The organism is Pseudomonas sp. LBUM1640, assembly GCF_059716225.1.
Genome location: NZ_CP166816.1, coordinates 1,723,979 through 1,952,315, shown reverse-complemented (window position 1 = coordinate 1,952,315; position 228,337 = coordinate 1,723,979). Strand labels below are relative to the sequence as shown.

Genomic DNA, 228,337 nt, shown 5'->3' with positions numbered 1-228,337 from the left:
AAGCTGTCGAAGCGCCCGCCAATGTAGCCGGACACCGCGCCGACGAAGGTGCCGATCATGAACGGGAAAATCACCCCAACGATGGCCAGTTGCAGGTCGATGCGCGCGCCCCAGATCACCCGCGAAAGGATGTCCCGGCCGTAGTTGTCCGTGCCGAATGGATGGGCCAGGCTGGGCCCGAGCAAACTGATGTCGGGGTTCTGCGCAATCGGGTCAAAGGGCGCGACCCACGGCGCGCACAGCGCCAGGGCAAACCACACCAGCAGAATCAACAGGCCCCACGCAGCGGTCAGCCGACCGTTGCGAAAACCAAAACGCAGGCGCAAACGCCATGGGGCAATCAGTGGGCGGCTGCTCATTGCATTTTCACCCGTGGGTCGAGGGTTACCGTCACCACGTCGGCGACGAAGTTGACCACCACCGTCGCACAGGCCAGCACCATGGCCACGCCCTGCACCACCATGTAATCGCGGGTGAAGATGCCGCGCACCAGCAATTGGCCGATACCGGGAATCGCGAACAGGCTCTCGATCACCACCGTGCCGCTGATCAGCCAACCGATATTCACCGCCAGCAGGTTGACCGCCGGCACCAGCGAATTGGGCAGCACATGGCGACGGAACACAGCCGCTTCCGACAGCCCGCGCGCACGGGCGGCAGTGACGTGATCAGCCTGCAACTCCATCAACATGCTGGCCCGCAGGTTGCGTACCAGCACCGCCGACAGGGCCAGGGCGATGGTCAAACACGGCAGCAGCATATGGTGAGCTTTGTCCAGCCAGGTGCGCCCGTAGCCGGACACCGGGAACAGGCCCCACTTCACACTCAACAACAGAATCAACATCAAGCCCAGCCAGAACGCCGGCATGCCCAGGCCGATAGTGGTGAACACGCGGATCAGGTTGTCCGCCCAGCCGCCTTTGTTGCGCGCCGCCCACGTCGCCAGCGGGACCGCAATCAACAGCGCCAACAGCACACTGCCGAGCACCAGCACCAGCGTCGGCTCAATGCGGGTGACGATCAGCTTCAAGGCATCGACCTTGTACAGCAGCGATTGGCCGAGATCGCCCTTGAGCAGGTTCTTGAGAAAGTAGAAGTATTGCAGCCACAAAGGCTGATCCAGGCCGTACTGGGCACGGATTTTCAGCAACGCATCCGGTGTACTGCGCGAGCCGAGCAAGGCCCGCGCGGGGTCACCGGGAATCGAGCGCACCAGCACAAAGGTGATCAGGCTGATGCCAAACAGCACCGGCAGCAACTGCAGCGGCCGGGACAGTACAAAGCGGTAACGCGCCAGGTTCATCCGTCAGCCTCGGTGACGCGCGAGGAAGTCCAGCAGCACCGGAAAGTACGCATGGGGCTCCTCATAAAAGGGCATGTGGCTGCTGTTGGGGAACACGTGCAATTGGGCATGCGTGGCGGCAAGCTTCATGCGATGGGCACAGGCGGGCGTGAGCTCATCATGCTGGCCGGTGGTGATCAGTATCGGCATCTTGAAATCGGCCATCTCGGGGATGCGGTTCCAGTCCTTGAGGTTGCCGATGTAGAGGAATTCGTTGGGGCCCTGCATGGTTTCGTAGGGGCCCATGTTCCAGTCACCCAGGGAACGTTTGACCGGCTCGGGCCATTCGTCCAGGCGGCAGACGTGGCGGTAGTTGAGCAAGGTGATGGCGGCCTGGTACTGCGGATGGTCCAAGGTGCCCATGGCTTCATGGCGTTGCATCATCGCCACGGTTTCGCTGCCGAGGGCGCCGCGCAGGCGTTCGAGTTCGCGGGACAGGTGCGGAATGTCGCCGACGGTGTTTTCCAGGATCAGGCTTTTCAGCGCAGTGGGATAGTGGATGGCGTATTCGATGCCCAACCAGCCGCCCCAGGAATGCCCGAGCAAGTGCACGCGCCCCAGGTCGAGGGCTTGGCGCACCGTTTCGACTTCTTCGACATAACGGCTGATTTCCCACAAGGAAACGTCAGTCGGTCTGGCTGATGCGCCGGTGCCAAGCTGGTCGAATGCAACCACTCGCAGGTTATGGTCTTTGAGCCAGCCATGGGCGTCGCGCAAGTAGTCACACGGCAGGCCTGGGCCGCCGTTGAGACACAAGAGCACCTCATCGCCGTCGCCAAAGCTGTAGACCACGAGGTTATGGCCATCGACTTGCACGTTGTACTGCTGGTCGGGGGCAATTTCACGCCACATGCATACATTCCTTGTGTTGTATCGGCCTGGCAGGCAGCGGCCGTTTATCAGGCCAACACTACCGAGGATGCTGCGCGTCCATAACCTAGTATTTCTTATAGGTTTGGCCTGGCAGTCCTTCGCCGGGGCGTGGCATTCTACTTGCCGCAAGTCGAGATTCAAATGAATTCGGGAGCAGAACGGATGCTGGCCAAGCTAACTGCCTTCAATAACCGTCTCATGCCAGGCAGGAGCCTGGATGAACAGATGGACAACACGTTTACGCTCGCCCAACAGTTGGGCTTCGATGCGCTGGTGTACGACTACACGCCGGTGCCCATCGACCAGGACGGTTCACTGATCACGCCCTCGGTGCTGGAACTGCGCAATACGCCGCCTGACTGGCACGCATTATGGTGCAGCGAAGGGTTTTACCAGATCGACCCGGTGCAGCACCTGGCCCTGAGCACGGTGTCGCCGTTCGTGTGGTCCTACGAGGCGAAAGCCGATACCGCGCTGCAAAAGATCATCGACCCGTGCCACGCACCGGTGTCCTCCTACCTGCATGAGCGCCAACTGACGTGCGGTGTCAGCGTACCCATTCACCTGCCTCGCGGCGGCTTCGCGTCACTGACCGGCCTGCGCACCGGCAAAGCCCGTACGGTATTGAAGGATGCGCAGCAAACCCTCGCCGATTTCAGCCTGATTACCCATGCCCTGCAGGAAGCGGCCTACCCGCTGTTCAGCAAGGAACTGCGCACTTACCCGCATATTCACCTGACCAAACGCGAGCGCGAATGCCTGAAATGGGCCGCCGACGGGCTCACGGCCGCTGAAATCGCCACGCAGTTGAGCCGTTCACTGGCGGTGGTGACCCTGCACTTGGCCTCGGCAATGCACAAACTGGGGGCCAAGAACCGCGTACAGGCGGTGGTGCGTGCCACCCATTACCGCTTGCTGGAAGATTGATCCGTCAGCAAAACCTAGCTGTTTTGCTAGTTACTTAAACGTCGCGCGACGATTATCGTAGCCCTGATCCTTTTTTTCAGAGCAGGGTACGAAATGGAATTCATCGAGAAAGTCCGCGAAGGCTATGCGGCCTTCGGCGCCTACCAGACCTGGTATCGCGTGACCGGCGACCTGACCACCGGCCGTACACCGTTGGTGATCATCCACGGCGGCCCCGGCTGCACGCACGACTATGTCGACGCCTTCAAAGACGTGGCGGCCAGCGGCCATGCGGTGATTCACTACGACCAATTGGGCAATGGGCGCTCCACGCACTTGCCGGATAAAGAGGCCTCGTTCTGGACCATCGACCTGTTCCTCGCAGAGCTGGACAACCTGCTGGACCACCTGCAAATCAGCGATAACTACGCGATCCTCGGGCAATCCTGGGGCGGCATGCTCGGCAGTGAACACGCGATCCTGCAACCCAAGGGCCTGCGCGCGTTTATCCCGGCCAACTCACCGACGTGCATGCGCACTTGGGTCAGCGAAGCCAACCGCCTGCGCAAATTGCTGCCTGAAGGCGTGCACGAAACCCTGCTTAAACACGAACAGGCCGGCACTTACCAAGACCCTGAATACCTCGCCGCCTCGCGGATTTTTTATGACCAGCACGTGTGCCGCGTCATCCCGTGGCCGGAAGAAGTGGCGCGCACCTTCGCCGCGGTGGATGCGGACCCGACGGTGTACCACGCCATGAGCGGCCCGACCGAGTTCCACGTGATCGGCAGCTTGAAGGACTGGAATGTGATCGGCCGCCTGTCGGCGATTACTGTACCGACCCTGGTGATCTCCGGCCGGCACGACGAGGCCACGCCGTTGGTGGTCAAACCGTTCCTGGATGAGATCGCGGACGTGCGCTGGGCGCTGTTTGAAGACTCCAGCCACATGCCCCACGTGGAAGAACGCCAGGCGTGTATGGGCACTGTGGTGAAGTTTTTGGATGAAGCGTGCTCAGTGCCGCACAAAGTCCTCAAAGCTGGCTAATTGATCGTTCCCACGCTCCGCGTGGGAATGCCCCTTTGGACGCTCTGCGTCCGCTCTCAAGGTCGTGACGCGGAGCGTCACAGGATGCACTCCCACTCAGAGCGTGGGAGCGATCATGCATGTTTAAACCTCAGAGGTTTCAGGTTTTACGGCCTTCCTTGGTAAGTCAGGCGCCACCGGAATCTCCTTCCCGTCAGCATCAAACAACTTGCCGCCACTGAAGTAATCCCCATCACGCAACGCCGCCACATCGTGGAAGCACAAACTGCGCTCAGTCCCCGCCACGAATACCGACTGCTGGTCCGAGTTACCGGCGGTGAAGTGGTTGAACGCCAGGTTCAGCAGAATCGCCATGATCGCCGACGAACTGATGCCCGAATGGAAAATGGTCGCAAACCAGGTGGGGAAGTGATCGTAAAAGCTCGGCGCCGCGATGGGGATCATGCCGAAACCGATGCTCGTGGCCACGATGATCAGGTTCATGTTGTTGCGGTAATCCACCTTCGACAAGGTGCGAATACCGCTGGCCGCCACGGTGCCAAACAACACAATCCCGGCGCCGCCCAGTACGGAGGTTGGCACAGCGGCAATCACCCGGCCCATAAAGGGCAACAAGCCAAGCAGCACCAGAAACACACCGCCAGTGGCCACCACAAACCGACTTTTCACCCCAGTCACCGCCACCAGGCCGACGTTCTGGGCAAATGCGCTTTGGGTGAATGAGCCGAAAATCGGCGCGAACATGCTCGACAGCATGTCGGCGCGCAAGCCGTTACCCAGGCGTTTGGAGTCGACCTTGGTGTCGATGATCTCGCCCACCGCCAGGATGTCCGCCGAGGTTTCCACCAACGTCACCATGACCACGATGCACATGGAAATGATCGCCGCCACGTGAAAGGTCGGCATGCCGAAATGAAAAGGTGCAGGGAAACCGAACATCGGCCCCTGGGCGACGCCGGAGAAGTCGGCCATGCCGAGAAACACCGCGATCACGGTGCCGATCACCATGGCCAGCAGGATCGACAAGCGTGAGATGGTCGCGCTGCCGATCTTGCTCAGCAACAACACCAGCACCAGCGTCAGTGCCGCCAGGCCGATGTTGGCCATGCTGCCGAAATCCGCCGCGCGGCTGTTGCCGCCCATGGCCCAACGGGCCGCTACCGGCATCAGCGTCAGGCCGATGGTGGTGATCACAATGCCGGTGACCAGCGGCGGGAAAAACTTGGTGATCCGTGAAAACACCGGCGTGATCAACAGCCCGATCAACGACGCGGCCATCACCGCCCCGAGAATCGCCGGTATCCCGCCGGCGCCATCACTGCCGACAATCGCCACCATGGTTGCCACGCCGGCAAACGATACGCCCTGCACCAGCGGCAACTGACAGCCAAAAAATGGCAGGCCAAGCGTCTGCAACAGCGTGGCCAAGCCACCGGCAAACAGCGACGCGGCGATCAACAGGCCGATATCCGCTGGCGACAACCCGGCCGCCTGGCCGACGATCAATGGCACGGCAACGATGCCGCCGTACATGGTGAGCACATGCTGCAGGCCGTAAGCCATGTTGGCCGCGACGCCGAGATTCTCATCTTCTGGCCGCTGCGGTGACGCCTTCGGGATAGTCATGGTGAGGGGTTCTCTGTTTTTGTTGTGCGAGCACTGTATGCAATGTTTGGACTACATGTCCATAGAGTTGTATACAATCAATCGAACAAGATACCCTCCATCGGCGTTACAAAAACAACCCGGCCGTCATGAGCCAGAACGCCAAAGGACTTAAAACAATGAAAAAGGCATTACAGGGCGCAACCGTCGCACTCACCCTCCTCGGCGGCGGGGAGGCTGTCGCGGTGGAATGGATGAACAACAGCGCAGGCTTTCGCTACGGCCAGCACTTCACCAACCCGAATAACCCGGATGATTTCAGCAAGCGCATCTATAGCTTCACCCACGCCAGCGGCTACCGATACGGCAGCAACTACCTGAACCTCGATGTGTTCCTGTCCGACAGCCGCGACCCGCGCAAGGGCACCGACCATGGTGGCAGTGAGGTTTACGCGGTGTACCGGCACCAGCTGTACGCTTCACGGGTGTTTGATGTGCCGCTCGGCACCGGGCTGATCAAGGATTACGCGCTGACCCTGGGCTTTGACGCCAACCGCAACAACAACCTCGCCTCAGCCAAAAAACGCGCGCTGGTGATCGGCCCGACGTTGAAGTTCAACACCGTCGGCGTGCTGGATCTAAGCCTGATGTACTACAAGGAAAGGAATCACACCGGCATCCCCGGCGCGCAAGAGTCGAACCACACTTTCGACGACACCTACATGCTCAACCTGACGTGGATGCGCCCGTTTGAAATCGCCAACCACGCGGCGAAGTTCCAGGGGTTCATCAATTACGTCGGGGAGAAAGGCGAGGACTACCACGGCCGCCACACCGCCCCGGAAAGCCTGATGCGCACGGCGCTGATGGTGGCGGTGCGACCGGGTAAAAGCGTCAAGCCGAACCTGTATCTCGGCGTGGGATATGAGTACTGGCACAACAAGTTCGGTGTGGAGGGTGGCCGGGGTACACGGACTTCCACACCTACACTGAACATGGAAATCACCTTTCAATAACTGAAGAAACCGAATACAAATGTGGGAGCGGGCTTGCTCGCGAATGCGGTGTGTCAGCCAGCACACTCGGTACTGACACACCGTATTCGCGAGCAAGCCCGCTCCCACATTTTTTGATCGTATTGCAGCCTAAGCGTTTGCGAGTTCCGAATTATCCGTCTTCGGCCGCGCCAGCCAGTAACCCAACACCGCCAACGGCGCGGTCGCCAACATCACAATCACGGTGATCAGCAGCGGCTGATCAATCATCGACGACACTAACAGGCTGCTGAGAAAACACAGCCCCAGCTGCAAGGTGTTTTGCAGCGCCGCCGCCTTGCCGGAATTTTCCGCAAACGGCATCAGCGCATTCGCCACCACAATCGGGTAGCTCGCGCCGTTGACCAGCGCCATCAGGCAGAACGGGATCAACAGGGTGGTCAGGGTTGGCACGGTCAACGTGGCGACCAGGTACAACGCCACCATGCTGATGCAATAAGCCACCAGCAACCAAGGCAGCAGGGTTTTGCCCTGGTAATGCTGCAAGGCGCTGCGGCAGCTGTAACCACCAATCAGAAAAGCCAAGGTCGGCAGCACATAGCTCAAGCCGATGTCATTCGGGCTGTAACCCATATCGCCGAGGATGAAGGGCGAAGCGGTCAGCCAGGCGAAGAAACTGGCGGAGCACGCGGCGAAGATCATCACGTTGCCGGTGAACACCCGAGAGGTCAGCAACTGGCCATAACCGAGGCGCGAAGGTTCGCCCTGCTCTGCCCGACGTTTCGGCATCTTGCGCAGGAACAACGTTGGCAGCAGCAACAGCAGCGACACGCCCAGCAACACCGCGAAAATCGCCTGCCAGCCGAAGTGATTCAACACCATCGCACCCAACAACGGCGCCAGCGCCGGTGACAACGACATCAGCGGCATGATGCTGGCGAACACGCGGTGTGCCTTGTCGGCCGGGTAGCGGTCGATCACCAGCGCCTGCCAACTCACCGCGGCGGAACACACGCCAATCGCCTGCATAAACCGCAACGCCAGCAGTTGTGGCGCGGTCTCGACCCAGAACATGCCTGCACACCCCAGCACGAACAGGCTCAGGCCCGCCAGCAGGATCGGCTTGCGCCCCAGGCGGTCGGACAACGGCCCCCACAACAACTGCCCCACCGCAAAACCGGCGAGGAAAATACTCAAGCTGGCGCCCACCGCGCCAGGGCTGATCTGCAATTGCTCGCCCATGGCGCCGAACGCCGGCAAGTACATGTCCATGGCGAGATAACCGAGCATGCTCAGCCCCGCCAGATACCAAGTGAAACCAAAAGAATTTTTCATTGAAGCCTTGCTGAACCTGCCATCAAACTATTTGCTGACTGGCGCCGATTATGAAGCTGACAGAATGTGTGTGAAGCGATAATAATTGGACGCTCCTATCAAATATTTTGAAGGCCAACGCTATGTGGTCCGAATACTCACTGGATGTGGTCGATGCAGTGGCCCGCCACGGCAGCTTCAGCGCGGCCGCCCAGGAACTGCACCGCGTGCCTTCCGCCATCAGCTATACGGTGCGCCAGCTTGAAGAATGGCTGGCGGTGCCGCTGTTCGTACGCCGGCATCGCGATGTAGAGCTGACGCCGGCCGGCCGTTTATTTATAGACGAAGCCCGCAGCGTGATGAAAAAAATGCTCGGCACCCGGCGCCTGTGCCAGCAAGTGGCGAATGGCTGGAGCGGCCAATTGAAGGTGGCCGTGGACTCCATCGTCAAACCCCAGCGATGTCGGCAGTTGGTGCTGGACTTCTACCGGCAGTTTCCCGAGGTGGAATTGCTGCTCGAATACGAAGTGTACAACGGCGTATGGGACGCCCTCGCCGATGAGCGTACTGACATCGTGATCGGCGCCACCAGTGCGGTGCCGGTGGCCAGCCACTTCACGTTTCGGGACATGGGCCTGCTGAACTGGCTGTGTGTGGTCAGCGCCAGGCATCCGTTAGCAGCGATGGAAGGCTTACTCAGTGACGATCAACTGCGCCCGTTCGCGTCGCTGTGCATGACCGACACCTCGCGCAACCTGCCCAAGCGCGACACCTGGACCCTGGATAACCAACGCCGGCTGGTGGTGCCCAACTGGGCCTCGGCGCTTGATTGCCTGCGCGATGGCCTGTGCGTCGGCATGGCACCGGCGCATCAAGTGTTGCCATGGATCGAACGCGGCGAGTTGGTTGCGTTGCAGTTGAGCCGGCCGTTTCCGGCCAGCCCATCGTGCGTGGCGTGGGCGCAGAGCAAATTGTCGCCGGCGATGGCGTGGTTGTTGGAGTATTTGGGGGATACGCAGACGATGAATCAGGAATGGTTGAATGGCCCAGATCTCTAAAAGATGATGGAGATCCCCTGTGGGAGCGGGCTTGCTCGCGAATGCGGTGGGTCAGTCACCAACTGTATTGCCTGACCGTGCGCATTCGCGAGCAAGCCCGCTCCCACATTTCGATCCGGTTTCTAATCCAATAAACGGGTGATGGCCCGCACGATCATCTCGACTTCCTTGGCCTCCAGCGTCAGCGGCGGCAGCAACCGGATGATCGTGCCGCGCGTCACGTTGATCAGCAGGCCGTGCTCCTGCGCTGCGCGGTAGGCCAGGTCGCGATAAGGGCGAGCCAGTTCGATGCCGATCATCAAACCCTGCCCTCGAATCGCCAGCACCTGTGGATGCTCGCTCAATTCCACCCGCAACCGCGCCAGCAGCCGTTCGCCCTGTTGTGCAGCGTTGTGCAGCAGGCCCTGCTCTTCAATAATATCCAGCACCGTGCAGCCGACGCGGCAGGCCAGCGGGTTGCCGCCAAACGTGCTGCCGTGACTGCCGGGGGTGAACAGCTGCGCCACGGCAGCCTTGGCCAGGCAGGCGCCGATGGGCACGCCGTTGCCGAGGCCTTTGGCCAGGGTCATCACGTCCGGGGTGATGCCTTCATGCTGGAACGCAAACCAGGTGCCGGTGCGGCCGATGCCGGTCTGGATTTCATCCAGCATCATCAGCCAGCCGTGGCGCGTGCAATGCTCGCGCAGGGCTTTGAGGTAGCCGGGCGGCGCAAGTAGCACGCCACTTTCGCCTTGGATCGGCTCAAGCAACACCGCCGCGATGCGTGTACCGAACTGTTGAGTGATGGCTTCAAGTGCCACCAAATCACCAAAACCCACCTTGAGAAAATCCCCCGGCAAGCGCTGGAAACCCAGGCGCACCGAAGGCCCGTCGCTGGCCGCCATGGTGCCGAGGGTGCGCCCGTGAAAGGCGTTTTCCATCACCACCACCAAGGGCTCTTCGATGCCTTTTTTCCAGCCATGCAGCCGTGCCAGTTTCAGCGCCGTCTCGTTGGCTTCGGCACCGGAGTTGTTGAAGAACGCTTGGTCCAGACCCGACAACTGCGACAGACGCTGGGCCAGCCGCTGCTGCCAATCAATGCTGTAAAGGTTGGAGGTGTGCAGCAGCAAGCCCGCCTGTTCACTGATTGCCTTCACCAGTTTGGGGTGGGAGTGCCCGACATTGGTCACCGCCACGCCGGCCACCGCGTCGAGGTATTCACGGCCCTGCTGGTCCCACAGGCGCGTGCCCAGACCACGAGTGAAGCTCAGGGCCAAGGGTTGATACGTGGTCATCAGGCAGGCGGCGGTCATGGTGGCAAGCTCCAGTGCATCATTGGGATGGGTGCAGTATCGTTAGCCACCCAAGCTGGATAAACTGCGCATTCCTGCAATGACTTTAAACCAGGGCTTGATAATGGATCTGTTCCAGGCAATGTCGGTGTACGTAAAGGTGGTGGAGACCGGCAGCATGACGGCGGCCGCGCAGGAGTGCGGGATGTCGACCACCATGGTCGGCAATCACTTGCGCGCGCTGGAGCAACGGCTAGGGGTCAGCCTGCTCAAACGCACCACCCGCAAACAAAGCCTCACGGAGTTTGGCGGGCAGTATTACCAGCGCTGCCTGGAGGTGCTGGGGCTGGTGGCCGACTCCGAGCTGCTGGCGGAGCAGATCCACAGCGAAACCCCCAAAGGCAGCCTGCGTATCACCGCGCCACCGGTGTTCGGCACCGAACGCCTGGCCCCGGCCTTGAGCGAATTTTCCCAGCGCTACCCGCTGATCAACCTGCACGTGGAGCTAAGCAACGAGCGAATGGACTTGGTCGACAGCGGCTTCGACGTGGCGATCCGTCTTGGCGAACTGGAAAACTCCAGCCTGATCGCCCGGCCCATGCAGGCCTACACCCTCACCCTTTGCGCGTCGCCTGCGTACCTGGCGCGACGTGGCACGCCGCAAACACCCGATGATCTGCGCCAGCACGACTGCCTGGCGTTCGCTTACCCGGCGACCGACAACTGGCGCGACACCGACAAACTCTGGCGCATGACCGGCGAAGAAGGCGAGGTGGAAATCCCGGTGTCCGGCTCAATGACCATCAACAGCTCGCAAGGCTTGCGTCAGGCGGCCGTAAACGGCATGGGCATCATCATGCTGGCCGATGCCCTGGTGCAACCGGACCTGGAGAGCGGCAAGCTGGTGGCGTTGCTAACCCACTATCAACTGTCCAGCCGCCCCATGCACTTGCTCTACGGCCAGGATCGCTATCGCCTGCCCAAGCTGCGCGCCTTTGTGGATTTCGCCATGGAAAAGTGGGCGAGCTAGAAGCCCACACCCAACTCGCGCAGGCGCGCCGCTGTACGCTCGGCCGACACGTGGTGAATGCCCTGCCAGCCGAGCGCGACGGCCGCTTCGATATTGCCGGCGACATCATCGATAAACACCACTTCACTGGGCTGAATATTCGGCAGATGGGCGCGCACCTGGTTGAGGCTGGCGTGATAGATCGCAGGGTCCGGCTTGATCAGCTTCAACTCGCCCGACACGACAATGTCGCGCAAATACTGCAGGAACGGGTAGTTGGCCCGCGCATAAGGGAAGGTTTCAGCCGACCAGTTGGTGAGCCCGAACAACGGCATATTGGCGTGATGCAGCGCCGTGAGAATTGCCACGCCATCCGGCAAAGAGCCACGCAGCATTTCGTGCCAGCGGTCGTAATAGGCTTGGATCAGGCTTTGATGTTGCGGGTATTGCTCGATCAGGTGGCGGGTGCCTTCGGCCAGGCTGCGACCGGCGTCCTGCTCGGTGTTCCAGGCTTGGGTGCAGACGGTGTCGAGAAAGTGTTGCCGCTCGTGATCGTCGGCAATCAGCTTGCGGTAGAGGTGGTGCGGGTTCCAGTCGAACAGGACACCGCCGAAATCAAAAACTACTGCACGAATCGTCATCAGATCCTCCGTTAGCGTGGCTTGATAGCCGGTGGAGTCTGGCAGATTGTGAGCGAGGGTGGGAGCGCGACGGAATGCAGGAAGGTTCCTGGGCGTGGCACAAAACAAATGTGGGAGCGGGCTTGCTCGCGAAAGCGGTGTATCAGTAAACCTATCTGGCGACTGACACTCCGATTTCGCGAGCAAGCCCGCTCCCACATTTTTGACCGTGTTTAGGCTTGGACTAAGCCATTGATCTTCACGGTCGGGTTCACATCAGCTTCGTAATCCACACCGTCGATTTCAAAGCCGAATAAGCGCAGGAACTCAGCCTTGTAGCCGGCAAAGTCGCTGATCTCGTTAACGTTGTCGTCGGTGACCTGGTTCCACAGCGCCGCCACGGCATCCTGGACTTTCGGCTCCAGCTCGGCCAGGTCGGCACGCAGGCGGCCGTCGGCGTCAAGCTTCGGCTCTTTGCCGTACAGGCTGTCCTTGAACAGGCCGTAGACCTGCTCGATGCAACCTTCGTGGGTGCCCTGCTCTTTCATCACTTTGAACAGCAGCGACAGGTACAGCGGCATGATCGGGATGGCCGAGCTGGCCTGGGTAACCACGGCCTTGAGCACCGACACACGGGCGTCGCCCTTGAGTGCCGCGAGGTTGTCGCGCAGGGTCAGGACTTTTTTGTCCAGGTCTTTCTTGGCTTCGCCGATGGAGCCGTTCCAGTAGATGTCCTGGGTCAGCTTTTCACCGAGGTAGGTGAACGCAGTGGTCTTGGCGCCTTCGGCCAGTACATCGGCGTCACGCAGCGCGTCGATCCACAGCTGCCAGTCTTCGCCGCCCATGACTTTCACGGTGCCGTCGATTTCTTCCTGGGTCGCAGGCTCAAGCGTGGTGTCGACCACAACGCCTTTGTCGGTGTTGATGCCGCGCAGGGTCACGGCCTTGCCGATGGGCTTGAGGGTGGAGGTGTGCACCACGCCTTGCGGGTCGGTACGGCGTGGCGCGGCCAGGCTGTAAACCACCAGGTCGATCTTGCCCAGGTCTTTCTTGATGGTTTCGATGGTCAGGCGCTTGATCTCGTCGGAGAACGCGTCGCCGTTGATGCTTTTGGCGTACAGGCCTTTTTCAACCGCAAACTTCTCGAACGCGGCGCTGTTGTACCAGCCGGCGGAGCTCAGCTTGCCTTCTTCGCCTTCTTTCTCAAAAAACACACCCAGGGTGTCGGCGCCGCAGCCAAACGCTGCACTGATGCGCGCGGCCAGGCCGTAACCCGTGGAGGCGCCGAGGACCAGCACCTTCTTAGGGCCGCCTTCGATGACGCCGTGTTGAGTCACGTAGTCGATCTGTTCCTTGACGTTCGCTTCACAGCCAACAGGGTGAGCGGTCACACAGATAAAGCCACGAACCCGCGGTTTGATGATCATAAAATTTCTGCCTCTTCCAAGGTGCCGAAGGCCAATGGTGGCCATTCAACTTAATCGTACCGGTCTATGACGTCCAAAAAACCGAAGCGTCACGATAGTCGCAAATCTTCTGTTTACAAAATTCAATCGGCGCCGCGCTTTTTGGCACATGCCTGCTACCGTTCACAATCCCACCGGGGTTGCTGCGCACAATTATGAGCCCGACCATAAACGTGAAGGTTTGTTCACTTCCTTCACAATTTCGCAATATTTAAAACGCCTATTCGTCGCTGAACGCCTTATCATGGGAGGGATGTATCAACATGTTTCAATACCCTACCACTCGCAGCCACGGATCCGGACCTGTCGAATGGCGTCCAGCTGGAGCTGAGTTTCATGAGCAAGTCTGCCTTATGCAAAAAAGCAGTGTCGGTCGCCTGGGTCATCGGCGTCCTGCTGATTATTTGCCTGTTTCCCCTCACCACCGTGGTATTCCTCGGGCTGGTGCTGGTGTGCGGTGTCTACGACTTCCTGCGCAACGGCCTGTATGACGCCGACACCATCAAGAAATACTTCATCGGCAGCGGCCGCAACACCTGGATATTAGCCCCGTTCAACACCCTGTTCGACCTGCTGAGCTTGCGTAACCGCCATGTCTACACCCTGCGCGACCTGCCGCCCGCCTGGCGTGAGGACCTGCAGCAGGTGATCGACGATGCCATGGCCAACAAGGATCAAATCATCAGCTACCTGGACGAGCGCATGGCCGAGAAGAAGCGCGGCATGTTGTTCTTCCAGTGGTATGGCCGCCCGATCGAAACCACCCTGGACATCCCGCAACTGCGCAAGAAGCTGCCGTTTGTGAAAACGATCGGCGTCTCGGTGTTCAACGAAAACCGCTCGACGTCCTTCCACTTCGGCCCGCTGCGCATGATGTTCCGGGTGCTTTACAACATGGCGCCGGCACCGCACCACGACGGCGTCTACATCCAGGTGGGCAAGCACAAGCATTACTGGCACGACGACCCGCTGTTTATCTTCGATGACACGCTGATGCACGCGTCTTTCAACAAAAACGACGCAAAACGTTACTGCCTGTTCATTGACATTGTGCGGCCCACTTTGCTGCCTTCAGTGCTCAACGCCGTGATCGCAGGCTTTGCCGGGCTGGTGTTTACCCTGCGTCGGGTTTTCTACAAAAACTGGAAGCTGATTCAGTAAGTTCTGCGGCATGATGGTGCTGGACGGTGTTTGCGCCCTGCCGAAGAGGCAGCCAAACTAGCGTCTCGTGCGACCGAATTCGGCGCTCACCATTTTCAGGCCATCGCTGCCCTAGACGGTTGCGGTGGCTGCGCCTTCAAGGAATCAGAATGCCCCAACGTCAAGTCATCAATGCCTCCGTCAGCCCCAAGGGCAGCCTCGAAACCCTGTCCCAACGTGAAGTCCAGCAACTGAGTGAAGCCGGCACCGGCAGCATCTACACGTTGTTCCGCCAGTGCGCCCTGGCCATCCTCAACACCGGCGCGCATATCGACAACGCCAAAACCATCCTCGACGCCTATAAAGACTTCGAAGTACGCATCCACCAGCAGGACCGCGGCGTGCGCCTGGAACTGCTGAATGCGCCCGCTGACGCGTTCGTCGATGGCGAAATGATCGCCAGCACCCGTGAAATGCTGTTCAGCGCCCTGCGCGACATCGTCTACACCGAGAACGAGCTGGACAGCCAGCGCATCGACCTGAGCAACTCCCAAGGCATCACTGATTACGTGTTCCACCTGCTGCGCAACGCCCGCACGCTGCGCCCGGGGGTCGAGCCGAAAATCGTGGTGTGCTGGGGCGGTCACTCGATCAATACCGAAGAATACAAATACACCAAGAAAGTCGGCCACGAACTGGGCCTGCGCAGCCTCGACGTGTGCACCGGCTGCGGCCCCGGCGTGATGAAAGGCCCGATGAAGGGCGCGACCATTTCCCACGCCAAACAACGCATTACCGGCGGGCGCTACCTGGGCCTGACCGAGCCGGGCATCATCGCGGCCGAAGCGCCGAACCCCATCGTTAATGAGCTGGTGATTCTGCCGGACATCGAAAAACGCCTGGAAGCCTTCGTGCGCGTTGGCCACGGCATCATCATCTTCCCGGGCGGCGCCGGCACGGCCGAAGAGTTCCTGTACCTGCTGGGCATCCTGATGCACCCGGACAACCGTGACGTGCCGTTCCCGGTCCTCCTCACCGGGCCGAAACACGCGGCGCCGTACCTGCAACAGCTGCATGCATTCGTCGGCGCCACCCTCGGCGAAGCGGCCCAAGCGCACTACCAGATCATCATCGACGACCCGGCTGAAGTGGCGCGCCAGATGACTGCCGGGCTCAAGGCGGTGAAGCAGTTCCGTCGTGAACGCAACGACGCGTTCCACTTCAACTGGCTGCTGAAGATCGACGAAGGCTTCCAGCGCCCGTTCGACCCGACGCACGAAAACATGGCCAGCCTGCAACTCAGCCACGCGCTGCCACCCCACGAACTCGCGGCCAACCTGCGCCGCGCGTTCTCCGGGATCGTGGCCGGTAACGTCAAGGACAAGGGCATTCGCCTGATCGAGCAGCATGGGCCGTATGAGATTCACGGCGACCCGGCGATCATGAAGCCGTTGGATGAGCTGTTACAGGCGTTTGTCGCCCAGCACCGTATGAAGCTGCCAGGCGGCGCGGCATATGTGCCGTGTTATCGCGTGGTGCAATGAATTAGCGCTGCACCGCCACACATTTGATTTCCACCAGCAAACCGGGATGCGCCAGTTCTGACACGCCGATGGTCGTCCAGGCGCAATGCCCACGTGGAAACAGGCGGTTTTTCACCTCGCGAAAAACCGCCATGTGCTGGCTCATGTTCACGTGATACGTGGTCATGTCGACCACGTCATCAAAGCTGCAACCGCCCTCCCCCAAAACCTGCCGCAAGTTGCCCCAGGCTGCGATGAATTGCGCCTCGGGATCGTCAATCACGGCCAGTTCCGGCGTGCGGCCGACCTGGCCTGCGCAGTACAAAGTGTTGCCAACTTTAACGGCTGGCACGTAGCCCGCGCGCGCCACAATGGGTTGCATGGCGGCAGGAATGATGAGCTGGCGGTCGGTCATAGCTTGTATCTCTTTGGGGCGCAGGAAAGCGTGTGAGAGCGAAGAGTTCGAACTAGGGTTTTACCTGTTCCCACTTACTCACACCAGAGAGCGACCTATGGACCAACGGATCTTGCCCTTCATCAGTCCTTACCTTAAGGTAAGGAATATCACGATGGAGATCTTCACTATGGCGACCGCCACACTTACCTCGAAAGGGCAAATCACCATCCCTATCCAAGTCCGCACAGCGCTGGGCCTGGAAACGGGCGACCGGGTTGAATTTGTCGAAACGGAAGACGGAAAGTTTTCCATCATTGCCGCGAGCAAAACCGTGCATGACCTCAAGGGGCTGATCCGCAAACCCGCCCAGGCCGTATCGATCGACGCCATGAACCACGCCATCGCAACCCAGGGAGCAAAAGCGCGATGATCGGCCTGGATACCAATGTGCTGGTGCGTTATGTCACCCAGGATGACCCGGTCCAATCACCCAAGGCGTCGGAGCTGATCGAATCGCTTACCACACTGTCGCCGGGCTTTGTCAGCCTGGTTTCGGTGGTGGAACTGGTCTGGGTTTTACAAAGCTGTTACCAGTCGGCCAAGAGCGAGGTGGTGACCGTTCTGGAAACGCTGCTGCGCACGCGTGAATTGACCGTGGAACATGCCGAGATCATCTGGCAGGCACTGCGACGATTCACGGCGGGCAAAGCCGACTTCGCCGACTACCTGATAGAGCGCTGCGCGCATGCGGCCGGCTGTGAATACACCGCCACCTTTGATCTGAACGCGGCCAAGGCAACCGGGATGAAACGGCTGGCCTGAGCCACACCATTGCGACAGCGTTCAGGCTTTGGTAAAAACCGCGTTCAACCTTGATCAAGAGACAGACTCACGTGCGCATGCTGCTACTCGCTATTTTGAGCTTGGCCTCCGCCCTGGCCTCCGCCGACACCATCGCCTGGCCCGACCTGCCGAAAACCTGTTTCGTCAGCGGCCGCTCTGCCACCAGCGTGGATGTCGACAGCGGCTGTGCCGCGTTCTTGATCAACGTGCAAGGCAAAGCGGCGGGTACGCCGATCAAGCTGGCTATCCCCCAGTACGCCCTGCATGTGGACGAAGGCACCGGCAAGGAAACACCGGTGATCATCATCCAGGCCGAAGAGAACGGCGAGATCAAGGCGGTCGGCTACAAGGAATTGGGCACTGATCAACTGGGTGCCGCGCTGTTGCGGGAAGTTCGGCTTCTAGGTACCCAGAAGCCGATCTAGACGTTGTTTCGGCCGGGGCTCAGCGAACCCAGCCACCGCCCTGCCAGTGGTAACCGTCATTGCGTTGCACCCAGTGCGGATGCACATAACGATAGCCTTCGCGCACTTGCTCCCAATGGCCGTGCACCGCGACGTATCGCCCACCTTCCCAACGCCAGTAACCGCGTGACCATACATAGCCGTAACGGGCTGCGGGCTCGACTTCGATCACCTGGACCGGTGGCGGTTGTGGCGCAACCACTTCGACATATTCACGCTGAACCGGCCTGCGGTCATGCACAACGCGCTCTTGCACACACCCGGATGCCGCGACGACCACTGCCGCCATTGCTGCATAACGTAGCAACATACAAATATCCTCGGGCGCTAACGCCCAACACCTGCACCAGTAAAAAATGCCCCCTTAGTTCAGCCGCGCTCCTGCTTAGGCCTGGGTTCTTTGTAACAGGTGATGTCTGTCAGGTTGCTGAACCTGCAAGCCTCAGGAAGTGCACGCGACAGTCGGTTGTTTCAAGCGCACCAGCATCAGCCCGGCGACCACCACGGCAATCCCGGCATAGGTTGCACCGCCAATCACATCGCCAAACATCAGCGCCGCCCACACCAGCGTGACCGGTGGTTCCAGATAAACCAGCGCCGCCACGTGGGTTGCGGTCATTACCCGCAACAACATCCACAGGCTCAAGTAGGCGACGAACGTGGAGAACAGCGTCAGCCAGACAATCGAGATCAACACGTCAGGGTCGCGGGGAATACTCAGCGTGTCGGTGTAAAGCACGGCAGCGGTAAAGCCGATCAAGGTCAGCAGCGACTGGATAAACAGCGGCAACACCAAACCCGCGTCCTGGCGTTGCACGGCGCGGCGCTCATACAAGGTTGCCAGCGTCAGCCCCAACGCGGCGGCCAGTGGCAGCAAGTACATGACCAGCCCGACGCTTTGGCCGCCACTGCTGTACTGCCCGGCGATCACGATGGACACACCAACAAAGCTGATCAACAGCCCGATCCACTGCCAGCCACCGCTGCGTTCGGCAGCGCTGCCGGTCGATAAGGCCGCCGTCATCAAGGGCTGCAACGCCGCGATGATGGCCGCAATCCCCGGCGGCAAACCATTCTGGATCGCCACGTAAAGGCAACTCAGGTACAGGAACTGCGACAGAAAGCCGATCACCGCGTAATGGCGGATCTGAGCCCAAGAAACCTTCAACAACCTCACGTTCAAAAACAGCCCCAGGCACACCGAGACCAACAGGAAGCGCCAGAACAGCAGGTTGAACGCCCCGCCACCCTGCGTGCCCAACTTGGCGCCGATATAGCCGGAGCTCCAGGACAGCACAAACGCCGCCTGCAACAGCAGCCGCTTTAAGGATGATCGCGTCATGAAGCCTCCCGTCAGTGCACGTTGACTGAAAGGCTAAGGCCCACACATGATTGTGTATATTTGAATAACCTGCACCACCAATCCGCAATAGTGGAATCATGGCCAAACAACTGAATATCGACCTGTTACGCACCTTCCACGCCGTAGCGCGCTTTCGTCGCTTCAACGAGGCGGCCGACCATGTGCACCGCAGCGCGTCGACCGTGACCACGCAGATTCAAAAGCTCGAAGATCAGATCGGCCAACGCCTGTTCAGCCGCAGCAACCAAGGCGTGGAGTTGACGCTGTACGGCCAGAAACTTCTGAGCGAAACCACCGAGTTTCTCAAGAGCCACGACCGCCTGCTGATTGCGCTGATGCCGCAGCGCATGCAGGGCAAGATTCGCCTGGGTATTCCCGACACCTACGCACCGGCGTTCATGCAGGAGTTTCTGCCCCGCTTGATCGCTGACAACCCGCTGCTTGAGCTGGAAGTTGAAGCGCGCACCAGCGGTGAACTGTTGAATATGTTTATGGCTAACCAGCTCGACCTGGCCATCACCGTCAGCGCCCAACCCCTGGCCCAGGGCGAACGCCTGGGGCCGGTGCAGCCGCTGTGGGTGGCGGCCGAGGGCTTCAACTGCCCGCCGAACGCGGCGCTGCCGATCACCGTGCCCGTCGCCGGCTGCCCCTACCGTGCGGCGGCGCTGCAGACGCTGAAGGATCACGGGATTTACCACCGGGTATTGCTCGAGAGCCCCAACTCCACGGCGGTCGAGGCCTGTATCCGCAGCGGCGTGGCGGTAGGGTTGATCGAGGAAAGCCGCATGGGCGCGGGGCTGACACAAGTGATTGCAGGGTTCGAGTTACCCCCACTGCCGGTGCATCATCTGTACCTGCTGTGCGATAGCAGCAACGCACTGGCCCTTCATCTGTATGCGCAGGTTAAACAGGGTTTCCACCTTTGAGCCCTCACGCCGGGCCGAAGCGCACCAATACCGCCTCGACAAATCGCCGCAACTTGGCAGTACGCTGCCGGTTGGCCGTGTAGACCAAGTGCATGGGGCGGCTGGGCGCCTCAAACGCCGGCAATACCCGCAACAACTCACCCCGGGCCAAGGCCGTGCGCAGAAAGTCTTCGGGGCCCAGAACAATGCCGAACCCATCCAGTGCCGCCGACATCAACGCCCGGCTTTCATTAATCTGAAGGCGGCTGGCGACCTGCACCGTGTAGGCCGTCGCGCCCTGGTGGAAGACCCATTCACGGTCAGCCGGGCGTGACCAAAAGGCGTAGCCCAGGCATTCATGCTGCGCCAGGTCCGCCGGACACTGCGGCGTACCCCGCGCCGCCAGGTAAGCAGGCGCCGCGCACACCACCAGGCGATAAGGCGACAGCGGCCGAGCGGTCAAACCGGTGGTGGCCAGGGGGCCGATACGGAACGCCGCTTCATAGCCTTCCTCTACCAGGTCGACGAAACGGTCCGTCAGGTGCAGGTCAATTTCCACGTCCGGGTTGTCGCGCAAAAACGCGGTAATCAGCGGTATCAGGCTGTAGGAACCGAAGGTAACCGGGGCGGTGACTTTCAGCTTGCCGCGCGGTGTGTCATTCATGATCTGGGCGAGCGAATCGGCAGCCTCGGCCTCCGTCAGGATATGTTTGCAGCGTTCGTAGTACGCGTGCCCCAATTCCGTCAGGCTTTGCCGACGCGTGGTGCGGTTGAGCAAGCGTGCTCCGAGACGTTGCTCCAGGGCGGCAACATGCTTGGCAACCATCTGCGCGGACATGTTCAAGCGCTCGGCGGCGCGTGCGTAGGAGCCCAACTCGGCGGCTATCACAAAGGCATTCATGCTTGAAAGGCGGTCCATCATTCCCTACTCCCAGTAACAACACCAACGCCGAAACGCTCATTTATCGCCAACCAGTTGCCAATCATCATAGCCGCTCCACGACTTACGAGGAGCAAGACCATGAAGATCGGCGTGATTGGAGCAGGTTTTATCGGGCGTGCCGTGGCACAGCTGGCGTTGGCCGCCGGGCATGAGGTGATGCTGAGTAACTCCCGTGGCCCGCAGACCATGAGCAGCGTGCTCAGCGGCATACTCGGTGTTCAGGTGGGCAGCGTTGAAGACGCCGCCAAGTATGGCGACGTGGTGCTGGTGGCGATCCCCCTGGAGCATTACCGCAGCGTGCCCGCGCAATGGCTGGAAGGCAAAACGGTGATGGACGCCAACAATTACTACCCCAACCGCGATGGGCATATCGCCGTACTGGACCGCTTTGAAACCACCACCAGCCGGCTGCTCGCCGAGCACCTAGCGCACTCACACGTGGTGAAAGTGTTCAATGCGATCTTTGCGCCGGACCTGACACAAGACGCCCGCCCCCACGGCGCGCCCGACCGCCGCGCACTGCCGGTGGCCGCCGATGACGCCGCAGCGAAGGCGCAAGTCATCCAGCTGCTCGACCAGCTCGGTTTCGATGCCGTGGACGCCGGCAAGCTGGATGAAAGCTGGCGTTTTGAGCGGGCAAAACCTGCGTACTGCGTGCCGCTGGACCAGGCGGGCTTAAAAGCGGCGCTGGCGGCGGCCGAGCGCACGGTGGAACTGCCGCCGGTCGAACGCGCCCGCGCCTGAACACCGCGCACAAAAAAGCCCGCTGACCGTTACCGGTTCAGCGGGCTTTTTTACAGCGGTTTAACCTTTGGCTTACAGCGCCAGGTCAGACGCCGGCTTGCTCGGCTCAGCCGCAGGCTTGGCAGCCTCGGTAGCCTTTGGTGCGGTCATCTGCGGAATCGCAGGCGGCGGCGTCAGTTGCAGGATACCGGCGGTGTAGGCCCATTCCTTGGCAACAGCCTCAGGGCTGTCGTTCAGCTTGGTGCCGTAGCTCGGTACGATCTGGTGCAGTTTGGCCTGCCACTCAGGAGTCGCGACCTTGTCCTTGAACACTTTTTGCAGCACGGTCAGCATGATCGGAGCTGCGGTGGACGCGCCTGGCGATGCACCCAACAGGCCTGCGATAGAGTTGTCGGCGGAGCTGACCACTTCGGTGCCGAGTTTCAGGACGCCGCCCTGTTCTTCGTCACGCTTGATGATCTGCACGCGCTGACCGGCTTGCCACAGGCGCCAGTCGGACTGCTTGGCGTTCGGGAAGTACTCTTGCAGTGCCTTGAAGCGGTCGTCATCCGACAGCATCAGTTGGCCGGCAAGGTACTCGACCAGTGGGTATTCACGAATACCGACTTTGGTCATTGGCCAGATGTTGTGGGTGGTGGTGCTGGTCAGCAGGTCCAGGTACGAGCCTTCTTTCAGGAACTTGGTCGAGAAGGTCGCGAATGGGCCAAACAGGATCACACGCTTGCCATCCAGCACGCGGGTGTCCAGGTGCGGAACCGACATCGGTGGCGCGCCAACCGAAGCCTTACCGTAGGCCTTGGCCATGTGCTGCTCGGCGATGGCCGGGTTATCGGTCACCAGGAACGAGCCGCCCACTGGGAAGCCTGCGTATTCCTTGGCTTCAGGAATGCCCGACTTCTGCAGCAGGTGCAGTGCACCGCCGCCGGCGCCGATGAACACGAACTTGGCGTCGGTTTCAGTCTTGGTGCCGTCTTTCAGGTTTTTGTAGCTCACACGCCACGAACCGTCGGCGTTCTTGGTGATGTCCTGCACTTCGCTCGACAGTTTCAGGTCGAACTTCGGCGTAGTTTGCAGGTGCGCGACGAACTGGCGGGTGATCTCGCCAAAGTTCACGTCGGTGCCAATCGGGGTCCAGGTGGCTGCGATTTTCTGGTTCGGGTCACGCCCTTCCATCATCAGCGGAACCCACTTGGCGATCTGCGCCGGGTCTTCGGAGTACTGCATGCCGGCGAACAGCGGGCTCGCTTGCAGGGCTTCGTAGCGTTTTTTCAGGAACTTGATGTTGTCATCGCCCCACACAAAGCTCATGTGCGGTGTGGAGTTGATGAACGAACGCGGGTTCTTCAGCACGCCCTGCTGGACCTGCCAGGACCAGAACTGACGGGAGATCTGGAACGCTTCGTTGATCTCGACCGCTTTCGGGATCTCAACGGTGCCGTCCTTGTTTTCCGGGGTGTAGTTCAGCTCAGCCAGGGCCGAGTGACCGGTACCGGCGTTGTTCCAGCCGTTGGAGCTTTCTTCGGCCACGCCATCAAGACGCTCGACCATCTCCATCGACCAGTCCGGCTGCAGCTCGTTGAGCCAAACACCCAGGGTCGCACTCATGATGCCGCCGCCGATCAGCAGCACATCGACTTTCTTTGCCTCTTCCGCCTGAACGGACGTGATCCCCATCGACAAAGCCAGCCCCAGCAGGGCAGTGTTTACTTTTTTAAACATCAGTAGCACCTATGATAAAACGCCATCCGCCCCACCGCCCCTGAGCATGGGCAACCCTCAATCACGCTGCGCCAGGCAGCACATCGCGGGGTTTGCACATTCACTACAGAGCCGCAGGGTGGGCACACAAGGCCGACGTATCGACCTCACTGTTTTTGTCCCTTCTGCGCTGACTTTTTATCATTATTGGCTTCAGCTACCTGGGCGACAGCCAACCGCCGGGACGTATACGGGTGTACGCACCGGGGAAAGACTAGACCAAGACGGCGCGCAGAATATCACGCTAAACAGCGTTTATGCGTCGTTTGGCCAATTGACAGCTCTAAATCGCGGGTTTTAACCCGAGCGTGTCAAGCCTGGCAGACGCGACGTGGCGTCACAGGCGCGTTGATGAAACTGAACTCTGTTGCAAAAGGCTGTTCTAGACACCCTCGCCGCTGCTTGCGTAGCATCGGCGGCAGTCCTTCGTGCAATCCTTCCAAACAGAGTTACCCATGACTATCCAGCAAACACCCGGGCACGTACTGCCCGCGCGCAGCGCCGCCAAAATGGAAGCTGCCATGGCCGTGGGCGCCTTCGCGATCGGCACCGGCGAATTCGCCATCATGGGCCTGATGCCCGACATCGCCCAGAACTTGAATTTGAGCGAACCGCAAGTCGGCCACGCCATCAGCGCCTACGCCCTCGGCGTAATGGTCGGCGCGCCACTGCTGGCCATCCTCGGCGCCAAGCTGCTGCGCAAACACATGCTCTTGTTGCTGATGGGCCTGTACGCCCTGGGCAACCTCGCCACCGCCTTCACCCCGACCTTCGGCTCGCTGGTGGCCTTCCGCTTTATCAGCGGCCTGCCCCACGGCGCCTACTTCGGCATCGCCGCCGTCGTCGCCTCCAGCATGGTGCCCAACGACAAACGCGCCGGCGCCGTGGCCCGCGTGATGATGGGCCTCACCCTCGCCATGCTGCTCGGCAACCCCATCGCCACCTTCTTAGGCCAACACCTGGGCTGGCGCTCGGCGTTCGCCCTGGTCAGCGCCATCGCCCTGTGCACCATCGCCCTCGTCTGGCAATTCGTACCGGACCGCCGCGACGAACCGCGCAGCGACCCCCGCAAAGAACTGCGCGCCTTCACCAAACCCCAGGTGTGGATGGCCCTGTCGATTGGCGCGATTGGCTTTGCCGGCATGTTCTGCGTGTTCAGCTACCTCGCCCCGACCATGCTCGAAGTGACCAAAGTCTCGCCACAATGGATTCCCTTCGGCCTCGCCGCGTTTGGCGTAGGCGGCATCATCGGCAACATCGCCGGCGGCAAACTGTTCGACCGCATGCAATTTCGCGCCGTGGGCTTGATCTTGGTGTGGTCGATAGCCGTGCTGCTGTTCTTCCCCTTCGCGGCATCGTCGCTGTGGGGCGTGCTGCTGAGCATGGGCCTGGTCGGCACCATGGTGGCGTTGGCCGCACCGCTGCAAATCCGCCTGATGGACATCGCCCACGAAGCCCCGAGCCTGGCGGCGGCGTCCAACCACGCGGCGTTCAACCTGGCGAACGCGCTGGGGCCGTGGTTTGGCGGGATGGCGATTACGGCGGGTTACGGCTGGACCAGCACCGGCTACATCGGCGCCGCCACAGCGCTGGTCGGCCTGGGCATCTACCTCATCGCCCGCCGCATGAAGGGCGGCCACTAACGCCAACTTTTTAAAGCCCACCCAAGATCCAATGTGGGAGCGGGCTTGCTCGCGAAAGCGGTGGGTCAGTCACCAAGTCAATGACTGCCCCACCACTCCATCAATCATCATGCAACAACCCCGACCCATACTCCCCATAACTACTCCCCAACCCACTGCCGCCAAAACTCATCTTGGCCGCCTTGCTCGGACTATGGTCCCCAAACGCCTGGCATCCGCCAGAGAAACAAGGGTCACCACTCCCGCCCGACGACCCCGTCGAACAAGCGCCCAACAGCAACGTGCCAGCAATCATCACGACTTTAACCAGGTTCGAGATCATCTTTTCAGTTCCCTGTGGGCTGGAGGCGCGGGGGCCCTCTCTTGAAGAGGATCGTAGACCTCAAAGGCGCTGGGTATTATGAAATTTTGCGGGGTGACAGCATGGGTTCAGGTCGCCGCCTTGGGTTAAGGCGGCGGGGTTGGGGGTCAGGCGGTGGCCGGGCTGGCGGCAGGCGCGACTTGCTCTTGGGCTCGGTTGACGAGTAGAGCGCTTAGGTCGATGAGTTGCTGGATGCCCAGGATGATGGCGCGGTGGGGTTCGTCGAGGTCGAAGGCCAGGGTGGCGGCCATTTGGTTGGCGGAGTCGAGGTTTTCGGCGGCGTTGGCTAGGAGGGTTTCGGTGTCGATGTTGGGGCTGACGGAGAATAGGTTGCTGGGTGGTTGCTCTGCGGGAGCAGTGTCGTCAGATGGCGGCAGGTAATGATGGATAGCACGCTCAGCCGCAGCATAAAGTTTGGCATCGGCGGGTTCAGCGTTTGAGGCATGAGGCGGATTAGGTGTGACCTTGTGCATGGCGAAGCTCCTTAACTGTTCAGGAACTGCCAATCTCACTTCCACATGAGGGTGGCAGCCGTACGCAGGTGTGGAAGACCAGGGCTAAGGACCCGGCGCACCGAAGTGCCCCGCGCACAGCCGCCGAAACACATGATACAGACGTAAAAAAACGCCGGTAGGTGTTTGTGACGATTGCGTCTTAGCTTGGTTCGGACTTCCACATCCGGCCGCTGGGTTTACAGCGGTTTGGGGAGGTTAGCGAGGGGAGGTCTGAGGGGCAAGCTGAGAAAGATGTGGGAAATGTCCCAAGAGCTATTGTGGCCTGACCTCGATATTCGGCCGCCCCTCTTTTATTTGACGGTATCCACGGCAAAAAACTACACCGCTAACGTAGTTGTTCGAAATCTTCCATTACGATACATTCCAATACGCCCCCACGAAAACTCTCAAAGCAAAGATAGGAAATCACAATGAGTAAGGCAGAAGAGCTAGCAGCCGCTTTGAAAAAAAAACTGGAAAGTGAAGCAGAAGGTAACGCCCTTTTAGACAAAGCTATCGCACAATGGCCTTCGGAGGTTTATCGCGTTTATGATCAAATCGAAACATGGCTTGCACCATTAGTTTCGGCTGGTCTTACAACAGAGCGTAAATCAATCTCCATACACGAAAGCCCCTCATCAGAAAACAGATACACCTACTCAATTGACAAGTTATCTATTACCGTCAACCGACAATCCCTAACAATTGAACCAGTTGCGCGATTCATTATGGGCGGAACAGGGCGGATAGATATAAAATGCAAAAAAATCGACTGCTACTTAATTAAAACAAGCTCTAAGCCTAACACTGACGATTACGAGTGGCTTATTGAAAAAATCCCTCCCAATGGGAGACCTCGGCAGAATACTTCTGAATTTAACGAGGAGAATTTTCTGAGCATTGTGGAGCAAGAGCTAGGTCTATGAGTCGGCTATTACTCATAACCATTTCAAAACTCTAGGATATCGGGGTCAGGCCACTATATCTGACGTACTGGCCGACCTCAGATCCTCGACACATTCCAAACGAAGCAATGCTAAGCGCGAAGTGGTGAGAAGCGCAGTACACGCCTCTCTCACACCCAATATCCATCTCTGATAAACTGCACCCCATTCGCCCTGATCTGTCTGATAAAAAGTCGCACGAGCGTTTCTCTTGTAGCAATTCCTAAGCAATCACCTCAACACCAGTTTTGCTAAGCCGGTGAGGATCGTCGCACAGGCATGCTTGGTGATGGTTGATATATAGTATTTGACAGACGGGATAGGGCCAATACTGATCAAATGCTGACGTCTGCGAAAAATGGAGAAGCGGGTAGATAAATTAGCTATGCTACTAATCTACCTGAAAGGACTGTATCTCTTTAAAGTTAGAGTATTTTTTAACAAGCCTCGCTGACAAAGTCAGAATTTTTTACAAGGATTCATCATGATTTCCGTGCCCCAAAGCCAGATCGATGACGAAATCACTCAAGGGTATAAACCTCATGCAGTAGACATTGGCCTACCGGCATTGCCACTGAATGAGCTAGGGGATCGCGAATTTGAAATATTGGTGTATTCACTAATAGAGGCAAGAATTCAACAACATGACTATTCAAACTTTGACCATGTAGTGTTAATGAAGGGCGTGGGGGAGCGTGGTAGGGATTGTTTACTGTACCGTCAAGGCCAAGTCGTAGGAGTTGTACAATGCAAAAAGCTTCAGAAAAAAATGTCGCGCCCAGAAGTCCTTGAAGAAATAATTAAGTTTCTGATGTTTTCTCTAAGTGAAGAAAGTCTTTTGCCTTCACCTGCGACATTCGAATATCATCTCTACGCCAGTGGTGGCTACTTCGAACCCGCAGTAACACTTCTCTCATCTTTTTGCGTTGAGTGCCAAGTGGAAATTGATTCAGGCAGTACACTTCGAACCATTCAAACTCTTATAGAGCGATACGCAACGTTTCAAGCCTATGACGAACAGAAAGCACTTGAATATGTGAAACGAACGCTAGGTTTGCTGACTGTTAAGTCATATACTGGTATTGACCTAAACATCAGCTTATCAAGCTATCCAACTGTCATGTCTAAATTTTTTAGAACAATGCCAGTACTAGACCCTACTAAGTTCGATGAAATCCTTACCAAAAAACTGGAAGCATCTGGGATAAAATTTCTCACTGATGAAAACTTGAGCGCCTTATATAAACGCCTTGCTTCTGTACCACCGGAATTCCAGATCGCTTTGGGCAATGTGGATCTTTATGGCTACTCAGAAAAATATTTTAAGTTCTTAGGCAAGGACGGATTCTCTGAATTGATAAAAAAAGCTTCTGATTTACGCTTATTTCTTGATATTAAAGCTCAAGACTTTGCAGCGTCGCTAATCATGCCTGAGATGCTAGAGAAACTTACCATACCTTATGTTCACACTGGGCAGGTTCTTCCATTCTCGATGAACGTTGTGGCCCAATATTTAATAAGGCGAATCCTTCCAAATGTCATGTCTAGTGCAAGTCCAAGCTCGATTCTTAAGCTAATGCACCCTCATGTTAGTCTCACAAATCAAGACTTGATTGATTCGATACTCGAGCAGTGCCTTGAGAGTAGCCGGCGTTTTTTCGCCAAAGATTACAGTGAATTCCCTGATCCAGACCCCGACAGAGAACGCCGCATAGATTTATTTAATGGCATGCACGCTGGATGCAGTACCGATACCCAACTGAAGGAAAGATTCCTGCTGGACATCCCTCTATTAATGCCAATCGTCAATGAAATTGAAAAGACAATAATCGCGGCCGTTCCTAAAGTACGCACACTGGTAATTAATGATATGGCTTATTTCGACGACCCCGAAAGGCTCAAGCGGATTTTCGACACAATTAATATTATTCGGTAAATCAGTAATCGAAGCGCATTAAAAATTGCATAAGAAGCCTCATAGCAAAAAACTTGTGATGTCGGGGTCATGATATCGGGGTCAGACCACGATACTCCGGCGTTGAGGTTAGAGAGCAGAACAAACGAATCACGTCAGGATACATCTCACGACGACCTGCTGATTCGCCCCTGCACTCCACGGTGTAAGATGCCCCACAAACGTGCACCCTCGAGGCCACCATGACTGGAATATCCCTAAACTTACCAGAAGACCTTTCCAACTCTCTCGCCGACCGGGCCAAAACCAACGGCCAGACTGTGACCTACCTGGCGATGGACGTTCTGCGCGACTACATTGAGCACGAAAAAACGCTGACCGCCCAAATCGAGTTAGCAGTAAAAGAAGCCGACCAAGGCAAATTCGCCACCGAAGACCAAGTCGCAGCGATGCGTGCTAGGCGCTGGAGCCGGAATGCGGGTTGAGTGGCTTGAAAAGGCACTCAAAAATCTGGAAGACGAAGCAAACTATATCGCTCTCGAAAATCCAAAGGCAGCTGACGCCATCTTCGCCAGCGTCGACAAGCTAGCTCAGTTTCCCTCCATGGGCCGTGAAGGTGGGGTCAAACACAACCGAGAATGGTCGGTACCCAACTGGTCCTATCTGATCCCGTATCGAGTACGCGGTGATCGCCTGCAAATCCTCGGCATATTCCACACACGGCAACGTCCCCGTTCAAAGTGGTGAATGGCGCGGAACACGCCTCTCCCACACCCTAGACCCATCCCTGATAAACTGCGCCCCATTCGCCTCGCTGACTCAGACACCCCAATGCCCCTACAAACCGCTCCCCTCTCCCGCCGCTTCTCCGTCGCCCCCATGATGGATTGGACCGACCGCCACTGCCGGTACTTCCTGCGCCTGCTCTCCAAGCACGCCCTGCTCTACACCGAGATGGTCACCACCGGCGCGATCTTGCACGGCGACCACGACCGCTTCCTGCGTCACAACGAAGCCGAGCACCCTCTCGCACTCCAGCTGGGCGGCAGTGTCCCCGCTGACCTGGCCGCATGCGCACGCATGGCTGAGGCGGCCGGTTACGATGAAGTGAACTTGAACGTCGGCTGCCCGAGTGATCGGGTGCAGAACAATATGATCGGCGCGATCCTGATGGCGCACCCTGCCCTGGTGGCGGATTGCGTGAAGGCGATGCGTGATGCGGTGTCGATTCCGGTGACGGTGAAGCATCGTATCGGGATCAATGGGCGGGACAGTTATGCCCAGCTGTGTGATTTCGTTGGGACGGTGAGGGATGCGGGGTGTACCAGTTTTACGGTGCATGCGCGGATTGCGATTCTGGAGGGGTTGTCGCCGAAGGAGAATCGCGATATTCCGCCGTTGCGCTATGACGTGGCGGCGCAGTTGAAGCAGGATTTCCCGGAATTGGAGATTGTGTTGAACGGTGGGATCAAGACGCTGGAGCAGTGCCAGGCGCATTTGCAGGTGTTTGATGGGGTGATGTTGGGGCGGGAGGCTTATCACAATCCGTATTTGCTGGCGGAGGTGGATCAGCAGTTGTTTGGGAGTACGGCGCCGGTGGTTGGTCGGGCGGAGGCGTTGGCGCTGTTGCGGCCTTATATTGCGGAGCATTTGGCCAGTGGCGGGGTGATGCATCACATTACTCGGCATGTGTTGGGGTTGGGGACTGGGTTTCCGGGGGCTCGGAAATTTCGGCAGATGTTGTCGGTGGATATTCATAAGGCGAGTGATCCGTTGGCGTTGTTGGATCAGGCGGGGGAGTTGTTGGAGGGGCGGTGATTTAGCGGGTTGGGTGTCAGTTGGTTTATTGGGTGGCTGGGGTTGGCGGTTCCCCCAACTGATCGTTCCCATGCTCTGCGTGGGAATGCAGGGCGTGACGCTCCGCGTCACTATTGCGCTGGGCTTGAGCCGTGCGTTGGTAGCGGGACGCGGAGCGTCCCAGGAGGCGTTACCACGCGGAGCGTGGGAACGATCAATATAAGGGGAACCTGTCGGCGGTTTTGGTCTCCTATTTAGCAGTACGGCCGGTGATTCAAACGGCTGTTTTCAGGTTGTTGCCCTCGCAAACGATCGAACGCATTTGCGCCCTTGAGCGCCTGCCGGCGCTCGGGTAATGTCATCAGACCCACAGGACAGAGCACGCCCATGACTTCCAAGCTGGAACAACTCAAGCAATTCACCACCGTCGTAGCCGATACCGGCGATTTTTCTACCCTCGCCAAGCTCAAGCCGCAAGACGCCACCACTAACCCCTCCCTGCTGCTCAAGGCCGCGTCGATCGCAAGCTATGCCAAGCTGCTGGATGAGTGCGTGAAGGACTGCAACGGTGACGTAGGCCTGGCCAGCGACCGTTTTGCGGTGGCGGTAGGTCAAGAGATCCTCAAAGTAGTACCGGGCCGTATTTCCACTGAGGTGGATGCCCGTCTGTCGTTCGACGAAGCCGCGATTCTTAAGCGTGCGCACCGTCTGATCGACCTGTACGACAAAGCCGGCGTTAGCCGTGACCGCGTGCTGATCAAGATCGCCTCCACCTGGGAAGGCATCCGCGCGGCGGAGAAGCTGGAAAAAGAAGGCATCCAAACCAACCTGACGCTGCTGTTCTCGTTTGCCCAGGCCGTGGCCTGTGCCGAAGCCGGGGTGTTCCTGATTTCGCCGTTCGTGGGCCGTATCTACGATTGGTACAAAAAGGCCAACGGCAACGACTACACCGGTTCGGATGATCCGGGCGTGCAGTCGGTGACGCGCATCTACAACTACTACAAGGCCAATGGCTACAAGACCGTGGTGATGGGTGCGAGCTTCCGTAACCTCAACCAGATTGAAGAGCTGGCCGGCTGTGATCGCCTGACCATCAGCCCGGACCTGCTGGAGAAACTGGCGGCGGACGAAGGCAAGCTGGAGCGCAAGTTGGCGCCAGGCCACGCCGGTGAAGCGCGGGTGCATTTGACTGAAGCGCAGTTCCGTTGGGAGTCCAACGAGGATGCGATGGCGACTGAGAAGCTGGCGGAGGGCATTCGTCAGTTTGCTCGGGATCAGGAGAAGCTTGAGGCGTTGTTGACTGCCAAGCTGTAAAAAGCGGGCGGCGACAAAAAGGGCGGCACCCTCGCGGGTGCCGCCCTTTTTTGTACTTAACTTATTCAACGCCGAACGCAGTTCAACTGTGGGAGCGGGCTTGCTCGCGAATGCGGTGGGTCAGTCAGTAAATTCATAACTGACCCACCGCTTTCGCGAGCAAGCCCGCTCCCACATTGGAATTGGGTTTCAACGGGGAGGTTAGTGGCGTTCCAGGGCGTTCACGAGGTCGTGGAAGGCTTCGCGGTTGGACTCGTTCAAGCCCATCAGGATCTTGTGCGCTTCGAGCACCTTGACCCGTACCACTTCTTCGGACTGGTCTTGCGACGGCAGGTCGGTCAGGCATTCCGGGCACGGGATCGGGCGGTCAACGATGTTGAACACCTGATCGAAGCCCATGGACTGCAGCAGCCGGGTGATGTCTTCGTGGGTGGTGACCACGGTCGGCAACAGGCCGACCTTCTGCCGAGACAGAATGGACAACTTGGCCAACAGGCCCAGGGTGGTGCTGTCGATGCTGCGGGTTTCGGTCAGATCGATGACGATCGCCGAGAAATTCAGGGCAGTGAAAATCCGCTCAATCGTTGCATCCAGCGCTGAACACAAGGTCAGGCGCACTTCACCGACAAACTTCAGGACGAAGGTCCCGTCTTGCTCGGCGAATTGGATTCTTCCGGTACTCATCAAAGATTCCTGCTCAACACCAATAGGGCGATATCATCCGGCATCTCCCCTAGCGTGGCCAATCCAAAAACCTGCCGCAGGCCATCCAGGCTGCCGCCCGCCGACTTGACCTTTTGGGGCAAGGCGGCTTCTTTCTCTTTGAGTGTAGGCTCTGGAAGCAGGTCCAGGATGCCGTCGGACATCAGCGTGAGGCTGAAGGTTGGCGGCAGTTCCAGGATGTGGTCTTCGTAGGTGGCTTCATTGAACAAGCCCACCGGCAGACCACGCCCTTCCAGGTAACGCACACTGTCTGGAGTGTATAAAACCGGCATCGGCAGGTGACCGCCGATGCTGTAGGTCAAAAGACCGGTTTCTTCGTCTATAACGCCGCCGACCATCGTCACGTGCTTGCCCAGCTTGCAGCTGATCAGGCCTCGGTTGATGTGGCCCAGCACCTCGGAGGGGGTGAACTCCGGCAAGGTGCCATTGCGCTTGGATTCAAACAACAGCCGTGTGGTCATGAACTTCAACAACACGGTGACAAAAGCAGAGGAAGCACCGTGGCCGGAGACGTCGGCCAGGTAGAACGCAACGCGCCGTTCATCGACACGGAAATAGTCGACAAAATCACCCGACAGGTACAACGACGGGATGATCTGGTGAGCGAACTTGAACTCGTCGATGCTCCAGGGGCTGACCGGCAGCATGTTCATCTGCACCTGGCGACCGGCGTTCTGGTCTTCCTGGAGCAAATTGAGGCTGGCTTCGAGCTCGCGGTTGGCGGTTTCGAGCTTTTCGCGGTAGCGCTGGTTTTCCAGCAGCAGGCGGGCACGGTCCAGTGCGCGGCGCACCGAGTGCTCCAGCACGGCCAGGTCTTCCAGGGGCTTGATCAGGTAATCGGCGGCGCCCAGGCGCAGGGCCTCGACGGCATCGTTCATCACCCCGGCACCGGACACGACAATCACCGGCGTCTGCGGCGCAAGCTCGGTCACCTGGCGAATCAGCTCGAGGCCGCCCATTTGGGGCATGCGCAGGTCGCAGATCACGAGGTCGGGCTTGTCGCGCTCGAATACCTGGAGACCCTGTTGGCCATTGCTGGCCTGCAGGACGCTGAAGCCACTGTCTTCCAAATAGGCCGCGAGGCTCGCGCGCACTACTTCGTCGTCATCGATTATCAGCAGCGTGGCACTGGTTTTTTGCATGTGGGCAAACGGCGCCAGAATTAGGTTGGCGTAGGTGGCTCGACAATGGCCGGGCTCACGTACTGGATTCGCTTTCTAGCCACTCTGTCCTACAAAGCATTGGGATTTTGCCCATGCACAAAGGTAAAGCAGAGGTGCCCTTCTAAGGCGCAGACGGTACTCCCATCCGTCAGGGGTTTCAAGCTCATGCCGATGGTCGCCGGGCGTCTTTACACCGCAAATCACCGGGAGTTATAAGAACACCCACGACCACAACACAAAGTAAGGATGGAACCCGTGAGCGGACACGAGCGTGACTACGACGAAAAACGCGATTTCATCCGCATGCGAGTGGATGCCGATGTGTCGCTGATCCACGCAGGGCAAGAGATTGCCGGGGTTTGCGTGGACCTTTCCAGCACTGGCATGCAGGTCGAGGCCCCTCGCCAGTTTCAGGTCGGGGACACCCTGACGGTGCGCATTGATTCAGAGCACGCCGCCCTCGCAGGCCTGGAGGCAGACACCGAGGTGGTGTGGGCCAAAAACGAAGGTGAGCGCCAGCACCTGGGCCTCAAGATCTTGAAAATGCACTGAAAACCGCGCACAAAAAAAGGCGACCACTGGGGTCGCCTTTTTCATTTCAAAACGTCACAGCTTAAAAGTCGTCGACGACCTTGCCGTCCTTGACCTTGAACTCGCGGTTCTGCAGGTAAGCGTTACGGATAAAGGTGTACTTGTCACCGGTGATCAGCTTCTCACTGTCGAGCAGGCTGGCACGGGTGTCGACGATGTTCAGGCCGAAGGTGCTGTTACGCCAGCCGATGTCGTTCATGTAGCGGTACGGTTGGGTGTAGCTGTCGACGTATTTGGACGGCGCATCACGCAAGGTGCTTGGGCCCAGCAGTGGCAGCATCACGTAAGGACCGCTGCCGACGCCCCAGTAGCCGAGGGTCTGGCCGAAGTCTTCATCGCTGCGCTGCAGCCCCATTTTGGTGCCGACATCAATAAAGCCCAGCACGCCGAAGGTGGTGTTCATCAGCAGACGGGCGGTGTCCACGCCAGCGGCGTGCGGCTTGAGCTGCAGCACGTTGTTGGCCAGGTTGCCGACATCGCCGATGTTGCGGAAGAAGTTGTGCACGCCGTCTTGCACGAATTGCGGGGTTACAAACTGATAACCCTGGGCAATGGGCTTGAGCGCGTAGGTATCAACGGTGTCGTTGAAGGTGAAGATCGGGCGGTTAACGCTTTCCCATGGGTCGTCTTCCGACGCCGCCTGGGCCGCGAACGGGGCCAACAGGACGGTGGCACACACAGATAGCTGAGCGAAGTACTGGCTCCAGCGCATAGCTTTGGCTCCTTGAATGGTCTGTCATGGGCGCTATGCCCTGAATAAGATCGTCAGTATATGACGGAAGTGTTGAATTAGGCAGCTACGGGGAAACGACATACGGAAAATGCACAAAATTCCTACAATTAGCGGGCGTGTCATGCGCTTGTCATCCAGCCCCGATAGCGTCATGGCTATTTCAGGGATGTAGAAATGCCTCACGCCGAGATTGCCGTCGCCAGCGCCCCCACTTTGACTGCCGTACTCTTTGGGCTGAGTGGCTGTCTGGTGGATTTTGGTTCCCAGGCGCGCACCGACTCGCCCTCCCCCGACTCCCACGCCACCCCAGGCGCACTGAAAATCCTGCGCAGCCTCAAGGATCAAGGCATCCCTTGCGCCTGGCTGGATGAGCTGCCCGCCTCGGTGACCACCCCGCTGGCTGCCGCACTGCCTGACTGGCTCAAGGCAGCGTCACCCTCCTCCATCCGCTGGCCTGCGCCGCACGCGTGCTGGCAAGCCTTGATGGAACTGAACATCGAACGCCTGGAAGGCTGCGTACTGGTCAGCGGCGAGCCACGCCTGCTGCAAGCGGGCCTGAATGCCGGGCTGTGGACCATCGGCCTGGCGTCCTGCGGCTCGCTGTGCGGCCTGGCGCCCGAGCAATGGCAGGCGCTGACCGAGCAGCAACGCGAGCACAAGCGCGGCAAAGCCACGGTGGCGCTGTATGGGCTGGGCGTGCACTCGGTGATCGATCACCTTGGCGACCTCGGCAGCTGCCTGGCCGACATCAGCCTGCGCCAGCTCAAAGGCGAGAAGCCCTGATCGAGATCATGCACTGAGGGCGCCGGTGGATTAATCTACAGGTCAGCCCATAGACCTTTCGCGGCGTGCCGCGGTCTATGCCAGTGCCTATCGATAAAAGGAAGAACGCCATGCCTGCCCGCGAAAAACTGCAAGAACAGGTCACCATCCTGCGCGAGCAATTGAACCAGGAGCCACCGCTGCCACCCGAAAAGCGTGAAGCGCTGGAAGAATTGATTGCGAAGTTTGAAGTGCAGCTTGAGTTGGAACCCGCCACCCAATCCCCCAGTATCGCTGACGATGTGAATCGCGCGGTGGAAGGCTTCGAACTGGATCACCCAGGTATTGCGGGGACGCTGCGCAATATTGTGATCACCTTGGGCAATATCGGGATCTAACCCGAACGCCAACCCAAGCCCAACACAGAACCAAAATGTGGGAGCGGGCTTGCTCGCGAAGGCAGTGTGTCAGTTTATAGATATTTAACTGATACACCGCTTTCGCGAGCAAGCCCGCTCCCACATTTGTTTTGTGTGATGGTTACTGACGCGCCAGGCGCACATTCTGGAACGGCATGTCCTCAGTGCTGCGATACGGGTTGATATCCAACCCACCCCGCCGCACGTACCGCGCATACACCGTCAGCTTCTGCGGCTTGAGCAAACGCTGCAGGTCGAGAAAGATCCGCTCCACGCACTGCTCATGGAAGTCCGAATGCTGGCGAAAGCTCACCAGGTATTCGAGCAGGCTGGCGTGATCCAGTGCCGAACCCCGGTACTCCACCGCCACGCTGCCCCAATCGGGCTGGCTGGTCACCGGGCAATTGGATTTGAGCAGGTGGCTGTGCACGCTCTCCTCGACAATGCGCGAGTCATCGCAACGCAGCAGTTCCGGGCGCGGGTGTTCGTAGTTGCTGACGCTGATGTCCAGGTCGTCAATGCACACGCCCGGCAAGGCCTGCACGCCTTCGGCTTCAACCTCGGCAAGGCTGCGGATGCGCACGCTCACCGGCTTGCCGGCAGCGGCGCTGAGGTCGGTGCGCAACGTCGCTTCCAGGCTTGCGGTGTCGGCAAACGCGGTCTGGTTGAGGGAATTGAGGTACAGCTTGAAGGACTTGGACTCGATGATATTCGGCGAGTCGGCCGGGATGCTGAATTCACCGATGGCCACCACTGGCTTGCCCGACGGCAGCAGCCAGGACAGTTCGAAGCAGTTCCAGAAATCCACGCCTTTATACGGCAGGGTCTCGGCGCTCAGGCCCAGCTCGGCCCACTTGGCGGCGCGAGGGATAGGAAACAGCAACGACGGGGTGTAGGTGGATATGTATTCACTGGACTTGCCCAGCGGCGAATGTTCGGCTGCGGGATGCATGGCGGAAACCTGGCTAAATAAACCGCGCCAGTCTACCAGCCTTTGCCCCCGCGCCTAAGAACCGCCTCACTCAACGGTCAGCTTGCCGACCATGCCCGCCTGATAATGCCCAGGGATATTGCAGGCAAACTCCAGGCCCGTGGCCTTGGTGAAGGTCCAGGTCAGCTCGGCGGTCTTGCCCGGTTCGACCAATACGCTGTTGGGATCGTCATGCTTCATGCCGCCCATATCACCGTGCCCCATCGCGCTGTGGTCCATATTGCCCATGCCGGTGGCAGTGAGCATGCCGCCGGCCTGCATCTTGAGCATTTCTTTCTGGTGTTCGGCGTGCATCGCCGCGTCGCCCAGGTTGAATTCGTGGAGCAACTGGCCTTTGTTGACCAGCACAAAGCGCACGGTCTCACCGGCCTTTACGTCCAGGGACTTGGGCGAAAAGGAAATGTCCTGCAGCACCACTTCCACTGTGCGCGTGGCTTTATCGGCCGCTGCCGGCTGGCCAAAAGCGAACGTGTGGGCCGTGTCAGCCACAGCATCGAAACTCAATGCCAGCAGGCAACCGGCCAATATCAGAGGTGTACGCAACGCCATCTCGCTTCTCCAAAAATGTGTGAACAGCTTGGCCAGCACTCTAAGATGGCGCCGCTGCCAGCCAGCTGACTGCTAGATTACAACTTTGTCAGGTTGCGCCTCTGCCCTGGCACCCACGGTATAAAGCCTGTTGCTCACCGCTGCCAAGAGTCGCCCATGAAACTGCTGATCGTCGAAGACCAACCAAAAACCGGCCATTACCTGCGCCAGGGCCTGACCGAGGCTGGCTTTACCACCGAACTGGTGGCCGACGGCACGAGTGGGCAGCACTTGGCACTGACGGGGGATTACGACCTGCTGATCCTCGACGTGATGCTGCCGGGCCGCGACGGCTGGCAAATCCTGCAAGCCGTGCGCAGCGCCGGCCTGGACATCCCGGTACTGTTCCTGACCGCCCGAGATGCCGTGGAAGACCGCGTGCACGGCCTGGAGCTGGGCGCCGACGACTACTTGGTCAAGCCCTTCGCCTTTTCCGAGCTGCTGGCCCGAGTGCGCAGCCTGTTGCGCCGTGGCAGCAGCACGCCGCAGGAGACTGCGCTACAACTGGCCGACCTGCGCCTGGACCTGATCCGCCGGCGCGTCGAGCGCGACGGCCAGCGCATCGACCTCACCGCCAAGGAATTCTCCCTGCTGGAGCTGCTGCTACGCCGTCAGGGCGAGGTGCTGCCCAAGTCGCTGATCGCCTCCCAGGTGTGGGACATGAACTTCGACAGTGACACCAACATCATCGAAGTGGCGATCCGCCGTTTGCGCCTGAAAGTCGATGACAACTTCCCCAACAAGCTGATCCACACCGTGCGCGGCATGGGTTATGTGCTGGAGGAGCGCTTCAATTGATCAAGCGCCTGTCCCTTGCCAGCCGTCTGGCGCTGCTGTTTGCGGCTTGCACCGCGGTGGTTTCGTTGCTCGCCGGTGTGCTGTTTAACCACGCCAGTGAGGCGCACTTTATCGAGCTGGACCAGCAACAACTCGACAGCCAGCTGGTGGCCCTGCGCAGTACCTTGCAGGGTGTCGATTCGCCGCAGTTGTTCGCGCAACGTGAAGCGCAACTGCGCGCCGAACTCAATCGCCAACCCGAGCTGGCGTTGCGCATTACCGCACAGGGCCAGCGCTGGTTTGACGCCGTGCCCGGCATCAGCCTGCCCGAAGCACCCGGTCTGCATAACCTGCAAAACGCCGGCATCGATTACCGCGTGTACAACGCGCCGTTGGTCGCCAACCAACCCGGCTCGCCCCAACTGACGCTGATGCTCGACATCACGCATCACCAACACTTCCTACAACGTATGCAGGATTTAATCTGGCTGACCGTCGGGCTCTCGGCCCTGGCCACCGCGTTATTGGGCGCCTGGGCCGCGCGCAGTGGCTTGCGGCCCCTGCGACGCATGGGTGAAGTGGCCGCCAGCGTGTCGGCGCACTCCCTGACCCAACGCCTGCCCCAACAGCATATGCCGGTGGAACTGGCCGAGCTGGCCCAGGCCCTCAACGCCATGCTCGGGCGCCTGGACGACTCGTTCCAGCGCCTCTCGGCCTTCTCCGCCGACATCGCCCACGAACTGCGCACACCGCTGTCGAACCTGCTGACCCACACCCAAGTGATCCTCACCCAGCCGCGCCCTCTGGAGGATTACCGCGAGGCGCTGCACAGCAACCTCGAAGAGCTGCAATGGATGGCGCAGTTGGTGAATGACATGTTGTACCTGGCCAAGGCCGACCATGGCTTGCTGATGCCCACGCGCGAAGCCTTGGCGCTGGACGATGAAGTGGAGGCGTTGCTGGAGTTCTTTGCGATGCTGGCGGAAGACGCGCAGGTCAGCCTGGTGCGCGAGGGCACAGCGCATACCGCGGGCGATCGCGGCATGTTGCGCCGGGCATTGTCGAATTTGCTCGATAACGCGCTCAGGTTTACCCCGGCCGGTGGCGAAGTGCGGGTGCGCATGGTTCAAACCACGCGGGGCGTGACGCTGACGGTGGAGAATACCGGGGAAGGTATTGCGCCTGCGTTATTACCGAGGTTGTTTGATCGGTTCTACCGGGCCGACCCGGCGCGCCGTGAAGGCAGCAGCGAGCATGCGGGGCTGGGGTTGGCGATTACCCAGTCGATTGTGCGGGCACATGGGGGGAGGATTTATTGTGAGTCTGAGGCGGGTTGGACGCGGTTTGTGATTGAGTTGCCCGCTTGATCGCTGATCGTCCCCACGCTCCGCGTGGGAATGCAGCCCGTGACGCTCCGCGTCACCAAGAGCGGACGCAGAGCGTCCAGTGAGGCGTTCCCACGCAGAGCGTGGGAACGATCAAGTCAGGAATACCTGAGGGCATGCGCCGGCTCAATCTTCGCCGCCCGATACGCCGGGTAAATGGTTGCCAAAAAGCTCAACACAAACCCGGCCGTGCAAATCAGCAGCACATCGCCGCCTTGCAGTTCCGAAGGCAAGTTGCTCACAAAGTACACGTCCGAACTGAAGATATGCTGCCCGCTCACGCGCTCCAGCCAGCCCACCAGTTCACTCACGTTGAGCGCCGCAATCACGCCCAGCACGCCGCCGATCAAGGTGCCGACAACACCGATCACCGTGCCCTGCACCATGAAGATCGCCATGATCTGCCGTGGCGTGGCGCCGATGGTGCGCAGGATCGCGATGTCGGCGCCCTTGTCGTTCACCACCATGATCAAGGTGGCGATGATGTTGAACGCGGCGACGGCGACGATCATCAGCAACAGCAGGCCGATCATGGTCTTTTCCATCTTCATCGCGCTGAACAGGCTGCCCTGGGTGTGGGTCCAGTCATCCGGCTTGTAGGCCGTGCCCAGGCTGGCGGCGATGTCCGCCGAGACCTTGGGCGCCGCGTACAGGTCTTTCACCGCGAGGCGCACGCTTTGCACCTGGTTCGGCTGCCAATGCTGTATCTCGGCGGCGTCGGCCATGTTGATCAGGGCCATGGAGCCATCCAGCTCGGCGCCGACCTTGAAGATACCCACCACATTCAGCCGCTGCATGCGCGGGGTGATGCCACCCGGCGCAGTGCTGATTTCCGGCACGATCAGGGTCAGCTTGTCACCGACATTCAGGCGAAAGCGCCGCGCAGTGATGTCACCGATGACCACGCCAAACTCACCGGGCTTCAGGTCTTCCAGTTTGCCGCGCACGATATGCTGGGCCACGATGGAGACTTTGCCTTCCTGGGCCGGGTCGACGCCGCTGATCTCAATCGGCTGCATCGCGCCCTTGTAGGAGAACATGCCGTCCATTTGTGTGAACGGTACTGCGGCGGTGACTTCAGGGTTCTTCATCGCTGCAGCGGCTACCGGCTGCCAATCATCAATCGGCTTCACGCCGACGATGGTCGCGTGCGGCACCATGCCGAGGATGCGCGAGCTCATCTCACGCTGGAAGCCGTTCATCACCGACAACACCACGATCATCGCCAGCACGCCCAGGGCGAGGCCGATCATCGAGGTCATCGAGATAAACGAAACAAAACGGTTGCGGCGCTTGGCGCGCGTATAACGCGTGCCGATGAAAATCGATAACGGTCTGAACATTCGCGGGCACCGTTTAAAAAAATGAAAAAGCCCAGCGCCAGGCGCCGGGCTTGAAACGGGTCAGATGGCGACCAAGTGACCTTCCTGCAGGTGCAACACGCGGTCCATCTGGCGGGCCATGCTCATGTCATGGGTCACCACCAGGAACGCGGTGCGCATCTGGGTGCTCAGTTCCAGCATCAAGTCCTTGATGCCCTGGGCGGTGTGCGAGTCGAGGTTGCCGGTGGGCTCGTCGAGCATCACCAGGCCTGGGTTGTTCACCAGGGCGCGGGCAATCGCCACACGCTGGCGCTCGCCGCCGGACAGTTCGGCCGGTTTGTGCTCCAGGCGATGGCCAAGGCCGACGCGCTCCAGCAGGGCTTTGGCACGCTGGCGCGCTTCCGGGATCGCGGTCTTGCCGATCAGCAGCGGCATGCACACGTTTTCCAGCGCGGTGAATTCCGGCAGCAAGTGGTGGAACTGGTACACAAAACCCAACGAGCGGTTACGCAGTTGGCCACGCGCCTTCTCACCGAGCGCCGAGAGCTCTTCGCCCGCCAGCCAGACGCTGCCCTGGGACGGCGTATCCAGGCCGCCCAACAGGTTGAGCAAGGTACTTTTGCCGGAACCGGAACTGCCGACGATCGCCACGCGTTCGCCCGGGTGCAGTTCCAGCTGCAGGTTGGACAGCACCACCACCGACTCCGGGCCTTCCTCGTAGGATTTGCCCAGGTTGCGGCAGCTCAAAATTGCTTTTTCACTCATGCCCGATTCACTCATAACGTAAGGCCTGTGCTGGCTGGGTACGTGCCGCGCGCCAGGCTGGATACAGGGTGGCAAGGAAACTCAGGACCAACGCAGCGCCGCCCACCATCAACACGTCCTGGGCCTGAACCTGGGACGGCAAGTAGTCAATGAAGTAGACGTCGGCATTAAGAAACTTGTGGCCGAGGACTTTTTCCAGCGCGGCAATGGCGGCGCTGACGTTCAGCGCGGCCAGGATGCCGACCGCGGTGCCGATCAAGGTGCCGACCACGCCGATCACGGTGCCCTGCACCATGAAGATCGCCATGATCTGCCCCGGCGTGGCGCCAAGGGTGCGCAGGATGGCGATATCGCCCTTCTTGTCGTTCACCACCATCACCAGCGTGGAAATGATGTTGAACGCAGCAACGGCGACGATCAGCAGCAACAACAGGCCGATCATGGCTTTTTCCATGCGGATGGCCTGGTACAGGTTGCCGTGGGTGCGGGTCCAGTCGCGGGCGTAGTATTGGGATTCACCCAAATGCTGGGCGATTTCCCAGGCGCCGCGCGGTGCGTCGAACAGGTCGTTGAACTTGAGGCGCAAGCCCTGGACTTGATCCGGCTTCCAGCGATGCAGGCGTGCGAGGTCGGTGAGGTTGGTCAGGCCGAGGTAGCCGTCGATCTCGCCGGCGCCGACGTGGAAGGTGCCGACCACGGTGAAGCGCTTCATGCGCGGGAACATGCCGGCCGGGGTTACAGTGACTTCCGGCGCGACGAAGGTCAGCTTGTCGCCGATGCCCACGCCGAGCTTGGCCGCGGCCTTGTCGCCGATCACGATGCCGAAGCTGCCGGGCGCCAGATCGTCGAGTTTGCCCTGCAACATGAACTTGTCGATGATCGACACGTTGCGTTCCTGGGCCGGATCTATGCCATTGAGCAGAATTTTCTGCACCTTGCCGTCATTGGTCAAAAGCCCCTGCATCTGGGTAAACGGCGCGACGGCCACCACCTTGGGGTTCTGCTTGACCTTGTCGGCCAGGCTTTGCCAGTCACTGATAGGCGAATCGCCCTCAATGGTCGCGTGGGGCACCATGCCCAGCACGCGGGTGCGCATCTCATGATCGAAGCCGTTCATCACCGACAGCACCACAATCATCACGACCACGCCCAAGGCGAGCCCGATAATCGAGGTCAAGGAAATGAACGACACAAAATGATTGCGACGCTTTGCACGGGTATAACGCGTGCCGATAAATACGAAGAGAGGTCTGAACATGTCGGGGCTTGTTCGGAGGAAAAGAAGACGTCCCGGTGGCGGGGTCAGGTAAGCAGCTTTACACTCAGACCATTACCGCTACTTTGGGTTCGCCATGTCGACATTAGATGAAGAAGAACGCCGCGAATACTACCGTATCGACGACATGATCGCACTTCAAATCAGCACCCTCTCTGCCCCGGAAGCGGCGAGCAAGGAAGTGTTGCTGGATGATTCGCCGCTGTTCAACCTGCTCAGCGAATTGCACCTCAGCGAATTCGAAGCCCAGCACCTGCTGCGCCAGATCAACGAGAAAGATCGCAGCCTGGCCGCCTTCCTCAAAGTCCAGAACAAGCGCGTGGATCTGCTCAGCCAGATCATGGCGCGCGGCCTGCTGGATGAGGTCGGCGCCCCGCAGCCGGTGATCATTTCCGAAGGCGGCATCGACTTCCAGCACCCCACGCCCCTGGCGCCTGACACGCACCTGGCGGTCAAGCTTGTATTGATGCCCCAGGCGCTCGGCTTACTGCTGCGCGCCCGCGTGACCCATTGTGACGCCAACGGCGAGGGGTTTGACGTGGGCACGGAATTCGAATCCATGACCGATGCCCAACGCCAGCTGCTGGCGCGCTATATCCTGCAGAAACAGGCCCAGGAACGACGCCTGGCGCGGGAGCAGAGCGACGCCCAAGACACCTGATTCGACGACTGACGGGGCGCCCCACGCCCTTCACACCGCCAGGACACCTGGCGCAAAGGAGCAACTGTGACCCTGATTTACGGCCACCGCGGTGCCAAAGGCGAAGCACCGGAAAACACCCTGACCAGCTTCCAGGAGTGCCTCAAGCACGGTGTACGCCGCTGCGAACTGGATTTGCACCTGTCCATGGACGGCGAGTTGATGGTGATCCACGACCCGACGCTCAAACGCACCGCCGACCGGCGCGGCAAAGTCGTCGAGTATTCGGCGGCGGACCTTACAAAGATGGATGCGCGCAAAGGCGGCCCAGGCTGGGTGCAACCGTGCCCGATCCCACGTTTGGAAGAACTGTTCGAAAAATGCGACTTCGACCACTGGCAACTGGAAGTCAAAAGCGCCTCGCGCACCCGCGCCGCGACTACCGTGCTGGCAATCCGAGAGATGGCCGTACGTTTTGGCTTGATGGACAAGGTCACGGTGACCTCAAGTTCGCGGGAGGTGCTCAAAGCAGCGGTTGACCTCACCCCGGACCTGTCACGCGGCCTCGTCGCCGAATACGCCTGGCTCGACCCGTTGAAGGTCGCGCAGAACTACGGCTGTGAGTATTTGGCATTGAACTGGACGTTGTGCACCCCCGAACGTCTGGAAAAAGCCCAGCGTCAGGGTTTGCACGTGTCCGTGTGGACAGTCAACGAACCCGCGCTGATGCGCAGGCTCGCCGACTTCGGCGTAGATAGCCTGATTACAGACTTTCCCGGTTTGGCCACTGCCACCCTCGAGAATTACTGAAATCGGTCTCCCCGGCCGGCTCAGGCCACCGGCCGGAGCCGCTCAAAAAAGCCGGTTGAGGCCGTCGTAGGCGGCTACCCGATAGGCTTCGGCCATGGTCGGGTAGTTGAACGTGGTGTTCACAAAATACTTGAGGGTATTTTGCTCACCCGGCTGATTCATGATGGCTTGGCCGATGTGCACAATCTCCGAGGCCTGGTAGCCGAAGCAATGCACGCCGAGCACTTCCAGGGTCTCGCGGTGGAACAGGATCTTCAGCATGCCTTGGGGCTCACCGGCGATCTGCGCACGCGCCATGCTCTTGAAGAACGCCTTGCCCACTTCATAAGGCACCTTGGCCTTGGTCAGTTCGTGCTCGTTCTTGCCGATCGAGCTGATCTCCGGAATCGTGTAGATACCGGTGGGCACGTCGTTCACATAACGCCAGCTGCCGTTGTCGACAATGCTGCCGGCCGCAGAACGGCCCTGGTCATGCGCGGCACTGGCCAGGCTTGGCCAGCCGATCACGTCACCGGCGCCATAGATGTTGGTCACGCAGGTGCGGTAGTTCTCGTCGACTTCGATCTGGCCACGGCTGTTGACCTTGACCCCGATGTTTTCCATGCCCAGCTTGTCGGTGTTGCCGGTACGGCCGTTGCACCACAGCAAGGCGTCGGCCTTGATCTTCTTGCCGGACTTGAGGTGCAGGATCACCCCGTTGTCCAGGCCTTCGACCCGCTCGTACTCTTCGTTGTGGCGCACGGTGATGTTGTTGTTGCTGAAGTGGTAGCTCAACGCCTGGGAAATTTCCGAGTCGAGGAAGCTCAGCAACTGGTCACGGTTATCCACCAGCTCTACCAGTACACCCAGGCCGCTGAAGATCGAGGCGTATTCACAGCCGATCACGCCGGCGCCGTAGATGATCAGTTTGCGCGGGGTGTGGCCCAGGCTCAGGATGGTGTCGCTATCGTAGATACGCGGGTGGTGGAAATCGATATCCGCCGGGCGATACGGGCGCGAGCCGGTGGCGATGATGATGTGCTTGGCCACCAGCTTCTCGACCACGCCGTTGGCGCAGACCACTTCGACGGTTTGCTCGTCGGCGAAGCTGCCGGTGCCGAAGAACAGGTCGACGCGGTTACGGGCGTAGTAGCCGGTACGCGAAGCGACTTGCTTGGAGATGACTTTTTCGGCGCTTTTCAATACGTCCGGGAACGAGAACCAGCGCGGCTCACCAATGGCCCGGAACATCGGGTTGGTGTTGAACTGCATGATCTGGCGCACCGAGTGACGCAAGGCCTTGGACGGGATGGTCCCCAGGTGGGTGCAGTTACCGCCGACTTGGCGACGGCTATCGACCATCGCCACCTTGCGCCCTGCTTTGGCGGCGTTCATCGCCGCACCTTCTCCAGCCGGGCCGGAACCCAGTACCACCACGTCGTAGTTGTAGACAGCCATGCGTACTCCTCAGAACAGGCCAGGCGTACGGTTGGACGCCTGGCTAAATCATGCCGCGGCCAGCGGGCATGAAGGACAATTTGGCTCAAGTGTGTGAGCCGGGGCACAGTCTATATAAGGCTCAACGCCGCGAACATTAACCCTTGGTCGCGTCGTAGGCCAGTCTTGCCTTTACTACAGGAACAGGAAACTGGCATTACACTGCTGACACGCACCTTTGCAGGACGAGCCATTATGCGGCATGTCGTTTTCTGTTTAATGATGATTTTTTCGGTAGCCGTGCTGGCCAGTGAGGCTGATCGGCTCAAGCAGGCCGATTTCCCCAGGCAATCTAATGAGCTGGTCCTGAAAAACCAGGCCGTGTTGGTGTATCTCTGGGCCGATGTGTATGCGGCCGCGTTGTACGCCCCGACTGACGCTAGCGCGAAACAGGCGTGGGACCAGCAAAAGGACCTGCGCCTGGCGCTGTATTACTTTCGCGACATCAACCGTAACGATGTGATCAAGGCTGCCACCACGGCCCTGGAGCGCCAGCAAAGCAACACCGCCCTCGCCCGCCTTAAGCCCGAGTTGGACCAACTGCATGCCAGCTTTCGAAACATCCGCAGCGGCGATCGTTATGCCCTGGACTTTCGCCCTGGGCGCGGCTTGAACCTGGAGATCAACGACCAGGTGGTGTTCAGCAGCCGTGATGACGAATTGGCGAAAGCCTATCTCGGCATCTGGCTGGCGCCGAAAGGCTTGTCGGACAGCCTGCGTACGACACTACTGAACTGACCAACACGAAATCCTGTGGGAGCTGGCTTGCCTGCGATAGCGGACTGTCAGCCGACTCATCTATTGCAGACCCACCGCCATCGCAGGCAAGCCAGCTCCCACAGTGATTTCCACTCGCCATGACACCTGCGCATTTAGTCAGCTAGCTATCGATTTTGATTGCCGGTAGCGGCTAATACACATATGGTTACAAAGATGCAGCAAGGATGAATGATGACCAAGGATCATTAATAAGATAGCCAAAATGAGTGAATGACATGTCCACCACCACGGGCAAAGGCAAGGCGATCTTTCGCGTTGTCAGCGGTAACTTCCTTGAGATGTTCGACTTCATGGTCTATGGCTTCTATGCCACGGCCATCGCCAAAACCTTCTTCCCCACCGACAGCGCCTTTGCCTCGCTGATGCTGTCCCTGGCGACCTTCGGCGCCGGTTTCCTGATGCGGCCGCTGGGCGCGATCTTCCTCGGCGCCTACATCGACCGCCACGGCCGCAAGAAAGGCCTGGTCATCACCCTGGCCATGATGGCCGCTGGCACGGTCTTGATCGCCTGCGTCCCCGGTTACGCCACCCTCGGCGTCGCGGCGCCGCTACTGGTGCTGTTTGGCCGCCTGTTGCAAGGTTTCTCTGCCGGTGTCGAGCTGGGCGGTGTGTCGGTGTACCTGGCGGAAATCGCCACACCGGGGCGCAAGGGCTTCTTCGTCAGTTGGCAGTCCGCCAGCCAACAGGCTGCGGTGGTCTTCGCCGGTTTGCTGGGCGTGGGCCTGAACCACTGGCTCAGCCCGGAAGAAATGGGTGACTGGGGCTGGCGCGTGCCGTTCCTGATCGGCTGCCTGATCGTGCCGGTGATCTTCGTGATTCGCCGCTCGCTGGAAGAAACCCCTGAGTTCCAGGCGCGTAAACATCGCCCTACCCTGCAGGAAATCGTGCGCTCGATCGGTCAGAACTTCGGCATTGTTATCGCCGGTATGGCACTGGTGGTGATGACCACGGTGTCCTTCTACCTGATCACTGCGTACACCCCAACCTTCGGCAAGGCCGAGCTGCACCTGTCCGACTTCGATGCATTGCTGGTGACGGTGTGCGTGGGCATTTCCAACTTCATCTGGCTGCCGGTGATGGGCGCGGTGTCTGACAAGATCGGGCGCAAACCCCTGCTGCTCGGTGCGACGATTCTGGCGATCCTTACGGCGTATCCGGCGTTGTCGTGGCTGGTGGCCAACCCGAGTTTCAGCCATTTGCTGATTGTGCTGTTGTGGTTGTCGTTCCTGTATGGCTCGTATAACGGGGCGATGGTGGTGGCACTCACCGAGATCATGCCGGTTGAGGTTCGCACTACCGGCTTTTCCCTGGCCTATAGCCTGGCGACGGCGACGTTTGGTGGGTTTACGCCGGCGGCCTGTACCTATCTGATCCATGTATTGGATAACAAGGCGGCGCCGGGGATTTGGCTCAGTGGTGCGGCAATTCTGGGCTTGATTGCCACCTTGGTGCTGTTCAAGGGTAACCGGCATGAACTGCGCACTGCGCAGGCAGCGGTGGTTGGCGGCGCCTGATGGGACGCCTTCGCAGGCAAGCCAGCTCCCACATTTGACTGTATTCACACATCAAAATGTGGGAGCTGGCTTGCCTGCGATGAGGCCAGTCCAAACACCTCAAACCTGCAGACATAGAGTAGGAGGCGGATTCACATCCGCCGTCCTCTCACACCACCGTACGTACGGTTCCGTATACGGCGGTTCAGGTTATGCGGTTAAGCCGGTTTATCGTGTCCAGTATTGAGACCAGCCCGAGTCTGTCCCACAGTTTCTTCGGCAACGCCTGATTCATGTGTGACGCTCCCGAGTTCCACCATGGGCCTCGACCGTTAAAGGCAGATTTACAGGCGCGATCTTCAGTGAGCCCCAAGCGTATTAGGTTACGCGCCCTCGTGGAGGGCCGTTTCCATTGGCGCCACAAGACACACCGAAGTTTATGCCGCACCCAGCCGTCCAACTTTTCGAGGGCCTTTTTGCCCTGACTCAGCTTGAAGTAGCCCGCCCAACCGCGCAAAACAGGGTTTATTCGCTCGATAGTCCTGACCATCTTGCAACCCCGCGCTCCGCGCAGAAGAACTCTGAGTCGATCACGCAAGCGGCCCAGGCTCATCGTTGCCACTCTTAGCCTCGGCTGTTGATGCCAGCTCATCCCATAACCCAAATAATCACAGACCCACGGCCGTGCCACGCGGCTCTTTTCCCGATTCAACGTCAGCTTCAGACGCTGATTCAAGAAACGCTCAACTCCTGCCAGCACTCGCTCGCCAGCACGACGACTACGTACATAAATGTTCGCATCGTCGGCATAACGAACGAAGCGATGGCCCCGCCGCTCCAACTCCCGGTCGAGTTCGTTGAGCAGGATGTTCGACAGCAACGGCGAGAGCGGGCCGCCTTGCGGCGTCCCTTCCTGCCGTCGGCTGGCGATCCCGCCCGACATAACTCCCGCTTCAAGGTAACGGCGGATCAGTCTGAGTACGCGTTTGTCTTCGACATGACGCTCAACTTTGGCCATCAACACGTCGTGATTCACTCGATCAAAGAACTTCTCAAGATCAAGTTCCACGCACCAGCGGTAACCCGCCGCCACATGGCCGCGAGCGGTTTCGATGGCTTGATGGGCGCTTCTGCCCGGACGAAAACCGTAGCTGTAGTCCGAGAACAGAGGGTCGAAGATCGGCGAGAGCTGTTGCAGCAGCGCCTGCTGGATCAGGCGATCCACGACATTGGGGATACCCAGTTGGCGTGTTCCACCCTTGGGTTTGGGGATTTCGACAGCGCGTACACCTTGCGGGTGATACTCGCCGACCAGCAGCCTTGCCTTGAGGGTCGGCCAATACTGTTTCACATAGCCCGCCAACTGGTCGACCGTCATGCCATCGGCACCCGGTGCGCCCTTGTTGCTGACTACGCGTTGATACGCACGCTTGAGGTTGGCGGGTGCAAGCACCCGCGCCATCAGCGTGTCCGGCTCCGCGTTCGTCCACGTCACAGACGCCGCCGATGTCTGCGCACTGTCAGCCGCAAGCCTCGGATTCCGTCCGGGACTTGGGGTTACAGCCCTCTTGTGGAGAGATTTCTGCTTTTTCGACATTCGACGAGACTCTGACGCCTACTGGCGGCATAACCTGTTCGGCCCTTGGTGGCGTGGTTTTTTTTTTCCGCCACTTACTACGGCCTCGGCTGACTTCTGCAGGTTCATCCCGTCGCCTCTCGACGCTCGGTAGCACAGTGGCAAACCTGCAGATCTCCCAGGGTAATTCGCGCGACCTTCCTGCTTATGCCTGTCGGATATACGTCGTAGCGTTCCGTGCAAGTATTGGGCTTTAACGATTTATGCCGTCTTACCCCGCTACGCCGCCTCTATCCGCTTCCTGTTCGTCAGGCCAGCATTTTGCCTCGGGCTTCCTTCAGATTCGCAGTCACCCGCGACACCCTTGCCTCTGGCTAACACTTCCCCTTGCCGGGTGTGTAGAGGACTTTCACCTCCAAGTCACCAGCGAGGCCACCACAGCCAAGCTGGTTGCGCTTCGCGCAACGCGCCATGCCTGGCGCACATAAAAAAGCCCCGAACCAGTCGGGGCTTTTTCATTTACCGCAAATGCTTAACGCGGGAACGCAGGCGGGTTAACCCCAGCCATGTCTTCCATCACGCGAACCACTTGGCAGCTGTAGCCGAACTCGTTGTCGTACCAAACGTACAGTACAACGCGGTTATCTTGAGTGATGGTCGCCTCAGCATCCACTACGCCGGCGTGGCGCGAGCCAACGAAGTCGGTGGACACCACTTCCTGCGAGTTAACGAAGTCGATCTGCTTATGCAGGTCGGAGTGCAGCGCCATGTAGCGCAGGTACTCGTTCATCTCTTCGCGGGTGGCGGCTTTCTCAAGGTTCAGGTTGAGAATGGCCATCGATACGTTCGGCGTCGGAACGCGGATCGCGTTACCGGTCAGCTTGCCGGCCAGCTCAGGCAGGGCCTTGGCAGCAGCGGTGGCAGCACCGGTCTCGGTGATCACCATGTTCAACGCGGCGCTACGGCCACGGCGATCGCCTTTGTGGAAGTTGTCGATCAGGTTCTGGTCGTTGGTGTACGAGTGAACGGTTTCGACGTGGCCGTTAACGATGCCGAACTTGTCATTCACAGCTTTGAGCACCGGCACGATGGCGTTGGTGGTGCAAGAAGCGGCGGAGACGATCTTGTCGTCAGCGGTGATTTCGCCGTGGTTGATACCGTGGACGATGTTCTTGAGCTTGCCTTTGCCAGGCGCGGTCAGCACCACACGGTCGATACCTGGGCAGGCCAGATGCTGGCCGAGGCCCTCGGCATCACGCCATACGCCAGTGTTGTCCACCAGCAGGGCATCCTTGATGCCGTACTGGGTGTAATCCACCTCAGCCGGGTTCTTCGCGTAGATCACCTGGATCAGGTTACCGTTGGCGGTGATGGTGTTGTTTTCTTCGTCGATGACGATAGTGCCGTTGAACGGACCGTGTACCGAGTCGCGGCGCAGCAGGCTGGCGCGTTTGGTCAGGTCGTTTTCTGCACCTTTACGAACCACGATGGCACGCAGACGCAAGCCGTCGCCGCCACCGGTTTTTTCGATCAGGATGCGCGCCAGCAGACGGCCGATACGCCCGAAGCCGTACAGCACAACGTCGGTGCCTTTGCGGGCGGCAGCGTTTTGCTGGCCAACCACATCGGCCATTTCTTCACGCACGAACTGCTCGGCGCTGCGGCCGGCACCTTCTTTGCGGAACTTGTAAGCCAGCTTGCCCAGGTCTACCGAGGCCGCGCCGAGCTTGAGCTCGCTCATGGCTTTAAGCAGAGGGAATGTTTCGTGGACGGAGAGTTCGCTGTCGTCGGCGGAACGATGGCGAGCAAAGCGATGCGCCTTGAGAATCGCGATGACTGATTGGTTGATCAGGCTGCGGCCATAGATCGAGCTCACCACATTGTTATTGCGGTACAGCTGACCGATAAGCGGAATCATCGCTTCAGCGAGCGCTTCACGGTCGATCCATTCACCAAGACACTGGTCGGGCTTCTGAGTCACGGGAACCTTCCACATGTAGGGGCAGAAAAAAGGGGCTACATTATGCCGCCCGACCGCCCTCGGAGCAATGCGCGCAGGGCAACAAAAAGTGCTTGCGAAAAAATCACACCCGGCTGCAGCCCAGTAAATACGCGGGTTCCAGAAGGCCACCAGTTGAGCAGCGACGCCGACTTGTCCGTAACTCTCCGAAACATACGCACAAAATGGCACTACATATTGAGTCAAAACACGCCATTGTTTGTCTTAGCCACTACATTTCCTACAAACCGTAATAGGCTCAGTCAGCAACTGACAGGCGGCACCTGGGGCCGTTACAATTACCGACTTTGTCGCAACGCTTGGAGCTCAACCTTCCGTGCCCGTTCTGCGTCTACCGCTTCTCCCTGCCGCGGCAGGTAAACAGCACTGGGGCAACCTGCCCGGTGCCGCCCTGAGCCTGGCCATTGCCGAGGCTGCCAGCGCAGCCAAGCGCTTTACCCTGCTGCTTACCGCCGACAGCCAAAGCGCCGAGCGGCTGGAGCAGGAGCTGAGCTTCTTCGCCCCCGATTTGCCGGTGCTGCACTTTCCCGACTGGGAAACCCTGCCCTACGACCTGTTCTCGCCGCACCAGGACATCATTTCCCAGCGCATCGCCAGCCTGTACCGCTTGCCGGAACTGGCCCACGGCGTGCTGGTGGTGCCAATCACCACGGCCCTGCATCGCCTGGCGCCGACCAAGTTCCTGCTGGGCAGCAGCCTGGTGCTGGATATCGGCCAAAAACTCGATGTGGAACAGATGCGCACGCGCCTGGAGGCCAGTGGCTACCGCTGCGTCGACACCGTGTACGAGCACGGCGAGTTCGCGGTGCGCGGCGCGCTGATCGACCTGTTCCCGATGGGCAGCAAACTGCCGTATCGCATCGACCTGTTCGACGACGAAATCGAGACGCTGCGCACCTTCGACCCGGAGAACCAGCGCTCGATTGATAAAGTCGAGTCGATCAAGCTGCTGCCGGCGCGGGAATTCCCGCTGCAAAAAGACGCAGTCACGCGCTTCAAGGCACGCTTTCGCGAACGCTTCGACGTGGACTTCCGCCGCTGCCCGATCTTTCAGGACTTAAGCAGCGGGATTACACCGGCCGGTATCGAGTACTACCTGCCGTTGTTCTTCGACGAAACCTCCACCCTGTTCGATTACCTGCCCCAGGACACCCAAGTGTTCTCGCTGCCGGGCATCGAGCAGGCAGCGGAAAACTTCTGGAACGACGTGCGCAATCGCTATGAAGAGCGCCGCGTCGATCCATCGCGGCCTTTATTGCCGCCTGCCGAGCTGTTCCTGCCGGTGGAAGACTGCTTCGCCCGCCTGAAAAATTGGCCACGCGTCGTCGCCAGCCAACAGGACGTAGACGCCGGCAGCGGCCGCGAGCGCTTCCCGGCGAACACGCTGCCGGACCTGGCGATCCAGGCCAAAGCCACGCAGCCGCTGGAAGCGTTATCCAACTTCCTCGGCGACTTCCCCGGCCGTGTGCTGTTTACCGCTGAATCCGCCGGCCGTCGCGAAGTGCTGCTGGAGCTGTTGGAACGCCTGAAACTGCGCCCGAAAACCGTCGACAGCTGGCCGGATTTTGTCGCCAGCAAAGAACGCCTGGCAATCACCATTGCGCCGCTCGATGAAGGCTTGTTGCTGGATGACCCGGCCCTGGCGCTGATCGCCGAGAGCCCGCTGTTCGGCCAGCGCGTGATGCAGCGTCGGCGCCGTGAAAAACGCGCAGACGCCAACAACGATGCGGTGATCAAGAACCTCACCGAGCTGCGCGAAGGCGCGCCGGTGGTGCATATCGACCACGGCGTCGGCCGCTACCTGGGCCTGCAGACCCTGGAAATCGACAACCAGGCGGCCGAATTCCTCACCATGGAATACGCCGAGGGCGCCAAGCTCTACGTGCCAGTGGCCAGCCTGCACTTGATCGCACGCTACACCGGCAGCGACGACGCCCTGGCGCCGTTGCACCGCCTGGGCTCCGAGACCTGGCAGAAAGCCAAGCGCAAAGCCGCCGAGCAGGTGCGCGACGTGGCGGCCGAATTGCTCGACATCTATGCACGCCGCGCAGCCCGCGAGGGTTATGCCTTCGCCGACCCGAAAGCCGACTACGCCACCTTCAGCGCCGGCTTCGCCTTCGAAGAAACCCCGGACCAGCAAACCACCATTGAGGCCGTGCGCGCCGACATGCTCGCGCCCAAGCCAATGGACCGCCTGGTGTGCGGCGACGTAGGCTTCGGCAAGACCGAAGTGGCGATGCGCGCTGCCTTTATTGCCGTGCATGGCGGCAAGCAGGTGGCGATTCTGGTGCCGACCACGCTGCTCGCCCAACAGCACTACAACAGCTTTCGCGACCGCTTTGCCGACTGGCCGGTGAGCGTGGAAGTGATGAGCCGCTTCAAGTCCGCCAAGGAAGTGAACGCCGCCGTCGCCGATTTGGCCGAAGGCAAGATCGACATCGTGATCGGCACTCACAAGCTGCTGTCGGACGATGTGAAGATCAAAAACCTCGGCTTGGTGATCATCGACGAAGAACACCGCTTCGGTGTGCGCCAGAAAGAACAACTGAAGAACCTGCGCAGCGAAGTCGACATCCTCACCCTCACCGCCACGCCGATTCCGCGCACGCTGAATATGGCCGTGTCGGGTATGCGCGACCTGTCGATCATCGCCACGCCGCCGGCACGGCGCTTGTCGGTGCGCACCTTCGTGATGGAACAGAACAAAAGCACGGTCAAGGAAGCGCTGCTGCGTGAACTGCTGCGGGGTGGCCAGGTGTATTACCTGCACAACGACGTGAAGACCATCGAGAAATGCGCCGCCGACCTCGCCGAACTGGTGCCGGAAGCCCGCATCGCCATCGGCCACGGGCAGATGCGCGAGCGCGACCTCGAACAGGTGATGAGCGACTTCTACCACAAGCGCTTCAACGTGCTGATCGCCTCGACCATCATCGAGACCGGCATCGACGTGCCGAGCGCCAACACCATCATTATCGAGCGTGCCGACAAGTTCGGCCTGGCGCAGCTGCACCAATTGCGCGGCCGGGTCGGGCGTAGTCACCACCAAGCGTATGCCTACTTGCTGACGCCACCGCGCCAGCAAATTACCGGCGACGCCGAAAAGCGCCTGGAAGCCATCGCCAACACCCAGGACCTCGGTGCCGGTTTTGTACTGGCCACCAACGACCTGGAAATCCGTGGTGCCGGCGAATTGCTCGGCGACGGCCAGAGCGGGCAGATCCAGGCCGTGGGCTTCACCCTGTATATGGAGATGCTTGAGCGCGCGGTGAAAGCCATCCGCAAGGGCGAGCAACCGAACCTCGATCAACCGCTGGGTGGCGGCCCGGAAATCAACCTGCGCTTGCCGGCGTTGATTCCCGAAGACTACCTGCCGGACGTGCATGCACGGCTGATCTTGTACAAGCGCATCGCCTCGGCCACCGACGAAGAAGGCCTCAAGGACCTGCAAGTAGAGATGATCGACCGTTTCGGCCTGTTGCCGGAGCCGACCAAGAACCTGGTGCGCCTGACCCTGCTCAAATTGCAGGCCGAGCAGTTGGGTATCAAGAAGGTCGACGCCGGGCCGCAAGGCGGGCGTATCGAATTCGAAGCGCAAACGCCGGTGGACCCACTGGTGCTGATCAAACTGATTCAGGGCCAGCCCAACCGCTACAAGTTCGAAGGGGCTACGCTGTTCAAATTCATGGTGCCGATGGAACGTGCCGAAGAACGCTTTAATACATTAGAGGCGCTGTTTGAGCGCCTCATCCCGAAATCAGCTTGAAGGACGCCCCAATGCGCCTGTTCCGCATTTTGAGCTTGTTGTTGGTGGTCGTTGCCCCTTCGGCGTTTGCCGACAGCCCGTACTTGATCGAAATGATCCTGGTGCGCCAGAACGCCGAGCCGGTGATCAACAGCCGTGCGGCGCCGGAAAACTGGGACGCCGGTGCTTTACGGCTGCCAACCGACAAAATGAGCCCGCCACGCTTGGGCAACATCGTCGACAAACTCAGCGCCGACAACAGCTATACCGTGCTGCTGCACCGGGCCTGGGACCAGAACCTGGGCGACCAGCCGGTGAAGCTGGCCATCAGCGATGGCCAGGAGCAGTTCGGTCAGTTCCCTATCGAAGGCACATTGAACCTGCAACTGGGGCGCTTTACCGATATCGATGCGGACTTCTGGATCAACAGGTTCGACGCCAACGGCAGCGTCATCGCCAGCGAACACCTGAGCCAGCAAGACGTGCGCACCAAGAACAACCAGCTCAACTACCTGGACGGCGGCCACCTGGCGCTGCTGATCAAGATCACTTCGCTGACCGCCAAACCACCCAGCGCGCCACCGCCCGACATTCAGGACTGATCCAGCGCCATGCCCCTGACGTCGTCGTTGACCAAACCCCTGGCCCCTTCGTGGGCCAATCGCTTTAAAGAGCAAAGCCTTGAGCGCGGGCGACGCTACGCCCTGGAAAACCGCGTGCGCATCGTCGAGTCCGGCGACAGCACCATCGTTGCCAGCTGTGAGGGCTCGGGCGGTAACGTTTACCGGCAGACCATTTCGCTGCGCGAATCGGCCAAGGGCACGCTGATTCTGGTGGACAGCCGCTGCACGTGCCCGGTGCATACCAACTGCAAACACATCGCGGCGGTGCTGCTCAAGGTCCAGGAAACCCTGGCCTACCCGGCAGCCGCCCAGGATGCCGAGCTGCTGGAAAAACTTCAGGCCGTGCTGGACAACCGCGTGGTGCTGCCGCAAGTGGTGATGGAAGACGTGCGACCGGTGCCGCGCCTTTGGCTGGCGAGTGTCGAGTTCAGTGCGTTTGAACCGCGCAATGGCAAGATGCAGCGTTACATCCAGCACCGCGCGGCGCTGTCGTTCAACTACCTGGGCAACTATGTCAGCGGGCAAAAGAATGCCGACATCATCGTGCGCCAGGAGACCCAAAGCCTGCGCATCAAGCGTCACCCGGAGCTGGAGCAGCCGTATCGCGAGCAACTGCGCCTGCTCGGCTTCAAGATCGCCACGCGCCAGAGCAAAGCGCTGCCGGAAAGCGCCGGCGAATTGTTCGAGATGGTCAATGACAGCGCCTGGCTGAACTTCACGCTCAATGCATCGCCGACCTTGCGCGCCGAGGGTTGGGAGCTGCAGATCGATGAGGATTTCGGCTTCGACCTGAGCGCAGTCGATGACTGGTACGCCACGGTCGACGAAGGCCCGGAGCGCGACTGGTTTGACTTGGAGTTGGGCATCATCGTCAACGGCGAGCGGCTGAGCCTGTTGCCGATCCTGTTGAACCTGATGCGTTCGCACACCGAAATCCTCAACCCGGAAAAACTCGCCCGGCGCCGCGATGACGAGCTGATCCTGGTGAATATCCCGGGCCTGCCCAACGGCCACGGCCCACTGCAAGTGGCGCTGCCTTATGGTCGCTTGAAACCGGTGCTGGCCACCCTCGGCGAGTTCTACCTGCAGGAACCCGGCAACACCACGCTGCGCCTGGCCAAGGCCGATGCGATTCGCCTCAACCCGCTGGAAGACCTGCCGCTGCAATGGGAAGGTGGCGAGAAGATCCGCAACTTCGCCCAGCGCCTGCGCGATATCAAAGACTTCACCTGCGTGGCACCGGAGGGTTTGAACGCGACCTTGCGTCCGTACCAACTGGAAGGCTTGAGCTGGATGCAGTCGCTGCGCCAACTCGACGTCGGCGGGATCCTTGCGGATGACATGGGCCTGGGCAAAACCCTGCAGACCCTGGCGCATATCCTCAGCGAAAAGATCGCCGGGCGCCTGGATCGGCCGTGCATGGTGGTGATGCCCACCAGCCTGATCCCCAATTGGCTCGACGAAGCGGCGCACTTCACCCCACAGCTCAAGGTGCTGGCGCTCTATGGCGCAACACGTAAGAAACATTTCGCGAACTTGCAGGATTACGACCTGCTGCTGACGACCTATGCGCTGCTGCCCAAAGATATCGAGCAACTCGCTGCCCTGCCCTTGCATGTGCTGATTCTCGATGAAGCCCAGTACATCAAGAACCCCAACAGCAAGGCCGCCCAGGCCGCGCGCGAGCTGAATGCACGCCAGCGCTTGTGCCTGAGCGGCACACCGCTGGAAAACCACCTGGGCGAGTTGTGGTCGCTGTTCCACTTCCTGCTGCCGGGCTGGCTGGGCGACGTAAAAAGCTTCAACCGCGATTACCGCGTGCCCATCGAAAAGCGCGCCAGTGATGTGCGACTGCAGCACCTCAACGGTCGGATCAAACCCTTCCTGTTGCGCCGTACCAAAGAGCAGGTGGCGACGGAGTTGCCGCCCAAGACCGAGATCATCCATTGGGTCGACCTCAATGAGGCCCAACGCGACGTGTACGAAACCATGCGCCTGGCCATGGACAAGAAGGTCCGCGATGAGATCACCCGCAAGGGGGTGGCGCGCAGCCAGATCATCATTCTTGAAGCGCTGCTCAAGCTGCGCCAGGTGTGCTGCGACCTGCGCCTGGTCAACGACGCCACCCTGCCCGCGCGTGGCAGCAGCTCGGGCAAACTCGACAGCCTGATGGAAATGCTCGAAGAGCTGTTTGCCGAAGGGCGCCGGATTTTGCTGTTTTCCCAGTTCACCTCGATGCTGAGCCTGATCGAAGCCGAACTGAAAAAACGTGGCGTGGACTACGCGCTGCTGACTGGCCAGACCCGCGACCGACGCACCCCGGTGAAGGACTTCCAGAGCGGCAAGCTGCAGATATTTCTGATCAGTTTGAAGGCGGGTGGTGTGGGGTTGAACCTGACGGAGGCCGACACGGTGATCCACTATGACCCGTGGTGGAACCCGGCCACGGAGAACCAGGCCACCGACCGTGCGTATCGCATCGGGCAGGAGAAGCCGGTGTTCGTCTACAAGATGATTGCGCGGGGTACGGTGGAGGAGAAAATCCAACACCTGCAAAAGGAAAAGTCCGACCTGGCGGCGGGTGTGCTGGATGGGCGTACGACGGGGGATTGGCAATTGGGCAATGAGGATATTGAGGCGTTGTTTGCGCCATTGCCTAATAAGCAAGAAAAGCGCTGACCGTCAGATCGCCATCGCAGGCAAGCCAGCTCCCACAGAAAAGCAGCTCTGCTTCTGATCTGTTTTTGCAGTACTGTTGCCCTGCTTTTGCTTCAACCACTCAGGTCGGCTACTAGGCCGCCGTGCTGTAGATTTTGATCTTGATCTGACAGGCCCCGTTAACCACGATGGCTGAACGCAGGCTTGAATCCGTGGGTAACCCGGCAGGACGCCGGGTTAGCCGCGCTGGGCCAAGGATGGCCCATCGCGGCGGCCCACGGATTCAAGCCGGAGTGAGGGCATGCCGAGCCTTAGCGAGGCACCGAGTGGTGGGGCAAAGACTTTTTGGTTACTTTTGTGTCTTTACAAAAGTGACCCGCTGTAAGAGCGGAACCCTAAGCCGCCGTTACCGCAGCAACGGATATGTACTCAATCTACCTAAACCCGCCACAGGCCTAGCGCAACACAAAAAGTTGCGTAGATACCTATGCTGCGATGGGCGCGCCACGGTTTTCAGCCTGGCAATGGCGCAAACAGCGCCTCGATATCTCGCTGCTCCAGCTTCCACCCGGCACTGGCACCGCCTTCAAGAACCCCATCGGCCAACGCTGCTTTTTCCAACTGCAACGCCTGAATTTTCTCCTCCACGGTGCCGCGCGCAATCATCTTGTAGACGAACACCGGCTTGTCCTGCCCAATGCGATACGCACGGTCGGTTGCCTGGTTCTCCACCGCTGGGTTCCACCACGGATCGTAATGAATCACCGTGTCGGCGGCCGTCAGGTTCAAGCCCGTGCCACCGGCTTTCAGGCTGATCAGGAACAACGGCACGTTGCCGTCCTGAAAGTTCTTCACTGGGGTACGTCGGTCAAGGGTGTCACCGGTCAGTATCGAATACCCGACCTCACGCTGCTTCAACTCGTCTTCAATCAGCGCAAGCATCGACGTGAACTGCGAGAACAGCAAAATCCGTCGCCCCTCACTGAGCAACTCCTCAAGCATCTCCATCAAGCTGCCCAGCTTACCGGTCCCGACCTTCACAGCCTTGGAAACCGGGGCCGACTTTACCAGGCGTAAATCGCAACACACCTGGCGCAGTTTGAGCAACGCTTCAAGGATGATGATCTGGCTGCGGGCCACACCGTGGCGGCTGATTTCATCGCGCACCTTTTTATCCATGGCCACACGTACGGTCTCGTACACATCCCGTTGCGCATCATTCAACTCCACCCAATGTACAATTTCAGTCTTGGGCGGCAACTCAGTGGCAACCTGCTCCTTCTTTCGACGCAGCAGAAAAGGTTTGATACGCGCGGTGAGGTGCTGCATACGTTGCGCATTCGCGTGTTTTTCGATGGGCGTGCGGTAATCCCGGTTGAAGGTTTTGCTGTCGCCAAGCCAGCCCGGCAGCAGGAAATGAAACAGCGACCACAGTTCGCCCAAGTGGTTTTCCAGCGGCGTGCCGGAGAGACACAGACGTTGATCGGCGTGTAATTGCCGGGCAGCCTGAGCGGCCTTGCTGTTGGGGTTCTTGATGTTTTGCGCTTCGTCGAGGATCAGCACGCTCCAGCGTGTGGACTGCAAGACTTCAAGGTCGCGTGGCAGCAACGCGTACGTGGTGAGCACCAGATCGTAATCAGCCAAACGCGTGAAATCGCTCTGGCGTTGCGCGCCATGCAGGGCCAGCACCTTGAGCTGTGGGGTGAAACGCGCGGCTTCATCCAACCAGTTAGGGATCAGGCTGGTGGGCATCACCACCAGTGCAGGGGTTTGCAATCGGCCAGCCTGCTTTTCGCAGAGTAAGTGCGCCAAGGCTTGCAAGGTTTTGCCCAGCCCCATGTCATCGCCCAGAATCCCGCCGACGCCCAGCTCTCGCAGGGTTTGCATCCAATTCAGGCCTTCGAGCTGGTAGCCTCGCAGTTCGGCGTTCAGGCCCTGGGGAGCCGAGATTTGCGCATGGGTCGATTCCTTGAGGCGCTTGGCAAAATGCCGCACGCGCTCACCGCCCTGCCAGACCAGCGGAATACCATCCAAATCACTGAGACGGGCTGCATCCGGTGCACTCAAGCGCAGCGAGTCGCCATCAGGATCGCGTAGATATAGGGCACCTAATGTCGCCATCAAAGGTTTGATCCGGCCATAAGGCAGCGCGACCTTAGTACCCTCGCGAGTGCCCAGGCTTACCAGCACGCGCTCTTCGTCAGCGCGTTCAATCATGTAATCGGCGTCGAGCAGTTTGGGCTGACGAGCTATTAACTCCAGCACAATCGGTAGCAGGCTGTAGCGCTGACCATTGACCTCGATCCCCAGTTCCAGATCAAACCATTCGTGACCGGGAGATTCTTCGATGTCAGCGTACCAATGGTCCACGGCTTCCACGTGGTAATAAAAACCAGGCTGGATGCTGATGTCCCAGCCCGCCTGTTGAAGGGCTGGCAGATGATCGTCAATGAAGTTCAGCCAGTCGTCATCGGAGGCCAGATCAAACATCTCACCGGCGCTTTGCGGCAACGCGCGTGTCTTGCGATTGACCTTGGCAAAACCGAGTTTGGTCAGGACTTTGCGCAAGGCTTTTTCGGCCGCCGGTTTACGCTGGATACGCTGGGTTTCGGTACCGCTCAACAACCGTATCTCAGTGCCGCCCTTGTCGCTGGCCACGCTATCGCCATAGCGATAAGCCAATGCGGCACGGTGTTCAAACGTCGGCATTGGTCTGCGAAATTCTGCGCTAGAAGCATAGGTTTCGTCGCTGCCCAATGTCAGGCACGCCTGGGGCTCGAGCGTATCGACCACTCGCTCGGTCAACGCACGCGGCGGCGGAATCGCGGCGCCCACCGCACTGATGCGATGGCTGAATAACGCAACCTGGTTTGCCGGAATCTCGGGCAAGCTGGACAGGTGAATCGCCAGGCGATCATCCATCTCATACTCAAGCGGCCCCAGCTCCATGTTATCCAGGTTCAAATAATGAAGCGGCTTGAGTGGCAAGACCTCGTGCAATTGTAGATCGTCGCTTAGCCATTGCGGTCGATAGCTACCGTCTGGCTGCACGGCCCAATTGAAGCGGGCGACACGCGTGGGACCTGGGTTGAGCGCCAACTGGGCATCAAAATCCACGAATAAGCGCTCGGTTTTGAGCGCCAATTGCAGAATTTCGGCGCCATCCTCGCCCTCCAGCGCAAAACTGCTGCCGTAGCGACCGTACGCTCGCCCAAGCATAAGAAGCCGACAGATGCGCTTGTCCACAGCAAGCATGTAACCGGGGGCACGCGCCAGGATTTCATCGAGCGAGTACAGCGCCTTGATTTCGCCATAGCCACCCTTTTTCAAGGTGCGTGCCCGGAAGACGGCCAGCGACCAACGGTTTGAGTAGGCGTCAGGGCTGAGCTGGTACAGCAAACAGGTGTTGCTGCTTCTGGGTAACGATTCAACCTCTGGCGTCGCGGCGGGCATGTTGTTAAGCCATTGCTCGATCTTCGGATTGAGGCGATCACTGGGTGCCTTGGGCTCATCCAGCTCGTCCGCCAGTGCAATGACTCTGAATAAAACGGCGGCGGCGTGTTTGCAGTCCACCCCGACCGGGCAGGAACACACACAATCGATATCACTCCAATCCGGGTCGTCCGTGACGGCCAGAGAGATCACCAGCGAATAGATACTACCGCCAGAGCCTCTGCACCTGGCGAGCAGTCGCTGTGTTCCGACCTCCAAGACTTGGACGCGGTCTTCGGCTACATAGTGAAAACCACGATCGAGTGTTCGGGGAGTGAAGTTCTCGTGCCACTCCAAGCCAACAAGGCGTGTCAATAAGCTATTCATGTGGATTCACTTTACGCCAAGCGTTGCAAAGATAAAGACGGTTGTTTCCTGCTTACGAGTACGAATAAGCGGCAACTGAATTCCGATATTTCCGACGATTTCTGCTCTTACCAAACACTTCTTGTCACTCGATCAACTGCGCATCGCGCAGCGCGGTAAGCGCCGTCAGCCAACGCGGATCCTGCTTGTAGTCCGTAGAAGCAATCGCCTGGCCCCGCATCCGCGCAATCCGCGCCGACGGCGTGACCTTCATGCGCTGCGCCGCTGTGAGAGCAAGCTCAGCAGCTGCTCGGTCGTTACACACCAACCCCATGTCGCAACCCGCCGTCAGCGCCGCTTCAATCCGGCTGGCTGCGTCACCAACCACATGCGCCCCCGCCATGGACAGGTCATCACTGAAAATCACCCCATCAAACTGCAATTCACCGCGCAGAATGTCCTGCAACCAGCGACGTGAGAAACCAGCCGGCTGGGCATCAACCTGCGGGTAAATGACGTGCGCCGGCATTACTGCCGCCAACTGCTTGCTCAGACGTGCGAAAGGCACCAGGTCATTCGCGCGAATCTGTTCCAGGCTGCGCTCATCATTGGGAATCGCGACGTGGGAATCCGCCTCAGCCCAACCGTGCCCTGGGAAGTGTTTGCCGGTGGCGGCCATGCCGGCGCTGTTCATGCCATGAATAAATGCACCGGCGAGCACAGCGGCGCGCTCGGGGTCGCCCTCAAACGAGCGGGTGCCGACTACGGCGCTGCGCTGGTAGTCCAGGTCCAGTACCGGGGCGAAGCTCAGGTCCAGACCGACCGCCAGCACTTCAGTGGCCATGATCCAGCCACACTGCTCGGCGAGGTATTCAGCATTCGGCTTGTCGGCCAACAGACGCATGGCCGGCAGGCGCACAAAGCCCTGGCGCAGGCGCTGCACGCGCCCGCCTTCCTGATCGACCGCCAACAGCAAATCGGGGCGCACGGCACGGATCGCCGCGCTCAATTCGCGCACCTGGCGTGGGTGCTCGATGTTGCGTGCAAAAATGATCAGGCCGCCCACTTCAGGCTGACGCAGCAGGTGGCGATCCTCAGCGGTCAGCCAAGTACCGGCCACATCGACCATTAAAGAACCTTGCAGGGCAGCAGTCATAAACCTTCCTTAAATAACGCACACAACCCGTTGCACTCATGTGGCGCGATTGGCGCAGTGAGCACAACGGGTTGCGAGTAAATAGCTGAAATCGGCATGGCGGCTAGCTTAGCGGATGCAAGCGGCCGCGCACACCCAGGGCGGTCACGCCTTGGCGACGGCCGGCGTGGATTTGCTGCGTGGGCGCAATTGCGCGGCCGCCATGGCTTGGTCGGTCACACCGGTTTCGGCACGCATGCCGGCGGCGAGGAACGGCACCATCAGGCGCATCACCTGCTCAATCGAGGTGTTGACGCCAAAATCTGTCTCGGCAATCGCGCGCAACGCCTTGATGCCGGACATGCTGAATGCCGCAGCGCCGAGCATGAAGTGCACGCGCCAGAACAGTTCGATCGGCGGAATACGCGGCGCAGCTTCGTTGACCAGCAACATGTAGCGACGGAAAACCTTGCCGTACATGTCTTCCAGGTAACGCCGCAGGTGGCCCTGGCTCTGGCTGAATGCCAGACCCAGCAGGCGCATGAAAATCGACAGGTCGTTGCCGCTGCGCGGTTGAACCACCAGCGCTTGCTCAACCAGGATTTCCAGCAGGTCTTCCAGGCTGGGCTTGTTTTCAGGTTTAGTCTGGCGGCGCTCCAGCTCACGGTCGAGGCTGGCGCAGAAAGGCCCCAGGAAGCGCGAGAACACCGCCTGGATCAGGGCTTTTTTGGAGCCGAAATGGTAATTCACGGCAGCGAGATTGACCCCAGCCTTGCTGGTGATCAGCCGCAATGAAGTTTCAGCAAATCCTTTTTCCGCGAACAATTGCTCGGCAGCATCGAGAATGCGTTCAACGGTTTCCGACTGGGCCATAGCTACTCCGCCTGACAAACACTTGTTTGAAACATACGTTTCAGAGTGTGTCTTGTCAAGCCTGCGAGTCCGTTTTCCGGCCGGGCAGTCATCTATTTCATCGCTATTTAATCACATCCTTGATGGTCTGTAGGCAGCGCTGTCTCTGCCTTGTAGGACGAGTGACGAATGACCGTCCAGCGGAGTGCCGCAAAAGGATGATTGCCAAGTGCAGTCCACTGTATATAATCCCAGTCACTGTATAAAAAGACAGAGCGATCAACATGCTAAAACTGACGCCACGCCAAGCTGAGATTCTGGCTTTTATCAAGCGCTGCCTCGATGACAACGGCTACCCGCCGACGCGAGCGGAAATTGCGCTGGAACTGGGGTTCAAGTCCCCCAACGCCGCCGAAGAACACCTCAAGGCCCTCGCTCGCAAAGGTGCGATCGAAATGACCCCGGGTGCTTCACGCGGTATTCGCATCCCTGGCTTCGAAGCCAAGGCCGACGAATCGACCCTGCCGATCATCGGCCGTGTCGCCGCCGGTGCGCCGATCCTCGCGCAGCAGCACGTCGAGGAATCCTGCAACATCAACCCGACCTTCTTCCATCCGCGTGCCGACTACCTGTTGCGCGTACACGGCATGAGCATGAAGGACGTGGGCATTTTCGACGGCGACCTGCTGGCCGTCCATACCACTCGTGAAGCCCGTAATGGCCAGATAGTCGTCGCGCGTATCGGCGATGAAGTCACCGTAAAACGCTTCAAGCGCGAAGGCAGCAAGGTCTGGCTACTGGCCGAGAACCCTGAGTTCGCCCCGATTGAAGTGAACCTGAAAGATCAGGACCTGGTGATCGAAGGCTTGAGCGTCGGCGTCATTCGCCGCTAAAGGAGGCACCATGCAGCTCGTGCACACCCCACAACACACACAACTGTCGCTGTTCGAGGCCTTTATGGCCCAACCCCTTGCGCCCATTCTCAAGGAAACGGTCGAGGCCCCATGGGGCTCCGAACCTGAGGCGTTCAGTGAACTGTCGTTGCGCGGTGCAACAGGGAGCTGCCTGAGCCTGCTGGCGCCGGTCCTTCGCGAACTGAGCGAGGAACAGGACGCCCGCTGGCTGACGCTGATCGCCCCGCCCGCCAGCCTGACCCAGGCCTGGCTGCGGGATGCCGGCCTCAACCGCGAGCGTATACTGCTGCTGCAACCACGCGGCACGCAAAGCGCCCAGCAGTTGACCTGCGAAGCCCTGCGCCTGGGGCGTAGCCATACGGTCGTGAGCTGGTTAAACCCGTTGAATGCTACGGCCAAGCAACAGCTGATCAGCGCCGCACGCACGGGCGATGCGCAGAGTTTGAATATTCGATTGGGGTAATGGGATGTAGCGGGCTTGTTGTGGCGAGCTTCTGTGGCGAGCGAGCTTGCTCGCGCTGGGCTGCGAAACAGCCCCAAAACCAGGCACCGTGGAGTACCCGATACACCGCATTAAATCTATTTAGGGCCGCTTCGCAGCCCAACGCGAGCAAGCTCGCTCGCCACAACAAGCTCGCTCGACACAGGAGCCCGTTAGCTTCAACTTCTCACTGATACTCAGTGAAGAACCCGCGGCCCGTCGTCCTTCTCCGGCTCGCCTTCTGCCAGGCGACCCGCCATCTGCACACCCACGCTCAACATGGCTTTTGCCACTTCCACGTGCTGGCCTTGCAGGAATGCTTTTGCGTCTTCGGAAAAATCCAAAATAACCAGAGAACCCTCGTCCTCAGCCCGACGCAGCTCGATTCGGCCGTCAGGCAGTTCAACAATTTCCAGAAAGGACGTTGGCATAAAAGTTTGTTCTCCACGAAAGGCGGGGATTATATCAGTCATCCACTCGGCCTCGGTGAGGTTCTGAACAGGTTTCTTTACGGCTTGATGAATGGTCCTTTTTGAGCCCTGAGCCGGACTTTCTATCTGACTCGGTTCAACTGTGGGAGTGGGCTTGCTCGCGAAGGCGGTGGATCAGTAATGAATCTGTCGACCGATACTCCGCTTTCGCGAGCAAGCCCGCTCCCACAGTTTTGAGTGGTGTCTATCAGCGACGCCGGCTCAGCACTCATTCAAGCCTTCGCGAAACCGCAACGCCATCTTCTTCAGCTCCTGGCGCCAGCTCTCCAGCTCTTCACGACTCAATGGCTTGGGCTCATCCTCTTCCAGGGCAACAGCGACGATCAGCGGCTGTGTCACATCACCCTTGGGCACATGAGGAACGCGTGGCGGCTGGAACATATCGGCATGCGCTTTCAGCAAACGAGCCACCCAACTGTCGGGGCTTTGGGCCATTTCCACCAGCTCAGCCAACTCGGGAATGGCCATACTGTCCAGCACTTCGCGGTTCATGATCAGTTCCGCACGCGGCGAACCGGCCTGAGGCAAGCGGTAGAACCCGGCGATCTCATGGCACAGCCCCAACAGGGCGCCGTAGAGGTGGAACAACGCCGCCTCACGCCCGGCCTGGACCAGCGCGATGGCATTCATCTCTTTCCCTTCCTCGGCACGGCCGAGGGCTTCCAGGGACAAACCCGCGAAGTAAATTTTCTGGTTGGTACGGGTATAGAGTTCGTTGGCCATAACGGCAGTCTCCACAACGAAATAAGCGTGATGCTGGCTGAACAGTGTCACGGATCAGCCGAGACTCCTGCAAGCGCAAAAAAAGGCCGCCTATGCAGGCGGCCTTTGTATTTTGCAGCGTAGTCGATCAAGCGCCCTGGCGCTTGTCCTCGACCTTCCACTTGCCGCCGTCGTAGAAGGCTTTCCAGCCCGTAGGCTTGCCGTCCACTTCGGTCTGCACGTACTGCTCCTTGGTTTTGCGGCTGTAGCGGATCACGGACGGGCGACCGTCGGGATCCTTCTTCGGCGCTTCACACAGGAAGTGGTACTTCGGATCGATCTCGTCTTTGTGCGGCACGATTTCCATGACCAACGGCGCACGGGTCTCGCGGTTTTTCGGGAACTGGCTGGCCGCCAGGAACAACCCCGAAGCGCCGTCACGCAGGATGTAGGTGTCGTTGACCTTCTCGCACTTGAGTTCAGGCATCTTCACCGGGTCCATCTTCGGCGGCGCCGCGTCACCGCTTTTCAGCAGTTTGCGGGTGTTCTTGCACGTCGGGTTGGTGCAACCAAAGAACTTGCCGAAACGGCCGGTCTTGAGCTGCATCTCACTGCCGCACTTGTCGCATTCCAGGCTTGGGCCTTCATAGCCCTTGATGCGGTAGCTGCCCTCTTCGATCTCGTAGCCGTCGCAATCCGGGTTGTTACCGCAGATGTGCAACTTGTGCTTTTCGTCGAGCAGGTAGGCGTCCATCGCCGTGCTGCAGATCGGGCAACGGTGCTTGCCACGCAGTACCAGCGACTCGGACTCACCCTCGTCATCGGCGGCGATTTCATCACCCGGCACCAGGTTCACGGTGGCCTTGCAGCGTTCTTTGGGCGGCAGGCTGTAGCCCGAGCAACCGAGGAACACGCCGGTGGACGCAGTACGAATCTGCATTGGGCGGCCGCAGGTCAGGCACGGGATGTCGGTCATCACCGGCTGGTTGGCACGCATGCCGCTCTCAGGGCTTTCGGCTACTTCGAGTTTCTTTTTGAAGTCGCCGTAGAACTCGTCGAGTACGTTTTTCCAGTCGCGTTCGCCCTGGGCCACGTCATCGAGGTTCTCTTCCATGCCGGCGGTAAAGCCGTAGTCCATCAGGTTGGAGAAACTCTCGGACAAGCGTTCAGTGACGATGTCGCCCATCTTTTCCGAGTAGAAACGACGGTTATGCAGCGCTACGTAGCCACGGTCCTGAATGGTCGAGATGATCGCCGCGTAGGTCGAAGGACGACCGATACCGCGCTTTTCCATCTCTTTCACCAGGCTGGCTTCCGAATAACGCGCCGGCGGCTTGGTAAAGTGCTGGGACGGGTCAAGCTTGATCAGCTTCAGCGTATCGCCTTGAGCCATGTCCGGCAGTACGTCGTCATCGCCTGGCTTGGCGATTTGCGGCATCACGCGGGTGTAGCCGTCAAACTTGAGGATACGGCCCTTGGCACGCAGCTCGAAGTCGCCTGCGCCCACACTGACGGTAGTCGACAAGTATTGCGCCGGCAGCATCTGGCACGCCAGGAACTGGCGCCAGATCAGCTCGTAGAGGCGCTCAGCGTCGCGCTCCATGCCCGTCAGCTTGCTTGGCTCGGTGTTGGCGTCGGAAGGACGAATCGCTTCGTGAGCCTCCTGCGCGCCTTCTTTGCTGCTGTAGACGTTCGGCTTCTCCGGCAGGTACTTCTTGCCGAACTCGGTTTCAATATACGTACGCGCCATTGCCACCGCGTCTTGCGACAGGTTGGTGGAGTCGGTACGCATATAAGTGATGTAGCCGGCTTCGTACAGACGCTGGGCCATCATCATGGTTTTCTTCACACCGAAGCCCAGGCGGTTACTCGCGGCCTGTTGCAGGGTGGAGGTGATGAACGGCGCCGACGGCTTGCTGCTGGTCGGTTTGTCTTCACGCTTGACGATGCTGTAGCTGGAAGACTTGAGCTTCTCCAGCGCGGCCATGGCCTGGGCTTCGTTCAGCGGCTTGAAGGCCTCGCCTTTCTCGCGGGCCACTTCAAAGCGCACGTTGGCGCCCTTGGCGGTGCCCAGGTCAGCGTGGACTTCCCAGTATTCTTCGGGGTTGAACGCACGAATCTCGCGCTCACGCTCCACCACCAGCTTTACAGCAACCGACTGCACACGGCCGGCCGACAGGCCACGAGCAATCTTGGCCCACAGCAGTGGCGAGACCATGTAGCCCACGACGCGGTCGAGGAAACGACGCGCCTGCTGGGCGTTGACACGGTCGATGTCCAGTTCGCCCGGCTTGGAGAAGGCTTCCTGGATGGCTTTCTTGGTGATTTCGTTGAACACCACGCGCTTGTAGCGGCTGTCATCACCGCCGATGGCTTCCCGCAGGTGCCAGGCAATAGCCTCCCCTTCGCGGTCCAAGTCCGTCGCGAGATAGATGGTGTCAGCATCTTTGGCGAGCCGGCGCAGCTCTTCGATGACCTTTTCCTTGCCGGGAAGGATTTCGTACTTGGCCTTCCAGCCATGTTCCGGGTCCACACCCATACGCGAGACCAGCTGCTTGCGCGCTTTCTCTTTAGGGGTGAGCACCGGACCTTCGCCCGCGGCGGCCTTGCCGCGCTTGGCGGCAGGCTCCTTGCTGGCGCTAGCCGAACCGCTGGTGGGCAGGTCTCGGATATGGCCGATACTCGACTTCACCACGTACTCGTTACCCAAGTACTTGTTGATGGTCTTGGCCTTAGCCGGGGATTCCACAATGACCAGCGATTTGCCCATGGATCGGAAAATTCCTGAATTCGAGAAGTGAAAGGCAGTTGGCGCCTGTCGCGGCAACGCTATATATAGTGGCAACAAGGTGAGGTCAAGCGCAGCATTCTGCGCGGCCTGCCGTTATTGCCCTGAAAAAAGACTGGGTTCGGCCTCGACCAAAGCAAAGCGCGGGACCTGCTCGCCGTCAACTTCGACGGTCTCCAGGAACATGCTCAATGGGCGCACCCAAAAGCCGTAATCGCCATACAGTGCTTGGTAAAACACCACTTGTTCTTCGGTCTCGGAGTGCCGTGCCACGTTAAAAACGCGGTACTGCGGCCCCTTATAATGTTGGTAGAGCCCTGGTTCGACTTTCATGCTCTGGCCCTCTTACAAAATTTGTTAAAAAAATATTAAAAATTCCAAAAAACAAAAACCGGGGCACTGGGCCCCGGCTTCCGTCAACCTGACGCTTAGACGCGTTCGAAGACGGTGGAAATGCCTTGGCCGAGACCAATGCACATGGTTGCAACCCCAAGGTTGCCGCCATTTTGCTTCATCACGTTAAGCAAAGTGCCGGAAATACGTGCACCGGAGCAACCGAATGGGTGGCCCAGGGCAATCGCACCGCCGTGCAGGTTAACCTTCTCGTTCATCTTGTCGAGCACTTTCAAATCTTTCAGCACTGGCAGGGCCTGTGCGGCGAAAGCTTCGTTGAGCTCGAAGAAGTCGATATCGGAGATGGTCAGGCCCGCGCGCTTCAAGGCTTTTTGTGTGGCCGGTACTGGACCATAGCCCATGATTGCCGGGTCCACACCCGCCACGGCCATCGAACGGATCACAGCCAGCGGCTGGATACCCAGGTCCTGGGCACGCTGCGCCGACATCACGATCATGCACGAAGCACCGTCGGTGATTTGCGACGACGTACCGGCTGTCACGGTGCCGCCCTTTGGATTGAAGGCAGGCTTGAGGGCCGCCAGGCTTTCCAGGGTGGTGTCCGGACGAATGGTTTCGTCGTAGTCGAACAGTTTCAGGAAGCCGTTCTCGTCATTGCCGTTCATCGGGATGATTTCATCCTTGAACTTGCCTTCCACGGTTGCCTTGTGGGCGAGCTGGTGGGAACGCACACCGAATGCGTCCTGGGCTTCACGGGTAATGCCGTGCATTTTGCCGAGCATTTCTGCGGTGAGGCCCATCATGCCCGAGGCTTTTGCCGCGTACAGCGACATGTGCGGGTTAGGGTCGACGCCGTGCATCATGCTGACGTGGCCCATGTGCTCCACGCCGCCGACCACGAACACGTCGCCGTTGCCAGTCATGATCGCCTGCGCAGCGGTGTGCAGCGCGCTCATCGACGAACCGCACAGGCGGCTGACGGTCTGACCGGCTGCGGTGTGCGGGATCTGCGTCATCAGGGAAGCCATGCGCGCAATGTTCCAGCCCTGTTCCAGGGTCTGGTTGACGCAGCCCCAGATCACGTCTTCGACTTCGTTCGGGTCGACCTTGACGTTGCGCTCCAGCAGTTTGCTGATCAGGTGCGCCGACATGTCTTCGGCGCGGGTGTTGCGGTGCATGCCGCCCTTGGAGCGGCCCATTGGTGTGCGACCGAAGTCGACAATCACCACGTCTCTTGGATTCAAGCTCATAAATATTCTCGCTCTATTCGTCTGGGCGCTTAACCGAAGAAGCTCTGGCCATTTTTGGCCATTTCACGCAGCTTCGCGGTCGGGTGGTACAGCGGGCCCAGATCAGCGTATTTGTCAGCCAGGGCAACGAACTCAGCCACACCGATCGAGTCGATGTAACGCAGCGCACCACCACGGAATGGAGGGAAACCAATACCGTACACCAGGCCCATGTCGGCTTCGGCGGCGGTTTCAACGATGCCGTCTTCCAGGCAACGTACGGTTTCCAGGCACAGGGCGATCATCATCCAGTTGATGATGTCCTCGTCGGACACCTCACGCTGTTCGTAGATGACCGGCGCGAGTACCTCGTGAACCGAAGGGTCGGCGACTTTCTTCTGCTTGCCCTTCTTGTCGGCCTCGTAGGCGTAGAAGCCTTTGCCATTCTTCTGGCCCAGGCGCTTGGCCTCGTACAGCGCGTCGATCGCCGAACGGCGGTCGTCTTTCATGCGGTCCGGGAAGCCTTCAGCCATCACGTCGCGGCCGTGGTGGCCGGTGTCGATGCCGACCACGTCCATCAGGTACGCCGGGCCCATTGGCCAGCCGAATTTTTCCATGACCTTGTCGATGCGTACGAAGTCCACACCGGCGCTGACCAACTTGGCGAAACCGCCGAAGTACGGGAACAACACGCGGTTGACCAGGAAGCCCGGGCAGTCGTTGACCACGATCGGGTTCTTGCCCATTTTCTTGGCGTAGGCAACGGTGGTCGCAACGGCCAGCTCGCTGGACTTCTCGCCACGGATGACTTCTACCAACGGCATCATGTGCACCGGGTTGAAGAAGTGCATGCCGACGAAGTTTTCCGGACGCTTGAGGGCCTTGGCCAGCAAGCTGATGGAAATGGTCGAGGTGTTCGAGGCCAGGATGGTGTCTTCTTTAACCTGAGCTTCCACTTCAGCCAGTACGGCTTGCTTGACCTTCGGGTTCTCGACAACCGCTTCGACCACCAGGTCGACGTGGCCGAAATCGCCGTAGGACAGCGTAGGACGAATGCCGTTAAGCACTTCAGCCATCTTCGCTGCGGTCATGCGGCCTTTATCAACGCGACCCACCAGCAGCTTGGCGGCTTCTGCCAGGCCTTGCTCGATGCCGTGCTCGTTGATGTCTTTCATCAGGATCGGCGTGCCTTTGGACGCTGACTGATAGGCGATACCGCCGCCCATGATACCGGCGCCGAGTACGGCAGCCTGTTTCACGTCTTTGGCGATTTCGTCGTAGGCCTTGGCCTTTTTCTTCAGTTCCTGATCGTTCAGGAACAGGCCGATCAGGCTTTGGGCAGCCGAGGTTTTCGCCAGTTTGACGAAGCCTGCAGCTTCCACTTCCAGGGCTTTGTCGCGACCGAAGTTCGCCGCTTTCTGGATGGTCTTGATCGCTTCAACCGGCGCCGGGTAGTTCGGGCCGGCCTGGCCAGCCACGAAACCTTTGGCGGTTTCGAACGACATCATTTGTTCGATGGCGTTGAGCTTGAGTTTTTCCAGCTTCGGCTGACGCTTGGCCTTGTAGTCAAATTCGCCGCTGATGGCGCCTTTGATCAGGTTCAGTGCGGCTTCGGCCAGTTTGTCCGGGGCAACCACAGCGTCGACGGCGCCGACTTTCAGCGCGTCTTCAGCACGGTTTTCCTTGCCGGCGGCAATCCACTCGATGGCGTTGTCGGCCCCGATGATGCGCGGCAGGCGCACGGTGCCGCCGAAACCTGGGTAGATGCCCAGTTTGACTTCGGGCAGGCCGATTTTGGCGGTCGCCGACATGACGCGGAAGTCTGCGGCCAGGCACATTTCCAGGCCGCCGCCCAACGCGATGCCATTGATTGCGGCAACGGTCGGCACGTTGAGGTCTTCGAAATCGCTGAAGATCTTGTTGGCTTCGAGGTTGCCAGCCACCAGCTCGGCATCGGGCAGCTTGAAGTTGTCGACGAATTCGGTGATGTCAGCGCCGACGATAAACACGTCCTTGCCGCTGGAGACGATCACGCCCTTGACCGAAGCATCTGCTTTGATGGTGTCTACGGCCTGACGCAATTCGTTCAGGGTTAGACGGTTGAACTTGTTGACGGACTCACCCTTGAGGTCGAATTTCAATTCGACGATGCCACTTTCAAGAGCCTTAACCGTGATGGCTTTACCTTCGTAAATCATCAACTGATCTCCACGATATGGAAGCTGAACAGTACACATTGGACGCTGGCCTATTGGTTTGACATTGATGATTTGGTCAATGTTCACGCCAATCCGCCAGGCACACCCGCCAATGCGCTAGTCGGGGTTCTGTATGAGCGGTCTGACAGACAAACGCTCAATTCATACGCCCGTTTGATTTGGGTACGTCACCTTCATCCAAATCCGGGCAATTGTCAATCGCTCGAAAGGCTAGCAAAAACGCGACTTTCCAGTCATTTCAGAACCCCACCCATTGCCCCGTGATTCGTCAATATTCAACTATTCACGAAATCAATAATGGAAAATTTGTGGGAAAACACTGTACACAACGCGATATGCCGCTAGGCTAGCGACAAGCTTAATGCGCCTGGATGAACATCCGACGCATGAATCACAGAGTTTCCGGCCTGCCTGGCCAACTCCAGCCCGATGATGATGTCGGGCTTTTTATTGCCTGGCTTTTACTGCTTGCAAGGCATCACGCCAAGGCCTTGAGCAGCGTATCAATGTCTTTCAAGACACTCGCCTCGCCCTTCTCGCCCCAATACAAAGCGATCATTTGCTTGTCGGCCTCGACCTTGTAGACGTTGTCCGGCAGCGTCGCAAAATGCGGCAACAACCTTTCATCGACGCACACCTCGCGCCACTGATTAACCCAAACCCCCGGTTCCAACTGCCAATAACACCAAATGGCCGGCGCACTCCCGCGTCGTGGCCGGCAGTACTGCGCGCAAGGGCTCGGTGGCTCCTGCTTGAGCCAGTGCGGCCATTCCTGCGGCGCCAGTTGCATGGCCAGGCCGATGCGGCGCGCCTCCATCCGCAGGGCCATGCGCCCGCTCTGATGGCGCGACGGGCGCAACCATGCCAGAGGGCTTAGAACCACCAGAAGGATTGACACCACTATCCAGACCGTCATATGTGTACTCCCGAATTTCTAGATGAGCGGATTTGATCTGACGCAACCCCATCCGCTTGAAAGCAGCCATACTGAACTTATTGCAGTCCCCTGGAGGAACGCCTCATGCCCTACAAACATATTCTGGTCGCTGTCGATCTGACCGAAGAGTGCGATCCGGTGATCAAGCGCGCGCAGGAATCTGCATTGGCCAATGGCGCCATACTGTCGCTGGTGCATATCGTCGAGCCCATGGCCATGGCCTTTGGCGGTGACGTGCCGATGGACCTTTCCCAGTTGCAGCAACAACAATTTGACCAGGCCAAGGAGCGCCTGGACCGTTTGATTCTCAAATACCCGCACCTGAAAAAGGAAGACTGCCACCTGACATACGGCCAACCGCGCCAGGAAATCCACCACTTGGCCAAGGAAAAGGCTTGCGACTTGATCGTGGTGGGTAGCCATGGTCGTCACGGTTTGGCGTTGTTGCTGGGTTCTACTGCCAATGATGTACTGCACGGCGCGCCGTGCGATGTATTGGCGGTGAAACTGGTGAAGAGCTCCTAAGCACTGAAAATCAAATGTGGGAGCTGGCTTGCCTGCGATAGCGGTGTTTCAGTCGCCAGGTGTATCAACTGACAGACTGCTATCGCAGGCAAGCCAGCTCCCACATTTAACTGTATTACATATAAAAAACCCGGTGCTCATGAAACTGAGCACCGGGTTTTTTAATGCGCCGGAATCACTCAGGCATCCAGCTCAGCCCAACGCTCAACCAACACTTCCAGCTCCTGGTTCAACGTTTCCAGGGAGGCGATGACCTTGGCAGTTTCAGCCGCCGGACGCAGATAGAAACCCGCATCGGCCATGTCCGCTTCGACTGCGGCGATCTGCTGTTCCTTGGCGTCGATATCACCCGGCAAGGCTTCCAGCTCACGCTGCAGCTTGTAGCTGAGCTTCTTCTTGGCTGCCGGCGCAGCTTCCTGGGCCGGTTCTGCGGCCGCAACCGGTGTCACCACTGCAGAGGTCAAGTCGGCCTTGCCGGACTTGCTCTCGGTCACGCCCAACAGGCGCGGCGAGCCGCCCTGGCGCAGCCAGTCCTGATAACCACCGACGTATTCACGCACCTTGCCTTCACCTTCGAAGACCAGCGTGCTGGTGACCACGTTGTCGAGGAATGCCCGGTCGTGGCTGACCATCAGCACGGTGCCGTTGAAGGTCAGCAAGACCTCTTCCAGCAGCTCGAGGGTTTCCACGTCGAGGTCGTTGGTCGGTTCGTCGAGCACCAGCAGGTTCGCCGGCTTGCTGAACAATTTGGCCAGCAGCAGGCGCGCACGCTCACCACCGGACAAGGCTTTGACCGGCGTTCGCGCACGCTGCGGGCTGAACAGGAAGTCGCCCAGGTAGCTCAGCACGTGGCGGCTCTGGCCGTCGATGTCGATAAAGTCGCGACCTTCGGCGACGTTGTCGATCACGGTTTTTTCCAGGTCCAACTGGTGGCGCAACTGGTCGAAGTAAGCCACGTCGATCTTGGTGCCTTCCTCTACCGTGCCGCTGGTCGGTTGCAGGCCATTGAGCATCAGCTTGAGCAAAGTGGTCTTGCCGGTACCGTTGGCGCCCAGCAGGCCGATACGGTCGCCGCGCTGCAGGACCATGGAGAAGTCCTTGATCAGGAACGGGCCATCCGGGTGATGGAAGCTGACGTTCTCCAGCACCATGACCTGCTTGCCCGACTTGTCGGCGGTGTCGAGCTGAATATTCGCCTTGCCAGTGCGCTCGCGACGCTCGCTACGCTCATTGCGCAGAGCCTTGAGGGCACGTACGCGGCCTTCGTTACGGGTGCGACGGGCCTTGATGCCCTGGCGGATCCAGACTTCTTCCTGAGCCAGCTTTTTGTCGAACAGCGCGTTGGCGGTTTCTTCAGCGGACAGTGCGGCTTCCTTGTGCACCAGGAAACTGGCGTAGTCGCCGTTCCAGTCGATCAGGCCGCCACGGTCCAGTTCAAGGATGCGCGTTGCCAGGCTCTGCAGGAAGGCACGGTCGTGCGTGATAAACAGCACGGCGCCCTGGAAGTCCTTGATAGCTTCTTCAAGCCAGGCGATTGCGCCGATGTCCAGGTGGTTGGTTGGTTCGTCGAGCAGCAGCAGGTCCGGCTCGGACACCAGGGCCTGGGCCAGCAGCACGCGACGACGCCAGCCGCCGGACAACTCGGCGAGGGTCTTGTCGGCCGGCAGTTGCAGGCGGCTCAGGGTGCTGTCGACCAATTGCTGCAAGCGCCAGCCATCACGGGCTTCGAGGTCTTGCTGGACATGCATCAGCTTGTCCAGGTCGGCTTCGGTGACGCAGTTCTGCGCCAGGTGATGGTATTGCGCGAGCAACTCACCGACGCCATCGAGGCCTTCGGCGACTACGTCGAACACTGTCCGTCCGTCGGCCACCGGCAATTCTTGCGGCAATTCGCCGATCTTGAGGCCCGGGGCGCGCCAAACAGAGCCGTCATCGGGCTTCTGGTCGCCTTTTACCAGCTTCATCATGCTGGACTTGCCGGTGCCGTTGCGGCCGATGATGCACACCCGCTCACCACGGGCGATCTGCCAGGACACCTTGTCCAACAACGGCATAGCGCCGAAAGCAAGGGACACATCGCTGAATTTGAGCAGGGTCATACGCTTCTCCAAAAACTGGGCGCGCATTCTACCTGACTTGAAGGTGGGATGCGGTCGGCATTTTCGCTGGCGACACGTTCTGTAGGACATTTACGATGAACTTCAGCCAGCCGGCCGGCAAAGCTTTCGCCGGTCGCTGGCAAAAGGCTAAGCTAGGGGCAATCAGTGTCGGCGGTGCCGGTGCTAGTCGTGATTTCTCTGCACGGACGTCTCATGCGCAGTCGCCTTTTCAACTTTTTATCTTGTCTGCTTCTTTCCGCCACCGCCGTTCAATCCGCCCAGGCCGTGGACCTCACCACCCAACGTCAATACTACGATGAAGCCAAACGCGCCTTGGCCAAAGGCGACACCGGCCCGTACATGCAATACAGCCAGGCCCTGGCCGACTACCCGCTCACGCCGTACCTGGCCTATGACGAACTGACCGCGCGCCTGAAAACCGCGAGCAACGAGGAAATCGAACAGTTCCTCGCCAAAAACGGCGACCTGCCCCAGGCCAACTGGATGAAGCTGCGCTGGTTGCGCTGGCTGGCCGAGCGTGGCGACTGGCAGACGTTTGAAAAGTACTACGACGCCAAACTCAATTTCGTCGAACTGGACTGCCTGCACGGCCAGTTCCAGCTCACCCACAACCTGAAAGCCGAAGGCTACAAGACCACCGAAAAACTCTGGCTGACCGGCAAATCCCAACCCGCTGCCTGTGATGCCACCTTCGGCCAGTGGGCCGCCGATGGCCAACTCACTGAACAAAAAATCTGGGACCGCGCCAAACTCGCCGCCGAAGCCCGCAACTACGCGCTGGCCAACAGCCTGGTGAAAACCCTGCCAACCCTCGGCGCTCAAGGGCGCCTGATGGTCGACGTGGCGCAAAAGCCCGACATGCTCGGCGACCCATCGCGCTTCCTGCCGGCCAACGAGGCCATGTCTGACGCCGTCGGCCTGGGCCTGCGCCGCCTGGCACGCCAGGACCCGGACAAGGCCATGGCCCTGCTCGACGGCTACGCCAGCAGCATGCACTTCTCCCGTGACGAAAAAGTGGCAATCGCCCGCGAGATTGGCCTCACCCTGGCCAAGCGCTTCGACCCGCGCGCCCTTGAGGTGATGACCAAGTACGACCCGGAGCTGCGCGACAACACCGTCTCCGAATGGCGCCTGCGCCTGCTGTTGCGCCTGGCCCGTTGGGAAGACGCCTACCAGTTGACCCGCAAACTCCCACAAGACCTGGCCACCACCAACCGCTGGCGCTACTGGCAGGCCCGCAGCCTGGAACTGGCCGAGCCAAAAAACCCGCAAGCCCTGGTGCTGTACAAGAACCTGTCGCGGGAGCGGGATTTCTATGGTTTCCTCGCCGCCGACCGCTCCAAGGCGCCGTACCAGTTGAATAACAAGCCACTGGTGATGAGCCAGGCGCTGGTCAACAAGGTCCGCAATACGCCCGGTGTACGCCGTGCGCTGGAATTCTATGCACGTGGCCAGATCGTCGATGGCCGCCGCGAGTGGTATCACGTCAGCCGCCACTTCAACCGTGACGAAATGGTCGCCCAGGCCAAGCTGGCCTATGACATGAAGTGGTACTTCCCGGCGATTCGCACCATCAGCCAGGCGCAGTACTGGGATGATTTGGATATCCGCTTCCCAATGGCGCACCGCGACACCCTGGTGCGCGAAGCCAAAGTGCGTGGCCTGCATTCCAGCTGGGTATTCGCCATCACCCGCCAGGAAAGCGCCTTCATGGATGACGCCCGCTCCGGCGTCGGCGCCAGCGGCCTGATGCAACTGATGCCCGGCACCGCCAAAGAAACCGCGCGCAAATTCAGCATCCCGCTCGCCTCCCCGGCCCAGGTACTGGACCCGGACAAAAACATCCAGCTTGGCGCCGCCTACCTGAGCCAAGTACACAGCCAGTTCAACGGCAACCGCGTGCTCGCCTCCGCCGCCTATAACGCCGGCCCCGGCCGCGTGCGCCAATGGCTGCGCGGTGCCGACCACCTGAGTTTCGACGTGTGGGTGGAAAGCATCCCGTTCGACGAAACCCGCCAGTATGTGCAGAACGTGCTGTCTTATTCGGTGATCTACGGGCAGAAGCTCAATTCGCCGCAGCCACTAGTGGATTGGCATGAGCGCTACTTTGATGATCAATAAGGTTTGAAGCAGAAATGAAAATGCCCGCATTGAGAGATGCGGGCATTTTTTATGGGGCGCTCGGACGCTCGCTTTGCACAGCCTCAGCCAAGGCCAGACTCAAGGCTTGCAACATGAACTCGACGAAGGGCGTCGCCTCCGCCTGCTTGTCGGCGGCCGACAGCGCCGCGTAATAAGCATCCTGTTGTTCGCGTATTACCGCTTCTACCGGTAGATAGGCCAACACAGGGCGCCATTGGCTAAGGATCAAGGTTTGCCAAAGGCGCCCCATCCGCCCGTTGCCGTCTGCGAAGGGGTGGATAAATTCGAATTCGTAATGGAATACACAACTGGCGATCAACGGGTGCCAATCTGAACCCGACAGCCATTGCAGCAAGTCATCCACCAAATGCGTTACGCGACTTGCGGGAGGAGCCATATGGACCAACTGCTCACCACGATAAATTCCGACACCCGCCTGGCGAAACCGTCCTGCATCATCAATCAAACCGAACATCAGCAGATCGTGTGCTTTTAGCAAGTCCGCCCGATCACTAGGCGCCCATTGCGGCATCGCCTCGTAAGCAGCAAATGCATTACGCACTTCCTGAATTTCCCGAGGCAAGCCTAACACTCGCTTACCCTCTAGAACGGCAGTCACTTGCTCGACGCTGAGGGTATTGTTCTCGATAGCCAGCGAAGCCTGGATTGTGCGGATACGATTGCCGCGCCTGAGCTGAGGCGTTTGCCGACTATCGTCACCGACTGAAAGCTGACCGATCTGCTCACTGATGTCAGCTACCAAAGCCAGCATTTTTGTAGTCAGCGTCAACGGGGGTTGATAACGGCTCATGTCCTCATCCAGATCAATAACGAAAGACCACATAATGCCTTAAGGAACAGGCATGCCGCAGCCTCATTCAATGTCCACCCCATCACTGAACTGCAACGCCGCCAACCGCGCATACAGCGGGTTGCTCGCAATCAACTGCTGATGCGTGCCCACCGCCACCAGCTTGCCTTGGTCCATCACCGCAATTCGATCCGCGTTCTTCACCGTTGCCAACCGATGCGCAATCACCAGCGTGGTGCGCCCCTGCATCAGTTGCGGCAACGCCTGCTGGATCAAATGTTCACTCTGCGCATCGAGTGCGCTGGTGGCTTCGTCCAGCAACAGGATCGGCGCGTCCACCAGCAACGCGCGGGCGATGGCCAGGCGTTGGCGTTGGCCGCCGGAGAGGCCCATGCCGCCGTCGCCGAGGTGGGTCTGGTAGCCGTCAGGCATTTGCAGGATGAAGTCGTGGGCGTGGGCGATGCGCGCAGCGGCTTCGACCTGGGCGCTCGTAGCCGATGGGTTGCCGTAGCGAATGTTCTCTTCAACGCTGCCGAAAAACAGCGCCGGGCTCTGGGACACCAGTGCAAAGTGGCGGCGCAGGTCCATGGGGTCGAGCTCGGTCAGCGCGTGACCTTCCAGCAGGATGCGACCTTGCTGGGGATCGTAGAAACGCAGCAGCAGGTCGAAGATCGTCGACTTACCGGCGCCGGACGGGCCGACCAGTGCCAGGGTCTCGCCGGGATTGATGGTCAGGTTCAAGCCGTCGATGGCGTAGCTGTCCGGCCGCGAGGGGTAGGAAAAGCGCAGGTCTTGCAGCTCCATTCGGCCGCTGACCCGCGCCGGCAACTGCACAGTGCCAGCGGCGGGCGCCTGGATTTCGTTGCTCGACTGCAACAACTCGCCAATCCGCTCGGCGGCACCGGCGGCGCGCTGCAGTTCGCCGAGCACTTCGCTCAAGGTGCCGACGGCGCTGCCGACGATCAAGCTGTAGAACACGAACGCCGCCAGCTCACCACCGGAAATGCGCCCGCCAATCACGTCCATACCGCCGACCCACAGCATCACGCCGACGGCACCGAGCACCAGCATGATCACCAGGGTAATCAACCAGGCGCGCTGCGCAATGCGCTTGCGCGCCGTGGCAAACGCCTCCTCCACGGTAACGGCGAAGCGTTGCTCGTCCTGCACCTGGTGGTTGTAAGCCTGCACGGTCTTGATCTGGCCGAGGGTCTCGGACACATAGCTGCCGACATCGGCGATGCGGTCCTGGCTCTGGCGCGACAGGCTGCGCACGCGCCGCCCGAAGATCAGGATCGGCGCCAGCACCAGTGGCAGCGCAATCACCACAATGCTGGTGAGCTTGGGGTTGGTGACAAACAACAGCACGATGCCACCGATGACCATCAAGGCGTTGCGCAGGAACAGCGACAGCGACGAGCCGATCACCGATTGCAGCAAGGTGGTGTCGGTGGTCAACCGTGACTGGATTTCCGAACTGCGGTTGTTTTCGTAAAAGCCGGGGTGCAGGTAGATCAGGTGGTTGAACACCTGCCGGCGAATGTCCGCCACCACCCGTTCGCCGATCCACGACACCAGGTAAAACCGCGCAAATGTACCCACGGCCAGGCCCAGCACCAGAATCATGAACAGGCCAATGGACTGGTTGAGCAAGTGCGGCGACTGGGTCATGAAACCCTGATCCACCAACAGGCGAATGCCCTGCCCCATGGACAAGGTGATGCCCGCCGTGACAATCAGCGCCAGCAAGGCGCCAAGCGCCTGCCAACGGTAGGGCGCAACAAAGCGGCTGGCCAAACGAATTGCGCGGCGTTGTCGGGCTGAGAACATGGAGGGCATCACCTGCGCAGGGGAAGATAGGTATCTACACCCAACATTGGGGGAACTTGGGTAAATAACAATGAGTCAGGTTAATTATGCCCGCCGATGCTGACCTCTAGAGGCTATCGGTCTAACCCCTGGCTGGAAATTTGTAGCGGTTTCTGGTGGACTGGGTGTTCGAACCGGTGACTTTGTATGGAGTTGTAATAGCCTGGTCACGCGGGCGGCTTAGAGTAAGAAACAATGTAGGTACACAACCTGATGAGGAGACAGGCCATGACCTTGCAAAACAGCAGCGATGCCAAGATTGAAGTAATCCGCCAGCCGCAGCAGTTGCCTTGCTCGTATATCGATGCCAAGGGCCGCGAAGTGCAGATTACCGAAGAGATGATCCAGCAAGCGTGCAGCGCACTGGAACAGCGACTGGTCAAGCCTGCCAAGCAAGGCTGAAGCGCCTTAGCTCTTTCTGACCCGGCCGAGATGGCCGGGTTTTTTATGCCGGTTTTAAAGGGTGGTGGCGCCCAGTGCCGAGACGATGTTCGACAGCGCCGCCGACTCGCCATTGATGCGCACCTTCAAGCCATCTATTTCACGGCGCTCCGGATAGTGCTTGCGCAGCAGGTCGAATGCCTTGCGCTGCTCTTCTACAGTTCCTACGAGGCTGCGGCGGAAATCTGCATCATCACGGCGTGGGTCGTACACGCTGCGGCACAAGGTCGCCAGTGCCCAGGCCGGGTCGGTGGACGCATTCAAGTGCACTTCGGCCAGCCACGGCTGCGGCAGCAGGTCACTTAATTGAATGTTCGGCGCTTGGCCCAGGTGGGCGCAGAACGCCTGGTAAATCTGCGCGGTGCCGCGCTGCTTGCCGTCGAGGCTGTAACCGGCGATATGCGGGGTGGCCAGCACGCACAGGTCGGCCAGGTCGACGTCCACCTCGGGCTCGCCTTCCCACACGTCCAGCACTGCTTGCAGGTCCTCACGCGCAAGCAACACCTCGCGCAGGGCGGCGTTATCCACCACCGGGCCACGGCTGGCGTTGATCAGCCAGGTGCCGGGTTTGAGACGGTTGAGGCGCTCGCGGTCAAACAGGTGCCAGGTGGAGCCGTTACCGGATTTGGTCAGCGGCGTGTGCAGGCTGATCACGTCGCACTGCTGGATGATCTGCTCCAGGCTGACGTAGTCACCGTCTTCGGCGATCTGGCGCGGCGGGTCACACACCAGCACATTCCAACCCAGGCCCTTGAGCACCTTGACCAGTCGACCGCCGACTTCACCGGCACCGACGACGCCGTAAGTGCGCTGATTGAGGTCGGCGCCTTCGATTTCGGCCAACGTCTGCAAGCTGCCCAGTACGTAGTCCACTACGCCCCGTGCATTACAGCCAGGTGCGCTGGACCAACTGATACCGGCTTGCTTGAAGTAATCCAGATCCAAGTGATCGGTGCCGATGGTGCACGTGCCGACAAAACGCACTTTGCTACCGTCCAGCAAGGCGCGGTTGACGTTGGTCACCGAACGCACCAGCAGCACATCAGCCTGCTCGACCGTGGCGCGGTCGATGGAACGGCCGGGCACCCGGCGAATCTCGCCAAACCCTTCGAAGAATGCATCGAGCAGCGGGATATTTTCGTCGGCAACAATCAACATGGCAGGCTCCTTTCGCGGACCAGCAGTGTACAGGGATGCGAATTGCGTTCCAGCTCAGATCGAGTGTGGGAGCCGGGCTTGCCCGCGATAGCATCATCTCGGTATGGCTGATAGACCGAGGTGCCTGCATCGCAGGCAAGCCAGCTCCCACACAAGCCCGGCTCCCACAGGAGTTATGGGTCGCCTGTGGAATTGTTTACAAATCGCTAACACAGGTTTTTTCCTGACCGGTGCGTCAGCGCGTAGACTTCGCCGTCCTTTGCAACTCTTTTACTGGACACCCGCACGTGAACACCGCCACCACCGCCCTCTCCCGCCCCGCCCGCGTCAGCCGCGAGGTGCGCAGCCTGCTGACCCTGGCGCTGCCGATCATGATCGGCCAACTGGCGACCACCGCCATGGGCTTCGTCGATGCGGTGATGGCCGGGCGTGTGAGCCCACGAGACTTGGCGGCGGTGGCCTTGGGCAATTCGATCTGGATTCCGGTGTACCTGCTGATGACCGGCACGCTGCTGGCCACCACGCCCAAAGTCGCCCAGCGCTTCGGCGCCGGCCAACACACCGAGATTGGCCCACTGGTGCGCCAATCCTTGTGGCTGGCGGTGGTGGTCGGGCTCACCGCACTGCTGATGCTGGTGAGTGCCGAGCCGATCCTGCATGCGATGAAGGTCGACCCCGAGCTGATCAAGCCGTGCATGGCCTACTTGCACGGCATCGCCTCCGGCATGCCGGCCATCGCCCTGTATTACGTGCTGCGCTGCTTCAGCGATGGCCTGGGCCGTACGCGGCCGAGCATGGTCATGGGCCTGTGCGGCCTGGCGTTGAATATCCCGCTGAACTACGTGTTCATCTATGGCCACTTCGGTGTGCCGGCCATGGGCGGCGTGGGCTGTGGCTGGGCCACGGCGATCGTGATGTGGGTGATGATGCTCGGCCTGGCTGCCTGGACCCGTTGGGCACCGGCCTACCAAAGCAGCGAGCTGTTCAAGCGTTTCGACTGGCCAAAGTGGTCGGTGATCAAGCGCGTGCTGAGCATCGGCCTGCCGATCGGCATCGCGGTGTTTGCCGAGTCGAGCATCTTTGCGGTGATCGCCCTGCTGATCGGCAGCCTGGGCGCCAACGTGGTGGCCGGGCACCAGATCGCGCTGAACTTCAGCTCGCTGGTGTTCATGATCCCTTACTCGCTGAGCATGGCCGTGACCGTGCGTGTCGGCCAGGCACTGGGCCGTGGCGAGCCGCGTGAAGCGCGTTTTGCCTCTGGGGTCGGCATGGGCACGGCACTGACCTACGCCTGCCTGTCCTGCAGCCTGATGCTGCTGTTTCGCGAGCAGATCGCCACGATCTACACACCGGACCCGTCAGTGATCCACGTGGCGTCGATGCTGATCGTGTTTGCGGCGCTGTTCCAGTTCTCCGACGCGATCCAGGTCACCGCCGCTGGCGCGCTGCGTGGCTACCAGGACACGCGAGTGACCATGGTGCTGACCTTGTTCGCTTACTGGGGCGTGGGCTTGCCGGTGGGTTATGCCCTGGGGCTGACCGATTGGCTGGGCGCCGCCAGCGGGCCAAGCGGCCTGTGGCAGGGGCTGATCGTGGGCTTGAGCTGCGCCGCCGCGATGCTGGTGATCCGCCTGACACGCAGCGCGCGCCGGCGGATTCGCCTGGCTTAATCGGCCTTCTTGCGAATCCAGTACAGGTACGTACCGGCCTGTTCCTGCTGACCCACCAGTTCGTGGTCAAGGAACACGCAGAACTTGGGAATATCGCGGCGGGTCGACGGGTCGGTCGCGATCACCTTGAGCAAGCCGCCGGGCGGCAGGTCGCGGATGTGCTGGTGCAGCATCATCACAGGCTCAGGGCAGTTGAGACCGGTGGCGTCGAGCACGGCGTCTACAGGCAAATCGAGGGGCTGATTCATACATCACTCCTGAAACAGACCCGCTCTCCTGTGGGAGCGGGCTTGCCCGCGATGACGGGGGCACATTCAACATAGTTTTCTACTGTTATACCGCTATCGCAGGCAAGCCAGCTCCCACATTAAACCTCAGCGGGCCTTCGGTTTCTTCACATCCACCAGCCGACGCAGATGGCAGGTCACTTCCTCGCGGTCGTGATACAGCTGCTTGCAGCCGATCTCCACGCGAATGCCGCGCGCCTTGAAGCCGTCTTCGATGCGTTCCAGCAGGCGCTTCACTTCAGCGTAACGCTGCTTCATCGGCAACTTCAGGTTCACCACCGCTTCACGGCAATAACCTTCGCCGATCCAGGTTTCCAGCAGCGCCGCGTTGCGTGCGGGCTTCTCGACGATATCGCAGACCATCCAGTCCACCGGCTGCTTGGGCACGAAGGTGAAGCCGTCGGCCATCAAGTGCTGCACCAGGCCGGTGTCCATCAGGCTTTCGGCCATCGGGCCGTTGTCGATGGCGGTCACCAGCATGCCACGGTTGACCAGTTGCCAGGTCCAACCGCCCGGCGCTGCGCCGAGGTCGACGCCGGTCATGTCGCCGTGCAAACGCTCATCCCACTGGTCGCGGGGGATGAAGTGGTGCCAGGCCTCTTCCAGCTTCAGGGTCGAACGGCTGGGCGCGTCGCGCGGGAACTTGAGGCGCGGGATGCCCATCGGCCACATCGCCGAGTTGTTCGACTCGGCCAGGCCCATGAACACTTCGCGGCCACTCTTGAAGGTCAGCAGCAGGCGCGGCTTGCTCGGGTCGTCGACCAGCTTGCCGGCGTTCAGTAACGCCTTGCGCAGGTGCACTTCGAATTTCTTGCAGAAGTTCGACAGTTCCTTGCCGTCGTTGGTGTCGACCATCTCCAGCCACAGGCTGCCACACACCGGGAAGCCTTGCAGGTGCGCAAGGATCACGCTGATGCGGTCGGTTTCCGGCAGGTCGATAAACACCCCGCGCGCCCACTGCCTTGGGAAGATCAGCTCGGCAAAGCGCTGGCCGTGCATCAGGCGCTGGGCGCCGTCCTCGATGGTGCAGACAAATTCGGCGCAGGCGCTGCCGGTCTTGGTCTTGGCATAGCCGGAAACGTTCAAGCGCGCGGCGTGTTCCGCGATCTCGGAACAGACTTCGCCTTCAAAACCCGGGCGGCAGTGCATAAAAAGGGTGTTCATCAACTCTCCTGGTGACTCAACCGGCATTGCTCTATCGCAATACCTGTCATGAAAACGCGCGCATGATAGCCGAGTTCGGAACCTTGGACTTAACGATAGAGTCCAGTTATTAGCCTGCTAATGAAAACAGCGCTAAGTTGAAAGCTCTGTTCGTCCCGTCAGGTCCGTAGCCGTGCGGACCATAAGGAGTCATGTAATGTCATCCCTTGATAGCCTGAGAACCCTTAAAACACTGCAAATCGACGCCAAAACCTACCATTACTTCAGCTTGCCCGAAGCCGCCAAGAGCCTGGGCGACCTGGACAAGCTGCCGATGTCCCTCAAGGTGCTGCTGGAAAACCTGCTGCGCTGGGAAGACAACAAAACCGTCACTGGCACCGACCTCAAAGCCATCGCCGCCTGGCTCAAAGAACGCCAGTCCGACCGCGAGATCCAATACCGCCCGGCCCGCGTGCTGATGCAAGACTTTACCGGCGTACCCGCCGTGGTCGACCTGGCCGCCATGCGCGCCGCCGTGGCCAAGGCCGGTGGCGACCCGCAGCGCATCAACCCGCTGTCGCCCGTGGACCTGGTGATCGACCACTCGGTGATGGTCGACAAATTCGGCAGCACCAGCGCGTTTGAGCAGAACGTCGACATCGAAATGCAGCGTAACGGCGAACGCTACGCCTTCCTGCGTTGGGGCCAAAGTGCCTTCGACAACTTCAGCGTGGTGCCACCGGGCACCGGCATCTGCCACCAGGTCAACCTCGAATACCTCGGCCGCACGGTGTGGACCAAGGACGAAGATGGCCGCACCTACGCCTTCCCCGACACCCTGGTGGGCACCGACTCGCACACCACCATGATCAACGGCCTCGGCGTACTCGGCTGGGGCGTGGGCGGGATCGAAGCGGAAGCGGCGATGCTCGGCCAGCCGGTGTCGATGCTGATTCCGGAAGTGATCGGCTTCAAGCTCACCGGCAAACTCAAGGAAGGCATCACCGCCACTGACCTGGTGCTGACCGTCACCCAAATGCTGCGTAAAAAAGGCGTGGTGGGCAAATTCGTCGAGTTCTATGGCGACGGCCTGGCCGACCTGCCTTTGGCCGACCGCGCCACCATCGCCAACATGGCCCCGGAATACGGCGCCACGTGCGGCTTTTTCCCGGTGGATGACGTAACGTTGGACTACCTGCGCCTGTCGGGTCGCCCGGCAGAAACCGTCAAGCTGGTGGAGGCTTACACCAAGGCCCAGGGCCTGTGGCGTATCGCTGGCCAGGAGCCGGTGTTCACCGACACCCTGGCGCTGGACATGGGCAGCGTAGAAGCCAGCCTAGCCGGGCCGAAACGCCCGCAGGACCGTGTTTCCCTGCCGAATGTGGCTCAAGCCTTCAGCGATTTCCTCGACCTGCAATTCAAACCGACCAACAAAGAAGAAGGCCGCCTGGAAAGCGAAGGCGGCGGTGGTGTTGCGGTGGGCAATGCCGATCTGGTGGGCGAGACCGATTATGAGTACGACGGCCGCACCTATCGCCTGAAAAACGGCGCCGTGGTGATTGCCGCCATTACTTCGTGCACCAACACCTCCAACCCCAGCGTGATGATGGCTGCGGGTCTGGTGGCGAAAAAAGCCGTGGAAAAAGGCCTGACCAGCAAACCGTGGGTGAAAACCTCGCTGGCGCCCGGCTCCAAAGTGGTCACCGACTACTACAAGGCGGCGGGCCTCACCCAATACCTGGACACACTCGGCTTCGACCTTGTGGGTTATGGCTGCACCACCTGCATCGGTAACTCCGGCCCACTGCCTGAGCCCATCGAAAAAGCCATCCAGAAAGCCGACCTCGCCGTCGCCTCGGTGCTGTCCGGCAACCGCAACTTTGAAGGCCGCGTTCACCCGCTGGTGAAAACCAACTGGCTGGCCTCGCCGCCCCTGGTGGTCGCCTATGCGTTGGCCGGCACCGTGCGTATCGATATCAGCAGCGAGCCGCTGGGCGAAGGCAAAGACGGCAAGCCGGTGTACCTGAAAGACATCTGGCCAAGCAGCCAGGAAATCGCCGACGCCGTGGCGCAAGTCAGCACCGGCATGTTCCACAAGGAATACGCTGCGGTGTTTGCCGGCGACGAACAGTGGCAAGCAATTGAAGTGCCGCAGGCGGCAACCTATGTGTGGCAGCAGGATTCCACTTACATCCAGCACCCGCCGTTCTTCGACGACATTGCCGGGCCACTGCCGGTGATCAAAGACGTCAAAGGCGCCAACGTGCTGGCGTTGCTGGGCGATTCGGTGACCACCGACCACATCTCCCCTGCCGGCAACATCAAAACCGACAGCCCCGCCGGCCGCTACCTGCGCGAGCAGGGCGTGGAGCCGCGTGACTTCAACTCCTACGGTTCACGCCGGGGCAACCATGAAGTGATGATGCGCGGCACGTTTGCCAATATCCGTATTCGCAATGAAATGCTCGGCGGCGAAGAAGGCGGCAACACGCTGTACATCCCCACCGGCGAGAAAATGCCGATTTACGACGCGGCCATGAAGTATCAGGCCTCAGGCACGCCGCTGGTGGTGATTGCCGGCCAGGAATACGGCACCGGTTCAAGCCGCGACTGGGCGGCCAAGGGCACCAACCTGCTGGGGGTCAAGGCGGTGATCGCCGAAAGCTTCGAGCGGATTCACCGTTCCAACCTGGTGGGCATGGGCGTGCTGCCGTTGCAGTTCAAGCTGGATCAGAACCGCAAGGCGCTCAAACTGACCGGCAAGGAGAAGGTCGACATTCTTGGGCTGACCGATGCCGAGATCGAGCCACGAATGAACCTGACGCTGGTGATTACGCGCGAGGATGGCAGCACCGAAAAGGTCGACGTGCTGTGCCGGATTGATACCCTCAATGAGGTGGAATACTTCAAGTCGGGTGGGATTCTGCACTATGTGCTGCGCCAGCTGATCGCCTCTTAAGAGCGACGCAGATCAAATGTGGGAGCTGGCTTGCCTGCGAAAGGGGTGGGTCAGCCAACATTTATATAGCTGATACTCCGCCATCGCAGGCAAGCCAGCTCCCACAGTTTTGATCAGATTCCAGGCATGAAAAAGGCGCTGCATCTTTCGATACAGCGCCTTTTTCATGGTGTGCGGTTTAGCTGAACAACCACTTCCACAACAACACCAGCACCACCACCGCCAGCACTGGCCGCGCAATGCGGTAGGCCTTGGGATGCTTGCGCTTCCACTGCTTGACCACACCACTGAACTTGTCGCTGAACGTTTTGCTCCAGGCATACGCCTGGTTGATCCCGCCCACGCGTTCGTCGTCGAGGTTCTGCGGCGCAGTCGCCCGGCCCAGTTGCTTGCTGACCCAGCGGTTGATGCGGGTCATCACGCGATTGCTCAACGGGCGTTCGATGTCGCAGAACAGGATCACGCGGGTCTGGTCGGTTTCGTTCTTCACCCAGTGCACGTAGGTTTCGTCGAACATCACGTCTTCACCGTCGCGCCAGGCGTAGACCTGGCCGTCGACGAAGATGCGGCAGTCGTCGGAATTGGGCGTGGACAGCCCCAGGTGATAGCGCAGCGAACCGGCAAACGGGTCGCGGTGCGGGTTGAGGTGGCTGCCGCCCGGCAACAGCGCGAACATCGCGCCCTTGACGTTGGGAATGCTGCTGACCAATGCCACGGTTTTCGGGCACAGTGCCTCGGCCGAGGGCAGCGGCTTGTCGTACCACTTAAGGTAAAAACGCTTCCAGCCTTTCTTGAAGAACGAACCGAAACCGGCGTCGTTGTTCTTTTCGGCGGCGCGGATGTATCCCTCGTCGAACAGGTGCATGGCCTCTTCGCGGATCACTTCCCAATTGTCCTTGAGTACATCCAGTTCCGGGAACTTGCTGCGGTCCAGGTACGGCTTGGACGGCACGGCCGAGAACAGGTACATCAGGGCGTTATACGGAGCGAACAGCGCCGAATGGTTGACGAACTGGCGCAACATCGGCAAACGGGCCTTGCCACGCAAGTGCACGTACAAAATGCTGCCGATAAACAACAGCAGCACCGACAGTTTGGCGGCCAAAGAAAAGGTCATGCAGCAACTCCTGGAAAAAAGCGCCTGGCCAACAGCCTCCCATCAACGGGAAACCAGACGTAACAGCCGGCCATGATAAACACTTGGGCCATTATGCAGAAGGCCCAGGCCGACCGGCTGACATACATCAACACCCTGGGGCCCGTGTGGCTTGCAGGCTTGTTGTGGCGAGCGGGCTTGCCACAACAGCCCCACTCACCCCAACAAACCCAGAGAATCGATCAAGCCTGGGTTTCTTGCTCGGTAAACAAATCGCTGAACAGCATGCTCGACAGGTAGCGCTCACCGGAGTCCGGCAGGATCACCACGATGGTCTTGCCCTGCATTTCCGGCTTCTCGGCCAGGCGCACGGCCACGGCCATGGCGGCACCGCAGGAAATACCGCACAAAATCCCTTCTTCCTGCATCAAGCGCAGGGCCATGGCCTTGGATTCGTCATCGGTCACCAGTTCAACGCGGTCAACCATCGACAAATCGAGGTTTTTTGGCACGAAACCGGCGCCAATGCCCTGGATTTTATGCGCGCTCGGCTTGATCTCCTCACCGGCCAGCGCCTGGGTGATCACCGGCGAGACGCTCGGCTCCACGGCCACCGACAGAATCGGCTTGCCGGCAATGTTCTTGATATAGCGCGAAACCCCGGTAATGGTGCCGCCGGTGCCGACACCTGCGACCAGCACGTCCACGGCGCCATCGGTGTCGTTCCAGATTTCCGGGCCGGTGGTTTTCTCGTGGATCGCCGGGTTGGCCGGGTTTTCGAACTGGCCCGGCATAAAGTAGGTGGCCGGGTCGCTGGCGACGATCTCAGCGGCTTTTGCGATGGCGCCTGGCATGCCCTTGGCCGGTTCAGTCAACACCAGCTCGGCGCCCAAGGCCTTGAGCACTTTACGTCGCTCGATGCTCATCGACGCCGGCATCGTCAGCAGCAGCTTGTAGCCACGGGCGGCGGCGACAAACGCCAGGCCAATGCCGGTGTTGCCGGACGTCGGTTCTACAATGGTCATGCCCGGCTTGAGTTTGCCGGTGCTTTCAGCGTCCCAGATCATGTTTGCGCCAATGCGGCACTTCACCGAATAGCCCGGGTTACGCCCCTCGATCTTGGCCAGGATGGTCACGCCACGCGGTGCGATGCGGTTGATCTGAACCAGGGGCGTGTTACCGATGGAGTGCGCGTTGTCTGCAAAGATACGGCTCATGACGGGTCCTTAAGGCAATTTCAAGAAGGCCCCAAGGGTATGCCTCAGGCCTTTAGGCGTCCAGTCAGAGGAACGTTGCGCCCGTGTGTGCGGTCCATCGCCTATAACGTTGGAGGACCTGCACATGAAACGTCGTTACAGTGGGCTGCTATGGATTGTCGCCGTACTGGTGGTAGTACTGATTGCCCTGGACCTAGCCCTGCCCTACCTGGTGCGCAATTACCTGAACGACAAGCTCGCCGACATGGGCGACTACCGTGGCCAAATCACCGATGTGGACGTGGCCCTGTGGCGCGGCGCCTATAAGATCAACGGCCTGCAGATCGTCAAGGTTGATGGCAAGGTGCCTGTACCGTTCGTCAAGGCGCCGCTGATCGACCTCTCGGTGAGCTGGCATTCGCTGTGGTACGACCATGCCGTGGTCGCCGAGGTGCAGTTCATCAAGCCGGAGCTGAACTTCGTCGACGGCGGCAACCAACAGGCGTCCCAGACCGGTAAAGGCACCGACTGGCGCGAACAGCTGAGCAAGCTGTTGCCGATTACCCTCAACGAAGTGCGCATCCAAGACGGCAAGATCACCTTCCACAACTTCAACTCCAAGCCGCAGGTGAATATCAACGCCACGTCGGTCAATGCCAGCCTCTACAACTTGACCAATGTGGTCGACATCAAAGGCAAGCGTGACGCCAGCTTTGAAGGCAAGGCCCTGCTGCAAGGCCAGGCGCCGCTGGAAGCCAACGCGACTTTCGACCCGCTGAGCAACTTCGAAGACTTCGAATTCCGCTTTCGCGCCAAGGATTTGCAACTCAAACGCATGAATGACTTCGCCTCGGCCTACGGCAAATTCGACTTCAAGGCCGGCACCGGCGATGTGGTGATCGAAGCCCAGGCGGAAAAAGGTCAACTGAGCGGCTACATCAAACCGCTGCTGCGCAATGTGGAAGTCTTCGACTGGCAGCAAGACGTTGAGAACAAAGACAAAAACATCTTCCGCTCGATCTGGGAGGCCGTGGTCGGCGCCAGCGAGACGGTGTTAAAAAACCAGAACAAAAACCAGTTTGCCACCCGCGTCGAACTCAGTGGCAGCGTGCACCAGCAAAATATCAGCGCGTTCTCTGCGTTTTTGGCGATTTTACGCAATGGTTTTATCCAGGCGTTCAATGCTCGGTATGAACAGCCCAAACCTAGCGCTAATTAAATGTGGGAGCGGGCTTGTGTGGGAGCTGGCTTGCCTGCGATAGCATCAACTCGGTGTAACAGATAACCCGAGTTGCCTGCATCGCGGGCAAGCCCGCTCCCACACAAGCCCGCTCCCGCATGTGGACTGTGATGTGACCGGCCATTCAGAGACTGAATAACCCGTCTGCGTTCACAGTCGCCGGGGCTGCGCGGTATAGTCCGGGCATTGATGAATTCGAGGAATGACCGATGAAGTTCGAAGGCACCCAGGCCTATGTGGCTACCGATGACCTGAAACTGGCCGTCAACGCCGCCATCACCCTGGAGCGGCCGCTGCTGGTCAAGGGCGAGCCCGGCACCGGCAAGACCATGCTCGCCGAGCAACTGGCCGAATCCTTCGGCGCCAAGTTGATCACCTGGCACATCAAATCCACCACCAAGGCGCATCAAGGCCTCTACGAGTACGACGCGGTCAGCCGCCTGCGCGACTCGCAACTGGGCGTGGACAAAGTGCACGACGTGCGCAACTACCTGAAAAAGGGCAAGCTCTGGGAAGCCTTCGAGTCCGAAGAACGGGTGATTCTGCTGATCGACGAAATCGACAAGGCCGACATTGAGTTCCCCAACGACTTGCTGCAAGAACTCGACAAGATGGAGTTCTACGTCTACGAAATCGACGAGACCATCAAGGCCAAGAAGCGCCCGATCATCATCATTACCTCCAACAACGAAAAAGAGCTGCCGGACGCGTTCCTGCGCCGCTGCTTCTTCCACTACATCGCGTTTCCCGACCGCACCACCCTGCAAAAGATCGTCGATGTGCACTACCCGAACATCAAGAAAGACCTGGTCAGCGAAGCACTGGATGTGTTTTTCGACGTGCGCAAAGTGCCCGGCCTGAAGAAAAAGCCGTCCACCTCCGAACTGGTCGACTGGCTCAAGTTGCTGATGGCCGACAATATCGGCGAAGCCGTGCTGCGCGAACGCGACCCCACCAAAGCCATCCCGCCGTTGGCCGGCGCGCTGGTGAAGAACGAGCAAGACGTTCAGTTGCTGGAACGCCTGGCATTCATGAGCCGTCGCGGTAATCGATAATGTTGCTCAACCTGTTCAACGAGATGCGTGCCGCCAAGGTGCCGGTGTCGGTGCGTGAACTGCTCGACCTGATCAACGCGCTTAAACAGCGCGTGACCTTCGCCGACATGGACGAGTTTTACTACTTGGCCCGCGCGATTCTGGTCAAGGATGAACGGCATTTCGACAAGTTCGACCGCGCGTTCGGTGCCTATTTCAACGGCCTGGAAAAACTCGACGACCACCTGCAGGCGTTGATCCCCGAAGACTGGCTGCGCAAGGAATTCGAACGCTCGCTGAGCGATGAAGAGCGCGCGCAAATCCAGTCCCTCGGCGGCCTGGACAAGCTGATCGAAGCATTCAAGAAACGCCTGGAAGAACAGAAAGAACGCCACGCCGGTGGCAACAAGTGGATCGGCACCGGCGGCACCAGCCCGTTCGGCTCAGGTGGCTACAACCCGGAAGGCATTCGTGTGGGTGATGCCGGCAAGCGCCAGGGCAAGGCGGTGAAAGTCTGGGACCAGCGCGAGTACAAGAACCTCGACGATCAGGTGGAACTGGGCACGCGCAACATCAAGATCGCCCTGCGCCGCCTGCGCAAATTCGCGCGCCAGGGTGCGGCCGAAGAGCTGGATATCGACGGCACCATCGACCACACCGCGCGCGATGCCGGATTGTTGAATATCCAGATGCGCCCGGAGCGGCGCAACACCATCAAGCTGTTGTTGCTGTTCGATATTGGCGGCTCGATGGACGCCCATGTAAAGATCTGCGAGGAGCTGTTCTCCGCGTGCAAGACCGAGTTCAAGCACCTGGAGTACTTCTACTTCCACAACTTCGTGTACGAATCGGTGTGGAAAAACAACGGGCGCCGCACCTCGGAGCGCACGTCCACCCAGGACTTGCTGCACAAGTATGGCGCCGATTACAAAGTGATCTTTATCGGCGATGCGTCGATGGCACCCTATGAAATCACCCAGGCCGGCGGCAGCGTCGAGCACTGGAATGAAGAGCCTGGGTATGTGTGGATGCAGCGCTTCATGGCCAAGTACAAGAAGCTGATCTGGATAAACCCGTACCCGAAGGACACGTGGGGCTATACCGCGTCGACGGAGATTGTGCGCGAGTTGGTGGAGGATCAGATGTACCCGCTGACATTGCGCGGGTTGGAAGAAGGGATGCGCTTTCTCTCCAAATAGATCGTTCCCACGCTCCGCGTGGGAATGCCTCTTGTGACGCTCTGCGTCACGCTTTGGGACGCAGAGCGTCCTGGGCTGCATTCCCACGCAGAGCGTAGGAACGATCATTTAAAAATCGCTGCAAAAAGTCGACATGTTGCCGATGCGCTGTCTCCTGCACCACCGGCACCAAGCGCACCTTCTCCCCCGGCAAACACTGCGCCAGCCGCGCCAGTGCCAATGGCGTCAATGCGCCTAAACGCGGGTAGCCGCCGATGGTCTGCCGATCATTAAGCAACACAATCGGCTGCCCATCCGGCGGCACCTGGATCGCCCCCAACGGAATGCCCTCAGAGATCAACGACGGCCCCTGATACTGCAACGGCGTGCCCAGCAGGCGCATGCCCATGCGGTCCGCGCGGCTGTCCAAAGCCCATTCAGTGTTGAAGGCATCGAACAAACTCTGCCCGCTGAACTGGCCGATCTGCGCGCCGACTATCACCTCCAGCGGCGCCTTGGCGGGTAAATCTGGCGCATTCAGCACTTTCATCGCACCGCCCGTACCGGAGTAAGCCAAGCGCCCGCCCTCGGCCAACGCCTTGCCGAAACCGTCCACCCCGCCCAATTCTTCACGCACCACCGTGGCGCAACTGCCCAGCACATCCGGCGCATCAAACCCACCCGGCGCCGCCAGGTAAGCCCGTGCCCCGCTGAAAGGCTGGGTAAAGCGCAGACGCTGGCCCTTTTGCAGGATAAAACTGCGCCCCGGGCTGATCGCACGCTCATCGACATACGCGCCCAGATCCGCACCGGCCAATGCCAGCAGGCAATAGTCCTCGGCCTGCACGGTAAACCCGCCGAGGGTGATTTCCACCACCGGCGCATCCAATGCATTGCCCAGCAGCCAGTTGGCCCAGGACATCGACACCCAATCCAGCGCGCCGCCCTGGGTCACGCCCAGGTGCCGCACGCCAAAGCGACCGGCGTCCTGCAACAGGCACAGCGGCGTGCTGGCCTCGATCAACAAGTGGCTCATGCGTGCGCCTCCAACGGCGTGTCATCGCCACCCAGGTTGATAAATTCGGCGCGGCCAACCGCTTCGAAACGCACCGTATCGCCGGGCTGCATCAGGCTGTAGCCGTCGCGTTCGCGGTCGAACAACTTGGCCGGGGTGCGGCCGATCAGGTTCCAGCCACCCGGCGAGACCACCGGGTACGCAGCGGTTTGCCGTTCGGCGATGCCGACGCTGCCGGCCGCCACGCGTTTGCGCGGGGTATTCAGGCGGGGCGTGGCGAGCACTTCATCCACCAACCCCATAAAGGCAAAACCGGGGGCAAAGCCGAGGGCGAACACTTGGTATTGGTGGGCGCTGTGGCGGCGGATCACGTCCTCTACCGGCAGGCCGCTGCGCTGGCTGAGCAGGGTCAGTTCCGGGCCGACACTAAGGTCGTACCACACCGGCAACACATGACACTGGCCGCTGCCCTGGGCCTGAGGCTGCAGGTCGGTCAGCGCGTGGCCGATCAACTCCCTGGCCTGGGCCGGGCTCAATGCGGTGAGGTCGTAATGCACCATCAGCGTGGTGTAAGACGGCACCAAATCCACCAATGCCGCGCCAAACCCCTCGCGCAGGCGTTGAGTGGCGGCGAGCATCCACGGCATGTTGGCTTCGGCAATCGCATCAAACAGACGCACCATCAGGCAGTCGATCGCCACCACTTCAATGCGTGCCTTCATGCTGGCTTCAACGCCTCGCGGATGCGCTTTACAGCGGCCACCGAACTGGCGTTATCGCCGTGCACACACAGGGTGTTGGCCTGCAACACCAAGGCGCTGCCATCGCTGGCAGTCAGGGCTTCGCCACGGGAAATGGTCAGCGCCTGCTGCACGATGGTCTCTGAATCATGGTGGACGGCGCCCGGCAACTGGCGCGAGACCAAGTGCCCTTTGTGGTCGTAGGCGCGGTCGGCGAAGGCCTCAAACCACAGGGTCACCCCATATTCATCGCCCAGGGCCTGGGCCGCGCTGTTGTCGCGGGTGGCCAGCAGCATCAGCGGCAGGTCGCCATAAGCCGCGACAGCCTGGATCACCGCACGCAATTGCGCAGGGTTAGCCATCATGTCGTTGTACATCGCGCCATGGGGTTTGACGTAGCTGACCCGGCCGCCTTGCGCGCGGCAGATGCCGTCGAGGGCGCCGATCTGGTAGTGCAACAGGTCCTGGATTTCCTGCGGTGTGTAGGCCATGGAGCGGCGGCCGAAGCCTTGCAGGTCCTGATACGCCGGGTGCGCACCCACTTGCACGCCATGCTTGAGGGCCAGGCTGACGGTCTTGCGCATGATGCTCGGGTCACCGGCATGAAAGCCGCAGGCCACGTTGGCGCAATCAATGAACGGCATGACCTCGGCGTCCAGACCCATGGTCCAGTTGCCAAAGCTTTCGCCGATGTCGCAATTCAGTAGCAGACGGCTCACGGTGGGTGCTCCTGTAGGCTTTATAGTTTTTGTAGTGTGGGATTTTTCACGCAGAACTGGCAACTTGTCCTCACACCCCAACGACGCTTATCGTGGAATAGCTCGATTTTTGGCGCTGACACGGTTCGGCGTCCAACTAATAAAAACCGATCCATGCATAAGAAAAGTTGATCCCATGAATTTGAAGTTCCTCGAAACCTTCGTCTGGGTGGCCAAGCTCAAGAGCTTTCGCCTGACGGCGGAGAAACTGTTCACCACTCAGGCCTCGATCTCCAGCCGCATTGCCGTGCTCGAGAGCGAGTTGGGCGTGAAGCTGTTTCTGCGCGATTCGCGCGGTGTGAGCCTGACCCCGGAAGGCTTGAAGGTGCTCGATTACGCCGAGCAGATGATGGTGACCATGCAGGGTTTGAAGCAGTCCCTGGAAACCACCAGCAGCAAAGTCGGGCGGATTCGCATCGGGGCGATGGACACGGTAATTCACACGTGGCTCAGCCCGTTGGTGGCCGAATTGATGGACCACTTCCCGCGGGTAGAAATCGAGCTGGTCGCCGATACTGCATTGAACCTCAGCGATCAGCTGCAAAAAGGCTTCCTCGATTTAATCCTGCAAACCGACCTGCTGCGCCTCGAAACCGTGCGCAGCCTGGAACTGGCCAGCCACCCGATGGCCTGGATCGTCGCCAGCCACTCCCTCTACAACCGCGACTACGCGTCCCTCGCCGAACTGGCCCAGGAGCGCATCATCACCTACTCGAAAAACTCCCACCCACACCAGGACGTGCTGAGCCTGATGCAGGCCAACGGTGTGGCCGCGCCGCGCATGAACTGCGTGAATTCGGTGTCGGCGATTACCCGCCTGCTGCGCGATGGCTTCGGCATTGGCGCACTGCCGCCGGTGCTGGTCAGCGAGGAACTGGCGCGTGGGGAATTGGTGATGTTGCCGATGGCGCAGAAGCTACCGAATTTGCAGGTGGTGGTGTCATGGCGTGTGGGTGTGGAATTGGTGGAGGAGATTGTAGGGCTGTGCCAGAAGGTGGTGGCGCGGTATGCCGAAGAGGTCGGCGAAGAGCACATGGTGCTGGCCAAACCCGATTGATCGTTCCCACGCTCTGCGTGGGAATGCCTCTTGTGACGCTCCGCGTCACGCGTTGGGACGCAGAGCGTCCTGGGCTGCATTCCCACGCGGAGCGTGGGAACGATCATCAAAGGCCTTTGAGGTCTCGCTCTTCAATCGGCCGGCTCTGGCGCAGGCGCTTGCCGCCCAACACCACCCAGTCGATCAAGCGGAACAGGCATTCAATACCGAACGACAACAGCATCGCCCCGCCCAAGCCCCAGCCCATCGCCTCCGGCGTCAGCAGGATCTGGTAGCTGTAGCCGTTCCAGGTTTCCAGGCGAATATCCGGGTCCGCCGCCACCGCCACTTGCAGGACGCGGATGTACCACGGGCCTTGCATGGCCTGAAATTGCTTGTCCAACGCAACTTGGCGATCAAGCAGGGTTCCCAAGCTATTGGCGTCGCTCTGGAACACCGGATCATCACTGGCGCGGTAATGCGCCACCAGCGCCTTCAAATCACCATTGAAGAACTGCCGTGCGGTGGTTTCAAACCCGCTGAGGCCGGTCTGGGCCTCGATCAGGTGGGCCTCGACGCGCTTGGCGTAATCGTTGATAAACCCCGGCACTTGCACACCAACCAACAAGCCAATGGCAAACAGCACCAACCGCAGATAACTGAGCAGCATGGTCGATATCCTTACTCGGTAATGCCCTGGCTGACGCATTCACCGCGTCGCCACAGGCTCCATTGGCCCGGTTCATAGCGGGTCCAGTTTTCATTGTCGGTCAACGGCTCGGTGGCGATCACCGTGACTACATCATTTGGCGTGGTTTCGGCCTGAAAATCGACGATCACGTCGACATCTTTCAAGCGCGCCGGGCCAAACGGTGCGCGCCGGGTAATCTGCGCCAGTTTGGTCGAGCAATAGCAAAACAGCCAGTCGCCGTCGCTGAGCAGGCAGTTAAACACGCCTTTGCTGCGGTATTCGGCGCAGGCGGCGATCAGGTCCGGCAGCACGTGTTCGATCTCCACCGGCTCCGGGAAGGCTTCGCGCACCCGGTTGAGCAGGTCGCAGAACGCCGCTTCGCTGTCGGTGTCGCCCACCGGCCGGTAGAACGTGGCGCGCGGGTTGAAGTCCGCCAGTTGGCCGTTATGCGCAAAACACCAGTTGCGGCCCCACAGCTCACGTACGAACGGGTGGGTATTGGCCAGGCTCACCTTGCCCACATTGGCCTGACGGATATGGCCAATCACCACTTCACTTTTGATGGGGTAACGCTGCACCAGCAGCGCGACTTGCGACTCACTGCTGGCGGCCGGGTCCTGAAACAGACGCAGGCCACGGCCTTCATAGAAGGCGATACCCCAACCGTCGCGGTGGGGGCCGGTACGCCCGCCCCGCTGCATCAGCCCGGTAAAGCTGAACACGATGTCGGTTGGGACGTTGGCACTCATGCCCAATAATTCACACATGCCAGGGCTCTCGCTGCAGGGCGGACAACGTTAAAGGCGCGGCTCGACCCGCATACCGCTGGCAGGTGCCGGGCGACGGAATGGCTCGTCGTCTTCGTCCACGGGCTCGGCGGCCAGAGCGGCGTCGGCAGCCGCCTTGCGCTCATACCGGGCATTCGCGGCGCGCTCGATGGGCCAGCGAATCAACACAAACACGATATACACGGCAAACGCGATCATCGTGTACATGAACAGATCGGAGATGGCCCGCCAGGCGTTATTGCCGACATGCAGCACCAAATCCAACGCCGTGATCGCCACGGCCGGCGCGAACTGGGTCTTGACCGGGTCGACGATGGTCGGGCTGAACAGCAGCACCGCCATCAGCAACTGCAGCGGCTCGCGCAGCCAGCGCCAGAGCCAGCGGGTCATGCGCCACCACACCAACAGGCAGCCCAAAGCGGCGAAGGCGTAAAGGCCCCAAGCGGTCAGATAGTCGTTCTCGGTCATGGTGTCCATGGCAAGGTAGGCAAACAGGCGGCTATGATAACGGCTTTTGCGTGTCTCGGCTGCAATGCCTGCCACCATCCGCCAGACAGAGAGTGATCCATGCCTTCATCGACCCCCATCACTGCCGCCCCAATTGCCCGCAAGGCCGAAGGCCAGGACCCGTACGCCTGGCTGCAAGCGCGTGACACAGCTGAAGTCCTCGATTACCTCAAGGCCGAAAACGCCTGGCAGCAAGCGCAACTCGCCGATCAGCAGGCGCTGCGCGAAACCCTGTTCGAAGAGATCAAGGGCCGCATTCTCGAAACCGACCTGTCGCTGCCCTCGCCGTGGGGCCCGTACCTGTATTACACGCGCACCACGGCCGGTGACGAATACGCCCGCCATTACCGCTGCCGCCGCCCGGCCGATGACAGCAACGTTGTGGACGACAGCAGCGAAGAACTGCTGCTCGACCCCAACGTGCTGGCCAATGGCGGCTTTTTCTCCCTGGGCGCGTTCAGCATCAGCCCCGACCATCAGCGCCTGGCCTACAGCCTGGACACCAGCGGTGAAGAGATTTACACCCTGTACGTGAAGGAATTGGCCAACGGCAAAGTCAGCGAACTGGAGTTCGAAGACTGCGACGGCAGCATGACCTGGGCGAATGACAGCCTGACGCTGTTTTTCAGCGAGTTGGACGACACCCATCGCCCGCATAAGCTTTATCGCTACCGCCTGGACGGCACGGCGGCGCAGGAAGTGTTCCACGAACCTGACGGACGTTTCTTCCTGCATTGCTACCGTTCCAGTTCCGAGCGCCAATTGCTGCTGGCCCTGGGCAGCAAGACCACCAGCGAGATCTGGGCGCTCGACGCCGACCAGCCGCACCTCGACTTCGCCTGCCTGGCGCCACGGGTTGAAGACCATGAATACGATGTCGACCATGGCAAGCTCGACGGCGAATGGACCTGGTTTATCCGCAGTAACCGCGACGGCATCAACTATGCGCTGTTCGTCGCCGCCGACACCGGCAGCGTGCCGACTGAAGATCAATGGCAGAACCTGATCCCGCACAGCGATGAGGTGATGCTCGACGGCGTAAGCCTGAATGCCAGCGCCATGACCCTGAGCTTGCGCATCGGTGGCCTGCCGGTGATCGAAGTACATCCTCAAGACGTACCGGCCTACCGCGTGGAATTGCCTGACGCCGCCTACAGCCTTTACGTACAAAACAGCCTGGAATTTGCGAGCGACAAGATCCGCCTGCGTTACGAAGCCCTGAACCGTCCGGCCCAAGTGCGCCAGCTTGAATTGGCGAACGGCGCGCAAGCGGTGCTTAAGGAAACCCCGGTACTGGGTGTGTTCAACGCCGACGACTACGTCAGCCAGCGCTTGTGGGCCACCTCCGCCGACGGCACCCAGGTGCCGATCAGCCTGGTGGTCAAGCGCGACCAGCTGGGTAAACCGACGCCGCTGTACCTCTACGGTTACGGCGCCTACGGCCATAGCCTTGACCCATGGTTCTCGCATGCACGCCTGAGCCTGCTGGACCGCGGCGTGGCGTTTGCCATCGCGCATGTACGCGGCGGCGGTGAACTGGGTGAAGCCTGGTATCGAAACGGCAAACAGGAACACAAGCAGAACACCTTCAGCGACTTCATCGCCTGCGCCGAGCACTTGATCGCCGAAGGCCTGACCACCTCCAAGCAGCTGGCGATCAGCGGCGGCAGTGCCGGTGGTTTGTTGATCGGCGCAGTGCTCAACCAGCGCCCCGAGCTGTTCCAGGCGGCAATTGCCGAAGTGCCGTTTGTCGATGTGCTCAACACCATGCTCGACCCCGAGCTGCCGCTGACCATCACCGAGTACGACGAGTGGGGCAACCCGCAAGCGCCCGAGGTGTACGAACGCATCAAGGCTTACGCGCCGTATGAAAACGTCAGCGCCCAGGCCTACCCGGCCACGCTGGTCATCGCCGGTTACAACGACAGCCGCGTGCAGTACTGGGAAGCGGCCAAGTGGGTGGCCAAATTGCGCGATACCAAGACGGACGACAACCTGTTGCTGCTCAAGACCGAATTGGGTGCCGGCCACGGTGGCATGAGCGGTCGTTACCAGGGATTACGTGACGTAGCGCTCGAATATGCATTTGTGTTCAAGTCGCTGGGGTTGGTTTAAGGAACTTCGTACGGCGGTCCTGTCTGAACACACAGACCGCCTACTTGATTGATGGACCAAGATTGCAGCTATGCCACAACCAACTCTACTCAACGACGAAATCCGCGACATGCTGATGGACTGCGGGCTGTTCGACCCCTTGTTGCCGGAAGATTTTCACGTCGCTGCCGGCTACTTCAATATCAGCAGCATTGCCCGTGATGAAGCGATCTTCCTGGAGGGCGACGCCGGCACGTTCATGTGCATCATCCACAGCGGCCAGGTGGCCGTGCAAAAGACCAACCACGACGGCCAGCGCCTGACCATCGCCACCCTGCGCAGTGGTCGAGCCTTTGGCGAAATGGCCGTGCTTGACGGCGAACGGCGTTCTGCCAGTTGCATCGCGGCCAGTGATTGCGTGTTGCTGAACCTGGGCAAGGATTCCCTGGAAAAAATGCTCAACGAAACGCCCAGGGTTGCGGCCAAGATCATCCGCGCGATTGCCATCGCCTTGTCCAAGCGCCTGCGCATGGCCGACGGGCAATTACTCTCCCAACAGTTTTAACCGCCGTGCGTTTTCGGCTTGCTGTCATTTTGCAGCAGGCCGGGCACGCTCTGGTCTTTGGGCGGCGTCGGCAGCACGATCGGCACCAGCGCGGGTGAGCCGTTCGCCGTGGCTTTGGGCGCGATGGGCGGGGTGACTTGCGGGTACGGCGTGGGCGTCGGCGTGCCCGGCGCGCCGGGGGTTGGCGCGGGTGCGACCGGCACGGTTTGCAACTCCTGGGCTTGCGCTGCACCCAATGTGAGCGCGCCAAGCACAATGACCGTTAGAATGCTGCACTTCATCGATGGCTCCATGGCCTGACCGGAATGTCGTAAGGCTACTCCCAACCGCGCAAGAATGCCCTTCCCAATGAGATTTCCATGAAACGTTTCGTTCTGCTGGACACCACTCCGATCCCCGATAACGGCGGTGCCTTGTGCCTGTTCGAATACGGCGAGGATTTTGTCATCAAGATCCAGGGCGGTGACGGCGGCCAGTTGATGAACACGCGCATGCACGGTTCCGAAGACGCACTGGCGGAAATTCCCTGCCGCAAAGTCGCCGGGCGCCCGGGTTCGCGCGTGCTGATCGGCGGGTTGGGCATGGGCTTTACCCTGGCGTCGGCACTCAAGCATTTAGGCAAGACCGCCGAAGTGGTGGTCGCCGAATTGGTGCCCGGCGTGGTGGAATGGAACCGTGGGCCACTCGGTGAAAAGTCCGGCCGCCCGCTGCTGGACCCGCGCACCGTGATCCGCATGGAAGACGTAGCGAAAGTGCTGCAGGCCGAGCCTCAGGGCTTTGACGCGATCATGCTCGACGTGGATAACGGCCCCGAAGGCCTCACGCAAAAAGCCAACAGCTGGCTCTACTCTGCCGGCGGCCTGGCCGCCTGCGCCAAGGCCCTGCGCCCCAAAGGCGTGCTGGCCGTGTGGTCGGCCAGCGCCGACAAGCTGTTCAGCGACAAGCTGCGCAAGGCCGGTTTCAAGGCCGAAGAAGTGCAGGTGTTCGCCCATGGCAACAAGGGCACCCGGCACACCATCTGGATTGCCGAGAAGCTCAAGGCCTGAGCACGACCCTCCAAACACAAGAAATCCCCACATTTTTGTCCTGTGTCAGCCTCGGGATTTGCGGTAATCGATCACGTACGGCAGTTTTTTCTCGAAGGTCTTCTTCAGCTCAGCCTGGTCCAGCGGGGTCATGCCGCCCAACTGATGGGCAGTGAAACCGCTGTCACCCACCTGTGAACCCGGCGCCAGGCTGACCATGCGCTGGGCGACGGCTTCGATAGCGTCCTTGTAGCCGCCTTTCTTGTTCAGGTTGAAGGCGCTCAGGTCGATCTGCGTGCGCAGCCAGTTACCCCAGTAAAACTCCAGAAACTCCGGTGCAACCGCGCCATCGTCCGGTTTGCCGTAGGCGGCTTTGCGGGTGAAATACACCAGGCTGCGGAAGGTATCGTCCTGCAGGTTTTTGAAGCCCAGGTGCGCCGGCAATTGCTGCGGTGCCAGCGCCTGCCCGTGATTGTCCTTAAGCCAGACCTTGCGCGCGGCCTGCATGCGCTGCCAGAAAGTGGCCATGTCCGGGCTGTTGCTGAAGTCGTCGGTCACCTTGACCCACATTTTCAACTGTGGGCCGCCGCCAGGCACTTCCCACAAGGTGGTGAAGCTGTGGTGACCGTCGGTCAGGTACAACTGGCCGCCAGGGCCCACCACCACGGTTTTCATGTCGTCGGGATGGGTGCCCACAGGGCTCTTGCAGCTAAAGCTGGCAGGGCGCAGCAGGTCGGCGTTCTTGGGCACCTTGTCGGCGTCGCCCTGGCCGTTGGTTTCACAGTATTCGTCGAAGACCTTGGCCGGTTTGTCGGCGAATAACCCCAGGCTGTAATAAATTTGATCGAAGCCCACCACGGCCTGGGTCGGGTGCAGTTGTTCGAGGGCTACCTCAATCACCTGGCCGGGCTTGGGCGCGGAGAACGCCTGGGCTTGAGCCGCCAGGACGCTGAGTAGCAGTGCTACGGGCCATGTGTAGAGACGCATTGGTTTCAGATCCTTGTGAATGAAGTGAGCCGATACTACAAACGATTGCCGCCGCCAGGCTGTACCGTTGCTGAAAAAGCCAGCAGTCATTTACCCCGCAAGCGGCTAGAATCAACCCTAACCGTGAACCCCCAAATAGCCAGGAGCCATGATGAGCTCGACCAACCCGCCCTCCCACACCGCCAAGCTGGACCGCATCCTCGCCGATGCCCAGCGCGACCGGGAAATGGGCTACCGCGACAAAGCCCTGAAAATGTACCCCCACGTATGTGGCCGTTGCGCCCGTGAATTCGCCGGCAAACGCTTGAGCGAGCTGACCGTACACCACCGCAACCACAACCATGATGACAACCCTCAGGACGGCTCCAACTGGGAGTTGCTCTGCCTGTATTGCCACGACAACGAACACTCGCGATACACCGACCAGCAGTATTTCGGCGAAGGCTCCACCAGCAGCCCGACGATTGCCAAGGCAACGCACAACCCGTTTGCGGCGTTGGCGGGGTTGATGAAAAAGGACGACTGAGGTTCGTCGTTGCCTGCTATGGCCTCTTCGCGAGCAAGCCCGCTCCCACATTTGGAACGCATTCCCCTGTGGGAGCCGGGCTTGCCCGCGATAGCGATCGCCCAAGCAACCCAACAGCCCAAGCCGTATAATCGCCGTTTTTCTCCAAGGCACCCTTCCCCGTGGGCAATAAACGCTACAGCTGCATCGGTCTGTATAACCCCAAATCCCCCGAAAACGTCGGTTCGGTGATGCGTGCCGCCGGCTGCTACGGCGTGGCCTCGGTGTTCTACACCGGCGTGCGTTACGAGCGCGCCCGGGATTTCATCACCGACACCAAGAAAGTCCACCACGACATTCCGCTGATCGGCATCGACGACCTGAAAAAGATCCTGCCGCTGGGCTGCATTCCGGTCGCCGTGGAGCTGGTCGAAGGCGCCCGCCCGCTGCCCGAATACACGCACCCCGACCGCGCGCTGTATATCTTCGGCCCCGAAGACGGCTCGCTGGACAAAGAGATCCGCGACTGGTGTGAAGACGTGGTGTACATCCCGACCACCGGCTGCATGAACCTCGCCGCCACGGTCAATGTGGTGCTCTACGACCGCCTGGCCAAGGGCAACAACACCCGCTCGGGCCCCAAGTACTGATTTTTCGGGAACATCCGGCGCCCGCAAACAGTCAGCTACTTACACTTGCCCTTGTTGGAGACAGATCATGAGCGACAGCAAAACCCTGCGACCTATCATCGAACACACCCCGTTTGAAACCCAGCCCACCCAGAACGTGCACGGCTGGGAACGCATCGGCTCGGTGGCCGGAGGCGTGATGATGGTCGGCAAAGGCCTGCGCCGTGGCGGGATCTTCGGCCTGATCCAGGTGGCAATTGGCGGTGTAGCGCTGGTGCGCGGTGTCACCGGGCACAGCTCGCTCAAAGACAAGCTGGAGCAGGGTCGCCAGGAAATGAACAGCGTGCGCACGAAGATCGAGCGCGCTGGGCAAGAGTTGAAAAACCTGAAGACCAAGGCCGAAGTCGCGGCTGAAAAAGCCACCAAAACCACCGGCTGACACCACGCTCCAACCTATTGGAGATCTAAATGTGGGAGCGGGCTTGCTCGCGAAAGCGGTGAATCAGTCGCCAACTATTTGGCTGACACACCGTATTCGCGAGCAAGCCCGCTCCCACATTTTTGCTTTGTGTATGGCTTTGGATCAGCGCAGCAGTTTGCTATCGAGCACCACCGAAGACTCGCCGATCACGCTCTCGGCCAACTGCACAAACTCTTTGGTGGTAATACTGTTCGCCCGCATCACCGCCTGTGCGAGGTCATCCAGCGAGCGCTTGTTGTGGGTCTTCACGCGAATCTCGCGGTCCAGCTCCTGCAGCACCACCACCGCCCGCGCCACGGTCGCACCGCTGACGTGCTCGCCACGCAGGGTGGTCACGTCCTTGCCCTCTTTGCTCAAGCGCGCCTGAATCGCGGCATACCGCTCATCGGTGATCCCCCCCGCACGGCGCAGCAGTTCGATGGCGTAATACTCGCCAAGCCCCTCGCTGATCCAGTCACTCGTGTCGTGATCGTTAAAACGCCCGATAGCCTGCACCACCTCACGGATCAATGGGCTGCTGCCGTTCTCGCTGACCAACGGCGTGCGGCTGTTGAGGTAGACCGAGTCGCGCGAGGCAAACACGCCACGGCGCATCGGGTCGCTGGCGCCCACCACCAGCAGCTTGGCCGGGTGACGCGGGAACGCCGCTTCAACCTGCGGCCAAACGAACGTCAGCAAGGTCAGCACATCCATGCGACGCATGGCCTGGCCTTTGGGCGAGGCCACGGTGACGTCGGTTTCGCCCAGGCGCACGCGACGGCTGCCGAGGGTGCCGGCGAGCATCCAGCCAGTGGGCCGGTCGAACAGGCGGGACACATTGTCGATACGGAATGTGTTCTTGCCGACACGCGGCCAGGCGGTTTCGATGCTTTTCCAGCCCGCTGGCAACTCGAATATCAGGCGCGAGACCAGTTCGACGCCGTCCTGCTGGTCGAGCCGCGCTGCCGGCACCAGGTCTTCACCGCGAAACAGCGCCCAACTGGGGGTCATCCGCGCCTCATAGAGGCCCGGTTTACGCGCGTGGGTGAGGCGTACGCGGTAGGTCAGGCTGGCCTTATCGGGCGTCGGCTGCCACAGGCCACGGTGACCGGTGACTTTCCATTGGCCATCGGCCTTGAAGTCGCTGTAGTCACCCTCGTGGCCCAGGTCGAAGTCCAGGCTGCGCACCGCCGAGCCCTGAGACAGGCTCACGCGCACCTCGGCCTGATCACTCTGGGGCAGCAGTTTGACGTGGTAGTCCAGGTCGACTTTCTTCGCGCACCACGCAGGCAGGCTCAGCGCCAGCAACACGAAAGAGGCCGCCAGCTTGGTTACCACCGTCATACACACTCCTTTTTTCAGCCCGCGCGAAAGATCAGGTAATCCTCCCAGTCGTCTTCAGGCACGCTGCCTTCGGCGAGCATACGGCCGGACTGGGAAATGCGTTCATGGTGCACGGCGTCGCGGTCACCACAGACCAGGTGGTGCCACAGTGGCAAGTCCTTGCGCTCGCTGACCAGGCGGTAACCGCAGGTCGGCGGCAGCCATTTGAACTGGTCGGCCTGGCCCGGCGTGAGCTGGATGCAATCGGGCACCGAGGCGCGGCGGTTGGGGTAGTCGGTGCACTGGCAGGTGTTCAGGTCGAGCAGTTTGCACGCGATACGCGTGTAATAGACGCTGTTGTCCTCCTCATCCTCAAGCTTTTGCAGGCAACACAGGCCACAGCCGTCGCACAACGACTCCCATTCCTCCTGGTCGAGGTGTTCAAGGGTTTTGCGTATCCAGAAAGGTTCGACTTTGGCGGCCATGGCTCTACATCAGTATCGGTAGGTGAAAAGGCCGCCAGTCTAGTGCCCAAGGCCCTTGGGGCCAAGCGCTTACGACTGGCGGTGTAACAACACTTGTCAGTCTAGTGGCTGCGCAGTAGCTTTGAACGCCGAATTGACGATCAGGAACAGCCCATGACACGCGTTGCCGATTACCCGATCCACACTCAGTTCACCGAACGCTGGTCGCCCCGCGCCTTCACTGGCGAAAGCATCCCGCAGGACACCCTGCTGAGCTTCTTCGAAGCTGCACGCTGGGCACCGTCGGCGTACAACTCGCAGCCTTGGCGTTTTCTCTACGCGCGCCGCGACACGCCGAACTGGGAACGTTTCCTGGGCCTGCTGAATGAATTCAACCGTAATTGGGCGCAGCATGCGTCAGCCTTGGTGATCATCGCGTCAAAAACCGACTTCACCGCCCCCGGCGCCAGCGAAGAAACCCCGGCCCTATGGCACACCTTCGACACCGGTTCGGCCTGGGGCCACCTGGCGCTGCAAGCCAGCCTCAGCGGCTGGCACACCCATGGCATGGCCGGCTTCGATCAGGAACTGACCCGCAAAGAGTTGAAGATTCCACAAGGTTATGCGCTGCACGCCGCCGTGGCCGTGGGCAAGCTGGGTGACAAGTCGAGCTTGCCGGAGTATCTGCAAGGGCGTGAAACACCCAGCCCGCGCAAGCCGCTGAGCGAGCTGGTGTCTGAAGGGGATTTCAGCCTCTAAGGGCTGATACAACGCTGACAGTGGGTTGCCTGAGGCAACTCACTCAAGGCGCTTTTGCGACCAAGGCGGCATATTCACTGAGCAACTTTCGTTTCTTTTGTTGCCAGTCGTTCATTAAGAACGAGGGCATGAACTCTCTGGGCAACGCATCCAAATCCACCGGATACACCTTATTGTCCTTGGCCGAATACATGTAGTTCTTCAGTTGCATATCGTTATGGTAGATATTCTTCGCCTCAAGTTCGGCGAGTGTATCGGCCATTAGCGAACGCGCTTGCGGCGGTAAACTGCCTCTCTCGAAATGCGTCAGATCCACGCCATCGATCTTGCCCATGACTAAAAACCTGCGACCGTCCTCATACGCCGTCCGGGCAAACCCCTCGCCGTAATAACCGTTGAGAAATTGAACTTCGGATAGCTCGGCATCCGGGGCTGGTGAGGAGCTTCGATGGTATTCCTTGTAAGCACGTTTACCATCGAGGCTCGCATAAACGACGCCCTCGCCCCCTCCACCGATTATCGGCCCAAGATCCTCTATGACCGAAGGTGGGTTGCCGCCGCCGAGACCCAGCCGCCGCCATTGGTCACCTTGGACATGCTGAAGCACCAACGACGTTTGCCGACCATTGTGATACACCTTCGCGTGCACCGTGCCGTCCTGTGTACGGGTGACATCCCGCACTTCGTAAACGGCCGTTTGCCCCGCGCTGTCGGTATGGCGGATGTGCGTCAGGTGGCCGTCAGCGGCCACATACACCCCTCGAGCACTGCGAGAAAGCCCGGCGATTCTCGACTCGGGGACTTTGAATTCGCGAAATAGCCGGTTGTTCAGATCACCGTCCGCCAGCGTTGGCAGGTGGGTAATCTGGCCATCCACTGCACGAGCCCCAGGCGTGAAGTCTTTGCGCACGCGACCATAAGGACGCAGGGTTTGCGTATCAAAGGCGTACCACTTGCCGCTGTGCAGCACCGCTCCCCCGTCGACACTCTGGCCCGCCACCTTGAGGCTGCCCGTAGCGACCTCCCCATACTGTTTACTGGCGGCCTTGAGCACGTCATAGCTGCCGCGCCTTAACGGGTTGAGCCCGCGCCCCGCCGCCGCCAGCAACCTGCCGCCACCGACCAACAGGTCGCCCGCGCCGCTCAAGGGGTTGAGGGCCTCAACGGCGGTCGCCCCGACAAACCGCGCCGCCTTGGCAAAGTGGCTCGCCGTTGACAGGGCGTTGCCCACAACCTTGCCCGCCTGCGCAGCCTTGCCCGCCCCCAGGGTGATCAACCCAACGACATCCAGGGCCAAGTCGAAGATACCCTGGCCGATATTGCCGTTTTGAAAGTTGACGATGGCCGAGCGCAACGGAATGAGGTTCAGAAAGAACTCCGAAACCGCGTCATTTCGGGCACGGTCCTGGTCATAGGAAGTGACGCCCCTGGCCTCATTCAGCAGATCGTCGTTCTTCAGGTCGAGGGACTTTACGAAGACGTCGGCGATCAGGTGACTGCGCGGGGAATTGAAACTATCGGACTGCGCCGAGCCTGCAGGAATGTCCTTGCCGGGCTGCACCCGCACGGTTTTCGAAAGGATATCGGCATCACGCGATTCCATCTTGTTGGCGGTATAGGGCTCAGTGCGACGACGTATCAGAAAGTTCTGTTTCTCGACGGTGCCTTTGAGCGTGTTGATCGTGTAAAGATTCACTTGCCCGCCCAGGGTCGCTTTCACCTCCAGCGTATGCGCTCTGACGTGAAGCGCAGGTGGGGTAAATAAATCCCCGGCAATTTTGTACTGGTTGGTGTGGAAGAACTCCAGCGTGCCAAATTCCAGGTTGTTGCGGTCCTCCAAGGGCAACGTGGAAAGCAGGTGCCTGGCCATACTGTGCTGCCCCTGCTCGTGCGCGTTGATGGAGGTGTCGTACGCGGCCTTGAACGAGGTGGCCACCCCCAGCGTGCCCGCCTCATAGAGGGCGCAGAACTTATCAATGGGCAGGCGCTTGTCCTTGGATATCCAATGATCTTCAGGCCCCAGCTTGCCGCCCTCCATCACGATGTCCAGCATCGAACGCATGCCGGGATAAAGGCCGGGCCGCCCTTCCTTCAACCGGGCCTTCTGTATGCTCCTCACCTCGAACAATGTTGAATCCAGGTCAGGAAACGCCGCTCGAAGCTGCGCAAGCCCATCCGCTTTTCGGCTGGGGATTGGCGTTTGCAGCAAGGTGCTGGCGGTTTTCAGCGCGCTCAGGTGCGCGTTGAACGAGGTCCGTATGCGCTCCATGTCATCGACCGAGGGGGCCTTTTCATCCGCGACCTGAAACCCCTTGGCGGCACCCCAACCCCTCAATGCCTGGTATTCGATCTGCTGGCTGACATCGTCGGGCGTCAGCTTCTCGCCAGTCAGTAAAATCTCGGCATACCCCATGGTCAGCGTGCGGCCCGGGGTTTGCGCTTCGATCTTGCCCACAGCCATCGCCAATTGGGCCCATAACACGCTGCCGTAGGTCACGCTGGGCGGGATGTCCTTGACCAGGTACTCGGGCGCCGTCCTGGCTAACAGCAGATAGGCGCCCAAGTTGGCGGTTTGTGCACTGGCGCGCCCTTTGTCGGTCAGGTATTTAGCCAGCCGTTCAATCACCACTGAAGCCCGTTGCCCCCGGTGCCGACTGTGTGCCAAGTCAAAACCGGCGACGGTGTTCGGGGCTACCGCCGTCAGGGACTCCGGGTCCAGGCCCAGATGGATGGCCGTCATCACATAGTCGTTGCCAGCGCCCTCAAGGGGAATGCCGTCCAGCTCGCTCTGCATGGCTTTGCCCAGGGATTGGGCCTTGGCTGAGCCGAGTAATTTTTCCATCGCGACGAAAGGCTTTTTCAGGTCGGCTTCGGACACCGAACTGCCGCTCATCAAATAACCCAACGCACCTTTTGCGCTGTCCGCCAACGGCAACCCCGGCAATCCGCTGGTGCTACTTTGCAGCAGCGCGACCAAGCTGTTCTGGTCTTGCGGGGGCATCGCCAAGGGCCAGGACAACCCACCACTGAGGTTGCCCAAGGGATGGACCTGCGCTTGCCTGGCGCTGTCATTTCTAAGCTCGATCAGCGCTTCCAGGGTTTTCGGCAGCGTCATGCCACAACCAAGCAGATAAGCTTCAAGGCTGATCAGCCGGTTGGCGGGCAGCGTCGGCTGTGATGGGTAGGAGGAGTCTTCGCACACATACATCAGCGTGTTTTTCAGTTGCGAAGCCAGCGCCGTCTCCATCAATGCCCTGGCTCGGGCAAAGGATAACGACGTATCGGGAACGAGTTGCCCCGGGAGGTCTTGAATAACACCCTGGAGTTTATCGGCCAGGGTTTGTTGGTTGCATTGGTCACCCAACGCTACTTTCAACGGTGTGGCAGGCTGGGAGACAGGGGCGTCGCTTGCGTCGGCAATCGCGCCGGGCGGCTCGTCAACGGGCGCAATGACGCTACTGGAATGCGCCACGGGGCGCGTGTGAACACCGGGCATGGTGAGAGTGGTCATGGCAGTTGCCGTCCTTAGTCAAGTGGATACTCCTGCAAAGTGCACCGCCAGGTGCGCTTTGCGATCACTCAGTGGAGGAACCCAGAAAGGACGTTCCATCTTGACTGTCAGATTTTATGTACATGACCACATGTGAATCTGTGCGCCCGATTGCCAGGCGCTGCCCTCAGTAACCGCGTTCGAAGCTGACTTCCCCGCGCAACGCTTCCTTGGCTTCATAGGCCCGCAGGTTGTGCACAAACAAGTCCACCATCATCCGCGGCGACGTCGGCGCCGAGCTGTGCCCGGTCAACAGCAGGCCCCAGGCAGTCCAGAACGGATGGCGTTGCGGCAGCGGTTCCTGGCGGCATACGTCGATCACCGCACCGGCCAGGTGCCCTTCTTTCAAGGCCTCGACCAGGTCAGCATCGACCACAGCCACGCCGCGCCCGACATTGATAAACAAACCGGTCGACTTAAATTGCTTGAACAGCGCCGCGTCATACAAGTCGTGGGTATTCGGTGTGTTGGGCAGCAGGTTGATCACGTAATCCACCTCGCCCACCAAGCGGCCCAATTGATCCAGCCCGGCCACTTCGATAAACGGCGCCTGCTCACGCGCAGAGCTGGCGATGCCGTACAGCTTGACGCCAAACGGCAGCAGGAAATCGGCCACACTCTGGCCGATATCGCCGGTGCCGACGATCAGCGCCTTGCGCCCCGCCAGGCTTTGCCCCATGCGGTTGTCCCACTTGCGCTCGACCTGGCTGACCAGCCGCGCGAGGACTTCGCGCTCATGGCCCAGCATGTAGGTGAGGACAAACTCGGCCATGACCTGGCCAAAGATGCCGACCGCACGGGTCAGGCGATAGTCGCGGGGCAAGCCGTCGGCCAGCAGCGGCGTGACACCGGCCCAAGTCGATTGCAGCCATTGCGGTTGGTGACCCTGGCGCAACAAGGTGGCCAGCAGGTCGGGCTGGCCCAGCCATACCGGACAATCGGCGGCCAGGCGCGACAGTTCGGCTGAGTCGCCGCTGGTCAGCACCTCGACATCCGGTGCCGCGTCACTGAGCAATTGGGCGTAGAGCGGGTAATCCTGTTCAGCAATCAGAACACGCATGGTTCAAACCTTTCAAAAACACTGCAGACGGCCGCCCGCATCCATACGGCCACCCCCCACTTATACGTTTGCATTGAAGAATGTGCCCTGGGCAGGGCACCGTCCGATCACATCGGGTCGTTGCGTCGCAGCAACTCTTCGGGCAAGTGCTCGATGTACTCGTCCTCGGCCGGTGGCATTTGCAGGTGGTAGCCCTGCTTGTCGAGGTTTTCCAGGACCACGGTGATGTCCTCGCGGGACAGCTTGCGCTCGGGCGTCAGGATCATCTCGAACGCGAGATGGGCCTTGCCGAAGGCTTCCATCAACGGCTCCGGCACACGCTCCAGGGCATCGCTTTTGAGTACGTAGAGGTACATCCCGTCTTTTTTCAAGCTGCGATAGATGGAGCAAATACGTTTCAAGGCTGTTCTCCGGCAGTGGCCAGGCTGTCGAGCAGCGCCTGGCCCATCAACTCGCGGCGCCAGCCACGCAGCGAGTCGGGCAGTTTATAAGGCCCATCGGGGTAGCCACTTTTGACCAGGGCTTCGAGGGTTTTTTTGCGCAGCATCAGTTCCGGCGCCATGTCCAGGCGTTCGGCTTCGGCCTGGCCCAGGGCGCGCAGTTGCTTGATCAGCGTGGCGGCGTCCACCGGCAGCGGTTCAGCCACGGCAGGCGGCCATTGATCCATGGGCACGCTGCCGGCACGTTTGATCAGGTCCAGCAGAAACTGGCCATCCTGACGCACGGTGCGCGGGTGCATGTCTTCGATTTTGCCCAGCGCGGCGAGGTTATCCGGCTGGGATTTGGCCAAGGGCCACAACGAGTGTTCGCGAATGATGCGGTTGCGCGGCAGGTCACGGGCGCGGGCTTGCTGCTCGCGCCAGGCACACAGTTCACGCAGCACGGCGAGCTGGGCGCGGGACAGTTTCCACGCCAGCTTGGCGTCGCGGTACACCTCGTACGGGTCGACTTCGCGGCGCAGGTTGGCCACCAATTCGGCGCCGTCGTCCAGCACCCAGGCGTACTTGTCGTCTGACAGCTGCGGGCGCAGGCGGATGTAAACCTCGGCCAAGTGCACCGCGTCTTCGGCGGCGTAGCTCACTTGGGTCTCGGACAATGGCCGCTGCAGCCAGTCTGAACGGGTTTCACCCTTGGGCAGCTCAATATCGAGCACGGCTTGCACCAGGCGCGAGTAGCCCATGGAGAAACCGAGGTTCAAATAAGCCGCCGCCAATTGAGTGTCGAACAACGGCACCGGCAGGCTGCCGGTCAGGCGCAGCAAGACTTCCAGGTCTTCGCTGCAGGCGTGCACCACCTTGATCACCGCCGGGTTTTCCAGCAAGGCGGCCAAGGGTTGCCAGTTGTCGATGGTCAGGGGGTCGATCAGGTAAGCGCGCACGCCATCGCCGATCTGGATCAGCCCGGCAATGGGATAAAAGGTATCGACCCGCATGAATTCGGTGTCGAGGGCGACGAATGGCAACTGCTGCCATTCGGCGCAATGCTGGCCGAGGCTATCGTTGTCGCAGATCCAGTGAATATCGATGGCCACACGGCTCTCCCTTGAAGAATGGCGCGCAGTATATATCGCGAAAGACCCTTGCGAGCATCCGCAGTGCACACACCATCATGAAAACTCCGACAAGAGATGAAGAATAGTCCGGCAGACGGGAGTTAGCCTCTCTTACGCAGGACGTAAACCCGCCACAGCTTGGAGCCCGGCAGGAACTCTTGCTGGTTCAAGACTTTGAAACCGGCTTGGCGGAACTCGCCCTCGACAGGCGTCTGTGCATTCACGGAAACAATCACCGTGTCGCGACTGACCCGATGAAACTCGCTTAGCAGCGCCAAACGCCCTTCACTGCTCGGTACATGGCGAAACAATTCCAGGCAGAAAATGCAATCCACCGCATTCGCCGACAGGCCGATGGAAAACGCCGAGCCCTGGAACGTTTTGACCCGTTTGAGCAATGCCACCGGGTGATGAGTGCGCGCATGGTCGAGCATGGCCTGGGAGTTGTCCGAGGCCAGGATCACCCGGTTGATGTGCTCGGCCAACACCGGCCAGAACCGGCCGGAGCCACAGGCCAGGTCGAGGATCAGCCCCGGTTCGCCGGCGACTTTCAATGCCTGGCGCACCAACCGCTCATCGCGCCAGGCAGCCACGCGCTGGAGCAGCCTTGGCGGACGCGTGTCACCGCAGACCCTGGCGTGCTCACGGTCGCAGCGCTCGGCGAATTCAGTCTCGATTGAGGATGGAGTAGGTGACGACATCACGGGCTCATGTGTGTGGAACGGTAGTGAACGACCTTGATTCGCAGCTTAACCACTGCAACGTGAAAAAAAGGTCGAAGCGGTGACTGACGTGAGATTGCCCCACGCTTGACGGGCCGCAGAGTACATATCCGTTGTTTGGGTGGTGGCTGAGATGGGTTCCGCCCTTACGGCGGGTCACTTTTGAAAAGAGCCCAAAAGTAACCAAAAGGCTCTTGCCCCACCACTCGGCACCTCGCCTCCGGCTCGGTGTGCCCTCACGCAGGCTTTGGAGCGGGGGCCGCCGCGATGGGCCATCCTTGGCCCAGCGCGGCTAAACCGGCGTCCTGCCGGTTTACCCCCGCTCCAAAGCCTGCGTGAGGCCAGCGTGGTTGACGGGGCGCCTAAGATCAAAATCAAGATCAAGATCTACAGCACGGCGGCCTAGTAGCCGACCTGAGTGGTTAGATCAAAAGCGAAAGCGAGGCGGCCTGACAGCCGACCTGTTTACTGAAGCTGAACTCGGTTGAATTGTGGGAGGGGCGGTGCGACGGTTCGACTTGCTCCCGATGGCGGTGTGTCAGTCAGCTTATTTGTAACTGGCCCACCGCATTCGCGAGCAAGCCCGCTCCCACATTTGGAGCTCAGTACATTCAGGTAGATGTGTGTACTCGGTCAATGTGGGAGCTGGCTTGCCTGCGAAGGCATCAACTCGGTGTACCTGATGTACCGAGGTGTCTGCATCGCAGGCAAGCCAGCTCCCACAGAAAAGCAGATTTGCTTCTGCTCTGTTTTTGCTGTGCTGTTGCCCTGCTTCTGCTTCAACCACTCAGGTCGGCTACTAGGCCGCCGTGCTGTAGATTTTGATCTTGATCTGACAGGCCCCGTTAACCACGATGGCCGAACGCAGGCTTGAATCCGTGGGTAACCCGGCAGGACGCCGGGTTAGCCGCGCTGGGCCAGGGATGGCCCATCGCGGCGGCCCACGGATTCAAGCCGGAGTGAGGGCATGCCGAGCCTTAGCGAGGCACCGAGTGGTGGGGCAAAGACCTTTTGGTTACTTTTGGGGCGTTTGCCAAAAGTGACCCGCTGTAAGAGCGGAACCCTAAGTGGCCGTTACCGCAGCAACGGATATACACCCAGGCGGCCACATCGGCTCACGCCTGATGCAAATACCACCGCCAATCCTGCTCCCCAACCTCCCCCATAAACTGGCGATACTCAGCACGCTTCACCGCCAGGTACACCCCCAGGAACTCACTACCAAACACATCCCGCGCCCAGCTTGAACCTTCAAGTGCGCGCAAAGTAGTAAGCCAGTCCGTAGGCAGCAATTCCTTGGCCTGCGCATACCCGTTGCCCTCCACCGGCGCACCAGGGTCGCGCTGTTCGCGGATACCACGGTGGATACCGGCGAGGATCGCTGCCGCCGCCAGGTAAGGATTGGCGTCGGCGCCACAGATACGGTGCTCGATATGCCGGGAATTGGCCGGCCCACCCGGTACGCGCAGGCTCACGGTACGGTTGTCCACCCCCCACGTGGCGGCCAGTGGCGCGTAACTATTGGTCTGGAAACGGCGATAGGAGTTGGCGTTGGGGCAAAACAGCAACAACGAATCAAGCAAAGTACTGAGCATGCCGCCCACCGCCTGGCGCAATAGCGGCGTGCCATCGGCGGCCTCGCTGGCGAACAGGTTATTGCCGTGGACGTCCGCCAGGCTCACATGCATGTGCATGCCCGTGCCCGCCAAGTCATCGAACGGCTTAGCCATGAAACACGCGGTCATCCCATGTTTATGCGCCACGCCCTTGACCAGCCGTTTGTAGCGCACCGCTTCGTCCATGGCCTGCAGCGCATCAGAACGATGCTCCAGGGTGATTTCAACCTGGCCCGGCGCGTACTCGGAAATCGCCGTGCGCGCCGGGATGCCTTGCAGTTTGCAGGCGCTATACAGGTCCGCCAGGAACGGCTCGATCTGCTCCAGCTCACGCAGGCCATACACCTGGGTCGAGCGCGGGCGATTGCCGTCCACATCCCGCGCCGGTTGCGGGCGGCCGTTGCTGTCGGGCTTCTGGTCGAGCAGGTAAAACTCCAGCTCCGCGGCCATCACCGGGTAGTAACCGTCGGCTTTCAGCCCGTCGATCACCTTGGCCAGCAAGTGCCGGGGGTCGGCCACGGTGGCGGGCAGGCCTTCAGTGGGGTGCATGCTGACTTGCACCGCCGCCGTCGGGATCAGGCGCCACGGCATGCGCTGCAAACTGCCGCTGACCGGGTAGGCGCGGCAGTCGATATCGCCGACTTCCCACACCAGCCCGGAGTTTTCCACGTCATCGCCATTAATCGTCAGGCCGAGAATAGTGCTGGGTAACGGCCGACCACTTTCATACACCGCCAGCAACTCATCGCGGTGCAGCAACTTGCCGCGCGGCACGCCGTTGTTGTCGAGGATAAACAGCTCGAACATCTCGATGTCCGGGTGCTGCTCAAGAAAAGAGTGGGCTTCGTGCAGGCTGGCAAAAACACTCATGGCAATTCTCATACGTTTGCGTCAGGCAGGCGCACAGGCGCCGCCGGGCAGATGCGCACAGGTGCGCGTCATCCATGGGGCAGATCAACGTAGGAGAGAGGTATCTGGTGGGCGTGCGTGTCGGCAGTGAAACAGCGCCCAGAAGGCCAGTTCGGAAGGCAGCGCCTCGACAACCGCTGTACAGCTCGGCACTAAAGCGCCAGGCAATGTCGCGGGGTGAGTGTCGGGGGAACCGTCCATGCAGGATTCACAGTGAGGTAGATGCCCGGCAGCGTCACACGCCTGCATAGGGGGGTTAAATTCAGGGTTGATGGAGTTTGGTTGCAACTTGGCTAAACATTGCATGGGCCTTGCTACCCGGTCGCCCAGCTGGAAATAATGACCGCCCCCGATCATGCCCAAGGATTCGACCGCATGAAAGCTCCCCTCGCCTTCTGCCTATTGGCCAGTCTGGCCACCCACGCGCTGGCTGACTCGCGCCTCGACGAGGTGCTGCAGCGCGGCACGCTCACGGTTTGTACCACCGGCGACTACAAACCTTACACCTCACTGCGCGCCGATGGCAGTTACGAAGGCATCGACATTGCCATGGCCGAATCGCTGGCCAAGAGCCTGAACGCGACGATCACCTGGGTGCCAACCACCTGGAAAACCTTGATGCCGGATTTCCTCGCCCAACGCTGCGACATCGCCGTGGGCGGCATTTCGGTTTCCCTGGAGCGCCAGAAAAAAGCCTTTTTCAGCCAACCCCTGGGCGTGGACGGCAAGATCCCGCTGGTGCGCTGCGCCGATGTGCAGCGCTACCAGAGCGTCGAGCAGATCAACCAGCCGCAGGTGCGCGTGATCGAGCCAGCGGGCGGCACCAACGAAGTGTTCGCTCGCGCCCACCTGGGCCAGGCGCAGATTCGTTTGCACGATAACGTGACCATCTTCGACGAACTGCTGGCGGGCAAGGCCGACGTGATGATTACTGACGCCAGCGAAGCGCGCTTCCAGCAAAAACTCAAGCCTGGGCTGTGTGCGGTCAACCCGGAGCGGCAGATGCAGTACAGCGAAAAAGCCTTCCTGCTGCCCCGCGATGATGTGGCGTGGAAAAGCTACGTCGACCAATGGTTGCACTTGAGCGTCGCCACCGGGGTGTACGACGGTATCGTCAATCAATGGCTGGCGGCGCCCTGAGCCGCAGCCGTCTACGCTGTGCTCACATCAATAACAATGAGGGACGGGTAATGAAAGGACTGCTCCGGCTCACGTGGCTGCTGTTGTTATGTTTCAGCCAAGTGCACGCGGCCACTCAGGATAACGACGCCCAGGCCGCCAAGGCCCTGCTGGAAAAGGCCTTGGCTTACTACCAGAGCAACGGTGACAAGGCGTTTGCTGCGTTCAGTCGCCAAGGGGAATTTATTGACCACGACCGCTATGTCTTTGTGGTCAATACCAAGGGCGTGTTGTTGGCCAGTGGCGGGCCCTCCTCCGCGCTGATCGGCCGTGATGTGTCCGAGCAGCTCGGGCCGGACCTGCAAGCCTCGTTCAAACAAGCGCTGGCAGTGCCCGAGGGCCAAGGCATTCAGCAGGCCGATTATCGCTGGCAGAACTGGAACGACGGCAAGGTTGAACACAAGCATGTGTTCTATCAGCGCGTGGGTGAGCGGATTCTGGCGGTGGGTTATTACCTGCCACGGGCCACGCCGGAGCAGGCGCGGGCTTTGCGCGACAAGGCGGTGAAGGCACTGGTGAAGGATGAGGCCGGCACGCTCAAGGCGATCAACGCGTTGCAGAGTGGTTTTTTGCAGGATGACTTGTATGTGTTTGTGGTGGACCTGAATACCGGGCGCTATGTGGCGCACGGCACTAACTTGCGGCTGGTGAATACCGACTTCGCCAAGATCAAAGACCCGGACGGCAAGCCGGTAGGTCAACCGATCCTCAAGATAATGGCTGAGCAGGATCAGGGTGAGTACAAGTACCGCTGGAAAAACCCGATGACCGACAAGGTCGAGAACAAGCACGCTTATTTGCGCAAGACTGGGCATTTCATGGTGGCGGTCGGGTATTACAGCCCTTAAGGTTTAAACGCGGTCAAAAATGTGGGAGCGGGCTTGCTCGCGAAAGCGGCGGGTCAGTTTAAACATCTGTGACTGATACACCGCATTCGCGAGCAAGCCCGCTCCCACAGTTGGCTCTCGATTGTGTCAGTTGTTTAGCCTTGTCTTCACGCCCGCGCAGCACGCGGCGGTCGCGTACTACAACCCCTGATCTGGATTGGAATGCAATCAACTGTGGGAGCTGGCTTGCCTGCGAAAGCGGTGGGTCAGTTTAAACATCTGTGACTGATACACCGCATTCGCGAGCAAGCCCGCTCCCACCATTGGCTCTCGATTGTGTCAGTTACTTAGCCTTATCTTCACGCCCGCGCAGCACGCGATTGGGCATCGCAATCGCGGCCGCCAGCCCCAACAGCGACACCGCTGCGCTCACCATCAGCAAATGCCGAAACGTCACCGCCAACTCACCGCGCAATGCGTCCTGCGCAGGCCCTGGCGCGGCGTTCAAACCGTCCAGCAAGACATTCCCGGAACTGCCTTCGGCCACCAGCGCACCGCTGGCCAAATGCGCAAAACTCGAATCTTGCAACAACGCCAGCAGCAACGCCGACATGCACGCCACCCCCACCGCCCCGCCGAGGGAACGGAACAGGTTGGTGGTGCTGGTAGCAACGCCGATATCGCGCTGCTCCACCGCGTTCTGCGTGCCCACCAAGGACGTCGGAAACTGCATCCCCGCCGCAATCCCACACAGCAACATGAAGACTGCAGTCATCCCCACCGCCTGCGGCGCGCTATAGGCCATACCCAGAATCGCAAACGGGCTGAGCAACGCGCCGGTCAGAATCATCGGTTTATAACGCCCCGTCACCGACGTCATACGCCCGGCACAATAGGCCCCCACCGGCAGGCCAAACGCCAGCGGCAGCAGGTGCAACGCGGCACTGTCCGCGCCGGAGCCGGTCACCGTCTGATACCACAGCGGCATCAACACCGTCAGGGAAATCGCCTGGAAGCTGGTGAAAAAAATCGTGCACCAACACAACACCGCACTGCGATTGGCAAACAGATGCATCGGCAGCAACGGCTCACGGGCGCGGCGCTCATGCCACACAAACACCGTGAGCGCCACCAGCGCACAGACCAGCAGCCCCAACACTTGCTGATCACGCCAATGATGGCCCTGGCCGATTTCGGTGATGCCCAGCAGCAAGGCGGTCAGGCCGATGATCATCAGCAAGGTGCCGACATAATCGATGATCGGCTTGCGCTGCGGCACCGGCAGCCCCACCAGCGTGCGATGCGCCACGTACCAGGCGCCGGCGCCCAGCGGCAGGTTGATCAAAAACACCCAGCGCCAGGACAGGTACTCGGTCATGTAACCACCGAGCACCGGCCCGGCCACGCTGGCCACCGCGTACATGCTGCTGAAATAGCCCTGATACCGCCCGCGTTCACGGGGCGGGATGATGTCGCCAATGATCGCCTGGCTCACCGAGATCATCCCGCCGGCACCGATGCCCTGGAGAATCCGCGCCAGCACCAGTTGCTCCATGCTTTGCGCCATCCCACAAAACACGGACGCCAAGGTGAACACGCCCATGCCAATCAGCATCATCGGCCGACGCCCGTACAAGTCGCCGAGCTTGCCGTAGATCGGCACCGCCACCGTCATCGCCACCATGTAGCCGGAGATCACCCAGGCCAGCAGGTTAACGTCATGAAACTGCGCGGAGATGGCCGGCATGGACACGGCGACGATGGTCTGGTCGAGGGCGCCGAGGAAGATCGCCATCATCAAGGCGGCCAGCACACTGCGCACGGCAGGCACGGTTGGGGTAGGCTGATTCAGGTGGGTCACGGCAGAACCTTCGAGCAAGGCCCGCAGGAAAGGAAGGGCCTGCAGGAATGCTCGATACGATAGCAGGCTACTCGATAGCTTCGTAAGGAAGTCCGACGTAATTTTCTGCGATGGTTTTGCGCCCCGCCTCCGAGCTGGTGAAGTACGCCAGTTCACTCTCGGCAATGCGCTGGCTGAAGCCATCCGCCTCGGGGAACTGGTGCAGCATCGAAGTCATCCACCAGGAAAACCGCTCGGCCTTCCACACCCGGCGCAGGCAAATCGCCGAGTAGTGTTCCAGCAAGTCCACGCGCCCCTCGCGATACACCTTGAGCAGGATGCGAAACAACGTGCTCACATCGCTGGCGGCCAAGTTCAAGCCCTTGGCCCCGGTGGGCGGCACGATATGTGCGGCGTCCCCGAGCAGGAACAGGCGCCCGTACTGCATGGGCTCCACCACAAAGCTGCGCAGCGGCGCGATGCTTTTCTCGATGGATGGCCCGGTGACCAATCGCTGCGCCAGGTGGCCGGGCAAACGGGTTTTCAGCTCCTCCCAGAAGCGCTCATCGGACCATTCTTCCAATGGCTCGTCGACCGGCACTTGCAGGTAATACCGGCTGCGGGTCGGCGAACGCATGCTGCATAAAGCAAAGCCGCGCGGGTGCTTGGCGTACACCAATTCGGCATGCACCGGCGGTGTATCGGCGAGGATACCCAGCCAACCAAAGGGATAAACGCGTTCAAAAACCTTTAACGATTCAGCCGGAATCGATTGACGCGCCACGCCGTGAAAACCATCACAACCGGCGATGTAGTCGCACTCCAGGCGAAACGCCTCGCCCTGATGCTCGAAGGTCAGCCAGGGTCGATCACTTTTGAGGTCGTGGGGCTGCACGTTGTGCGCTTCATACAAGGTGATGGCGCCCGCCGCGTCGCGCGCTTGCATCAGGTCGCGGGTGACTTCGGTCTGGCCATAGATCATCACCGTCTGGCCACCGGTCAGCGCCTTGAGGTCGATGTGGTTGAGTTGGCCATTCAGCGCCAGTTCAAAACCGTCATGCACCAGGCCTTCGGCGTCCATGCGCCGGCTGACACCCGCCTCGCGCAGCAGGTCGACCATGCCTTGTTCCAGCACCCCGGCACGGATGCGGCCTTGCACGTAGCCGGCGCTCTGGCGCTCTAGAATCAGGGTCTGGATACCCGCGTTGTGCAGCAGTTGGCCGAGCAGCAATCCGGACGGACCGGCACCGATAATGGCGACTTGAGTTTTCAGCGTTTTCATTATTTTTATGACTCGCAAGCGGCACCCGAACGGATCAGGTGAAAGAGTTGTCATTCATCTTGTTGCTGATCATTTTTCACTTGAGTGAGCATCATAAGAAGGTGAAAACTGAGACAAAGCCTGTGCTTTTTGCCAATCGGGGCGATTACCGCACCACTATCCTGAGTATCGGATTGAAACCATGACCAAAACTGCCAGTACCGCAATTCCGGTCTTCAAGCTTTATGGAGAAAACCAGCAATGGCCGACTCCCGATTTGTTGCACTGTGAAACCATTTCCCGGCGCAGCCGGGAATACCAGTGGGAAATCCAACCCCACCGGCACGCGGATCTGTGCCAGTTGTTGTACGTACACAAAGGCCAGGCGCACCTGGAAATCGAAGGCCAGCGCACCACGCTCAACGAGGCGACCTTGCAAGTGCTGCCGCCATTGTGTGTGCATGGGTTTCGATTTGCCGAGGATGTAGAGGGCTTCATCGTGACGCTGTCGGCGCCGCTGGTCAGCCATTTGCAGGCGCAACTGGGCGCGACGGTGGACGGCTTGCAAGCCTTGGGCAACTACCCGGCCGGCAAGGACAGTGACTACCTCAACAGCCTGTTCGCCCGCCTGCAGAACGAATACGCCGATGAGCAACCGGCGCGCGACATGCTGATGCACGCACTGGTCAGCGTGCTGCTGGTGTGGATCAGCCGCCAGGCCATTTCGCGTCGCCACCCGCGAGCACCACGTGGGCGCGAATACTTCCGGCGCTTTACCCAGTTGGTTGAACAGCATTACCGCGAACACCCGAAGATCGAAGACCTGGCCCACAAACTGGGCATCTCGGTCTCACACCTCAACGGCACGTGTCGGGAATTGGGCGGGCAGCCTGCGTTGCAGATCATGCATGACCGCCAGTTGCTGGAAGCCAAGCGCCTGCTGACTTACACCAGCATGACCATCAATGAGATGTCAGAGGTGTTGGGGTTTTCCGACCCGACCAACTTCTCCCGGCTGTTTCGCCGACGGGTCGGGTTTTCGCCCAAGGCGTTTCGCGAGCAACTGAAGGCCGATTAGGGGACGCGGTGCGTCCGGGGCGGCCTTTTCCTTTGCCGCGCGTGGGAACGATCATCTGAGCGCGCTGAAACTGCCGGTGCGTGGCACGCACAAGTCCTGATGGCAGCTGACCGCGAAGGTCGGCTGCATGCGGGTCTGTTCAACCCGGTAGGCGGCGGTGCCGTACAGCGCGGTCACCACGGCGCACAGGATGAAAATCATCAGGTACTTTCTGATTTTTAGAGTCATGGCACACCTCTGAATGAAACGACTCGGTGCTGTTTAAAGCATAGGTCAGTCAGGGCGAGTTGCCATTATGGGGCGACATTCAATATCTTTATGTCGGGCTCAGAGACCGATATCCCAGGCCGGCTCCTCCGGGAACCGCAGTACCAGGAAATCCAGCAGGCTGCGCAGCGCCGAAGGCATGTGTTTGCGCGAGGCATACACCGCATAGATATTCATCTGCCGCGGTTCAGCTGCAGGCAACAGGCGCACCAGTTCGCCACGGCGGATGTAGTCGCCGGCCTGGTAACTGGGCAGCATCGAAACCCCAGCCCCGGCCAGTGTCACGCGTAACAAGGTGCTGGCCTCGTTAGAGGTGATGTTGCCGTTTATCGGCACCGAGACGTGCTCGCCGTTTTCTTCGAAATGCCACAGGCTTTTGCCGAAGTAGGAGTGGGTCAGGCAGTTGTGCCGGGCCAGGTCTTCGACTTTCTGCGGGGCCGGATGCTCCAGCAGGTACGCAGGCGTTGCACACACCACTGAACGACAGACAGTCAGCCGCCGTGCGATGAGGTTGGGGTCCAGGTCGTTGCTGGTGCGGATGGCCAGGTCGATGCGTTCATCTACCAGGTTTACAGTGCGGTCGAGCATCTGCAGGTCAACCGTCACCAAAGGGTAGCGCTTGACGTACTCGGCGATCGCATCGGCCAACTGCGCCTGGCCGAACGAGGTGCTGACACTCAGCCGCAGCAGACCACGGGGCGCGTCATCGGGCTCGCTGACGGCGGCTTGCATGTCGCCGCACAGGTCCAGCAATTGCCGGCAGCGCGGCAGGGTTTCACTGCCGGCGGCGGTCAGGCTGAGCTTGCGCGTGGTGCGGTGCAGCAGGCGCGCACCAACCCAGTCTTCCAGCTCAGCCAGGTAACGTGAGACCACCGGCCGCGACAGGTCGAGATGGTCGGCAGCGGCCGATTGGCTGCCCAGGTCCACCACGCTCACAAACACCCGCATTGCTTGAAGACGATCCATGATTTGCACGCTTTTAGAAACAAACTATGTCCCAGCATCGCATTTTTTGTTGCGTTTGGTGCAACTAAGCTCTGCGCATCCCCTAACGAATACCGGAGCTGCCCCCGATGCTAACCACCCTCAAGCGACTGACCCTGGCGACCGCCGCTCTGGCCTTCGCCGCTCACGCTTCGGCGGCAGCGCTGAAACTCGACGTCTATAACCCAGGCGAGGCCGCTATCTTCCCGGTCAGCTCGGTACTGGTGAGCGGCGCGAAAGACGCGATCCTGATAGACGCGCAATTCGGCAAAGGCCAGGCCGAGCAGCTGGTGCAAAAGATTCGCGCCAGCGGTAAACACCTGACCACCATCTACATCAGCCATGGCGACCCGGACTACTACTTCGGCCTCGACACGCTGACCGCAGCATTCCCCGACGCCAAGGTGTTGGCAGCGCAACCGGTGGTCGACCATATCAAAGCCACCGTTGCCGGCAAGCTGGAATTCTGGGGGCCGAAAATGGGCGCCGACAAACCAGCCAAAACTGTCGTGCCGCAAGTGCTTGAAGGCCACAGCCTGACCCTGGAAGGCCAGCAGTTGGACGTCATCGGCCTGGACGGCCCGCAGCCGGATCGCAGCTTTGTGTGGATCCCATCAATCAAGGCCGTGGTCGGCGGTGTGGTGGTCGCCGAAAACATCCACGTTTGGATGGCCGACACCCAAACCGCACAGTCCCACAAAGATTGGTTGGCGACGCTGCAACGCATCGAACAATTGAAACCGCACACCGTGATTCCGGGCCATTACCTGGGCAGCCCGTCGCTGAAGTCGGTGGCCTTTACCGCTGATTACATCAAGGCTTTCGACCTCGAAACGGCCAAGGCCAAGGACTCCGCCGCCCTGATCGCGGCGATGAAAAAGCGTTACCCCAACCTTGCCGACGAGAGCTCGCTGGAGCTGAGCGCCAAAGTCGCCAAGGGCGAGATGAAGTGGTGAATGGTTTTAAACCTTAACGTACTGGAGAACGTCATGAGCAAGATCGCAATCATTGGTGCCACCGGCCGTGCCGGTAGCCAACTGCTGGAAGAAGCGCTGCGTCGTGGGCACACCGTCACCGCCATCGCACGTAATACCGACACACTGGCGGCACGCCCGGGCGTTACCGTCAAACCAGTCGATGCCCTGGATGCCGAGGCCTTGCAACAGGCCGTCAGCGGTAACGATGTGGTGATCAGTGCGGCGCATTTCGCCACGCTGCCGGCCAGTGCCGTGATTGGCCCGGTAAAGAAAGCCGGTGTGAAGCGCCTGCTGGTGGTGGGCGGTGCGGGTTCGTTGTTGTTGCCGGGTGGCGGGCGCGTGATCGACAGCCCTGGCTTCCCCGCTGAGTACAAGGCCGAAGCCAGCGCAGGGGCTGAGTTTCTGGACACGCTGCGTCAGGAAAAGGAACTGGACTGGACCTTCCTGTCGCCGTCGGCGGAGTTCGTTGAGACTGAGCGCACCGGTAAATTCCGTGTCGGCCAGGATGATTTGCTGGTGAGCGCTGAAGGGCGCAGCTGGATCAGCTTTGCCGACTACGCGATTGCGTTGATCGATGAAGTGGAAACGCCGAAGCACTCGCGCCAGCGTTTCACCGTCGGCTACTGACACAACGGGGTTATAACTGTGGGAGGAGGCTTGTGTGGGAGCCAGCTCCCACACAAGCCTCCTCCCACATTTGCCTCTTCGGTGTTACGACGGTTGTGCCTGGCTTACCAACCACTCCATCAAGGCGACTAATCCAGTAGACGGCTCCGTCCCCGGTGGATACACCAAGTAATACCCCATCCCCGTCGGCACCCTTAATTCAAACGGTGTCGCCAACCGCCCCGCTTTTACATCCTCGCCAATCAACGCACTGTCGCCAATCGCCACCCCGGAACCCTGGGACGCCACCGTCATCGCCAGGTCCAGCGTTTCGAAATGATGCCCCTGGGCCAGGTTGCTCAACCGCGTATTCGCCGCCTTCAACCACAATGCCCAATCGCGCTCATCGCGCGTGGGGTGCAGCAGCACCTGTTGCTGCAGGTCGGCTGGCGTGTGCAAGCCGCCGAGCAATGCCGGCGCGCAGACCGGCGTGAGTTGTTCATCGAATAAATGCCGCGCCTGCGCCGACTGCTCGGCGATGGGCGCATAGATCACCGCCGCGTCGAATTGCTCGCGGCGAAAGTCCACGGTGTAGGCCACGGTGGTGGTGAGCTCCACCGGCACATCCGGGCGCTCCTTTTGCCACTGCATCAAACGCGGCAGCAGCCAGCGCATCACGCAGGTGGAGGCTTTGAGTTGCAGGGTTTGGCGGCGAGTGCCGATCTGCTCCACCGCGTCACCAATCAGCCCAAAGATTTGCTGCGCGCGCAGCGACCATTCGCGGCCTTCTTCGGTCAGGCTCAAACCCCGTGCCTGGCGCTGGAACAAGGCGTAGCCCAAATGGCTTTCCAGCCCGGCAATCTGCCGGCTCACCGCACCTTGGGTGATGTGCAGTTGCTCGGCGGCGCGGGTGAAGTTGCAGCACTGGGCCGTAACCCAGAAGGTGTGCAGCGCGGGCAGCGGTGGCAGGCGTTTCATAGGGACCGAGCCATGACGTGGGGACATGGCTAGTATGACTTTTTATCGATTGTTGCCGCTACCGGCCAGCCGCTCCAATAGCGCCTCGAATCAATAACAAGAGCGACATGTATGGCGACCTGCGGCGAAGTATTGGTCAACCTCCTGGAAAGCTACGACGTGGACCAGGTGTTCGGCATTCCCGGCGTGCACACCGTGGAGTTGTACCGTGGCCTGGCGCGTTCGCGCATCCGTCACGTCACCCCACGCCACGAACAGGGCGCAGGTTTCATGGCCGACGGCTACGCGCGCACCAGCGGTAAACCCGGCGTGTGCTTCATCATCACCGGCCCCGGCATGACCAACATCACCACCGCCATGGGCCAGGCCTATGCCGACTCGATCCCGATGCTGGTGATCTCCAGCGTGCAGTCGCGCAGCCAATTAGGCGGCGGTCGCGGCAAGTTGCACGAACTGCCCAACCAGAGCGCGATGATCGCGGGCGTGGCGGCGTTCTCGCATACCTTGATGTCGGCGGCAGAATTGCCGGGCGTGCTGGCGCGCGCGTTTGCGCTGTTCCAGGCCGGGCGACCGCGCCCGGTGCATATCGAGATTCCGCTGGATGTGCTGGTCGAAAACGCCGATGCGCTGCTCGCCAGCGAGCCGGTCAGCGTGGCGCGCGCGGGTGCCGCGCCGTCGGCGGTGAAGCAGATGAGCCAGTTGCTGGCGGCGGCAAAACGCCCGCTGATCCTCGCCGGTGGCGGTGCTATCGATGCGGCGTCCGAACTGACGCACCTGGCCGAAACCCTCGGCGCACCGGTGGCCCTGACCATCAACGCCAAGGGCATGCTGCCGTCCGCGCACCCGCTGCTGATCGGCTCGACCCAGACGCTGGCGGCCACCCGCGCCTTGGTCGCCGAAGCCGATGTGGTGCTGGCCATCGGCACCGAGCTGGCAGAAACCGACTACGACGTGACCTTCGCCGGTGGCTTCGAGATTCCCGGCGCGCTGCTGCGCGTCGACATCGACCCCGACCAGACCGTGCGCAACTACCCGCCTCAGGTCGCACTGGTGGCGGATGCGCAGATCGCAGCCGAGGCCTTGTTGACCGAGCTGAACACCCAGGTATTGCGCGAACGCGACCCTAACTGGGGCAGCCAACGCGTCGCGCGCTTGTGGGCTGAACTGACGCCCGCCTGGGACGCCGCTACCCGCGCGCAAACGCTGTTCCTCAACACGGTTCTGCAGGAACTGCCCGAGGCGGTACTGGTGGGCGACTCCACCCAGCCGGTATACAGCGGCAACCTGACCCTGAACCTCGACCACCCACGCCGCTGGTTCAACGCCTCCACCGGCTACGGCACCTTGGGCTACGCCCTGCCTGCGGCTATCGGCGCGTGGCTCGGGCGCGGCGACGGGCAGCCGGTGGTGTGCCTGATTGGCGACGGCGGCCTGCAGTTCACCCTGCCGGAGCTGGCCAGCGCGGTCGAGGCGCGGGTGCCGGTCATCGTGCTGCTGTGGAATAACCAGGGCTACGAAGAGATCAAGAAATACATGCTCAACCGCGCCATCGAGCCGGTCGGTGTGGACATCTACACGCCGGACTTTATCGGCGTGGCCAAGGCCTTGGGCTGCGCCGCCGAAAGCATCCAGGGCATCACGCACCTGCGCACGGCATTGCGCGCCGCGGCTGATCGCCAGGGGCCGACGCTGCTTGAAATCGACCAGGGCCGTTGGATGCAGGAGGTAGCGGTATGAGCGCAGCAGTGAACGGTGTGTTTATCGGTGGTGAATGGCGTGCAGGCCAAGACGTTCTCGAGGTGATAAACCCGGCTACCGAGGCCACCTTGGCCCACGTCAGCGTGGGTGATGCAAACGCCGTGGCCCACGCTGTCGAAGCGGCCAGCGCGGCCTTCAGCGACTGGTCGAAAAGCACCGGCCGTGATCGCGGCGCACTGCTGCGCAAGATCGCCCAAGGTGTGAGCGCGCAACGCGAACAACTGATGCAGGTGCAGTCGAGCAACAACGGCAAGCCGCTGTTTGAAGCGGGCATCGATGTGGACGACGTCATCGCCACCTTCGAGTACTACGCCGGTCTCTGCGACGACATGGACGCTGGGCAAGACCGCCCGGTGGCGCTGCCCAGCGAGGATTTCAGTGCGCGCCTGCGCCGTGAGCCGTGCGGCGTGGTCGGGCTGATCGTGCCGTGGAACTTTCCGATGGTGACCACCGCCTGGAAACTCGCCCCGGCCCTGGCGGCCGGTTGCTGCGTGGTGCTCAAACCGTCGGAAGTCACGCCGTTGGCGGAGCTGCAATTGGCGCGAATTATTGCTGAGGCCGGGTGCCCGGCCGGGGTGTTCAACCTGGTCTGCGGCACAGGCCTGGCCGTCGGCGCACCGTTGGCAGCAGACCGGCGCGTGGCGAAGATCTCCTTTACCGGCAGTAACGCCGTCGGTGTGCAAGTGATGCAGCGCGCGGCAGAAACCATCAAGGGCGTGAGCCTGGAGTTGGGCGGCAAATCCTCGCTGCTGGTATTGGCGGACGCCGACCTCGACCTGGCGGTGGAATTGGCCTGTGGCGGTGGCTTTTTCAACGCTGGGCAGATGTGTTCGGCTACCAGCCGTGTGCTGGTGGCTGACAGCTTGGCGGATGAATTCCTGCAGCGTTTGCAGGCGCGGGCTGAGGGGATTCGCGTGGCTGACCCGTTTGCCGATGAGGTGGAAATGGGCGCGTTGATCAACCGTGCGCAGTATCAGCGGGTGCTGGGGCATATTCAGCGTGGCATCGCAGATGGCGCGCGCTTGCTGTGCGGCGGAGAACGGCCGGCGGACTTGGCGAAAGGCTATTTCATTCGTCCGACGGTGTTTACCGATGTGCCGCTGAGCAGTGCGCTGTGGAACGAAGAAATCTTCGGCCCGGTGCTGTGTGTAAGACGCTTTGCCACTGAGGACGAGGCGATTGCCCTGGCCAATGACAGCGATTTCGGCTTGGTTGCCAGTGTGGTGAGCACCCATGCCGAAGCCGCCGAGCGGGTGGCCAATGCCTTGCAGGCCGGGCTGGTGTGGATCAACGCACCGCAAGTGATCTTCCCGCAAACGGCGTGGGGCGGTTACAAGCAAAGCAGCCTCGGCCGCGAGCTGGGGCCGTGGGGGTTGGCGGCGTTTCAGGAGATCAAGCATGTGATCCGGTCTCTCTAACGACGGGAATCCTCCTGTGGGGGCTATCGCAGCATAGGTATCTACACATCTTTTTTACGAATTTAGTTTTGTGGTGGTGCTGGGGGCGCTGGGTACATATCCGTTGTTTGGGTGATGGCGGATATTGGTTCCGCTCTTACAGCGGGTCACTTTTGGAAAAGAGCCCCAAAAGTAACCAAAAGGGCTCTTGCCCCACCACTCGGCACCTCGCCTCCGGCTCGGTGTGCCCTCACGCAGGCTTTGGAGCGGGGGCCGCCGCGATGGGCCATCCTTGGCCCAGCGCGGCTAAACCGGCGTCCTGCCGGTTTACCCCCGCTCCAAAGCCTGCGTTCGGCCAGCGTGGTTTAACGGGGCGCCTAAGATCAAAATCAAGATCAAGATCTACAGCACGGCGGCCTGGCAGCTGACCTCGGTTAAATGTGGGAGGGGCGGTGCGACTTGCTCCCGATGGCGGTGTGTCAGTTGATGCATTTGGTGGCTGGCCCACCGCATTCGCGAGCAAGCCCGCTCCCACATTTTGAGCTCAGTACATCAGGTAGATGTGTGCACTCGGTCAAATGTGGGAGCTGGCTTGCCTGCGATGCAGACACCTCTGTACATCAGGCATAGCCAGTTGATGCAATCGCAGGCAAGCCAGCTCCCACAGAAAAGCAGCTCTGCTTCTGATCTGTTTTTGCTGTGCTGTTGCCCTGCTTTTGCTTCAACCACTCAGGTCGGCTACTAGGCCGCCGTGCTCTGCTTTTGATCTGCTTTTGATTTTGATCTGACAGGCCCCGTTAACCACGATGGCCGCAAGTAGGCACGGTGGAGCGGGTAAACCGGCAGGGATGCCGGTTTAGCCGCGCTGGGCCAGGGATGGCCCATCGCGGCGACCCGCGGAGCCGGGCCGGAGTGCGGGCATGCCGAGCCTAGGCGAGGCACCGAGTGGTGGGGCAAAGACCTTTTGGTTACTTTTGGCTGGGCCGGCATTCCGGGCGTTTGCCAAAAGTGACTCGCTGTAAGAGCGAAACCCTAAGCCGCCGTTACCGCAGCAACGGATATGTACTCAATCGAACTAACCCCATCACAGGCTCAGCACCACACAATTTTCCCGTTTCGTGTCTTAGTCCGCATTTTTTCAATAGTCCCTGCGACTTTCTGATTTGCCCCTCTCCCCCCTGCGTGGCCTGATTCGCCCTTGTCTATTCAAGGCCCGCCCATGGAAAACGTTCGCGCAACACCCACCACCGCCGTTTGGCTGATGATCAGCGTGGTACTGGTCGCCCTCAACCTGCGCCCATCGATGGCCGCCGTCGGCCCGCTGTTGTCGTCGATTCGCGACGATGTACCGTTGAGTTTCAGCAGCGCCGCCTTACTGACCATGCTGCCGGTCATGGCCATGGGCCTGGCGATGTTCTTTGGCATGGGCCTGGGCAAACGCTTTGGCGAGCATCGCAGCATTGTGCTGTCGCTGCTGGTGATTGGCCTGGCCACGCTGTCTCGACTGTTTCTGGATTCGGCGCTGGAGTTGATCGTCAGTGCCATCGCTGCCGGCGTCGGTATTGCGATGATCCAGGCGTTGATGCCGGCGCTGATAAAGACCCGCTTCAGCAACAATGTTTCGCTGTTCATGGGCCTCTACGTCACCGCCATCATGGGCGGCGCGGCGTTGGCGGCGTCGTTCGCGCCGTTCGTGCAGGTGCAGACCGGCAGCTGGCGCATCGGCCTGGCGATCTGGGCCGCACTCGCGTTGTTGGCATTGGTGTTCTGGTATGCACAGCGCTCGGCAATGCCGCCATTACCCCAAGCCGGTTCCGGCCCACAGGAATCATTTTTCGGTAATCGTCGCGCCTGGTTGCTGGCGGTCTTCTTCGGCCTCGGTACAGCTTCCTACACCTGCGTACTCGCGTGGCTGGCGCCGTACTACGTGGAGCAAGGCTGGAGCGAACAGAACGCCGGTTTGCTGCTGGGGTTCCTGACCGCTATGGAAGTGGTGTCCGGCCTGGTCACGCCCGCCATCGCCAACCGCCGCCAGGATAAACGCGGCGTCGTCGCCGTATTGCTGATGCTGATCATCCTGGGGTTCTGCGGCCTCATTCTAAGCCCGCAACACTTGAGCCTGTTGTGGCCTTGCCTGTTGGGCCTGGGCATTGGCGGTCTGTTTCCGATGAGCCTGATCCTGTCTCTCGACCACTTGGACAACCCACGCCGCGCCGGTAGCCTGACCGCGTTTGTGCAAGGCATCGGCTACCTGATTGCTGGCCTGTCGCCACTTATTGCCGGGATGATTCGCGACCAACTGGGCAGCTTCGAATGGGCCTGGTGGTCGCTGACCGCAGTGATCGTGGTGATGCTGTTGATCGTCACGCGGTTCAATCCAAAGCATTACGCGCGACATATCCACTGACGTCGTGTTGCCAACATTATTTGTCCCACACAAAACATAGAAACGCCCTACAGCGCTTTCTATTGGCACGACCGTTCCGTTAAGCTTTTGCCCTTGTCGCGCGCTGCCTCAGTGCCAAGGCTTACCGGATGGAACGGATGCTAAACAGTAATTTGCTCAGAAAGCTCGATATGCAGGACTTGATGGTGTTTATCGCCGTCTACGACCAGAGCAGCGTTACCGAGGTGTCTGAAACGCTGTTCGTCAGCCAGTCCACCGTGAGTTACAGCCTGAAGAAACTGCGCACCAGTTTTGAGGATGAGCTGTTTATCAACACGCGGGCGGGTATGCGGCCTACGTACAAGGCGACCACCATGTACGGGCATGTGCAGAAGATCCTCGACAGCATCAACCAGTGTCACGCCGGCGGCCAGGCCTTCGACCCGACACAGAAGGCCGTGACCTTCAATGTCTGCGCACCTGAATACTTTGAACAGTTGATCCTGCCGCGCCTGCTGAAAAACTTCGACCGCGCCGACCTGCCAGTGATCGTCAATGTGCAGAAGCTGGAAACCGAGATCCCCGCCGACACCCTGCGCGAAGGCCGGCTCGACTTGGTGATTTGCTTCGGCCCGCACTTCCACCGCGCCCATAAAGACTTCAAGACCCAGATGCTGCTCGAAGACGATTTAGTGTGCGTGTTCGATAAACGTTCGGCACCGCGGGAGTCGGCATTCAGCCTGCAATCCTTCGTCGAGCGGCGCCACGTTTTTCCTACGCCGTGGTCGTCGGACACCAACATGATCGACGGCTGGCTGGCGCGTCAGGCACACAAGCGCCAGGTGGTCGCCCGGGCCAACAGTTACAGCGCGGCCTTGAAGATGATTACCGGCACCGACTTCATCGTCACCCTGCCCCGCCGTGTGCAAAAGCTGCTGGCGCCGGCCACCGTGTTCGGCCATTGCGAAGCACCCAACGGTTTGCCGGGGTTTACCCTGGACATGCAGTGGAACGAAACCAGTGGCCAGGACAGCGCCAATATCTGGTTTCGTGAGCAGGTGGTGAAGGTGTGTGCAGAGCAAGGGTTGTTGTAAGCCTCAGCCGATGGCGACTTTGCTGTAGGAATCGCGGTCCATGTCGACCAGCAGCACGCTGAGTTGAACCTGTATATCCGCCGGCCACTCAGCTTGGTCCTGCAACGCCGCCAACAGGCTTTCCGACAGCTGCTTCTTGACCTGCGGTGAGCGCCCGCTGAGCAGCGACAGCTTTACCGCTATAAAGCCGCGCGGGCTAAGGGAGGTGCCGACCTGGAACGTCTCGACCTTCACGGCGCGGCTTTTGATATCGAACTCGGAACCGAACTGCCCGGATGCCATCAGCACATTGTTGAGCCGCAACAGGGTTTTCTCGACGGTCAGGCCTGTCAGGTTGGCGGTGTATTCCAGGTGCAGATGCGGCATGAAAAGCTCCGAGTTGTTGTAGGAAAAGAGGCATACATATAGCACGCAGCCGAACTGAATCAGAGCGCTTTCAATGTGAAACTTCGGTCAGGCTGCGTAGCGAACAACCTTCTCACAACGCCACGATCGGGTCATCGGTGGTTCTCGCTGAACGGTTATTTCAAGATTTTGCCGCCAGCACCGGCAGCATGTCGCGCTCACTCATGAACGCCTCCAGCCGCGAGCGCATCCAGCGTTCCGCCGGGTCGGTGTCGACGTGGCTGAGCCAGACCATGGACAAGTCCAGGGTTGGGGTTTCGAACGGGAACGGCTCGCAGAACAGGTTCCCGCCGGCAGCCATGGCTTGGGCCGTGTAGTCCGGCAGGCTGGCGATCATGTCAGTGCCGGCGAGCAAGGCCGGCAGCGCGCTGTATTGCGGCACCGACAGCACCACATGGCGCTTGCGGCCAATCTCGGCCAGCCATTCATCGGCAAACCCGGACACGTTGGCGGTGTGGGACACCAGCACATGCGGGCGTGCGCAATATTCATCGAGGGTCAGTGGTTTGTCCGAGGCGTCGGCCCGCAACAGGCAGGGGCGGATATGCCGCAGCAGTTTACGCTTGGCATTCGCCGGCAGGCCGCGAGTCTGGGTGATGCCGACGGTGATATCGCCGGACGCCAGCAGGTCGGGGATGCGCCAGTAATCCACATGCTGCACCACGAACACCACCAACGGCGCTTCCTGGCGCAGTGCGCGCAGCAAGGGCGGCAGCAGGCCGAACTCAACGTCATCGGACAAACCGATACGGAAAGTCATGGTGCTCTGGGTCGGGTCGAAATCGTGGGTCAGGCTCAGGGCCGACGACAGTGAATCCAGGGCCGGCGACAGGTGCTGGATGATCTCCTCGGCCCGCGCGGTAGGTTCCATGCGGTGGCCGACGCGAATAAACAGCGGGTCATTGAATAAGGTACGCAAGCGATTGAGGGCAGAACTGATGGTCGGCTGACCGAGAAATAGCTTCTCCGCCACGCGCGTCACGTTGCGCTCGAGCATCAGTGCTTCGAAGACCACCATCAGGTTGATGTCGGCCTTGCGTAATTCATTGCGATTCATCGGCGCCTGCCCCTTTCCCCAAGACAAGCCGCAGTTTAGAAAGCCCGCGGGGCTGCGTCTATGTGAACACTGTTCATCGAACGGCTTTGGGACTATAAATCAGCTCTTGAAGGTCACAGGAACACCATCGTGCTGGTCATTATCGCCTTGGCCATCGTCGTGGCCGGGTTCTGTCTCTGGGTTGTCCAGTTCATCGCCAACCCCACCGTCAGGACACTGACGCGGGTGTTTATCGGCCTGTGCGTGGCCGCGGCGTTAGCCTATTGGGTACTGGCGAGGGGCTTTCCTATTTCCGTACTGCTTCCATGACCCGTTTTAAGCCACTGACTTTTTCAGCAAGGACCGCTTAACCATGAAATTCGCCTACACCATCATCTACGTGCCGGACGTGGCTGCTTCACTGGCATTCTTCGAAAAAGCCTTCGGGTTCAATCGCCGTTTTCTGCATGAATCAGGCACCTATGGCGAGTTGGAAACCGGTGACACCACCCTCTCATTTGCCGCGCACGAACTGGGCGAGTTGAATTTCGACGGCGGGCACGTGCAGGCGCATGCCTCCAGGCAGCCGCTGGGTATGGAAGTAGGATTCGTCACTGAGGATGTGTTTGTCGCCCATGCCAAGGCGCTGGCACAGGGCGCGACCGAGTTGGCGGCACCAAGCACCAAGCCTTGGGGGCAAGTGGTGTCTTATGTGCGTTGCCCGGATGGCACGTTGGTGGAGTTGTGTACGCCGATCGTGGGCTGAACATAGAACTAATGTGAGAGCGGGCTTGTGTGGGAGCTGGCTTGCTCGCGAAAGCGGCGTACCAGACGGAATATCTGTTACTGACACACCGCTTTCGCGAGCAAGCCCGCTCCCACCTTAGACCGTGTACCACTTGATTATCAGGGTTTGAGCGGACGCTCCTGATCCCGTTCGGAAAGCTCCGTGCCGTCATCCGGGTGCTTCCAGGTCTGCGGTTTTTCCTCTTCACGCTGCCGGGGTTGCTCGCGCTCCGGATCATCTTGGCGCTTGTGTTCATTAGCCATTGCCACCTCCCATCCGTAAGAATTGGTCACACCTTCAGCATAGAACAGCCTCGGCATTTCTGACGGACAGGGCGATTGATAACCTGAACACATCAATACATCCAAATTACTCACTTATCATTTCTAAATGTGTCAGCCACTATCCGCGGTCTTAAGCGAAACAAGCACTTTAAAAAGAACGCTGGAGACACAAAACCATGACTAGCCCTTCCCGGTCCGACTCTGCCCGCTCGAAAGTTGGTGCGGTATTTCGCGTTACTTCGGGCAACTTCCTCGAACAGTTCGACTTCTTTCTGTTCGGTTTCTACGCCACCTACATCGCCGCCGCGTTCTTCCCCGCCGCTAATGAGTTTGCGTCATTAATGATGACCTTCGCAGTGTTCGGCGCGGGCTTCCTGATGCGGCCGCTGGGCGCGATCATTCTAGGTGCCTACATCGACGACGTCGGCCGCCGTAAAGGGTTGATCGTGACCTTGTCGATCATGGCCAGCGGCACCTTGCTGATCGTGCTGGTGCCGGGTTACCAAACCATTGGTTTGTGGGCACCTTTGCTGGTACTGCTGGGCCGTTTACTGCAAGGCTTCTCGGCCGGTGCGGAACTGGGCGGCGTGTCGGTTTACCTCTCCGAAATGGCCACCCCCGGCCGCAAGGGCTTCTACACCAGCTGGCAATCGGGCAGCCAACAGATCTCCATCGTGGTTGCCGCCGCGTTGGGTTACGGCCTGAACGTATGGATGCAACCGGCCGTGGTGGCCGATTGGGGCTGGCGCATTCCGTTCGCCATCGGTTGCGTGATCATCCCGTTCATCTTCGTGCTGCGGCGTAACCTGCAGGAAACCGAAGAGTTCGCCAACCGCAAGCATCGCCCGACCATGCGTGAAGTGCTCGCCACTCTGGTGAAAAACTGGACCGTGGTGATCGGCGGCATGTTGATGGTGGCCATGACCACCACCGCGTTCTACCTGATCACTGTGTACGCACCGACCTTCGGTAAAACCGTGCTGCAACTGAGCACCTCGGATGCCCTGCTGGTGACCTTGCTGGTGGCCGTGTCGAACTTTGTCTGGCTGCCCATCGGCGGCACCCTGAGCGACCGCTTCGGCCGCAAACCGGTGCTGGTGGCGATGACCGCCCTGACCGTGATCACCGCCTACCCGGCGCTGTCGTTCGTGGTCAACGCGCCGAGCTTCGGCCATATGCTGGAAACCCTGTTGTGGTTCTCGTTCCTGTACGGCATGTACAACGGTGCGATGATCCCGGCGCTGACCGAAATCATGCCGGTGGAAGTGCGCGTGGCGGGCTTCTCGCTGGCGTATAGCCTGGCGACGGCGATCTTCGGTGGCTTCACTCCGGCGATCTCCACGTGGTTCATTCACATCACCGAAGACAAGGCTTCGCCGGCCTACTGGATGATGTTCGCCGCACTGTGCGCGCTGTGTTCGACCCTGGCGTTGTATCGCCGCGCCAACACCCGTGGGCAGGTGATGCAGGGGGCTGTGTGATGAAGCCGCTGTTCAAAACCCTGACGGCCCTGGCCCTCGGCGCCCTGGCGCTGACGGCCCAGGCCGAAGAACTCAAGGTGATGACCTCCGGTGGCTTCACCGCTGCCTATAAACTCTTGGGCCCGCAGTACGCCAAGCAGAGCGGCGACACCCTCGACACCATTCTCGGCCCGTCGATGGGCAAGGCGCCGCAAGCCATTCCCAACCGCCTGGCCCGTGGCGAACATGCCGACGTGGTGATCATGGTCGGCTACGCCCTGGACGACTTGATCAAACAGGGCAAGGTCGACCCGGCATCCCGCGTGGAACTGGCGGATTCGCGCATCGGCCTGGTAGTTAAGCAAGGCGCAGGCAAACCGGCGATCGGCACCGATGCCGAGTTGAAGGCGGTGCTGAGCCAGGCCAAGACCGTGGCGTATTCGGACAGCGCCAGCGGCGTGTATGTGCAGAAAGAGCTGTTCAAGAAGCTCGGTATGCCCGCCAAGGGCACAATGATCGAACGCGTCCCGGTGGCCGAACAAGTCGCCAAGGGTGATTACGAGGTGGGCTTGCAACAAGTGGCCGAGTTGTTGCCGGTGCCGGGGGTGACTTACGTCGGCAAGATCCCGGAAGACGTGCAATCGGTGACACGTTTTGCGGCGGGCATTCCGGTCAACGCCGAACACCCGGCCAAGGCCAAGGCATTGCTGCACTACCTGGCTTCGCCAGAGGCGCAAGCGGTGGTGCAATCCACCGGTTTGGACTCGGTGTCACGCTGACCGAAACGGCATCTCCCGCACCAACCGCTCCAACTCCAGCGCCGCCGGTGGCAACGTCCGCCCGCGGCGCTTGATCAAGCCCACATTGCGCATCACCTGCGGTTCTACCAGCGGCACACTCACCAAAATCGGGTGCCCGCCCGCCGGCATCGCAATCGACGGCACCATCGCCACGCCCAACCCCGCCTCCACCAGCCCGATCATCGTGGTCACGTGGTGGGTCTCGCAGATACTCGGTTTTTTCACCCGCACGCCGCGCAAAGCCTGGTCCAACAGGAAGCGGTTGCCCGAGGTTTTGTCCACGGTGATGTAGTCGTGTTCATAGGCCTCGGCCCAGGTCACGCTCTCACGCTCGGCCAACGGATGGTCACGGCGACAGGCCAGCACGTAGCGCTCCTGCAACAGCAGTTCGAACTCCACCTCATCCGCCAGGCTGCCGCTGAAACTCACGCCGAAATCCGCCTCGCCACTTTCCACCGCATTGCACACCTCGCCGGCGCTGGCGTCCAGCACCCGCAGGCGAATCTTCGGGTACAGCTTGTGAAACTCGGAGATTACGTGGGGCATGAAGTAGTAAGCGGTGGACGGCACGCAGGCAATGGTGACGTTGCCCATGCGCGTGGACGCGACATTACTGATGCCCATCAAGGCGACATCCAGGTCGTCGAGCATGCGCTCCACCTGCGGCAGGAACGCCCGCCCGACCATGGTCAGGCTGACCCGCCGCGTGGTGCGCTCGAACAGCTTCACATCCAGGGCAGACTCGAGCTTTTCGATGCGCCGGCTCAGGGCCGGTTGCGAGATACGAATGGCCTCGGCGGCGCCGCGAAAACTGCCCTTGTCTACCACGGCGCGGAAGGCTTGGAGGTCGTTGAGGTCGAAGTTGATGATCACGGAGATGGGCCAGTGTGGTCGATTTGGGGGGCATTATCGTATGCGCGGTGGTGGTGCGCCATGCGTGCCTGCGTCGGTGTGAGCTAATAACCCTGCTACAAATATGAAGTCATACATATCAGTGCTTTATTGACGTGTTTGAGCCACGCACTCTCGAAAAAGCATCAATACTTCGAGCCTGACCACTCAATTGGAGAGAGACACACTCATGGAATCCTGCCAAAACCCACAGCCTTTTTGGGCAGATGACGAGTCCCCGGCGCTCGGTATTGATCAGTTGCTTCTTGCAACGCGCCAATGGTCAAGTAGGATTGAATCCTACCCGACACCTGCGGACTTCGACATGCGCTCAACCCAGCAAATGAGCATTACCTTACCCATCGAGATGGCCGCGTTGGTCAAAGCCAAAGTCGCTTGCGGTGAATACGCCAGTGAAAGTGAAGTCATCCGCGACGGCCTGCGAGCCCTCCTGGCGCGTGATCGTGCAATGGACGACTGGCTGCGCGACGAGGTCATTCCAGCGGCAGTTGCCCTTCAGGCTGACCCTGGCCGAGCATTGTCTGCCGCCGAGGTTCGCGAACACATGACGGCCAAACGTCAACGAAAAAGCCCTGAGAAACCGTGAGTCACAGGGCCACTTTCTCGCCCGAAGCCTTGGCGCAACTGGACGCACTTGAAGACTACATCAGCGAGGCCGGATGCCCACGTGCAGCGGCGTGCTTTATCGACAACGTAATCAGCGACTGCGAAAGCCTTTCCTTGTTTCCCCTACGCGGCAACCGTCGTGATGACCTGCTACCCACGCTGCGCATCACTCATTATCGACACACCACCGCCATTGCATTCCTGGTGGATGACGGTACTGAAAAGGTGTCGATCCTTGGGGTGTCTTACGGCGGGCAAAACTACGCGGCACTGGCCGACAGAGTGATCAATGACAAAGAAGACAATAATTAATGACACCCGATCTGTGCAGCGGGCGTTGCGCTTGGGGTTATACCTGGTCGGGCTGATGGGCATCGCCACCCTCGGCTTCTTCGCCTGGCAAAGCTTCTACCCCGTCAGTGCGGCCCCCGGTTGGAGCGTTCAGACCGCGTACCGCGATGTACCGAAAGCCGCCTCGCTGATGCCTTTGCCGGACGGCTCGCTGATGATCAGCCAGGAACTCAACGATGCCAAAGGCAGCATTGTGCGTATCCATCCCGATGGGCAACGCGACGTGGTGGTAAGCAACTTGTCCAAACCTGATGGCATGTTCGCCACCCACGGCGGCTGGGTGTTCAGCCAGGAAACCGGCGACGCCCCCGTCAGTTTTCTCAAGGACGGCGTGGTCACTGACCTGTTTCGTGGTGAAAACGTACAAGGCTTGTGGGTCGAAGGCGACGACCTCTACGCCATCGAAGACCGTAAGGACAACGGGCGGATATTGCGCTATCGCTGGAGTGACCAGTCACTCACCGTACTGCGTGACCAACTGCACGAAGGCGAGTCCATCACGCGGTGTACCGATGGGCGAATGCTCTACACGGAAAAGAAAAAAGGTGTGGTGCGTGAGCTGACCAGCGACGGCAGCGACCCGGTGGTGCTGACAGGCTTGAACAAACCGACATTCTTGATGTGTGATGAGCGCGGTTTGTGGGTCAATGAAGACTCGACGCATCGGGCACGGTTGCTGCTGGTTGATAAGCACGGGCAGCAACAGACGATCTTGTCGTTCCTGAAGGCGCCGCAGTCGATTGTGAGAACAGGCGACGGTACTTATTTACTGGCAGAAGGCGGTCGTAACCGCGTACTTGAACTCGTGGGCAAGCCGCTGGCAATTGCCAGCGACGACGTGAAGCACTGACGCAGCCCTCCTATCGCGCTCTAAATCAAATTATTGCGCCTGGCAATATCCGCCAAGTCCACCACCGACTTCACATTGAGCTTCGCCAGCAAACGTGCCTTATAGCAACTGACCGTCTTACTGCTGAGCAAAATATTCTGGGCAATATCCTTATTGCTCATGCCTCGGGAAAGCTGCTGGAATACCGAAAGCTCACGATTGGACAGAGAGGCGATCAGCTGCGCCTCATCCACTGCCAATTCGCGTTTTCTTGAAAACGCCATTACCGTTTCCGGGTAATAAATATAGCCCTTCATCACGGTTTTCATGGCCTGGGCCAGCACACTCAGTTCATCAGTCTTACTGATGAAACCCGAGGCACCTGCGCTGATGCAGCGCGTGGCGTAGTGCTCTGAGCATAGGGACGTGAGGACGATAATCCGCGTGTTCAACTCAAGGGCGCGGATTCTCTCGATGACCGCAATACCATCCAGGCGCGGCATGGTGATGTCCAGCAACACCAGGTCCGGAGCCAACTGACGGACCTGGCTGATGGCGTCGACACCATTGTCGGTCTCGCCCACCACTTCATAGCCTTCCTCAGTCACAAGCGTGCACAGCGCGGTCCTGATAAAGGGGTGGTCGTCGACCACCAGGACTTTATACATCTGCAGCTTTCCTCGGGATTTAGTGGTGCTTTGTCGGCAATAACGCCGACAATGTACCATAGCGCTTTAGTGCCACTACCCAATTCCGGACGAGCTACGTCGCTGGCGAGAGTTGACGTCATGCTGATAAAGCAACTGGGTTGCGACCTCTCTCCTACGCATTAAGGACCTTTGATTTGAAGCTGCTCGCAGCCTTGCTGTTGTCATGGGCAACCGCTCAAATGGCCTGGGCGGCTGATTTGCCAGTCACGTTAACCGTGTTGGGCAGATCCAGCCTGCAGGACGGCCAACTGCACTTGAACGCCGCCGATTTGAAGCTGCTGAGCAGTAAAAGACGGCTACGTATCGGCACGTCCGAGCCCGACTATCCGCCGTTTGACATCACCAACCACAGCAATGAATTCGAGGGCATCAGCGCGGATTACTTGGCGCTTATCGGTCAACTGCTCGAGGTGCCAATCCAGGTACAGCGCTATCCCAATCGAGGCGAGGTTATCCAGGCGCTCAAACGCGGTGAGATCGACCTGCTGGCATCTGCCAATGATTTTGAACGCGCAGACCCGGACCTTCGCCTCTCCGAACCCTACACCTTGGACCAGCCGACACTGGTGGCGCGCACCAACGATTCGCCCCTCGTAGACCCAACCCTGGCGGGCAAAACAGTTGCCATGGTCGCGCATTACTTGCCGCTGAACACGGTGCAAGCGTTCTACCCGGATGCCACATTCAAACTGTATCCCTCTATCCTTAACGCGGTCGGTGCGGTGGCCTTTTCCAAGGCCGACCTCTATCTGGGGGACTCAATCAGCGCCAGCTACCTGATCAACAAGAGCTACCTGAACAATGTGCAGCTGGTGGATTTCTCGCGCATGGAAGTCAATAACTTCTCGTTCGCCGCAACTCGCCAGAATGCCGAGCTCTTGCACGTCGTCAATGCGGCTTTGCAAGCAATCCCCGCCAGTGAACAGATGGCCATCGCGCGCCGCTGGAACGCCGGTGGTGTGAGTATTTCCGGCACCCATCAGGTCCAGTTCAGCGTCGATGAGCAACGCTGGTTGGCGCAACATCCGCGACTGAAAGTGATCGTGAATGAAGACTTTCTGCCATTTACCTTTTTTGATGAGCACGAACGTTTCAGGGGCCTGAGTGCCGACGTCATGGCTAAAATCAGCCTGCGGACGGGTTTGAAATTCGATCCGCAAAAAGGTGGCTCGGTGGATGCGATGATCACCAGTGTCAACCAGGGCGAGGCAGATTTGCTGGCGGCATTGACCCCGAGTATTGACCGGGAACGGCGCGTCAGTTTCAGCCGACCGTACCTGTCTACACCGTTTGTGCTGGTCACGCGCAACCACCCCGACAGCTCGAACAACCTGCAAGACTTGGCGGGTAAACGCCTGGCGATCATCCGGGGCAATGCTAGCCGGGAGATGATTGAACGCCAGTTTCCGCAGGTGCGGATCGTCGAGGCGCAGAGCCTCTCCGATGCTTTTTCGTTGCTCGCCAAAGGCAGCGTGGATGCCTGTATCAGCACGCTGGTCAGCGCACGTTATCTGATTGCCCGAAACTACCCAGACCAATTGAAGATCAGCGCAACAGTCGGCGCCCGTGCTGCGCAGCTGGCATTTGCGGTTGACCATACCTCGCCTGTATTGCTCTCGATCCTCAACAAGTCGCTGCTCAGCATCTCGCCTGAGGAAATGGACGAACTGACCAATCGCTGGCGTAGCCCGGTAGTGCTCGACAACAGCTATTGGGGCAAGCACAGAACAGCGATCCTGCAGGGCTTTGCGCTGGCAGGCGTGCTGCTGCTGAGTGCGTGTCTATGGATTGTGTTGCTGCGCCGCCAAGTACTGCGGCGCAAACTCGCCGAGCGGGCCCTGAGTGCCAGGCTTGAATTCGATCATGTGCTGATCAACGGCATGCCCCATCCTACTTACGTGCGGGATCGTCAGGGCCGATTGCTTGTGTGCAATAAGGCTTATCGGCAGGTCTTCGGGGTCGAGGACGAGCGACAGTTGCTCGGCACCACGGTGATGCAAAGCCTGCTCTCCAACGAGGAGCAAGCAAAGGAATATCACCACGACTATCTCGCTGTCATGGCCGCCGGCGAACCCCTGCTTCGCGATCGCCTGATCGTCTTGCCCAGCGGCGAAGTACTGACCATCTATCACTGGATCCTGCCTTTTCGCGGCAGCGAAGGCAGTGTCGAGGGCCTGATCGGTGGCTGGGTAGACATCAGTGACCGCCAGCGTCTGATAGAACAACTGCACGCGGCAAAGCAAGAAGCCGATAACGCCAACCGGGCCAAAACCACGTTTCTGGCAACCATGAGCCACGAGATTCGCACCCCGATGAATGCGGTACTCGGCATGCTGGAAATGGCCGCGCGCAAATCTGACCAAGGCATTTTCGACCGCGCCGCCATCGATGTTGCTTCGGTCGCCGCCAAGGAGTTACTGGCGCTGATTGGTGACGTACTCGACATTGCCCGCATCGAGTCCGGCCGCCAGAGCCTGACGCTTGAGCGCGCAAATCCGCACCAGCTATTGAACTCGGTGACGCGGGTGTTCGATGGCCTGGCACGCGAGAAGGCCATTGCATTGAAGTTGAAGATTGATCCGGCACTCGACCGTAACGTGCTGATTGATGCCATGCGTTTCAAGCAAATTATCGCCAACCTGCTGAGCAATGCGATCAAGTTCACCGCAGCAGGTGAGGTGCGCATCACCGCACACGCGCAATCTGCTGACGCCACCCAACCTATGCAGTTATCGGTGAGCATCATAGACACCGGCGTGGGCATCTGCGAAGCCGACCAGCAGCAGCTGTTTTCTCCATTCAGCCAGGCCGGCAATCAGCAACAAGGCTCAGGCCTGGGCTTGGTCATCAGCCGCTCGCTGATTGAAATGATGGGCGGCAGCCTGGAGTTGACCAGTACCCCAGCCAAAGGTACCCAGGCCACCGTGAGACTCGTTCTGCACGCCACAGACACACCGTCCCCGCAGGCACACACACCGCTGGAAATAACGCCTGGCCTACCGTTAAGCGTGTTAATCGTGGATGACTACGCCGCCAATCGCCTGGTGCTGTCACAACAACTTTCCTACCTGGGCCACGACGTTCAGCAAGCCAGTGACGGTGCCCAAGCCTTGAGCTTGTGGAACGAGCAACCTTTCGATGTGGTGGTAACAGACTGCGACATGCCAGGCATGACCGGCTACCAATTGGCCCAGGCAATTCGCCAGACGGAGCAGTCGCGAGGTGAGCCCAGTTGCTTACTGCTGGGCTTCACTGCCAATGCGGTGGCCGGAGAAAAACAACGCTGCCTGGAGGCCGGCATGGACGACTGCCTGTTCAAACCCATCAGCCTGGAGCAACTGAGTGCACGGCTGCAGCAGTTGCAAACGGAATACTTCGACAACGAGACGAGTACGGCGCTTACCACCGAGTCACTCGACGACCATTTGAAAACGTTAATCCTGGGCAAGTTATCGGCGCTGCAAACGCTGCGTGAAGAATTGCTAGCGAGCACCCGCGCCGACCTGCGCCAGTTCAACGAACTGCTGGCGCGCGACGACCGCCAAAATTTGGCCCACTTGGCCCATCGGGTGAAAGGTGGGGCGAGACTTATCCGCTACGAGCAGTTGACCCTCACCTGCGAAAACCTTGAGGCCAAATGCGCGAATGGGGCTGAGCGAGGTGAACTGAGCGCCTCGACCGCGGCGGTGACAAATTGTATGCGGCAGCTTTTGGATCTGCTGCAAGAGCATCCAATCCAGGAGTGAGTGCCCGTCAGCTTAAGAAATTTCTTGCAAAGACGTAAGGGATTTCGCCATTAAATGGCCACCACTCTTTGGCAAGCTAGCATCTGAGAATTTAGATGAGCCGTTCAGATGCCAATGTCCACCCTTCGCGTCCTGGTGCTGGAGGATCAGCCAGTACAGCGCCGTTATATCGCAATACTCCTCGCCCATCTCGGCTGTACGCGCATTCTTGAGGCCTCAGAGGGCTGGGAGGCGCTGCAGTTGCTGGAGCGCAACGGCCCGGTAGACATCGCCTTTTGCGATATCTGCATGGAAGGCATGGACGGCATCACCTTCCTACGGCGTGCAAGCCAACGTCACGCACTGAAGTCAGTGGTTATCACCAGCAGTATTGCCCTGGACTTACGCCAAGCAATCAGCCACATGGCGACATTGCTCGGTCTGCGTGTACTCGGCCAGGTGTGCAAACCGTTGCAAGAACAAGACATGAAAAGACTGGCAAGCAAGTACCTCGACGATGACCCGCACGACGGCTGCCCGCTGCATGCCCCCGGTCAGACCAACGAGCACCAGGTGTTCAGAGCCTTGGAGAACAACGAGCTGGAGGTCTTTTACCAGCCGAAATTCGATATCAGGACACTGCAAGTCACCTCTGTTGAGGCCCTTGCACGCTGGAACCATCCTGAGCATGGCATCTTGACGCCCGCGTCATTTATTCCGGTACTTGAACGGTATGGCCTGATGGACAGCTTGCTGTATCGTCAGATCGACCAATGCCTGACGCTGCGCAAGGAAGCCATGGCCGCTGAGGTGTCACTCACGTTCGCAGTGAATGTCAACGCGAGCCAATTTGCCAACCCGCAGATGAGTGCGCACGTGGCGCTGTTACTCAAGCGCTTCGACGCGCCCGGTTCCAGCCTGTCATTTGAAATGACCGAAACCGGCACGCTCGATCCGGGCTCCATCAGCCTGGAAAACATGGTGCGTCTACGCATGATGGGCTGCGGGTTATCCATCGATGATTTCGGTGGCGGCTACTCGTCATTGCAGCGCCTGTGCAGCCTGCCGTTCAACGAAATAAAAATAGATGCCGAATTTATCCGCGACCTGTCGTCGGAACCGCGCAGCCGCGCGGCGATTTCGAGCGTCCTGTCAATGGCTCGGGAGTTGAACATTGGTGTGGTGATCGAAGGCATTGAAACCGTTGAACAACGCGACATCTTGATAAGCCTGGGTTGCGAAACAGGCCAGGGCTACCTGCTTGCTCGCCCCATGCCAGCACACAACCTATTGCCATGGTTAATCGGCAGAAACGCCATCGCGCAGTGCTCGTGAAGAAGCTCGACACTGGCCAGCACCGCTTACTGGCGCCTTAGAAAACATTCAAACCAACAGAGGGGTGCAGCCGGTGCCTCCTGCGCTTTCGCGTGGACAATCCATGCTGCAACCCCTCCTTTTTTCTGTCACCGGGGGAGTTCATGAGTTTAAGAAAGATGAAAATAGCATTGCGTTCGGCCTTTGGCTTCGGCCTGGTTGGACTGCTCGTGGTATTGCTGGGACTGTTCTCTCTAAGCCAGATGCGCGATATGGCCAGGCAGTCGGATGAAGTCGATAAAAACTGGCTGCCCAGCATCCTGGCCCTGGGCGACCTGCAAACCGCCATGTCCGAAATCCGTGCCGCGACCTACCGAGTGATGCTGGTCGACAGCGCCGAGCAGGTAAAGGCCAGCCAGCCGGCTTTTTCGCAGCTGCGCGAGAAGATTCAGGCCCACGACGCGCGGTATGCAAGCAATCTCACAGTGGACGCCGAGCGCGTCACGTTCGAACGCTTCAAGTCGGCCCAAGAACACTACCTGCAAGTTCAGCAGCAGGTATTGGCCCTCGCGGCAAACGGCGAGCGCCCACGCGCTATCGCATTGCTCAATGGCGAACTGATCGCCCTGGGCGACAAGCTTGGTTCCGAGTTGGCAAACCTGCTCGCGATCAATATCCAGGAAGCCGACGACGCGGCCACGAGCTCCGACGCTACGTACAACAGCGCAGTGAAATGGGTATTCATCGCCATGGCCCTGGCGACATTCCTCACCGCACTGCTCGCCACCCTGTTTACCCGCAGCATCGTGCTGCCGTTGCACCAAGCGGTACGTATCGCCGAGCAAGTGGCCAAGGGCGACCTGACCGTGTCGATTGTGGTGGAAGGCAACGACGAGCCTGCGCAGCTGTTGCGTGCATTGGAAACCATGCAATCGGACCTTCGCGAAACAATCCATCAGATTACCGACTCGTCCAATCAACTGGCATCAGCGGCGGAAGAGCTCTCGGCGGTCACCGAGGAGTCAACACGGGCCTTGCATGAGCAGAACGGTGAAATCGAACAGGCCGCTACGGCGGTCAACCAGATGACCGCAGCGGTGGATGAAGTGGCGCGCAATGCGATCAGCACCGCCGACGCCTCCCGCGACGGTGACGCCATGGCAGGCAACGGCCGCACTCACGTCATGGACACCGTGGAGTCGATTTCCCTACTGGCCGAAGAAGTCACGTCCGCGACCGAGCAAATCCAGAGCCTGGCCGACAGCGTCCAAGACATCACCAAGGTATTGGACGTGATCCGCGCCATTGCCGAACAAACCAACCTGCTGGCCCTGAACGCGGCCATCGAAGCCGCTCGCGCCGGTGAGGCAGGGCGTGGTTTCGCCGTAGTGGCCGACGAAGTGCGGGCCCTGGCGCATCGAACCCAGCAATCGACCCAGGAAATCGAACAGATGGTCAGCGGTGTGCAAAAAGGTTCGACCCAAGCGGTATCGGCGATGCACAGCAGCAATGAACGCGCACGCTCGACACTGACCGTGGCCCACAGCGCGGGCGAATCGCTGGCACGGATCACCCACGCAATCACCCGCATCACCGAGGGCAACCTGATCATCGCGAGTGCTTCCGAGGAACAGGCGCAAGTGGCCCGGGAAGTTGATCGCAACCTGACCAATATCCGCGATTTGTCGGCCCAGACGGCCGCCGGGGCGAACCAGACCACCGCTGCCAGCCAGGAGCTCTCGCGCCTGGCGGTAGACCTGAATACGATGATTGCGAAGTTTGTGGTTTAGTTCTGCGCCCAGGTGCTTGAACAAACCGCCGAAACGAAAAAGCCCCGTAGCTCATTCGACTACGGGGCTTTTTTCAGGGTAGAGCTTTAGCTCAGTTTCCCCGTTCTTTATTGGCTTGGGAGAGGACCGAAGCAGCAAGGGATTTCGTTTCCTGGCTGTATTTATCGCTTTGAAGCGCCTTCCCCGCTTTCTCCTCCATCTCTGCACTGGTCTGCTTATCAGTGCTGCTCTGAGCCAATGCTGAAGCGGCAAGGCTTTTGGCTATGGCTGAGGCATTTGGATTATTGAGGGTTTCGGCTGCCAACGTCGCCATTGTGCTGGAGGTTTTTTTGGTGTTTTTGCTCATGCTGCATGTCCTTTGCTGGGTGGGATTTCCTACCTGGAAATCGTCGACACCAAGATAGTGAGTCAGCGAAACGGGTGCAACGCGCTACCTGTAGGCAACGTAGGGGAAATATGTACGAAAGGCGCAATTGCCATGTAGGGCGTCGAATCGATTGCACTGATGGTTATTATCGAAACGGTCGCCTGTGCCATTGCCAGAACCGATTCCTATAATCGCCTCCAATTTCCCTTCCCCTCGCCTGGCTTCAGGCGACCGCCACCTCTGGAACCCAACATCATGCCAAGCGCCAACCCGGTCCCTAGCGGAGCTCCCGAACATAATCAACAGAGTGTCAAACAGCAGTGGCTGGCGATTCTCTCGGTCGCCGTGGGCGCCTTCGCCTTGGTCACCAGTGAGTTTCTGCCGGTGGGCGTACTCAACGACGTCGCCAGTGACCTCGGCATCAGCGCCGGCCACGCCGGCCTGATGGTGACCCTGCCCGGCATCATGGCCGCCCTCGCCGCCCCGCTGCTGTCGGTCAGCATTGGCGCGATGGACCGTCGCTACCTGCTGATCGGCCTGACGCTGATCATGATCATCGCCAACTCGGTGGTGGCTTACGCCAGCGACTTCAGCCTGCTGCTGTTCGGCCGCGTATTGTTGGGCATCAGCATCGGCGGTTTCTGGGCGACGGCCATCGCCCTCAGCGGCCGCCTGGCGCCCAAGGGCGTGGGCGTAGCGAAAGCCACCTCGATCATCATGATGGGCGTGACCCTGGCCACCGTCCTCGGCGTGCCCGTGGGCACTTGGCTCAGCGGCCTGATGGGCTGGCGCATGACCTTCCTGGTCACCGCGCTGGTGGGCGTGCCAGTGTTGCTGGCGCAGGTATTCCTGCTGCCGAAACTCACCCCGGAAAAGGCCATTCAGATCCGTGACCTGCCGGCCTTGTTTATCAACCCACAAGCACGCGTCGGCTTGATCGCCGTCTTGCTGATCGGCCTGGCGCACTTTGCGGCGTACACCTACGTCGCGCCGTTCTTCAAAAACAGCTCCGGCTTCGACGGACCGACGATTGGCTCACTGCTGCTGCTTTATGGTGTGGCCGGGGTGATGGGCAATGTCTTTGCCGGCTTCGCCGCCAACCGCAGCGTACGTTACACCTTGCTGCTGGTCGCACTGATGATCGCCACCAGCACCGCCCTGTTCCCCTACTTCGCCACCGGCATGACCGGCGCCGCGATGCTGATCGCACTGTGGGGCTTCGCCTTCGGCGCCTTCCCGGCCTGCGCCAGTATCTGGATGTTTGTGGTAGCGCCTAAGGATGTGGAACGGGGCATGCCGCTGTTTGTCGCGTTGTTCCAGGTAATTATTGCCTTGGGTTCGTTCTTTGGTGGGCGGATTGTTGATCAGATGGGTAGCGCGGTGCTGTTGAGCCTGGCTACTGCACTGGTCGGATGTGGGTTTGTGACGGTGTTGGTGTTGGGGCGCAATGTGAGTAATAGCTTGGTGGCGCAGCCTGGCTGACCAGACCGGTAACATAGAGTAGGAGGCGGATTCACATCCGCCGTCCTCTCACACCACCGTACGTACGGTTCCGTATACGGCGGTTCAGGTTATGCGGTTAAGCCGGTTTATCGTGTCCAGTATTGAGACCAGCCCGAGTCTGTCCCACAGTTTCTTCGGCAACGCCTGATTCATGTGTGACGCTCCCGAGTTCCACCATGGGCCTCGACCGTTAAAGGCAGATTTACAGGCGCGATCTTCAGTGAGCCCCAAGCGTATTAGGTTACGCGCCCTCGTGGAGGGCCGTTTCCATTGGCGCCACAAGACACACCGAAGTTTATGCCGCACCCAGCCGTCCAACTTTTCGAGGGCCTTTTTGCCCTGACTCAGCTTGAAGTAGCCCGCCCAACCGCGCAAAACAGGGTTTATTCGCTCGATAGTCCTGACCATCTTGCAACCCCGCGCTCCGCGCAGAAGAACTCTGAGTCGATCACGCAAGCGGCCCAGGCTCATCGTTGCCACTCTTAGCCTCGGCTGTTGATGCCAGCTCATCCCATAACCCAAATAATCACAGACCCACGGCCGTGCCACGCGGCTCTTTTCCCGATTCAACGTCAGCTTCAGACGCTGATTCAAGAAACGCTCAACTCCTGCCAGCACTCGCTCGCCAGCACGGAGACTACGTACATAAATGTTCGCATCGTCGGCATAACGAACGAAGCGATGGCCCCGCCGCTCCAACTCCCGGTCGAGTTCGTTGAGCAGGATGTTCGACAGCAACGGCGAGAGCGGGCCGCCTTGCGGCGTCCCTTCCTGCCGTCGGCTGGCGATCCCGCCCGACATAACTCCCGCTTCAAGGTAACGGCGGATCAGTCTGAGTACGCGTTTGTCTTCGACATGACGCTCAACTTTGGCCATCAACACATCGTGATTCACTCGATCAAAGAACTTTTCAAGATCAAGTTCCACGCACCAGCGGTAACCCGCTGCAACATGGTCACGGGCTGTTTCGATGGCTTGGTGGGCGCTTCTGCCCGGACGAAAACCGTAGCTGTAGTCCGAGAACAGAGGGTCGAAGATCGGCGTGAGCTGTTGCAGCAAAGCCTGTTGGATCAGGCGATCCACGACATTGGGGATACCCAGTTGGCGTGTTCCACCCTTGGGTTTGGGAATTTCGACAGCGCGTACACCTTGCGGGTGATACTCGCCGACCAGCAACCGAGCCTTGAGGATCGGCCAATACTGTTTCACATAGCCCGCCAACTGGTCGACCGTCATGCCATCGGCACCCGGTGCGCCCTTGTTGCTGACTACGCGTTGATACGCACGCTTGAGGTTGGCGGGTGCAAGCACCCGCGCCATCAGCGTGTCCGGCTCCGCGTTCGTCCACGTCACAGACGCCGCCGATGTCTGCGCACTGTCAGCCGCAAGCCTCGGATTCCGTCCGGGACTTGGGGTTACAGCCCTCTTATGGAGAGATTTCTGCTTTTTCGACATTCGACGAGACTCTGACGCCTACTGGCGGCATAACCTGTTCGGCCCTTGGTGGCGTGGTTTTTTTTTCCGCCACTTACTACGGCCTCGGCTGACTTCTGCATGTTCATCCCGTCGCCTCTCGACGCTCGGTAGCACAGTGGCAAACCTGCAGATCTCCCAGGGTAATTCGCGCGACCTTCCTGCTTATGCCTGTCGGATATACGTCACAGCGTTCCGTGCAAGTATTGGGCTTTGACGATTATGGCCGCCTTACCCCGCTGTGCCGCCTCATCCGCTTCCTGTTCGTCAGGCCAGCATTTTGCCTCGGGCTTCCTTCAGATTCGCAGTCACCCGCGACACCCTTGCCTCTGGCTAACACTTCCCCTTGCCGGGTGTGTAGAGGACTTGCACCTCCAAGTCATTCGACTCACCACCACAGTGAGTCGAACAGCACCAGTCATGGCGCTGCGCGCCATGCCTGGCGCACCACTAAAAAGCCTGCTGAGCATTGAGCTCAGCAGGCTTTTTCAGTTTCAGAGGCTGGCCATTATTTGCTTGGTATATCCGCCGGAAGGTCAGGTTGTTGAATCGCCGGGGTTCTCTAAACACCTTGCAACCTCATTGCTTAGCACTTTTCAAACGCTAACGGTGACAGCTGATTGTTAAAATCATGGCGGCGTTTTGCGTTGTAGAACATCTCAATGTAATCAAACACATCACTACGAGCATCTTCCCGCGTGGTAGATTTTCCACTCGATTCGTTCCCTCTTTAGACGCTGGAAAAAGCGCTCGGCCAGGGCGTTGTCATGGCAGCTGCCTAGGCGACTCATGCAGGCAACCAAATTGTTCGCCCTCAAAAAACTGTGCCAATCGGAACTGCTGTACTGGCTGTCTTGGTCGGAATGAACCATCACCTTTTACTTCGGTTTACGCCTCCAAACCGCCATCAATCACGCATCAATGGCCAAATCACTGGTTATTTGCGACTTCATTGACCAGCCAATGACCTGACGAGAAAACAGATCCAGCACCACCGCCAAATACAACCAGCCTTCATAGGTATGAAGGTAGGTGACCCAAACCTTGTTGGGTTCCACGACATCGAACTGGCGCTTCAGCAAATTGGATGAGGCGACCGCTGGCTTACCGCCGTACTTCCCAAGGCGGCGTCGATACCCTGTCTGAGAGCGCAAACCTTCAAGGCGCATCAGCCTCGTCACACGATGCCGACCACAATCTTCACCGACCTCGCGCGAATCGTCATGGATTTTGCGATAGCCATAAACTGCGCCGCTCTCCTGCCATGAATGCTTGATCAAAAGCAGAAATCGTTGGTTGTTTTTAGCGCGGGCAGATTGCGGCTCAGACAACCAAACATAATAAACACTGGGGTGGATTTTCAGCGTCAGGCAAAGCCGTCGCATGGAATAGTCGCCCTCTCGTTGCTGGCTAAAGGCGTACTTCAGCCGCACGCCTTGGCCAAGTAGGCGGCGGTCGTGTTTAAGATGTCTCGCTCTTCAGTGAACCGCTTGAGTCCCCGCTCGCAGACAACGCAGTTCAGCATGCCGATGCGATGTTTGATATAGCGCTCAAGCATCGGACACATTATTGCAAAATCAATGCTTTTTTTGATAAGCAGAAATATTCAATTCCAGTCGCGTCATTTCCGCGCTCAAATTCGAAACTGCGACCTCCAGTGCCTCCTCGTCTAATTCAGACTCACATAACACTTCCAACCGCTCACACGCGGCGATGACACCATCATCCCTTACGATCCTTGCTGCGCCCTTAATCTTATGGGCGAGGTCTAAAAGACCTTGAATATTTTGTTCAAAAAAAATCTGCGGCAACCTGGCTAGTTCCTCTTTATTACTCTGAGCAAGGCCGTCCAACAGCTCTCTCATTGCCTCTGGATTGCCACCGAAAAGTTGATCCAGATGACCGAAGCCAATAGCTGCTGTTTGTCCATCAGCCACGTGCGAACCATCAACATCTGCGGCAGGCGACATAGCAAAAGCCAAAGCCAAGCGTGCTTCCAAAACTTTCAAGCTGATGGGTTTGAACAGACAATCATCCATACCCGCACTCAGACAGCGTTCTTTTTCATCAGGTTGAGCGTTGGCGGTAAAGCCCATGACAAAACAACTCTGCTGTCCGTGCTCCTGCTCTTCGACACGTATGGCTCGGGCTAAAGCATAGCCATCCATTATCGGCATGTTACAGTCGGTTATAACTGCATCGACGACATGTTGTCGCCACAAACGCAAGCCGTCAGCACCCTCCCCGGCTTCAATGACATTATGACCTAGATAGCCCAACTGCTTGGACAGCAGCAGTCGATTAGGAAGGTAGTCATCAACGACTAGGATATTGAGCGCCCTGCATTGTAATTGTAGATCCGCCTCCGGAACTCCCTTTTCGCCGAGCGGTTTAAGCCTAGGTAATTCGAGCAACATTTCGACGGCGGTCCCCTTGCCCAATTCGCTATGCAAACGCAACGTCCCCCCCATCATTTCACATAGTGTGCGGCTGATGGCCAGGCCAAGGCCGGAGCCCGCTCGGGGAGATTGGTTATTGTTACTGGCTTGGGTAAATGGGCTAAATAAAAGTTTTTGATCCTCATTTGATATTCCCATTCCGGAGTCTTCAACCGTTAAGCGAACGGACAAGTGATCTTCGGTACTTGAAGGCAACATTTCCAGAATTAGACGAACCTCACCGGCATCGGTAAACTTTATTGCATTACTCAGCAAGTTGGAAATAATCTGTTTTAAGCGGTGTGGATCAGCCAATACATCATCGCCCGTAGGAACATCCAGACTGATTGACAACTGCAAATGTTTTTGGTGTGCAACCCCTTCAAAAACTCGTACCAACGTCTCAATTAACTCTCGAAAATTAGTACGCTCCGGAGACAACGAAAGTTTGCCTGACTCGATTCGGGCAATATCCAGAATATCTCCGATCAACTCTTGTAAGCCCAGCGCTGCCCCAGAAGCAACTTCAACTGCAAACCGATCAAGCAATCCTTGATCGGCTTTTTTCAGTGCTAACTCAAGCATACCAATCACCGCATTCATCGGTGTGCGAATCTCGTGACTCATCGTCGCCAAAAAAGTGGTTTTAGCCCTATTAGCGCTATCGGCCATTTTTCGCGCATCTTCTACCATCTCCAGCAAGCGCTGGCGCTCACTTATATCAATCCATCCCGCGATCAAGCCGATCACTGCTCCGTGAACGTCTCGATAGGGCAACATCCAGTGGTAGACGGCGATAATAGTCCTATCGGGCAGTGTCACCGTACGGTCTTTAATTCGAGGCCTGCCATCAGTCATGACCTTGAGGTATTCATCGTGGAAGGCTTCTGCTTCAAATGGATCCGCAAAGGGGCTTTCGGTAAGACGCTTGCCTATAGCCTCCTCGCGCTCAAGGTCGAATAACTCAAGATACGCGGTATTACAGACAAGCATGCATCCGTCACGATCCCGGACATAGATGGGGTGAGGGGTACCATCAATCAGTACCCGCATAAACTCCAACTGGTTGATTAGCGCGGTTTCTGCGACCTCGCGCCTTCCGATTAATTTACGCAGGTAGGTGATCCATCCCAACGCCAATAGTAAAAGTAGCCCCGAAATGGCAAACCCTTTAATAATAATAGCTCGATTGCGTAACCAATAACTTTCATCAACGCCCACGTCACCTTGCCAGCGTTTGGCAAGTTCGCCCATCTCTTCGGGTGAAATACTTAACAACGCTTTTTCTAGGATTGAGTAAAGCTCCAGCGCGCCGAGACCGGTCGCTAACGAAACCCGTGCCGGAATGTCACCTACGGTGCTGGAAATCTGCAGACGATCGCGGTACTGTCGTGAGATCAAGTAGCGAGCGCTGAATAACGAGTTGATTGCACCGTCCACTTTGCCTGTCGCCAGCAACTCCATCGCTTGCGCGGCACTATCCGCTTCTACGATATCAATCTGCGGATAGCGACTTACAATAAACTCGTGGAGAACATTACCCTTGATCAATGCCAATTTCTTCTTCGACATTTCTTCTAGGACCCGTGGGCTGCGAGCCTGGGTTCGACTGACCAGCACATAGGGGGCGGAAACATAGGGCCGGGTAAATAGCATTTCCTTTTCACGCTCAGCACTGGGCGTGATAGCGGCTAGCAAATCGGTATTACCATTACGCAACAATTCAACCATTCCAGGCAATGAATCGCTCCGAACAATATCAAAGTGTAAACCCGTGCGTAGACTGATCTTGGCCAGCACCTCGGCGCTGATACCACGGAATGATCCTTGATCGTCAAAGAACGACATCGGCAAGAAACTCTGCACCACAGCGACTTTCACACGAGGGTGCTCACTTATCCAACGTTGTTCCTTGGCAGTAAACTGCAACAACTGCTGGCCGGGAATACTGATTTCCGAGCCCCCCCAGCGGCGAAGAATACCGAGTCTTTCATTTAAGGGGATGGCCACCAGGGCTGCATTAATCACTCGCAGCAAATGGCTATCTCCACGGCGCACAGCGAAGGCAAAACGGCTGCCTTCCATGCTGGAGAAGCCAGCAAGTTGCACGTTGCTCAAATAGTTACGGCTGATCAAATAATTGGCACTGATGGCATCTCCGAGATAAGCATCGGCTGTGCCAAAGGCGACGGCACCTATAGCACCGAGTGTCGAAGAGAAGACTTGTATATCAGAGTCGGTATAAAATTTACGCACATCTCCCGGTGGCAAGTAGTGATACAGCATAGCGATTTTTTTGCCTGCCAGATTCAAGGGCTGCGAAGGCCATTGATCATCCCTGCGGATGACAAAGGTGGGTTGGTCGTCGGAGTATGACGCCGACAGCTCTAATGACTCGTCGGACTCTTCGTAGCCATTTGCCGTACCTAGAAAGTCGATCTCCCCTTCTTTCAGCGCCTGTATCACTTCTGTCCGAGAGTCGAAACGAAGTATTTCAATGGGAACATGCAGCAGCTGCGACAGCAGCTGTACGTAATCGGCTGTCAGCCCCTCATAGTTGCGACCATTGCTGGTGATATCGAACGGTGGATAATCCGGTGATGAGATACCTAAACGTAACTTACTCTTGTGTCTTAACCAGCGCCAATCCGCCTCTTTTATTGAAGCATTATAGTGGTCAACATTTGACCTACCCAATAGCTGCAGCGAGCTCGTTTGAGTCACTGCGTCCGAAGCGATTGCACCGAAAAACAACAGGGATAGAAGTTCAAACAGGAAAACAATCAGATAGGGGCGCATCAAATAACGTCATTACGCTTTGCAAATTCCGCCAATTGGACGAGAGAAGTGATATTCAACTTCTCAATGAGCCGAGCCTTGTAAGTACTTATCGTCTTATTACTTAGCAGCATTGACTCGCCGATCTGTTTATTTGTCAAGCCGCGGGCTAGTTGTTGCAAAATTGATAACTCGCGATCTGAAAGACTCTGGATTAACATTGACTCTGATAGTTGACTATCACTCCTGTACGCTGACTTGATTGTTAGGTCGGGGAAAAAAGTGTAGCCGGACTTGATAGCATTAATGGCCTTTACCAATTCACACAAATCACCGGATTTCGATACGTATCCAGCCGCTCCAGCCTTCATGCAACGCAACGAATAAAACTCTGGAGGGAGGGAGGTGAGCACCAGCACCTTGGTGCGAATCTTCTGCTGGACGATTCTGTTCAACGCGGCCAAGCCATCGACCCCCGGCATAGCAATATCCAGCAAAATCAAGTCTGGCTCATGCTCTAGGGCGAGCTTAACGGCGTCGGCGCCGTTGCCCGCCTGCGCAGCGACATCGTAGTTTTCCTGCGTTAGGATCATCTTGACGGCGAGGCGAATGAATGAATGATCATCCACAATCAGGGCTTTTAGCATACTAACCTCTAATACTTGATAACCTGTGCCCTTGCGTGCAAACGTCAGATTACACAGTTTGCCTCCAGCAGGCCTGGAGATCATAGGATCATAGATCCTATCACCCTCAACCATCGAATATTTTTTTGGCGACCACCACATAACAGTCAACCAACGGGCTGGATATCACTTACAGAGGCCCATTAGCTCTAGCCATAGGCTCGCCCACCACAGTAACCCTCGCAGAGGCTAGGCGTCTATGGAAAAAAATGGCTGGAATTCAGCTTTCTTGATGGCACTGTACAATTTGTAATACGCCATCGGCGTCATGCAATGAATCCCTTTTTCGAGGGAGCATCCTAAATCGCCCAGCGCCTGGCCGGCTCTCCATATCGCCAACATTATAATCGTAGGTTTCAGGCTTGAAGACCTTGCGTACACCAGAATATAAGTTGAGCGAGCAATCAACAAAATTCATTCAAGGTAACAAATACCTTGCCGGTAAAGGATTTTAGTGAAATTAAAGCTCACAGGTGAGTTTCGGCACAAAAAAAAACCGTTGAGCCCACTCGAGCTTTTATTATTTAAAAAATCTTACCACCTGAGATATTCATTGCCCGGTTACCCTCCCCTATCGCGTACTAGTCGAGACCCGGCAAAACCGCGTTGAATACAATGTTCACGTTACCATAATAATTTCCCGACTTATAAACGCCATCGGCTGGAGGGGTAGGCACTATCTCGAGCAACACCCGCTTCCCCGACTTGCCGTCCTCCGTCGAAATAACCTCTTGAGCACCCACCTCATTCAAAAGTACATTATTAAAACTTACCGCAAGCGATATATCATCTTCATCAATACCGTTCGACAGGTATGGCCTGCCCTCAAGCCGCGCCTCAATTGCACCGGCGTCATGTTTGACATCAAATTGTTTGCGTAAACTTCCGAGTGTGGAGGTTTGCACATTCCAAGGAAGTCTCTGCTCCTTATGAATCCAACCCGTGTCTGAAGGAAGCACATAAAACGCCAGTGTCGGAATGCTCACCGACACTTCAAATTCATGCTCCTCTACCGCTGCTAATACAACCGTGCTTGCGAATACCGAAGCGCTCGCCGCGAGTACGATAATCACTTTTTTGAACATTTTCATCACCTGCCTCTTCAAGGCCAACTGCTAGAAGACCGTTGCGAAATTAGCCTTTCACGTGCATTTTTTTACTCGCTGCACCTTCAAGCAAGGTGAAGTGATACTGGCGGCCGGCCTTTTTCTCGAACTGAAAGGTGCGCCCGGGCATAATGTGATGCTTGGTAGTTGGCTGGCAGTCCGCTTCGTTGCTAGCCAAACAGTTCTTGAATTCATCGATCACGACGACACTGTTGCCGTTGTTACGAATCGCATAACGTGCAGCACCATTATCGATTTGCGAGTCGAAGCGGGTCTGTACTGGGCGGACAAAAAACACCGTACCGTAACCTGCCAGCACATTGACTCCGGCGGCCAAGCTTTTTTTGTAGTCATCACGCTCTTCGGCGGAGACTACAAACTCGTCCTCTTTTTCCGGCAGTACCGGGATGAAACGCACTCGGAAGTAACGCTCTTTATCTCGTTCACCCATATACAACAGACGAGTACCTTGGGCGCCACCGGCCGGTACGATCAGGCGTGCAGGGCTGGCCATCAGCCCATCACGGGAAGCTCCATCAGCCTGGGCCTTTATGGGAACCTCACGTTGACTGCCATCCGCTTCGTAGATGATTTCGAGGATACTGATCTTGACGAACGCCGTGGCATCGCCACTATTAAACACTCGCTTCAAATAAGTACTTTTATCGCCGGCCAAATAATCATAGACCACGCCGACGTTGATTTGCGGCCCGGCCAAAACAGCAGTAGAAAACAGATAAAAACTTAAACTTACCAAAAAACGCTTCATACCTTACACCTCATTTATTGCAAGACAGTGGGCCAGAATAAATGGCACGCCAGTGCCGATTAAATTTGCGAGTCCCATACAACAATGACGTTACCCGAATACCTAAGGCTGTCTCGCTGCAACATATCTTCGACGGCATCTTTACTCACCTCAAAGTGCAACGTCCCGGGCTTACGATCGATATACTGAGACGGTGCAAAATTTTCGGTTCCAACGCCGTCCACCCGTAGACGACGACGGCTCACTGACTGTAACTCAGCGTCGCGCAAACCGCTGGGCAACGTCACCGAGACATCCAGCGGCACCTGATCCCCTTTGTCATCTTGTAACGCACACGTGCTATTTTGCGCATAGTGCTGACATTCCATTCTCATTTTGAAGGCTGTGGAGGTGTAAATATTGAAGACCTGATCACGAAACAGACGCGTTGGCCTTCTGCCCTGATTAAGCCACGCCTGCCACCCGCCTTCAGGCAGTAAATCTATTTTAGTTCCGCCCGAGGGGATTGTAATTTTGAAAATATGATTTACCTGGAGACGAAATTTTAACGACAACAGATCATCACTTGCTTCCATCATATCGCCTAGGTCGAAATCTAGCCCCGGACCCACTCTATAATTTAGCTCACCCTCATAGTTACCCGAAGCCATTGCAAGCGGATCAGGTGCGATCATTTCATACATTATTTCAATTGGCGCATAGGATAAACTAGGAATGTCAAAGGCCGCTTGCTTTCCACATTCACTCGGAACAGTCCAGTAAAAACTAAAGGTGCGTGGATAAGCAACCGCCGTATTGACTGGTCGAGTACAAGGACGAGGAGCATTAGTCCACAGCCCTGGATCGTAATTAGTCATCGTCCCTCCCCATAGCATTCCATGCGCACGTTGAACACTGGCATCTGGAAGAGGGGGAACAAGCAAATTTTTCGCGTCATCGCTCAGAATATAAGTGCTACTTATTGCCGTTACACGAAACTTCACCCGTCGCGGCTCTGAACCGTCTTCCGGAAAAACCTCTACATCGCGCCACTCTGCGGGCAGCTTAAACATCGGCCCTTGACGCGGACTATGTTTCGCTAAAATAGGGCCTTTAGATTCAGCCGTAATACCGCTTTTAATTGTGAACACACCCCACACCGAACATGGATAAGGATTTTGTTCGCAGTAACCTGAGGAAGGTGTCGTATTTTTAAACTGATTCACGCTAGGCTTGGTAGGATCAGGTGTATATTCTGCTTGAATGTTCAATACTTCTGCAAACGCCATCCCCGGCGCAAGCAAAAGAACAAACAAAGTACTGACATTAAGCTTTTTAAAAAAACCACTCATACCAGTCATTTAAACCTCACTATCAATTTTATAACTGGCGTTTGCCAAGGTATCCGGCGTGCAATGCAAATCACCGATCATCAACACGTCATTTTCAATTCGGGAGGTGCTGGTATCAAGACGGAACTGGCAAAGCAACTGGTTACCATGACGCACCTCTAGGGTCGGCGAACCGGCATTCATTTCCATGGAGAAGAACCCGTCCACTTCACTCACTCCCCGACTGGCGTGGTTGATAATGTGATGCCCTTTGAGCGGCTTTCCTTGAGGATCAATTAAGCGCCCGAGCACAGTCAAGGTTTTGTTGATACTGATCTTGCGGTACTCCACCCCTCCCTTATTAAGATGATAACTCGTGCGCGCAGGTTGAATACTCGCCGAAGGAGGATGATTGCCTTCAAAATCAAAGCTTATGGAGCTGTTCTTATAGGCAGTGATAGGAACGAAGTTACGTCCGGGCCGTAGACTGGTGCTGCCACCACTCAGGTCGTCAGCGCGCAGAGCGATCTCATCGAGATCGGATTCAACATCGATGATCATCCCGGCACCGCTGCCCTGGTGCTGGCTGGTCATAACAATCTGCTGGCCACTGAATGCTATGGTGTTATCCAGATTTAAGCCGCCAGAGAGGTTGCCATTGTAAGACGAACGCTGAACAAAGGCGTCGCCATTGACACCCTCGCTACTAAAACTGGTTAGACCGGAAAAACCAACCCCGTAAGTGTCAGTAATCGCGGTGGCCGATACGCTTTGCAGCACATGGTCTTTCAGCTCCTTGCGGTAGGTAACCGACACATTGTTATCACGACTGCCATCACGGGAGGTTCGTGAGCCGATGCTACCGGACAATTGCTCACCCGGCGGCCCGAGGGCGAGGCTGACAGTGAGGTCGACCCCACGATTACGCACATCGCCGCTGCTAAAGCTGCCAGGTCTATCAAATACCGAAAAACGCCAGCTAGCATCATTGCCGAACATAAATGTCCGCTGAGTCCACCCCAGATCCAGGCTGACACCCTCGGTGTTCCCCTCACTGTGGGAGACACGGCCATTGATCGAGCTTTTGCTGCTAAGGCGGTGGTTCACAGACACCGAAGAGTTGCTGGTCTGACCTACAAATACATTACGCTGACGCACCCGCGTACCATCTGGTAGGGTTTCGTAGGTATTGGTGGTATCTAACCAACTGCGGGTGTGAGAGAAAAATACACTGCCAGAACTGTAATTGTATATCGTCTGCAGATCGAGGCCGGTGCCGTAGTCTTGGGTTTGGTAGACGTTAGCGAAGACACTGAGGTTGTTAGCGACTGTCCAATCGACCGATGAACCGTACTGCAGCGTGTCACGTACCTGTCTTGCCGTGCCCCCAACAATAATTCGCGGATGCAGCAGGTAATTGACCGCAGCGCCGGCTGTCATCTCGCCGGAGGACTGCTCGTCCCAATTACTCAACAGCTTGCTTTCCTGCCCTGCAAACAGGTTATAACGCCAGCGTTCATCGTGGTTGCGCCAGTTAGTCGGCTTATATACAAGCTCCTCTGTGGTCGAGCTTGTTTGCCCATCCTCAATCAAGCGCACTTCGACTTCGTAGATACCACCGGGTAAAGGCCGCGTATCCAGGGCTTGCAAACCCGCATCGACTGGCTGGGTATTGATCAGCACACCATTGCGATAGATCTCTACCGTGGCTTGTCGATTGGAGGTGACATAGATGGGATAAACGCTGGGCTTTGAGCTATTGATGGCGAGGCTGTCAGAGCTACCGTACATGGCGCCCACCGCCGTATCGGGGCTTGCGCCGAAAGAACGCGGCTGTCGGCTTAATCCCACAGAGCTCGGCATGAAATAGCCCACGCGTAAAAAGCTGCCGTCCCCTTCGCGCTGACTGTAAAGTTCGTTCACCGAATGATAAAGCTTGTCATCTGGACCGCCTAATCGAGCCAACTGCATATTCAGACTCTGGGTCCAATTGCCGAGACTACTAGTTGCTTCCAGAGCATAGCGACCACCGAGCTCTTGCTCCTGCCCACCATTAAGATTCAACTGATTACGAATCATTAATCCGGTGCTGCCCTCTACGGGCTGTTCGTAGTAACGTCGAGATTCAGTATCACGCTCAGCATTTTCGGTGACAATCGATACTAACGAGTTCTCCAAGTTATAATGCACAGCCAACATCTGCTCTGGACAACTGCCTTGACAGGCGCCAAGCGCTACACCTTGCTGCAAATAAGTAGCCCACGCATCACGATCAATCGTCTTGACATTACTATCGGAAACATTGGTAAAATCGAGCAATGTAATGCGATCATCTTTTGTTAAGACGATCATCGCATCCCCAAGAAACTGCTGATCCAATTCGACCCGAACCACGAGCGGAACATCAAAAAAATGCTCTTCAAAATCAGCAGGCAAACCTTTTGCTTGAGCGAGGAGGCTTCGCGGAGTTGTGTTGGAAACGGGTGTCGCAAGCGCACTGGTGCATATAAAAAAAGCAAGAGCAGCCGCGATGGGCGTCATCGGGAACATGTAAACAATACTCTCGACAGGTGATTAATAATCAAAAAAAAACCGGTAGGCAGTGGGGGGGCTGCCGACCGGCGATAGACGCCGCATAGAAGTTTACTCAACGGCCTCTTGGAATTTTAAGGCGCTGGCACCGCATCAAAAATCATGGTAACCGCACCGGTATAACTGCCAGGCTTGTAGCCACCAGCAGGTTTAGTAGGTGTAATGACTAGATCAACACGCTTGCCAGCGGCGGCCTCAGTAGCAATAACAACCGGCGTTGCAGTAAGCCCCAGCGTCTTACCATTAAACGTCACAGTAAGCGGAATGGTGTCAACCACAGTACCGTTAAACAGTGTCGCCGCACTCTCAAGACGAGCATCAATACTCCCCGCCGAATTACGAGTATCAAACTGGGCGCGCAAAGTAGCAATCTCAGCAGTAGACTCACTGTAAGCCATCACTTGATCCTTTACGATCAAGTCCGGATCCACAGGACCGACATTGAAAGTTACACTTGGCACCGTGGCTACCAAGTTAATAGAGGTACGACCGTCATCAGCAGCGAAAACCATTGAGGAACTGAGGGCCACAAGGACAAACGGAACAGCGATTGCAGTTTTTTTGAACATGATATATTACCTATTAATCCATCTTAGTTAAGTGCTTGAACAGAATTCAGTGAGCCGACACTTTCATTTCAAATGAGAGTCGCTGACAACTAAATACCCCCCTACTACAGCCGGGTTAGTTATCTTGTGACTTCAGTGCCGGAGCATTATCAACCAATGACAGAATAAATTCGGTGGACCCCGGACGACAGGTCTGTAGGAAAATTCCCAAGATTTTTCTCAAAAAGCTATCAGGCCACAAGAAGCGAGTGACCAAATATCAGCTACGTCACCGCCCGCGATCCTATCGCTGTCGCTGGATAGCATGAAGGGATAGGGCCGACGCTTGCGACCCTAGCTGAACCGCCGACACGGTTCCGGTTTATTGCTGCCGGGTTGTCGAGCGAAGGAAACGCACTCTTCTCTCATGCTCATGGCGTCCCTCGCGCGCCAAAACCTATGGGGTTTGCGGCGAAGTAGGTTCGCTGAAAAGTGCCCACCCTTTCCCCGCACACACTCAGCCATGTGTCCGTTCCGGCGCAGGTCATCGACAGGGCATCCGACTGCGGGAGACTTGCCCATGCCATGACCGCCAGTTTTCTGAGCATTGGCTGCTTTACCGACAGGAATCGATATTCGGTCGAGCAGGCTGGGCAATTCCAAGCTCAACCTTAGCCAATGGGTTGGTATGACTAGCGTTCAGTTGCAGCCTCTGGCCACCGACGCATTCCTCGGGCAGCAGGTCGTCCACGTCGATGAAACACCCTTGCAAATTCACGCTCCGGACTCGAGAAAAACTGCGTGGCACAGTTAGCCCAGACACACGCGCGGCGAGCTTTCTTCTCGCCGGGCATAAGCATTTGCACGGGAATAACGTCGACATCGACGACGTGGGCTTTAAACGGCGTGGGATAAAAAGTTCTTTGGCGCGTGTTGATACTGAGATAAAGACGATAGTGCCCACGTATTTTTAGGTGGGGAGCATCGCCTTCATTGCGGGGATCAGGTAGGTGACTTCGCCGGACGGTGACCTAGATGCAACCTATTTACACATCCTTTTTCGGAAGAACTTTCAACCCTCGGCTTTCAGGAAGCTTCCCAGATAGCCGAGTGAAACTAAAAATCTCAAAAGTTCGAGCCCCCCTAGGAGAAGCGTAACCGTCTGGCCAGCACCCTTTCCAGACCGCCCTCCAAACCAGCCAAGACAGTGGACTTCATCGACACTTCAGTTAGTAGTTGGTGAACCGGACGCTCTGCTGCAGCGCCGATCCGCCAGAATCTGGGGCGAGCAGATACCGCTCCGTCACACCTTCCCCGTCGGCCGTTTCTTCTGAGTCTATCTGCACTGAATAGCGCTTCCCGGACATCACCACCTTGCCAGTCATGTCTGTACGCGCATCCTCCGGCAGCAGAAGACCGCCCCATTCACCACTATCGTAATGGGCCCCGCTGAAGCCATGACTCGCAAGATCACCCACCTTTTTCAGTGCAAACACATACGACTTGAAGCTGGGTTCTTCATTCCAGTTGTATGTCATATCAAGCGCCCAAACCGAAGGCACCCTGTAGGAGCCACTGAGGCTAGCCTCCGACAAGGGCGGGCTTACGACTTCCACGCAGCACACCGCGCGCCATTGCCCCCTGTCCAGCACGGAGAAACGGGCGCCTAAGGCAGCCTGGTGGGGAAGTATTGCGAAAGCAGACTTGGAGCCGTTCAACAAAACCTCCGGGCGCAGGCCGAGATTGCGCCACCCTCCGATTCCAGGATCATCGGCAAAGGCTCCACCCGCCAAGGCAGAGAGGATCAAAACGAGAATCACCTGAACTGTTCGCATGTTATTGCCCTACCTGTTCTCGACCAATGCAGAGGATCCTTTTGCGGCTTTTCCCACGCATATGGCACCGCCCTCAAATGAAAAAAGTTCTTTCAGAAACGCGTCTGCATGTCTTCGATTCATCTCAATCCTGCGAACAGCCAATGTTGTATCCAATATCGCTGTAGTCGACTGGGGCCAGCTCACTCATCTTATCCATTTCATCGGAAGATAAATTCCCCAACCACAAAACCTGACAGCGATACAACAACCTTCCCTTCATTGCACCGTCTTCGGGATCATAGAACGCTATAAGCGTAGTGGTGCTGCATTGGTGCGCTTGGCACGCTCCATATAGCCATCGGTCGCCATCATGCATCTCGACACGCTGACCCGCAGGCTGGGGACCACTGAGCAGGCGTTCACGCAGGCGCGCATCGCCCAGGCCCGCAGCATCGGCCAGCATAGCGGTGAAGGCCTTGTCCACGCGCGCGTCGTACTGCGGGCAGTCCTTGCCGCAGACACGGCTGCCCACCAGGGTGAACAACTCGGTGGCCAGCGGGTTGTCTGCCGCGGTCGCGGCTGGGTTGCCCGCCGTTGTCTGGATTTCGACCGCAGACACGACTCCGCCGTTCGCGGCGGCCGGGCTGGCCTGGCACACGGCCAGCAACAGGGAGGAAAGAACTAACGACGCGAGTGACATCCTGCTCATGCTTATCCCTAGAAACCAGTGATACGTTGTTTTTTCAGATCCCCGCGTACCAAACCCTTCAATTCGGCCTGGTAGTTCGGACAGGCCGCGTGCACCACGCCGTCCGGCGCGGCCAGGCCCAGCAATCGGAGCTTGTATACCAAAAATGAGAAACACAGACAAGAAAGTAGGGTCACCGATCACAGTAAAAGAATATAGGGGCAGACGCCTCGACCTCCATAGAACTCTCCGGCCACTGATGCGGATTGGCCGCGTCGATGTCGGATTCCTTCGCAACATGCTCGAGCCACTCTGGCGCTCTGCTGCTCTTCAACATGAACCATCGGCAGGCAGCCAAAGACCCCAGCAACGGCATCAGCACAGTGCGATAGGGCAACACCACCTCACCGAGACTGATGATCACGATCATATAGGAGTTCTTCCAGGTGCCAGCCACTGAATAGGTGCACCTGAGCCGAGGTCGGCGCATCAACCACGTACTCGAGGCCTTCGTCCATACACCGACGAATGAACTCCCGGATCTCGCGGATCTTCTCAGCAGGCGTCATTCCACGGCACGGTGATCACACCGGCAGATCCAGCATCAGTGTGGACGTGCACGATTCGCGTACGGCGATTGACCGGATAAGATTCTGCCGGCGACGCAACCCTTCATAATCCGCCAAGGTCATGACCACGTTGCGCCCCCCCCCCGCTTGCCTTGTACTCGATACTTTCCAAGGTGGCCTACGTCTCTCTCAGTGTGGCGGTTTTCAGGACGCGCTCACCTTACGTGTTTCACGCTCACTGGTTTCAGACGCCATCATCAGACCAGGACGCAAATCGAATGGCTGTTTCTAAAGATTCGGTCGGTTCAACCGATGGTCATCGGCACTGGCCACGCCTTTCAGGCCTAGCTCAATCAGTTGCTGACAGGTATTCAACAGTGACTTCATACAAGCCTCCCCTCTTGGGCGGCGTAGTACGCCGCTCCCCGAATATTCCAATGCTCAGTGGCGGGCGTCGTAATCATTGGTGGACGCCGAAGATCCGAGCTATTTTATAAAATGGTGCGCAGCCGTTCGGAGCTGACAATCCCAAGCAAGTTCGCATACGCTCAGGCTGCCTACAGGCGTAAGGCATCTGCTACTTGCGCACATCCCGCTTGAGTGCGCTCACGGCCCCGAGCGTGATTGCACCGTCTCAGCGCAGGCATTTAGCGCACTCTTCACCAAGAAATCACCAACATGAAAAGGACTCAAAGATGATTTTGCGCACAGCTTGGTGGACCTCCAAGCTACTGCTCGGCGTCGCATGCGTAATGATGACAGTAGGCTTGGGAGTGGGAAGAGCAGTGGCGAGCACTCTCCCCCCTCAATCCACATCGGCCACCACTGAGTCGCCGAGCATCGATAGCGCTTCGGGTCTGAGACTTCTGTCCGGGCGCGATTATTTCAGTGGTCAGGCCTATCTGATTCCGCACCCTATCGACGAGGTGAAAGCTGCGCTTCTAAGCAATGAACAGGCAACCCAAGATCTCTACCAAAGCGAAGTCACCGCATACGCCCTCAATGACATGGAGTCGGACTGGGTGAAGGTGTACTACCACTTTCACCCTCAAATTTTTGCGCAAGGAAAAATTGAACGCCTACACACGTTAAAAATCGCAAAAGAGGCAGGAAATATCGCACCCCAGGAGGAGGAGCGATGGAAAGATGTCGTCCAGAGCATGTCGCCGGCTCAGTCCGAACGCGACGATAAACTGCTGAACGGCTTACCTAGCACTCGTTATACTTTTTCCAGAAGTCATTCCAGCAACAATCTCAAAATCGAAGAGCACGTGGTGCTGATGGACGTGTCAACGTTGGTTGGTCCCTCGCCACTCACCTTGCTCTGGTACGCCGCAGAGAAAACCTCGTGGCACCGGAAAAAATTCAAACTCTCTAGGTGTATGTCAGGCGTCACCTGCCTTCCCGACCCACACTGGGAAACAGAGCAGCAAAAGGTAGACTTCGTCAACGTCGGACGAACGGCACATCTAGAGAGCATCGCCCGCAGGTTTTCTGCGTACCCCAGCGCGCAAGTTCGCGAGTTGAAACTAGCCATGGACGACGAAGCGCCCCCTCGCCCAGCACCAGCACCAGCACCGCCTTCACGCCGATTGGCGGACGGTCCAGTAGTGACGGCTGATTGGTATGTCTTGCCTGGGATTGGCAGCACGATCCGCAAGGGGCCGATCCGATCTCTCTCGGGCGGGCACTTCTACTTTCCCATGGGCACCAAAAATGATGCAGGCAGCATTCTTTTGCTCAAGGGTGAGGCCATTGCCGTGCAGCCCGTGCGCGAAAGCCGAAACATTGGTGAGTCACAGGTGGATGCGCTGGGGCGCTTGTGGCTCATGCGAAATGAAATGCCCGACTGGTCCACCCAGACCTTGCACAGCTGCCCAAGGCAGATAAGTAATAGCGGCGAAGTGCAGGATACGGGAGTATGCATGCAAAGCACCTTACCGCCTCGTTGGCTGCTGCGGGCCGATGGTCGGTCGTATTTATACGCCGAGTCACACATGGCAACTCGTAACCAGTTCCCCGAACGGATGATGGACATGCGCTCAGGAAAAGCAATTGGCATGCAGGCATTCTGGAAGCGTAGGTCAGAAGTCATACAACGTGCATTCCAAGAAGGGCTTCCAAAGAACCCGAGTGAAGGTCCGGATCTAGGTGATGGCCTGTTCTGGTTCACCGACCACGGCTTGGTCGGCATCTCGCCGGAGACGGGTAAGGCAGAAAAAGGCTATCGACTTAGCGTGACGAACCCGGTTTTCGGAAGTTCAGCAGGCGACTGGGTGCTGGCGAAGGTAGCCAGGTCGGACAACTACACATATGCCTATCGAATTCAACGGCTCTCCAGCGGAGAACCGATTTTCGAACTCGTTTCGGAATTTGACGCATCCGCTCTTGCACGTACCGCTCACGGTAAGCTGCTGGCAATGAGTGTGAGTAACGCCCAAGTCGCCAACCAGGTGCTCGTCTGGGACCTGCATACCGGGAGCAACATCGCGCGTGTCCAGATACCTGAGGGCATGCAAGTCCGTTCAACTGCTTTCAACCGGGAAGGCACAGAACTTTGGATGCAGGTATCACAGCCTCGTAGCGACACCTCTGGCGTTCTGATCTGGCAGGTGCCAGCTTCAGTTCACGATGCAGCGAATGGCAACTCAACGCCCTATGAATCCCTGCTCGGGAGCTAACTCTTTTATCGGGTTTCACCGTCATGAGTTTTCAGGTTATCGATGCAGCTCGGCGGGGTGCCCAGGTGAGCTGTTCGATGCCTGTTCATGGTGAATGATGATTGCCTAGGGGCATCCGTTGTTTCGCGACCTGAAAATGAGAGGCTGCCTCATGGCCGGACTTACTTTATGGAAGAGCGAACCGTTGAAGCGAAAAATAGTCGGGGCACTCAACCGCCGGTCAAGTCTATGCAATCACGCAGATTACGGACGTACGACTCAATAAGCGGTTGCCAATATCATGGTTAACCCGGTGGCCAACCCTCTCTCTATCCGGTTGTGTGGTTTACTCGTCCAGAACGCCACACAGATACTTTAAGGCCATCTCGCCCCCTCCCAAGTTAAAGATACCTCACCCGCAGAAAACCATACGGTGAAGGCACCAGCATACAAGGCCTGTCAGGACCACTACAACGCCCGCCATGCTTGAGTAAGATCGGAGATGACTCATGGCGTTACCCGCCTCATCAAACCAATGGCGGGTTACGCCAAGATCAACTTGCCAACCCTGGACGGCCAGCGCCTAGAACTACTGACCACCCAAATTGCTGGACGACCACCACGACCATCGCTCTAGACTGGCGAGCAGCCAAATACTGGATGGCAGCTGGCATCCGCTGATAGGCGATCCAACGCCAGGATCCCCCATCACTTAACGCATCGAGCCGAAGGGAGAATCGATGCGCAGGCAGTCGACGGGACTGACGATAACAGGGCCTTCAGGTGAACAGTACAAACAATGTCCCTTAACTCCGACTGCACGCTCGTGTAGGCGCAAATGGCGCTGGATATGGGCGTTGAACTCACAAGCGGGCCATCGGCACTCCCCCCTCAAACACTGAAAGGGGAATGGACGAATGCGCTTATTAACAAACATTGCATTCCCATGAAAACGTAGCGGGGGAACAAATGGCGGAACAAAACCATTGCCCATAAAAAAGCCCCGTAAAACGGGGCTTTTTTAACTAATAATGGCGGAGAGATAGGGATTCGAACCCTAGGTACCGGTGAAGGTACAACGGATTTCGAATCCGTCCCATTCGGCCACTCTGGCATCTCTCCAACGGCGCGCATCATAACAGTGTGTTTCGCGGAAGCAAACCCCAAAAGCGATTTTTTTCCGTGCTATCAGATGCTTGCGTCGATTAAAGCGGTACGCCGAGACGATTGGCGACTTCTTCGTAGGCTTCGATGACGTCACCGAGGCCCTGGCGGAAGCGGTCTTTGTCCATCTTCTTCTTGGTGTCTTTGTCCCACAGGCGGCAGCCGTCCGGGCTGAACTCGTCGCCCAGGACGATGGAGCCGTCGTGGAACACGCCGAATTCCAGCTTGAAGTCGACCAGCAGCAGGCCGGCGTCGTCGAACAGCTTGGTCAGCACGTCGTTGACCTTGAGGGACAACTCCTTCATGCGCGCCAGTTGCTCTGCGGTGCCCCAGCCGAATGCCACAACGTGGGATTCATTGATGAACGGGTCGCCCTTGGCGTCGTCCTTCAGGAACAGCTCGAAGGTGTAAGGGTTGAGCTTGAGGCCCTCTTCCACGCCCAGGCGCTTGACCAGGCTGCCGGCGGCGTAGTTGCGCACGACGCATTCGACCGGAATCATGTCCAGCTTCTTCACCAGGCACTCGTTGTCGCCCAGCAGTGTGTCGAATTGGGTCGGAATGCCGGCCGCTTCGAGTTTCTGCATGATGAAGGCGTTGAACTTGTTGTTCACCATGCCTTTGCGATCAAGTTGTTCGATACGCTTGCCGTCGAACGCCGAGGTGTCGTTGCGAAACAGCAGGATCAGGCGGTTGGCGTCGTCGGTCTTGTATACCGACTTGGCTTTGCCGCGGTAGAGTTCTTCACGTTTTTCCATGATGGGCTCCGCTTTGAGTGAGGTGGGCTAGGCGATGTGTCGCCAGTCGAGCCCTGAATCTTGATCGGCCAGTTGCAGCCAGTCCGGGTCGCACCCGAGGGTGTCGACAAAACATTGCCGGGCAAGCGTCGGCAGGTTGTTCTTGCTGCTCAGGTGGGCCAGGACCAGGTGTTGCAGGTCTTGCCAGCCCAACTCATACACCAGGTACGCTGCCTGGTGGTTGTTCAAATGTCCCAGTTCGCCACCCACCCGCTGCTTGAGAAAGTACGGGTAGTGACCACGAGCCAGCAGGTCTCGACAGTGGTTGGACTCGATCATCAATGCATCGAGGTTGCGGTAACCGTCCAGCACCTTGGAGCAGTAGGAGCCCAGGTCGGTGAGCACGCCGAAACGCCGCTCACCGTCACTGAATACGTACTGCGTCGGCTCCTGGGCGTCGTGTGCCACGGCAATCACATCGATGCTCAACGCACCAATCTGCAGCTGCTCACCACCAGCCAGGAAACCTGCGGGTTCTATGGGTTTGCGCATCCCGCGCAGCGTGCCGCGACTCAAGTACACCGGAAGATTGTAGCGCCGAGACAGCAAACCCACGCCATGCACGTGGTCGGCATGTTCGTGGGTCACTAGAATCGCGCTCAGCTGCGTGGGGTGAACCCCCAGGCGCAGCAGGCGCCGTTCGGTTTCTTTTAACGAGAAACCACAATCCACCAGCACGTACGTGTCGTCGTGGGCGACCAGCGTGCCGTTCCCTTGGCTACCGCTGCCGAGAACGGCAAAACGCATCGGATCAGCCCAGGTTGTCCTGAATCACGCCCAACACTTTGCGCGCTGTTTCAGCGGGCGCAACGGTGTTGATGTTTTTCTCGACGGTGACTTGTACGCTTTCGCCCACCTTGCTCAAACGAACCTGGTAACGCTCGGCACGGGTTTCGATCTCTTCCTTGGTCGGCTTGCTGCCGAACAATTTGCCGAAGAAACCTGGCTCGTCGTCTTTTTTCTCGGCCTTTTCAGCCACGTTGATGTAGTACAGGCCCAGGCTACGGTTGATGTCTTCAACGCGCCAAGGACCTTGCTCCAACGCGCGACCAACACTGGCCCAGGCACGGTCGAGGTCTTCACCCAGGTTCAGCACCACGTTACCGCTGCCGTCTTCGGTGAGGCTGACGCGGTTAGGCGTGTCGTAATCACGAGCGGCAAGCAGGGAAACCGAACCGCCCTTCTCGGAGATACGGCTCATGCTGGCGAGCATCTCGTCGACCAGCGCGGCGTCAACGCCCATGTTGACCGAACGCGGGGTGAAGTCGACATTGGCAGTGCTGCCAGCAGGACGCTCGGCGCTGACCACGTAAACTTCACTGGTATTGCGCTGCACGCCTGGCTCGATGCGCACACGCACACGGGCTTCGCTGTCAGCAGCTACGCCACCGGCCTGCAGGCGCTGGGCCATGTTGGCGGACAGTTCGCTGCTGCGCTGCCATGCAGTGGTGAACTCACCGGTCTGCGGGCGTTGCTGGTCAATGCGGAAACCGTTGTCCTGGAAGAACTGCACCGCCACCGGCCACACTTCGGCAGGTGGGCGTTGGGCGACGATCCAGCGGTTGTCGCCGCTCTTCTGCAGGCTGTAGTCACTGGCGTCCGCCACGGCCGAGATCGGCTGTGGACGCGGCACCACGTACTCACCCTTGGTGGTGTCGTCGGCAACGTTGCGCGGAATAGGCAGCAACGGGTCAAGGCGCTTGGCGACATTGACGTCCGGCGGCAACTGCATCGGTTTGGTTGCTTGTGCTTCCAGGTAATCGCTGCCGCGGTCACGGAAGTAGCCTTCCGGGCCCCAAATCCAACCGCAGCCACTGGTGCTGGAGATAATCAAGGCAAGTGCGGAAAGTCCGGCCAATCGCTTCATGCGTAGTGCTTCCTCAATTAAACCAGGACGCCGGACTGGCGCAGGGCCTGTCGCAGCGGTTCGTGACAGGCTTCGCTGAGCCGGGTGAGCGGCAGACGGATACCGTCCGGCATCAAGCCCATCTCAAACAGCGCCCATTTCACGGGGATAGGGTTGGATTCAATAAACAGTGTCTTGTTGAGCGGCATCAGCTTCTCGTGGATCGCACGGGCAGTTACCGCGTCGCCTTTGATGGCGGCGGCGCACATGTCGCTCATGGCGCGCGGTGCGACGTTGGCGGTCACGGAGATGTTGCCCTTGCCACCCAGCAGGATCAGCTCGACAGCCGTGGCGTCGTCACCGGAATACACCAGGAAGTCACTGCTAACGCCGGCCAGGATATCCTTGGCGCGTTGCAGGTCGCCGGTGGCTTCTTTAATGCCGATGATGTTCGGCACGGTGGACAGGCGGATCACGGTCTCGGCCTTCATGTCGCAGGCAGTGCGGCCGGGTACGTTGTAGAGGATCTGCGGGATATCAACGGCTTCGGCAATGGTGCGAAAGTGCTGGTACAGGCCTTCCTGGGTCGGCTTGTTGTAGTACGGGGTCACCAGCAGGCAGGCATCGGCGCCGGCTTTCTTGGCGTTTTTGGTCAATTCGATCGCTTCACGCGTCGAGTTGGCGCCCGTACCGGCGATCACGGCGATACGGCCCGCGACGCGCTTGACCACAAATTCGATCACCTGGATGTGTTCTTCCACATCCAGCGTGGCCGATTCACCTGTGGTGCCGACCGCCACGATGGCGTTGGTGCCCTCTTGCAGGTGGAAGTCCACCAGTTTGCCCAGGCTATCCCAGTCGAGATGACCTTGTGCATCCATGGGTGTGACCAGTGCCACCATACTGCCCGCAATCATGCAACCGCTCCTGCCGGAAAAAGAGAGCCGTAATGGTACTGGCGCCAAGATGCTTGTACAAGCGAAGTACCGCCTGAGGATGCGTTCTGGGCCAACTAAACGACGGGCAATGCCATCATTGGGCCAAAGCGCACCTTGAAGCACGCTGAAATCAGACCGATCACGCAATGAAAACGCCACCTCCTATCCCTTGGCGACGGTTTTCGCTACCCTTCATCCTTTGATCGATACAGCCCTCACCGTATCGACCGCTCATCGTTTTAGGAAGGCTGCATGTCCACCCCCACAGTTCGCGAACAATTCCTTGTTATCAGTGCCCTCGGCGCCAACCCCATGGAGCTGACCAACGTCCTGTGCCGCGCCAGCCATGAAAACCGTTGCGCTGTCGTGACGTCCCGCCTCACGCGCCATGGCGAGTGCAGTGCACTGGTTTTGCAGATTTCCGGCACCTGGGACGCCCTCGCCCGCCTCGAAACCGGCTTGCCGGGCTTGGCCAAGAAGCACGACTTCACCGTCAACGTAGTACGCAGCGCCGCGCTGGAGAACCGTCCACAGGCGCTGCCTTATGTGGCGTATGTCAGCTCGGCCTACCGCTCGGACATCGTCAACGAGCTGTGCCAGTTCTTTATCGACCACAACGTCGAGCTGGAAAACCTGACCTGCGACACTTACCAGGCGCCACAAACCGGCGGCACCATGCTCAATGCCACGTTCACCGTGACCTTGCCGGCCGGTGTGCAGATCAGTTGGCTGCGTGACCAGTTCCTGGATTTCGCCGATGCCCTGAACCTCGACGCCTTGATCGAGCCATGGCGCCCACAGAACCCCATGTAAGGAAGTACTTATGCCGGTAGCCATCGACAAACCCGTGGCCGATTTCGAAGCCCAGGCCACCAGCGGCCAGACCTTCAGCCTTGCCGCCCTTAAGGGCAAGCAAGTGGTGATCTATTTCTATCCGAAAGACAGCACGCCGGGCTGCACCACTGAAGGCCAAGGGTTTCGCGATCAGTACGCGGCGTTCAAGACCGCCAACACCGAGGTGTTCGGCGTGTCGCGCGACAGCGTTAAGTCCCACGAAAACTTCAAGGGCAAGCAGGAATTTCCCTTTGAGCTGATCAGCGACAAGGACGAAGCCGTTTGCCAGCTGTTTGATGTGATCAAGCTGAAGAAGCTTTACGGCAAGGAATACTTGGGCGTGGATCGCAGCACCTTTTTGATCGACAAGGATGGCGTGCTGCGTCAGGAATGGCGTGGTGTGAAAGTGCCGGGCCATGTGGATGCCGTGTTGGCGGCGGCGCAGGCGTTGAACAAGGCTTGAAGCGTTAGGGCGAACACTGGGTGTTCGCCCCAATCGTTACAATAAAGGCGCAACTACCGGCTCTTGTCGTGGCCAAGCATCCAGTACGGCCTTGAACAGTGTCGCCAGGGGAATCGCAAAGAACACGCCCCAAAATCCCCATAACCCACCAAACAACAGCACGGCGCAGATGATCGCCACCGGGTGCAGGTTGACGGCCTCCGAGAACAGCAGGGGCACCAGCACGTTGCCATCCAATGTCTGGATAATGCCGTACACCGCCATCAGGTAGATGAACTGGTCACTCCAGCCCCACTGGAACAACGCGATCAACATCACCGGCACCGTCACCACTACCGCACCGACATACGGCACCACCACCGACACGCCCACCAGCAACGCCAGCAATGCCGCGTAGTTCAGCCCGAGCGCGACGAAAGCGATGTAGGTAACGCCCCCGCAGATAACGATCTCAATGACTTTGCCACGGATGTAATTGGCGATCTGCCGGTTCATCTCCTCGGCCACACGCGTGATCAGCGCCCGTTCACGCGGCAGGTAACCGCTTACCCAGCGGCCGATCATCGCGCGGTCCTTGAGGAAAAAGAACACCAGGATCGGCACCAGCACCAGGTAGATCATGATATTGACCAGCAACGGCAGGCTGGACAGGGAAAAGGTCAACGCCCATTGCCCGAACTTTCCGATCTCGCCGCGTGCCACTTCTATCGCCTGCAGCACCTGCTCGTCCGAGACCAGATGCGGGTAGCGTTCGGGCAACAACAGCAACAGCGACTGCCACTTGGCGAGCATACCCGGCAGCTCATTGAACAGCGTGATCAGTTGATGCCACAGCAATGGCAACACCACCACGATGAACACCACCAACAGCCCCATGAACAAGGCAAACACCAAGCCCACCGCCACTGCGCCCGGCAAGCGCAAACGCTCCAGCGTGGTGACCAGCCCCTGCATCAGGTACGCCAGCACCATCCCCGCCAACACGGGTGCCAACATGCCGCCCAAGGTGAGCACAGCGGTAAAGGCCAGGAACAGCAGGACCGCCAGCACCACAGCTTCTTCATCGGAGAAGTAGCGCTGAATCCAGTCTCGTAACACTTTGAACATCAATCAACCTCGGGTGGTGGGGGCAAACGGTTCAGGACTTGCGCAACCAATAGCGGTATACACCGGCGGCGTCTTCTTCATGCAATAAAGTGTGGCCAGCCAGCTTGGCAAACGTGCGGAAATCACGCTGGGAGCCCGCGTCCGTGGCGATTACCTTAAGTACTGCCCCGCTGGCCAGTCGATTGAGTTCCAGCTTGGCCTTGAGTAACGGCAACGGGCAATTGAGGCCGCTGGCATCGAGTTCGGCATCAAAGGCTACAGCGTCGGTCATGGTTTTACTCCGGGCAAGCGTTTGGGGTGCTTAGAATATCTGGTCCGAAGCTCAGTGTCCGGCTACAGTAAGCTCTTTGTCGAAAGGCTCTGTGCATGACTTTTTTGCGCCCTACCCTGCTGACGCTGGCTTGCCTGCTGGCCTCTCCGGCCTTCGCTGACGACCTGCCGTCACTCGGCGACGCCAGTTCTGCCATTGTCTCGCCACAACAGGAATACCAACTGGGCCGTGCATGGCTGGCCTACTTGCGCGGCCAGGTCTCACAACTCAATGACCCGCAGCTCAAGGATTACGTCGAAACCAGCGTGTACAAGCTGGTGGAGACCAGCCAGGTCAATGACCGGCGCCTGGAGTTCATCCTGATCAACAGCCCCCAGCTCAACGCCTTTGCCGCCCCTGGCGGGATTGTCGGGGTCAATGGCGGGCTGTTCCTCAACGCCCAGACCGAAGGCGAATATGCCTCGGTGCTCGCCCACGAATTGGCGCACTTGTCCCAACGCCACTTTGCCCGTGGTGTGGAGGCGCAGTCGCGCATGCAAATCCCGATGATGGCCGCTCTGCTCGGCGGCATTATCGCCGCAGCAGCGGGTGCGGGTGACGCCGGTATTGCCGCGATTGCCGGCAGCCAGGCGGCCGCAATCCAGGAACAACGTCGGTTCTCCCGCCAGAACGAACAGGAGGCTGACCGTATTGGCATCCTCAATCTGGAAAAAGCCGGGTACGACCCGCGCTCCATGCCGACCATGTTCGAACGCCTGATGCGCCAATACCGTTTCGACGCCAAGCCGCCGGAGTTTCTGTTGACTCACCCGGTGACCGAGTCACGGATCGCTGATACCCGCAACCGCGCCGAGCAAGCCAAACCCGGCGGCAAAGAAGACAGCCTGCGCTACCAGTTGATTCGCGCACGCGTGCAGTTGCAATACGAAGACACCCCGGGCCTGGCCGCCAAGCGCTTCCAGGCGCAGCTGGACGAGAACCCGAAAAACGATGTGGCGCGCTATGGCCTGGCCATCGCCCAGATCAAGGGCACTCAACTCAAGGAAGCGCGAGAAACCCTGGCGCCGCTGCTGGCCAAAGCACCCAACGACATCACTTACAACTTGGCGCAGATCGAACTGGACATCACCAACAACCGCTTGCCCGATGCACAGCAACGCACTGACCGCATGCTCACCCAATACCCCGGCAATTACCCGCTGAATCAGGTACGGGTAGACCTGCTGCTCAAACAGAATCGCACCGCCGATGCGGAGAAGGCTTTGGATGCATTGCTCAAATCCCGTCCGGATGATCCGGACGTCTGGTATCAGGTCGCCGAGACACGCGGGCTGTCCGGCAACATCATCGGGTTGCATCAAGCCCGCGCCGAGTACTTTGCATTGGTGGGCGACTTCCAGCAGGCCATTCAACAACTGGACTTTGCCAAGCGCCGCGCTGGCAACAACTTCCCGCTGTCCTCGCGTATCGACGCACGCCAGCGTGAGCTGATCGAACAGGAACGCTTGGTAAAAGGGATGATGAGCTAAATCCATCGCCCACAAAAAAGCCCCGCTTTCGCGGGGCTTTTTATTGTTCTAGCGGATTACTCGGCCAGCTTGAAGGTGATGAAGCTTGCACGTCCTTGACGCAACACGCGCATCGATACCGAACGATTCTTCGGCAACGCCTTGGCGATGTCGGTGAACTGCTTGGTGCTGTCGATTGCCTGATTGTTCAGGTGGGTGATGACGTCACCTGGCTGTAGGCCAATCAGAGAGGCAGGGCCGTCCTGCACTTCCTTAATCACGACGCCACTTTTAAGATCGAAGCTCTTCTTCTGTTCATCAGTCAACTCGGCCACGGCGATGCCCAGACGATTGCTGCTGCGCTCGGCACCCGGCTTGGCGTTGCCCAGAGCATCCAAGGTGGCGCCCTCTTCAGGAATTGCGCCTACGGTCAGCTCAACGTTCTGGCGCTTGCCTTCACGAATCACTTCCAGCTTGGCTTTGCTGCCTGCCTTGAGTGCGCCCACCAGGTGTGGCAGGTCAGCCGACATGATGATCGGCTGGCCATTCATGCTCAGGATCACGTCACCTACTTGCAGGCCACCTTTAGCGGCCGGGCCGTCGTCCTGGATCTGCGCAACCAGTGCACCGGCTGGCTTATCAAGACCGAAGGACTCAGCCAAATCCTTGTTCACTTCCTGGATTACTACACCCAACCAGCCACGGCTGACCTTGCCACCGCTTTTAAGCTGGTTGGAAACGTCCATGGCCACGTCAATCGGGATGGCGAAGGAGACGCCCATGAAGCCACCGGAACGGGTATAGATCTGCGAGTTGATACCGACCACTTCGCCCGCCAGGTTGAACAACGGACCACCGGAGTTACCCGGATTGATCGGCACGTCGGTCTGGATGAACGGCACATAGTTTTCGTTTGGCAGGCTGCGGCCGATGGCGCTGACAATGCCTTGGGTGACGGTATGGTCGAAGCCGAACGGCGAACCGATCGCCACTACCCACTGCCCGGCTTTCAGGTCCTGGGATTTACCCAGTTTCAATACCGGCAGATCTTTGCCTTCGATTTTCAGCAAGGCCACGTCGGAACGCGGGTCGGTGCCGACGAGCTTGGCTTTCAACTCACTGCGATCAGCCAGGCGCACGAGGATCTCGTCAGCGTCGGCAATGACGTGGTTGTTGGTGAGGATGTAGCCATCGGGAGAAATGATGAAACCCGAGCCCAGGGACTGCGCTTCACGCTGCCCACCGCCGCCACGAGGGGAGCGCTGTTGTGGCATGCCGCGCTCGAAGAACTCGCGCAGCATCGGCGGCAAGCCTTCCAGGTCCGGCATCTGCTGGTTCGAGACTTTGCGATCCGGCAGTTTCTGCGTGGTACTGATGTTCACCACGGCCGGTGAGGCCTGCTCCACCAGTTGGGTGAAGTCAGGCAGCTCGGCCGCTTGCGCGGACACGGCCTGACCCAGCACCAGTACCGTGGCGACTATGGATAGGTAAGACTTCAAACGTGGTATCGACATACAGCTCCCGTTACGACGAGCAGGGTTGAGCGACAGGGTTCAAGAAACGCCGAAAACTGCGACCGACATCTTTGTTCCGCGAACAAAACAAGGCCAGAGCCGACAAGCCCTGACCTATAAAAAACATGGGGATTTTTTGCAAGTGAAAATACTGATCCAGACATTTCATGTTCTCAGCACCCGACCAGGCACAAGCGCAGATTGAAAGGTCAGGATGAACATAGGATTAACAGCTCACGGCTTGGCGGCTGTCTTTTCCCCGCGCACCGAGAGCGCGATGCGCTCGGCGGTGCCGATGGGGATTTCGCCGACAACCGTCACCATGACTTCGCCATCAACCGTGTTCAAGCGGCGCGAAACAGCAACCGTTGGGCCTAGCTGGGTGCGGGTCTCACTCACACTTGCACCATCGGTTGACTCAAGGAACACCGAAAAACGCGCTAGCCCGTCTTCATACATCAGGCTGTCGACGGTGGCTTTGGTCTGGGTGTCTTTGCGTGCAGTACTGTTGGTGAGCTGGAAACCGGGAGGCAGCCAATCCAGATGCCAATCTCGAGTCGCAGTCACGTCAGGCGCTTTGCTCTTCGAAACGGCGACAGGCGTACATTCACTACTAGGCTGTAAGTCGTGATCGGAGGGCGCTGGCGAAGTACTCAGTCGAGTGAACTGAAAACGCTCCAACAGCTGGCCCTGGTCATTGAGCAACAAGGATTTGAGCGGCAGCGCGGTCTCACGATCCAGGTGCAACTCGAAGCCATATCGATATTGATCTCGCGGCGTAACCGACACAATCACCGCTTTACGACCGGCCACGCGCGACTTGCCGATGACGGCCAGTTGGTAGAATTGAGTGAGTTTTTGCGGATCCAGTGCGCGCGAAGGCGCATCAGGGGAATTACCAAGACCAGCTACCAAAGTGCCACTTACACATTGCGTCCGGCCATCTACGCGCACAACTTCCTGAGCCGAGCCATCGAGCTGTAAAAGCCGCTCTCGGACTTGACCCTCCTGGACGCGGTGCCAGATATCATGGGTGGAAAAACTGCCGTTACGTTCGTAGACGAACGTACCTTGAAAGCTTTGCTGCTGCTCTGCACGCCCAAGTCGAGTCAGCCAGTCTTGGGCCTCGTCGGCATGGGCGGGTAGTGCAAAACAACCACTGAGCACAAGCGTAAGGAGCGGTATGGCGCGCATAGGGCCCCTTAGCGGTTTAGCGGTTTTCCAGACTTGCTGCACGAGCGTATGGCAGAGCGCTTTCAGTGCCTTTCAAAGCCGATTCCTGTGCGTGTTGACGCAGGTAGCCAGGAAGACGCTGATCCTGCCAGCCGGATTGCCCTTGAAGTACACCATTAGCCATAGGGCCAGTCGTGTCAGAGCTTTCCTTATAGCCGGCCAGTACGGCTGGGCCTTTGACTTGCGGACCGGCCATTACCGGTTGCTGAGTCTGTTGAGCCAGTTCGGCACCGGCGATTTCGTCCTGGTTGTACAGGCGAACACCGGCCAGCACAGCAACAGTCACCGAAGCAGCTACTGCCAAACGACCCAGGCTACGCCATGGACCACGAGCAGCTTTTGCCGGAACGGCTTCATCAGCCAGCGCAGCAGAAACGGCCGCAGCAATATCCAGACGAGGGATTAGAAGATCCTTGTGCATCACCGCCCGAGCGACTTGGTAACGAGACCAGGTATCACGGGTTTCGGCATCATCAAATGCGTTAAGCACTCGACGAAGTTCCAGTTCATCCGCTTCGTTATCCATCACTGCGGACAGCGATTCCTGCAGGGCATCACGACTCATGGCGGTTCCTCTCTTGGCTGTCGCCGCTGTCTTTAGTTTTCCTGCAACAACGGTTGCAAGGCTTTATCGATGGCTTCCCGGGCCCGGAAAATCCGTGACCTTACAGTCCCCACCGGACACTGCATGACACTCGCAATGTCTTCGTAACTCAGACCATCGAATTCACGTAAAGTTAACGCCGTACGTAAATCTTCTGGCAGTTGCTGAATTGTGCGATGAACGGTTCCTTCGATCTCGTCGCGCAGCAATGCACGCTCCGGCGACTCGAGATCTTTGAGGCCGTGATCACCATCGTAAAATTCTGCATCTTCCGAACTCACATCACTATCGGGTGGGCGGCGTCCGCGAGACACCAGATAGTTCTTCGCCGTGTTGATGGCGATACGGTACAGCCACGTGTAAAACGCACTATCACCGCGAAAATTGCCCAGTGCACGGTATGCCTTGATAAAGGCTTCTTGTGCAACGTCCTGCGCTTCATGGGTGTCGTGCACAAAACGCACGATCAACCCGAGAATTTTGTGCTGGTATTTCAGCACTAGCAGATCAAATGCTCGCTTGTCGCCGCGTTGAACGCGCTCGACCAGCTGCTGATCCTCTTCCTGGGTTAGCATGAACACTCCTCGTTGTACTTGAAGGAGGCTTGCATAACTAAACGATCAGGCTTGCAAACATAGACTAGGACTTTTCGCAAAAGTTCTCCCCCTCCAAGCAAGTTTCCGGCGCGCACTGATTTGGCACACACGAAAAACGCAGCACGGGCAATGCCGGCTGCGCGAATAATCTTGTCGCCGGTTTTCTGACGCGTCCAATGCTCCCGACGGGCCAATAAACACAACGTTTTCCCAGCTTTCGGGCAACCTGCTATTGAGTCAGGGCTTATGCAAAAAGTTCCCGTCTCAATAACCAGCCGATTTTACCCAAGCCGTGCACCGTAATCTCACATTGCCACGAACGCCCGGCTATTGTGCCGCTCCCCCCCTCTATATACTAGTGGCCCGTGTGACCCTTTGATTCGCCGATCCAGGCGTCCTGTTTGCGCCACCCCTTTGGATCGCTTTTTGCGGAATCCGTCAAATGAGCCAACAGTTTCAACACGATGTCTTGGTGATCGGTAGTGGCGCGGCCGGCTTGAGCCTGGCGCTGACACTTCCCAGCCACTTGCGCATTGCGGTCCTGAGCAAAGGCGACCTGGCCAACGGCTCGACATTCTGGGCCCAAGGCGGCGTCGCTGCGGTCCTGGACGACACCGACACAGTGCAATCCCACGTCGAAGACACCCTCAACGCCGGCGGCGGCCTGTGCAACGAAGATGCCGTACGCTTCACCGTCGAACATAGCCGCGAGGCCATCCAATGGCTGATCGACCAAGGTGTGCCGTTCACCCGCGACGAACATGCCGGCAGCGACGACGGCGGATTCGAATTCCACCTGACCCGTGAAGGCGGCCACAGCCATCGCCGCATCATCCACGCCGCCGACGCCACCGGCGCCGCGATCTTCAAGACCCTGCTCGACCAGGCCCGCCAACGCCCGAACATCGAATTGCTGGAACAACGGGTAGCCGTCGACCTGATCACTGAAAAACGCCTGGGCCTGAAAGGCGAACGCTGCCTCGGCGCCTACGTGCTCAACCGCGCCAGCGGCGAAGTCGACACCTACGGCGCGCGCTTCACTATTCTGGCCTCAGGCGGCGCAGCCAAGGTCTACCTCTATACCAGTAACCCCGACGGCGCTTGCGGTGATGGCATCGCCATGGCGTGGCGTTCGGGCTGCCGGGTGGCGAACCTGGAATTCAATCAATTCCACCCCACCTGCCTGTATCACCCGCAGGCCAAGAGTTTCCTGATCACCGAAGCCCTGCGCGGTGAAGGCGCACACCTGAAACTGCCGAATGGCGAGCGTTTCATGCAACGCTTCGACCCACGCGCCGAGCTGGCACCGCGAGATATCGTCGCCCGCGCCATCGACCACGAAATGAAGCGCCTGGGTATCGACTGCGTCTATTTGGACATCAGCCACAAACCCGAAGCCTTCATCAAGACCCACTTCCCCACCGTCTACGAGCGCTGCCTGGCGTTCAATATCGATATCACCAAAGGCCCAATACCGGTGGTGCCCGCCGCGCATTACACCTGCGGCGGCGTGATGGTCGACCAACACGGCCGCACCGACGTGCCCGGCCTGTATGCGATTGGCGAAACCAGCTTCACCGGCCTGCACGGCGCCAACCGCATGGCCAGCAACTCGCTGCTCGAGTGTTTCGTATATGCCCGTTCAGCCGCCGCCGATATCCTCGAGCAACTGCCACGCATCCCCGTACCGGCCGCCCTGCCGCGTTGGGACGCCAGCCAAGTGACCGATTCGGACGAAGACGTGATCATCGCCCACAACTGGGACGAGTTGCGCCGCTTCATGTGGGACTACGTAGGAATCGTGCGCACCAACAAACGCCTGCAACGCGCTCAGCACCGCGTGCGGTTGCTGCTGGATGAGATCGACGAGTTCTACAGCAACTATAAGGTCAGCCGCGATCTGATCGAGTTGCGCAACCTGGCCCAGGTGGCGGAACTGATGATCCGCTCAGCCATGGAGCGCAAGGAAAGTCGCGGCCTGCATTACACCCTCGACTATCCGCAGATGCTGCCCGAGGCCCGCGACACTATTCTGGTGCCAACCACCTACGGCGGCTGAACTTCAAGCGCACCCGCAGGCGCCGATGCACATCGGCGGCCTGCGAATCCATCGGCACACAAATTGAGCGCACCCACCACTCGCCCGGCACCCGGTAGCGCAGTACCACGATCAGCGGCAATGCCAGGCTGTCGGGACGCAATTGCACGCTGTGCCAGCCACGCTCATTGCTGAATAACTGCCAGCCGTCTTCGTCACGACGCAGGCCACGAATCGACGAGCGGTGGGCCAAAAGAATATGCCGAGGCAATACCCAGGCGGCATGCGCCAGGCATAACAGAACGCCAAGGCTTGCGAACGGCACATCAATAACGAGCAAGGCACCCAGCGCGAACAGCTGGGCAAGCAGATAGGCCGCCAGCAACAGCCGTGAGGCCTGCCAGCGGCATTCGAAGCGATTACTTGGGCTGGACACGGTCCAGAATCATCCGAACCATACGCTGCAGCTCCGGATCTTCTGACTCGGCGCGTTCCATAAACCAGCCGAACATGTCTTGGTCTTCGCATTCCAGCAGTCGGACGTAGAGGTCGCGATCCACCTTATCGAGCGTCGCGTACACCTCTTTGGTGAAAGGCACCAACAACACATCCAACTCCAGCATGCCACGGCGGCTGTGCCAGTAGAGGCGATTGATTTCTACATCTTCGACCATGGAGCGCTCCTCAAATAGAGCGCAAGTATACAGGCCCGTGGGCACCGGACCAGCCGGCTTTGGTCGCACCATACGGAAACTATCCATTTGCCGGGCGCCCCTCTATGATGCACCCATGACTTTTTGACCTGCGATGACCCATGGCCGACTCTGCTTTTTTCTGCCCCTTGACCCACGAAGGCGTTCTCGCCGTCCGCGGTTCCGACGCTGCCAAGTTCCTGCAGGGGCAACTGACCTGCAACCTCAATTACCTGAGCGACGCCCAGGCCAGCCTCGGCGCGCGCTGTACGCAAAAAGGCCGTATGCAGTCGAGTTTTCGCATCCTGCTGCAAGGTGATGGCGTGCTCCTGGCCATGGCCACCGAGCTGCTCGAGCCGCAACTGGCGGACCTGAAAAAGTACGCGGTGTTCTCCAAGTCCAAACTCACCGACGAAAGCCCTGCCTGGGCACGCTTCGGCCTGGCTGATGCCGATTCGGCCCTGGCGACACTTGGCCTTGAGCTCCCCGCCGAAACCGACAGCGTAGCGCGTAACGAGGCGTTGATCGCCCTTCGCGTCTCCCCCGGCCGCGCCGAACTCTGGGTGCCTGCCGAGCAAGCCGAGGCTGTACGCAATCTATTGGCGACACAGCTCAAACAAGCTGACTTGAATGACTGGTTGCTTGGCCAGATCCGTGCCGGCATCGGCCAGGTCATGCCTCAGACCCGTGAACTGTTCATCCCACAGATGCTCAACCTGCAGGCCGTCGGCGGTGTCAGTTTCAAGAAGGGTTGCTACACCGGCCAGGAAATCGTCGCGCGCATGCAGTACCTGGGCAAGCTCAAGCGTCGCCTGTATCGCCTGAGCCTCGACGGCGCCGAATTGCCCGAGCCAGGCACCCCACTGTTCGCGCCTGGCCACAACAGCGCCATCGGTGAAGTGGTGATAGCAGCAAAAGCTGACCAAACCGTTGAACTTCTGGCCGTGCTGCAAGCCGAAGCTGCCGACAGTGGCGATGTGCACTTAGGCACCCTGGAAGGCCCCGGCTTGCGCCTGCTTGACCTGCCTTACCCACTGGATCGCGATAAAGAGATCCAGCGTTAATCGCCGTACCTTTTTGCAACACCCTAGAGAGCATGAATGAACAAGCTGGCGGAAAAAGTCCAACAGGCTTTGGTGATGGCCATCGACAACGATGACCTGGTTCTGCCGACATTACCGGAAGTGGCCCTGAAAATTCGTCAGGCCGCCGAAGACCCGGATATCAGCATCAGCCACTTGAGCAAAGTGATCGGTCGCGATACCGCCCTGTCGGCGCGCCTGATCAAAGTGGTCAACAGCCCGCTGCTGCGCGCGACCCAGGAAGTCACCGACCTGCACACCGCCATCACGCGGCTGGGGACCAATTACAGCAGCAACCTGGCCATCGGCCTGGTGATGGAACAAATCTTTCACGCCCGCTCCGAAGTCGTCGAACTGAAAATGCGCGAAGTGTGGCGCCGCAGCCTGGAAGTGGCCGGCGTGAGTTATGCCTTGTGCCGCAGCCACAGCCAGCTCAAGCCGGACCAGGCGGCCCTCGGCGGGTTGGTGCATCAGATCGGCGTGCTGCCGATCCTCACCTTTGCCGAAGACCATTACGAACTGCTCTCCGACCCGGTCAGCCTCAACCATGTGATCGAGAGCATTCATCCGTTACTGGGGGACAAACTGCTGGGTGGCTGGGATTTCCCGGAGATGCTGGCGAAACTGCCAGGGCAATACCTGGACCTGGAACGCGACTCCCCGCGCCTGGACTACATCGACCTGGTGCAAGTCGCCGTGCTGTATTGCCACCGAGGCACCGATCATCCGCTGGCTAACGTGGCGGTTGCCACGCTACCGGCGATCAAGAAACTCCGGGTCGACCCTTACAGCGATGCCCTGCGTGCCGAACTGGATGAAGCGCGCTCGATGTTTTACTGATCAGCCCGCGATAAAACTCACCCGCACCTTCAACCCCGCCAACTCACCATCATGCAGGCTGATCTGCGCCAAATGTGCGCGGCAGATCTCACCAACAATCGCCAACCCCAGGCCTGAGCCCATGCCCTGCTGGCTGCGGCGATAAAAACGTTCAAACACCCGGTCCCGCTCATCCGGCGGGATACCGGGGCCATCATCTTCCACTTCCAGGATGGCCGGCGCCGTAACCCGCAAAATCACATTGCCACCCGGCGGCGTGTGGGCCAGCGCGTTATCGACCAAGTTACTCAACAACTCGTTCAACAAGGTCGGCTCGCCCCGCAGCCACACAGGCTCATCGGCCTCCAAGGCCAGCGCCACGCCTCGCGCGTGAGCCAGCGGCGCCATGGCCATACCCAACTCACGCGCCAACTGGCTGAGATCAAGCAGTTGCGCACCGCCTTCGGCAATCGCCCGGGCGCCGTTTTCGATGCGCGCCAGCGACAGCAACTGATTGGCCAAGTGAGTCAGGCGGTCGGTGCCTTGGGCGGCGGTTTCCAGCGTACTGCGCCATGTCGCCGGTGCGTCGCTGCGCAAGCCCAACTCCAGGCGCGCCTTGAGCGCAGCCAGCGGGGTGCGCAGTTCGTGGGCGGCGTCGGCAATAAACTGCGCCTGGCGCTCGAATTGGCCGCGCAAGCGCTCGGTAAAGTGATTGAGCGAACGCACCAGCGGGCCGAACTCATCCTGCACTTCCACCAACGGCAATGGCCGCAAGTCGTCGGGCTGGCGCTCTTCCACCGCCGTGCGCAGGCGTTCCAATGGGCGCAGCGCCGCGCTCACCGCAAACCACACCAGCAGCAACGCACCGACCGCCAACATCCCAAGGCGCAGCAAGGTGTCGGCCAGCAGGCTACGGGCCATGCTCTCGCGCGCTTCATCGGTTTCCGCGACGCGAATTTCCGCCATGCCATTCATGTTCGGTTCGGAGACCGCCTTGAGCAGGCTGACCACGCGCACATTCTGGCCCTGATAAGTCGCGTTGTAGAACCTTGCCAACGCCGGGTAATCATCGGTACGTGGCGTGCCGGGAGGCGGCCCGGGGAGGTTTTCGTAGCCGGATATCAGCTTCTGATCAATATCATTGACCTGATAATAAATACGCCCCGCGCTGTCGTAGGCAAAGGTGTCCAGCGCCACATAAGGCACATTGGCACTCAAGGTGCCATCCACCTGGGTCAACCCGGCGGCGATGGTGCGCGCCGACGCCAGCAAGGTGCGGTCATAGGCGGTGTCGGCGGCCTCGCGGCCATTCCAGTAGGCACTCATGCCGCTGGCGAGCATCAGCACCACCAGCAACAGCGCCAAGTTCCACAGCAGGCGCCAGCGCAGGCTGCTGGGCTTATGCATCGCGGGCTTCCAGCAGGTAACCGAGGCCACGGAAGGTCACGATGGCGATGGGCTGGCCGTCGAGTTTCTTACGCAGGCGGTGCACGTAGATTTCAATCGCATCGGGGCTGGCTTCTTCATCCAGGCCGAATACCTGCGAGGCCAGTTGCTCCTTGCTCATCACACGGCCGGGGCGGGCGATAAGCGCTTCAAGCACCGCTTGCTCGCGGGAGGTCAACGTCAGCAGTTCGCCGCCCACCGTGAACCGTCGGGTATCCAGGTCGTAGACCAGCACGCCGCACGCCTGCTGGCGCTCGCCGCCCAATACACTGCGGCGCAGCAGCGCCTTGACTCGAGCTTCCAGCTCGGTCAACTCAAACGGCTTGGCCAGGTAGTCGTCGGCGCCCAGGTTCAGGCCATGCACGCGGTCCTTTACATCGCTGCGCGCGGTCAGCATCAACACAGGCAGATTTTTCCCACGCGCGCGCAGACGCGCCAACACCTCGAAACCGTCCATGCGCGGCAGCCCGACATCGAGGATCACCACCGCGTATTCCTCACTGTTCAAGGCCAGGTCCGCGGCCACGCCATCGTGCAACACGTCGACGGTCAAACCCGTGCTCTTGAGCGCCAGGGCGACACTTTCGGCGAGCTGCAAATGGTCTTCAACCAGGAGGACACGCATGGATTTTCACCTCATTCGGGCATGGTCGACGCCACGCTTTGCGGGGCAGTTTACAGGCGCGGCCTGGCCTGTGAAGCCCGAAAACATTGAAAGACAGCTGAAAGGTTAGTGAAAGCTTCGCCCTTTAGCATCCAGCGACGGTGGGTAATGCCCACTGAGCTACCTGATCCGTAGCGCCAGAAAAACGCCACGAAGCGTTTTCGCCAAAAATAAGAACAATAACGGAGTACACAACGATGCTGTCGACACAGCCCCAGGCTTGCCCGCCTGTTCGTTTTTCTCGCCTTGCCCAGACCGCCCTTGCCAGTGCCACTGCCCTTGCCGGCTTTTCGCCGCTTAGCCAGGCTGCCTTCTTCGAAGACAGCAGCGCCACCCTCGAAACCCGCAACATGTACTTCAACCGCGACTTTCGCGATGGCACCCGTGCACAACAATCCAAGCGCGATGAATGGGCCCAGGGCTTTATGCTCAACCTGCAATCGGGCTACACCGACGGCACCGTCGGTTTTGGCGTGGATGCGCTGGGCATGCTTGGGGTCAAGCTCGACTCCAGCCCCGACCGCACCGGCAGCGGCCTGTTGCCGACCCACGATGATGGCCGTGCCGCCAACGAGTACTCCAAGCTGGGCCTGACCGGCAAAGTGAAAATCTCCGCCACTGAGCTGAAAGTAGGCTCGCTGATCCCCGAACTGCCGATCCTCAAACCCAACGACGGCCGCATCCTGCCGCAGACCTTCAACGGCGGCCTGCTGACCTCCAAAGAATTCAAGAACCTGGTGTTCACCGGCGGCCGCCTGGATAAAGCCAAAGACCGCGACGACACCAACTACGAAGACATCGCCCTTAACAACAAAAACAGCCGCTTCGTCAGCGGCGCCACCGGCAAGCACTTCAACTTCGGCGGCGTGGACTATAAGTTCGCCGATAAGATCACCGGCAGCTACCACTTTGCTCAGCTCGACGACGTCTACCGCCAGCACTTCCTCGGCCTGGTGGCGTCGCGCCCGATGGGCCCCGGCACCTTTGGCACCGACCTGCGCCTGGCTATCAGCGATGACACCGGCAGCGCACGCGGCGGCAAAATCGACAATACATCGCTCAACGGCCTGTTCAGCTACGCCCTCAATGGCCATAAGCTTAGCGCCGGTTACCAGCACATGTCCGGCGACAGCGCCTTCCCTTACGTGGATGGCAGCGACCCGTACCTGGTCAACTTCGTGCAGATCAACGACTTTGCCGGCGCCGAAGAGCGCTCCTGGCAAGCGCGCTACGACTACGACTTCGCCAAGCTGGGGATTCCCGGCCTGAGTTTCATGAGCCGTTACCTGTCGGGTGACAACATCAAGCTCAGGAACGGCGAGACCGGCAAGGAGTGGGAACGCAACAGCGAAATCCGCTACATCGTGCAAAGTGGCACGTTCAAGGATGTAGCGTTGCGCCTGCGTAATGCCACCTACCGTTCCAACTATTCAGCCCGTGATGCGGATGAAGTGCGTGTGCTGGTCAGTTACAGCATCGCGCTCTGGTAATACGTGCCGGGTAGTAGCACCTCATAACAACAAAGACGGAGTTAAAGATGACCTATTCACTGCGTAAATTAGCCCTCGCAGCCGGCTGCATACTGTTCGCCGGCCAACTGCTGGCAGCCGACGAACCCAAGCGCCCGGAGTGCATCGCCCCGGCCTCCCCGGGCGGTGGTTTTGACCTGACCTGCAAGCTGGCGCAAAGCGCGCTGGTCAACGAGAAGTTGCTGAGCAAGCCGATGCGCGTCACCTACATGCCTGGCGGCGTGGGCGCGGTGGCGTATAACGCAGTGGTAGCGCAGCGCCCGGCAGACGCCGGCACGCTGGTAGCGTGGTCCAGTGGTTCGCTGTTGAACCTGGCCCAGGGCAAGTTCGGTCGCTTCGATGAAAACGCGGTGCGCTGGCTCGCTGCCGTCGGCACCAGCTACGGCGCCATCGCCGTGAAAAGCGATTCGCCCTACAAAAACCTCGACGATCTGGTTAAAGCCTTGAAGAAAGATCCGGGCAGCGTCGTGATCGGTTCCGGCGGCACCGTCGGCAGCCAGGACTGGATGCAGACCGCACTGATCGCCAAAGCCGCCGGGATCAACCCGCGCGAGCTGCGTTACGTGGCCCTTGAAGGCGGCGGTGAAATCGCCACGGCCCTGCTCGGCGGCCACATCCAGGTGGGCAGTACCGACATCTCCGACTCCATGCCGCACATCCTCAGCGGTGACATGCGCCTGCTCGCGGTGTTCGCCGAAGAGCGCCTGGACGAGCCGGAAATGAAGAATATTCCGACCGCCAAAGAGCAAGGCTACGACATCGTCTGGCCGGTGGTTCGCGGCTTCTACCTCGGGCCAAAAGTCAGCGATGCCGACTACGCCTGGTGGAAAGACGCGTTCGACAAACTGCTGGCCTCCGAAGAGTTCGCCAAGCTGCGTGACCAGCGCGAGCTGTTCCCGTTCGCCATGACCGGCCCCGAGCTGGACACCTATGTGAAGAAACAGGTGGCTGACTACAAAGTGCTGGCCAAAGAGTTCGGCCTGATCCAGTAATCGCCCCTCTTTTGCGCGGCCGCGCCCTCCTCGACGGGCGGCGTGGCCCAGGAGTTCCACATGCTCTTACAACGCATTTTCGCCTCCGTGATGCTGCTGCTCTGCGCCGGCCTCGCGCTGATGGCCTGGCCGTATCAGGCGGCTTTTTCCTACGAGCCGGTCGGGCCTCGCGCCTACCCGCTGCTGATGCTCGGGCTGATGAGCCTGGGCCTGATGTACATGCTGTTTCGCCCACAGCCCACCAAGCACACCGAAGAAGAACCCGCGCTGGACCGCGACACGCTGATCAAGATCGGCATCTGCGTCGCGCTGTTGATCGTGTTCGCCGGCACCTTCGAGGCTCTGGGTTTCATTCTCAGCAGCATGCTGATCGGCATCCCGATGGCGCGCCTGTATGGCGGCCGCTGGGTGCCGAGCGTGGTGATCGTCACGCTGATGGCCATCGGTCTTTACCTGCTGTTCGATAAAGCCATGGATGTACCGCTGCCCCTCGGCCTGCTTGAAGTTCTGGAGAACTGATATGGATACGTTCAGCTATTTGGGCCAGGGCTTCGGCGTTGCACTGACCCCTTACAACCTGATCACCGCGCTGTGCGGCACCTTGATCGGCACCGTGGTCGGCCTGTTGCCGGGCCTGGGCCCGATCAACGGTGTGGCCTTGTTGATCCCCATCGCATTCGCCCTGGGCTTGCCGCCTGAGTCGGCCTTGATCCTGCTGGCAGCCGTGTACCTGGGCTGCGAATACGGCGGCCGTATCAGCTCGATCCTGTTGAACATCCCAGGCGAAGCCTCCACCGTGATGACCACCCTCGACGGCTACCCGATGGCCCGCAAAGGCTTGGCCGGTGTTGCGCTGTCGTTGTCGGCGTGGAGTTCGTTCATCGGCGCGCTTATTGCCACCTGCGGCATGGTGCTGTTTGCGCCGCTGCTGGCCAAGTGGGCGATTGCCTTCGGCCCTGCGGAATATTTCGTACTGATGGTGTTCGCGATTGTCTGCCTCGGCGGCATGGCCGGTGACAAACCGCTGAAGACCTTTGTGGCGGCGCTGATCGGCCTGTTCTTGTCGGCCGTCGGCATCGATGCCAACAGCGGCGTGTACCGCTTTACCGGCGACAACATCCACCTCACCGACGGCATCCAGTTTGTCGTATTGGTATTGGGCCTGTTCTCGATCAGCGAAATCCTGTTACTGCTGGAAAAAACCCACCGTGGCCAGGAAGCGGTAAAAGCCACCGGGCGAATGATGTTCAACCTGAAGGAAGCTTCCTCGGTATTCGCTGTGAATATTCGCTGCGGCCTGCTGGGTTTCATCATGGGCGTATTGCCGGGCGCGGGCGCCACACTGGCCTCGGCCGTGGCCTACATGACCGAAAAACGCCTGGCCGGTGCCAGCGGCAAATTCGGGCAAGGTGACATGCGTGGCCTCGCCGCCCCGGAAACCGCGATCGGTGCTTCCGCCTGCGGCGCGCTGGTGCCGATGCTGACCCTCGGCGTACCAGGTTCGGGCACTACCGCCGTAATGATCGGCGCGCTGTCGCTGTACAACATCACACCCGGCCCGCTGCTGTTTCAACAGCAACCGGACATCGTCTGGGGCCTGATCGCTTCGTTGTTTGTCGCCAACATCATGTTGGTGATCCTCAACATCCCGATGATCCGCATCTTCACACGCATCCTCGCTGTGCCGAACTGGGCGCTGGTGCCGGTGATCGCCATCATCACCGCGATTGGCGTATACGCGGTTCACGCCACCACCTTCGACCTGTTCCTGATGGTCGGCATCGGCATCTTCGGCTACATCCTGCGCAAGCTGGACTTCCCGCTGTCGCCGGTACTGCTGGGCTTTATCCTCGGTGGCCTGATGGAACAAAACCTGCGCCGCGCGCTGTCGATCTCCAACGGTGCGCTGGACATCCTCTGGTCCAGCCCGATCACCTTCGGTGTGTGGGTGCTGACCGCGCTGATGCTGGCCTTCCCGCTGGTGCGCATCTACCGTAAACGTGCCCTGCAGCGTCGTGCCCTGGCCGATGTCTGAGGTCACCTTTAAACAATGGTGGGCAACACCGCTGGTCGGCCTGGCCGGCGGTTACCTGGCCAGCCTCGTCGGCTGGCCTTTGCCGTACATGGTCGGCTCGTTGCTGGCGATCATTCTGGTACGTTGCCTCACGCCGTGGCAGTTGGCGGAGATTCCCGGCGGGCGCAAATGCGGCCAATGGGTGGTGGGCATCGGCATCGGGCTGCACTTCACGCCAGTGGTGATCGAGCAGGTGATGAGCCACTTTGGCCTGATTTTCTTCGGCGCGCTGGTCACCAGCCTGTCGAGCATTGTCGGCGTGTGGTTGATGCGTCGCAGTGGTGAAGACCGCGCCACTGCATTTTTTTCCAGCATGCCGGGCGGTTCCGGTGAGATGGTCAACCTCGGCGCGCGCAATGGCGCGGTGCTCAGCCGCGTCGCGGCCGGGCAGAGTTTGCGCGTGCTGGTGGTGGTGTTGTGCGTGCCGGCGATCTTCAAGTATTTGCTGGAAGGCGGCGCGCCGCAGTTTCATCCGGCACCGGTGAGCTGGGCCTGGCTGGCGGTGCTGTTTCCGATTGGCGCGCTGGTGGCCTGGGGCTGGCAGCGCTTGCGTCAGCCCAACCCCTGGCTGTTCGGGCCGCTGCTGGTCAGCGCTACCGCCAGTGTTGTCTGGGACTTGCACATCGGCTTGCCCGATGGCGGCAGCCAGATCGGCCAATGGCTGATCGGCAGCGGCTTGGGTTGCCACTTTAACCGTCAGTTCTTTCGCCGGGCACCGTCGTTCATGGCGCGTACGCTGGTAGGTACGGCGTTGACCATGGCGCTGGCGACCTTGGCGGCGGTGGGTTTGAGCGCCCTGACACACTTGGACTTGCGCTCACTCACGCTGGGCATGATGCCCGGTGGCATTGCTGAAATGAGCCTGACGGCCGAGACCTTGCAACTGTCGGTGCCGTTGGTGACGGCGATGCAGGTGATGCGATTGTTGTTTGTGCTGTTTTTGGCGGAGCCGTTGTTCAGGCATTGGAACCGCCAGCCGGAAAAAACCTAAAGCCTTCACCACATTTGACTGTGTTGATCCTTAGACTGGCGGCAACCGCCACTCAATCGGCGTCTCGCCATTCTGCTCAAGAAACTTGTTGGTGCGGCTGAAATGCCCGCAACCCAAAAAACCGCGATACGCCGACAACGGCGACGGATGCACCGACGTCAGCACCAGGTGCTTGGTCGCATCCACCAGCTTTTGCTTGCCTTGCGCATGGGCGCCCCACAACAGGAACACCAAGTGCGGCTGATGCTCGCTGACCACTTCAATAACCCGGTCGGTAAAGAACTGCCAGCCCTTGCCCGCATGCGCGTTGGCATTCGCGCGTTCCACGGTCATGGTGGTGTTGAGCATCAGCACACCCTGGTCGGCCCAGCTTTGCAGGCAACCGTGGTTGGGGATGTCGATGTTCAAGTCACGCTTGAGCTCTTTGTAAATATTAACCAGCGACGGCGGCGTCGGCACGCCCGGTTGCACCGAGAAGCACAGGCCGTGGGCCTGGCCCGGGCCGTGGTACGGGTCCTGGCCGAGGATCACCACCTTGACCTTGTCCAACGGCGTTGAGTTGAGCGCATTGAAAATCAGCGGGCCTGGCGGGTAAATCTCTTTGCCGGCGGCGTGTTCCTGGCGCAGGAACTCGCGCAGCTCAGCCATATAGGGCTTGTCGAACTCATCCCGCAGGGCGTGTTTCCAGCTGGGTTCGAGTTTGATACGGTCGCCTTCGGTCATGGTGTGTTCGTCGTGTAAAAAAAGAATGGGCGAACCCTAGGAAAGCCGACCCCGCTTGTCAATTGATCTGACACACAACCGGCACTTTCCCACGGAGCGATCATACTGATCTTTCACTTTCTCGATTGAGGTCACGATGAACCTGCACTTCGAAGAGCTGACCGGCAGCGACGGCGCCCGCATCGGCATCGCCAGCCTGGACGCTGAAAAGTCCCTCAATGCGCTCTCCTTGCCGATGATTATGGCCTTGGGCGAACACCTGGATACCTGGGCCAAAGACCCGAACATTGTTTGCGTACTGCTACGCGGCAATGGGGCGAAAGCTTTTTGCGCCGGCGGCGAAGTACGCAGCCTGGCCCAGGCCTGCCGTGAACAACCCGGCGTCGTGCCCACCCTGGCCGCACAGTTCTTTGCCGCTGAATACCGCCTCGACTATCGCCTGCACACGTATCCGAAACCACTGATCTGCTGGGGCCACGGCTACGTGCTGGGCGGCGGCATGGGCCTGCTGCAAAGCGCTTCGGTGCGCATCGTGACACCGAGCAGCCGCCTCGCCATGCCCGAGATAAGCATCGGCCTGTACCCGGATGTAGGCGCCAGCTGGTTCCTGTCACGCCTGCCGGGCAAGCTGGGGTTGTTCCTGGGCCTCACCGGCGTGCATATCAACGGTCGCGATGCCCTGGACCTGGGCTTGGCCGACCGCTTCCTGCGCGATGACCAGCAGGACGAACTGATCGAAGGCCTGCTGCGACTGAACTGGCAGGAACAAACCGCGATGCAACTCAACAGCCTGCTCAAGGCGCTGGCCCAGGAAGCCGTCGGCCAGCAACCCGAGGCACAATGGCTGCCGCGCCGTGCGCAGATCGACGAATGGTTGGATGTGGGCGATGTGCGCTGCGCCTGGCGGGCCTTGAGCCCATTGCGCGAGCACGCCGACCCGCTGTTCAGCCGCGCGGGCAAGACGCTCAGCGAAGGCTGCCCGCTCACCGCGCATCTGGTGTGGGAGCAGATCCAGCGCGCCCGGCACCTGTCCTTGGCCCAGGTGTTCCAGATGGAATACACCTTGAGCCTGAACTGCTGCCGTCACCCCGAATTTGCCGAAGGCGTGCGCGCGCGGTTGATCGACAAGGACCAGACGCCCCATTGGCACTGGCCGGATATCAATGCAATCCCGCAAGCCGTGGTAGAAGCGCACTTCCACAAAGCCTGGGAAGGCCGCCATCCGTTGGCGGACTTGTCCGACGTCTAACGGTGCCCACCACCGTGGCCGCCGCCATGGCCACCGCCACGGTTGCCGCCCTGGTTATGCCCACCGCCATTGCCCCAACGGTTGCCGCCCCAGCCTTGGTTCGGATACGGCCGGTAACCAGACCTTGGGTAATAGCCCGGCGCCGGCCGGTAATAACGCGGCGCCGGGTAGTAACGCGGTGGCGGCGCGTAGTAGCCACGCCCATACAGGTAACTGGGCCCGCCACCGTAGTAATAGGCCGGGGCCGGTGCGGTGTAGACCTCGGAGCGATAGTAAGTACCCCCACCATCGTAATAGGGCACACACGCTGAAAGGGTCAGGCCGAATAAAGCGCTAAGAAGCAGTCGTCGATACATGGCGGCCTCCTGGACCGCTTGAGAGCACCTTCAGCGACGCTGAAGGGCGGCATTCGTCTTTCATTGAATGACGAAATATCTGACATCAAAAACCGAATCTGGTGCGTTTTTGACACAGGTTGAAACACCTGTTTCAGACGAAGCGAGCGCCGCATTGCAGTGCGTCAGCGCACCAGCACAACGCCCCCCGTTGAAAGCATGCTGTGACGTCTTATTGGACGGGCTCGATTGCGTACTGACGCCGACCATTGGCCGCCCGGTGACCTTGGAAGAGTTGCGTGCCAATCCGATGCTGTGCAACGCCGAACTGGGCTATTACACCCACTTCATGAACCTGCTGGATTACGCCGCCGTCGCCGTGCCCATCGTCTTATGCACAACAGTTTGCTGCCTTGCTCGACGCGCCTGCAGACAACGCCAGCCATGACATGACGCGCCTGGTAATGTGCCGTGCGCACCTGCAAGGCCTGGCAGACGCCGTGGACATCAGCCACTTCGGCGGCTGGCGCGGCTACCTGCGCAGCTTGCAATAGCTAGGCGGCGCTGTATCGTGCTGGGAACTGCGCGATACAGCACGAACCGACATGACCACGCCAACCCTTTGCCCCGCCTGCGGTGCCCGCAACGACTGCACCCTGGCCGACCCGCGCACCGCCGACCAAGCCTGCTGGTGCTACAGCGTCACCATCGACCCGGCGGTGCTCCAAGCCCTGCCCGATGAACTGCGCAACAAAGCCTGCCTGTGCCCGCGTTGTGCCCAAGTGGATGCGCAATTGCGTGGGGTTGAACAAGCGTAATGCGCGTTGATCGTTTCCTCAGCAACCTGCCACGTTTCAATCGCCAACAAGTGCGCATGCTGCTGGTTGAGCGACGGGTGACGGTCGATGGCGTGGCGGTCAGCGATCCGCGGCATGACGTGCGCGAATTCAGCCGTGTATGCGTCGACGATGAAGTGCTGCAAGTCGGCAAACCGGCGCGCTATTTCATGCTGCACAAACCTCAGGGCTGCGTGAGCGCCACAGCCGACCCGGTGCACCCCACGGTGCTTGATCTGTTGGATGAGCCGGATACGAGCGAGCTGCATATCGCCGGTCGTCTGGATTTCAACACCACCGGGCTGATGCTGATCACCAACGACGGCCAATGGTCGCGACGCCTGACTCAACCGCAGACCAAGCTGCCCAAGGTTTACCTCGTGCAAACCGAACAAGACATCACCCCGGAGTACGCGGTGACGTTTGCAGCGGGTCTGTATTTCGCGTTTGAAGACCTCACCACCCAACCCGCCGAGCTGGAGTTGCTAGGCCCACGGACAGCGCGGCTGAGCATCATCGAAGGCCGCTATCACCAGGTGAAGCGCATGTTCGGGCATTTTGATAACAAGGTGGTCGGCCTGCACCGTGAGCGCATGGGGGCTTTGGTGCTGGATACGTCGCTTGCGCCAGGCGAATATCGGGCACTGACTGACGATGAAATCAGACAGGTCTGACGACCGTTCAGCCGGTGATGGCAAAAAACCAGTTCGGCGCCTTGCGACCTGGCGTCTGTACTGCTTGAATCAAGACGTCAGCCAAATTATGACTGGCCAGTCGCCTATAACCTCCAAGAAACACCTTGCCCCGCCCGCGCTTGATCTAAGGGCCTCTCAGGCAAACAGCCCGCCATAACAACAGCCGTCGGCCAACCGTCATCGGACCGGCATGGGTGCTCATCTTCCAGGCGTATGCCTACCTGTCATAAAGCTCGTGCAGAGTGATCTGCGCGCCCTACCCGCTTGCCAGGAGTCTTACGACATGAGGCCAGAAATCGCTGTGTTGGATATACAGGGTCAGTATCGGGTTTACACGGAGTTCCATCGCGCGGATACGGCTGAAAAGACCATCATCCTGGTCAACGGCTCCATGGCCACCACGGCCTCCTTCGCCCAAACCGTGAAAAGCCTGTACCCACAATTCAATATGGTTTTGTACGACCAGCCCTACGCTGGCCGCTCCAAAATCCATAACCGCCATGAGCAGATGCTGACGAAAGAAGTCGAAGGCCAGATCCTGCTGGAACTCATCGAGCACTTCGCCGCCGAACACGTGCTGTCGTTTTCCTGGGGCGGCGCTGCCACCTTGGTCGCGCTCTCCCACCGGCCCCGCCGCGTGGAAAAGGCGGTGATCAGCTCCTTCTCACCGGTGATCAACGCGCCGATGCGCGACTACCTTGAACGCGGCGTCGACTACCTCGGCAACCTCGACCGCGACCGCGTCGGCCACCTGGTCAACAGCACCATCGGCAAACACTTGCCTTCGCTGTTCAAGCGTTTCAACTACAAACACGTGAGCAGCCTGGCCGAGCACGAATACGGGCAGATGCACTTTCACATCAGCCACGTGCTGAACAGCGACCGGCTGTGCTACCTCAAGGCGGCCAGGCAGATCGACATTCCGGTGCTGTTTTTAAATGGCGAATGGGACGAGTACACCAGCGCCGAGGATGCCAAGCTGTTTGGCCAGCATGTGGCCAAGAGCAGCTTCAGCACCATCCAGGCGACTGGGCATTTTCTGGACATGGAGCACAAGGCGGCGTGCCGGGATAGCCGGGACGCGGTGGTAGGCTTTTTGAAACCGCAGCGGCAGGTCAGCCGCTTGCGCTATCACCAGAGCCAGACGCAGCATGCCTTTGCGATTTGAAATACAGGCTTCCTGTGGCGAGCACGCTTGCTTGCGCTGGGGTGCGAAGCAGCCCCACCCTTTTGGGGGCGCTTCGCACCCCAGCGCAAGCAAGCGCCCTCGCCACAGGCAACCCACACATTTTTCGAAGAAAAACTTCAAATCCCAGCGAACATCTGGTACAAAGTCAGCCGCTCTGAGCGGGTATAGTTTAATGGTAGAACAGTAGCTTCCCAAGCTTCCGACGAGGGTTCGATTCCCTCTACCCGCTCCACTCAGATTTTGCGCTTGCGTCAGGAGGGTTCTGGCGCAGGATGCATGAAAAAACCGGTCCTTGGTGGCCGGTTTTTTTATGGGCGTCATTTGAAGAATTCGCCATTCGTCTTGGCAAACCTGTACAAATAAATATTAATGTACAAGTATCAGTGACGAGCGTTGGCGCTTCGCCGCGCGTGATCACGGAGCCAGGCAATGACACGTCTACTGATTGCATTGTTGCTGGTGTTGAGTTTGAGCAACTGCAGCAACGTTGAGGTGGCCCACTACGCGGACCAGCAACCGCAGTTGGATCTGGAGCGCTTCTTCAGTAAGCCCGTCAAGGCCTGGGGAATTTTCCAGAAGCGCTCGGGGGAAGTGGCCAAGCGCTTTGAGGTCAATATCGCCAGCCGGCGCGAGGGCAACGCCTTGATTCTCGACGAGCGCTTCCTGTACAGCGATGGCACGCGCCAGCAGCGCGTGTGGACGCTGACACCGGATGGCCCGGGGCGCTGGCGCGGTCGGGCAGGTGATGTGGTCGGCGAGGCGATCGGCGAAGTGGCAGGCAACGCACTGCGTTGGCGCTACCGACTCAACCTGCCGGTGGACGGCTCGGTCTACGAAGTGAGCTTTGATGACTGGATGTACTTGATGGACGAAGACACGTTGATCAACCGTTCCAGCATGACCAAGTTCGGCGTCGAATGGGGCCAGGTCACGTTGTTCTTTCGTCGCCAATAAATGGCCCACAGTGGGGGTGAATCATGAATCTGCAAATGCTGACCGAATTGGCGGTAAAAGGAGAAATTCGTGAGTTGGAGCTGCTGTCGCTGGAGGGCGGCTTCTACATCGCGCGTGTCAGGTTGGACCATGTCGAAATGACACTTGTGGACGACGATGCCAAGCCAATGCGCATCGGTTCCACCACGCATTTGCGCGACCTGTTGCAACGGGTTCCGCCGTTTCCCTGCGTGCTGGTGCAACACTGCGTGCACGATGAAATGTGCGGTGTACGGGAAGGGCCGATCGGCGCGTTGCGTGTTCCGTTTACGTTGGGTTCATCTCTTTAAGACGCTTTGTGTTTTAGGCTGCCCGGCCCAAATCGAGCTACTCATGCCGACTGCTGATAGGCCGTGGCAGACGACCGTTAAAGGCGTCGCCCGAGACGCACAACTCAGATGATTCTGAGCATTGTGCGGGCAATGCTGCAAAATTCAGGACTGCTTTACCGTTCTCCTTCAGACCGCAAATTTTAGCAATAGGAAAACCCTGAAGAAGATTTGAAACCGACGCCCCCTCGCATCACTCTCCCAGCCTTCGACACAGCCATTTCTCTTGCCAAGCAGTATCCACATGGATACAGTGAATTCCTGTGAGGCGCTTTGAACTATTTGATCCAGCAAACCCAAGTCTTCACTTACTGGCACTCAGCAATACGCGACCTGCGGGCAAAAATCGCGATTGCTCGATGAATCGAGAGAGCCAGTATGGGTAATCTGGGCGATATCAAGACGCTGGGCGGCGGTATTTCAGAAATGCGGATAGACGTTGGTGTGGGTTATCGCGTTTATTTCACCCTGCGAGGCAAGGAGATTGTCATATCGCTGGCGGGTGGCGACAAGTCTTCACAAGATGCCGATATCCGGCGCGCAAAGAAATTAGGAAAAGAGGTTTGATAATGACTCAAACACTGACGACATTTGATATGGCTGAACTGCTCGACAGTGATGAAGCCATTAGCGAATACCTTTCTCAGGTTCTGGCCGACGGCGACAACGAGGAGTTCCTTCGGGCGCTAGGCTACGTGGCCAAAGCCCGGGGAATGGCGAAGGTTGCTGCCGATGCAGGCGTGGGGCGCGAAAGTCTCTACAAGGCATTTGCCCCTGGCGCTAAACCTCGTTTTGAAACGGTCCTCAAGGTGCTTCACTCACTTGGCATTGATCTATTGGCTCGGTCTGGACATTCCAGCAATCACTCAGCTATTTGAGAGGCTATCCCCCGCTGCACCACCCACGCCAACGGCAACGTCACCAACAGCATCCCGGCCAGCACCATCACCGCCACCGGCACACCCAGCGCATCCCCTACCCCGCCAAACACCACCGGCGCCAGCGCACCGCCGCCAATCGTGCCGGTGTAGAACACCGCGAATGCCTGCTCGCGCTTGCCTGCGCCCGCCAGGTCCGGCACGGCGCCGTACAACACTGAAGACGTGCCGTTCAGCACCAAGCCCAACAGCGGCAACATCACCAGCAAGCCACTCAACGGCAGATACACGGCCGCGACGATCAGCAGCGCAGTGCTGGTTTCCGTCAGCCAGACGGTCTTCATCATGCCGATACGTGCACCGAGATAGCCGCAAAGCAATTTGCCGAAGGCTCCGCCGATGAACAGCATGGTCAGCGCCAGGCCGATACCCGCCGTTCCGGCGCCTTTGGCTTGCAGCAAAAATGGCAGGAATGTGAGAAAGCCCATGCGCACTGCGCTGTCGAGGGTGCCGGTGAGGATCAACGCGCGCAGGCCTGTAACGGAACCCGTCCCACTGAGCGGCTTAGCTTTTTTTGTGACGCCGGTTTCGGCAACTTGCGCAGGCACCAGCCACCACAGCAGCCCAGCCGCTGCCAGGCCAAGCAGCCCCAACAGTGTCGCACTGGCGCGCCAGCTGATGACGGTGAGCAGCAGGCCGACCAACCCAGGGATCAGGGTTTTGCCAATGTCGCCGGAAAAGTTGTACTGGGATAACGCTTGCTTGACCCCGCCACCGTCCTCGTAAGCATCGGTGATCATCGAGGAAGCCAGCGGGTGTTGAGTGCTGGCGCCCAACCCGCCGAGCAGCAACGCTAACAGCAACATGCCCAGCCCGGTGGCTTGGCCGACCAATAAGTAAGCCACACCTGCCAGCGCAGTGCCGCCCACCAGCAGCGGTACGCGGCCCCAGCGTTTGGCGGCTCGGCTGGCCATCAGCTGGAACACCGCCATCATCCCGGAGTAGGCGCCACGCAACAGGCCGATCTGGGCGTAGGAAAGAGCAAACTGCGCTTGCCAGATCGGCAGCAGCACGTAGATCACGTCAGTCAGGCCATCGTGTACCGCATGGGCACTGCAGCCGGCGATCAGCGAACGGCGGCGGGTGGAGTTTTCGCGGGCAGGCACGGCGACGGTGTCGTTCATGGTGTGTGGATCAGCTCAGGTTTGAGGGGCTTGCAGCCGGTCAGGGCGATCAGCAGGGTCAGCAGTTGAAAACCGATAATCAGCGCGACGCAGCCCGCCCAGCCCCAACGCTCCCAGACCAATGCGGGGACGATGGCACCGCAACTGCCGCCCAGGTAGTAACAGGTGAGGTAAACACCCACGGCGCCAGATTTGTTGGCACCGGCAATGGCGCTGATGAAGGCATTGGCGGCGGCCTGGGCGAGGAAGACGCCGGTGGAGCTCAGTGCCAGGCCCACCACGATGCACCACAGCGACGGTGCCAGGGTCAGCGCCGAACCACTCACACCGAGCATGGCGGCGACCGTCAGCAGTTCGGCGTGGGGCCGGGCTTTACTGAGGCGGCCTGCGATGGGGATCACGATCAAGGCCAGCAGGAACACCATGTAAAGCGTGCCCAACGCCGCAGGCCCCAGGTTGAAGGGCGGCAGGCCAAGGTACAAACCCGCGTAAGTAAATGCCGCGACCTGGGAAAACAACACGCAAAAGCCGACGGCGTACGCAGCCAACAAGGGTTTGCGAAAAACACCTGAAGGAGCGACTTTAAGCCGCTCGGTTCGTGGCCGGTTGGCGGGCAACAGAAACTGGATAAACCCGCCGACCATCAGGCTCAACACCGCCAGCAACTCGAAGGCTTCCCGCCAGCCGACGTATTGCGTCATCACGCCGATGACAAAGCGCCCGGCGAACCCGCCCAGCACGGTGCCCGCCACGTAAAGGCTGGTGACTTCGGTCACCGTCCCGCCACGCCAACGGTCGCCGATGTAGGCCACGCTGGTGGCAAACACCACCGGTATCAGCATGCCTTCCACAAACCGCCACACCAGCACTTCGGCAAAACTGTCGGCATAGGCCGTCATCAGCGCGGGCACGGCCAACAACAGCGCGGCCGCGACGATCACCGTGCGCTGTTCGAAGCGCCCGGTTAGCCGGCTGACAAAAGGTGCAGTGAGCGCCACGGCCAGGGTGGTGACCGTGATACTCCAGCCTGCCTCCTTGGCGCTGATATGAAACTGTGCGGCGAAGGTCGCAAGGATGCTCTGGGTCGCATAGAGACTAAGAAACGCCGCGCAACCACACAGGAACAAGGCAAGGCGAGCACAATGCAGGCGCGGTTTCATGAAACCTCTCGTTTTATTTTGTGAGGTCTTTATAGAATGGCGGACGGGGCTTAAACCAATACCGATTTCGAACCGATCAATACCTAAGGATCAGGATGCTCGACCTACGCAAGCTGCGTTACTTTCTGATGGTCGCCGAAGAATTGCACTTCGGCCGCGCAGCACTTCGCCTGCACTTGGCTCAGCCGCCACTGACTCGGCAAATTTCGGCACTGGAAGCAGAGCTGGGGTTCAAGCTGTTCGATCGCACCAGCCGTACGGTTTCCCTCACTGCCCAAGGCCGTTCGTTCTTGCCTTATGCGCGCGGTGTGTTGGCGCAGGTTGAACTGGCGCAGGTCATCGCCGGCAAATTGGCGGCGGGCACCGCAGGCCAATTGTCACTCGGGTATGTGAGCTCAATCGCGCTGTCGGATCTGTTCAGCCAGGCGATCCAGGCTTTCGCCCAGCGCTTTCCCGATGTGCAGTTGACCTTGGTGGAGTGCGCCTCCGGCAGCTTGGGCGCACAGGTGGCGGACGGGCGGCTGGATATCGGGCTGAGCCGGCTGTTACCGCAAAGCCCGCAGGTGCAAGCGCTGTCTCTTGGTGAGGAGCGATTGTTTGCCGCGGTGCCCAGTGACAGCCCGTTGGCCAGGCAGGCTGAAGTCAGCCTGGCGCAGCTCAATGCTTACCCGTTGATTCTGTTCCCGCCAGATTATGGGTCGGGTTTGAACCAGTCCATTGAGCAACTGTACCGACACCATGGTGTGCCCTTGCGTGCCGGGCCGACCGGGCGACAGATTACCTCGATCATTGCGCTGGTAGCCGCCGGGCAAGGCGTGGCATTGGTGCCCGAATGTACGCAGAGTTTGATGAACAAGGGCGTCACGTATAAGCCGATGGCCGAGGCAGATGCCTGCGCCCAACTGCTGGTACTGACGCCGACAACAAGAAAAAGTGTGTTGGCTGAAGCATTTCTGGCCGTTCTTGAGCAGACTTTACATACCGCGTAACACCTCGAAAAACCTCGCAATACCTCTCTCCGGCGCCATTCCTGCGGCCTCATACACTTCATTCAACGCTTACCGAAACGCCGGTCGTCGACCGTCGGTAGGTAGAGTGTTGATAATTTATCTTCAGTGGTTATAGTCACCACCAACACACACCACAAGGAGGTGATGTGGATAGCCGATATTTGATAGGTCACATTGTTGCGGACGGCTGGTATCTGGTGCGCACACGGGGCAGTCATCACCACTTCAAACACCCGACAAAACCAGGGTTGGTGACGATTCCTCATCCAAAGAAGGACCTGTTGGACAAGACCGCCAAGAGCATTTTGAAACAGGCTCTGCTGAGCTGACCGTCCCTGGAGGGCAATAGACATGCTTTACCCCATCGCAATTTCAACCGGTGACGAGGGCCACGCCTGGGGGGTCGAAGTCCCGGATATTCCTGGCTGCTACTCAGCCGGTGATGACCTGGACGACGCCATGGCCATGGCCCGGGAAGCGATCGAAGGGCACTTCGAGATTCTCGCGGAAGATGGCTCGCCGATTCCCACTGCCCAGAAGGTTACCTTGCACGCGGCCAACCCCCACTACGCTGGCTGCACCTGGGCTGTGGTGGACATTGATGTCACCAAGTACCTGGGCAAAGCGCAGAAGCTCAACATTACCCTGCCAGGTTATCTGTTGAATCGCATCGATGAATATGTGCAGAACCACCCTGAAGAAAAAAGCCGCTCGGGGTTTCTGGCGTCGGCGGCACTTAAAGTATTGCAACAGGACCGCTAGCGGCGGCTCAGTAAAGTCTTACGGCGGCAATGAACCCGCATCGTGATGATGTCGGCTCGTCTGTCTGACATCGGGAATACTGCAATGCTTGAACCCACACAACGCATGCCAAAAACTCCGCTACGCCAAGTAGTGGGCTGGGTACTGGTGTTGCCACTACTGGTCTCGTTTGTGCCGCTGCCATTTCCCCTTGGGTTGTTCCTGGCGTTGGGGGCGATTGCTGCGTCGGCGTATGGCGTATGGTTTGCCAGGCGCCATGCCGGCAGACGCGTGACCGTGTTCGCATTGATCGTCACGCTGCTCAATATGCTTTCGTTGGTGGCATTTGGGGAAGTCTCTGTACTCCTGGGGCTTTATAGAATCTCCTGGCTCTACTGGCACCCGTACTACGCCGAGTGGGTGAGCTGGAACCTCTAGACGCCGGGAGAATTTGATCGCAAGAAACGTAGTTTTCCTTCGCTCGGGTAGAACTACAGTAGCGCTGTACTTATTGAATGCCCTTCGAGGAATCAACTCATGTCCTACGAATACAAGCTCATGCCCTCCCCCGTCGGCCAGCTCACCCTGGTGACGCGCGATGGCAAACTCAACGCGATCCTGTGGGAAAAAGAACGTGCCAACCGCGTGCCCTTGGGGGAGTTGCATGAAGCCAACGACAGCCCGGTGCTGTTGGAGGCCGAGCGCCAGTTACGGGAATACTTCGCCGGCACTCGCAGCCAATTCGAGCTGGAACTGGACTTCACCGGCACCGACTTTCAGAAACAAGTGTGGCAAGCACTGCTGACCATCCCCTTTGGCGAAACCCGCAGCTACCGCCAGATCGCCCAGCAGATCGGCAACCCCAAGGCGGTGCGCGCAGTGGGCGCGGCCAACGGGCGCAACCCAATCTCGATCATTGCGCCTTGCCACCGAGTGATAGGCGCCTCAGGCGGGCTGACCGGGTTCGCCGGAGGGCTTGAGGCCAAGCAGTATCTGTTGGCGCTTGAGGATCGCAGCCAAGTAAAACTTGGCTTTTGATTACGCGCCTGCGAGCGGTCCACGGGTAAAGGACAGATAGTCGAACAAACGCACGAACCCCAAGTTTTGATACAGCGAGCAGCCGTCCACCGTCGCCTCAAGAAAGCATCGCTGGGCCCCCAGACTCGATGCGTGAAGCAGGGCGGTATGGATCAATCGAGTGGCATAACCTCTGCGACGAAAGCCCATCATCGTGGCGACATCGTTAAGCCTGGCCTCCCCCTCGCACATAGACAGCGTCAGCGAGCACCTCACCTGCCCCTCGTCGGTCAAGGTGAAGTGGTAAAGCTCTTGACCCGCTTCAAGGGCACGCTGCTGCCGGGCCTGATAACCCGCAACATTCTCGGCCGGTTTCAAAAACGCACTGGCAAAGGATTCAGTCCAATCGTTCATGGTGCGAGTCAGATTGATCTGCACATCGCTATCGTTTACCCAAGGCGCGAGGTTTGACAGTTCGAAGGCCATCGCGGTGGTCTTTTCGGTAGGCTGAAAGCCGAGCGCCGTGAGCACCGCGCTTAACCCCTTGACCTTTTCCTCGTGAATTACGATGCGTATTTCCAGCACAGTACGCCGGATCAGGTCCAGCAACGCAGTCGGTAGCTCATCCGACGCAGCGCTGCCGACTTGGATAAACAACAGGTTAAACGCGTTGAAATGTTCGTCAGTGAAATAGGCGTTGAGACAGGCGCCGTATCGGCGATGCGTTTGGCAGACTGCGGCGAAAAAATGCTCTTCGGTCTGATGACAGAGTGCGACCAAGTCGCAAGCGGCGTTAGCATGCATGGGGATTACCCGGATAAAAACCCAGTCTTGCGCACGCGACTAAAAGGCGCCGTAGGCCCATTCCTAAAAAATCGGAAAGAAAAAGCACAACTTTGTTCAACTCGCCCAATTGTAAAAAGAAATTTCACCGCGTAGCTGCGGTCAGTATTTTCATCACCCACCTATTAGGAAAACGGTCATGAAATTCTCTGCAGTCTCCCAATCTCTGTCCCGCTGGGCAGGCAGTGCCCGGACGTTTTATGCGGCCGTCGCGTTGATTTTCCTGTGGAGCCTGAGCGGGCCGTACTTCCACTACAACGACACCTGGCAGCTGATCATCAACACCTCGACCACCATCATTACCTTCCTGATGGTGTTCCTTATCCAAAATACGCAGAACCGCGACAACGACATCCTGCATATCAAGATTGATGAGCTGCTGCGCGTTTCCAAGGATGCCCAGAACGCAGTGTTGAGCCTGGATGGCCTGGACCGCAAAGAGTTGGAACATCTGCGCAAGCAATATCGCAGCATCGGCGACACCCGTAGCGTCACGCTCAACAGCAGCTGTGGCGAAGTGGTCGACGATGCGGTAGCGAATAAAACCGATCTGAACCAGGCATAGAGTAGGAGGCGGATTCACATCCGCCGTCCTCTCACACCACCGTACGTACGGTTCCGTATACGGCGGTTCAGGTTATGCGGTTAAGCCGGTTTATCGTGTCCAGTATTGAGACCAGCCCGAGTCTGTCCCACAGTTTCTTCGGCAACGCCTGATTCATGTGTGACGCTCCCGAGTTCCACCATGGGCCTCGACCGTTAAAGGCAGATTTACAGGCGCGATCTTCAGTGAGCCCCAAGCGTATTAGGTTACGCGCCCTCGTGGAGGGCCGTTTCCATTGGCGCCACAAGACGCACCGAAGTTTATGCCGCACCCAGCCGTCCAACTTTTCGAGGGCCTTTTTGCCCTGACTCAGCTTGAAGTAGCCCGCCCAACCGCGCAAAACAGGGTTTATTCGCTCGATAGTCCTGACCATCTTGCAACCCCGCGCTCCGCGCAGAAGAACTCTGAGTCGATCACGCAAGCGGCCCAGGCTCATCGTTGCCACTCTTAGCCTCGGCTGTTGATGCCAGCTCATCCCGTAACCCAGGTAATCGCAAACCCATGGCCGTGCCACGTGGCTCTTTTCCCGATTCAGCGTCAGTTTCAGACGCTGATTCAGGAAACGCTCAACTCCGGCCAGCACTCGTTCGCCTGCACGGAGACTACGTACATAAATGTTCGCATCGTCGGCATAACGAACGAAGCGATGGCCCCGCCGCTCCAACTCCCGGTCGAGTTCGTTGAGCAGGATGTTCGACAGCAACGGCGAGAGCGGGCCGCCTTGCGGCGTCCCTTCCTGCCGTCGGCTGGCGATCCCGCCCGACATAACTCCCGCTTCAAGGTAACGGCGGATCAGTCTGAGTACGCGTTTGTCTTCGACATGACGCTCAACTTTGGCCATCAACACGTCGTGATTCACTCGATCAAAGAACTTCTCAAGATCAAGTTCCACGCACCAGCGGTAACCCGCTGCAACATGGTCACGGGCTGTTTCGATGGCTTGGTGGGCGCTTCTGCCCGGACGAAAACCGTAGCTGTAGTCCGAGAACAGAGGGTCGAAGATCGGCGTGAGCTGTTGCAGCAAAGCCTGTTGGATCAGGCGATCCACGACATTGGGGATACCCAGTTGGCGTGTTCCACCCTTGGGTTTGGGGATTTCGACAGCGCGTACACCTTGCGGGTGATACTCGCCTACCAGCAACCGAGCCTTGAGGATCGGCCAATACTGTTTCACATAGCCCGCCAACTGGTCGACCGTCATGCCATCGGCACCCGGTGCGCCCTTGTTGCTGACCACGCGTTGATACGCACGCTTTAGGTTGGCGGGTGCGAGCACCCGCTCCATCAGCGTGTTCGGCTCCGCGTTCGTCCACGTCACAGACGTCGCCGATGTCTGCGCACTGCCAGCCGCAAGCCTCGGATTCCGTCCGGGACTTGGGGTTACAGCTCTCGTGTTGAGAGATTCCTGCTTTATCGACATTCAGCGAGACTCTGACGCCTACTGGCGGCATAACCTGTTCGGCCCTTGGTGGCCTGGTTTTTTTTCGCCACTTACTACGGCCTCGGCTGACTTCTGCAGGCTCATCCCGTCGCCTCTCGACGCCGGTAGCACAGTGGCAAACCTACAGATCTCCCAGGGTAATTCGCGCGACCTTCCTGCTTATGCCTGTCGGATATACGTCGTAGCGTTCCGTGCAGGTATTGGGCTTTAACGATTTATGCCGTCTTACCCCGCTACGCCGCCTCTATCCGCTTCCTGTTCGTCAGGCCAGCATTTTGCCTCGGGCTTCCTTCAGATTCGCAGTCACCCGCGACACCCTTGCCTCTGGCTAACACTTCCCCTTGCCGGGTGTGTAGAGGACTTTCACCTCCAAGTCACCAGCGAGGCCACCACAGCCAAGCTGGTTGCGCTTCGCGCAACGCGCCATGCCTGGCGCACATAAAAAAACGGCGGTTGGACTTGATCCAACCGCCGTTTTTCCAGTTCAACTAAACGAATCAACCGTCGCCTTGATGACCTTTACCGTAGGTCGACGCCAGGGCGCGGGCTTTTTGCAAACGCTCTTCCAGCTTGGGCAGGGTCTCGTCCACCAGTGCTTTTATCTCTGGCACATCCGACGCTGCGCCTTCTCTCTTGAACAGCGCGATGGCGTCTTCGTTTTCCTTGACCTGCTGCGCGGTGTAGGCGGCGTCAAAGGAGTCGCCGTCCTTGAGTTCAGGCATCAGGGTTTCGGCCTTGTCGACGATCTTCTCGCGCGGCGCCACTGGCAAGTCGAGCTTCTTGGCGATTGCCGCCAAATGCTGGTTGGCCAGGGTCCGTTCGTTGATGACCTCGATGGTGTAGTCCTTGATTTCCTGGGACGAAGTCTTGGCGTGGGCCATGCGACTGGTTTCGATATCGGCCATACCTTTGGCCGAAGCCTGCTCGATGAATTCAGCAGGCGACTGGGCGAAAGCATTGCTGGCGCCGAGGCCCAGCAGCATCGCAAAACTGGCGGTGCGTAACCGGATAGCCATGCGGCTCATGATGGGTTCCTCCAGGGCAAAAATAGGTGCGGGGAAATACACCCCGCCCTGAATTCGAATTTTCAGGGCGGCAAAGGTTTAGAAAAAACTTCCCGGTGCGACGAACGGTCGTCGTCGCATCAGGCCGACTTACTGCCGAACAGGCCCGGTAATGCGTGTGCCAGCGCATTGATGGCGAAGCCGATGAACATCACGCCACACAATTTAGTGATCAGGATTTCATGGCGCTGATACACCGTGCGCACGCGCTGGGCGCCCACCACGCCGATCAGAATCGCGTAGGCCAGCAGGCCACCGATGAAGCTCAGGACGATCAACGACGGCAGCATCGCCCAGGTCAGCAACTCGGCACGGCTGGACAGCAGCGCCGTAAAAGTCGCCACCGCCACCGGATAGGCCTTGGGGTTGGTCAGGCCGAACAGGATGCCGTGCCAGAACGGATGCCGCGCCGCGCCCTGAGGCGCATCGCTGCTGCGGCGCTGGGTGCGAATGGCGCGCCAGCCGAGCCAGAACAAGTACAACCCGCTGAGCACACCCAATACATCAAACGCACTGCTGCCAACTTCCCGCGCGCCCACAATGGCGATCAGCGCGGTACTGCACCACACCACGTCACCCAGCAAGTGCCCACACAGGAACCCCGCCCCGGCGCGCCGGCCACGCGCAGCGCCGATGCCGAACACGGCCAGGACACCAGGCCCCGGCGTAATCCCGTAGATAAAACCCGAAGCGAGGACGGCAAACAGCAAGGATGGGGTCATGGGCGCGACTCTGACAAACGGTTGAGAGGTGCAGGGATTCTGCACGTTCTGGCGCTAAGGGTAAAACTTCATTCCCGCATAGGGCTTGGCCCGACAGGCCTGCAGCCGCGTGGCCAAATCGCCCACATGCACTTCGAGCTTGTGCCCGTCGGGGTCGAGAAAATAGAACGAAGCGCCTTCACTGCGGTTGTCGCGCCACTCCGGCACCTTAGCGGCGCGCAGGCGCGCCACCAACGCAGTGAAATCACTGACATCCGTCGTGAACGCGTAGTGAGTGTATTCCGCCGCCGGTGCCGTCGGGCGCAAAGGGTCAAGCGACAAACACAGCCACAAACCGGGCAATGAGAGGTAGGCGCCGCTGTCCCACGTCGCGTCGAGCTGAAGTTGCAGCAGCTCATGGTAGAAGCGGATGCTGCGGTTCAAATCGGTGACGGCAAGGGTCAGGTGGTTGAAGCCTGAAAGCATTATTATTTTCCTGTTATCAAAGGTCGTCGGACACTACACCCTGCACCTGCCCAATCAACCACTGCAACCCCGAATCGCCACCCCGCCGCGCATGCCATGCCAGCTCAACGGCAAACGAGGGAATATGAAACGGCGGCGACACGGCCAACAGGTGCTGCTGATCAATGCTGAGCAAGCCCCTGGATGACACCGTCAGAATCAGGTCGGTGCCCTGGATCAACTGCGGCGCCACGCCCCAGTGCGGCAGGCTGATCGTCACATGCCGGCGCTCCCGAATAGCCGTCAACGCCCGCTCGATTTCCGGGGTGCCGCTGCCGCGCATTTCCAGCAACACATGCGGGCGCGACAAATAGGTGGGCAGGTCGAGCGTGCCACCCGCCGGCAGGCTGTTACGGTCGACCAGGCAGGTGTAGTGCTCCTCGAACAAGGGCGTGGTGCGCAGTTCGGCGGGCCTATCGGGAAATACCCCTGCGGCCATGTCGAGGTCGCCATTAAGTACGCCGTCCACCATGCCTTCACGGCTGGCCTGGATGATTTGCAGGTCGATGCCTGGGGCTTCGCGGCGCAGGGTGCGGACCAGCCCCGGCAGGAAAATCGCCGCGCTGTAGTCCGACATTGCCACGCGAAACCTGCGCTTGGCCGACGCCGGGTCAAACCGGTTCGGCGCCAGCAGCGCCTGCACCTGGGCCAAGGCCTCAGCCAATGGCGTCGCCAACTCCAAGGCGCGCGCGGTCGGCACCAACGCGCCGCCCTGACGCACCAGCAAGGGGTCACTCAGCACATCACGCAAACGCGCCAACGCATGGCTGACTGCCGGCTGGCTCAAGTGCAGGCGCTCAGCAGCGCGGGTGACGTGTTGCTCGCTGAGCAAGGCATCCAGTATCACCAGCAGGTTGAGGTCGATGCGGCGCAGATCATTCATCAGCTGCATGCTCGGCATAAGAACTTGGAATTTAAATTTGCGTGACGAATAGCCTAGAGTCCAGCAAAACCTCTGGGAGATTCGAAATGACGACGTTGCACTGGGCAGGTTTGTTGGCGCTGGCGGTAATTGCCGGCGCAGTGGTGCCGTTTCAAAGCGCGATTAATGCCAACCTCGGGCGTGGGCTCGGCCACCCATTGTGGGCCACCCTGGCCTCCCTGCTGGTGAGCATTATCGTGCTGCTGCCGGTGATTCTGGCCCTGCGTTTACCGCTGCCGAGCCTGGCGTTTATCACTAAGGCGCCGTTGTGGATGTGGGCCGGCGGTGCATTTGGCGTGTGCTTTATTTCCCTGGCGTTGATGCTGCTGCCCAAGCTCGGCGCGTCGGGCTTTATCGCCTTGGCCATGGCCGGGCAGATTCTCGCTTCGCTGCTGCTCGATCACTTTGGGCTGTTCGGCCTGGCGGAACGCCAACTGACAACGCCCCGCGTGCTGGGGGCGTTGTTGTTGATCGGTGGGGTGGCGTTGATTCAGTTCAGCAGCACGCCCGCCCGTGCATTGGCGACGGCGGGCTGATCAGCCCTTGTCCAGCGTGCGCAATTTTTGCGGCAAGCCCCATAGCACTAGCGCCGCCGCCAACAGCGCACATACGCCGATCACATACAGCGCCGGGGTGGTGCTACCGGTGAGGTCCTTGATCCGCCCCACCATCACCGGGCTGACGATGCCACCGAACTGACCCAATGTGTTGATCACCGCGATGCCACCGGCCGCACCTGCCCCGGCGCCCGCCAGCAGTTTGGGCGGCAGGGTCCAGAAGGTCGGGATCGCGGCGATGATGCCCGCGCCCAACATGCCCAGGGCGATGATCAGGAAGGTGGTGTGGTCGGCAAAAATCCCGGCGCAGAAGAAACCCACCGCCCCCAACACCACCAAGCCGCAGACAAACTTGCGACGTTCGCCGGTGGCGTCCGACAGCCGCCCGATCACCACCATGCTGATTGCGCCGCACACATAGGGAATCGCGGTGAGCAGGCCGATCATCACCGGGCTTTGGGTGCCGGCGCTGCGGATCAATTGTGGCGCCCAGAAGTTGAGGCCGTAGGACGCGACCTGGATCAGGAAGTAAATAAAGCCGAGCATCAGGAAGCCAGGAATGCGGATCGCCGACAGCAGCGAACCACCGTGTGAGTTCGGTTCATGCTTGGAGATTCTGCTCGACAGCAAGGTCTTTTCCGCCGGCGTCAGCCAATGCGCGTCTTCAATGCGGTCTTTGAGCAACGTCAGCACCAGAAAGCCCAGGCCGATGCAGGGCAAGCCGCCGAGAAGGAACAACCAGTGCCAGCCGCGCATCTGCAGCACGCCATCGAGATGTTCCAACACCAGCCCCGAGAACGGCGCGCCGACCAAGCCTGCGAAGGCCGAAGCCAGAAACAGCATCGAGGTGATGCGCCCACGGAAGTGCTGCGGGAACCACAACGTGAGGTAATACAGCACGCCCGGCGCAAACCCCGCCTCCATCGCACCGATGATGAAACGCAGGCCGTAGAACTGCCATTCGGCGGTGACAAACACCATGGCCGCCGTGGCCAGGCCCCACGACATCATGATCCGCGCGATCCAGCGCCGCGCGCCGACCTTGTACAGCATCATGTTGCTGGGCACTTCGAAAATCACATAGCCGACCACGAACAGCCCGGCACCCAGGCCATAAGCGGTGTCGCTCAGGCTCAGGTCGGTTTGCAGCTGGAACTTGGCAAAGCTGATGTTGATGCGGTCAAAAAACGCGAACAAATAGCACACCATGATCAGCGGCATCAGGCGCCAGGCGACCTTGCTGACCAGGGCTTTTTCGGCATCGATCTCAGCGGCCGGGCGCGCGCCGGCCTCCAACGTATTAGTGCTCATGCTTTCTCTCCAGCGGGCTGCTCACAGGCGCCCGATTGTTTTTGTTGTCTGGTACGGCGTTACAGCGTGGCGATGTAAGCGGGTGGCGGATGCAGGTCGCCATTGCGCCCAGCCTTGGCGACCTGGCCGGGCAGCTCATGGCCGAGCAGCGCTGGCAGGCGGCGGGACATGTGCAGCAGGTGCGGCAGGTCGATACCGGTGTGAATCCCGACCTCGTCGCACAGGTTGACCACGTCTTCGGTGCAGATATTGCCCGACGCCCCCGGCGCAAATGGGCAGCCGCCCAGGCCACCCAAGGCCGCATCAAAACGTCGGGCACCGGCCTCATAAGCGGCCAGCACATTGCACAAACCCAGGCCGCGGGTGTTGTGAAAATGCAGGGTCAGATCGCTGGCAGGCACGCGCTGCAACACGCGCTTGACCAAGCGCTGCACCTGGCGCGGGTTGGCCATGCCAGTGGTGTCGGCGAGGGTGATGCCCTGGATGCCCAACTCGCGGTAGGCGTCGACAATTTGCAGCACGCGGTCTTCATCAATCTTGCCTTCGAACGGGCAGCCGAAGGTGGTGGCAATGCTGGCGTTGAGGTGCACCGGGTAGTCGGCGGCGAAGCTCACGATGTCTTCAAATGCCGCCAGCGACGCCTCGCAACGCATGCGCATGTTGGCAAGGTTATGGGTCTGGCTGGCGGACATCACCAGGTTCAGCTCGTCGGCGCGGGACTCGATGGCGCGCTGGGCGCCCTTGAGGTTGGGGATCAGCGCCACATAGATCACACCGGGTTTGCGCGCGATGCCCTGGAACACCTGCTCGCCATCACGCAGTGCCGGGATGGCCTTGGGCGAGACGAACGAACCGGCTTCGATTCGCGAAAAACCAGCCAGGGACAGCTCGTTAATCAGCGTGATTTTGTCGGCGGTTTCAACCCAGGTCGGTTCAATTTGCAGACCATCGCGCGGGGACACTTCCTGCACGATCAGCGGGTCGGAATAATCGGTGATCATTGCACCACTCCCGAGGTTTTCAAGCGTTGGATATCCGCCCCGGTCAGGCCCAGGCCGGCAAGGATGTCGTCGGTATGTTGGCCCAATGTCGGGCCTTGCCAGTTCACCGCGCCAGGGGTTTCGGACAGCTTGGGCACGATGCCGGGCATTTTCACCGACACGCCACCGGGCAGCTCGGCATAGAGCAACATGTCGCGCGCCTGGTAGTGCGGGTCGCTGACAATATCGGCCACCGAATAAATACGCCCGGCCGGCACTTCTGCGGCTTCCAGGGCGGCGAGCACCTGGTCGATGGGCAGGCTGCTGGTCCAGTGGGTGATCGCCGCGTCGAGCAAAGTACTTTTCGCCGCGCGGCCATCGTTGTGGGCAAACTCAGGCGCTTCAGCCAGGTCGGCGCGGCCGATGGTGGTCATCAGGCGCTTGTAGATCGGGTCGCTGTTACCGGCGATCACCACGTAAGCGCCATCGGCGGTCAGGTAGGTGTTGGATGGCGCGATACCGGGCAAGGCACCGCCGCTGCGTTCGCGCACATGGCCGAGCATGTCGTACTCGGGCACCAGGCTTTCCATCAGGTTGAACACGCTTTCGGCCAGTGACACATCGACAATCTGCCCATCGCCCTGGCCGGTCTTGACCCGCAGCAGCGACATCAGCGCACCGATCACACCATGCAGCGACGCGAGGGAATCGCCCAGGCTCACGCCAACCCGTGCCGGTGGCGAATCCGGGTTGCCGGTGGTGTAGCGGATGCCCCCCATGGCCTCGCCGATGGCACCGAAGCCTGGGCGGTCACGGTAAGGGCCGGTCTGGCCGTAGCCGGAGATGCGCACCAGGGTGAGTTTAGGGTTAAGGGCGTGCAGCACATCCCAGCCCAGGCCGAGCTTTTCCAGGCCGCCAGGGCGCAGGTTTTCGATCAACACGTCGGCGTCGCCCAGCAGTTGCTTGATCAAGCCCAGGCCTTGCGGGGACTTGAGGTCCAGGGCCAGGGACTTCTTGTTGCGCGATTGCAGATACCACCACAGCGATGTGCCTTCGTGCAGCTTTCGCCATTTACGAAGCGGATCGCCCTGGCCCATGGCTTCGATCTTGATCACCTCGGCGCCAAATTCGGCCATCAGCCGGGCGGCGAACGGCGCGGCAATCAGGGTGCCGATCTCGATCACCTTGATACCGCTCAATGGAGCCGTCATGGGGTGTGCCTCTTATTCTTGGAATGTGAGGATAAGGCTAGAGGATTGGCGTAGGAGAAATCCAACCGTCAGTTGGCAAGGAGCGTTCGCGAAATACGAACGGTTTTTTATGTGGCGCTTTTTGTGTGTATATCCGTTGTTTGCGGGATGGCTGAGATGGGTTCCGCCCTTACGGCGGGTCACTTTTGAAAAGAGCCCAAAAGTAACCAAAAGGCTCTTGCCCCACCACTCGGCACCTCGCCTCCGGCTCGGTGTGCCCTCACGCAGGCTTTGGAGCGGGGGCCGCCGCGATGGGCCATCCTTGGCCCAGCGCGGCTAAACCGGCGTCCTGCCGGTTTACCCCCGCTCCAAAGCCTGCGTTCGGCCAGCGTGGTTGACGGGGCGCCTAAGATCAAAATCAAGATCAAGATCTACAGCACAGCGGCCTAGTAGCCGACCTGAGTGGTTGAATCAAAAGCAAAGCCAAGGCGGCCTGACAGCCGACCTGTTTACTGAAGCTGTTCTCGGTCTAATTGTGGGAGCGGGCTTGCTCGCGAATGCGGTGTGTCAGTCAGCTTATTTGTAACTGGCCCACCGCATTCGCGAGCAAGCCCGCTCCCACATTTTGAGCTCAGTACATCAGGTAGATGTGTGTACTCGGTCAAAGGTGGGAGCTGGCTTGCCTGCGATGGCATCAACTCGGTGTACCTGATGTACCGAGGTGTCTGCATCGCAGGCAAGCCAGCTCCCACAGAAAAGCAGCTCTGCTTCTGCCCTGTTTTTGCCCTGCTTTTGCTTCAACCACTCAGGTCGGCTACTAGGCCGCCGTGCTCTTGCTTTTGATCTTGATCTGACAGGCCCCGTTAACCACGATGGCCGCACGCAGGCTTGAATCCGTGGGTAACCCGGCAGGACGCCGGGTTAGCCGCGATGGGCCAAGGATGGCCCATCGCGGCGGCCCACGGATTCAAGCCGGAGTGCGGGCACACCGAGCCTAGGCGAGGTGCCGAGTGGTGGGGCAAAGACCTTTTGGTTACTTTTGGCTGGGCCGGCATTCCGGGCGTTTGCCAAAAGTGACCCGCTGTAAGAGCGGAACCCTAAGTGGCCGTGACCGCAGCAACGGATATGTACTCAACCTACCTAAAGACCAGCCCACCAGGGTTTCCACTACACCAACGCCCGACGCAAATACTCAAACAACAACCGACTCACCGGCGACAACTGCACCTCATCACGCGCCACCAGAATCAACCGGCGATCCGACCAAGCATCCGTCAGCGGCACCGCATGCAACCCCAACGCGCGACCAAACAGTTCATAGGCCTTTTGCGGCAGGATACCGATGCCCATATTCGCCTGAACCATCCGGCACATCGCATCAAACCCCGGCACATGGATGCGCAGGCGCAGCATCTCGCCCGCCTCGCGTGCAGCGGCGTGGGTGCGCATGTTGATGGAGCTGGCGGCATGCAGGCCAACGTAATCACTGCCCAGGGTTTCGGCAAAGGCCAAAGTTGGGCGGGTGGCCAACGGATGATCCGCCGGCATCAGCACCACCAGCTTGTCGTGGCGATAGGTCACGCTGGGCAGGCCTTTAGTGTCGGTATCGCTGGAGCAAATGCCCAAATCGGCCACGCCATCCAGCACCCCCTGCACCACGCCATTGCTGGGGCGTTCTTCCAGATCAGTTTTCACCTCCGGGTGCAGCGCGGAAAAATCCCGCAGGTCTTCCGGAAGGAACTGAATAATCGCCGACAGATTGGCCAGCATGCGCACATAACCGCGCACGCCGTGGCTGTGTTCGCCCAGCTCCAGGCCCATTTTTTCGACGTTAAACAGCATCTGCCGCGCATGGTGCAACAGGGTTTCGCCCGCCGCTGTCAGCTCCATGCCCTTGGCCCGGCGCACGAACAGGCTGACGCCCAGCACCTGTTCCAGCTCCATCAGGCGCTTGCTCGCCGCCGACACCGCAATGGCTTCACGGGCCGCAGCGCGAGTCAGCGTGCCTTCCTCGAACACCGCAACGAACAGTTGCAAGGTGATCAGATCCAGGCGGCGTACCAGGCTCTTGTGCAACATCAGTGACGCTCGGCTGCCAGGCGATTGATATCGGCCTGCTCCACCACCGCGTGCGGCGCGCCATGGCGTACCGCCGCCAACATTGCCTGGCCGACGGTCTCGGTGCTCACTACCCAGCCGGGCTTAACCCGACGTACGAAAGAGAGCAACGGCCCGAGTACGGAATAGAAAGATTGGTACAGCGGCGTCTTCGAACGCACGCCATGCAACGGCTGAATCACCCCCGGCCGAAACAGGTACACCGCCTTGAACGGCAGGCGCAGCAAGGCGTTTTCGGTCTTGCCCTTGACCCGCGCCCACATTGACTTGCCCGCCTCGGAGCTATCCGTGCCGGCGCCAGACACGTAGATAAAGGTCATCTGTGGATTGAGTCGCGCCAACGTGCTCGCCGCCACCAGCGTCAGGTCGTAGGTGAGGTGGGTGTACTTGGTTTCATTCATGCCCGCCGATGAAACGCCGAGGCAAAAGAAACACGCATCAAAGCCTTGCAGCAGGTTTTCCAGCGGCTGGAAATCCAGCATGTCGCTGTGCAGCACCTGGTGCAGCTTGCCGTGCTCCTGGGTCAGGGGCGTGCGGCCAACCGCGACGACTTCCTGTACGTCAGCGGCCAGCAGGCACTCGCGCAGCACGCCCTGGCCGACCATGCCGGTGGCGCCGAATAACAGAACTCTCATTGGGGGACCTCAGCGGCAAGCCGCAAGCTTCATGCTTAAGTTAAATGCCGTTCAGCTTGTAGCTTACCGTTTGCAGCGTGCGGCTGCCCCCTTTAGAAAGCGCTACGGAATATTTCCTCAATCTGACGCTGATCCGCCCGCCGCGGATTGGTCAAGCCACAGGCATCCTTCAACGCATTGGTGGCCAGCAACGGAATGTCCTGCAACTTGGCACCCAACTCCCGCAACCCAGCCGGAATCTCAACATCCTGGGCCAGCGTGCGAATGGCAGCGATGGCAGCCTGGGCGCCCTCTTCCGGGGTAATGCCCTTGATATCGGCGCCCAACGCGCGTGCCACGTCACTCAAGCGCTTGGCGCAGACGTTAGCGTTGAAGCTTTGCACATGGGGCAGCAACACCGCGTTGCACACACCGTGGGGCAGGTCGTAGAGGCCGCCGAGTTGGTGGGCCATGGCGTGCACAAAGCCCAGGGACGCATTGTTGAACGCCATCCCGGCGAGGAACTGCGCATAGGCCATGTTTTCCCGCGCGGCCTTGTCGCTGCCATCGCGTACCGCCAGGCGCAGGTTGGCGCTGATCAACTCGATGGCCTTGATGGCGCAGGCGTCGGTAATCGGGTTGGCAGCGGTCGACACGTAGGCTTCGATGGCGTGAGTCAGGGCGTCCATACCGGTGGCGGCGGTCAGGCCCTTGGGCATGCCGACCATCAACGCCGGGTCGTTGACCGACAGCAACGGCGTGACGTTGCGGTCGACGATGGCCATTTTCACGTGACGGGTTTCGTCGGTAATGATGCAAAAGCGCGTCATCTCGCTGGCAGTGCCGGCGGTGGTGTTGATGGCCACCAGCGGCAGTTGCGGCTTGCTGGATTGGTCGACGCCTTCGTAGTCGCCGATATGCCCGCCATTGGTGGCGCACAGCGCGATGCCCTTGGCGCAGTCATGGGGCGAACCGCCACCCAGCGACACCACGAAATCGCAGGCGCTGCGCTGCAACAGCGCCAGGCCGTTCTCGACGTTTTCCACATTGGGGTTGGGCTTGGCGCCGTCGTAGATCACCGAGTCGATGTCCTGCATCGCCAGCTTCTCGGCGATCATGCTGGCCACGCCCGCCTTGGCAAGGCCGACATCGGTGACGATCAGCGCCTTGCGAAAGCCGTAGTTACGGATGGCAACCATGGCTTCGTCGAGGCAGTCGGTGCCCATGATGTTCACGGCGGGGATGAAAAAGGTGCTGCTCATGGTCAATCCTCAGAGGCGTTATACCTACAGCATCGACCTCACTTGCCTGCGGCATCTTGACCAGGATCAACGCCAGCTCGTGATAAAGTCACCACCCAGCCGAATTCGAGTAGACCCGCCGCAATGAAGGATTTCCAGGATATTGACGCCCACCTTGAAGACTGGAGCGCGCTGCGCGCCGCCATCGACTTCAGTGGGGTTCTGATCGGCAACGGCGCGAGCCGCACGATTTGGGAAGACTTTGCCTACGACTCGCTGTTCGAAAACGCGCGCACCGTCGAAGAAAAACCCCTGAGCCAATCCGAACTCAGCGTGTTCGACGCCCTGCAAACCCGCAGTTTCGAGCAAGCGCTGGGCGCGTTGAAGACCACCAGCCGGGTCAACAAGGCGCTGGCGGTCAGTTCGGCGGCGCCGCGCAATCGCTATTACGCGATCAAGGAAGCCTTGATCAATACCATCCACGCCGTGCACATTCCATGGCGGCTGGTGCAGCCGTCGACGCTGGCGACGATCAACGCGGAGCTGGCCCGCTACCCCACGGTATTCACCAGCAATTACGACCTGCTCAACTACTGGGCGATCCTGCACACGCCGGGCATCGATGACCTGTTCCGCAGCGCCGACGCCAGCTTCGACCTGCGCAACACATGCACTGACGCCACGCGCATCCTCTACCTGCACGGCGGCCTGCACTTGGTGCGCAACCTCGACGGCACCGCGCGTAAATTGCCGTCCACCGACAGCACCTTGCTCAGCAGTTTTGCGATCAATAATACAATCAAGACCTTGGACGACGTGCCGCTGTTTGTCAGCGAAGGCAAGGTGGAAGAAAAGCTCAAGACCATCCGCAGTTCGGACTATCTGTCGTTCTGTTACGAGCAATTGCTGACTCATGAGGGTGCGCTGTGCATCTTCGGCCACGACCTGGGGCCGCAGGATAAACACCTGGTGGATGCGCTTCGCCAGGCCAAACTGACCACGCTGGCGATTTCGGTGTCGGGGCGCAGCGACGGGTTTATTCGTCAGCAGAAGCGCCGGTATTCGGAGTTGTTTGAGGGCTGCGGTGTGGTGTTGAAGTTCTTTGCGGCGCGCACGCATCCGTTGGGTAATTCGGCGTTGTCCGTACCCGTCGAACGCTGACCTGTCAAACACAGAAGATCAAAATGTGGGAGCGGGCTTGCTCGCGAATACAGTGTGTCAGCCAACTTATGTGGTGCTGACACACCGAATTCGCGAGCAAGCCCGCTCCCACATTTTTTAATTGCGCAACATTCGTTACATGAAGACAAATGACAATAGTTCTCGATATCATTCACGACTTTCCTACGTCGTGCTTCGTCAAGAAGGATATCCATGTCTCGTCCCAAGCCCGACCCGTTGTCGGCCGATGCCTTTCGCGGGTTTTATGCAGATATTCTGTATTTCCTGCGCAAACGCACGGACAACGCCAGCGACGCGGCGGACATGACCCAGGATGTCTTCACCCAATGGCTGGACTACCGCGACCGGGCCAAGGTCGAGCAGCCACGGGCGTTTCTGTTCCAGATGGCGCGCAACCTGCTGCGCGATCACTGGCGTAAACAGAAGGTACGGCAGACCGTCCACTTTGACCCGGCCGCAAGGGACGCCGAGCCGGTCACCGATGAGCAAAACGAGCCCATGGCCGCCGCGCAGCGTTTGCAACGCCTGGAACAGTTGAAAGAAGTCCTCGCCGAACTCTCGCCCCGCAGGCAAGAAGCCCTTATGCTGCACCGCTTCGAAGGCCTGAGCCAGGCGCAGATCGCCGAGCGCATGGGTATTTCGACCAGCATGGTGGAAAAGCACATCGCTTTTGCCCTGCTGCATTGCAAGCGACGCCTACAACAAGAACCCGGCACGGAGCAGCCAGAATGAACCGCCTGAGCGACATCGACGCCCTGGACATCGAAGCGAGCGACTCCATCGATGCCCAAGCCGCCAGCTGGTTTGCCCGCAACTGCAGTGAAGCGGGGCGAGCCGACCGCAAGGCCTTTGCCGCCTGGCAGGCCGAGCCTGCGCATGCCCGCGCCTATGCCGAGTTCGAACAACTGTGGGCCGACCTCGGCCAATTGCAGCAACTGAACAAACCGGTGCCGCTGCCCAAGCGCAAGCCGTCCGTGTGGCGCCCGGCCATGGCCGTGGCCGCCGCGCTGGTCTGCGCCGTGCTGGCCACGCATGTCGGCGCACCTCGCGAGCTCTATCACAGCCAGGTTGCTGCGCACGCCAAAGGCATGCGCACCCTGAGCCTGCCCGATGGCAGCACCCTGTATGTGAATGCCAACACGCGCCTGCGCGTGGATTTCACGGCCCATCAACGCATCGTTCACCTGGACAAGGGCCAGGTGTACATCGAGGTCGCCGCCGACAAGGAGCGGCCACTGTACGTGCAAGCCGGCGAGGCGAATGTGCGGGTGGTTGGCACCGGTTTTGATGTTCGCCGCAGCCAGCAGCAATTGGTGGTCAGCGTTGCCCATGGCCAGGTGGCCTTCGAGCCGGACGCCAAAAGCCCGGTGGCCTTGCTCGGCGCCCAGCAACGCGCCACTTACAGCTACGCCAAGGGCACTGTGCAACAACAAACCCTCACCGCTGAGGAAGTGGCCGATTGGCGCAGCGGGCACCTGTCCTTTCGCAACCGCGACCTGGCCAGTCTGATCGATGAGCTGAGCCTCTACCGGCCCCAGGCACCGCTGCACGTCAGCAAATCTGTGGCGCAACTGAAAGTCTCGGGCAACCTCGATGTGAATGACCCGGACGCCCTGCTCAACGCCCTGCCTGCCCTGCTACCCGTGAAAACTGTGGCCTCAGCCGATGGCGTTGTAAGAATCGAACCGAACAAGTAACCCCGCCAGCCACCCACTTGAGAATATTTTGCATTCGCATGTGTGGTTTTTTTGGCCTGCCCCGTCTTCCTCCCGACTGTGTTTGATACGCACACCTTTTTGGCTACTTAGCCACCCCGGGGGATCTCATGTTTCGCGCGCCTTGCCACGCTTCGCACCTGTTTCTTCGACCGACCCTGATTGCCACCTGCATGGCGTTCAGCCTCAGCGCCCAGGCCGAGTCGTTCAAGTTGCAACTGCCCGCCCAGTCGCTGGCCACGTCCCTGAGCCAGGTGGCGCAGCAAGCGAAAATCCAGCTGCTGTTCGATGAAACACTGCTCAAGAACGTGCAAGCGCCGGCACTCAATGGCGACTTCACCCCGGAAGTGGCGATTCGCAGCCTGCTGAAAAACGGCGAGTTCACCCTGATCAAAGTCGGCACCACCTACGTGGTACGCCCCGACGAGGGCAAGACCAACCACAGCGGCGCCATCCAGCTGGACGCGCTCAGCGTGATCGGCACCGGTAACGAGGTCGATTCCGGCACCGTCAACCGCTCCACCCTGAGCCAGGCCGACATCGACCGCTACCAGTCCAATAACATCCCAAGCCTGTTGCAGACCTTGCCCGGCGTGAGCCAGGGCGGTTCGCTGAAACCTGGCGGGCAGACCATCAATATCCGTGGTTTCGGCGATGCCGAAGACGTGCCGATTACCGTCGACGGCGCCACCAAAAGTGGCTTTGAGCGCTACCAACAAGGCACGGTGTTTATCGAGCCCGAGCTGATCAAGAGCATTGAGGTCGAGAAAGGCCCCAACTCGCCGTTTACCGGCAACGGCGGTTTTGGCGGCACGGTGAACATGACCACCAAGGATGCCCCGGACCTGCTCAAAGACGGGCGCAACAGCGGCGCGATGCTCAAATACGGTTACTCCAGCAACGACCACGAACAGGTTTACAGCGGTGCCGTGTATGGCCGCACCGACGACGG

The 228,337-nt window shown here is 59.3% G+C and carries 208 protein-coding genes, 2 tRNA genes and 8 pseudogenes (2 of these 218 cut by a window edge); 104 read left to right on the top strand and 114 right to left on the bottom strand.

Translation table 11 applies throughout. From position 1 onward, the window contains the following. The 3 genes in view from ACA065_RS08750 to ACA065_RS08740 are tightly spaced (at most 3 nt apart) and all read right to left on the bottom strand, a layout consistent with a single transcriptional unit that may run on beyond the window. On the bottom strand, positions 1-359 hold the 5' portion of the coding sequence (locus ACA065_RS08750; protein ID WP_497694164.1) for an ABC transporter permease. Its footprint begins 499 nt before the window's first position; only the first 359 of its 858 coding nucleotides appear in the window; it begins with the start codon at positions 357-359; the stop codon falls past the left edge of the window. Then, the gene (locus ACA065_RS08745) at positions 356-1,303 is read right to left on the bottom strand and encodes an ABC transporter permease (RefSeq protein ID WP_497694163.1); all 948 of its coding nucleotides are present in this window, start codon (positions 1,301-1,303) and stop codon (positions 356-358) included. The genes ACA065_RS08750 and ACA065_RS08745 overlap by 4 nt, the downstream gene beginning before the upstream one ends. A 3-nt stretch (positions 1,304-1,306) precedes the next feature. Further along, entirely contained in the window at positions 1,307-2,194 is an 888-nt protein-coding gene (locus ACA065_RS08740; RefSeq protein WP_497694162.1) for a proline iminopeptidase-family hydrolase, read from the bottom strand. 183 nt (positions 2,195-2,377) lie between these two features. Between ACA065_RS08740 and ACA065_RS08735 the strand changes: the two genes are divergently transcribed. Both ACA065_RS08735 and ACA065_RS08730 read left to right on the top strand, forming a co-directional pair. Next, on the top strand, positions 2,378-3,142 hold the full coding sequence (locus ACA065_RS08735; RefSeq protein WP_497694161.1) for a LuxR family transcriptional regulator: 765 nt from the start codon (positions 2,378-2,380) through the stop codon (positions 3,140-3,142). A gap of 93 nt (positions 3,143-3,235) precedes the next feature. Beyond that, positions 3,236-4,168 carry a proline iminopeptidase-family hydrolase gene (locus tag ACA065_RS08730; protein WP_497694160.1) on the top strand — a complete coding sequence of 311 codons (933 nt, stop codon included), beginning with the start codon at positions 3,236-3,238 and terminating at the stop codon, positions 4,166-4,168. Between the two features lie 123 nt (positions 4,169-4,291). Here the strand turns inward: ACA065_RS08730 and ACA065_RS08725 are convergent, their stop codons facing one another. Continuing rightward, positions 4,292-5,794, bottom strand: a complete 1,503-nt coding sequence (locus ACA065_RS08725) for a nucleobase:cation symporter-2 family protein (RefSeq protein ID WP_497694159.1) — start codon at positions 5,792-5,794, stop codon at positions 4,292-4,294. Positions 5,795-5,952: 158 nt separating this feature from the next. On the opposite strand from ACA065_RS08725, the gene ACA065_RS08720 reads away from it, so the two are divergent. Then, positions 5,953-6,789, top strand: a complete 837-nt coding sequence (locus ACA065_RS08720; protein ID WP_497694158.1) for a nucleoside-binding protein — start codon at positions 5,953-5,955, stop codon at positions 6,787-6,789. 129 nt (positions 6,790-6,918) lie between these two features. On the opposite strand, the gene punC is transcribed toward ACA065_RS08720, so the two are convergent. Further along, entirely contained in the window at positions 6,919-8,103 is a 1,185-nt protein-coding gene (gene punC / locus ACA065_RS08715; RefSeq protein ID WP_497694157.1) for a purine nucleoside transporter PunC, read from the bottom strand. Between the two features lie 122 nt (positions 8,104-8,225). On the opposite strand from punC, the gene punR reads away from it, so the two are divergent. Further along, on the top strand, positions 8,226-9,140 hold the full coding sequence (gene punR / locus ACA065_RS08710; RefSeq protein ID WP_497694156.1) for a DNA-binding transcriptional activator PunR: 915 nt from the start codon (positions 8,226-8,228) through the stop codon (positions 9,138-9,140). A gap of 122 nt (positions 9,141-9,262) precedes the next feature. On the opposite strand, the gene ACA065_RS08705 is transcribed toward punR, so the two are convergent. After that, on the bottom strand, positions 9,263-10,432 hold the full coding sequence (locus ACA065_RS08705) for an aspartate aminotransferase family protein (protein ID WP_497694155.1): 1,170 nt from the start codon (positions 10,430-10,432) through the stop codon (positions 9,263-9,265). A 103-nt stretch (positions 10,433-10,535) separates the two neighbouring features. Between ACA065_RS08705 and ACA065_RS08700 the strand changes: the two genes are divergently transcribed. Then, on the top strand, positions 10,536-11,441 hold the full coding sequence (locus tag ACA065_RS08700) for a LysR family transcriptional regulator (protein ID WP_497694154.1): 906 nt from the start codon (positions 10,536-10,538) through the stop codon (positions 11,439-11,441). Here ACA065_RS08700 and ACA065_RS08695 read toward each other — a convergent pair. Continuing rightward, the gene (locus tag ACA065_RS08695) at positions 11,438-12,061 is read right to left on the bottom strand and encodes an HAD family hydrolase (RefSeq protein ID WP_497694153.1); all 624 of its coding nucleotides are present in this window, start codon (positions 12,059-12,061) and stop codon (positions 11,438-11,440) included. The genes ACA065_RS08700 and ACA065_RS08695 overlap by 4 nt on opposite strands. Before the next feature lie 212 nt (positions 12,062-12,273). Beyond that, on the bottom strand, positions 12,274-13,467 hold the full coding sequence (fabV, locus tag ACA065_RS08690; protein WP_497694152.1) for an enoyl-ACP reductase FabV: 1,194 nt from the start codon (positions 13,465-13,467) through the stop codon (positions 12,274-12,276). A 375-nt stretch (positions 13,468-13,842) separates the two neighbouring features. On the opposite strand from fabV, the gene ACA065_RS08685 reads away from it, so the two are divergent. Further along, a complete protein-coding gene (locus ACA065_RS08685) occupies positions 13,843-14,667 on the top strand; it encodes an aspartyl/asparaginyl beta-hydroxylase domain-containing protein (protein WP_497694151.1) in 825 nt (274 codons plus the stop codon). A 149-nt stretch (positions 14,668-14,816) separates the two neighbouring features. After that, the gene (gene ppnN, locus ACA065_RS08680; RefSeq protein WP_497694150.1) at positions 14,817-16,190 is read left to right on the top strand and encodes a nucleotide 5'-monophosphate nucleosidase PpnN; all 1,374 of its coding nucleotides are present in this window, start codon (positions 14,817-14,819) and stop codon (positions 16,188-16,190) included. A 1-nt stretch (position 16,191) separates the two neighbouring features. On the opposite strand, the gene ACA065_RS08675 is transcribed toward ppnN, so the two are convergent. Further along, positions 16,192-16,584 carry a RidA family protein gene (locus ACA065_RS08675; RefSeq protein ID WP_497694149.1) on the bottom strand — a complete coding sequence of 131 codons (393 nt, stop codon included), beginning with the start codon at positions 16,582-16,584 and terminating at the stop codon, positions 16,192-16,194. A 154-nt stretch (positions 16,585-16,738) separates the two neighbouring features. Here ACA065_RS08675 and ACA065_RS08670 point away from each other — a divergent pair, with 154 nt between their 5' ends. From ACA065_RS08670 to ACA065_RS08660, 3 genes are all read left to right on the top strand, one after another. Beyond that, on the top strand, positions 16,739-16,996 hold the full coding sequence (locus ACA065_RS08670) for an AbrB/MazE/SpoVT family DNA-binding domain-containing protein (protein WP_083359519.1): 258 nt from the start codon (positions 16,739-16,741) through the stop codon (positions 16,994-16,996). Continuing rightward, positions 16,993-17,388, top strand: coding sequence for a type II toxin-antitoxin system VapC family toxin (locus ACA065_RS08665; protein WP_497694148.1), 396 nt, complete (start codon positions 16,993-16,995; stop codon positions 17,386-17,388). The genes ACA065_RS08670 and ACA065_RS08665 overlap by 4 nt, the downstream gene beginning before the upstream one ends. 77 nt (positions 17,389-17,465) lie before the next feature. Continuing rightward, complete coding sequence (locus ACA065_RS08660; protein WP_497695317.1) at positions 17,466-17,834, top strand: hypothetical protein; 369 nt, start codon at positions 17,466-17,468, stop codon at positions 17,832-17,834. Positions 17,835-17,853: 19 nt separating this feature from the next. On the opposite strand, the gene ACA065_RS08655 is transcribed toward ACA065_RS08660, so the two are convergent. Next, a complete protein-coding gene (locus ACA065_RS08655) occupies positions 17,854-18,183 on the bottom strand; it encodes a YXWGXW repeat-containing protein (RefSeq protein ID WP_159954939.1) in 330 nt (109 codons plus the stop codon). 132 nt (positions 18,184-18,315) lie between these two features. Beyond that, positions 18,316-19,215 carry a DMT family transporter gene (locus ACA065_RS08650; protein ID WP_497694147.1) on the bottom strand — a complete coding sequence of 300 codons (900 nt, stop codon included), beginning with the start codon at positions 19,213-19,215 and terminating at the stop codon, positions 18,316-18,318. Positions 19,216-19,313: 98 nt separating this feature from the next. Between ACA065_RS08650 and ACA065_RS08645 the strand changes: the two genes are divergently transcribed. Beyond that, positions 19,314-20,162 carry a LysR family transcriptional regulator gene (locus tag ACA065_RS08645; protein WP_497694146.1) on the top strand — a complete coding sequence of 283 codons (849 nt, stop codon included), beginning with the start codon at positions 19,314-19,316 and terminating at the stop codon, positions 20,160-20,162. Between the two features lie 4 nt (positions 20,163-20,166). Here the strand turns inward: ACA065_RS08645 and ACA065_RS08640 are convergent, their stop codons facing one another. Continuing rightward, complete coding sequence (locus ACA065_RS08640; RefSeq protein WP_497694145.1) at positions 20,167-21,063, bottom strand: LysR family transcriptional regulator; 897 nt, start codon at positions 21,061-21,063, stop codon at positions 20,167-20,169. 99 nt (positions 21,064-21,162) lie between these two features. Between ACA065_RS08640 and ACA065_RS08635 the strand changes: the two genes are divergently transcribed. Beyond that, positions 21,163-21,828 (top strand): NADPH-dependent F420 reductase, encoded by a 666-nt coding sequence (locus ACA065_RS08635; RefSeq protein WP_497694144.1) that lies wholly within the window; start codon positions 21,163-21,165, stop codon positions 21,826-21,828. A gap of 72 nt (positions 21,829-21,900) precedes the next feature. Here the strand turns inward: ACA065_RS08635 and mqo are convergent, their stop codons facing one another. Further along, a complete protein-coding gene (gene mqo, locus ACA065_RS08630) occupies positions 21,901-23,547 on the bottom strand; it encodes a malate dehydrogenase (quinone) (protein ID WP_497694143.1) in 1,647 nt (548 codons plus the stop codon). A gap of 494 nt (positions 23,548-24,041) precedes the next feature. Between mqo and ACA065_RS08625 the strand changes: the two genes are divergently transcribed. Next, positions 24,042-25,229, top strand: a complete 1,188-nt coding sequence (locus ACA065_RS08625; RefSeq protein ID WP_069552678.1) for an MFS transporter — start codon at positions 24,042-24,044, stop codon at positions 25,227-25,229. Between the two features lie 100 nt (positions 25,230-25,329). Here the strand turns inward: ACA065_RS08625 and ACA065_RS08620 are convergent, their stop codons facing one another. Next, entirely contained in the window at positions 25,330-25,551 is a 222-nt protein-coding gene (locus tag ACA065_RS08620; protein WP_094952876.1) for a hypothetical protein, read from the bottom strand. 146 nt (positions 25,552-25,697) lie between these two features. Then, positions 25,698-26,063, bottom strand: a complete 366-nt coding sequence (locus tag ACA065_RS08615) for a DUF6124 family protein (protein WP_497694142.1) — start codon at positions 26,061-26,063, stop codon at positions 25,698-25,700. A 452-nt stretch (positions 26,064-26,515) separates the two neighbouring features. On the opposite strand from ACA065_RS08615, the gene ACA065_RS08610 reads away from it, so the two are divergent. The 6 genes from ACA065_RS08610 to tal all read left to right on the top strand — a co-directional run bounded on the left by ACA065_RS08610 (position 26,516) and on the right by tal (position 32,054). Beyond that, complete coding sequence (locus ACA065_RS08610) at positions 26,516-27,010, top strand: hypothetical protein (RefSeq protein WP_497694141.1); 495 nt, start codon at positions 26,516-26,518, stop codon at positions 27,008-27,010. Between the two features lie 502 nt (positions 27,011-27,512). Continuing rightward, a complete protein-coding gene (locus ACA065_RS08605; RefSeq protein ID WP_497694140.1) occupies positions 27,513-28,964 on the top strand; it encodes a hypothetical protein in 1,452 nt (483 codons plus the stop codon). 221 nt (positions 28,965-29,185) lie between these two features. Further along, positions 29,186-29,428: a CopG family transcriptional regulator gene (locus ACA065_RS08600; protein ID WP_497694139.1), complete on the top strand. Its 243-nt coding sequence runs from the start codon at positions 29,186-29,188 to the stop codon at positions 29,426-29,428. Next, entirely contained in the window at positions 29,418-29,690 is a 273-nt protein-coding gene (locus ACA065_RS08595; RefSeq protein ID WP_497694138.1) for a type II toxin-antitoxin system RelE/ParE family toxin, read from the top strand. Before ACA065_RS08600 ends, ACA065_RS08595 begins: the two co-directional genes overlap by 11 nt. Before the next feature lie 84 nt (positions 29,691-29,774). Next, positions 29,775-30,761: a tRNA dihydrouridine(20/20a) synthase DusA gene (dusA, locus tag ACA065_RS08590; RefSeq protein WP_497694137.1), complete on the top strand. Its 987-nt coding sequence runs from the start codon at positions 29,775-29,777 to the stop codon at positions 30,759-30,761. A gap of 366 nt (positions 30,762-31,127) precedes the next feature. Further along, positions 31,128-32,054 (top strand): transaldolase, encoded by a 927-nt coding sequence (gene tal, locus ACA065_RS08585; RefSeq protein WP_497694136.1) that lies wholly within the window; start codon positions 31,128-31,130, stop codon positions 32,052-32,054. 201 nt (positions 32,055-32,255) lie between these two features. Here the strand turns inward: tal and rssC are convergent, their stop codons facing one another. Next, positions 32,256-32,738, bottom strand: a complete 483-nt coding sequence (rssC, locus tag ACA065_RS08580) for an anti-sigma factor antagonist RssC (RefSeq protein WP_003172602.1) — start codon at positions 32,736-32,738, stop codon at positions 32,256-32,258. Further along, a complete protein-coding gene (gene rssB, locus ACA065_RS08575; protein ID WP_005786210.1) occupies positions 32,738-33,919 on the bottom strand; it encodes a two-component system response regulator RssB in 1,182 nt (393 codons plus the stop codon). Before rssB ends, rssC begins: the two co-directional genes overlap by 1 nt. A gap of 276 nt (positions 33,920-34,195) precedes the next feature. Between rssB and ACA065_RS08570 the strand changes: the two genes are divergently transcribed. Further along, entirely contained in the window at positions 34,196-34,492 is a 297-nt protein-coding gene (locus tag ACA065_RS08570) for a PilZ domain-containing protein (protein ID WP_497694135.1), read from the top strand. Positions 34,493-34,553: 61 nt separating this feature from the next. Here the strand turns inward: ACA065_RS08570 and ACA065_RS08565 are convergent, their stop codons facing one another. After that, a complete protein-coding gene (locus ACA065_RS08565; RefSeq protein WP_497694134.1) occupies positions 34,554-35,243 on the bottom strand; it encodes an MlaA family lipoprotein in 690 nt (229 codons plus the stop codon). Positions 35,244-35,438: 195 nt separating this feature from the next. On the opposite strand from ACA065_RS08565, the gene pcrP reads away from it, so the two are divergent. Both pcrP and ACA065_RS08555 read left to right on the top strand, forming a co-directional pair. Further along, positions 35,439-36,047, top strand: coding sequence for an HAD superfamily inactivated hydrolase PcrP (gene pcrP / locus ACA065_RS08560; protein WP_497694133.1), 609 nt, complete (start codon positions 35,439-35,441; stop codon positions 36,045-36,047). A gap of 110 nt (positions 36,048-36,157) precedes the next feature. After that, positions 36,158-36,424 carry a DUF4404 family protein gene (locus ACA065_RS08555; protein WP_094953082.1) on the top strand — a complete coding sequence of 89 codons (267 nt, stop codon included), beginning with the start codon at positions 36,158-36,160 and terminating at the stop codon, positions 36,422-36,424. A gap of 142 nt (positions 36,425-36,566) precedes the next feature. Here ACA065_RS08555 and queF read toward each other — a convergent pair whose 3' ends face one another. Together queF and copI are read right to left on the bottom strand one after the other, a co-directional pair. Continuing rightward, the gene (gene queF / locus ACA065_RS08550) at positions 36,567-37,397 is read right to left on the bottom strand and encodes an NADPH-dependent 7-cyano-7-deazaguanine reductase QueF (RefSeq protein ID WP_497694132.1); all 831 of its coding nucleotides are present in this window, start codon (positions 37,395-37,397) and stop codon (positions 36,567-36,569) included. Positions 37,398-37,463: 66 nt separating this feature from the next. Next, the gene (gene copI, locus ACA065_RS08545; protein WP_497694131.1) at positions 37,464-37,985 is read right to left on the bottom strand and encodes a copper-resistant cuproprotein CopI; all 522 of its coding nucleotides are present in this window, start codon (positions 37,983-37,985) and stop codon (positions 37,464-37,466) included. 156 nt (positions 37,986-38,141) lie between these two features. Here copI and ACA065_RS08540 point away from each other — a divergent pair, with 156 nt between their 5' ends. Together ACA065_RS08540 and ACA065_RS08535 are read left to right on the top strand one after the other, a co-directional pair. After that, entirely contained in the window at positions 38,142-38,822 is a 681-nt protein-coding gene (locus tag ACA065_RS08540; RefSeq protein WP_497694130.1) for a heavy metal response regulator transcription factor, read from the top strand. Next, positions 38,819-40,168, top strand: a complete 1,350-nt coding sequence (locus ACA065_RS08535) for a heavy metal sensor histidine kinase (RefSeq protein WP_497694129.1) — start codon at positions 38,819-38,821, stop codon at positions 40,166-40,168. The genes ACA065_RS08540 and ACA065_RS08535 overlap by 4 nt, the downstream gene beginning before the upstream one ends. Positions 40,169-40,284: 116 nt before the next feature. On the opposite strand, the gene ACA065_RS08530 is transcribed toward ACA065_RS08535, so the two are convergent. From ACA065_RS08530 to ACA065_RS08520, 3 genes are read right to left on the bottom strand one after another with little or no spacing between them, the layout of a single operon-like run. Beyond that, positions 40,285-41,529, bottom strand: coding sequence for a lipoprotein-releasing ABC transporter permease subunit (locus ACA065_RS08530; RefSeq protein WP_497694128.1), 1,245 nt, complete (start codon positions 41,527-41,529; stop codon positions 40,285-40,287). Positions 41,530-41,589: 60 nt separating this feature from the next. After that, positions 41,590-42,273, bottom strand: coding sequence for a lipoprotein-releasing ABC transporter ATP-binding protein LolD (gene lolD / locus ACA065_RS08525; protein ID WP_017477213.1), 684 nt, complete (start codon positions 42,271-42,273; stop codon positions 41,590-41,592). 7 nt (positions 42,274-42,280) lie between these two features. Further along, entirely contained in the window at positions 42,281-43,531 is a 1,251-nt protein-coding gene (locus ACA065_RS08520) for a lipoprotein-releasing ABC transporter permease subunit (protein ID WP_497694127.1), read from the bottom strand. Between the two features lie 94 nt (positions 43,532-43,625). Here ACA065_RS08520 and ACA065_RS08515 point away from each other — a divergent pair, with 94 nt between their 5' ends. Further along, positions 43,626-44,210, top strand: a complete 585-nt coding sequence (locus tag ACA065_RS08515) for a PilZ domain-containing protein (RefSeq protein WP_497694126.1) — start codon at positions 43,626-43,628, stop codon at positions 44,208-44,210. Positions 44,211-44,276: 66 nt separating this feature from the next. Beyond that, entirely contained in the window at positions 44,277-44,999 is a 723-nt protein-coding gene (locus ACA065_RS08510; RefSeq protein WP_497694125.1) for a glycerophosphodiester phosphodiesterase, read from the top strand. Positions 45,000-45,041: 42 nt separating this feature from the next. On the opposite strand, the gene sthA is transcribed toward ACA065_RS08510, so the two are convergent. After that, the gene (sthA, locus tag ACA065_RS08505) at positions 45,042-46,436 is read right to left on the bottom strand and encodes a Si-specific NAD(P)(+) transhydrogenase (RefSeq protein WP_005786183.1); all 1,395 of its coding nucleotides are present in this window, start codon (positions 46,434-46,436) and stop codon (positions 45,042-45,044) included. A 234-nt stretch (positions 46,437-46,670) separates the two neighbouring features. On the opposite strand from sthA, the gene ACA065_RS08500 reads away from it, so the two are divergent. Beyond that, positions 46,671-47,213: a chalcone isomerase family protein gene (locus ACA065_RS08500; protein WP_497694124.1), complete on the top strand. Its 543-nt coding sequence runs from the start codon at positions 46,671-46,673 to the stop codon at positions 47,211-47,213. 257 nt (positions 47,214-47,470) lie between these two features. Then, positions 47,471-48,769, top strand: a complete 1,299-nt coding sequence (locus tag ACA065_RS08495; RefSeq protein WP_497694123.1) for an MFS transporter — start codon at positions 47,471-47,473, stop codon at positions 48,767-48,769. A 184-nt stretch (positions 48,770-48,953) separates the two neighbouring features. Here ACA065_RS08495 and ltrA (ACA065_RS08490) read toward each other — a convergent pair. Together ltrA (ACA065_RS08490) and ACA065_RS08485 are read right to left on the bottom strand one after the other, a co-directional pair. Continuing rightward, positions 48,954-50,376: pseudogene (gene ltrA, locus ACA065_RS08490) on the bottom strand (group II intron reverse transcriptase/maturase). A 480-nt stretch (positions 50,377-50,856) separates the two neighbouring features. Continuing rightward, positions 50,857-52,320, bottom strand: coding sequence for a glyceraldehyde-3-phosphate dehydrogenase (locus ACA065_RS08485; protein WP_017137429.1), 1,464 nt, complete (start codon positions 52,318-52,320; stop codon positions 50,857-50,859). Between the two features lie 340 nt (positions 52,321-52,660). Here ACA065_RS08485 and mfd point away from each other — a divergent pair, with 340 nt between their 5' ends. From mfd to ACA065_RS08470, 3 genes are read left to right on the top strand one after another with little or no spacing between them, the layout of a single operon-like run. Beyond that, positions 52,661-56,110 carry a transcription-repair coupling factor gene (mfd, locus tag ACA065_RS08480; protein WP_497694122.1) on the top strand — a complete coding sequence of 1,150 codons (3,450 nt, stop codon included), beginning with the start codon at positions 52,661-52,663 and terminating at the stop codon, positions 56,108-56,110. Between the two features lie 11 nt (positions 56,111-56,121). Then, positions 56,122-56,691, top strand: coding sequence for a CsiV family protein (locus tag ACA065_RS08475; protein WP_497694121.1), 570 nt, complete (start codon positions 56,122-56,124; stop codon positions 56,689-56,691). 9 nt (positions 56,692-56,700) lie between these two features. Next, positions 56,701-59,391: a DEAD/DEAH box helicase gene (locus tag ACA065_RS08470; protein ID WP_497694120.1), complete on the top strand. Its 2,691-nt coding sequence runs from the start codon at positions 56,701-56,703 to the stop codon at positions 59,389-59,391. A gap of 492 nt (positions 59,392-59,883) precedes the next feature. Here the strand turns inward: ACA065_RS08470 and ACA065_RS08465 are convergent, their stop codons facing one another. The 3 genes from ACA065_RS08465 to ACA065_RS08455 form a co-directional block, all read right to left on the bottom strand. Continuing rightward, positions 59,884-63,189, bottom strand: coding sequence for a DEAD/DEAH box helicase (locus ACA065_RS08465; protein ID WP_497694119.1), 3,306 nt, complete (start codon positions 63,187-63,189; stop codon positions 59,884-59,886). A 124-nt stretch (positions 63,190-63,313) separates the two neighbouring features. Further along, positions 63,314-64,324: a beta-N-acetylhexosaminidase gene (nagZ, locus tag ACA065_RS08460; protein ID WP_497694118.1), complete on the bottom strand. Its 1,011-nt coding sequence runs from the start codon at positions 64,322-64,324 to the stop codon at positions 63,314-63,316. A gap of 144 nt (positions 64,325-64,468) precedes the next feature. Next, positions 64,469-65,176 carry a TetR/AcrR family transcriptional regulator gene (locus ACA065_RS08455; protein ID WP_053255043.1) on the bottom strand — a complete coding sequence of 236 codons (708 nt, stop codon included), beginning with the start codon at positions 65,174-65,176 and terminating at the stop codon, positions 64,469-64,471. A gap of 263 nt (positions 65,177-65,439) precedes the next feature. Here ACA065_RS08455 and lexA point away from each other — a divergent pair, with 263 nt between their 5' ends. Together lexA and sulA are read left to right on the top strand one after the other, a co-directional pair. Continuing rightward, the gene (lexA, locus tag ACA065_RS08450; RefSeq protein ID WP_003172575.1) at positions 65,440-66,048 is read left to right on the top strand and encodes a transcriptional repressor LexA; all 609 of its coding nucleotides are present in this window, start codon (positions 65,440-65,442) and stop codon (positions 66,046-66,048) included. A 10-nt stretch (positions 66,049-66,058) separates the two neighbouring features. Further along, positions 66,059-66,532 (top strand): SOS-induced cell division inhibitor SulA, encoded by a 474-nt coding sequence (sulA, locus tag ACA065_RS08445; protein WP_497694117.1) that lies wholly within the window; start codon positions 66,059-66,061, stop codon positions 66,530-66,532. Positions 66,533-66,747: 215 nt separating this feature from the next. Here the strand turns inward: sulA and ACA065_RS08440 are convergent, their stop codons facing one another. From ACA065_RS08440 to ACA065_RS08410, 7 genes are all read right to left on the bottom strand, one after another. Beyond that, entirely contained in the window at positions 66,748-66,981 is a 234-nt protein-coding gene (locus ACA065_RS08440) for a hypothetical protein (protein WP_053255041.1), read from the bottom strand. Positions 66,982-67,242: 261 nt separating this feature from the next. Beyond that, positions 67,243-67,764, bottom strand: coding sequence for a DUF6586 family protein (locus tag ACA065_RS08435; protein ID WP_497694116.1), 522 nt, complete (start codon positions 67,762-67,764; stop codon positions 67,243-67,245). Between the two features lie 127 nt (positions 67,765-67,891). Next, positions 67,892-70,513 carry a type I DNA topoisomerase gene (gene topA, locus ACA065_RS08430; protein WP_497694115.1) on the bottom strand — a complete coding sequence of 874 codons (2,622 nt, stop codon included), beginning with the start codon at positions 70,511-70,513 and terminating at the stop codon, positions 67,892-67,894. A 114-nt stretch (positions 70,514-70,627) separates the two neighbouring features. Beyond that, positions 70,628-70,864, bottom strand: a complete 237-nt coding sequence (locus ACA065_RS08425; RefSeq protein WP_497694114.1) for a DUF1653 domain-containing protein — start codon at positions 70,862-70,864, stop codon at positions 70,628-70,630. 95 nt (positions 70,865-70,959) lie between these two features. Beyond that, complete coding sequence (gene fadA / locus ACA065_RS08420; protein ID WP_497694113.1) at positions 70,960-72,135, bottom strand: acetyl-CoA C-acyltransferase FadA; 1,176 nt, start codon at positions 72,133-72,135, stop codon at positions 70,960-70,962. Positions 72,136-72,164: 29 nt separating this feature from the next. Next, positions 72,165-74,312, bottom strand: a complete 2,148-nt coding sequence (fadB, locus tag ACA065_RS08415; protein WP_083359563.1) for a fatty acid oxidation complex subunit alpha FadB — start codon at positions 74,310-74,312, stop codon at positions 72,165-72,167. A 499-nt stretch (positions 74,313-74,811) separates the two neighbouring features. Beyond that, complete coding sequence (locus ACA065_RS08410) at positions 74,812-75,249, bottom strand: hypothetical protein (protein WP_497694112.1); 438 nt, start codon at positions 75,247-75,249, stop codon at positions 74,812-74,814. Between the two features lie 105 nt (positions 75,250-75,354). Here ACA065_RS08410 and ACA065_RS08405 point away from each other — a divergent pair, with 105 nt between their 5' ends. Then, a complete protein-coding gene (locus ACA065_RS08405; protein WP_049709433.1) occupies positions 75,355-75,795 on the top strand; it encodes a universal stress protein in 441 nt (146 codons plus the stop codon). Positions 75,796-75,974: 179 nt separating this feature from the next. On the opposite strand, the gene ACA065_RS08400 is transcribed toward ACA065_RS08405, so the two are convergent. Next, a complete protein-coding gene (locus ACA065_RS08400) occupies positions 75,975-77,894 on the bottom strand; it encodes an ATP-binding cassette domain-containing protein (RefSeq protein ID WP_497694111.1) in 1,920 nt (639 codons plus the stop codon). Positions 77,895-78,107: 213 nt separating this feature from the next. On the opposite strand from ACA065_RS08400, the gene ACA065_RS08395 reads away from it, so the two are divergent. Continuing rightward, the gene (locus ACA065_RS08395; RefSeq protein WP_497694110.1) at positions 78,108-80,036 is read left to right on the top strand and encodes a transglycosylase SLT domain-containing protein; all 1,929 of its coding nucleotides are present in this window, start codon (positions 78,108-78,110) and stop codon (positions 80,034-80,036) included. Between the two features lie 67 nt (positions 80,037-80,103). On the opposite strand, the pseudogene ACA065_RS08390 reads toward ACA065_RS08395, so the two are convergent. Then, positions 80,104-80,868, bottom strand: a pseudogene (locus ACA065_RS08390) (Fic family protein); the annotation flags it as partial. A gap of 63 nt (positions 80,869-80,931) precedes the next feature. Next, entirely contained in the window at positions 80,932-82,707 is a 1,776-nt protein-coding gene (locus ACA065_RS08385; RefSeq protein ID WP_497694109.1) for an ABC transporter transmembrane domain-containing protein, read from the bottom strand. A 258-nt stretch (positions 82,708-82,965) separates the two neighbouring features. Between ACA065_RS08385 and ACA065_RS08380 the strand changes: the two genes are divergently transcribed. Next, on the top strand, positions 82,966-83,139 hold the full coding sequence (locus ACA065_RS08380) for a PA1571 family protein (protein ID WP_497694108.1): 174 nt from the start codon (positions 82,966-82,968) through the stop codon (positions 83,137-83,139). Between the two features lie 54 nt (positions 83,140-83,193). On the opposite strand, the gene pdxB is transcribed toward ACA065_RS08380, so the two are convergent. Continuing rightward, on the bottom strand, positions 83,194-84,336 hold the full coding sequence (pdxB, locus tag ACA065_RS08375) for a 4-phosphoerythronate dehydrogenase PdxB (protein ID WP_497694107.1): 1,143 nt from the start codon (positions 84,334-84,336) through the stop codon (positions 83,194-83,196). 287 nt (positions 84,337-84,623) lie between these two features. On the opposite strand from pdxB, the gene ACA065_RS08370 reads away from it, so the two are divergent. Next, on the top strand, positions 84,624-86,006 hold the full coding sequence (locus tag ACA065_RS08370) for an MATE family efflux transporter (RefSeq protein ID WP_497694106.1): 1,383 nt from the start codon (positions 84,624-84,626) through the stop codon (positions 86,004-86,006). On the opposite strand, the gene tusA is transcribed toward ACA065_RS08370, so the two are convergent. Together tusA and rlmM are read right to left on the bottom strand one after the other, a co-directional pair. Next, the gene (gene tusA / locus ACA065_RS08365; protein WP_497694105.1) at positions 86,003-86,254 is read right to left on the bottom strand and encodes a sulfurtransferase TusA; all 252 of its coding nucleotides are present in this window, start codon (positions 86,252-86,254) and stop codon (positions 86,003-86,005) included. The genes ACA065_RS08370 and tusA overlap by 4 nt on opposite strands. 126 nt (positions 86,255-86,380) lie before the next feature. Further along, positions 86,381-87,457, bottom strand: a complete 1,077-nt coding sequence (gene rlmM / locus ACA065_RS08360) for a 23S rRNA (cytidine(2498)-2'-O)-methyltransferase RlmM (protein ID WP_497694104.1) — start codon at positions 87,455-87,457, stop codon at positions 86,381-86,383. Between the two features lie 196 nt (positions 87,458-87,653). On the opposite strand from rlmM, the gene acnA reads away from it, so the two are divergent. Next, on the top strand, positions 87,654-90,395 hold the full coding sequence (gene acnA, locus ACA065_RS08355) for an aconitate hydratase AcnA (protein ID WP_497694103.1): 2,742 nt from the start codon (positions 87,654-87,656) through the stop codon (positions 90,393-90,395). 178 nt (positions 90,396-90,573) lie between these two features. Here the strand turns inward: acnA and ACA065_RS08350 are convergent, their stop codons facing one another. Then, positions 90,574-91,512, bottom strand: a complete 939-nt coding sequence (locus tag ACA065_RS08350) for an aspartyl/asparaginyl beta-hydroxylase domain-containing protein (protein ID WP_497694102.1) — start codon at positions 91,510-91,512, stop codon at positions 90,574-90,576. Between the two features lie 221 nt (positions 91,513-91,733). Next, positions 91,734-92,708, bottom strand: coding sequence for a cysteine synthase A (gene cysK / locus ACA065_RS08345; RefSeq protein ID WP_497694101.1), 975 nt, complete (start codon positions 92,706-92,708; stop codon positions 91,734-91,736). Positions 92,709-92,832: 124 nt separating this feature from the next. On the opposite strand from cysK, the gene ACA065_RS08340 reads away from it, so the two are divergent. The 3 genes from ACA065_RS08340 (at position 92,833) to ACA065_RS08330 (ending at position 96,160) form a co-directional block, all read left to right on the top strand. Then, entirely contained in the window at positions 92,833-93,906 is a 1,074-nt protein-coding gene (locus ACA065_RS08340) for a DUF748 domain-containing protein (RefSeq protein WP_497694100.1), read from the top strand. Between the two features lie 230 nt (positions 93,907-94,136). Continuing rightward, positions 94,137-94,982 carry an AAA family ATPase gene (locus tag ACA065_RS08335; RefSeq protein ID WP_112194072.1) on the top strand — a complete coding sequence of 282 codons (846 nt, stop codon included), beginning with the start codon at positions 94,137-94,139 and terminating at the stop codon, positions 94,980-94,982. Next, the gene (locus ACA065_RS08330) at positions 94,982-96,160 is read left to right on the top strand and encodes a vWA domain-containing protein (protein WP_497694099.1); all 1,179 of its coding nucleotides are present in this window, start codon (positions 94,982-94,984) and stop codon (positions 96,158-96,160) included. Before ACA065_RS08335 ends, ACA065_RS08330 begins: the two co-directional genes overlap by 1 nt. Before the next feature lie 46 nt (positions 96,161-96,206). On the opposite strand, the gene ACA065_RS08325 is transcribed toward ACA065_RS08330, so the two are convergent. Genes ACA065_RS08325 through ACA065_RS08315 form a run of 3 tightly spaced genes read right to left on the bottom strand, consistent with a single transcriptional unit; the run spans position 96,207 to position 98,613 of the window. Beyond that, positions 96,207-97,175 carry a 5-oxoprolinase subunit C family protein gene (locus ACA065_RS08325; RefSeq protein ID WP_497694098.1) on the bottom strand — a complete coding sequence of 323 codons (969 nt, stop codon included), beginning with the start codon at positions 97,173-97,175 and terminating at the stop codon, positions 96,207-96,209. Further along, positions 97,172-97,876: a 5-oxoprolinase subunit B family protein gene (locus tag ACA065_RS08320; protein WP_497694097.1), complete on the bottom strand. Its 705-nt coding sequence runs from the start codon at positions 97,874-97,876 to the stop codon at positions 97,172-97,174. Before ACA065_RS08320 ends, ACA065_RS08325 begins: the two co-directional genes overlap by 4 nt. Continuing rightward, positions 97,873-98,613 (bottom strand): 5-oxoprolinase subunit PxpA, encoded by a 741-nt coding sequence (locus tag ACA065_RS08315; RefSeq protein WP_497694096.1) that lies wholly within the window; start codon positions 98,611-98,613, stop codon positions 97,873-97,875. Before ACA065_RS08315 ends, ACA065_RS08320 begins: the two co-directional genes overlap by 4 nt. A gap of 175 nt (positions 98,614-98,788) precedes the next feature. Between ACA065_RS08315 and ACA065_RS08310 the strand changes: the two genes are divergently transcribed. Next, complete coding sequence (locus tag ACA065_RS08310) at positions 98,789-99,709, top strand: LysR family transcriptional regulator (RefSeq protein WP_497694095.1); 921 nt, start codon at positions 98,789-98,791, stop codon at positions 99,707-99,709. A 106-nt stretch (positions 99,710-99,815) separates the two neighbouring features. On the opposite strand, the gene ACA065_RS08305 is transcribed toward ACA065_RS08310, so the two are convergent. From ACA065_RS08305 to ACA065_RS08295, 3 genes are read right to left on the bottom strand one after another with little or no spacing between them, the layout of a single operon-like run. After that, positions 99,816-100,358 carry a DUF2937 family protein gene (locus ACA065_RS08305; protein WP_497694094.1) on the bottom strand — a complete coding sequence of 181 codons (543 nt, stop codon included), beginning with the start codon at positions 100,356-100,358 and terminating at the stop codon, positions 99,816-99,818. Between the two features lie 11 nt (positions 100,359-100,369). Continuing rightward, positions 100,370-101,146 carry a class II glutamine amidotransferase gene (locus tag ACA065_RS08300; RefSeq protein WP_497694093.1) on the bottom strand — a complete coding sequence of 259 codons (777 nt, stop codon included), beginning with the start codon at positions 101,144-101,146 and terminating at the stop codon, positions 100,370-100,372. Between the two features lie 30 nt (positions 101,147-101,176). Then, positions 101,177-101,713: an MFS transporter gene (locus tag ACA065_RS08295; RefSeq protein ID WP_497694092.1), complete on the bottom strand. Its 537-nt coding sequence runs from the start codon at positions 101,711-101,713 to the stop codon at positions 101,177-101,179. 21 nt (positions 101,714-101,734) lie between these two features. Between ACA065_RS08295 and ACA065_RS08290 the strand changes: the two genes are divergently transcribed. Both ACA065_RS08290 and ACA065_RS08285 read left to right on the top strand, forming a co-directional pair. Next, positions 101,735-103,789: a S9 family peptidase gene (locus ACA065_RS08290; protein WP_497694091.1), complete on the top strand. Its 2,055-nt coding sequence runs from the start codon at positions 101,735-101,737 to the stop codon at positions 103,787-103,789. A gap of 70 nt (positions 103,790-103,859) precedes the next feature. After that, positions 103,860-104,333: a cyclic nucleotide-binding domain-containing protein gene (locus ACA065_RS08285; RefSeq protein WP_497694090.1), complete on the top strand. Its 474-nt coding sequence runs from the start codon at positions 103,860-103,862 to the stop codon at positions 104,331-104,333. Here ACA065_RS08285 and ACA065_RS08280 read toward each other — a convergent pair. Further along, entirely contained in the window at positions 104,330-104,614 is a 285-nt protein-coding gene (locus ACA065_RS08280; RefSeq protein WP_497694089.1) for a hypothetical protein, read from the bottom strand. The genes ACA065_RS08285 and ACA065_RS08280 overlap by 4 nt on opposite strands. A gap of 78 nt (positions 104,615-104,692) precedes the next feature. Here ACA065_RS08280 and ACA065_RS08275 point away from each other — a divergent pair, with 78 nt between their 5' ends. Continuing rightward, positions 104,693-105,379, top strand: a complete 687-nt coding sequence (locus tag ACA065_RS08275; RefSeq protein WP_497694088.1) for a spermidine synthase — start codon at positions 104,693-104,695, stop codon at positions 105,377-105,379. A 45-nt stretch (positions 105,380-105,424) separates the two neighbouring features. Here the strand turns inward: ACA065_RS08275 and ACA065_RS08270 are convergent, their stop codons facing one another. Continuing rightward, positions 105,425-106,345, bottom strand: coding sequence for a ParB/Srx family N-terminal domain-containing protein (locus tag ACA065_RS08270; protein WP_497694087.1), 921 nt, complete (start codon positions 106,343-106,345; stop codon positions 105,425-105,427). Between the two features lie 151 nt (positions 106,346-106,496). Here ACA065_RS08270 and ACA065_RS08265 point away from each other — a divergent pair, with 151 nt between their 5' ends. From ACA065_RS08265 to ACA065_RS08255, 3 genes are all read left to right on the top strand, one after another. Continuing rightward, positions 106,497-106,871 (top strand): YajD family HNH nuclease, encoded by a 375-nt coding sequence (locus ACA065_RS08265; protein WP_003210675.1) that lies wholly within the window; start codon positions 106,497-106,499, stop codon positions 106,869-106,871. A 161-nt stretch (positions 106,872-107,032) separates the two neighbouring features. Beyond that, positions 107,033-107,500 carry an RNA methyltransferase gene (locus ACA065_RS08260; protein ID WP_003189607.1) on the top strand — a complete coding sequence of 156 codons (468 nt, stop codon included), beginning with the start codon at positions 107,033-107,035 and terminating at the stop codon, positions 107,498-107,500. 67 nt (positions 107,501-107,567) lie between these two features. Further along, positions 107,568-107,918, top strand: a complete 351-nt coding sequence (locus ACA065_RS08255) for a YgaP family membrane protein (protein WP_497694086.1) — start codon at positions 107,568-107,570, stop codon at positions 107,916-107,918. A gap of 144 nt (positions 107,919-108,062) precedes the next feature. Here the strand turns inward: ACA065_RS08255 and ACA065_RS08250 are convergent, their stop codons facing one another. Both ACA065_RS08250 and ACA065_RS08245 read right to left on the bottom strand, forming a co-directional pair. Next, positions 108,063-109,283, bottom strand: a complete 1,221-nt coding sequence (locus ACA065_RS08250) for a hypothetical protein (RefSeq protein WP_497694085.1) — start codon at positions 109,281-109,283, stop codon at positions 108,063-108,065. Between the two features lie 14 nt (positions 109,284-109,297). Beyond that, on the bottom strand, positions 109,298-109,747 hold the full coding sequence (locus ACA065_RS08245) for a YcgN family cysteine cluster protein (RefSeq protein WP_106576966.1): 450 nt from the start codon (positions 109,745-109,747) through the stop codon (positions 109,298-109,300). 153 nt (positions 109,748-109,900) lie between these two features. Between ACA065_RS08245 and ACA065_RS08240 the strand changes: the two genes are divergently transcribed. Beyond that, positions 109,901-110,485: a nitroreductase family protein gene (locus ACA065_RS08240; RefSeq protein ID WP_497694084.1), complete on the top strand. Its 585-nt coding sequence runs from the start codon at positions 109,901-109,903 to the stop codon at positions 110,483-110,485. A gap of 43 nt (positions 110,486-110,528) precedes the next feature. On the opposite strand, the gene ACA065_RS08235 is transcribed toward ACA065_RS08240, so the two are convergent. From ACA065_RS08235 to ACA065_RS08210, 6 genes are all read right to left on the bottom strand, one after another. Beyond that, entirely contained in the window at positions 110,529-113,996 is a 3,468-nt protein-coding gene (locus tag ACA065_RS08235; protein WP_497694083.1) for an OspG family effector kinase, read from the bottom strand. 166 nt (positions 113,997-114,162) lie between these two features. Next, positions 114,163-115,095 (bottom strand): D-2-hydroxyacid dehydrogenase, encoded by a 933-nt coding sequence (locus ACA065_RS08230; protein WP_497694082.1) that lies wholly within the window; start codon positions 115,093-115,095, stop codon positions 114,163-114,165. A gap of 107 nt (positions 115,096-115,202) precedes the next feature. Beyond that, the gene (locus ACA065_RS08225; protein WP_083359595.1) at positions 115,203-115,496 is read right to left on the bottom strand and encodes a YcgL domain-containing protein; all 294 of its coding nucleotides are present in this window, start codon (positions 115,494-115,496) and stop codon (positions 115,203-115,205) included. Then, the gene (gene rnd / locus ACA065_RS08220; protein WP_497694081.1) at positions 115,493-116,626 is read right to left on the bottom strand and encodes a ribonuclease D; all 1,134 of its coding nucleotides are present in this window, start codon (positions 116,624-116,626) and stop codon (positions 115,493-115,495) included. Before rnd ends, ACA065_RS08225 begins: the two co-directional genes overlap by 4 nt. Before the next feature lie 122 nt (positions 116,627-116,748). Next, complete coding sequence (locus ACA065_RS08215; RefSeq protein WP_497694080.1) at positions 116,749-117,348, bottom strand: class I SAM-dependent methyltransferase; 600 nt, start codon at positions 117,346-117,348, stop codon at positions 116,749-116,751. A 1,136-nt stretch (positions 117,349-118,484) separates the two neighbouring features. Beyond that, positions 118,485-119,855 carry a glutamine synthetase family protein gene (locus ACA065_RS08210; RefSeq protein WP_497694079.1) on the bottom strand — a complete coding sequence of 457 codons (1,371 nt, stop codon included), beginning with the start codon at positions 119,853-119,855 and terminating at the stop codon, positions 118,485-118,487. Positions 119,856-120,269: 414 nt separating this feature from the next. On the opposite strand from ACA065_RS08210, the gene ACA065_RS08205 reads away from it, so the two are divergent. Together ACA065_RS08205 and ACA065_RS08200 are read left to right on the top strand one after the other, a co-directional pair. Beyond that, positions 120,270-121,034 (top strand): transporter substrate-binding domain-containing protein, encoded by a 765-nt coding sequence (locus ACA065_RS08205; protein ID WP_497694078.1) that lies wholly within the window; start codon positions 120,270-120,272, stop codon positions 121,032-121,034. A 50-nt stretch (positions 121,035-121,084) separates the two neighbouring features. Continuing rightward, positions 121,085-121,921, top strand: coding sequence for a cache domain-containing protein (locus ACA065_RS08200; RefSeq protein ID WP_497694077.1), 837 nt, complete (start codon positions 121,085-121,087; stop codon positions 121,919-121,921). 322 nt (positions 121,922-122,243) lie between these two features. Here ACA065_RS08200 and ACA065_RS08195 read toward each other — a convergent pair whose 3' ends face one another. Both ACA065_RS08195 and pobA read right to left on the bottom strand, forming a co-directional pair. Beyond that, complete coding sequence (locus tag ACA065_RS08195; protein ID WP_497694076.1) at positions 122,244-123,761, bottom strand: MDR family MFS transporter; 1,518 nt, start codon at positions 123,759-123,761, stop codon at positions 122,244-122,246. 67 nt (positions 123,762-123,828) lie between these two features. Beyond that, on the bottom strand, positions 123,829-125,013 hold the full coding sequence (gene pobA / locus ACA065_RS08190) for a 4-hydroxybenzoate 3-monooxygenase (RefSeq protein ID WP_497695316.1): 1,185 nt from the start codon (positions 125,011-125,013) through the stop codon (positions 123,829-123,831). A 190-nt stretch (positions 125,014-125,203) separates the two neighbouring features. On the opposite strand from pobA, the gene ACA065_RS08185 reads away from it, so the two are divergent. Then, on the top strand, positions 125,204-126,079 hold the full coding sequence (locus ACA065_RS08185) for a helix-turn-helix domain-containing protein (RefSeq protein WP_497694075.1): 876 nt from the start codon (positions 125,204-125,206) through the stop codon (positions 126,077-126,079). Positions 126,080-126,130: 51 nt separating this feature from the next. Here the strand turns inward: ACA065_RS08185 and ACA065_RS08180 are convergent, their stop codons facing one another. Together ACA065_RS08180 and ACA065_RS08175 are read right to left on the bottom strand one after the other, a co-directional pair. Then, entirely contained in the window at positions 126,131-126,307 is a 177-nt protein-coding gene (locus tag ACA065_RS08180; RefSeq protein ID WP_497694074.1) for a hypothetical protein, read from the bottom strand. A gap of 99 nt (positions 126,308-126,406) precedes the next feature. Then, positions 126,407-127,312 (bottom strand): LysR family transcriptional regulator, encoded by a 906-nt coding sequence (locus ACA065_RS08175; RefSeq protein WP_497694073.1) that lies wholly within the window; start codon positions 127,310-127,312, stop codon positions 126,407-126,409. Between the two features lie 107 nt (positions 127,313-127,419). Here ACA065_RS08175 and ACA065_RS08170 point away from each other — a divergent pair, with 107 nt between their 5' ends. Continuing rightward, positions 127,420-128,286 carry an MBL fold metallo-hydrolase gene (locus tag ACA065_RS08170; protein WP_497694072.1) on the top strand — a complete coding sequence of 289 codons (867 nt, stop codon included), beginning with the start codon at positions 127,420-127,422 and terminating at the stop codon, positions 128,284-128,286. Between the two features lie 33 nt (positions 128,287-128,319). Beyond that, positions 128,320-128,934, top strand: coding sequence for an NAD(P)-dependent oxidoreductase (locus ACA065_RS08165; protein ID WP_497694071.1), 615 nt, complete (start codon positions 128,320-128,322; stop codon positions 128,932-128,934). An 84-nt stretch (positions 128,935-129,018) separates the two neighbouring features. Here the strand turns inward: ACA065_RS08165 and ACA065_RS08160 are convergent, their stop codons facing one another. Next, complete coding sequence (locus ACA065_RS08160) at positions 129,019-129,891, bottom strand: LysR substrate-binding domain-containing protein (RefSeq protein WP_497694070.1); 873 nt, start codon at positions 129,889-129,891, stop codon at positions 129,019-129,021. Positions 129,892-130,002: 111 nt separating this feature from the next. On the opposite strand from ACA065_RS08160, the gene ACA065_RS08155 reads away from it, so the two are divergent. The 4 genes from ACA065_RS08155 (at position 130,003) to ACA065_RS08140 (ending at position 136,526) form a co-directional block, all read left to right on the top strand. After that, the gene (locus ACA065_RS08155) at positions 130,003-131,628 is read left to right on the top strand and encodes a 5-guanidino-2-oxopentanoate decarboxylase (protein WP_497694069.1); all 1,626 of its coding nucleotides are present in this window, start codon (positions 130,003-130,005) and stop codon (positions 131,626-131,628) included. Continuing rightward, positions 131,625-133,067, top strand: coding sequence for an aldehyde dehydrogenase family protein (locus ACA065_RS08150; RefSeq protein WP_497694068.1), 1,443 nt, complete (start codon positions 131,625-131,627; stop codon positions 133,065-133,067). Before ACA065_RS08155 ends, ACA065_RS08150 begins: the two co-directional genes overlap by 4 nt. A gap of 1,198 nt (positions 133,068-134,265) precedes the next feature. Continuing rightward, complete coding sequence (locus ACA065_RS08145; protein WP_497694067.1) at positions 134,266-135,453, top strand: cyanate transporter; 1,188 nt, start codon at positions 134,266-134,268, stop codon at positions 135,451-135,453. A 137-nt stretch (positions 135,454-135,590) separates the two neighbouring features. Further along, positions 135,591-136,526, top strand: coding sequence for a LysR family transcriptional regulator (locus ACA065_RS08140; RefSeq protein WP_497694066.1), 936 nt, complete (start codon positions 135,591-135,593; stop codon positions 136,524-136,526). A 3-nt stretch (positions 136,527-136,529) separates the two neighbouring features. On the opposite strand, the gene ACA065_RS08135 is transcribed toward ACA065_RS08140, so the two are convergent. Further along, a complete protein-coding gene (locus ACA065_RS08135) occupies positions 136,530-136,892 on the bottom strand; it encodes a 5-carboxymethyl-2-hydroxymuconate Delta-isomerase (protein ID WP_497694065.1) in 363 nt (120 codons plus the stop codon). 160 nt (positions 136,893-137,052) lie between these two features. Next, complete coding sequence (locus tag ACA065_RS08130) at positions 137,053-137,988, bottom strand: LysR substrate-binding domain-containing protein (protein ID WP_497694064.1); 936 nt, start codon at positions 137,986-137,988, stop codon at positions 137,053-137,055. 129 nt (positions 137,989-138,117) lie between these two features. Between ACA065_RS08130 and ACA065_RS08125 the strand changes: the two genes are divergently transcribed. Next, positions 138,118-138,297, top strand: a complete 180-nt coding sequence (locus tag ACA065_RS08125; RefSeq protein ID WP_497694063.1) for a hypothetical protein — start codon at positions 138,118-138,120, stop codon at positions 138,295-138,297. Between the two features lie 43 nt (positions 138,298-138,340). Beyond that, entirely contained in the window at positions 138,341-138,733 is a 393-nt protein-coding gene (locus ACA065_RS08120) for a VOC family protein (RefSeq protein ID WP_497694062.1), read from the top strand. Positions 138,734-138,873: 140 nt separating this feature from the next. On the opposite strand, the gene ACA065_RS08115 is transcribed toward ACA065_RS08120, so the two are convergent. Beyond that, positions 138,874-139,017 (bottom strand): hypothetical protein, encoded by a 144-nt coding sequence (locus ACA065_RS08115; RefSeq protein ID WP_497694061.1) that lies wholly within the window; start codon positions 139,015-139,017, stop codon positions 138,874-138,876. Between the two features lie 197 nt (positions 139,018-139,214). Here ACA065_RS08115 and ACA065_RS08110 point away from each other — a divergent pair, with 197 nt between their 5' ends. Together ACA065_RS08110 and ACA065_RS08105 are read left to right on the top strand one after the other, a co-directional pair. Continuing rightward, the gene (locus ACA065_RS08110) at positions 139,215-140,519 is read left to right on the top strand and encodes an MFS transporter (protein WP_497694060.1); all 1,305 of its coding nucleotides are present in this window, start codon (positions 139,215-139,217) and stop codon (positions 140,517-140,519) included. After that, the gene (locus ACA065_RS08105) at positions 140,519-141,277 is read left to right on the top strand and encodes a substrate-binding domain-containing protein (RefSeq protein ID WP_497694059.1); all 759 of its coding nucleotides are present in this window, start codon (positions 140,519-140,521) and stop codon (positions 141,275-141,277) included. Before ACA065_RS08110 ends, ACA065_RS08105 begins: the two co-directional genes overlap by 1 nt. On the opposite strand, the gene ACA065_RS08100 is transcribed toward ACA065_RS08105, so the two are convergent. Continuing rightward, the gene (locus ACA065_RS08100; protein WP_497694058.1) at positions 141,269-142,171 is read right to left on the bottom strand and encodes a LysR family transcriptional regulator; all 903 of its coding nucleotides are present in this window, start codon (positions 142,169-142,171) and stop codon (positions 141,269-141,271) included. The two genes, ACA065_RS08105 and ACA065_RS08100, sit on opposite strands and share 9 nt — an antisense overlap. 208 nt (positions 142,172-142,379) lie before the next feature. Here ACA065_RS08100 and ACA065_RS08095 point away from each other — a divergent pair, with 208 nt between their 5' ends. Genes ACA065_RS08095 through ACA065_RS08085 form a run of 3 tightly spaced genes read left to right on the top strand, consistent with a single transcriptional unit; the run spans position 142,380 to position 144,017 of the window. Further along, positions 142,380-142,796: a ribbon-helix-helix domain-containing protein gene (locus ACA065_RS08095; protein ID WP_497694057.1), complete on the top strand. Its 417-nt coding sequence runs from the start codon at positions 142,380-142,382 to the stop codon at positions 142,794-142,796. Then, on the top strand, positions 142,793-143,128 hold the full coding sequence (locus ACA065_RS08090) for a type II toxin-antitoxin system RelE/ParE family toxin (RefSeq protein ID WP_497694056.1): 336 nt from the start codon (positions 142,793-142,795) through the stop codon (positions 143,126-143,128). Before ACA065_RS08095 ends, ACA065_RS08090 begins: the two co-directional genes overlap by 4 nt. Before the next feature lie 55 nt (positions 143,129-143,183). Beyond that, positions 143,184-144,017 (top strand): SMP-30/gluconolactonase/LRE family protein, encoded by an 834-nt coding sequence (locus ACA065_RS08085; RefSeq protein WP_497695315.1) that lies wholly within the window; start codon positions 143,184-143,186, stop codon positions 144,015-144,017. Positions 144,018-144,037: 20 nt separating this feature from the next. On the opposite strand, the gene ACA065_RS08080 is transcribed toward ACA065_RS08085, so the two are convergent. Then, entirely contained in the window at positions 144,038-144,664 is a 627-nt protein-coding gene (locus ACA065_RS08080) for a response regulator (protein WP_497694055.1), read from the bottom strand. Between the two features lie 176 nt (positions 144,665-144,840). Here ACA065_RS08080 and ACA065_RS08075 point away from each other — a divergent pair, with 176 nt between their 5' ends. The 4 genes and pseudogenes from ACA065_RS08075 to ACA065_RS08060 all read left to right on the top strand — a co-directional run bounded on the left by ACA065_RS08075 (position 144,841) and on the right by ACA065_RS08060 (position 151,535). After that, a complete protein-coding gene (locus ACA065_RS08075) occupies positions 144,841-148,452 on the top strand; it encodes a transporter substrate-binding domain-containing protein (RefSeq protein WP_497694054.1) in 3,612 nt (1,203 codons plus the stop codon). 108 nt (positions 148,453-148,560) lie between these two features. Then, positions 148,561-149,766 carry an EAL domain-containing response regulator gene (locus ACA065_RS08070; protein WP_497694053.1) on the top strand — a complete coding sequence of 402 codons (1,206 nt, stop codon included), beginning with the start codon at positions 148,561-148,563 and terminating at the stop codon, positions 149,764-149,766. 143 nt (positions 149,767-149,909) lie between these two features. Then, a pseudogene (locus ACA065_RS08065) lies at positions 149,910-150,632 on the top strand (MCP four helix bundle domain-containing protein); the annotation flags it as partial. A 39-nt stretch (positions 150,633-150,671) separates the two neighbouring features. After that, positions 150,672-151,535, top strand: coding sequence for a methyl-accepting chemotaxis protein (locus tag ACA065_RS08060; protein ID WP_497695314.1), 864 nt, complete (start codon positions 150,672-150,674; stop codon positions 151,533-151,535). Positions 151,536-151,626: 91 nt separating this feature from the next. Here the strand turns inward: ACA065_RS08060 and ACA065_RS08055 are convergent, their stop codons facing one another. Next, complete coding sequence (locus ACA065_RS08055; protein ID WP_497694052.1) at positions 151,627-151,881, bottom strand: hypothetical protein; 255 nt, start codon at positions 151,879-151,881, stop codon at positions 151,627-151,629. Positions 151,882-152,157: 276 nt separating this feature from the next. Here ACA065_RS08055 and ACA065_RS08050 point away from each other — a divergent pair, with 276 nt between their 5' ends. Continuing rightward, positions 152,158-153,384 carry an MFS transporter gene (locus ACA065_RS08050; protein WP_497694051.1) on the top strand — a complete coding sequence of 409 codons (1,227 nt, stop codon included), beginning with the start codon at positions 152,158-152,160 and terminating at the stop codon, positions 153,382-153,384. An 84-nt stretch (positions 153,385-153,468) separates the two neighbouring features. On the opposite strand, the pseudogene ltrA (ACA065_RS08045) reads toward ACA065_RS08050, so the two are convergent. The 9 genes and pseudogenes from ltrA (ACA065_RS08045) to ACA065_RS08005 form a co-directional block, all read right to left on the bottom strand. Then, a pseudogene (gene ltrA, locus ACA065_RS08045) lies at positions 153,469-154,891 on the bottom strand (group II intron reverse transcriptase/maturase). A 573-nt stretch (positions 154,892-155,464) separates the two neighbouring features. After that, positions 155,465-156,404: pseudogene (locus ACA065_RS08040) on the bottom strand (IS3 family transposase); the annotation flags it as partial. Between the two features lie 51 nt (positions 156,405-156,455). Beyond that, positions 156,456-160,115 carry a transporter substrate-binding domain-containing protein gene (locus ACA065_RS08035; protein WP_497694050.1) on the bottom strand — a complete coding sequence of 1,220 codons (3,660 nt, stop codon included), beginning with the start codon at positions 160,113-160,115 and terminating at the stop codon, positions 156,456-156,458. Further along, a complete protein-coding gene (locus ACA065_RS08030) occupies positions 160,115-160,741 on the bottom strand; it encodes a response regulator (protein ID WP_497694049.1) in 627 nt (208 codons plus the stop codon). Before ACA065_RS08030 ends, ACA065_RS08035 begins: the two co-directional genes overlap by 1 nt. 620 nt (positions 160,742-161,361) lie before the next feature. Continuing rightward, on the bottom strand, positions 161,362-161,865 hold the full coding sequence (locus ACA065_RS08025; RefSeq protein ID WP_497695313.1) for a CS1 type fimbrial major subunit: 504 nt from the start codon (positions 161,863-161,865) through the stop codon (positions 161,362-161,364). A 49-nt stretch (positions 161,866-161,914) separates the two neighbouring features. Continuing rightward, positions 161,915-162,655 (bottom strand): molecular chaperone, encoded by a 741-nt coding sequence (locus ACA065_RS08020; RefSeq protein WP_497694048.1) that lies wholly within the window; start codon positions 162,653-162,655, stop codon positions 161,915-161,917. 59 nt (positions 162,656-162,714) lie between these two features. Beyond that, entirely contained in the window at positions 162,715-163,995 is a 1,281-nt protein-coding gene (locus ACA065_RS08015; protein WP_497694047.1) for a hypothetical protein, read from the bottom strand. Beyond that, positions 163,996-166,515, bottom strand: coding sequence for a CS1-pili formation C-terminal domain-containing protein (locus ACA065_RS08010; RefSeq protein ID WP_497694046.1), 2,520 nt, complete (start codon positions 166,513-166,515; stop codon positions 163,996-163,998). 116 nt (positions 166,516-166,631) lie between these two features. Next, the gene (locus ACA065_RS08005; RefSeq protein ID WP_497694045.1) at positions 166,632-167,126 is read right to left on the bottom strand and encodes a CS1 type fimbrial major subunit; all 495 of its coding nucleotides are present in this window, start codon (positions 167,124-167,126) and stop codon (positions 166,632-166,634) included. A 492-nt stretch (positions 167,127-167,618) separates the two neighbouring features. On the opposite strand from ACA065_RS08005, the pseudogene ACA065_RS08000 reads away from it, so the two are divergent. Beyond that, positions 167,619-167,904 (top strand): annotated as a pseudogene (locus ACA065_RS08000) (IS66 family transposase); the annotation flags it as partial. Positions 167,905-168,334: 430 nt separating this feature from the next. Here the strand turns inward: ACA065_RS08000 and ACA065_RS07995 are convergent. The 3 genes from ACA065_RS07995 to ACA065_RS07985 form a co-directional block, all read right to left on the bottom strand. After that, positions 168,335-168,940 (bottom strand): hypothetical protein, encoded by a 606-nt coding sequence (locus tag ACA065_RS07995; protein WP_497694044.1) that lies wholly within the window; start codon positions 168,938-168,940, stop codon positions 168,335-168,337. 124 nt (positions 168,941-169,064) lie between these two features. Continuing rightward, entirely contained in the window at positions 169,065-169,622 is a 558-nt protein-coding gene (locus tag ACA065_RS07990) for a hypothetical protein (protein ID WP_497694043.1), read from the bottom strand. A gap of 181 nt (positions 169,623-169,803) precedes the next feature. Then, positions 169,804-170,040, bottom strand: coding sequence for a hypothetical protein (locus tag ACA065_RS07985; protein WP_497694042.1), 237 nt, complete (start codon positions 170,038-170,040; stop codon positions 169,804-169,806). Between the two features lie 834 nt (positions 170,041-170,874). Here ACA065_RS07985 and ACA065_RS07980 point away from each other — a divergent pair. Continuing rightward, the gene (locus ACA065_RS07980) at positions 170,875-172,860 is read left to right on the top strand and encodes a hypothetical protein (protein WP_497694041.1); all 1,986 of its coding nucleotides are present in this window, start codon (positions 170,875-170,877) and stop codon (positions 172,858-172,860) included. Positions 172,861-173,871: 1,011 nt separating this feature from the next. Here ACA065_RS07980 and ACA065_RS07975 read toward each other — a convergent pair. The 5 genes from ACA065_RS07975 to dapA all read right to left on the bottom strand — a co-directional run bounded on the left by ACA065_RS07975 (position 173,872) and on the right by dapA (position 177,560). Further along, positions 173,872-173,961 (bottom strand) — tRNA-Ser (locus tag ACA065_RS07975). Between the two features lie 83 nt (positions 173,962-174,044). Beyond that, a complete protein-coding gene (gene purC / locus ACA065_RS07970) occupies positions 174,045-174,758 on the bottom strand; it encodes a phosphoribosylaminoimidazolesuccinocarboxamide synthase (protein ID WP_497694040.1) in 714 nt (237 codons plus the stop codon). Between the two features lie 27 nt (positions 174,759-174,785). Beyond that, positions 174,786-175,544 (bottom strand): MBL fold metallo-hydrolase, encoded by a 759-nt coding sequence (locus ACA065_RS07965; protein WP_094952672.1) that lies wholly within the window; start codon positions 175,542-175,544, stop codon positions 174,786-174,788. A 4-nt stretch (positions 175,545-175,548) separates the two neighbouring features. Further along, the gene (gene bamC / locus ACA065_RS07960) at positions 175,549-176,664 is read right to left on the bottom strand and encodes an NlpB/DapX family lipoprotein (protein ID WP_497694039.1); all 1,116 of its coding nucleotides are present in this window, start codon (positions 176,662-176,664) and stop codon (positions 175,549-175,551) included. A 17-nt stretch (positions 176,665-176,681) separates the two neighbouring features. After that, positions 176,682-177,560 carry a 4-hydroxy-tetrahydrodipicolinate synthase gene (gene dapA / locus ACA065_RS07955; protein ID WP_497694038.1) on the bottom strand — a complete coding sequence of 293 codons (879 nt, stop codon included), beginning with the start codon at positions 177,558-177,560 and terminating at the stop codon, positions 176,682-176,684. Positions 177,561-177,833: 273 nt separating this feature from the next. Between dapA and ACA065_RS07950 the strand changes: the two genes are divergently transcribed. Both ACA065_RS07950 and ACA065_RS07945 read left to right on the top strand, forming a co-directional pair. Beyond that, the gene (locus ACA065_RS07950; protein WP_003172487.1) at positions 177,834-178,394 is read left to right on the top strand and encodes a glycine cleavage system transcriptional repressor; all 561 of its coding nucleotides are present in this window, start codon (positions 177,834-177,836) and stop codon (positions 178,392-178,394) included. Positions 178,395-178,404: 10 nt separating this feature from the next. Beyond that, positions 178,405-178,878, top strand: a complete 474-nt coding sequence (locus ACA065_RS07945) for a peroxiredoxin (protein ID WP_497694037.1) — start codon at positions 178,405-178,407, stop codon at positions 178,876-178,878. A 36-nt stretch (positions 178,879-178,914) separates the two neighbouring features. Here the strand turns inward: ACA065_RS07945 and ACA065_RS07940 are convergent, their stop codons facing one another. Together ACA065_RS07940 and ACA065_RS07935 are read right to left on the bottom strand one after the other, a co-directional pair. Then, a complete protein-coding gene (locus ACA065_RS07940; protein WP_083359648.1) occupies positions 178,915-179,985 on the bottom strand; it encodes an AI-2E family transporter in 1,071 nt (356 codons plus the stop codon). Positions 179,986-180,016: 31 nt separating this feature from the next. Next, positions 180,017-180,256: a sulfurtransferase TusA family protein gene (locus tag ACA065_RS07935; RefSeq protein ID WP_497694036.1), complete on the bottom strand. Its 240-nt coding sequence runs from the start codon at positions 180,254-180,256 to the stop codon at positions 180,017-180,019. 95 nt (positions 180,257-180,351) lie between these two features. Here ACA065_RS07935 and ACA065_RS07930 point away from each other — a divergent pair, with 95 nt between their 5' ends. Continuing rightward, complete coding sequence (locus ACA065_RS07930) at positions 180,352-181,785, top strand: M48 family metallopeptidase (protein WP_497694035.1); 1,434 nt, start codon at positions 180,352-180,354, stop codon at positions 181,783-181,785. A gap of 56 nt (positions 181,786-181,841) precedes the next feature. Here ACA065_RS07930 and ACA065_RS07925 read toward each other — a convergent pair whose 3' ends face one another. The 4 genes from ACA065_RS07925 to rpoE all read right to left on the bottom strand — a co-directional run bounded on the left by ACA065_RS07925 (position 181,842) and on the right by rpoE (position 185,690). After that, positions 181,842-183,278 carry a DegQ family serine endoprotease gene (locus tag ACA065_RS07925; protein WP_497694034.1) on the bottom strand — a complete coding sequence of 479 codons (1,437 nt, stop codon included), beginning with the start codon at positions 183,276-183,278 and terminating at the stop codon, positions 181,842-181,844. A gap of 234 nt (positions 183,279-183,512) precedes the next feature. After that, positions 183,513-184,472 carry a MucB/RseB C-terminal domain-containing protein gene (locus tag ACA065_RS07920; protein ID WP_497694033.1) on the bottom strand — a complete coding sequence of 320 codons (960 nt, stop codon included), beginning with the start codon at positions 184,470-184,472 and terminating at the stop codon, positions 183,513-183,515. A 16-nt stretch (positions 184,473-184,488) separates the two neighbouring features. After that, a complete protein-coding gene (locus tag ACA065_RS07915; RefSeq protein ID WP_003172479.1) occupies positions 184,489-185,076 on the bottom strand; it encodes a sigma-E factor negative regulatory protein in 588 nt (195 codons plus the stop codon). A 32-nt stretch (positions 185,077-185,108) separates the two neighbouring features. Further along, the gene (gene rpoE, locus ACA065_RS07910; protein ID WP_003172477.1) at positions 185,109-185,690 is read right to left on the bottom strand and encodes an RNA polymerase sigma factor RpoE/AlgU; all 582 of its coding nucleotides are present in this window, start codon (positions 185,688-185,690) and stop codon (positions 185,109-185,111) included. 463 nt (positions 185,691-186,153) lie between these two features. On the opposite strand from rpoE, the gene nadB reads away from it, so the two are divergent. Then, positions 186,154-187,770: an L-aspartate oxidase gene (gene nadB / locus ACA065_RS07905; RefSeq protein ID WP_497694032.1), complete on the top strand. Its 1,617-nt coding sequence runs from the start codon at positions 186,154-186,156 to the stop codon at positions 187,768-187,770. On the opposite strand, the gene ACA065_RS07900 is transcribed toward nadB, so the two are convergent. Both ACA065_RS07900 and ACA065_RS07895 read right to left on the bottom strand, forming a co-directional pair. Then, positions 187,739-188,185 carry a protein YgfX gene (locus tag ACA065_RS07900; RefSeq protein ID WP_497694031.1) on the bottom strand — a complete coding sequence of 149 codons (447 nt, stop codon included), beginning with the start codon at positions 188,183-188,185 and terminating at the stop codon, positions 187,739-187,741. The two genes, nadB and ACA065_RS07900, sit on opposite strands and share 32 nt — an antisense overlap. Further along, positions 188,169-188,423: an FAD assembly factor SdhE gene (locus ACA065_RS07895; RefSeq protein WP_003233917.1), complete on the bottom strand. Its 255-nt coding sequence runs from the start codon at positions 188,421-188,423 to the stop codon at positions 188,169-188,171. Before ACA065_RS07895 ends, ACA065_RS07900 begins: the two co-directional genes overlap by 17 nt. A gap of 140 nt (positions 188,424-188,563) precedes the next feature. On the opposite strand from ACA065_RS07895, the gene ygfZ reads away from it, so the two are divergent. Next, on the top strand, positions 188,564-189,505 hold the full coding sequence (ygfZ, locus tag ACA065_RS07890; protein ID WP_497694030.1) for a CAF17-like 4Fe-4S cluster assembly/insertion protein YgfZ: 942 nt from the start codon (positions 188,564-188,566) through the stop codon (positions 189,503-189,505). A 36-nt stretch (positions 189,506-189,541) separates the two neighbouring features. Further along, the gene (locus ACA065_RS07885) at positions 189,542-190,363 is read left to right on the top strand and encodes an HDOD domain-containing protein (RefSeq protein WP_497694029.1); all 822 of its coding nucleotides are present in this window, start codon (positions 189,542-189,544) and stop codon (positions 190,361-190,363) included. Here ACA065_RS07885 and ACA065_RS07880 read toward each other — a convergent pair whose 3' ends face one another. Then, positions 190,364-191,749, bottom strand: coding sequence for a sensor histidine kinase (locus tag ACA065_RS07880; RefSeq protein ID WP_497694028.1), 1,386 nt, complete (start codon positions 191,747-191,749; stop codon positions 190,364-190,366). Then, positions 191,742-192,413 (bottom strand): response regulator, encoded by a 672-nt coding sequence (locus ACA065_RS07875; protein ID WP_497694027.1) that lies wholly within the window; start codon positions 192,411-192,413, stop codon positions 191,742-191,744. Before ACA065_RS07875 ends, ACA065_RS07880 begins: the two co-directional genes overlap by 8 nt. Positions 192,414-192,649: 236 nt before the next feature. On the opposite strand from ACA065_RS07875, the gene ACA065_RS07870 reads away from it, so the two are divergent. The 5 genes from ACA065_RS07870 to ACA065_RS07850 are packed head-to-tail and all read left to right on the top strand — an operon-like array spanning position 192,650 to position 198,038. Further along, positions 192,650-193,942 (top strand): OprD family porin, encoded by a 1,293-nt coding sequence (locus ACA065_RS07870; RefSeq protein ID WP_497694026.1) that lies wholly within the window; start codon positions 192,650-192,652, stop codon positions 193,940-193,942. A 47-nt stretch (positions 193,943-193,989) separates the two neighbouring features. Next, positions 193,990-194,973 carry a Bug family tripartite tricarboxylate transporter substrate binding protein gene (locus ACA065_RS07865; RefSeq protein WP_497694025.1) on the top strand — a complete coding sequence of 328 codons (984 nt, stop codon included), beginning with the start codon at positions 193,990-193,992 and terminating at the stop codon, positions 194,971-194,973. Between the two features lie 60 nt (positions 194,974-195,033). Beyond that, the gene (locus ACA065_RS07860) at positions 195,034-195,492 is read left to right on the top strand and encodes a tripartite tricarboxylate transporter TctB family protein (protein WP_497694024.1); all 459 of its coding nucleotides are present in this window, start codon (positions 195,034-195,036) and stop codon (positions 195,490-195,492) included. A gap of 1 nt (position 195,493) precedes the next feature. Further along, positions 195,494-197,008 carry a tripartite tricarboxylate transporter permease gene (locus ACA065_RS07855; RefSeq protein WP_497694023.1) on the top strand — a complete coding sequence of 505 codons (1,515 nt, stop codon included), beginning with the start codon at positions 195,494-195,496 and terminating at the stop codon, positions 197,006-197,008. After that, positions 197,001-198,038, top strand: coding sequence for an AbrB family transcriptional regulator (locus ACA065_RS07850; protein ID WP_497694022.1), 1,038 nt, complete (start codon positions 197,001-197,003; stop codon positions 198,036-198,038). Before ACA065_RS07855 ends, ACA065_RS07850 begins: the two co-directional genes overlap by 8 nt. A gap of 30 nt (positions 198,039-198,068) precedes the next feature. Here the strand turns inward: ACA065_RS07850 and ung are convergent, their stop codons facing one another. Continuing rightward, the gene (gene ung / locus ACA065_RS07845; protein WP_497694021.1) at positions 198,069-198,761 is read right to left on the bottom strand and encodes a uracil-DNA glycosylase; all 693 of its coding nucleotides are present in this window, start codon (positions 198,759-198,761) and stop codon (positions 198,069-198,071) included. A 136-nt stretch (positions 198,762-198,897) separates the two neighbouring features. On the opposite strand from ung, the gene dspII reads away from it, so the two are divergent. Continuing rightward, positions 198,898-200,010: an enoyl-CoA hydratase/isomerase DspII gene (gene dspII / locus ACA065_RS07840; protein ID WP_497694020.1), complete on the top strand. Its 1,113-nt coding sequence runs from the start codon at positions 198,898-198,900 to the stop codon at positions 200,008-200,010. Here the strand turns inward: dspII and ACA065_RS07835 are convergent. Beyond that, the gene (locus tag ACA065_RS07835; protein ID WP_497694019.1) at positions 200,007-200,366 is read right to left on the bottom strand and encodes a hypothetical protein; all 360 of its coding nucleotides are present in this window, start codon (positions 200,364-200,366) and stop codon (positions 200,007-200,009) included. The genes dspII and ACA065_RS07835 overlap by 4 nt on opposite strands. Before the next feature lie 67 nt (positions 200,367-200,433). Here ACA065_RS07835 and ACA065_RS07830 point away from each other — a divergent pair, with 67 nt between their 5' ends. From ACA065_RS07830 to ACA065_RS07790, 9 genes and pseudogenes are all read left to right on the top strand, one after another. Next, the gene (locus ACA065_RS07830) at positions 200,434-200,793 is read left to right on the top strand and encodes a hypothetical protein (protein ID WP_497695448.1); all 360 of its coding nucleotides are present in this window, start codon (positions 200,434-200,436) and stop codon (positions 200,791-200,793) included. A 157-nt stretch (positions 200,794-200,950) separates the two neighbouring features. Further along, on the top strand, positions 200,951-201,163 hold the full coding sequence (locus ACA065_RS07825) for a cysteine-rich CWC family protein (RefSeq protein WP_497694018.1): 213 nt from the start codon (positions 200,951-200,953) through the stop codon (positions 201,161-201,163). Further along, a complete protein-coding gene (locus ACA065_RS07820) occupies positions 201,163-201,855 on the top strand; it encodes a pseudouridine synthase (RefSeq protein ID WP_497694017.1) in 693 nt (230 codons plus the stop codon). The genes ACA065_RS07825 and ACA065_RS07820 overlap by 1 nt, the downstream gene beginning before the upstream one ends. A gap of 304 nt (positions 201,856-202,159) precedes the next feature. Beyond that, positions 202,160-203,044: an alpha/beta fold hydrolase gene (locus ACA065_RS07815; RefSeq protein WP_497694016.1), complete on the top strand. Its 885-nt coding sequence runs from the start codon at positions 202,160-202,162 to the stop codon at positions 203,042-203,044. Between the two features lie 179 nt (positions 203,045-203,223). Further along, positions 203,224-203,297: transfer RNA gene (locus ACA065_RS07810), tRNA-Gly, on the top strand. A 197-nt stretch (positions 203,298-203,494) separates the two neighbouring features. Continuing rightward, positions 203,495-204,019, top strand: a complete 525-nt coding sequence (locus ACA065_RS07805; RefSeq protein ID WP_497694015.1) for a DUF3833 domain-containing protein — start codon at positions 203,495-203,497, stop codon at positions 204,017-204,019. A 23-nt stretch (positions 204,020-204,042) separates the two neighbouring features. After that, positions 204,043-204,348, top strand: coding sequence for a DUF6482 family protein (locus ACA065_RS07800; RefSeq protein WP_497694014.1), 306 nt, complete (start codon positions 204,043-204,045; stop codon positions 204,346-204,348). Between the two features lie 312 nt (positions 204,349-204,660). Further along, positions 204,661-204,954: pseudogene (locus ACA065_RS07795) on the top strand (type II toxin-antitoxin system RelE/ParE family toxin). A 2-nt stretch (positions 204,955-204,956) separates the two neighbouring features. Next, positions 204,957-205,265 (top strand): addiction module antidote protein, encoded by a 309-nt coding sequence (locus ACA065_RS07790; protein WP_497694013.1) that lies wholly within the window; start codon positions 204,957-204,959, stop codon positions 205,263-205,265. Here the strand turns inward: ACA065_RS07790 and ACA065_RS07785 are convergent. Both ACA065_RS07785 and ACA065_RS07780 read right to left on the bottom strand, forming a co-directional pair. Beyond that, on the bottom strand, positions 205,250-206,449 hold the full coding sequence (locus tag ACA065_RS07785; protein WP_497694012.1) for an MFS transporter: 1,200 nt from the start codon (positions 206,447-206,449) through the stop codon (positions 205,250-205,252). The two genes, ACA065_RS07790 and ACA065_RS07785, sit on opposite strands and share 16 nt — an antisense overlap. Next, the gene (locus tag ACA065_RS07780) at positions 206,446-207,609 is read right to left on the bottom strand and encodes an MFS transporter (protein ID WP_497694011.1); all 1,164 of its coding nucleotides are present in this window, start codon (positions 207,607-207,609) and stop codon (positions 206,446-206,448) included. The genes ACA065_RS07785 and ACA065_RS07780 overlap by 4 nt, the downstream gene beginning before the upstream one ends. Positions 207,610-207,704: 95 nt before the next feature. Here ACA065_RS07780 and ACA065_RS07775 point away from each other — a divergent pair, with 95 nt between their 5' ends. From ACA065_RS07775 to ACA065_RS07755, 5 genes are all read left to right on the top strand, one after another. Continuing rightward, positions 207,705-208,598 (top strand): LysR family transcriptional regulator, encoded by an 894-nt coding sequence (locus ACA065_RS07775; RefSeq protein ID WP_497694010.1) that lies wholly within the window; start codon positions 207,705-207,707, stop codon positions 208,596-208,598. A gap of 167 nt (positions 208,599-208,765) precedes the next feature. Beyond that, positions 208,766-208,948 (top strand): type II toxin-antitoxin system HicA family toxin, encoded by a 183-nt coding sequence (locus tag ACA065_RS07770; protein WP_017736377.1) that lies wholly within the window; start codon positions 208,766-208,768, stop codon positions 208,946-208,948. Positions 208,949-208,970: 22 nt separating this feature from the next. After that, positions 208,971-209,381, top strand: a complete 411-nt coding sequence (locus tag ACA065_RS07765) for a type II toxin-antitoxin system HicB family antitoxin (RefSeq protein WP_497694009.1) — start codon at positions 208,971-208,973, stop codon at positions 209,379-209,381. 84 nt (positions 209,382-209,465) lie between these two features. Then, positions 209,466-209,798: a hypothetical protein gene (locus ACA065_RS07760; protein ID WP_497694008.1), complete on the top strand. Its 333-nt coding sequence runs from the start codon at positions 209,466-209,468 to the stop codon at positions 209,796-209,798. Between the two features lie 99 nt (positions 209,799-209,897). After that, positions 209,898-210,398 carry a methylated-DNA--[protein]-cysteine S-methyltransferase gene (locus tag ACA065_RS07755; protein ID WP_497694007.1) on the top strand — a complete coding sequence of 167 codons (501 nt, stop codon included), beginning with the start codon at positions 209,898-209,900 and terminating at the stop codon, positions 210,396-210,398. Here the strand turns inward: ACA065_RS07755 and ACA065_RS07750 are convergent, their stop codons facing one another. Further along, positions 210,399-211,181 (bottom strand): GNAT family N-acetyltransferase, encoded by a 783-nt coding sequence (locus ACA065_RS07750; protein ID WP_497694006.1) that lies wholly within the window; start codon positions 211,179-211,181, stop codon positions 210,399-210,401. A gap of 178 nt (positions 211,182-211,359) precedes the next feature. On the opposite strand from ACA065_RS07750, the gene ACA065_RS07745 reads away from it, so the two are divergent. Beyond that, positions 211,360-211,785, top strand: coding sequence for a low affinity iron permease family protein (locus ACA065_RS07745; RefSeq protein WP_497694005.1), 426 nt, complete (start codon positions 211,360-211,362; stop codon positions 211,783-211,785). Between the two features lie 67 nt (positions 211,786-211,852). Here ACA065_RS07745 and ltrA (ACA065_RS07740) read toward each other — a convergent pair. The 5 genes and pseudogenes from ltrA (ACA065_RS07740) to ACA065_RS07720 all read right to left on the bottom strand — a co-directional run bounded on the left by ltrA (ACA065_RS07740) (position 211,853) and on the right by ACA065_RS07720 (position 216,447). Beyond that, positions 211,853-213,275, bottom strand: a pseudogene (ltrA, locus tag ACA065_RS07740) (group II intron reverse transcriptase/maturase). A gap of 487 nt (positions 213,276-213,762) precedes the next feature. After that, positions 213,763-214,290 (bottom strand): DUF4142 domain-containing protein, encoded by a 528-nt coding sequence (locus tag ACA065_RS07735; protein WP_027604356.1) that lies wholly within the window; start codon positions 214,288-214,290, stop codon positions 213,763-213,765. 119 nt (positions 214,291-214,409) lie between these two features. Continuing rightward, positions 214,410-215,051 (bottom strand): LysE family translocator, encoded by a 642-nt coding sequence (locus ACA065_RS07730; protein WP_497694004.1) that lies wholly within the window; start codon positions 215,049-215,051, stop codon positions 214,410-214,412. A 54-nt stretch (positions 215,052-215,105) separates the two neighbouring features. Next, entirely contained in the window at positions 215,106-215,516 is a 411-nt protein-coding gene (gene fos / locus ACA065_RS07725) for a fosfomycin resistance glutathione transferase (RefSeq protein ID WP_497694003.1), read from the bottom strand. Positions 215,517-215,532: 16 nt separating this feature from the next. Beyond that, complete coding sequence (locus tag ACA065_RS07720) at positions 215,533-216,447, bottom strand: LysR family transcriptional regulator (RefSeq protein ID WP_497694002.1); 915 nt, start codon at positions 216,445-216,447, stop codon at positions 215,533-215,535. A gap of 77 nt (positions 216,448-216,524) precedes the next feature. Between ACA065_RS07720 and ACA065_RS07715 the strand changes: the two genes are divergently transcribed. Beyond that, positions 216,525-217,013, top strand: coding sequence for a DMT family transporter (locus ACA065_RS07715; RefSeq protein ID WP_497694001.1), 489 nt, complete (start codon positions 216,525-216,527; stop codon positions 217,011-217,013). On the opposite strand, the gene ACA065_RS07710 is transcribed toward ACA065_RS07715, so the two are convergent. From ACA065_RS07710 to yiaY, 6 genes are all read right to left on the bottom strand, one after another. Beyond that, positions 217,014-218,345, bottom strand: coding sequence for an MFS transporter (locus ACA065_RS07710; RefSeq protein WP_497694000.1), 1,332 nt, complete (start codon positions 218,343-218,345; stop codon positions 217,014-217,016). A gap of 59 nt (positions 218,346-218,404) precedes the next feature. Further along, positions 218,405-219,346, bottom strand: a complete 942-nt coding sequence (locus ACA065_RS07705; protein WP_497693999.1) for a hydroxymethylglutaryl-CoA lyase — start codon at positions 219,344-219,346, stop codon at positions 218,405-218,407. Then, positions 219,343-220,536: a CaiB/BaiF CoA transferase family protein gene (locus ACA065_RS07700; protein ID WP_497693998.1), complete on the bottom strand. Its 1,194-nt coding sequence runs from the start codon at positions 220,534-220,536 to the stop codon at positions 219,343-219,345. The genes ACA065_RS07705 and ACA065_RS07700 overlap by 4 nt, the downstream gene beginning before the upstream one ends. Before the next feature lie 1,146 nt (positions 220,537-221,682). After that, positions 221,683-222,594, bottom strand: a complete 912-nt coding sequence (locus tag ACA065_RS07695) for a LysR family transcriptional regulator (RefSeq protein ID WP_497693997.1) — start codon at positions 222,592-222,594, stop codon at positions 221,683-221,685. After that, positions 222,594-223,268 carry an NAD(P)H-binding protein gene (locus ACA065_RS07690; protein WP_497693996.1) on the bottom strand — a complete coding sequence of 225 codons (675 nt, stop codon included), beginning with the start codon at positions 223,266-223,268 and terminating at the stop codon, positions 222,594-222,596. The genes ACA065_RS07695 and ACA065_RS07690 overlap by 1 nt, the downstream gene beginning before the upstream one ends. Positions 223,269-223,360: 92 nt before the next feature. Beyond that, positions 223,361-224,509, bottom strand: a complete 1,149-nt coding sequence (gene yiaY, locus ACA065_RS07685) for an L-threonine dehydrogenase (RefSeq protein WP_497693995.1) — start codon at positions 224,507-224,509, stop codon at positions 223,361-223,363. A gap of 123 nt (positions 224,510-224,632) precedes the next feature. On the opposite strand from yiaY, the gene ACA065_RS07680 reads away from it, so the two are divergent. The 4 genes from ACA065_RS07680 to ACA065_RS07665 all read left to right on the top strand — a co-directional run. Next, entirely contained in the window at positions 224,633-225,649 is a 1,017-nt protein-coding gene (locus tag ACA065_RS07680; protein ID WP_497693994.1) for a DUF4917 family protein, read from the top strand. A 213-nt stretch (positions 225,650-225,862) separates the two neighbouring features. Beyond that, entirely contained in the window at positions 225,863-226,402 is a 540-nt protein-coding gene (locus tag ACA065_RS07675; RefSeq protein ID WP_497693993.1) for an RNA polymerase sigma factor, read from the top strand. Continuing rightward, the gene (locus ACA065_RS07670) at positions 226,399-227,367 is read left to right on the top strand and encodes a FecR family protein (RefSeq protein ID WP_497693992.1); all 969 of its coding nucleotides are present in this window, start codon (positions 226,399-226,401) and stop codon (positions 227,365-227,367) included. The genes ACA065_RS07675 and ACA065_RS07670 overlap by 4 nt, the downstream gene beginning before the upstream one ends. 128 nt (positions 227,368-227,495) lie before the next feature. After that, positions 227,496-228,337, top strand: the 5' portion of a protein-coding gene (locus ACA065_RS07665) for a TonB-dependent receptor (RefSeq protein ID WP_497693991.1). It continues 1,717 nt past the right edge of the window; 842 of the gene's 2,559 nt are visible here — the first part of the coding sequence; it begins with the start codon at positions 227,496-227,498; the stop codon falls past the right edge of the window.

Coding starts and splice junctions, on each gene's coding strand:
- ACA065_RS08245 (WP_106576966.1), bottom strand. CDS start 109,747: ATGGCCGCCAAAGTCGAACCTTTCTGGATACGCAAAACCCTTGAACAC.
- ACA065_RS07925 (WP_497694034.1), bottom strand. CDS start 183,278: ATGTCGATACCACGTTTGAAGTCTTACCTATCCATAGTCGCCACGGTA.
- ACA065_RS08095 (WP_497694057.1), top strand. CDS start 142,380: ATGGAATCCTGCCAAAACCCACAGCCTTTTTGGGCAGATGACGAGTCC.
- ACA065_RS08215 (WP_497694080.1), bottom strand. CDS start 117,348: ATGTCGTCACCTACTCCATCCTCAATCGAGACTGAATTCGCCGAGCGC.
- ACA065_RS08735 (WP_497694161.1), top strand. CDS start 2,378: ATGCTGGCCAAGCTAACTGCCTTCAATAACCGTCTCATGCCAGGCAGG.
- ACA065_RS08250 (WP_497694085.1), bottom strand. CDS start 109,283: ATGACGGTGGTAACCAAGCTGGCGGCCTCTTTCGTGTTGCTGGCGCTG.
- ACA065_RS08685 (WP_497694151.1), top strand. CDS start 13,843: ATGAGCAAGTCTGCCTTATGCAAAAAAGCAGTGTCGGTCGCCTGGGTC.
- bamC (WP_497694039.1), bottom strand. CDS start 176,664: ATGAAGCGATTGGCCGGACTTTCCGCACTTGCCTTGATTATCTCCAGC.
- ACA065_RS07920 (WP_497694033.1), bottom strand. CDS start 184,472: ATGCGCGCCATACCGCTCCTTACGCTTGTGCTCAGTGGTTGTTTTGCA.
- ACA065_RS07945 (WP_497694037.1), top strand. CDS start 178,405: ATGCCGGTAGCCATCGACAAACCCGTGGCCGATTTCGAAGCCCAGGCC.
- ACA065_RS07880 (WP_497694028.1), bottom strand. CDS start 191,749: ATGCATAAGCCCAGCAGCCTGCGCTGGCGCCTGCTGTGGAACTTGGCG.
- ACA065_RS07980 (WP_497694041.1), top strand. CDS start 170,875: ATGATTTTGCGCACAGCTTGGTGGACCTCCAAGCTACTGCTCGGCGTC.
- ACA065_RS07710 (WP_497694000.1), bottom strand. CDS start 218,345: ATGAGCACTAATACGTTGGAGGCCGGCGCGCGCCCGGCCGCTGAGATC.
- ACA065_RS08325 (WP_497694098.1), bottom strand. CDS start 97,175: ATGAGCCACTTGTTGATCGAGGCCAGCACGCCGCTGTGCCTGTTGCAG.
- ACA065_RS07720 (WP_497694002.1), bottom strand. CDS start 216,447: ATGCAGCTGATGAATGATCTGCGCCGCATCGACCTCAACCTGCTGGTG.
- ACA065_RS07825 (WP_497694018.1), top strand. CDS start 200,951: ATGACCACGCCAACCCTTTGCCCCGCCTGCGGTGCCCGCAACGACTGC.
- ACA065_RS08240 (WP_497694084.1), top strand. CDS start 109,901: ATGACACGCGTTGCCGATTACCCGATCCACACTCAGTTCACCGAACGC.
- ACA065_RS08440 (WP_053255041.1), bottom strand. CDS start 66,981: ATGCCAACGTCCTTTCTGGAAATTGTTGAACTGCCTGACGGCCGAATC.
- ung (WP_497694021.1), bottom strand. CDS start 198,761: ATGACCGAAGGCGACCGTATCAAACTCGAACCCAGCTGGAAACACGCC.
- nadB (WP_497694032.1), top strand. CDS start 186,154: ATGAGCCAACAGTTTCAACACGATGTCTTGGTGATCGGTAGTGGCGCG.
- ACA065_RS08470 (WP_497694120.1), top strand. CDS start 56,701: ATGCCCCTGACGTCGTCGTTGACCAAACCCCTGGCCCCTTCGTGGGCC.
- ACA065_RS08725 (WP_497694159.1), bottom strand. CDS start 5,794: ATGACTATCCCGAAGGCGTCACCGCAGCGGCCAGAAGATGAGAATCTC.
- ACA065_RS08030 (WP_497694049.1), bottom strand. CDS start 160,741: ATGCTAAAAGCCCTGATTGTGGATGATCATTCATTCATTCGCCTCGCC.
- ACA065_RS07680 (WP_497693994.1), top strand. CDS start 224,633: ATGAAGGATTTCCAGGATATTGACGCCCACCTTGAAGACTGGAGCGCG.
- ACA065_RS07735 (WP_027604356.1), bottom strand. CDS start 214,290: ATGAGCCGCATGGCTATCCGGTTACGCACCGCCAGTTTTGCGATGCTG.
- ACA065_RS07760 (WP_497694008.1), top strand. CDS start 209,466: ATGCTTGAACCCACACAACGCATGCCAAAAACTCCGCTACGCCAAGTA.
- ACA065_RS08320 (WP_497694097.1), bottom strand. CDS start 97,876: ATGAAGGCACGCATTGAAGTGGTGGCGATCGACTGCCTGATGGTGCGT.
- ACA065_RS07930 (WP_497694035.1), top strand. CDS start 180,352: ATGACTTTTTTGCGCCCTACCCTGCTGACGCTGGCTTGCCTGCTGGCC.
- ACA065_RS07705 (WP_497693999.1), bottom strand. CDS start 219,346: ATGATCACCGATTATTCCGACCCGCTGATCGTGCAGGAAGTGTCCCCG.
- ACA065_RS07715 (WP_497694001.1), top strand. CDS start 216,525: ATGACGACGTTGCACTGGGCAGGTTTGTTGGCGCTGGCGGTAATTGCC.
- ACA065_RS08080 (WP_497694055.1), bottom strand. CDS start 144,664: ATGTATAAAGTCCTGGTGGTCGACGACCACCCCTTTATCAGGACCGCG.
- ACA065_RS08235 (WP_497694083.1), bottom strand. CDS start 113,996: ATGACCACTCTCACCATGCCCGGTGTTCACACGCGCCCCGTGGCGCAT.
- ACA065_RS07780 (WP_497694011.1), bottom strand. CDS start 207,609: ATGAAACCGCGCCTGCATTGTGCTCGCCTTGCCTTGTTCCTGTGTGGT.
- ACA065_RS08475 (WP_497694121.1), top strand. CDS start 56,122: ATGCGCCTGTTCCGCATTTTGAGCTTGTTGTTGGTGGTCGTTGCCCCT.
- tal (WP_497694136.1), top strand. CDS start 31,128: ATGACTTCCAAGCTGGAACAACTCAAGCAATTCACCACCGTCGTAGCC.
- ACA065_RS08530 (WP_497694128.1), bottom strand. CDS start 41,529: ATGTTCAGACCGTTATCGATTTTCATCGGCACGCGTTATACGCGCGCC.
- ACA065_RS08335 (WP_112194072.1), top strand. CDS start 94,137: ATGAAGTTCGAAGGCACCCAGGCCTATGTGGCTACCGATGACCTGAAA.
- fos (WP_497694003.1), bottom strand. CDS start 215,516: ATGCTTTCAGGCTTCAACCACCTGACCCTTGCCGTCACCGATTTGAAC.
- ACA065_RS08555 (WP_094953082.1), top strand. CDS start 36,158: ATGCCTGCCCGCGAAAAACTGCAAGAACAGGTCACCATCCTGCGCGAG.
- ACA065_RS08010 (WP_497694046.1), bottom strand. CDS start 166,515: ATGTTCCCGATGACGCCCATCGCGGCTGCTCTTGCTTTTTTTATATGC.
- ACA065_RS08730 (WP_497694160.1), top strand. CDS start 3,236: ATGGAATTCATCGAGAAAGTCCGCGAAGGCTATGCGGCCTTCGGCGCC.
- ACA065_RS07915 (WP_003172479.1), bottom strand. CDS start 185,076: ATGAGTCGTGATGCCCTGCAGGAATCGCTGTCCGCAGTGATGGATAAC.
- acnA (WP_497694103.1), top strand. CDS start 87,654: ATGTCATCCCTTGATAGCCTGAGAACCCTTAAAACACTGCAAATCGAC.
- dspII (WP_497694020.1), top strand. CDS start 198,898: ATGAACCTGCACTTCGAAGAGCTGACCGGCAGCGACGGCGCCCGCATC.
- ACA065_RS08385 (WP_497694109.1), bottom strand. CDS start 82,707: ATGCCCTCCATGTTCTCAGCCCGACAACGCCGCGCAATTCGTTTGGCC.
- ACA065_RS08290 (WP_497694091.1), top strand. CDS start 101,735: ATGCCTTCATCGACCCCCATCACTGCCGCCCCAATTGCCCGCAAGGCC.
- rlmM (WP_497694104.1), bottom strand. CDS start 87,457: ATGAACACCCTTTTTATGCACTGCCGCCCGGGTTTTGAAGGCGAAGTC.
- ACA065_RS08105 (WP_497694059.1), top strand. CDS start 140,519: ATGAAGCCGCTGTTCAAAACCCTGACGGCCCTGGCCCTCGGCGCCCTG.
- ACA065_RS08185 (WP_497694075.1), top strand. CDS start 125,204: ATGACCAAAACTGCCAGTACCGCAATTCCGGTCTTCAAGCTTTATGGA.
- ACA065_RS08150 (WP_497694068.1), top strand. CDS start 131,625: ATGAGCGCAGCAGTGAACGGTGTGTTTATCGGTGGTGAATGGCGTGCA.
- ACA065_RS07935 (WP_497694036.1), bottom strand. CDS start 180,256: ATGACCGACGCTGTAGCCTTTGATGCCGAACTCGATGCCAGCGGCCTC.
- ACA065_RS07940 (WP_083359648.1), bottom strand. CDS start 179,985: ATGTTCAAAGTGTTACGAGACTGGATTCAGCGCTACTTCTCCGATGAA.
- ACA065_RS08600 (WP_497694139.1), top strand. CDS start 29,186: ATGACTGGAATATCCCTAAACTTACCAGAAGACCTTTCCAACTCTCTC.
- dapA (WP_497694038.1), bottom strand. CDS start 177,560: ATGATTGCGGGCAGTATGGTGGCACTGGTCACACCCATGGATGCACAA.
- ACA065_RS08635 (WP_497694144.1), top strand. CDS start 21,163: ATGAAGATCGGCGTGATTGGAGCAGGTTTTATCGGGCGTGCCGTGGCA.
- ACA065_RS08625 (WP_069552678.1), top strand. CDS start 24,042: ATGACTATCCAGCAAACACCCGGGCACGTACTGCCCGCGCGCAGCGCC.
- ACA065_RS07965 (WP_094952672.1), bottom strand. CDS start 175,544: ATGCGTTTTGCCGTTCTCGGCAGCGGTAGCCAAGGGAACGGCACGCTG.
- ACA065_RS08025 (WP_497695313.1), bottom strand. CDS start 161,865: ATGTTCAAAAAAGTGATTATCGTACTCGCGGCGAGCGCTTCGGTATTC.
- ACA065_RS07820 (WP_497694017.1), top strand. CDS start 201,163: ATGCGCGTTGATCGTTTCCTCAGCAACCTGCCACGTTTCAATCGCCAA.
- ACA065_RS07745 (WP_497694005.1), top strand. CDS start 211,360: ATGAAATTCTCTGCAGTCTCCCAATCTCTGTCCCGCTGGGCAGGCAGT.
- rssB (WP_005786210.1), bottom strand. CDS start 33,919: ATGCAAAAAACCAGTGCCACGCTGCTGATAATCGATGACGACGAAGTA.
- ACA065_RS08705 (WP_497694155.1), bottom strand. CDS start 10,432: ATGACCGCCGCCTGCCTGATGACCACGTATCAACCCTTGGCCCTGAGC.
- ACA065_RS07885 (WP_497694029.1), top strand. CDS start 189,542: ATGAACAAGCTGGCGGAAAAAGTCCAACAGGCTTTGGTGATGGCCATC.
- ACA065_RS07875 (WP_497694027.1), bottom strand. CDS start 192,413: ATGCGTGTCCTCCTGGTTGAAGACCATTTGCAGCTCGCCGAAAGTGTC.
- ACA065_RS08565 (WP_497694134.1), bottom strand. CDS start 35,243: ATGCGCTGGAGCCAGTACTTCGCTCAGCTATCTGTGTGTGCCACCGTC.
- ACA065_RS07765 (WP_497694009.1), top strand. CDS start 208,971: ATGCTTTACCCCATCGCAATTTCAACCGGTGACGAGGGCCACGCCTGG.
- ACA065_RS08060 (WP_497695314.1), top strand. CDS start 150,672: ATGCAATCGGACCTTCGCGAAACAATCCATCAGATTACCGACTCGTCC.
- ACA065_RS08640 (WP_497694145.1), bottom strand. CDS start 21,063: ATGATGGACCGCCTTTCAAGCATGAATGCCTTTGTGATAGCCGCCGAG.
- ACA065_RS07850 (WP_497694022.1), top strand. CDS start 197,001: ATGTCTGAGGTCACCTTTAAACAATGGTGGGCAACACCGCTGGTCGGC.
- ACA065_RS08405 (WP_049709433.1), top strand. CDS start 75,355: ATGCCCTACAAACATATTCTGGTCGCTGTCGATCTGACCGAAGAGTGC.
- ACA065_RS07750 (WP_497694006.1), bottom strand. CDS start 211,181: ATGCATGCTAACGCCGCTTGCGACTTGGTCGCACTCTGTCATCAGACC.
- ACA065_RS07790 (WP_497694013.1), top strand. CDS start 204,957: ATGACTCAAACACTGACGACATTTGATATGGCTGAACTGCTCGACAGT.
- ACA065_RS08380 (WP_497694108.1), top strand. CDS start 82,966: ATGACCTTGCAAAACAGCAGCGATGCCAAGATTGAAGTAATCCGCCAG.
- ACA065_RS08495 (WP_497694123.1), top strand. CDS start 47,471: ATGTCCACCACCACGGGCAAAGGCAAGGCGATCTTTCGCGTTGTCAGC.
- ACA065_RS08720 (WP_497694158.1), top strand. CDS start 5,953: ATGAAAAAGGCATTACAGGGCGCAACCGTCGCACTCACCCTCCTCGGC.
- ACA065_RS08340 (WP_497694100.1), top strand. CDS start 92,833: ATGAAACGTCGTTACAGTGGGCTGCTATGGATTGTCGCCGTACTGGTG.
- ACA065_RS08280 (WP_497694089.1), bottom strand. CDS start 104,614: ATGAAGTGCAGCATTCTAACGGTCATTGTGCTTGGCGCGCTCACATTG.
- ACA065_RS08255 (WP_497694086.1), top strand. CDS start 107,568: ATGAGCGACAGCAAAACCCTGCGACCTATCATCGAACACACCCCGTTT.
- ACA065_RS07675 (WP_497693993.1), top strand. CDS start 225,863: ATGTCTCGTCCCAAGCCCGACCCGTTGTCGGCCGATGCCTTTCGCGGG.
- rpoE (WP_003172477.1), bottom strand. CDS start 185,690: ATGCTAACCCAGGAAGAGGATCAGCAGCTGGTCGAGCGCGTTCAACGC.
- copI (WP_497694131.1), bottom strand. CDS start 37,985: ATGGCGTTGCGTACACCTCTGATATTGGCCGGTTGCCTGCTGGCATTG.
- nagZ (WP_497694118.1), bottom strand. CDS start 64,324: ATGACTGCTGCCCTGCAAGGTTCTTTAATGGTCGATGTGGCCGGTACT.
- ACA065_RS08115 (WP_497694061.1), bottom strand. CDS start 139,017: ATGGCTAATGAACACAAGCGCCAAGATGATCCGGAGCGCGAGCAACCC.
- ACA065_RS08620 (WP_094952876.1), bottom strand. CDS start 25,551: ATGATCTCGAACCTGGTTAAAGTCGTGATGATTGCTGGCACGTTGCTG.
- ACA065_RS08410 (WP_497694112.1), bottom strand. CDS start 75,249: ATGACGGTCTGGATAGTGGTGTCAATCCTTCTGGTGGTTCTAAGCCCT.
- cysK (WP_497694101.1), bottom strand. CDS start 92,708: ATGAGCCGTATCTTTGCAGACAACGCGCACTCCATCGGTAACACGCCC.
- ACA065_RS07815 (WP_497694016.1), top strand. CDS start 202,160: ATGAGGCCAGAAATCGCTGTGTTGGATATACAGGGTCAGTATCGGGTT.
- ACA065_RS07860 (WP_497694024.1), top strand. CDS start 195,034: ATGCTCTTACAACGCATTTTCGCCTCCGTGATGCTGCTGCTCTGCGCC.
- ACA065_RS08700 (WP_497694154.1), top strand. CDS start 10,536: ATGGATCTGTTCCAGGCAATGTCGGTGTACGTAAAGGTGGTGGAGACC.
- ACA065_RS08200 (WP_497694077.1), top strand. CDS start 121,085: ATGAAAGGACTGCTCCGGCTCACGTGGCTGCTGTTGTTATGTTTCAGC.
- ACA065_RS07805 (WP_497694015.1), top strand. CDS start 203,495: ATGACACGTCTACTGATTGCATTGTTGCTGGTGTTGAGTTTGAGCAAC.
- pdxB (WP_497694107.1), bottom strand. CDS start 84,336: ATGTTGATTGTTGCCGACGAAAATATCCCGCTGCTCGATGCATTCTTC.
- ACA065_RS08275 (WP_497694088.1), top strand. CDS start 104,693: ATGAAACGTTTCGTTCTGCTGGACACCACTCCGATCCCCGATAACGGC.
- ACA065_RS07830 (WP_497695448.1), top strand. CDS start 200,434: ATGACGAAATATCTGACATCAAAAACCGAATCTGGTGCGTTTTTGACA.
- ACA065_RS08350 (WP_497694102.1), bottom strand. CDS start 91,512: ATGACCTTTTCTTTGGCCGCCAAACTGTCGGTGCTGCTGTTGTTTATC.
- ACA065_RS08520 (WP_497694127.1), bottom strand. CDS start 43,531: ATGTTCAGACCTCTCTTCGTATTTATCGGCACGCGTTATACCCGTGCA.
- sulA (WP_497694117.1), top strand. CDS start 66,059: ATGCAGCTCGTGCACACCCCACAACACACACAACTGTCGCTGTTCGAG.
- ACA065_RS08295 (WP_497694092.1), bottom strand. CDS start 101,713: ATGGTGGCAGGCATTGCAGCCGAGACACGCAAAAGCCGTTATCATAGC.
- rssC (WP_003172602.1), bottom strand. CDS start 32,738: ATGAGTACCGGAAGAATCCAATTCGCCGAGCAAGACGGGACCTTCGTC.
- ACA065_RS08050 (WP_497694051.1), top strand. CDS start 152,158: ATGCCAAGCGCCAACCCGGTCCCTAGCGGAGCTCCCGAACATAATCAA.
- ACA065_RS08515 (WP_497694126.1), top strand. CDS start 43,626: ATGTCGACATTAGATGAAGAAGAACGCCGCGAATACTACCGTATCGAC.
- ACA065_RS08695 (WP_497694153.1), bottom strand. CDS start 12,061: ATGACGATTCGTGCAGTAGTTTTTGATTTCGGCGGTGTCCTGTTCGAC.
- ACA065_RS08500 (WP_497694124.1), top strand. CDS start 46,671: ATGCGGCATGTCGTTTTCTGTTTAATGATGATTTTTTCGGTAGCCGTG.
- queF (WP_497694132.1), bottom strand. CDS start 37,397: ATGCATCCCGCAGCCGAACATTCGCCGCTGGGCAAGTCCAGTGAATAC.
- ACA065_RS08140 (WP_497694066.1), top strand. CDS start 135,591: ATGCTAAACAGTAATTTGCTCAGAAAGCTCGATATGCAGGACTTGATG.
- ACA065_RS08595 (WP_497694138.1), top strand. CDS start 29,418: ATGCGGGTTGAGTGGCTTGAAAAGGCACTCAAAAATCTGGAAGACGAA.
- ACA065_RS08055 (WP_497694052.1), bottom strand. CDS start 151,881: ATGAGCAAAAACACCAAAAAAACCTCCAGCACAATGGCGACGTTGGCA.
- ACA065_RS08135 (WP_497694065.1), bottom strand. CDS start 136,892: ATGCCGCATCTGCACCTGGAATACACCGCCAACCTGACAGGCCTGACC.
- ACA065_RS07700 (WP_497693998.1), bottom strand. CDS start 220,536: ATGACGGCTCCATTGAGCGGTATCAAGGTGATCGAGATCGGCACCCTG.
- mqo (WP_497694143.1), bottom strand. CDS start 23,547: ATGTTTAAAAAAGTAAACACTGCCCTGCTGGGGCTGGCTTTGTCGATG.
- punC (WP_497694157.1), bottom strand. CDS start 8,103: ATGAAAAATTCTTTTGGTTTCACTTGGTATCTGGCGGGGCTGAGCATG.
- lexA (WP_003172575.1), top strand. CDS start 65,440: ATGCTAAAACTGACGCCACGCCAAGCTGAGATTCTGGCTTTTATCAAG.
- ACA065_RS08070 (WP_497694053.1), top strand. CDS start 148,561: ATGCCAATGTCCACCCTTCGCGTCCTGGTGCTGGAGGATCAGCCAGTA.
- ygfZ (WP_497694030.1), top strand. CDS start 188,564: ATGGCCGACTCTGCTTTTTTCTGCCCCTTGACCCACGAAGGCGTTCTC.
- ACA065_RS08170 (WP_497694072.1), top strand. CDS start 127,420: ATGCTAACCACCCTCAAGCGACTGACCCTGGCGACCGCCGCTCTGGCC.
- punR (WP_497694156.1), top strand. CDS start 8,226: ATGTGGTCCGAATACTCACTGGATGTGGTCGATGCAGTGGCCCGCCAC.
- fadA (WP_497694113.1), bottom strand. CDS start 72,135: ATGAGCTTGAATCCAAGAGACGTGGTGATTGTCGACTTCGGTCGCACA.
- ACA065_RS08615 (WP_497694142.1), bottom strand. CDS start 26,063: ATGCACAAGGTCACACCTAATCCGCCTCATGCCTCAAACGCTGAACCC.
- ACA065_RS08035 (WP_497694050.1), bottom strand. CDS start 160,115: ATGCGCCCCTATCTGATTGTTTTCCTGTTTGAACTTCTATCCCTGTTG.
- ACA065_RS08305 (WP_497694094.1), bottom strand. CDS start 100,358: ATGCTGCTCAGTTATCTGCGGTTGGTGCTGTTTGCCATTGGCTTGTTG.
- ACA065_RS07895 (WP_003233917.1), bottom strand. CDS start 188,423: ATGGTCGAAGATGTAGAAATCAATCGCCTCTACTGGCACAGCCGCCGT.
- ACA065_RS08210 (WP_497694079.1), bottom strand. CDS start 119,855: ATGAGTGTTTTTGCCAGCCTGCACGAAGCCCACTCTTTTCTTGAGCAG.
- ACA065_RS08155 (WP_497694069.1), top strand. CDS start 130,003: ATGGCGACCTGCGGCGAAGTATTGGTCAACCTCCTGGAAAGCTACGAC.
- ACA065_RS08015 (WP_497694047.1), bottom strand. CDS start 163,995: ATGACTGGTATGAGTGGTTTTTTTAAAAAGCTTAATGTCAGTACTTTG.
- ACA065_RS08020 (WP_497694048.1), bottom strand. CDS start 162,655: ATGAAGCGTTTTTTGGTAAGTTTAAGTTTTTATCTGTTTTCTACTGCT.
- ACA065_RS08665 (WP_497694148.1), top strand. CDS start 16,993: ATGATCGGCCTGGATACCAATGTGCTGGTGCGTTATGTCACCCAGGAT.
- fadB (WP_083359563.1), bottom strand. CDS start 74,312: ATGATTTACGAAGGTAAAGCCATCACGGTTAAGGCTCTTGAAAGTGGC.
- ACA065_RS08160 (WP_497694070.1), bottom strand. CDS start 129,891: ATGAAACGCCTGCCACCGCTGCCCGCGCTGCACACCTTCTGGGTTACG.
- ACA065_RS08455 (WP_053255043.1), bottom strand. CDS start 65,176: ATGGCCCAGTCGGAAACCGTTGAACGCATTCTCGATGCTGCCGAGCAA.
- ACA065_RS08675 (WP_497694149.1), bottom strand. CDS start 16,584: ATGACCGACCGCCAGCTCATCATTCCTGCCGCCATGCAACCCATTGTG.
- ACA065_RS07985 (WP_497694042.1), bottom strand. CDS start 170,040: ATGATCGTGATCATCAGTCTCGGTGAGGTGGTGTTGCCCTATCGCACT.
- ACA065_RS07995 (WP_497694044.1), bottom strand. CDS start 168,940: ATGCGAACAGTTCAGGTGATTCTCGTTTTGATCCTCTCTGCCTTGGCG.
- ACA065_RS08230 (WP_497694082.1), bottom strand. CDS start 115,095: ATGCGTGTTCTGATTGCTGAACAGGATTACCCGCTCTACGCCCAATTG.
- ACA065_RS08650 (WP_497694147.1), bottom strand. CDS start 19,215: ATGACGCGATCATCCTTAAAGCGGCTGCTGTTGCAGGCGGCGTTTGTG.
- ACA065_RS07865 (WP_497694025.1), top strand. CDS start 193,990: ATGACCTATTCACTGCGTAAATTAGCCCTCGCAGCCGGCTGCATACTG.
- ACA065_RS08425 (WP_497694114.1), bottom strand. CDS start 70,864: ATGAAAGTCGAACCAGGGCTCTACCAACATTATAAGGGGCCGCAGTAC.
- ACA065_RS07990 (WP_497694043.1), bottom strand. CDS start 169,622: ATGTCACTCGCGTCGTTAGTTCTTTCCTCCCTGTTGCTGGCCGTGTGC.
- ACA065_RS08435 (WP_497694116.1), bottom strand. CDS start 67,764: ATGGCCAACGAACTCTATACCCGTACCAACCAGAAAATTTACTTCGCG.
- ACA065_RS07690 (WP_497693996.1), bottom strand. CDS start 223,268: ATGAGAGTTCTGTTATTCGGCGCCACCGGCATGGTCGGCCAGGGCGTG.
- ACA065_RS08330 (WP_497694099.1), top strand. CDS start 94,982: ATGTTGCTCAACCTGTTCAACGAGATGCGTGCCGCCAAGGTGCCGGTG.
- ACA065_RS08395 (WP_497694110.1), top strand. CDS start 78,108: ATGCGCAGTCGCCTTTTCAACTTTTTATCTTGTCTGCTTCTTTCCGCC.
- ACA065_RS08400 (WP_497694111.1), bottom strand. CDS start 77,894: ATGACCCTGCTCAAATTCAGCGATGTGTCCCTTGCTTTCGGCGCTATG.
- ACA065_RS08310 (WP_497694095.1), top strand. CDS start 98,789: ATGAATTTGAAGTTCCTCGAAACCTTCGTCTGGGTGGCCAAGCTCAAG.
- ACA065_RS08120 (WP_497694062.1), top strand. CDS start 138,341: ATGAAATTCGCCTACACCATCATCTACGTGCCGGACGTGGCTGCTTCA.
- ACA065_RS08205 (WP_497694078.1), top strand. CDS start 120,270: ATGAAAGCTCCCCTCGCCTTCTGCCTATTGGCCAGTCTGGCCACCCAC.
- ACA065_RS08745 (WP_497694163.1), bottom strand. CDS start 1,303: ATGAACCTGGCGCGTTACCGCTTTGTACTGTCCCGGCCGCTGCAGTTG.
- ACA065_RS08465 (WP_497694119.1), bottom strand. CDS start 63,189: ATGAATAGCTTATTGACACGCCTTGTTGGCTTGGAGTGGCACGAGAAC.
- ACA065_RS07855 (WP_497694023.1), top strand. CDS start 195,494: ATGGATACGTTCAGCTATTTGGGCCAGGGCTTCGGCGTTGCACTGACC.
- ACA065_RS08085 (WP_497695315.1), top strand. CDS start 143,184: ATGGGCATCGCCACCCTCGGCTTCTTCGCCTGGCAAAGCTTCTACCCC.
- yiaY (WP_497693995.1), bottom strand. CDS start 224,509: ATGAGCAGCACCTTTTTCATCCCCGCCGTGAACATCATGGGCACCGAC.
- ACA065_RS08660 (WP_497695317.1), top strand. CDS start 17,466: ATGCTGCTACTCGCTATTTTGAGCTTGGCCTCCGCCCTGGCCTCCGCC.
- dusA (WP_497694137.1), top strand. CDS start 29,775: ATGCCCCTACAAACCGCTCCCCTCTCCCGCCGCTTCTCCGTCGCCCCC.
- ACA065_RS08145 (WP_497694067.1), top strand. CDS start 134,266: ATGGAAAACGTTCGCGCAACACCCACCACCGCCGTTTGGCTGATGATC.
- ACA065_RS08265 (WP_003210675.1), top strand. CDS start 106,497: ATGAGCTCGACCAACCCGCCCTCCCACACCGCCAAGCTGGACCGCATC.
- ACA065_RS08300 (WP_497694093.1), bottom strand. CDS start 101,146: ATGTGTGAATTATTGGGCATGAGTGCCAACGTCCCAACCGACATCGTG.
- ACA065_RS08610 (WP_497694141.1), top strand. CDS start 26,516: ATGAGTAAGGCAGAAGAGCTAGCAGCCGCTTTGAAAAAAAAACTGGAA.
- ACA065_RS08645 (WP_497694146.1), top strand. CDS start 19,314: ATGGCCAAACAACTGAATATCGACCTGTTACGCACCTTCCACGCCGTA.
- fabV (WP_497694152.1), bottom strand. CDS start 13,467: ATGATCATCAAACCGCGGGTTCGTGGCTTTATCTGTGTGACCGCTCAC.
- topA (WP_497694115.1), bottom strand. CDS start 70,513: ATGGGCAAATCGCTGGTCATTGTGGAATCCCCGGCTAAGGCCAAGACC.
- ACA065_RS08485 (WP_017137429.1), bottom strand. CDS start 52,320: ATGTGGAAGGTTCCCGTGACTCAGAAGCCCGACCAGTGTCTTGGTGAA.
- ACA065_RS08180 (WP_497694074.1), bottom strand. CDS start 126,307: ATGACTCTAAAAATCAGAAAGTACCTGATGATTTTCATCCTGTGCGCC.
- ACA065_RS08175 (WP_497694073.1), bottom strand. CDS start 127,312: ATGGATCGTCTTCAAGCAATGCGGGTGTTTGTGAGCGTGGTGGACCTG.
- ppnN (WP_497694150.1), top strand. CDS start 14,817: ATGCCCCAACGTCAAGTCATCAATGCCTCCGTCAGCCCCAAGGGCAGC.
- ACA065_RS07870 (WP_497694026.1), top strand. CDS start 192,650: ATGCTGTCGACACAGCCCCAGGCTTGCCCGCCTGTTCGTTTTTCTCGC.
- lolD (WP_017477213.1), bottom strand. CDS start 42,273: ATGAGTGAAAAAGCAATTTTGAGCTGCCGCAACCTGGGCAAATCCTAC.
- pcrP (WP_497694133.1), top strand. CDS start 35,439: ATGCCTCACGCCGAGATTGCCGTCGCCAGCGCCCCCACTTTGACTGCC.
- ACA065_RS07755 (WP_497694007.1), top strand. CDS start 209,898: ATGTCCTACGAATACAAGCTCATGCCCTCCCCCGTCGGCCAGCTCACC.
- ACA065_RS07670 (WP_497693992.1), top strand. CDS start 226,399: ATGAACCGCCTGAGCGACATCGACGCCCTGGACATCGAAGCGAGCGAC.
- ACA065_RS08110 (WP_497694060.1), top strand. CDS start 139,215: ATGACTAGCCCTTCCCGGTCCGACTCTGCCCGCTCGAAAGTTGGTGCG.
- ACA065_RS08165 (WP_497694071.1), top strand. CDS start 128,320: ATGAGCAAGATCGCAATCATTGGTGCCACCGGCCGTGCCGGTAGCCAA.
- ACA065_RS08540 (WP_497694130.1), top strand. CDS start 38,142: ATGAAACTGCTGATCGTCGAAGACCAACCAAAAACCGGCCATTACCTG.
- ACA065_RS08655 (WP_159954939.1), bottom strand. CDS start 18,183: ATGTTGCTACGTTATGCAGCAATGGCGGCAGTGGTCGTCGCGGCATCC.
- ACA065_RS07835 (WP_497694019.1), bottom strand. CDS start 200,366: ATGTATCGACGACTGCTTCTTAGCGCTTTATTCGGCCTGACCCTTTCA.
- ACA065_RS07785 (WP_497694012.1), bottom strand. CDS start 206,449: ATGAACGACACCGTCGCCGTGCCTGCCCGCGAAAACTCCACCCGCCGC.
- ACA065_RS07950 (WP_003172487.1), top strand. CDS start 177,834: ATGTCCACCCCCACAGTTCGCGAACAATTCCTTGTTATCAGTGCCCTC.
- ACA065_RS07800 (WP_497694014.1), top strand. CDS start 204,043: ATGAATCTGCAAATGCTGACCGAATTGGCGGTAAAAGGAGAAATTCGT.
- ACA065_RS07730 (WP_497694004.1), bottom strand. CDS start 215,051: ATGACCCCATCCTTGCTGTTTGCCGTCCTCGCTTCGGGTTTTATCTAC.
- ACA065_RS08130 (WP_497694064.1), bottom strand. CDS start 137,988: ATGAATCGCAATGAATTACGCAAGGCCGACATCAACCTGATGGTGGTC.
- ACA065_RS08670 (WP_083359519.1), top strand. CDS start 16,739: ATGGAGATCTTCACTATGGCGACCGCCACACTTACCTCGAAAGGGCAA.
- tusA (WP_497694105.1), bottom strand. CDS start 86,254: ATGAATCAGCCCCTCGATTTGCCTGTAGACGCCGTGCTCGACGCCACC.
- ACA065_RS08605 (WP_497694140.1), top strand. CDS start 27,513: ATGATTTCCGTGCCCCAAAGCCAGATCGATGACGAAATCACTCAAGGG.
- ACA065_RS07695 (WP_497693997.1), bottom strand. CDS start 222,594: ATGTTGCACAAGAGCCTGGTACGCCGCCTGGATCTGATCACCTTGCAA.
- purC (WP_497694040.1), bottom strand. CDS start 174,758: ATGGAAAAACGTGAAGAACTCTACCGCGGCAAAGCCAAGTCGGTATAC.
- sthA (WP_005786183.1), bottom strand. CDS start 46,436: ATGGCTGTCTACAACTACGACGTGGTGGTACTGGGTTCCGGCCCGGCT.
- ACA065_RS08270 (WP_497694087.1), bottom strand. CDS start 106,345: ATGCGTCTCTACACATGGCCCGTAGCACTGCTACTCAGCGTCCTGGCG.
- ACA065_RS07775 (WP_497694010.1), top strand. CDS start 207,705: ATGCTCGACCTACGCAAGCTGCGTTACTTTCTGATGGTCGCCGAAGAA.
- ACA065_RS08005 (WP_497694045.1), bottom strand. CDS start 167,126: ATGTTCAAAAAAACTGCAATCGCTGTTCCGTTTGTCCTTGTGGCCCTC.
- ACA065_RS08285 (WP_497694090.1), top strand. CDS start 103,860: ATGCCACAACCAACTCTACTCAACGACGAAATCCGCGACATGCTGATG.
- ACA065_RS08740 (WP_497694162.1), bottom strand. CDS start 2,194: ATGTGGCGTGAAATTGCCCCCGACCAGCAGTACAACGTGCAAGTCGAT.